Source organism: Sulfitobacter sp. 1A12056 (assembly GCF_043558125.1).
In the GTDB taxonomy this organism is placed as follows: domain Bacteria; phylum Pseudomonadota; class Alphaproteobacteria; order Rhodobacterales; family Rhodobacteraceae; genus Sulfitobacter; species Sulfitobacter faviae.
In genome coordinates, this window is the sequence record NZ_JBIFFY010000001.1 from 446,208 (window position 1) to 666,160 (window position 219,953).

Consider the following 219,953-nt stretch of genomic DNA (forward strand, 5'->3'; position numbering starts at 1 on the left):
GCAAGCGTTACCTGTCGGTCAACAGCCACATCCACATGATGGCAGCGGCGCAGAGCTTCATCTCGGGGGCGATCTCTAAAACGATCAACATGCCAAATGACGCGACGATCGAGGATTGCCAGAAGGCTTATGAACTCAGCTGGTCGCTGGGGATCAAGGCCAACGCGCTCTACCGCGATGGTTCGAAACTGAGCCAACCGCTGGCCGCAGCCCTCGTGGAGGACGACGAAGACGCTGCCGAGACGCTGGAAAGCGGCAACACGCATGAGAAGGCCGCCGTTTTGGCTGAAAAGATCGTCGAAAAGGTGATCGTCAAAGAGATCATCAAATCACACCGCGAGAAGATGCCACAGCGCCGCAAGGGCTATACCCAGAAGGCCAACGTGGGCGGTCACAAAGTTTATCTGCGCACCGGCGAATATGAGGACGGCAAGCTGGGCGAGATCTTCATCGACATGCACAAGGAAGGCGCGGGCTTCCGGGCGATGATGAACAACTTCGCCATCGCGGTCTCGGTCGGTCTGCAATACGGCGTGCCGCTGGAGGAATTCGTCGATGCCTTCACCTTCACCAAGTTCGAACCGGCGGGCATGGTGCAGGGCAACGACAGCATCAAACAGGCGACCTCGATCCTCGACTATGTGTTCCGTGAATTGGCGGTGAGCTACCTCGACCGCACCGATCTGGCGCATGTGAAGCCCGAGGGCGCGACCTTTGACGATCTGGGCCGGGGCGAGGAAGAGAACCTCTCGAACGTCAGCGAGTTGAGCGAGGGGGCCGCGAATAAGTCCTTGGAAGTGCTCAAGCAAATCAGCTCCACCGGCTATCTGCGCAACCGCCTTCCACAAGAGTTGGTAGTGTTGCAGGGCGGGCAGGGCGTCGAGCCGAGCACCGCCTACGCCCCCCAAGTGAGCGGCGGCGACGTGGCGGTCGCGGTGCAACCCTCGGCCTCTGCCAGCACCGGGGCGGTCAGCCTTGATGCGCGGGCCAAGGCCAAGATGCAGGGCTATGAAGGCGAAGCCTGCGGTGAATGCGGCAACTACACATTGGTTCGCAACGGCACCTGTATGAAGTGCAACACCTGCGGCGGCACCTCGGGCTGTAGCTGATGAGATGTGCCCCGAAAGGGGCGCGCAGGGGCAGGGCCGCAAGGCCCGCCCCGACGAGGCTGCCGGCGCGCCTCAGGCATACTTGCGCGAAAGGGTTAATTTCCGCGCTGCCATCCAGATTGCGTTAACCAAAATTAAACCAGTCTCTCCCTATCAAGGTCATGAAAGGGAGAATTTGATGAAACGTCTTGTTATATTGGGATTTCTCACCGGATTGCTGGCCGCTTGTGTGGAGCCCCCGGCCTCGCCCATGGAAGCTGCGGCGCGCAAAGCGGCGGCGGCAGAATTGACGGCGAAACAATGTGCGGGGTTTGCGGGCGGCTATGAAAGCGTGCGCAAGCTGCGGCATGATGCCAACCAAAATATCGCCACCGCGCGGCGACTTGGGGCCACAGATGCCACCATCGCCAAGGCAAGGGCGGATGTGCGTATGGCCTTTGATATGCAGGTCGCTTTCTCGACCCCGCAACAGGCCTGCAACATGATGGTGGGCGAATTGGCTTGGGCCACGGGGTGAGGGCGTCTAGCGATGCGCCACGTCGAGCCAGATCGGCAAATGGTCCGAGGCGCGGCGGGTCTGGGCCGTCTCGATCACACCGCCTTGGCGCACAGTAAGATGTTGGTCCAAGGCGATGCGATCTAGGAAGGCCACGGGCATCCGCGCGTGATAGCTTTTGCCCGGCGCATGAATGGTGAACCGTTTCGCCAGACGCCCGAGCCCCACCTTTTGCGACCATTCGTTCAAGTCGCCCGCGATCAGCGTGGGGCAGGCGGCGCATGCGTCGAGATGGGCGATCATGGCGCTCAGCTGCTCCTTGCGCGACGGACGCAGCAGGCCGAGATGCGAGGCGATCACGCGCAATTGGCGCGCGCCGAGATGCAGGTCGGCCACCATGGCGCCGCGCGGCTCCACCCCCGGCAGGGTCAGATGCGCCACCCGGTCGATCTTGGCCGAGGGGCGGACCAGAACGGCATTGCCATGCCAGCCGATGCTCACGTCGCTCGGCGTGGGCAGAGGGCGCAGGCCCGTCACCTCTTCGACCCGGTCGAGCGGCAGGGCCGAGGGGCGCGGCGCGCGGCGGCGGTCGGCCTCTTGCAGCACCACTACATCGGCATGCAGACTGCGGATGATCCGCATGATCCGCTCAGGATCGCGGCGCCGGTCGGTGCCCATGGCCTTGCGGATGTTATAGCTCACGATGCGCAGCGATTGCGGGGCGACGGCGGGGATCATAGGATGGGCGCTCCCAGACGAAACAGCCCTTCGGCCACCTTGCGGAACATCCCGCTGGGCGGTCTTTCCATGGCGCAATGCTCGGAAAGATGTTCGAACCAATCATGCAGCTTCGCGACCGAGGCCGCGTCATAGACAAAGAGCGTGACCTCGAAATTCAGCAGCATGCTGCGCACGTCGAAATTGGCCGTGCCCACCAGCCCCAGATCGTCGATGATCCCGGCTTTGGCGTGGATCATCCCGGGCTGGTAGTACAGCACATGGCCGCCTGCCTCATGCAGATCGCGCAGATAGGCGCCCCGCGCGAAATCGGCCATCCGTTGGTTCGAGCGTTCGGGGACCAGTACCCGTACATCCACCCCCCGCCGGGCCGCAGTGGTCAAAGCCGAACCGAGCGCCTCGGTCGGCACGAAATAGGGGGTCACCAACCAAATCCGCGCCTCGGCCAGATGGATCGCGCGGATCAGACCATCATGCAGCGGGTCTTCGGCGATATCAGGGCCGGAGGGCACGAGTTGCACCGTTGCCGTCCCGCCCGTATGGGCCGCGACCGAGGGGGCCGGGTCCAAAGCCTCCCCGCTGGCGACGCCCCAGTCTGAGCGGAACACATCGCCGAAACTCTGCACCGCGCGGCCTTCGAGCAGAAAGGCCAGATCGGTCCAGCCATCCTCCAAGGCCGCAGGCCCGAGGTAATGCGCGCCGATGTTCATGCCCCCGGAAAACACCCGCGCATCATCGGCGATGATCATTTTGCGGTGGTTGCGTAGGTTCAGATGGCCCGATCCCGGCAGTTGCAGTAGCGGAGAGTAAAAGCGTACATCGCCGCCCGCCTCGCGCAGGCGGCGCAGGGCGGCTGTCGGGCCGCGCAGGGTGCCCAAACGGTCCATCAGCAGCCGAACTTTCACGCCCGCCTTGGCGCGTTCGGTCAGCGCGTCGACGAAAATGCGTCCGGTGTCGTCATTGGCTACGATGTAAAAAAGCACGTCGAGCCGTTTCTCGGCCCCTTGGATCAGCGCCATCACCGCTTCATGGGCCGCCGTCGGGTCGCCCAAGAGCCGCAGGTCTTGGCCATGGACGGCGGCGGGCAGGCCGAAATACTGCATCGTCGCGTCAAGCGTATGCACAGGGCGGGGCGGCGGGCCGCCGGTATCGCCTTTCAGAAAGTGCACCGGTGAATAGCGCGAGGATTGTTTGCGAAAGCCAAGCCCCAGAAACAGCGGCACCGCGACCCAGGGCAGCACGATGATGAACAGTAGCCACGCCGCAGTCGATTGCGGCGTGCGGCGCTGTTGCAAAATCACGATCGCCGCGAGCAGCGTCAGGATCACGATGATGACGATTTCCAGATGGGTGGTGATCCAAGACATGGGGTGGGGCCTGCTCCTTCTTGCTGACAATACAAGCAGATAACGCGTTCAGTGGTGACAGCAAGCCTCGGACGGGGTCTACCGTGAGGGCATGGTGCGGGGCCGGGGGCGTTTTGGTGCTTTTCGATCGGGGAGCCTCTTTCGCGCGGTTGTCTCTGGGTCGTTTCTCTGGCGGAACTTTCGCTGCGGTGAGGGCAAACATGGCCGGGAATTCGTGTTGCGGCATCAACCCTTTGATTTAGCGAGATAAAATGCATCTGCGCGCCGCCTAATTCGACACATGATACATAACTTAAGCGGCCCCTAGCCGAGGGTATGTTGCAAATGTGCGACAATCAGCGCATCGCAATTCTGTGATGTGAAAAAACTGAAACCCAACCCTAAATGGGGCGTTGCGTGAGTGACCCTGCGGCGAGGATCGCGGGGTCACCTGTATTTAAGGAGCAGAACATGAAACGCACGACAACAATCGCCAGCATCGCCCTGATCGCATCCACCGCCTTCGCGGGTGCAGCAGCAGCCGGTTCGCTGGAAGACACCACCGTTGAAGCACCGGTTTTCACACCGGCGCCGACACCCGTGGCCGTTGATGGCGACTGGACAGGCTTCTACACCGGTCTTCAGGTCGGCCAGACCGACGTCGACAGCGACAGCGGCAACCTTGACGGCGACGACACGTCTTACGGTTTCCACGCCGGTTACGACTATGACTTCGGCAAATTCGTTCTGGGTGGCGAACTTGACTACGACAAGACCGACATCGATCTGGGCAACGGCGCAGGCGATGTGGACTCCGTGGCACGCGCCAAGGTCAAGGCTGGCTACGACTTCGGCAAGACACTGGTTTACGCAACAGCCGGTGCGGCCCGTGCCGACACAAGCGTTGGCGATGAAACCGGCCCCTTCGCCGGTCTGGGCGTCACCTATAAAGTGACCGACCGCTACACCGTCGGTGGCGAAGTGCTGCAGCACAAATTCGATGACGTAGGCGGCACAGGCGAAGATCTCGACGCGACCACGATCTCCCTGCGCGGTTCCATGCGCTTCTGATCGGTCTTGGCGGGATCACCCGCTTTGATGAAGGGCCGGCTTCCGAAAGGAGGCCGGTCTTTTTTGTTTACGCGGCGCGGCTGGCGCGCCCTTCGGCAAAGCGGCAGAGGTCGCGTAGGGCCGCCTCGAACGCGCTGTCTTCGATCGTCATGGCCACGCGGACATGGCCCGCCGCCGCCGCACCGAAACTTTCACCCGGCATCACCGCAATATGCTGGTCTTCCAGCAGGGCATCGGCAAATTCGCTGCCGCTGAGGCCCGTGGCGCGGATATCCAGCATCAGATACATAGCCCCTTGCGAGGGCACTGAACGCACCACGTTTTGAGTGCTCAAGACCCGTTGCGCCAGCGCGCGGCGGCGGGCGAAGGGGGCGCTGATTTCCACTTCGAAAGCGGGACCTTGGGCGAGGGCATAGTCGCTCGCGTCCTGAATAAAGCCCGGCACGCCGTAGTTGGTATGGGTGGCAAGGTCGATCAGGTCGGCGATGATGTCTTCAGGCCCGATGATCCAGCCACAGCGGCTGCCGGTCATCGCGTGCGATTTCGACATGGAGCCGATGACCAGCGTTCGCTCCGCCATACCGGGCAGGGCGCGGGGGCTGAGATGTGCACCCTCCCAAATCTGCGTGTCATAGACCTCATCCGAGACGAGCCAAAGGTCGTGATCTTGGCAAACCTGCGCGATCTCTTCCAAGGTTTTGCGGCCATAGATCACGCCGGTCGGGTTGTTGGGCGTGTTGATCAACAGCGCTTTTGCGCCCTCGGCGGCTGCCGCCAGATCCGCCCTGCGGGGCAAGAACCCCTGATCGGCCCGCGCTTCGACCGACACGGCCCGTGCCCCGGCAGCACGCAGGGTGCCGGGGTAGGTGGCATAATAGGGGTCGATGTAAAGCGCCGCATCGCCGGGGTCGCAGACCGCCATGAACGCCGCGAATAGCCCCGCTTGCCCGCCCGGGGTGACCACCACATTGTCGCGCGTCGTCGGCACGCCGGTCCGCTCTTCGGCGCGTTTTGCAATCCGGTCGCGCAGGGCATCGGTGCCCGGCACGGCGGCATAGCCGGTATGGCCACCGAGGGCGCTGCGGTGCATCTCTTGCAGGATCGGGGCGGCGGTGCGGATGTCATGCTCGCCGATGGTAAGCTCGGTCACCGGCACCCCCGCCGCGATCATCGCGCGCGATTTGTGAAACACTTCCCAGCCGTCGGACCCTCCGGCCAGAACCCCTTTGATGCGCGATGATCTATCCATGATGCCTCCGAAATTTTCCGCACAAGGGGGCAGAGCCTTGGGGCTTTGTCAATCCGCGCAGGCAAGGCGGAAGGCAGGGTTGCATAAAACTTAACCGGACAAGGGGCTTGGCGCAGGGCGGCGCGCTTGCTACAACCCGGTCATGAACACCGCAACGCTCATTATTTGCTGCATTACCCGCTGAGACATCCTCGCGGGCCGCTGTTCACGTCATTCCCATTCTGACAAAACTATGCCAAGCCCGCGTCACACCCGCGCAAGGACGCCTGCCCATGACCCGTGACCTGACGATCAAGCTGCACAATACCGCCACCCGGAAGAAAGAGGATTTCACCCCGATCGATGCGCAGAATGTGCGGATGTATGTCTGCGGCCCCACCGTCTATGACCGGGCGCATCTTGGCAACGCACGGCCCGTGATCGTTTTCGATGTGCTCTACCGCTTGCTGCGCCATGTCTATGGGCCGCAGCATGTGACTTACGTGCGCAATTTCACCGACGTGGATGACAAGATCAACGCCCGCGCCGCTGAGAGCGGGCGCAGCATTGGAGAGATCACCGCCGAGACGACGCAGTGGTATCTGGATGACATGGCCGCCGTGGGCGCCTTGGAGCCCGATCACATGCCGCGTGCCACGCAGTATATCCCCCAAATGGTCGCGATGATCCGCGGGCTGATGGATGAGGGCTATGCCTATGAGGCCGAGGGCCATGTGCTGTTCCGGGTGCGCAAATATGCCGAATATGGCGCGCTTTCGGGCCGGTCGGTCGACGATATGATCGCAGGCGCACGGGTCGAGGTGGCGCCTTATAAAGAAGACCCGATGGATTTCGTGCTCTGGAAGCCTTCGGACGAAGACACCCCCGGCTGGGATTCCCCATGGGGTGAGGGGCGTCCGGGCTGGCATATCGAATGTTCCGCCATGGCGCATGACCTGTTGGGGGAGCGTTTCGACATCCACGGCGGCGGTATCGACTTGCAATTCCCGCATCATGAGAATGAGATCGCCCAGTCGAAATGCGCGGGCCACGGGTTCGCCAATTACTGGCTGCACAATGAGATGTTGCAGGTCGAGGGCAAGAAGATGTCCAAGTCCCTGGGCAACTTCTTTACGGTCCGTGATTTGCTGGACCAAGGCGTGCCGGGGGAGGTCATCCGTTTCGTGATGCTCTCGACCCATTACCGCAAGCCGATGGACTGGACCGAGAAGAAGCGTGAGGAAGCTGAGAAGACCCTGCGCAAATGGTACCTTCAGGCGGCAGAGGCCGAGGCCGCGACGCCCGGGCCTGAACTGGTGGCGCTTTTGGCCGATGATCTTAACACCCACGGCGCTTTGACCGAATGCCACCGTCTTTCCAACGCGGGCGATACGGCGGGCCTGCGCGGGGCGCTGTCGCTTTTGGGGCTGCTGGACGATCTGATCCCCGAATGGGCCGCGGTTCAGGCGCTGGATCTGACCGATATCGAAGCCTTCCTCAGCGATGCCCGCGCCACTGCGATGGAGACCAAGGATTTCGCCGAGGTGGACCGGATCAAGAAAGCGCTGACCTCGGTCGGGATCGAGGTGCAGATGAGCAAGGATGGGGTGAAGCTGACGCCGCCGCCGGGCTTTGATCGGAGCCAGTTGGAGGGGTTGTTGTGACCATAGCCCCAACCGCCCCCCGGCGCGCATGCGCCATGCCCGACCTCCCCCCCGGGAGGGCACATCACAACATCCGCCACGCGCGCTGTGATCAGAAAGTGTCAAAGCGCCGGTTGTTCTATTCGGCAGGGCCCTCCCGAGGTAGGGCATGGCGCCTTCGCACCTCTGCTGAGGTTCGTGGCAGGAGGGCTACGTCATGACCCGCGCGCGTCTCAGCCTCTACGACACCACCCTGCGCGACGGGCAACAAACCCAAGGCGTGCAGTTCTCCACCGATGAGAAACGTCAAATCGCCAGCGCGCTCGACGCGCTTGGCGTGGATTACATCGAAGGCGGCTGGCCCGGCGCCAACCCGACCGACAGCGCCTTTTTCGACGCCGCCCCGCCGACGCGGGCAAGGCTCACCGCCTTTGGCATGACCAAACGCGCGGGCATGTCGGCTGAGAATGACGACGTGCTGGCCGCCGTGCTCAACGCAGGCACCAAATCCGTCTGCATCGTCGGCAAGACCCACGACTTCCACGTCAAAACCGCCCTCGGCATCACGCTGGCCGAGAACACCGACAACATCGCCAAATCCGTCGCCCATCTCGTCGCCCAAGGGCGCGAGGCGCTCTTCGACGCCGAGCATTTCTTTGACGGCTACAAGGCAAATTCCGACTACGCGCTGGAAGCAATCCGCGCGGCCTATGCCGCGGGCGCGCGTTGGATCGTCCTTTGCGACACCAATGGCGGCACGCTGCCCGATGAGGTTGCCCGCATCACCCACGCCGTGATCGCGGCGGGCATTCCGGGAGATCATCTGGGCATTCACACCCACGACGACACCGAAAACGCCGTGGCCTGCACGCTGGCCGCCGTTGACGCGGGCGCGCGGCAGATCCAAGGCACGCTCAACGGGCTGGGGGAGCGTTGTGGCAACGCCAACCTCACCACCCTGATCCCGATCCTGCTGCTGAAAGAACCCTATGCCAGCCGCTATGAGATCGGGGTGAGCCCTGAGGCGCTGCGCGGGCTTACACGCACCAGCCGCATGTTGGATGAGATCCTCAACCGCGTGCCGATGAAACAGGCGGGCTTCGTCGGGTCTTCGGCCTTTGCGCATAAGGCGGGGCTGCATGCCAGTGCCATCGCCAAAGACCCCAGCACCTATGAGCATATCGACCCCGCACTGGTCGGCAATACGCGCGTCATTCCGATGTCGAACCAAGCCGGACAATCCAACCTGCGCAAACGGCTGAGCGATGCGGGCCTCTCGGTCGCCAAGGGCGACCCGGCGCTTGGCCGGATCTTGGAGGTGGTCAAGGACCGCGAGGCGCAGGGCTATGCCTATGACACCGCGCAGGCGAGCTTTGAGCTGCTGGCCCGCGACGTGATGGGCCAGTTGCCGCATCTGTTCGAGGTCGAGCGCTACCGCGTCACCGTCGAACGCCGCCGCAATGCCGAAGGCCGGATGGTCAGCCTCTCCGAAGCGGTCGTGGTCATTGATGTGGACGGGGAAAAACGGCTCTCGGTCTCGGAATCGCTGGACGAGGATGGCGCGGACCGTGGCCCGGTCAACGCGCTGTCCAAGGCGCTGGCCAAGGACTTGGGCAAATACAGCAGCCTTCTGGAGGACATGCGTCTGGTTGACTTCAAGGTGCGCATCACCCAAGGCGGCACCGAAGCCACCACCCGCGTCATCATCGACAGCGAAGACGGGCAGGGACGGCGCTGGTCCACCGTGGGCGTCAGCGCCAACATACTCGACGCCTCATTCGAAGCGCTGCTTGATGCGATACGTTGGAAATTGATCCGGGACCGCGCCCAATGACAGATGATATGACCGCCTTTTTCACCCTGCACCGCGATCTGCCGCGCGAAGGGCCGGGGGAACCTGCGGATGTGAGCTGGGCCGTGGATCAGGTCGATCTGCCCGCGCGGGCCGAGATTGCCGATGTGGCCTGCGGCCCCGGCAGCGACATCGGCGCCCTGCGCGCGGCGATCCCGCAGGGCCATGTGACGGCCCTCGATCAAACTGCACATTTCGTCGACACCGCGCGGGGCCGTTTCGTGGCCGATGGCAATGTCACCCTGCTGCGCGCCGATATGGCCGCCATCGCCAATGAATATGATCTTATTTGGTGCGCCGGTGCGGTCTACTTTCTTGGCGTGACCGAGGCGCTGACCCGTTGGCGCAAATCGCTGCGTGCGGGCGGGGTGGTGGCATTCTCCGAACCCTGCTGGCTGACGGATAGCCCGTCGGAAGAGGCCCGCGCGCAATGGGCCGACTACCCCGCGATGAGCGACGCAGACGGCATTGCCGAGCGGGTCCGCGCGGCGGGCTATGAGGTCGTGGCGACCCGTGTCCTGTCGGATGAGGCTTGGGAGAATTACTACACCCCCCTGGAGGCACGGATCGAAAAGCTGCGCCCCGGTGCGGATGATGATCTGGCCCAAGTGCTCGACGCCGCCGAGGCGGAGATCGCCTGTTGGCGCGCGCATCGGGATGAGTTCGGCTATCTTCTGACGGTGGCACGCCCCACATGACCTTTGACGCCGATCTGAACGCCTGCGCCGCCATGGTAGAGCGCGCCGACCCTTGGCGCTTTCGCGCCGCCATGGCCGCCCCCGTCGAGACGCGCAAGCTGCTCTTCCCGCTCTATGCCTTTAACGTCGAGGTGGCCCGCGCCCCATGGGTCACCCAAGAGACGATGATCGCCGAGATGCGGCTGCAATGGTGGCGCGACGCGCTGGAGGAGATCGCCAAGGACGGCCCGGTGCGGCGGCATGAGGTGACCACGCCGCTGGCCCGTGCGATTGCGCCAGAGGATGCCGAACTGCTCGATGAACTCGTCGCCGCGCGGCGGTGGGACATCTACAAAGACCCTTTCGAGGATGCCGCGCATTTCGAGCGCTATATTGAGCAAACTGCAGGCCATCTGATGTGGGTCGCCGCCCGCCGCCTTGGGGCGACGGATGAAGCAGTGGTGCGGGATGCGGCCTACGCCACTGGCATCGCCGCATGGCTCTGCGCCATTCCGAATTTGGAAGAGGCGGGCCGCGTGCCGCTGCTGGATGGTACGGCGGAGGGTGTCTCGGCCCTTGCCAAGGGGGCGCTCGAGCGGCTGAAATCGGCGCGGGCCAATCGGGGGAAGGTCCCCAAGGCGGCGCGCGCGGCGCTGCTGCCTGCCGCCCATGCGGGGCCGGTCTTGCGGGTCGCGGTGGATGCGCCGGAAAAGGTCTCGCAAGCCGCACTGCCTGACCCGCGCCGCCACTTCGCGTTGCGGGCCATGGCGTCGCGCTGGTAGGCGCTTAGCTTGGCTGCGCCTCTTTGCGGCTGCGCAGCACCAGCCAGATCAGCGATCCGCCCGCAAGCACCAAGAAGGGCACCATGGCAAGGTTCACCGCCGCCCAGCCTTCCTGCGCCGTGCCGCCCGAACAGTTCATCAGCCCGCCCGAGGCCAGCGAGGCCACCGTCACGCCGCCGAACACCAGCAGGTCGTTCAGGCCCTGCATCCGCCCGCGCTCATGCGGCTCATGCGCGCCCGCCAGCATGGTGGTGGCCCCGATAAAGCCGAAGTTCCAGCCCAGCCCCAAAAGGATCAGCGCGACAAAGAAGTTGCCCAGTTCCACACCTTGCAAAGCCACCACCCCGGCGGCGGCAAGGATCGCAATGCCAAGGCCCATGATCCGCTCAACCCCGAAACGGTTGATCAGATGGCCAGTAAAGAACGAAGGCGCGAACATCGCCAGCACATGGCCGGTGACCACATAGCCCGCGCTGTCTTGGCTATAGCCGCAGCCGACGACCGCCAGCGGGGTCGAGGTCATCACGAGGTTCATCAACGCATAGGAGACCATGGCGCAGATCACCGCGACGGCGATGCGCGGCGTGGTCAGCAGTTCCCACCGGCTGCGGCCCTTGGGCGCGTCATGGGCCGGGATCGGCGGTTTCGGAATGTCGATGAAGAGAAACAGCAGCGCCCCGATGAGGTTCACCGCCACCACGGCCATATAGGTGCCAAGGAAGGGCACCACGAGGCTCATCGACGTGGCCGTGGCAAGCTGCGGCCCGATGATGGCCGAGACAAGACCGCCCGCCATGACATAGGAGATCGCCTTGGGCCGAAAATCATCCGAGGCGGTATCGGCGGCGGCGAAACGGTAGAAACCCTGCGCCGACATATAGATGCCCGTCAGAAGCGACCCCAGCAGGAAAACCGGAAAGGAGGCGAGATAAAGCCCGTAGGCCGCGACCGCGCCGCCCAAGGCACCGCCCGCGGCCCCCAGAAAGAACCCCGCCCGGCGGCCATAGCGCTGCATGATGGCCGAGACCGGCGTGGCCGAAAGCATGGAGCCCAGAACGATCATCGAGATCGGCAGGGTGGCAAGACAGACATTCGTCGCAAGCGACTGCCCGGCAAGACCTCCGACAAGGAAAATCATCGGCATCTGCGCCCCGAGAAAGGCCTGTGCTGCCACCAGCACCGCTACGTTGCGCCGCGCGCGTCTGTCGTCGATCATGTCTGAATTCCTCACTTCCCGCCAAGGGGTAGCCCTGCCCTTGGGTAAGGGCAAGCCCGGCAGCGGTTTTTGCGCCGCCGATCCCGCTTGCGCCCGGCGGCAAGCTCGCCGATGATCGCGCCGATGACCGCCGCCGTTCGCCCTTCGCTGACCCTTCTTTTGCTCGCTGGCACCGCCGAAGCGCGGCAGCTTGCCCGCGCCTTGACGCAGGCCGGGCACCGGGTCACCGCTTGGCTGACGGAGCCGCCGCGCGGCAACAATCCGATGCCGGTGGCCTATGAGATGCGCGATGCCGGGGATGCCGCGGCGCTGCGGCGCGATATGGCGGGCTTTGATGCGGTGCTCGACCTCAGCCACGGGTTCGATGCGGGGCTGAGCCACGCAGGCTATGCCGCCGCCACGTCTCTGGGCAAACCTTTCGTCAGCTTTTCGCGCCCCCTCTGGCCCTTGGACAACCCGCTGCTGCAATCGTTGCCGGATGTCGCGGCCGCCGCCCGTACCGTGCCGCCCGCTGCCCGCGTCTTTGCAGCGACTGGTTGGGCCAGCCTGCCAACCTTCCAACCGTTCAAGGGCGCGCGCCTCATGCTACGACAGACGAGCCGCCATGAACGCGCCGCGCCCTATGACTTTGTCGATCTGATCTTTGGCGAGCCGCCGTTCACCATGGAGAGTGAAACGGCATTGTTCCGCGACCTCGGCGTCGACCTGCTGATTTGCCGCAACCTCGGCGGGCAGGCCAGCCGCCCGAAAGTCGACGCTGCCCTGTCGCTCGGCCTGCCGGTGATCCTGATCGACAGACCGCCACTGCCAAAGGGCGCGCCTTGTCTGAGCGATCTCGACGCGATGCTGGATTGGGTGGCACGACTGTGAGCCTCGCGCCCCCGATCACCTGCGACGCCGATGTGGCCGAGGGCGCGGCATGGCTGGCCGAACGGGAGCCGCGTTTTGCCATGGCGCTGAGCAAAACCGGACCGCTGCCGCTGCGCCTGCGCCCGCCCGGTTTCGCGGGGCTGCTCGACATTATCGTGGGGCAGCAGGTGAGCGTGGCCTCGGCCCGGGCGATCTATGCGCGGCTGGTTGCGGCGGGGTTGGATCAGCCGGAGAACGTCCTGCGCGCCGGAGACGACGGCCTGCGCGCTGCGGGGCTGAGCCGCCCCAAGGCGCGCTATGTGCTGGCCTTGGCGGAACGTGATTTCGATTTCGACGCGCTGCACGGGCTGCCCGATGACGAAGCCATCGCCGCGCTGGTCGACATGCCGGGGATCGGGCCGTGGACGGCGCAGATCTATGTGATGTTCTGCCTTGGCCGCCGCGATATCTTTCCCAGCGGCGACCTGGCACTGCAAGAGGCGGCGCGGGGGCTCTTTGATCTGCCCGTCCGTCCCAGCCCGAAAGACCTCTCCGCCATGGCCGCCGCATGGTCACCTTGGCGGTCGGTTGCGGCGCGGCTGCTCTTTGCCTACTACCGGGTGTTGAAACAAAAGGAAGGATTGTCATGACACGGGTTTTGAACGCGGAGCGCCGCGAGCCGGTCTCTGGCACCACACGGTCGGTGGTGGTGTTCCTGCATGGCTATGGCGCGAATGGCGCTGACTTGCTGGGCCTTGCCGATCCGCTGAGCGAGCATTTGCCCGACACGCTTTTCGTCGCTCCCGACGCGCCCGAGGCCTGCGCCGGTGCGCCGATGGGCTATCAGTGGTTCCCGATCCCATGGATCGACGGATCATCCGAAGAGGAATCGATGCGCGGGATGATGAGCGCGGTCGAAGACCTCGACGCCTTCCTCGACGCGCTGATGGTCGACGAAGACGTGTTGCCCGAACAGGTCGTGCTCTTCGGCTTTTCCCAAGGCACGATGATGTCGCTGCATGTGGCCCCACGGCGCGAAGATGCGGTGGCGGGGATCGTGGCCTTCTCGGGGCGTCTGCTCAACCCCGAAGCGCTGGCCGAAGAGGCGCAGGTCAAACCGCCGGTGCTGCTGGTCCATGGCGATGCCGATGACGTGGTGCCGCCGCAATCCCTGCCGCAGGCCGCCGAAGCGCTGCAAGAAGCAGGGTGGCAAGACGTTTACGCCCATGTGATGAAGGGCACGGGCCATGGCATCGCGCCCGATGGGCTGAGCGTGGCGCTCGCCTTCATGCGCGACAAACTGGGGCTTTAACTCTTCATCTCGTCCCAGAGCCAGGGTTCGGCGAACTCGACCGAATTACCCGCGGGGTCGCGCACATAGAGCGAGCGCGCCCCGTTGGGCCAATCAAAACTGGTGTCGATCTCGACCCCGGCGGCCAGCAGCCGCGTCTCCATCGTGGCGATCTCATCGCGTTTCATTGCAAAACAGACATGCCCCGGGCCGCGCGCCCCATGGGGCGGCACAGGCATTTTCGGATTGCCGGGCGGCTGCGCCGTGGCGGTCGGGTTAAAGACCAGCAAAACCGAAGGGCCGAGCGCGAAGAACATATGCCGACCCGGCACCTCCTGAAACAGTTTCAGTCCCAGAATGTCGCGGTAAAACCCCCGCGCCGCGTCCAGATCATCGGCATAGACGGCGGCTTCGAGCAGGGATTGCGGCGCGGGCGCATCGGGCAGGGGGCTTTTCGACATGCCACAAGGTTAACAAACTCTGCCCATCTGTCACGCCTCTGTCGTAATCTTTGGGCAAAACCGGCGACATCTAGTGGTTCACCTTTGTCTTGCCAGAGAGAAACCGCGAGATATAGTGACTAAAACGGGCAGAGGACGCGACCAGATGGACGGCGATTTCAGGACCGAATTTACCCGCCACCCGGCGGCGCTCAAACACCACCCCGCGCTGGTGCTCAACGCGGACTACCGACCTTTATCCTATTACCCGCTGTCGCTCTGGCCATGGCAGGAAGCCGTAAAGGCCAAATGGCTCGACCGGGTCGAGATCGTCGCCGAATATGACGAGGTGGTGCGCAGCCCCTCTACGGTGATCAGGATCCCCTCGGTTGTCGTCCTAAAAGACTATGTCAAACCTCAAAAGCGCGTGGCCTTCACGCGCTTTAATTTATTTCTAAGGGATGAATTCCGCTGCCAATACTGCGGCGCGAAGGGCGATCTGACCTTTGACCATGTGGTACCGCGCGCCGCCGGTGGGGTGACCAGTTGGCAAAACGTGGTCGCCGCCTGTAGCCCTTGCAACCTGCGCAAAGGCTCGCGGCCCCTGCACCGCACGGGGCTTGCCCTGCGCAAACCGCCGCGGCAACCCGCCGCCGAAGAGCTGCGCAACATGGGCCGCAAATTCCCGCCCGGCCATCTGCATGAAAGCTGGATGGATTTTCTCTATTGGGATGCCGAACTGGAGGCCTGACCTCAGATATCCAGCTCAACCCAGATGGGCACGTGATCCGACGGCTTATCGCGCCCGCGCACGTCGCGGTCGATCTGGCAGTCGCGCAGCCGGTCCGCCACGGTGGGCGATAGCAGGAAATGGTCAATGCGGATGCCGTTGTTGCGGTTCCACGCACCGGCCTGATAATCCCAGAAGGAGTAATGTCCCGGCCCTTGGGTGCGCGCCCGGAAAGCGTCTGTAAGGCCAAGGTTCACCAGCCGCCGCCATGCGGCGCGGGACTCGGGCCGGAAGAGGGCATCTTCGCGCCAGCTGTCGGGTTTGGCAGCATCCTCGGCCTGCGGGATGATGTTGTAATCCCCCGCCATGAGGAACGGCGTTTCCTCGGCCAGAAGCGCTTCGGCACGGGCTTGCAGCCGCGCCATCCATGCGAGTTTATAGTCATATTTCGGCCCCGGCGCCGGGTTGCCATTGGGCAGGTAGAGCCCGCAAACCCGCAGCGCCATATCGTCGCCCACCACCGTTGCTTCGATCCAGCGGGCCTGATCATCGGCATCATCGCCCGGCAGGCCGCGGGTCACATCCTCAAGCGGGAGTTTCGACAGGATCGCCACGCCGTTAAAGGACTTTTGCCCGTGGGTTTCGACGTTATAGCCGCGCTCTTCGAGCATTTCGCGGGGGAAAGCCTCATCCACTGACTTGATCTCTTGCAGCACGACAACGTCCGGCTGCGCCTCGTCTAGCCAATCGGGAAGGGCCGCCGCGCGGGCCTTGATACCGTTGATGTTGAAACTCGCGATCTTCATATCCGGCCCTCTTTCGACGTCCGACTGCTATCGCGCAATTGGCGTCGCGGAGCAAGGGGAAGGCTTGCGCGCTTAAGGTGATTCTCGGGTCAGATTTCTTGCTATTATAGAAAGTCCGCGAGGCGGTTGCCCGTATTGTCTCGATCCTGCCCTGTGGGCGGCATTTCTTTTTCTCCACAGGGCGCAAGATAATTTGAGGAGTAAGGCGAAACTGTGGCGCGACCTTAATGTGGATAAGTGGTTCAGTACAATGCGTTAGCCGAAAAATGCTTGGATCAACACGCTTAACGTGCGTCAGTCGAAGAACTACATCTTTAAATTGCAAAGCCCTTTGAAAGGACCTCATGATGACCGCTATTTTTGCACGCGACTTTGCCCCAGTAACAGCCCCGCAGACAGAGGACAATCCCATGGCGTTTGGCGCCGGTGTTGGCCTTTTCACCACCGGCCTCAACCGTGGGGGCGGTGACATGTTGTTGGGCGAAGGGGTCGAGATGTTCACCACTGGGCTACAGCAGGACGGCAGCAGCATCACGCAAGGCGGCGGGGTCGGCCTGTTCACCACTGGCCTCGCCCCGGCTGAGGTGCTGCCCTTCAGCGGCTGAAGCCCTTTCAAGCGGGCGGCTTTGTCGCCCGCCGTTCCCCCTGTCGGAGGCCATGCGATGACCAATGTTGTTCTGCTCAGATCTGACGAAAGCCAAGACCAGGCCATTCAAAGGGCCCGGCTGATCCAAGCCTTCGCAGAAGGGCGTCACGCGCAGGGGGATGTTTTTTGGCTGAAGGAAAACGCCGAACTGCTCGGGGCGCTGGCGAGCACGGGGGCCACGCTCGACACCGCGGCGCTTCAGCCGCTCGCGGCCTTCCATCAGGGCTGCCGGAACCTGCTGCGCGATTTTCCTCAGTATTACCGTTTCATCCTGTCGATTTGTCTCGATCTCGAAGACCTCGGTTTGCCTCGGCACTACGGCGCGGCCCTTTGCGCCAAGGTTGCGCGGGCAGGGCTGGAGGGGGCGGAGCTGTCGGATCTGCAACGGGCCGAGGCACGCCGTCTGCTGCGCCGTCGGGGTGTGGGGCCGCGGGTGGAGGACGGGGCGCTCGGTCAACGGTTGCGCGATTTTATCGCCCGCAGTGCCACCTTCGCCATGCCCAATCGCAAGGCGGCCTATGAGTTGACCCATATCGTTTTTTACCTGTCAAACTATGGCCGCCGGCTCCCGGACCTGCCGGAGGCCGCGCTGAAAAGCCTGCATTTCACGGGGCTGCTGGCTTTTCTCGATCAGGATATGGACCTGCTGGCCGAGGTCTGCGCCGCGCTGCGTTTTGCCGGGCAGGCCCCAAGCCCGTTGTGGGAGGATGTTATTGCCGCCCGCCACCGTGCCATGCGGGTCTACACCGACGAAGGCGCGACTTTGCAGGACGATTACCACGAATGGCTTGTCACCGGCTGGGCCATGCAGATTGCGGGCCGCCCGATGCGATCCACCGATATCCCAAAAGGCGCATTGCGTTTTCACAAAAGCCGAAAGGGGGCAGGGGCCCTGCGCCCGCTGGCGGCTTGCCTCAACGACATGGGCGCAAACCGCCGGGCCGACTGGGGGCAGATGCGCCCGCATGTGCTGTCGTATCTTTGCCCGGAGAGCCACGCGACCCTGCTGCGCGCCGAACGCGCCGGGCCTTATTTCGAAGAGTTCTTCGAGGGGTTCGCCCGGGCGCGCGTTTAAACGCGCCCGACAGACCTACATCGAAAAGGACGTGCCGCAGCCGCAGGCCGCCGTCGCATTGGGGTTCTCGATGGTGAAGCGCGCGCCGATCAACTCTTCGGTGAAATCGATCACGGCGTCGGCCAAAAACGGCAGGGAGACGCTATCGACCACCACCTTCTGACCGCTGCCTTCGAGAATGAGGTCATCTTCGGCGGGCTCGTCCAGCGCGATGTCGTATTGAAAGCCCGAGCAGCCGCCGCCTTCGACAGCGATGCGCAGGGCCTTGCCTTCGTCTGCGGCCCCGATCTCGGCGAGGCGTTCAAAGGCGCGGGGGGTGACTTTGGGGGGCAGGTTCATCTGCGGGCTCCGATGCATCGGTTTTCTTTCGCGTTCCTCTAACATATAGAAAGCACAAGGACAGGTCACAAGGACCGCGAGAGAGGACCAGCCGCGATGCGCGCAGAATTCGCCTCTGATCCGGACACCGCCAAGGGACGGTTGGTGCCGGAAGAGGAAAGCACTTTTCGCTCCTGTTATCAGCGGGATCGGGACCGGATCATTCATGCCTCTGCCTTTCGGCGGCTGAAGCACAAGACGCAGGTCTTTGTGGAGCATGAGGGCGACTATTTCCGCACCCGTCTGACCCATTCGATTGAGGTGGCGCAGGTCGCGCGGACCATCGCAGGCGCGCTGCGTCTGAATGGCGAGCTGACCGAGGCGGTGGCGCTGGCCCATGATCTGGGCCACACGCCCTTTGGCCACACCGGCGAAGATGCGCTGCACAGGCTGATGGAACCCTACGGCGGCTTCGATCACAACGCGCAGGCGATCAAGATCGTCACCACGCTGGAGCGGCACTATGCCGAATTCGATGGGCTGAACCTGACGTGGGACACGCTGGAAGGCATCGCGAAACACAACGGGCCGGTGACGGGCGAGGTGCCCCATGCGCTGGCCGATTACGACGCGCGGCACGATCTGGAACTGCACACCCATGCCAGCGCCGAGGCGCAGGTCGCCGCGCTGTCCGATGATATCGCCTATAACAACCACGATCTGCACGACGGTCTGCGCGCAGGGCTGTTTACCGAAAGTGAGATCGCCGAACTGCCCATGGTCGGCCCCGCCTATGCCGAGGTTGACCGGCTCTACCCCGAGACCGACAGCTACCGCCGCCGTCATGAGGCGCTGCGGCGGGTCTTTGGGGTGATGGTCGGCGATGTGATTGAAACCTCGGCCAAACTGCTGAAAGACTCAGGGGCGAAATCCCCTGACGCCATCCGAAATCTGGGCCGCCCGGTGATCCGTTTCTCAGATCCCGTCTGGCAAGACCTGCGCGAGATCCGCAAGTTTCTCTTCACGCGCATGTATCGCGCCCCCTCGGTGATGGAGAATCGCGAGAAGGTGACCAAGGTGGTCGAGGACCTGTTCCCGCTGTTCCTGTCACAGCCCAACCTCTTGCCGCGCCATTGGGCGGCGGCGATCGAGGCGGCAGAGGATGAAACCGCGCTGGCGCGGATGGTGTCTGATTACATTGCGGGCATGACCGACCGTTTCGCCCTGCAAGAACACGCGCGTCTCTTCGACAGCGACCTGCGCAGCTTCCGCTAGTCTTCGCGGCATGGTAGTCTTCTTTTGATGATCCATAGGTGACATGACATGATACAAACCCCCGTTCTGCCGGAAAGTCTGGCCGGTGACGCGACCTTCGCGATCCTCTCGGCGGGGCAAGCGCCGGGGCCTACGGTGGCCAAACGCGCGGCGGATCTGGGGGCGGAGGTCGTGGCGATGGACCGCGATCCCGCGGTGCTGGCGCGGTTGATGAGCCAATCGGCCGAGCGTGTCGAAGGGCTGGCACTAGCAGGCGATCTCGTCTCACGCTTTGAACCGCTGCACCGCAACTGGGGCGGCACGCCGCTGCATATGGTGCTGAACCTGATGCCGCTTGAACCCGACGATTGCGCCAAGGGCATGGATGCTCAGATCCGCGGGCTTTCGGCCATGGTGCGCGCCTTGGGCCGTGGCCTCGTGGCCGGGCGGGGCTCTGTGGTGACCGTTTTGCCCCGACCAAGCCAGCCCTTGGCGCTGGCGGGGCACGGGATGATCGGCGCGGTCGAGGCGGCCAATGCCGCGCTCGACAAGGTCTTTGGCGCGCGGGGGGTGCATTTCCACCTGATCACTGTGCCCGAGGGGCAGGCCGAATTGGCCACGGACACCGCGCTGTACCTTGGGTCTGAGGCTGGCCGACGGCTCCGAAGTGGGCGTTTTGACCTCGGCTAACCAGACCGGCTCAAACGCCACTCCCCAACTTGGGCCGCGACGGCCCGACGCTTGATTGACTGCACCCCCGCACATGATAAACGGGCGGGGAACAAGGATACCCGACATGAACCTATTTGCCGAAATTCGCCATCTCATCATTGCGACGCTGGAACAGATGGTCGCGCAGGAAGCTCTGCCTGCGACCCTGAACTTTGACCCGATCACCGCTGAGCCGCCGCGTGACGCGGCCCATGGCGACATGGCCACCAATGCCGCGATGGTGCTGGCCAAACCTGCGGGCATGAAGCCGCGCGACATCGCCGAAGCACTGGCCGCGCAATTGCAAAACGATCCGCGCATCACCTCCGCCGAAGTGGCGGGGCCGGGCTTCATCAACCTGCGCCTTGCGCCTTCGGTCTGGCAAAACGTGGCCCGTCAGGTGCTGAACCAAGGCACCGACTTTGGCCGCGCGATCCTTGGTGCCGGTCAGCGGGTGAACGTTGAATATGTCTCGGCCAACCCGACGGGGCCGCTGCATGTGGGCCACACCCGTGGCGCGGTCTTTGGCGATGCACTGGCCAGCCTGCTTGACTTCGCGGGCTATGACGTGACGCGGGAATACTACATCAACGACGGCGGTGCGCAGGTCGATGTGCTCGCCCGTTCGGTCTATCTGCGCTACCTCGAAGCCAATGGCAAAGAGGTGGCATTCCCCGATGGCACCTATCCCGGCGACTATCTGATCCCGCTGGGCGAAGCGCTGGCCAAGATGTACGGCGACAAGCTGGTCGACCAGCCGGAAAGCGAATGGCTGGACGATATCCGCGAATTCGCAACCGACGCGATGATGAACCTCATTCGAAACGATCTGGCGGCACTGGGTGTCGAGATGGACGTCTTCTATAGCGAAAAATCGCTCTATGGCACGGGTCAGATCGAAGCGGCCATCGCCTCGCTCGAAGCCAAAGGGTTGATCTACGAAGGCGTGTTGGAGCCGCCGAAGGGTAAGAAGCCCGACGATTGGGAACCGCGTGAACAGACCCTGTTCAAATCCACCGAACATGGCGACGATGTGGACCGCCCGGTCAAGAAGTCCGACGGGTCTTGGACCTATTTCGCCCCCGATATCGCCTATCACTATGACAAGGTCAGCCGTGATTTCGACATGCTGATCGACGTCTTCGGCGCGGATCATGGCGGCTATGTCAAACGGATGAAGGCGGCGGTTTCGGCGCTGAGCGACGGGCATGTGCCGCTCGACATCAAGCTGACGCAGTTGGTGAAGCTTTTCAAAAACGGCGAGCCGTTCAAGATGTCCAAACGGGCAGGGACATTCGTGACCCTGCGCGATGTTGTGGATCAGGTCGGCCCGGACGTGACGCGCTTTGTCATGCTGACGCGCAAGAACGACGCGATGCTCGACTTCGATTTCGACAAGGTGTTGGAGCAAAGCCGCGAGAACCCGGTCTTTTACGTGCAATACGCCCATGCGCGGGTCGCGTCGATCCTGCGCAAAGCCGAAGAGGCGGAGATCGAGGTGGCGGATGCCACGCTGCTGGACGCGGACCTGTCCAAGCTTGACCACGAGGCCGAGATCGGCCTGCTGCGCAAGCTTGCCGAATGGCCCCGTTTGGTCGAGACCGCCGCGCGCAGTAATGAGCCGCACCGGGTGGCCTTCTACCTCTATGAATTGGCCTCCGACTTCCACAGCCTCTACCACTTGGGCCGGTCTGAGGATGGCTTGCGCGCGTTGCAAGAAGGGGACGCGGCCACCTCGCAGGCAAAAATCGCGCTGTCGCGTGCCGTTGCGATTGTAATTGCGGCGGGTCTTGGTATTCTCGGGGTCACACCGGCGCAAGAGATGCGGTAACCGCACCAGCGCGCCGAAAACAGGCAACCCCATGACCAGACCCGCGTGGCGATGTATCACGCCGGGCAAAGAGGCAGAGATGGCAGATTTCACATCTTCCCCGACGACGGCGGGCTATGCGCCCGATTCCGCGCATAGCTACGCAGTGGGCAGCGCGCCCAAGACCCTGACAACGCTCACCAATATCGCGGGCGCCGTGGTGTCCTTGGCGCTGGTGGCGGGCATCGGTGTATGGGGCTACAAACTGCTTGTGCGCGACGTGACCGGCATCCCGGTGGTCCGCGCGATCGAAGGCGAGATGCGCGTGCGCCCCGAAGAGCCGGGCGGCGAATTGGCCCGTCATCAGGGGCTTTCGGTCAATGTCGTCGCCGCCGAAGGCAGCGCCGGGCGCCCGGCGGATGAGCTGCGCCTCGCGCCGCGCCAGATCGAATTGCAAGACGAAGACCAGCCCGTCAAAGTGGCAATGGTTGCCGCGAAGACACAGGGTACGGCGACGCCAGCCGTGGCGCGTGAGGATGACGGCGACCTGATCGACGCCTCCGAAGCGATCCGCTCGGGCAATGTCCAAGACCTCGTGGCGCAATTGACCAATGGCGTGGCCCCGCTCACCGGTGAGGAGGCCGCCGCTGGCGATCCTGTCGATGCCGCCGTGGCGATGGCGCTGGCCGATACCTCCGTGCAGCCAAAAGTAGTCAAGGCCGTGCTGAACGCGCCGGGCGTGCGCAACTCCCTGCGCCCGCGCCGCCGTCCGGCGGGCGGTGCCGTGGTGACACCCGCCGCCGTGCAACCTAATCCAGTGGCCGCGGCCACCCAAGAAGTCGATCCCGCATCGCTGCCCGCTGGCACCCGCATGGCACAGCTTGGCGCCTTTGACAGCCCCGAGGTGGCGCGCGAACAATGGGACCGTTTGCAGGGCCGTTTCGGTGCCTATCTCGAAGGCAAAAGCCGCGTCGTGCAAAAGGCCACCAGCGGCGGGCGGGTCTTCTACCGCCTACGTGCCATGGGCTTTAACGACATCGCCGACGCACGCCGCTTCTGCTCGGCCCTCGTGGCTGAAAACGCGGATTGCATCCCGGTGGTGATGCGCTGATGCGCCCCTTCGGGGCCACGATCCTCGACGCGACGGGCCATCGGCTCAGCGTCGAGGAAAAGGCGTTCTTTCGGGACGTGCGGCCCTTTGGCTTTATCCTCTTCGCCCGCAACATCGACAGCCCCGACCAGCTCCGCGCGCTCTGCGAAGAGATGCGCGAGGCGGCGGGGCATGAGGCCGTCATCACCATCGACCAAGAGGGCGGACGCGTGCAGCGTATGCGCGCGCCGCATTGGCGCGATTGGCTGCCGCCGATGGACCTCGCCGCCCGCGCCGGGGATCAAGCGCGCCACGCCTTTTACCTGATGTACCGGATCATCGCCCATGAGCTGCACAGCGTCGGGATCGACAGCAATTGCGCGCCGTTGATCGATGTGGCCGGGCCGGACACCCACCGTTTTCTGCGCAATCGCTGTTACGGCGAAACGCCGGGGCAGGTGGCCGAGATTGGCCGCGCCGTGGCGGATGCGCTGCTGGCCGGAGGGGTCTTGCCGGTGATGAAGCACATGCCCGGCCATGGCCGCGCGACGCTTGACAGCCACCACGATCTGCCCCGGGTAGCGGCCCGCCGGATCGATCTGCAGGCGGTCGATTTCGCCCCCTTCCGCAGCCTCCGCGACCTGCCGATGGGGATGACCGCGCATCTGGTCTATGACGCGCTGGATAATGCCCCAGCGACCCTGTCGCCCGAGGTGATGCGGCTGATCCGCGAAGAGATCGGCTTCGACAACCTCGTGATGACCGACGACATCTCGATGAAAGCGCTGCAAATGACCCCAGCGGAAAGCACCCGCGCCGCGATCGCGGCGGGCTGTGACGTGGCACTTTTCTGCAACGGCCCGCTCGAAGACCGCCGCGCCGTGGCCGAAGCCGCGGGCGAGATGACCCCCGCCGCCCAAACCCGCGCCCTGCGCGCGATGGATGCGCGGCAAACCCCCGATGACGTTGACATCGACGCCCTCAGCGCCCAGCTTGAGACGCTTCTGGGCGGGACATTGCATGGCTGACACGACATTTCAGGAAGACCGGGGCGGGGCGGGCAGCACCGTGGCCGACCGGCTGGCCGCCGAAGCCTTCATCATCGATGTCGAAGGCTATGAAGGGCCGCTCGACCTGCTGCTGTCGCTGAGCCGCACGCAAAAGGTCGATCTGCGCAAGATCTCGGTGCTGCAACTGGCGCGGCAGTATCTGGCCTTTGTCGAACGGGCAAAGGAGTTACGGCTGGAACTGGCGGCGGATTACCTCGTCATGGCGGCGTGGTTGGCTTTCCTGAAGTCGCGCCTGCTGCTGCCTCCAGACCCGACCGAAGAGGGCCCATCGGGCGAGGAAATGGCCGCGCATCTGGCCTTCCAGCTGGAACGCTTGCAGGCCATGCGCGACGCCGCCGCGCGTCTGATGGCGCGCGATCAGCTTGGCCGAGACTTCTTTGCCCGCGGCCAGACCCAAGAGATCACCAGCGTCAAAAAGGTCACCTATACCGCCACGCTGCTGGACCTGATGCAGGGCTATGCGCGCACCCGCACCCGTGAGGATTTCCGCCCCTTCGTGATGGACCGCGACAAGGTCTTCACCATGGAAGAGGCGCTGGACCGTATGCGCGGGCTGATCGGCTATGCGGGCGATTGGGGCGATCTGAACAGCTATCTGCCCGAGGGCTGGGAGAGCGACCCGGAACGCCGCCGCTCGGCCACGGCGGCGACCTTTGCCGCCTCTTTGCAACTGGTCAAAGAGGGGCATATGGAGATCCGGCAGAAAGAGATTTTCGCCCCCATCCAACTGCGCAAGAAGGATTGATGCGTGTCGGAAGAGATTGAAACCAAAGAAAAGAAACTGTTCGACGCGCCCTCGCTCGCCGAGCAGGAGCGTATGATCGAAGCCGTGCTTTTCGCCAGTTCCGAGCCGATCACCCTGCGCGAACTCGAAGAGCGTTTGCCGCGCGGCTCAGACGTGGGCGAGGCGATGGCCTTCCTGCGGCACCGGTATCAGGGGCGCGGCGTGCAGGTGATGAAAGTCGGCGATGCCTATGCCTTTCGCACCGCGCCGGACCTTGGTTTCCTGATGCATAAGGAAACGGTCGAGACCCGTAAGCTCAGCCGCGCGGCGATCGAGACTTTGGCGATCATCGCCTATCACCAGCCCGTCACCCGCGCCGAGATCGAAGAGATTCGCGGCGTATCGGTGTCGCGCGGTACGGTGGACCAGTTGCTTGAGATGGAGTGGATCCGTTTTGGCCGCCGCAAGATGACTCCGGGCCGTCCGGTGACCTTTGTCGTCACGCAGGAGTTTCTGGATCACTTCGGTCTGGAAAGCGCGCGGGATCTGCCGGGGTTGAAAGAACTGCGCTCGGCCGGGTTGTTGGAGAACCGTCCCCCCGCAGGACTGTTGCCCACCGTGGGCGATGGCGAAGACGAGCCGGAAGCAACCGAAGGGCAGAGCGAGCTCTTCGAGGATTGACCGGCGCCGCGTCTTTACGCGGAGCGGAAATGCTTCGACAGTTTCAGCCCCTGACCTTGGTAGTTCGACGCGATGTCGGCGCCGTAAAGCTGACTTGGGATCTGCGCCATATGCTCATAGACCAAACGGCCCACGACTTGCCCATGCTCCAGCACAAAGGGCGCCTCGTGACAGCGCACTTCCAGCACCCCGCGTGAGCCTGCGCCGCCCGCCTCTGCATGGCCAAAGCCCGGATCGAAGAAGCCCGCGTAATGCACGCGGAACTCTCCGACCATCACCAAATAGGGTGCCATTTCAGCGGCATAGGCAGGCGGGATCGTCACCGCTTCGCGGCTGACGAGGATGTAGAACGCGCCGGGGTCGAGGATGATCTGACCGTTGGTGCTATGCACCTCTTCCCAATAGGCGGCGGGATCGTAGTGGCCAATCTTGTCGAGGTCGATCACCCCGGTATGCGGCTTCGCGCGGTAGCCGACGAGGCTGGTGCCGGGCAGCCGCAGATCGACGGAGAAGCCCAGCCCCTCGTCGATCACGGCGGTCCCGTCAACGAGCGGTGTCTTATCGTGCAGCGCGCGCAGCGCGTCGTCGTCGAGGGTCGCATCCCCGCTGCCGAAACGAATCTGATTGAGCCGCATCCCGGGCCGCACCAGCACAGAGAAAGAGCGCGGGCAGATCTCGGCGTAGAGCGGGCCGGTGTACCCCGGCGCGATGCGGTCGAATTCGGTGCCGCCATCGGTGATGGTGCGGGTCAGCAGGTCCAGCCGCCCGGTGGAGCTTTTGGCATTTGCCACGGCAGAGACACCCTCGGGCAGCGCCAGCCGCTCCATCAGCGGCACCACATAGACGCAACCCTTTTCCAGCACGGCCCCTTCGCTGAGGTCGACGCGGTGCATCTCGAACTCCGCCAAACGATCCGAGACCTTGGCCCCATGCCCGGCAAGGAAAGACGCGCGGACGCGATAGGCGACGCTGCCGAGGCGGAGGTCAAGACTGGCGGGCTGGATCTGGGCAGAGGTGACCGCGGGATCGGCGGCAATGGCGCCGCTTTCGATCATCGCTGCAATCTGCTGGTTGGGGAGCACCCCGTTCATCGCATTGGGCATCGGGCGCGGCCTTCTTAAATGACAAACGCCCGCGCGTTACCGGCGCGGGCGTTTTGTTGTAGTCGGTTGGTCGGGCTAGCAGGACTCGAACCTGCGACCTTCCGTCCCCCAGACGGACGCGCTACCAGGCTGCGCCATAGCCCGACTACGTGGGCTTCATACCCGATCTCGCAGGGGGTGCAAGAGGGAATTGCCAATCTTTTCATCGCGATTAGAAATTTGTTTCCGCGCCGGCTTCTGCGGCCATGCGCGCGCGCAATTCGGCCAAATCCAGCAGCAGACCGGCGACCTGCGGTTGCACGTCGCGGGGCAGGCGATGGACACGCGCCCCGACGCTCAGCAGCCCCGGACGGGCGGGGAAATCGGCTTCGGGGGTGAAATCGGGCAGGTCGATGATCGCGGGTTTTGGCCTGTCGTCCTCGGGGTCTTCCGCCTCGGCTTCAGCGGGGGCGGGCGAAACCTCTGCGGTCTCCTCCGGCTCAGCCGCCAGCGGGCGCTTGAGGAACTCGGGCAGGCCGGTATCCGATGCAGGTTCCGGCGCGGGTTCTTCTTCGGGCTCAGCTTCGGACGCAGGGAGTTGCGGCGCGTCGGGCGTGTTGCTGTCAGAGGGGGCCAGCGGATCGGGCGTGGCCCGTGGGTGATCGTCGGCGGGCGGCATGGGCGAGGGGCGCTGCGCTGCCGCGGGGGCGGGTTCTTCCAGCTCTGCTGTCGTCTCCTGCCGCGCGTCGACCGTCTCAGCGCTCGCCTCATCCCCGCGCGCTTCCGTCTTCGCACCGAAGTTCAGAACCACACCGGTCTCAGGCCGGATGATGTCCGGCTTCGGCGCAGGGCGCGGCTCCACGAAATCCAACTCATCAAGCGGGGCGGAGAGGGAGGAGACATGGGTCATCCCTTCCTCACGCAGGATCTTCTGAACGCCTTTGATGGTCAGCCCATCGTCATGCAGCAACTTCTTGATCCCACCAAGCAGCAGCATATCGGCGGGGCGGTAATAGCGCCGCCCGCCCGCCCGTTTGATGGGTTTCACTTGGGTGAACTTACTCTCCCAAAACCGCAGAACATGGGCTTGGATACCGAGCCAGTCAGCGACTTCGGAGATGGTGCGAAAAGCGTCCGGCGATTTGACCATAGGTCAGGACTTGTTGCCTTCGGCAACCCGGTCTTTCATCAGATGCGAGGGGCGAAAGGTCAGCACCCGGCGCGGGTTGATCGGAACCTCTTCGCCTGTTTTCGGGTTGCGGCCCACACGCGCGGTCTTGTCGCGCACCGAAAAAGTGCCGAAAGAGGAAATCTTGACCTGTTCCCCGTCGACCAGAGCGTCGGACATATGCTCAAGCACGGCTTCGACCAGCTGAGCACTCTCATTGCGAGAAAGACCGACCTCACGAAATACAGCTTCGCTTAAATCCATGCGCGTCAATGTCTTGTTCGGCATTATATCCCCCATGCTTTCCAATAGCATATGCTGCTCAGATTTTTAGAGTCAACATCAATGCCCGGATCGAGCACGATTCGGCAGAGATTTTCCGCGTTAGCTCAGGGACTTACCAGCGCAGGACAACAGAGCCCCAAGCCAGACCGCCGCCAATGGCCTCGGTGACGATCAGATCGCCCCTGTTGATCTGACCACGCTCACGGCCCACCGACAGCGCCAGCGGGATCGAGGCGGCAGAGGTGTTGCCGTGGTCTTGTACGGTCACGACAACGCGCTCCATCGGCAGGTTCAGTTTCTTGGCGGTGCCTTGGATGATGCGGATGTTGGCCTGATGCGGCACGATCCAATCGACGTCTTCGGCGCTGACGCCGGCACGCTCCATGGCGGTATTGGCCGTGGCGGCAAGCTTTTCAACCGCGTGGCGGAACACTTGATTGCCCTGCATCCGCAGATAGCCTGTGGTGCCGGTGCTGACGCCGCCATCGACGTAGAGCAACTCGCGGTAGCGCCCGTCGGAATTAAGGTCGGTCGCGAGGATCCCGCGATCCTCGGGCGTGCCTTGCCCTTCTTGCGCCTCAAGCAGCAGCGCGCCCGCGCCGTCGCCAAAAAGCACACAGGTCGACCGGTCGGTCCAATCCATGATGCGGCTGAAAGTCTCGGCCCCGATCACCAGCACATTGCGCGCCTGACCGGAGAGGATGAGCGCATTGGCGTTCGCCAACGCATAGACAAAGCCCGCGCAGACCGCTTGCACGTCAAAGGCGAAACCATTGGTCATGCCCAGTTCGGCCTGCACCATTGTCGCGGCCGACGGGAAGGTGAGGTCGGGGGTGGAGGTGGCCACGACGATCGCGTCGACATCAGAGACATCGCGCCCCGCGTCTTCAAGCGCCTTGCGCGCGGCGGCGCTGGCCATGGAAGAGGTCGTCTCACCTTCGGCGGCGAAGTGGCGGCGTTCGATGCCCGAGCGCGAGCGGATCCATTCGTCATTCGTGTCGAGGGTCGCTTCAAATTCGGCATTTTCCACGACACGGGCGGGCAGGTAGTGGCCACAACCAGTGACAACGGCGCGCAGGCTCATTTGACGGACTCCTCAGCTGGCAGCGTCGCGGCGACGCGAGCGGCTAGCTTGTCATTGAATTTATTCTGCGACAACTGCGCGGCGAGTTTGATCGCAGCGGAGATGCCGGTCGCATCGGCGGAGCCGTGCGATTTCACCACCGTGCCGTTCAAGCCCAGAAAGACGCCGCCGTTCACACGGCGCGGGTCGATCTTTTTGCTGAGACGGCGCAGAGAGGTATAGGCCAGCAGCGAGGCGAGCCGCGACAGGGGCGAGTATTTGAACGCTTCGCGCAGCCTGTCGCCGATCATGCTGGCCGTGCCTTCGCCGGTCTTGATCGCGACATTGCCGGTGAACCCATCGGTCACGATGACATCGGCGCGGTTGCCCGAGATATCGCCGCCCTCAACGAAACCGACGAATTCAAACCCGGTGGCATCGCCTTGGGCGCGAATCAAATCATAGGCTTCTTTGAGTTCGGTGCGGCCCTTATGCTCTTCGGTGCCGACATTCAGCAGCCCCACGCGGGGGCGCTGCAAATCCATACCGTTGCGGGCGTAGGAGGTGCCCATCAGCGCGAAACGCAACAGATCATCGGCGTCGGCGCGCACATCGGCGCCCACGTCGAGCATCACGTTGAAGCCTTGCGGGTTGGAAGAGGGGTAGAGCACTGCAATCGCAGGGCGGTTCACGCCCGGCAATTTGCGCAGCCGTATCATCGACATCGCCATCAGCGCGCCGGTATTGCCGCAAGAGACAGCCACAGCCGCCTCTCCGCTGCGCACGGATTCGATGGCAGACCACATGGAACTGTCTTTGCCGGTGCGCACGACTTGGCTGGGCTTGTCGTCCATCGTGACGACATCCGTGGCGTGACGTATCTCGCAACGGCCCGACAACTCACCACGTTTGGCGATCAAAGGCTCCAACTGATCACGGGGACCATGCAGGATAAAACCGATATCGGGATTTGCTGTCGCAGAAAGCGCACACCCGGCAACAACTGCTGCCGGGCCTTCGTCACCCCCCATCGCGTCAACCGAGATCAGGGTGTGTCCGGCTTTCGCGTTGGGGTGATCGGGCTGGGCCGTCATCAGTGCGAATGCCTCACTGCCTAAGAGAAAACCTTAAAAACTACCGCAGCTTATGCTGCGTCGTCTTCCAGGTCCACTTCTTCGGTCAGGGCGACAACTTCGGCGTCGTCATAGTGACCGCAAGCCGCGCAGATGTGGTGGGGGCGCTTCAGCTCACCGCAGTTCGAACATTCGTTCGGGTTCGCCGCAGAGAGCGAATCGTGGGCGCGGCGGTTGTTGCGGCGGGATTTGGATACTTTATTCTGTTGGACAGCCATGTCTGGTGCCTTTGCCTTCGGGGTTGCTGACTTGGCAAAGCAGGCCGCAACCGTGTTTCAATTCGGACCCCGTTTCGGGCGTGACGACGCTTTAGGGCCGCAGCCGCGCAATGTCCAACCTTAATTCGGGTGAGGGCGGCAAAATAACGCGAAACCGGCGCGATGCAAGCGCGAATTTCCGCGGTTTTCCGCTTGTTTCCTTAGGTTTCGTCTTTCTTCAGCGCATCGCGCAGCGCGCCCAAGCCTGCAAAGGGCCGCGCGTCTTCGTCGGTCATCGGCTTTTTTCCCGGTTCGGCATGGACCATCTGGCCCAGTTCCGCATCGCCCTTGCGGGGATATTCCGGCACTTCCAGCGCCAGCGCCTCGATCATGACCTGCGCGGGGTCGATCCATTGGCCCAGAGGCTCTGCCGTATCGTCCTCAGGCATTTCGACCTCCTCTTCGTCGGGGAGTTCGAAATCATGGATGAAGCGGCGGGTAATATCGGCGTCGATCCGCGTGGTCACTGGCTCAAGCGTGACGACGCATGGCTGCACCACGGTCGCGCCCAGTTTCCCGTCAAGCTGCCAGTCCTGCTTGCCGAGCGGTTTGATGCTGCCCGAAAAGCTAAGTTTGCGCAGGGCCGAGAGATCGAGTTCCTCGGCGATCTGCGCCAGCGCTTCCGCCTCAGGGCGCAGCGCGAACGCGTTTGGCTCCGTCTGGGACAGGTCCGCGACCCGAAGAGCGGTTGGCGTAGGTGATTTGCGCGACATGAGATCCGACTTTCGTTTCTTGTACACTTGGGGTGCCTTGGTGTATGCGAAATAAAAGCCATAATCCGTCAGGGCAAGAGGGCAGACCAAATGCGCAAAACCAAACAGACCGGCAAGACGCACCTCCGGATCGCGGGTATGGGCGTTGCACTGCTTCTGACCGCCTGTAGCCCGCAGTATGAGAACCACGGCTATGTGCCGCCGCAAGACCAGCTTGAGCAGGTCGTTGTGGGCAGCGATACCAAGGAAAGCGTCGCGCAGAAGATCGGTGTGCCCACGGTTTCGGGTGTTTTGAGCGATGATAGTTACTATTACGTTAAAATGCGCAAACGCGCTCTTGGCTTCATGGCTCCGAAAGAGATCGAGCGTGAGGTGGTGACCGTCAGTTTCAACGAAGCCGGCGTGGTGTCGAATGTCGAACGCTTCGGGCTTGAACGCGGGCAGGTTGTGCCGCTGTCGCGCCGCGTGACGACATCGCCTGTGGCCGACAACACCTTCCTGCGCCAGCTTCTGGGCAACCTTGGCCGCTTTAGCCCGTCGGCCTTCGGCAGCTAAGTTCCCCTTGCCCTGCCCCGGCAGCGGGGCAGGGCCGCGGATAAGCGAAGGCGACCTCGCAGATGACCCAAGCGCCCCCGGGCCGATATCTGACGCGCGAAGCCCTCACGCCCGGGGACATCACCCGGGCGCAGGCGCTGCGGACGCAGTGTTTTCAGACCGGGACCGCCGACCGTGATGCATTCGACGCGGCGGCACGGCATTTTCTGATAGAGGATCGCGACAGCGGCACATTGGTCTGCTGCTTTCGCCTGACCCGGTTTCAGGGCGCGGAGCTGGCCCAGAGCTATGCCGCGCAGTTTTACGAACTGAGCCGTCTGGAGCGCACGCAAGGCGCCTTGCTGGAACTGGGCCGCTTTTGTATCCATCCAGAATGGCAAGACCCCGACATTCAGCGCCTCGCTTGGGGGCAATTGGCCCGGGAAGTCGATGACAGCAGGGCGGCGCTTTTGTTTGGCTGTTCCTCTTTCACGGGCACGGATCCGACCCGCTACCGCGATGCCTTTGCCCTGTTGAAACAACAGCATCTTGCCCCCGCGGAATGGCGCCCCCGCGTCAGGGCGGCTGAGGTCCACCCCTATGCCCGCGAGCGCCACAGCCCCGATCCCCGGCGCGCGCGCCAGCAAATCCCGCCGCTGCTGCGCAGCTATCTGGCGATGGGCGGCTGGGTCAGCGACCACGCCGTGATCGACCGGCAAATGGGCACGCTGCATGTCTTCACCGGGCTGGAGATCGCCGCGATTCCGCCCAACCGCGCGCGGCTTTTGCGGGCGTTGGCCTGAGGCCGCACCGCCTTTGGACATTGACCTTGCCCGCGCCGAAAGATAGCTGGCAGGCATGGCACGCGCACCCCTTTTACAACTCACCGACATTTCGCTGACCTTTGGCGGCGATCCTGTTTTCGAAGACCTCTCCCTCGTGGTGCAGACCGGCGATCGGTTGGCCCTGGTGGGCCGCAACGGCTCGGGCAAATCGACGCTGATGAAGGTCATGGCCGGGCTGGTAGAGCCCGACAGCGGGGCGGTTGTGGCCGGGCCCGGCGTCTCGGTCGGCTATATGGAGCAGGAGCCGGACCTCTCGGGCTTTGAGACGCTTGGCGACTTCGCGGCCCATGGGCTGGATCCGGGTGAGATGTATAAGGTCGAACGCGCCGGCGAGGGGCTGAAGTTTGACCCGGCGCGCCCTGTGGCCACCGCATCGGGCGGGGAGCGTCGCCGCGCGGCACTTGCGCGGCTGATGGCCGAAGAGCCGGAGCTGATGCTGCTGGACGAGCCGACCAACCACCTCGACATCGAAGCCATCGCATGGCTCGAATCCGAGCTAAAGGGCACCCGCACCGCCTTTGTCATCATCAGCCACGACCGCGCCTTCCTGCGCGAGCTGACCCGCGCGACCCTCTGGGTCGACCGCGGCACCGTGCGCCGTCAGGACATCGGCTTTGAAGGGTTCGAGGCATGGCGCGATCAGGTCTGGGAAGAAGAGGACATGCAGCGCCACAAGCTGAACCGCAAGATCAAGGCTGAGGCGCGTTGGGCGGTCGAGGGGATCTCGGCCCGGCGCAAACGCAATCAGGGCCGGGTGCGCGCGCTTCAAGAGTTGCGCGCCGAACGCTCGGCGCAGATCAAACGGCAGGGCACCGCGGCCATGGCGCTGGAGGCTGGGCCGAAGTCAGGCCGCAAGGTGATCGAAGCGAGCGGCATCGCCAAAAAATTCGGTGACAAACAGATACTGCGCGATTTCTCGATCACGGTGCAGCGCGGCGACCGGATTGCGCTGGTGGGGCCAAACGGGGTGGGCAAGACCACGCTGCTGAACATGCTGATCGGCAAAGAAGAGCCCGATGCGGGCGAGATCAAACTGGGCACCAATCTGGAACTCGCGCTGTTCGATCAGGCACGCGCGCAGCTTGATGGGGACATGACCCTTTGGGACAGCCTCACCGGCGATCCTGAAATGCGCGTCTCGGGCAAGGCCGATCAGGTGCTGGTGCGGGGTCAGCCGAAACATGTGGTCGGCTACCTCAAGGAATTCCTTTTTGACGAGGCACAGGCCCGCGCGCCGGTCCGCTCGCTTTCGGGCGGCGAAAAGGCGCGGCTGCTTTTGGCCAAGATCATGGCGCGCTCCTCGAACCTTCTGGTGCTCGACGAGCCGACGAATGATCTCGACGTCGAGACGCTCGACCTCATGCAGGAACTCTTGGGCACCTATGACGGCACCGTGCTGCTGGTCAGCCACGACCGTGACTTCCTCGACCGCGTGGCGGCGACCACCATCGCGATGGAAGGGGATGGCCGCGCCACCGTCTATGCGGGCGGCTGGTCCGATTATCTGGCACAGCGCGGGCAGGATGATTTCGCCCAAAGCGTGGTTAAACCCAAGCCGAGCAAACCCGAGCCGAAAGCGGAGAAAAAGCAATCCGCGGGCGGGCTCAGCTTTACCGAAAAGCACCGGCTCGAAGCCTTGCCTGCTGAGATCGAGCGGTTGGAGGCCGAGATTGGCAAGCTCGAAGAACTGCTCAGCGATGCAGAGCTTTTCACCCGCGAGCCGGTGAAGTTTCAGAAAGCCACCGATGCGCTGGTGCAGCGGCATGAAAAGCTCTCTAACGCCGAAGAAGAGTGGATGGCGCTGGAGGAGAAGGCGCAGGGCTAACCCCGCGCCTCTGCCAGAGCGATCTGCGGGCGGTAAGCGTTGCGGAATGCCGCGACGATGCTCGGCGGGGTGAGGAGGGTGACGCGGCCCTGCGGGCGTCGCTGCGCAGCCCCGTAGCCCTCCGGCGCATACGGGTGAAGCGCATCGCCGAGAAGCACGCCGCTCTGGCCGTCGTGATCCAAGACGAAACTGCCGCCGAGCAGGTCCTGCGCCTTTACATCCCCATGGCGGCGCTGACGAAAAACGCGCGGCACGGCCCGTTCGGCGTGCAACTGACGGTCCAAATCCGCGGCGGGGCCGGGGAGGTTGCAGCACGCGCGAAACCGTCGATAATCCGCAGCCCGGCATTCCGCGCAGGGGCGGTGACCGGCGGCAAAGGCCACGGCCTCATCCAGAAAGAACAGCTCGGTATAATGGCGGGGGCCATCAGCTTGCGACGGGGCCCCTTGAAGCTGAGCCGACAGCAGACCCAATTCTGATGCGCCCAACGGCGTTTGGGGTGCAGTCCGTTTTCGTCATGCAGGATGCCACGGTTGCCCATGAAGCTGCCCCGCGCCGGGTGGGCGATGATCTCCCCATCCGGTTGGACGCGGTTTTGCAGCGGCATCAGCGCATCCTGAGCGCGCCGTCGAGGCGGATCACCTCACCATTGAGATAGCCCATTTCGACGATGAACCCGGCCAGCCGCCCATATTCCGCCGGATCGCCAAGACGCGGCGGGTTGGGCACATCCTTGGCCAATTCGGCCTGAACCTCTTCCGGCAATCCGGCCAGCATCGGCGTTTTGAAGATGCCCGGCGCGATGGTCATCACGCGAATCCCTTCCTTGGCCAGATCCCGCGCCATCGGCAGGGTCATGCCCGCGATCCCGCCCTTGGAGGCAGCATAGGCGGCTTGGCCCTTCTGCCCGTCGAAGGCGGCGATGGAGGCGGTGTTGATGATCACCCCGCGCGCGCCGTCGTCTTCGGGGGTGTTCTTGGCCATAGCCACCGCCGCCAGCCGCGCCACGTTAAAGCTGCCGACGAGGTTGATGTCGATGGTGCGTTGAAAGGCGTCGAGCGGATGCGGCCCGTCGCGCCCCGTGGTTTTGATCCCAAGTGCGATGCCCGCGCAATTCACCGCCGCGGTGATCCAGCCCATCTTTTCTTGGGCATAGTCCACCGCTTCCTGCACCGAGGTCTCATCCGTTACATCGGTCAAGACGTAGTGGCCGCCGATCTCTTTCGCGATGGCTTCGCCCCGGGCAGCGTCACGGTCCAACAGGGTGACCTGCGCGCCCTGCGACGCGAAATAGCGCGCCGTGGCTTCGCCAAGCCCCGAGGCGCCCCCGGTGATGATGGCGGCTGTACTGTCTAGTTTCATGATGGCTCCCCCCCGATATGAACACTTGTTCAGTTCAGCACGAAGTCTCACCCCATGCAAGAGATGCCGTTGCGGCGGGAGGAGGGCGGTGAGAGTGGGGAAGACGGAGCAGACCGAAGCCCGCCCCGTGAGAGATCAGCCGACCTGCACCAGCGCATGGCGCTTCTTGCCCGCGCTGAGTTTGACCGGGGAGGACAGCGCGCCCGCATCCAGCATCAGGCCCGCATCGGTCAGCGGCTTGTCGTCGATCCGTGCGCCGTTCTCAGCGATCAGGCGCTTGGCTTCTCTGCCAGAACCGGCGAGGCCCGATTTCACCAGCAATTGCACGATGGAAACCCCATCGCCCACATCCGCCGCCGACAGGGTCAGGGTGGGCAGGTCATCGCCCACACCGCCTTTTTCAAAGACTTCGCGCGCGGTGGCTTCGGCGTTGCGGGCGGCCTCTTCCCCGTGGAGGAGACCGGTGACCTCATTGGCCAGACGCACCTTCGCCTCGTTGATCTCGGACCCCGCCAGCGCGCCCAGACGGTCGCATTCATCGACCGGCAGCTCGGTATAGAGCTTGAGGAAACGGCCCACATCGGCATCGGTGCAATTGCGCCAGAACTGCCAGAACTCATAAGGGCTCAGCATATCGCCATTGAGCCAGACCGCACCGCCCGCCGATTTGCCCATCTTCTTGCCGTCGCTGGTGGTCAAGAGCGGTGACGTCAGTCCGTAAACCTCGCCATCGATCACCCGGCGCGTCAGGTCGATGCCGTTGACGATATTGCCCCATTGATCCGACCCGCCCATCTGAAGAATGCAGCCATAGCGGCGGTGCAGCTCCATGAAGTCATAGGCTTGGAGAATCATGTAGTTGAACTCGAGGAAAGACAGCGATTGCTCGCGGTCCAGACGGGACTTCACGCTCTCAAAGCTCAGCATCCGGTTAATCGAGAAATGCCGCCCGATGTCGCGCAGGAAGTCGAGGTAGTTCAACCCGTCGAGCCATTCCGCGTTGTTCAGCATCAGGGCACCAGTCTCGCCCTCGCCGTAATCGAGGTATTGGGCAAAGACCTGACGGATGCCTTCGATATTGTCGTCGATCGCCTCGGGCGTCAGTAGCGGGCGCTCGTCCGAGCGGAAGGATGGATCGCCCACCTTGGTCGTGCCGCCGCCCATCAGGGTGATCGGCTTGCCGCCGCATTTCTGTAGCCAGCGTAGCATCATGATATTGACCAGATGCCCCACATGCAGCGATTTGGCCGTGGCGTCATAGCCCACATAGGCGGGAGCCGCGCCTTTCAGCAGGGCTTCGTCCAACCCCTGATAATCGGTGCAATCGGCCAGAAAGCCGCGCTGCATCATCGTGTGGATGAACTCCGATTTGGGATGGTATGTCATGGTGACTTGCCTCAAAACTGTATTGCGGGGCAATCTATATGCGCACGAGCGGCAAAGGAAAAGGCCATGAATACGGCCAAGCACAGGCAAGATGCCGGAACCGAAGTGGTGACGGCTTTGGGAATGATGTCGGGCACCTCTTTGGATGGGGTGGACGCCGCTGTTTTGCGTACCGATGGGCATGACATCGCCAGCTTTGGCCGCAGCGCCTATCGCAGCTATTCCGCCGAAGAGCGGCGCGTGATCGCCGCGGGGTTCGGCAAGTGGCACGGGGCCGAGGTTGAGGAGGCCGCCAAGGCGGTGGAGGCCGCGCATCTGGCGCTCTTGGCCGATCTGCTAAAAGATGCGCCTGAAGTCGACCTCATTGGTTTTCACGGCCAAACGCTGGCCCATGCCCCGCGCATGCAGGGCACGCTGCAAGTCGGCAACGGCGCGCTGCTGGCGCGTGAGATTGGCCTGCCCGTGGTCTGGGATTTCCGCAGCGCCGATGTGGAGCTGGGCGGCGAAGGCGCACCGCTGGCGCCGTTCTTTCACCATGCCTGCGCGCGTTATGCCGGGCGAACCGGGCCGGTGGCTTTCTTGAACCTTGGCGGCGTCGGCAACCTCACTTGGGTCGACCCGCGCGTCGCCCGCCCCGAAGAAGAGGGCGCGCTGCTGGCCTTTGACACCGGCCCCGCCAATGCGCCGATCAACGATTTGATGCAGGCCCGCCTTGGCCAAGACTACGACGAAGGCGGCAAGCTGGCCGCGCGGGGCAGGGTCGAGCAGGGCGCCTTGGAGCTGTTTCTGGCCGAGCCTTATTTCGCACGCATGCCGCCCAAATCCCTCGACCGGAACGATTTTGCCGAGATGGTGGCCCTTGTGGGTGAGCTCTCCGATGCCGATGCCTGCGCGACCCTCACTGCCATGTGCGCGGCTGGCGTGGCCGAGGCGATGCAGCATTGCCCAGCCCCGCCCGAACGCGTCTATGTGACGGGCGGCGGGCGGCATAATCCGGTGCTGATGCGAATGTTGGATGTCAGCCTCGATTGCCCCGTCGCCCCGGTGGAAGAGATCGGCCTCGATGGCGACATGCTTGAGGCGCAGGCCTTTGCCTATCTGGCAGTACGCGTGGCGCGCGGGCTGCCCACCTCGTGCCCCGGCACGACAGGCGTCCGCGCCGCCGTTGGCGGGGGCACCGTCAGCCGGGAGTGAGGTGAGCGGGGCGTTGCCTAACTTTGACGGAAAGGTGCCAGAGAAGGATTTTAAGGCCCCAACGTGCAGTCAGTATGCCGCCATATCGGCTGGCACGCCCACTTGTTAACAAAGTTGCGAAAAATACCCCCGTTACGCAATTTTCGCGAAACGCGATCGCGACTTCTCGCGTAGGTTCCCTGTGGGGGCCAAGGGTCGAAGGCATTCGACCGGCTTAGAGAAGGAGATTCGCTATGACTATCTTTCACACAGGTGCTTTCAAAAACAGCCTCGCCGTTACGGCAGTGACGCTCATGCTCGCACCCGCAGCGCAGGCCGAAATCGGCCTCGGGGTTGGGGTCAGCGTCGGGGGCCATGGCGCCCATGGCGGCGCGGATGTCGGTGTCGGCGCTTCGGTTGGCGGCAGTGACGGCATCGGGGCCGGAGTTGGCGCTTCGGTCGGTGGCAGTGATGGCATCGGGGCCGGAGTTGGTGCTTCGGTCGGTGGGGGCGACGGTGTGAACGCAGGCGTCGGCGCTTCGGTGGGCGGCGGTGACGGTCTGGGGGCCGGGGCTGGCGTCTCGGTCGGCGGGGGCAGCGGCCACAGCGGGACGGATGACCCCGATAGCCCCCCCACGGCGACCGCAGGCCGGGCGACTACCGGCGCCGACAACAGTGCGACCACCCCAAGGCCGATCAACATCGCGACCCTCATCGGCGCGCCGGTCTGGAGCAAAGACAGTGTCTTGGTGGGCATGATCGAAGAGGTTGCCCCGGGGCCAAACGGCAAGGTCGACGCGGTGCTGCGCCTCAACGCAGCCCTTGATACCGACCGGGATATCATCCGCATGCGCATCGCGCCGCGCCTGTCGGACCGTGGGGCGCTGAAGCTGGGGTATTCGAAGCAGAAGTTCCTACAGCTTTTCGCCGGGTAAACCGCGCAGCAATGAAAAACGGGGCGGCAATCTGGCCGCCCCGTTTGCGTTATTCGGCCTGCGCGGCCACATCCCTTAGCGGCATCTCAAAGAAACAGATCGCATCCCGCGTGAAATCCGGCATCGGTTGATAGGGCCCCCGCTCAACAAACCCAAGCGAACGATAGAGCGCGCGGGCAGGGGCGAAGCCCACGGAGGTATCAAGATAGACCTTCTCGAACCCGTCCTCCCGCGCTTGATCGACAAGGCGCTGACAGATCGCCCGACCCGCCCCCGTGCCACGGGCCGCATCGGTGACGAAGACGCGTTTGATCTCGCTCTCCGTCTCGGTCAGCGCATGGGACATGCCGCAGCCTAGGGGGATGCCATCCCGCTCGGCCAATAGGATGATGCCGCGTGGGCGGGCGTGTTCCTCAGGCAAGCGCGCCATCAGGGCGCTGTATTTGTCTTGGGGGTAAAAAGTCTCGACGATCCGTTGTTCGGTTGGGCCGAAGTGGTAGAGAAAGTCACGATAGGCCCAGCAGAGGTCCACCACCGTCGCGAGGTCCGCAGCGGTGGTGACAGGGCGGATGGTGAGGGCCGACATCAGCCGCGCAGGATCGAGCGGCCCGCGTATTGAGCGGTCTCGCCCAGCATTTCTTCGATACGGATCAACTGGTTGTACTTCGCCAGTCTGTCGGAACGCGCCAGCGAGCCGGTTTTGATCTGGCCGCAGTTGGTGGCGACTGCAAGGTCGGCAATCGTGGCGTCTTCGGTCTCGCCCGAGCGGTGCGACATGACATTGGTGTAGCCCGCGCGATGCGCGATATCCACGGCTTTGAGGGTCTCAGTCAGGGTGCCGATCTGGTTGACCTTGACCAGCATGGAGTTCGCCGCGCCGCGCCGGATGCCATCGCTCAGACGCGCAGGGTTGGTGACGAAAAGGTCATCGCCCACCAGTTGGACCTTGCCGCCCAAAAGGTCGGTCAGCGCCTTCCAACCGTCCCAATCGTCTTCGGCCATGCCGTCTTCGATGGAGATGATCGGGTAGTCGTTCACGAGCGCCGCGAGGTAGTCGGCGTTCTCTGCGCTGGACAGGGTTTTGCCTTCGCCGGAGAGGACATATTTGCCGTCTTTATAGTATTCCGTCGCCGCGCAATCGAGGGCGAGATACATGTCTTCCCCTGGCTTGTAGCCCGCTTTTTCGATAGACTTCAGAATGAAATCAAGCGCATCGCGCGAGGAGTTGATGTTGGGGGCAAAGCCGCCTTCGTCGCCGATCCCGGTCGACAGGCCCGCGGCGGAAAGCTCTTTCTTCAGCGTGTGGAACACCTCGGCCCCCATGCGCACGGCTTCGCGGATGTTTTCCGCGGCGACCGGCATGATCATGAATTCCTGAATGTCGATCGGGTTGTCGGCATGTTCGCCGCCGTTGATGATGTTCATCATTGGCACCGGCAGCACGCGTGCGGTGGTGCCGCCGATGTAGCGGTAGAGCGGCTGCGCGCAATAGTCCGCCGCCGCCTTGGCCGCGGCCATCGACACGCCCAAGATCGCGTTGGCGCCGAGGCGGGATTTGTTCTCGGTCCCGTCGAGTTCGATCATCATCTCGTCGATCTCGACCTGTTCCGTCGCCTCGACCCCTACAAGCGCCTCGGCAATCTCGCCATTAACCGCGGCGCAGGCTTCGAGCACGCCTTTGCCCAGATAGCGCGACTTGTCGCCATCGCGCCGCTCGTTCGCCTCATAGGCGCCGGTCGAGGCACCGGAGGGGACAGCGGCGCGGCCCATGGTGCCGTCTTCGAGGATAACGTCGACTTCGACCGTCGGGTTGCCCCGGCTGTCGAGGATTTCGCGGGCGTGGATGTCGATGATCGTGCTCATGGGCTTTGTCCTCATGTTCGGGTTTGTGGCGGTTTACCCCGGCAGGCCCGGCTTGGAAAGACCACGGCGGGGCCGGGGGGTGATTTTGCGTTCGCGCAGCAGGGTATAGACCCCCGAGGCGATGATGATCCCGGCCCCAACCAGCGTCAGGCTGTCGGGGGATTCGTCGAAAACCACGATCCCCGCCACCAGCGCAAAGAGCATGCGTGTATAGCGAAAGGGGGTGACAAAGCTCACCTCGCCCACACGCATGGCGGCGACGATGGCGTAATAGGCCAGCACCCCGATCACCATCGCTCCGGCGAGATAGAGCACCTCGGCCCCGCCGGGCATGGCGGCGGGCGTGCCTGCGGCCAGCATCAGGATCAGCCCTGCGGGGACCAAGACGATAAAGGCCAGAAAGCTAAGCTGCATGGAGCTGATGCTTTTGGGAACTTTGCGTGTCGCCAAGTCGCGCAAAGCGAGGCCGATGACACCGGCCACGGCAAAGAGCGACAGCGCGTTGAAGCCCTCCAGCCCCGGGCGCACGATCAAGAGCACGCCAAGGAAGCCCACGATGATCGCGCTCCAGCGCCGCCAACCGACCGGCTCGCCTAGAAACAGCGCCGCCCCGAGGGTGACGGCCAAGGGGGTCGCCTGCAAAATAGCCGAGGCCGAAGAGAGCGGCGTCAGCACGATGGCGGTGACGAAACAAAGCGTGCCCAGCACTTCGCCCACGGCACGCAGCAGGATTGGCTGCGTCAGCATATCGGCAGAGAACAGGCGCTTTCCCTGAATGCGCAGGATCACGGCAAAGATCGCCCCGCCGCCTGCGCCCAAAAGCGCGATGATTTGACCGACGGGGAGCGCATCGCTCGTCAGTTTGACGAACATGTCCTCGAACGCGAAACCGGCCATGGCCAGCACCATCAACATCGCGCCGCGCAGATTGTCCATGATCACGCCCCTTCATCCCGTGGTATTGCCCGTCGCCCATGAACCTTTTGCGACGAAAGGGCAAGGGCGCGCGATGCGCGTCATGCGTGTGGCACTGGCGCAGGCTCTACCGGAGTGCTAGCCCTATCGCATGAGATGGCCGATCCCCTCGCTCGCCCCGCGCGACACAGTGCTGACCCTTGCGGCCGGGGCCTTTGGTGCGCTGCTGTTCTGGTGGCTGAATGCGCCGGTCTATATGTTGCTTGGCCCGGTGATCGCGGTGAGTGTCTTAGGCCTGATGGGGGTGCGCACGGCGGTCGATCCGCGGCTGCGGGATGCCTGTTTCGTCGTGCTGGGCATCGCCGTGGGGGCAGGGTTCAACCAAGATGCGGTGAACGCCATGCTGCGCTGGCCACTGGCCTTTGTCTTTATGACCGGGGTGATTTGGGGGATCATGGCGCTGTGCCGTTGGATGCTGGCGCGGTATTTTGGCTTTGACGCCCGCTCCGCGCTTCTGGCCTCGGCCCCCGGGCATCTGAGTTTCGTGATGGCGATTGCCAGCGACAGCGGGTCGGACGTGCCGCGCATTTCGATCACGCAGTCGGTCCGGCTTTTGGCGCTGACCATCGTCGTGCCTTTCGCCGCTTTGCTGATGGGCGTCGACATGACCGGCAATATCTCCCCCGCGGGCGCGGGGATGAGCCTGCTGTCGATCCTCGTGATGATCGGCGTCTCCGTCCTCGTGGGGATCATCTTTGCCCGTCTTTCCGTGCCCGCGCCGCTCTTGATGGGGGCGATGGTGGTCTCGGCCATCGCGCATCTGACTGGGCTAGAGACTGGGGTTCTGCCGGGCTGGCTGACCCTTGTCGCCTATCTCGTGCTGGGCAGCCTCATCGGTACGCGGTTTTCCGGCATCACGCCTGCGCGTCTGGCAAGCGGGCTTGGCGCGGGGCTGGCGATTACCGGCGTGGCGGTGGGGCTGGCGGGCCTTGGCGCGGTGCCGGTGGCCTGGGCGCTCGGCATGCCGCTGGGGCATGTGCTGGTGGCCTTCGCACCCGGCGGTCTGGAGACGATGATCGCCCTCGGCGCCGTGCTGGCGGTGGTGCCGGGCTTCGTGGCCGCCTGCCACATCATGCGCCTCGTGGTGCTGAGCCTGCTGTTGCCCGCCATGCTCGCCCGTGTGGCGCGGCAAGAGCAGCGCGCCCCCGAGTGATCCGGCGTTAGCTTTTTAGGCGGACCATCAAGCGGTTGCCGTCTTTGCGTGTTTCCAAGGCTTTGAGGTCGGCGGCCAAGGCGCTCAGCTTGCCATGACCATAGGTACGGCTGTCGAAATCGGGATGCGCCGCCTGAATGGTTTGGCCGATCTGGCCGAGGTTATACCAATCGTCTTCGGTGTCGATCTTGTCCATCGCGGCTTTGAACAGGGGCAGGGCATCGCCCACCTTGGCCTTGGCCCGCGAGGGGGTGTCGGGCTCTACCTCGTCGAGGTTTTCGATCAGGATGAAGCGGTTGTAGACATTGCGCAGCGAATCGTGGGTCTTCTTCTCGCCAATGCCGATAACGGTCACCCCATCTTCGCGCAGGCGGTTCACCAGCGCGGTGAAATCGCTGTCGGAGGAAACGATCACGATTATATCGAAGCGGCGGCTGTGCAGGATGTCCATCGCCTGAATGACCAGCCCGATGTCGCTGGCGTTCTTGCCCTTGGTGTTCGCGGTTTCCTGATGCGCCACCAAACCCAACTCGCGGATCGGCGCTTTCCAGCCCTTGAGGTGGTCGTTCGACCAATCGCCATAGACCCGTCGCAGGGCGGGCTCCCCAATCGTCGTGACCTCCCGCATGATGGCTGCGGCATGTTTTGCGGGCACGTTATCGGCGTCGATCAACACGGCCAGCAAAGGGCGGTCACGTTCTGTCATGGGTCATCCTTCTTGATCGGCACACCGTAGAGTTCCATTCGGTGGCCTTGTAATTTGTAACCCAGTTTGCGCGCGATGCGTTCCTGAAGCTCTTCGATTTCCGCATCGACGAACTCGATGACCTCGCCTGAGTTCACGTCGATCAGATGATCGTGATGCGCCCGCTGCGCGTCTTCATAGCGCGCCCGGCCATCGCCGAACTCCAGCTTGTCGAGAATGCCTGCCTCTTCGAAAAGTTTCACCGTGCGGTAGACCGTGGCGATGGAGATACCGCTGTCGATATCGCTGGCACGGGTCAGGATCTCTTCGGCATCGGGGTGGTCTTCGCTGTCGTGAATCACCTGAGCGATGACCCGGCGTTGACCTGTCATGCGCAGGCCCATCGCCTCGCAGCGTTTGATGATCGGGTTGCGCATCGTCTCGCCCTTCGTCCGTCGGACTACGGTCCTAGCATTTTAGCACCGCCGGACGCCACCGGAATTGACCGCGCCGGTTGACTTTTGCGCCCGCACCGCCCATGTGGGGATCAAGCGAAGCCTTCTGCCGCGTGAGCAGTATCAGCGCCAAGCCCCATGAGGGGCCTCTGGGACGCTGACGACAAGGCCCGCCGATGTTCCCAAAATCACGCGTGGGGCCAAGCGCGACAGACGGGTGTGAGGCATGTGGCCTGCGCCCGCGATCTGGCTTGCGCGACCCCGTGGCGCCTGTTGAGTGGCGCGGCGAAAGAACATGGCGCGCGTTTTCGCGGGCCGGAAAGTGAACGAATGAGCGATTTTGACATGATGGGCCTGCCTGCCAAACTGGTGGCCCGATTGAAAGAGATGGGGCTGAACGAGCCGACCCCGATCCAGAAACAGGCGATCCCCCATGCGCTGAACGGGCGCGACGTGATGGGCCTTGCCCAGACCGGCACCGGCAAGACCGCCGCCTTTGGCGTGCCGCTGCTGGCCCAGATGATGGAGATCGAGGGCCGCCCCGCAGCGCGTTCCGTGCGCGGGCTGGTGCTTGCGCCTACGCGTGAGCTGGCGCAGCAGATCGCCGTGAACCTGCGCGGCTATGCCGAAGGCACGCCGATCAAAGTGGCGATGGTTGTGGGTGGTCAGTCGATCAACACGCAGATCAAGCGTCTGGAGCGTGGTGTCGATCTGTTGATCGCCACGCCGGGCCGTCTGCTGGACCTGCTCGACCGCCGCGCAGTCAAGCTCGACACGACGACCTTCCTCGTGCTGGATGAGGCCGACCAGATGCTCGACATGGGCTTCATCCATGACCTGCGCAAAATCTCGAACATGATCCCGAAAGAGCGCCAGACGATGCTCTTCTCGGCGACCATGCCCAAGCTGATGAACGAGATCGCCAACAGCTATCTCAACAGCCCGATCCGCATCGAAGTCTCGCCTCCGGGCAAGGCGGCGGATAAGGTGACGCAAGAGGTGCATTTCATCGCCAAGGCCGAGAAGACCGAGCTGCTGAAAGAACTGCTGGCCAAACACAAGGGCGAACGCGCGCTGGTCTTTGGCCGCACGAAACACGGCTCGGAAAAGCTGATGAAGACGCTGGTGAAAGCCGGGTTTGACGCCGCTTCGATCCATGGCAACAAAAGCCAAGGTCAGCGGGACCGCGCGATTGCGGGGTTCAAGAATGGCGACATTACCGTGCTGGTGGCCACAGATGTGGCGGCGCGGGGTTTGGACATTCCGGATGTGAAGCACGTCTATAACTTCGACCTGCCGAATGTGCCGGACAACTATGTCCACCGCATCGGCCGGACCGCGCGGGCGGGCAAGGACGGGGCCGCCGTGGCCTTCTGCGCCCCCGATGAGATGGGCGAACTGAAGGCGATCCAAAAGACGATGGGTATTTCGATCCCCGTGGCCTCGGGCCGTCCTTGGGAAGTGATCGATGAGCCAGCGAAACCCAAAGGCCGGGGCCGCAGACGCGGTGGTCGCCCCGGTGGTGGTGGCGGTCGTCCCGGTGGCGGCGGCGGCGGTGGTGAAGGCGCGGGCAAGCCAAGCGGCGGGCGGCGTCGCAGGCGTGGCGGCGGCGGCAAGCCGGGCGGCCAGCAGGCGGCCTGAGCCAACACTTACGACCTAAAAGAATGGCGCGCCCGGAAAACCGCGGCGCGCCATTGACTTATCCGATCCGGGCAGCGCTTCTGGCGGGATGGAACGCAAATCACATATCGACACATTCGGCGCCGTGGCGCTGGTGCTCTTCGCGCTGAACCTCGGTTTTAACCAAGTCGTCATCAAGGTCAGTACTGGCGGCTTCAACCCGATCTTTCTGGCCGGGCTGCGCTCTCTCGGGGCGGTGTTTTTGCTGCTGATCTGGATGCGGTTGCGGGGCGTCAGCCTGTCGATCCCGCGCGCTGCGCTATGGGGCGGTGTGGCGGCGGGGCTTTTCTTTACGCTAGAGTTTGTCTGTCTGTTCCTCGCGCTCGATCTGACCACGGTCAGCCGCGCCTCGATCCTGCTTTATTCCATGCCGGTCTGGCTTGGCATCGCCGCGCATCTTTGGCTGCCGGGAGAGCGGCTGAGCGGGGCGCGGCTCATCGGCATGGGGCTGGCCATGGGCGGCGTGGTGCTGGCGCTAAGCGATGGTGGAACCGCAGGGGCGCATTGGCTGGGCGATCTTCTGGCGCTTTTCGCAGCACTCTGCTGGGCGGGCATCGCGCTTTGCGTTCGTGTCACGCCGCTGGCCAAAGTGCCGCCCGCGCAGCAACTGATGATGCAACTGGTGATCTCTGCCCCGATCCTTCTGCTGCTTGCGCCGCTTTTTGGCCCCTTGCTGCGCGAGGTGGCCCCGGTGCATCTGGCGGGGCTTGCCTATCAGATCATCGCGGTGGCGAGCTTCGGCTTTTTGGCGTGGTTCTGGCTGCTGACGATCTATCCCGCAGCCTCCGTCGCCTCGTTTAGCTTCCTGTCGCCGGTCTTTGCCGTGCTTCTGGGCTGGCTGATCCTCTCGGAAAAGGTGGGGCTGAGCATTTGGGCCGCATTGCTGCTGGTGGCGGCGGGGATTTACCTGATTAACCGTAAACCCCGCGGCCACTAGGCTCAGGTGCCGCAGAATGTGGCAGGGACGATCTCGTCCTCGGTCGGCGGGCGCTGAAGCTCTGGGTCCGTCTCGACAAAGGGGGTGGCTAGGGCTTTCATTAACCGCTCGAAAGGGGCCATGTCACCCGCGACGGCGGCCTCGATCATCTCTTCAATCCGGTGGTTGCGGGGGATCACGGCGGGGTTCGCCGCATTCATCACCGCTTGCGGATCGGGCTCCCCTTCGATCCGCGCGCGCCAGCCTTCGGCCCATGTGTCAAAAGCGTCGCGGTCGGTGAACTGGTCGCGGGCTTGATCTGTGGGAAGCGCGCGGAAGGCATTGGTGAAGTCCGCACCATCCTGTTGCATCAGCCCCAGCAATTCGTTGATCAAGTCAACATCTTCGGCCCGTGGCGTCGAGATGCCGATCTTCGCCGCGAAACGGCGCAGCCATGCGGCTTCGATCAAGTCGGGCATGTCGTGGACGATCTCGGTGGCCTCTTCGACGGCGCTCTCCTTGTCCTCCATCTGCTGCAAGAGCGAGGTCGCCAGCTGCGCCATGTTCCAGACCACGATCTGCGGCTGGTTCCCATAGGCATAGCGCCCCTGCCGGTCGATGGAGCTAAAGACACGACCCTGATGGAAGGCATCCATGAAGGCGCAGGGGCCATAGTCGATCGTTTCGCCCGAGATGCTGCAATTGTCGGTGTTCATCACGCCGTGGATAAAGCCTAAGGCCATCCATTGCGCCACCAATTCCGCCTGCGCAGCACAGACCCCGCGCAAAAGGTCAAGCGGGCCATCGGCCTCGGGGTAATGGCGCGCGATGGCATAGTCGGTGAGGGTTTTGAGCGCGTCAGTCTCCCCGCGATGGGCGAAGATCTGAAAGGTGCCGACGCGCAGGTGGCTGGCGGCGACGCGGGTCACGATGGCGCCGGGCAGGGGGCCGCTTTCGCGCAGGATCGGCTCTCCGGTGGCGACGGCGACCAAGGCGCGGGTGGTGGGCACGCCCAGGGCATGCATCGCCTCGCTCACCAGATATTCGCGCAGCACCGGCCCGACCCATGCGCGGCCATCGCCCATCCGCGAATAGGGCGTGGGGCCAGAGCCTTTCAGCTGGATGTCGCGGCGCTGGCCGCTCTGATCGACGGCTTCCCCCAGCAGGATCGCCCGGCCATCGCCAAGCTGCGGGTTGAAGTTGCCAAACTGATGCCCGGCGTAAAGCTGCGCCAGGGGATCGGCCCCAGCGGGCAGTTCGTTTCCGGCGAAGACCTGCGTGATTTGCGCGGGCTCAGCCCCTTCGATACCCAGTTCCGCCGCCAATTCGGCGTTCCATGCCAAAAGCTGGGGCGCTTTGACAGGCGTGGGAGCCAGCCGGGTAAAGAACCCCTCTGGCAGGGCGGCATAGCTGTTATCGAAAGGAATACGCATCACAGGGTCCGGGACATAAGCATGTAATCCTCGCGCGGGCGAAAGCCCGCACGGGTATAGAGTTTCATCGCCGCGGCATTGTTGCGATCCACCTCAAGATGGACGGCCCGCAGCCCGCCCGCCGCCAGCGCCCGGGGCAGCGCGATCAGCGCCTCCGAGGCGATGCCGCGGCCCCGCACGCCGGGGCGTACGTAGATTTCATCAATGATGGCGTCCAACCCGCCGAATTCAACCGACCAGCCGAAACAGATCACCACATAGCCGATGGGCGCGCGGGGCGGGCCGATCAGATAGGCGGCGCCATGGGGGATACCATCCAGCAGCGGGGCCAGCCCGCGGCGGCGCTGTTCATCGCTCATCTCGATCCCCGCTTCGGCGTGAAATGCCGCAACAAGAGCGACAAGCTTGTCGAGATGCTCAGGCGCGCCGAGGGTGAGATGTGCGCTCATAGGCGGGCCAGCCTTTCGGTGAGCAGGGCAAAGAACCCGTCGGCATCAAGATCGCCTACGAAGAGCGCGTTGGGCGCCCGGTCGGTCACGCGCCACCAGTCGGCGACGGTCATGCCCATGGTCAGTTCCGACTGGGTCTCGATCTCGACATTGATATGACGGCCTTGGAAAAGATCGGGGTTGATCAAATAGGCGGTGACGCAAGGGTCATGCAGGGGCGCGCCATCGGAGCCGTATTTCTCTTTGTCGAACCGCTCGAAAAAATCGGTCATCTCGGCCACGGCGACGCCGACCTTGGTGCCAAGCGCGCGGAAGGCATCGTTGCGCGGTTTGGTGACCAGCGCCTTATGGGTCACATCGAGCGGCATCACGACGATCGGAATGCCAGATTTGAAAACGATATCAGCGGCATGGGGGTCGACGTAAATGTTGAATTCCGCCGTGGGCGTGATGTTGCCCCCTTCGAAATAGCCACCGCCCATCAGCACGATCTCTTGCACCTTTTCGGCGATGTCGGGCGCTTTTTGCAGGGCGGTCGCGATATTGGTCAGCGGCCCCAAGGGGCAGAGGGTCACGCTGCCTGCGGAATGGGCGCGGACCTGTTCGATGATAAAATCCACCCCATGCCCTTCGGCCAGTGGCATCTGCGGGTCGGGCAGGTCAGGGCCGTCGAGGCCGGTCTTGCCATGCACATGTTCCGCCGTCACCAGTTCACGCCCCAGCGGGCGGTCGCAACCGGCGAAAACCTTCACATCACTGCGCCCCGCCAACTCGCAAACGATCCGCGCGTTCTTCGAGGTCAGATCCAGCGGCACATTGCCCGCCACACAGGTGATGCCGAGAACGTCGATCTCTTCGGGGCTTGCTAGCGCGAGGAGGATCGCGACGGCGTCGTCTTGGCCGGGGTCGGTGTCGATGATGATTTTGCGCGGGGTCATGGGCTTACTTTCGTCAAATTGCTTGGGGCAGAGCCTTGCCGGAGGGGCCGGTCTTTGTCCAGCCGCTGCCCGGGGGATTAGCCGCGTTCCGCCAGTTTCACCGCATCCCACAGCGCGTCCATCTCGGCCAGATCACTGTCTTGCGGGGTTTTGCCCATGGCGGCAAGCCGGGCCTCGACCCCTTCGAACCGGCGGGTGAATTTGGCATTGGCGGCGCGCAAAGCAGCCTCCGGGTCCAGCCCCAGATGGCGGCCCAGATTGGCCATGACGAAGAGCAGATCGCCATATTCCTCCTCGACCTCCGCTTGGCTCAGCTGGTCCTTCGCCTCGACCAATTCGGCAGCCTCTTCGGTGATCTTGTCGAGCACCTGCGTCGTCTCGGGCCAGTCGAACCCCACACGCGCCGCGCGTTTCTGAAGCTTCATCGCCCGCAACAGCGCTGGCAGGCCGATCGCCACCCCGTCCAAGGTGCCCCCCTGTGCTTTGCCCGCGCGTTCGGCGGCTTTGATCTTTTCCCAATCGGCGGTCTGCTGTTCGGCGCTCTTGTCGCGGGATTCGTCGCCAAAGACATGCGGATGCCGCGCCACCATCTTATCGCTGATGTTGCGCACCACGGATTGAAAGGTGAAATGCCCCGCTTCTTCACCCATCGCCGTGTGATAGACCGATTGCAGCAGCAGATCGCCCAATTCGCCTTCAAGTTCGCCCCAATCGCGCCGGGCGATGGCATCGGCGACTTCGTAAGCTTCTTCGATGGTATAGGGGGCGATGCTGTCGAAATCTTGCTCGATATCCCAGGGGCAGCCCGTCTCAGGGTCGCGCAGGCGGCGCATGATTTCGAGCAACCGTTCGATCCCGGCATCTGAATCGTGAATGAGATCGGCTTTTGTGTTGTCCGGCATTGCAGGCCCCGTATGTCTGGTGTCAGATGCACCCTGACCAAACCAAACCCAAGGAGTCCAGCCCATGCCCGTGGTGAACCGCATCAATGCCTTTGCGGAGGATATGACAGCATGGCGGCGCCATTTGCACGGGATTCCCGAATTGGCGTTCGACTGCCATGAGACGGCGGCTTTCGTGGCCGAGCGGCTGCGCGCGTTTGGTGTGGATGAGCTGCACGAGGGCATCGCGACGACCGGTATCGTGGCGATTATCGAGGGGCAGGGCGAGGGCCCGACCATTGGCCTGCGCGCCGATATGGATGCGCTGCCGATCCAAGAGACAACGGGCAAGGACTATGCCAGCACGCGGAAAGGCAAGATGCACGCCTGCGGCCATGACGGGCACACCACCATGCTTCTGGGCGCGGCGCGATATCTGGCGGAGACCCGCAATTTCGCGGGCCGGGTGGCCCTGATCTTTCAACCCGCCGAAGAGGCGGGCGGCGGCGCGGGTGTGATGGTCGAAGAGGGCATCATGGAGCGGTTCGAGATCGCGCAGGTTTACGGGATCCACAACGCGCCCGGCTTTGACGAAGGCGCATTCTACACGACGCCGGGGCCGATCATGGCGGCGGTGGATGAGTTCCACATTCATATCAAAGGCAAGGGCGGCCACGGTGCCATGCCGCATGAAAGCCGCGACCCCGTCGTGGCCGCCTGCGGTATTGCTACGGCGATCCAGACCATCGTCAGCCGCAACCATGTCGCGGCGCAGGATCTGGTGGTCTCGGTCACGCAGATCCACACGGGCACCGCCGATAACATCATCCCCGAAACCGCCTATATCAACGGCACCGTGCGCACCTTTGACCGTGAGGTGCAGGCCATGGTGATGCGCCGGATGCAGCAGATCGTGGACGGGCAGGCGGCGAGTTATGACGTCACCGCCGAGTTGGACTATGAGGTCGGCTATCCCGCCACGGTCAATGATCCGGCCAAAGCCGAGGCCGCCATCGCTGCAGCGACCGAAGTGGTGGGTGCGGACCAAGTGCACGGCGATTATGGCCGCGAGATGGGTGCGGAGGATTTCAGCTTCATGCTTGAAAAACGCCCCGGTGCCTATCTCTTCCTCGGGGCCGGGGAAGGCGCGGGGCTGCACCACCCGGAATACGACTTCAACGACGAGATCGCGCCGCTTGGCGCATCCTTTTTCGCCCGTATCGTTGAGCGGGCACAGCCAGCAGGAGGCAAATAATGGCATTGGAAGACGCGGCCAAACAGATGGATATGGCCTTTACCCGCGAGGACCTCAAAGGGCCGAGCTATGAGTTGACCTTTGGCGGGGCGACCTCCTTCCTGCGACGGAAATACACTAAGGATCTGACCGGCGTCGACATCGCGGTGACCGGCGTGCCCTTCGACCAAGCGGTGACCAACCGCCCCGGCACGCGCCTTGGCCCCCGCGCCATCCGCGAAGCCAGCGCGCTGCAGGCCCCCGACGCGCCCTATGGCTGGGATTTCGACGTGCTCAGCGAATTCGCCATCGCGGATTACGGCGATCTGGCCTTCGACTATGGTCATGTCAGCCAGTTTCCCGCCGCCCTGACGGCCCATATCAAGACCATTCTGGATGCCGGTGCGGCTTCTGTCGTGCTGGGCGGGGATCACTATATCTCATTCCCGATCCTCAAGGCCTATGCGGAAAAATACGGGCCCATCAGCCTGTTACAGTTCGATGCGCATACGGATACTTGGCAAGATGACGACATGGACCGGATCGATCACGGGACGATGTTCTACAAGGCCGTGAAGTCCGGCATCGTCGACCCGTCGACCAGCGTGCAAGTCGGCATCCGCACCACCAATGAGGACACGATGGGCGTCAATATCATCGACGCGCGTGAGGTGCATGAGCAGGGGCCGCAGGCCACCGTTGCCAAGATCAAGGAGATCCTCGGCGATCGCCCCTGCTATCTGACCTTTGACATCGACGCGCTTGATCCGGCCTTTGCCCCCGGCACCGGCACCCCGGTGTGGGGCGGGCTGACCTCGGCGCAGGCGTCGATCATGCTGCGCGAACTGGCGGGGATCAACATCATGGGCGGTGATGTCGTCGAAGTCTCGCCCCCCTTCGACACCACAGGCGCCACGGCGGTTGCAGGTGCCCATGTCGCGACCGAGATCCTGTCGCTGCTGGGTCACCGCATGAGAACCGCGTGAGCGAGAGCCACGACATCACGCGCCAGTCCGCTGAAAGGCGGGCCGGCTTGCTTACTGCGACCTCCGTCGCCCCTGACCGCCGAGCTTTGAAAGGTGCTTAAAATGCTGTTCTGGATCATCGTGATCGCCCTCGTCGCCTTGGTGGCCTATGTCCGCCTTGCGCCCATCGACACCGCGCGTTGGCATGTGCAGGCAGACGGGCAGAAGATGGGCAAGACCCAAGGCACCAACAGCTATATCTGGCGCGTGCCCGTCGAGGGCGACGGGGCCGAGACCTTGGCCCAGCTTGACCGGGTGATCCTGCAAACCCCGCGCACCGAAGTCGTCGCCGGATCGCTCGCCGAGGGGCAGGTCACCTATGTCACCCGCACCAAATTGATGGGCTATCCCGATTTCACCACCATCGGCGTCTACGGTGACAACCCGCGCTATGTCGAGGTCTATGGCCGCTCGCGTTTTGGCCGGTCAGATCTGGGGGTCAACGCCAAGCGGGTCAACGGATGGCTTGATCAGATCGAGGCGCGATGACAGGCAACCCTGCTGCACCTCGCGCCACATCGGCACGTTGAGCGACATCTGGCATTGCGCCATGAACATGCGCCCATCCACTTGCAGGCAAATGGTCTCACCCAGTTCCACACGGGCGCCGCTGCTGTTGGTGCAATAGCAATCAATCGTCTTGCCGCCCGGCGCTTTGACATCCGCAAGGGCAGGGTGCAGGGCCGTCAGGCCCATAAGGCAGATGAGCGGCATAAGACGTGTCATACCCCACGATAGCACAAGCCGCCTCTTGACCAAAGCATTTGCATAAGCGACAGGAACCCCATGATCCCGATGCACCGCCTCGCGCAAATCTCGCAACGCTTCCAGTTTCTGGAGGCCAGCATGTCTGCGGGCTCTGATGGGGCCGATTTTGCAGCGCTCGCAAAAGAATACAGCGATCTCAAGCCCGTGGTCGATCAGATCGACCTTTATCAGCAGCTCCAGCGCGACCTCGAAGAAGCCGAGTTGATGCTGAAAGACCCCGAAATGGCCGAGCTTGCGCGGGAGGAGTTGCCCCGTCTGCGCGCCCGTCTGCCGGAGGTCGAGGAGGGGTTGCAACTCGCACTTCTGCCGCGCGATGCGGCGGATGCGAAACCCGCCATGTTGGAGATCCGCCCTGGCACGGGCGGCGATGAGGCGGCGCTTTTCGCCGGTGACCTTCTGCGCATGTACCAACGCTATGCCGAGGCACAGGGCTGGGGGGTTGACCTGATCGAAAGCCAGATGACCGAACTCGGCGGCGTGAAAGAGGTCGTGGCCCATATCACCGGTCAGAATGTCTTTGCCCGGCTCAAGTTCGAAAGCGGTGTGCACCGCGTACAGCGCGTGCCCACCACCGAAAGCGGCGGGCGTATCCATACTTCGGCGGCGACCGTGGCGGTCCTGCCCGAAGCCGAAGATGTGGATATCGAGATTAACGCAAATGACCTGCGGATCGACACGATGCGCTCTTCGGGCGCCGGTGGCCAGCACGTCAACACCACCGATTCCGCCGTGCGGATCACCCATATTCCGACCGGGATCGTCGTTACCTCGTCGGAGAAGTCCCAGCACCGCAACCGCGACAAGGCGATGCAGGTGCTCAAGGCGCGGCTCTATGATATGGAGCGCAGCCGGATGGACAGCGAGCGCTCTGCCGACCGGGCGGCTCAGGTGGGCTCCGGTGACCGGTCCGAGCGGATCCGGACCTATAATTTCCCTCAAGGGCGTATGACGGACCACCGGATAAACCTGACCCTCTACCGGCTCGAAGCCGTGATGCAGGGCGATCTGGATGAGATCGTCGACGCGCTCACTGCCGATGCCCAAGCGCGTCAGCTGGCGGAGATGGAGGGGTGAGCCCCCAAACCGCCGCCCAAGCCATGGCCGCCGCCGCCGGACGGCTGCGTGCCGCCGGTGTGCCCGATCCGGCGCGGGATGCGCGGCTGTTGCTCGCCCATGCCGCCGCTGTCGATGCCGCCCGCGTGACCCTCATCGCGCCCGAGGAAATCGCCCCCGAGGTTGCCGAACGCTTTGACCAGCTCATCTCCCTGCGCGCCGTGCGCGTGCCTGTCTCGCAACTCATTGGCCGGCGGGCCTTTTATGGCCGCGATTTCGCGATCAGCCGCGATGTGCTTGACCCGCGGCCCGAGACGGAGACACTGATCGACCTTGCCCTCGGCGAGGATTTCACCCGCATTCTGGACCTCGGCACCGGCTCGGGCTGTATCCTCGTCACCCTGCTGGCCGAACGGGCGGCGGCGACGGGGCTGGCCGTGGACCTCTCGGAAGCCGCCTGCCTTCAGGCCAGCGCCAATGCGGTGCAGCACGGGGTGGCCGACCGCACCGATATCCGGCAGTCCGATTGGTTCAGCGCCGTTGAGGGGCGGTTTGATCTGATCCTGTCGAACCCGCCTTATTTGGCCGCCGAGGAAATGGCCGATGTCTCACCGGAATTGCGCCAGCATGAGCCGGAAATGGCGCTGACTGACGGCCAAGACGGGCTGAGCATCTACCGCATCATCGCCGCCGAGGCGCAGGGCTACCTCACGGCTCAAGGCCGCGTCATGGTCGAAATCGGCTGGCAACAGGGCGAAGCGGTCCAGGAAATCTTTGCCGCGGCGGGCTGGGGCCGGGTCACGCTGGCGCATGATCTCGATGGGCGGCCAAGGGTCGTTTCAGCCGATAAACCGGCGTGAAATCGCGAAAAAACCGCCATTTGGCGGGCTAAGTGGCAGTTTCTTCTTGCCCAAGCCTTTCTGGCATGGTTAGTCAAGGGTGTTGCAGCGGTGGATGCCACAGGCGGTCCCGCGCGGCACTATGCCCAACATATCGCTTAGGCCGGGTTCAAGACGTGCTTTGCACCCCCGGTGAACGACACACAGCACACAAGGCTGACATCATTCCATGAATTCTCCCAGATCACGCTCCCGGTCGAAGAATAACCGCAAACGCTCGTCGCAAGGTGGCGGCGGCAATGTCGTCAACCGTGTTTTCGACAGCTCCGGCCCCGAGGGCAAGGTGCGCGGCACGCCGCAGCAGGTTATCGAGAAATACAACCAACTGGCCCGCGATGCCCAGTTGAGCAATGACCGTGTGGCCGCCGAGAACTTTCAACAGCACGCCGAACACTACCTGCGCCTGCTGAGCGAGGCACAGCGCGAAGTGGACCAGCGCCGCGAGGAGCAAGAGCGCCAGAACCGTGAGCGTCAGGCCGAGCGGGATCGCGAGCGGGCCGAGCGTCAGGAACGTGAGGCGCAGCAGGGCGGCCAGTCGCAGGGCGAGCAGCCGAAAGCCGACAAACAGCCCGAGCAGCAAGAGCCCGCGCAACAGCAGGCCGAGGCCGAGCCGAACAGCGAAGAGAGCACGCTGGTCGACACGCCCGAGAGCAAGCCCAAGCCGAAACGCGCCCCGCGCCGCAAGCCCAAGCCGAAAGCGGCAGAGGCACAGCCGCAAGAGGGTGGCGACAGCAAGAGCGACACCGCAAAGGTCGCAGAATAAGAAAAGCCCCGCGATTTGCGGGGCTTTTTTATAAGTGGTGAGGGTCGGCAGCGCGGGGCAGATTTACCCTTCCATCCCCGCCTGCACATATCTGATCCGCCCGTTGCGCCGCAGTACCTCTTCGCGCGGCGCCCAGTCATACCGCGGGTCGCTGGTGACCGGCGACCAGAACAGCTCACCCCCGCGCCGCCAAGGGTCAAGGACAAGCCCCGCCTGCATCGGCGCACCGGCGGCCGAGATGATGGCGGTGGAATGGTCCAGCAGGATCCGCGAGTCGCCATTGGCGATGGCGCGGTGCAGGTCGAGGGTTGCGAAACCCTCGGCCTTCAGGCGTTTCTCCAAATCCTCTGCCCAATGCCAACACAGGCCGCGCGGCTTGCTGCCGTTGTTGACCTTCACGTTATGGATCAGCGGCGGGTCGGTGATCTGATAGGCGATCGCCAGTTCATGGGTATGCCGGTAAGCGATCCGCGCGGCACGGGCGGCTTCTTCGGGATTTACCTGCGGTGAGAGGTTTTCGATAGCGCGGGCGAGTTCCGTGATCTCGGCCTCGGTGCCCATAGGCGGTGGGCCGTTGCGCGGCAGGGCGCAGGCGGAAAGCCCCAGCAATAGGGCAAAGACGAGCAATAGTCGGTAGAACATGGTTACCCCTTGGCAATCTCGCGAGCGAGGGCGCAGAACCCCTCAAGCGGCACCTGTTCGGCGCGGTCGGTGGGTTTCAGCCCCGCGGCGGTCAGACGGTCCTCAATATCCGGCGCAGCACCTTTAAGCGCCGAGCGCAGCATCTTGCGCCGCTGGTTGAAGGCCATCGCGACCACATGGCTCAGCACCTTCGGATCGGCAGGGAAGCGCGGCTCGGGCAGGGCGGTCAGATGCACCACGCTCGACGAGACCTTGGGCGGCGGGGTGAAGGCGCCCGGCGGCAACTGCATCACGATCCGCGCGTCGCTGCGCCACTGCGCCAGCACGGCCAGCCGCCCATAGGCTTTCGCCCCCGGCTGCGCCACGATCCGCTCCGCCACCTCGCGCTGGAACATCAGCGTGAGGCTTTGCCAAAACGGCGGCCACTCGGGCGGGGTGAGCCAGCGGACCAGCAGTTCGGTCCCGACGTTATAGGGCAGGTTGGCGGCCACCCGGATGGGCGGGGTTAGATGGCTCAGCGGGTCGACTTCAAGCGCGTCGCCTTCGATCACCGTCAGGCGACCGGGGTAATGTTCCGCCACCTCGGCCAGCGCGGGCAGGCAGCGGCGGTCCTTCTCGATCGCCAGCACATGACGCGCGCCTTCAGCCAGCAGCCCACGGGTGAGGCCGCCGGGCCCGGGGCCGATCTCCAACACGTCGCAATCGGCCATATCCCCGGCCTGTCGTGCGATCTTGGCCGTGAGGTTCAGATCCAGCAGGAAGTTCTGGCCGAGGGACTTGCGCGCGGCCAACTCGTGGGTATTGATCACCTCGCGCAGCGGCGGAAGATTGTCGATTGCACTCATGTTTTCTGGCCCATCTGCCATGCCAATTTGATCGCTTCGATCATGCTGGTCGGGTTGGCGCGCCCTTGGCCCGCGATGTCAAAGGCCGTGCCGTGATCGGGCGAGGTGCGCACGAAGGGCAGCCCCAGCGTCACATTCACGCCCCGGTCGAAATCCAAGGTCTTGATCGGGATCAGCGCTTGGTCGTGATACATCGCCACCGCCGCGTCATAGCCCTCGCGGGCGCGGGCGTGGAACATCGTATCGGCAGGCAGCGGGCCGTTCAGCGCATAGCCTTCGCCTTGCATCTCAAGGATCAGAGGCGCGATCCAGTCAATCTCTTGCCGGCCCATGCTGCCGCCTTCGCCCGCGTGCGGGTTCAGCCCGGCGACGGCAATCCGGGGGCGGGCGATGCCAAAGCGGTTTTGCAATTCCTGCGAGGTGATCTCAATCGTGCGGCGCAGGCCCGAAGGGGTCAGCGCCTGCGGCACCTGATCGAGCGCGATATGGATCGTGGCAGGCACGACGCGCAATTGATCAGAGGCGAGCATCATCACCACGTCGTCGACGCCTGCCAGCGCTGCGAGGTATTCGGTATGGCCCGGATAGGCGAAACCGGCCCCGTCTTGCAGCGCCTTCTTGTGGATCGGCGCGGTGCAGACGCCGCAGGCGGCGCCCGTCTGCACCAGATCGACCGCCCGGGCGATCACGTCGATCACCCCCTGCGCATGGCCGGGCTGCGGCACGCCCGGCAGGGCGACGCTGTCGAAGGGATGGGGGAGCACGGGCAGCGCGTCGGCACTGGGCGCGCTCACCTCAACCGGGCTGTCGATCACGCGGTGCGGGACATCCTGCGGCAGATGACGCGGGTCGCCGATCCAGACCATTGGGATGTCCTTCGAAAGCGCCGCCCAAGCGCGGGCGGCGATCTCGGGGCCGATCCCGGCGGGTTCACCGCAGGTGATGGCCACCGGCCGGGACGGGCGGCTCATTGGCGGGTGATACGGGCTTCGGCGCGGGCCTGTTCCAGCAGCTGTGTGGCATAGCCCTCAAGCTTGCGCTGCCGGATCGAACTGACCACCGCCTCGCGGTTCACATCGGCATTGGCCGCCGTGGTGCGGTTGCAGAGCATCAGGAAGACCAAAGTCTCCCCATTGGCACGGGTCAGCGCGGTGGAGACTTCGCCGGGGTCGAGTTTCGCCAGCTCAATGGCCACGTCCTGCGGGATCTCGGCGGGTGCCTTGGTGCCACGGTCCAGCACATTCGCGGGCTGGCCCTTGGCGACGCCATAGAGGTCGTCACATTGATCCACCTGACCGCGCAGCTCAGCCGCGCGCGACAGCGCAGCCTCGGAACGGCCACCGGGGATGTAATAGGCGGCATAATCGATTTCGGAATACTCGACGCTCGGCTTGCCGGTCTCTTCGATGCCGCGCAGTTGGAAAAGGGCCACGGCATTGGGGATCGGCAGCGGCGCTGTCACCTCACCCGGGGCGAGGGCCAAGAGGATGGGCCGCAGGCTGGCGGGCAGTTTTTCGAGCGGCGTCCAAGGCATCCGGCCGCCGCGCCCGCGCGAGGCTGTGGCGGAATGCTTGCTGGCATAGGACGAGAATTCGGCTTCCGAGCGGCTTTCCGAAATGCGTTCGGCCAGCGCGTTCACCTGATCGGCATTCTGCGGCGGGGCGGGAATGATGATCTCAGACAACAGCACGCGCAGACCGTTGTTGCCCCGGCTGCTGCCAAGCGCGCGATCCACCTCTTCGTCGGTGATGTTAACGCGGCCATTATAGCGCGCGCGAATAAGGTCACGCCATGCAGCGCTGATCACGATGAAATCGCGAAAGGTCTCTTCGGAAATCTGCGCTTGGCCAAGGACTTTCAGAAACTCCTCGGTTGTCAGATCCGCGCGGCTGGCAAATTCCGCCATGCCGGATCGAATGCCCTCGGGGGTGACTTCAAGCCCGGCTTGATCCAAAATTTGCCCACGCAGGCGGTCGTCGATCAGACTGTCGATCACGCTGTCGGTATCGGTCCCGGGCGCGCCGATCAACTGCATGAAGCGCTGGCGCTGCTGCACTTCGTAGCCGGTGATCACCTCGTCATTGACACGGGCCACAGGCGCAAAGAGGTTCTGCGCCGCTGCGGATTGGCCGATGACCAGAGCAAGGGCGAGTGCCGCAGTCCCACGGATCCCGGCGCGGACGGTCTGTTTCGTTACTTCCCACATGAGCGTACGTATCTTTCTGTTCCGGTGTTTGCGGCAAAGCCCCTGAGGCCGATGTTAAAACCGATATCCGTTGAGGGCTCAACACTTGTTGAGGATGAATAGCTGCGGTTCACCGAAAGGTCGACCTGCACGCATTCATTGTTGTAGCTCAGGCCAAGACCCGCCGTCGCCGCGCGTTCGTCAGCAAGGTCGAACCGCCATTCGGCGGAGGCCTGCCACTGGCTGTTGATCGAATAGCTGCCGTCGAAGGTGATCTCAGACACGTCTTCGTTGCGATCCTCGGCGGCGTCTTCATGCAGCCAGACATAGCTGCCCGAGATCTGCCCGCGTTTGAAATCCCAGACCCCGCGCAACTCGGCCTTGGCGACCTCGAAGTCATCGTCGACCAGCCCGCGCCCGATGAGCGCCAGACCATTGTCGCTGCGCAATTGTCCGGCCAGCAGGAAATCGGAATAGGTGCCCTGCAGGCCAGAGCTAAAGCTAAAGGCGTCATCCGCATCGGCGCGGATCACCTGACCGAAAGACAGGCTGGCATCCATGCCGTTGGGATCGAGCAGCGCCCAATTCACCCCGATGGCCGCCACAGCACCCCGTTCGCGCCGGTCGGGCCGGGGGAAACGGCTGAGCGCCAAAAGGTTGCCCTCGTCATATTCCACGAGCGTGCTTTCCTCATTCGGAATGTCGAGCCGATCACCGCCGGTCCAGCCCAATTGCACAAGCGGTTCAAGCTGTTGCACGACGCCTGCGGCCTCGCGGCGCTGCATGGGGTAGCGCATGGTGACGGCGGCATGGGGCACAAGGTCGGAGTAGCGCCCGTCATAGACCGCATCTTGCGCGATGTTGAACAGACCAAAGCTCGCCCCCGCCTCAACATCGGTCACCAGACCGTTGCCAAAGGTGAAGCGCCGCAGCCACGCGGCCTCCCCGTTAAGCCGCGACACATCGCGCCCGTCGGCCTCGCCATCCCCATTACCATCGGTGCTGAGGTCCGATGACCGGCGGTGGCTATGGGCCTCAAGCGTCAGGCGGAGTTCGCCGCCCACGGAAGTCGGGAAATAACGCCGCTGGAATTCACCATCCAAGACCAGATTGGGCAGCAGATCATTGTCCTCGCCATCGCGGAGCGATTGGTAGTTCAGCAGGGTTGCCCGCATATATGCATCGCGCCGCGCGCGGCTGACGGTCAATTCGCTGGTCAGACGGTCCTTGCCCGAATAGCCATAGTCGCTGAGATAGGAACTGTCGCTCGTGGTCTCGATATCGAAATACAGTTTGTAGTCGCGCCGTAGATCGAAACTGCCGGTGCCAAAGAGGTAGCCACGGGTTTTGCCGGGGTCCAACTCATCATCGGTGATCGCCCCTTCGAACTCGATCCGTCCCGAAACGAAAGCCTGACGGTAGCGGAACTCAAGCGTGCGGGTTTCGGCGGAGAGATAGGGGGTCAAGGTCAGATCGCGGTGATCGCCGATCTTGATGAAATAGGGCAGTTTCAGCCCCACGCCCAGTTGCGAGGTCGAGCGGACCGTGGGCGCCAGAAAGCCAGTCGCGCGGTCCAATGTGGGGTCGGGCAGGCGCAGGCGGGGCAGATAGGCAATGGGCACGTTCTTGATCCGGAACTGCGCCTCGTCAAAATAAAGCTGCTGCGCCAATTGATCATGCACCACCCGTTTCGCGCGGATTTGCCAAAGCGGTGTTTCGCCATCTTCGCAGACTTTGCAAGAGGTTACGGCGGCTTTGTAAAGTTGGCTATAACGCCCTTCGACCCGGTTGATCTGCACGGCGGCAAGCTGCAGCTGCTGCTCAAGGATCATCCGCGCGCCGCGCAAAAGGCCGGACTGCAAGCCCGCATCGAGTGAGGCCGCATCGGCGAGGATCGTGGTATTCTCCCCCTCAGACAGCACGATCGGCCCTTCGATGCTGAGCGCGCCGGTGGCCTGATCATAGCGGATCGCCGTGGCGCGCAGCCGCGTCTCCCCTTGGAAGGCTTCGACATTTCCTTGCGCGACCAATACTTTATCGCGGGTAATGAACACCTGATCGGCCACCAGAACGGCGGGGCGGTCGCTGGCAGGCGCGGTCTGGGCTGCAAGGCTCAGAGGCGCGAATGAAAGGGCAAGTCCAACAAGGGCCGCGCGCATGTCAGCCGTCCTCCGCATGCAGTAGCAGGCCTAGCGCCAGAAAGATCGCCGCCACGGGCGGCGCCCAAGCGGCAAGGATCACGGGGATCTGGCCATTCTCGCCAAGGATCTGTGCGAAACTGCGAATGAAATACAAACCGAACCCCAGCAAAATCGAGGCCAGCACAGCGACGCCGGTCCCCCCAAAGCGGGTATGGCGCATGGTGAATGCGCTCGCAACCAGAACCATGGCCACCAGAAAGAAGGGCCGCGCAAGCTCGGCCTGAAGCCAGACCTCATGCTGGCGCGTGCTGAACCCGGCCTGTTCCAATTGCCGGATGAACTCGGGCAGTTCATAGATTGAGACGGCAGCGACACGGCCAATGCTTTCGCGGATACGCTCGACGGTGAGGGAGGAGGGGATCGTCAGGGTCTCATGCACCTCCGCCTCGCCTTCGGCGTTCACCCCGGCCGCCAGCGGCCAAATCTTTGCCCCGGTCAGCTCCCAGTCGCCGCTGCTAAGTTGTGCGCTTTCGGCTTCGATGCGCCGCACCGGGCCCTTCTCGGCATCATAGCTGATAATCGTGACGTTATAGAGGACAGAGGCGTCGGCGTTGGTGCGCCATGCGCGAATGACCGATTGGCCTTCCTCCGTGCCTTGCCGCAGCCACAGCCCCTCGTCACTGACCGAGAGCGCCGCGCGACCATTGGACCGGTATTCTTGGGTCAATTGCTCGGCCCGCTCACTGGTCGCCGCCACGATGGGGTTGAGCATGGCCACGGCCAGCGTGCCGATGATCAAGGCCACCACCACCGGGGCCACCAGCGCGCGCAGGGCCGAGCGGCCCGCGGCCCGGGTCACAACCAATTCGGAGGACCGCGCAAGGCCGATGAAAAGCGCCACCGTGGCGAGGATCATGATCAGCGGCAGAATCATGTTGATGGTCTGGGGCATGTGCAGCAGCGTCATGCCCAGCACCTGATCCCAGCCCACGTCGTCATCGGCGAAACGCCGGGCCTGATCGACACCGTCGACCAGCATCACCAGCGCGGCCAGCACCCCGGTGATGACGAGAAAGCTCATGAAAAAGCGGCGGGCGAAATAGAAATGCAGGATCATGTGGCGGCCCTCTTGCCACGCAGACGCCGCCTTATCCAGCGCGGATGTGCGGCTTGCCAAAGCATTGCCAGCGTCAGCACGGCCCCGATGAGCGAGGGCAAATAGGCCAGCGGCCAGAGCGCCGCCGCCTCGCGTATCTGCACCACCATCGTGCCCCGCAGCCCATCAATGGCGATGAGCAGGCCGAAAGCGATCACCGCCTCGCGCCAGACGCCAAAGCGGGAGAAACCGCCGAGGATCAAAGTCGCGAAACCAATCATCGCGGCGACAAGGCAGAACAGCGGCTGCGCGAAGCGGCCATGCAACTCTTCGGCCACCACGCCCGGCGAGGTGTCGGTCGCCGCCGCGACCCCGTCCCAATCCCAAAGCAGATCAGGCGTGACCATGGCGCTGACCGACAGGTCGATTTCGTCTCCGCTGCTGACCAGCGGGGAGATATCGAACGAAAAGTCGCGGAATTTGGCGGTGGCCAAACGGTTGCTCTCGGTGTCCAGCCTCTGCGCCATGCCATTGAGCATGATCAGCGTCGTGTCGTCTCCGTTGCGGGCGAGGTAGGCTTCGGCAGCGGTGTAGATCACGCCCTCGTCGGCCTTGCGCCGGTCCGACAGGAAAACATCGCGCAGCACGCCGTCACCGTCGATGGCGCGGGTGTAAAAGGTCACGTCGTCGGAGGGGTGCAGAAAAGTCCCCTCTGTCAGCAACCTTGCGGTGAGGTTGCGCGAGATTTCGGCCTCGCGCTGTTTCAACTGGCCCTGCGCCATGGGGACCAGAAAGTGGCTCAGCACCGTCATCATCGCCGCCACGCAGAGGCCAAAGACAAAGACGGGCCGCGCCAGCCGCCACGGGCCGGAGCCTGCGGCTTGGAGCACCGTCAACTCGGATTCGCCCGACATGCGGTTGGTCACATAGACCGAAGCGGCAAAGGTTGCGATGGGCAGGACGGTGACGATGAGTTTCGGCAAGCCGAGGGCCGTGAACTCCAAAAACACCAAGGCGGATTGGCCATCGCCGATCAAACGGTCGAACAGGACAACCGCGCGGTTGATCCAGAAAAGCGCCACCAGCACCAAAGCGAAAAAGCCGAACATAACCAGAAGTTGCGACAGCATGTAGCGGTCAATTCTTGCCACTCTGATCCCCCGAGATGCTCTGACGGCCTTTACGCGGATCTTAAAGCAATTCGCGGGGCGGGAAAACTGCTATCTGGCCATGGGCCGCGCGGCGCGCTAGGTCTGGGGCAAAATCAACCATGAGGCATGCCATGACCGATCTGACCCCCATCACCTTCGCCGAGACCGACATCGACCGTATCGCGGGGCATTCCGGGCGGATCGCGCTGTTTCTGGAGCCTGAGGGCCGTTTGGATGCCGGGGCGCGGCGGGTGAACCGTCTGACCAAAGGCGCTTTGCAGCGGCTGGTAGAGAGTGAGCGTTTCGCGGCGCTGAAACCCGGCGAGGTTCTCAGCATGGGCTACCCCGCAGGCATGGCGGCAGAGGCGGTGGACGTGGTTCATATGCCGCGCCGGGCCGAGGTGATGACCGCGCGCAAGGCCGGGGCCGCGCTGGCCAAACGCCGGGGTGACAGCGATCTGCTGATGCTGGCCGCCGCAACACGCCGGGTGACCGATGTGGCCTTTGGTCTGGCAATGCGGGACTACGGCTTTGAAGATCACAAATCCGCGCCCAAGGCGCGCAAAGGCACGGTCGAGGTCATGTGTTCCAAACCCGATGACGCGCGTGAGGCCGCCGTACCGCTCATGGCCGTGGCCGAAGGGGCCTTCATGACCCGCGATCTGACCAACGCGCCCGCCAACATCCTGACCACCACCAATTTTGCCGAACGTCTGGCCGAGATGGAAAGCTTGGGCCTGAAAGTTGAAGTTCTGGATGAGGAAGAGCTTGCAAAGCTTGGAATGCGCACGCTTTTGTCTGTGGGGCAAGGCTCGGACAGCCCGTCGAAAGTGGTCGTGATGCGGTGGGAAGGCGGCGCCGATGACTCAGCCCCTCTGGCGCTGGTCGGCAAGGGTGTGGTCTTTGACACCGGCGGCATCAGCCTCAAACCCGGGGCTGGCATGGAAGACATGACCATGGACATGGGCGGCGCGGGCGTCGTCTCCGGCGTGATGCGTACTCTGGCGCTGCGCAAGGCCAAGGCGAATGTCGTGGGGCTTGTGGGTATCGTTGAGAACATGCCCTCGGGCAATGCCACCCGCCCGGGCGATGTGATCACCACGATGAAGGGAGACACGGTAGAGGTCATCAACACCGACGCCGAGGGGCGTTTGGTGCTCTGCGATGTCATGTGGTACGCCCAAGACCGTTTCAAACCCGCGGCGATGATCGATCTGGCCACGCTGACCGGGGCGATCATCATCGGGCTGGGCCATCAGAACGCCGGGGTCTTTTCGAATGACGATGGGCTGTGCAACGATTTCCTGAAAGCCGCTGAGAGCGAAGGCGAAGGCGCGTGGCGGATGCCGCTGGGGCAGGGCTATGACGACCTGCTGAAAAGCCGCGTCGCCGACATGAAAAATATCGGCGGGCGTCCGGCGGGGTCGATCACTGCGGCGCAATTCCTCAAGCGGTTCGTCAAGGATGAGACACCTTGGATTCACCTCGATATTGCCGGTGTTGCCTCACTGAAATCCGAAAGTACGCTGGCGCCCGCGGGCGCGACGGGCTGGGGCGTGGCGGCGTTGAACCGTCTCGTCGCTGACCGTTTCGAGGAGGGCTGAGCGACTGATGGGGGCGGCTTACTTCTATCACCTGACCCAGCGACCTCTGGTCGAGACGCTGACGATGCTGCTGGAAAAGTCGCTCGCCAATGGCTGGCGCGTGGCCCTGCGCGGGACGGACCGGGCGGGGCTACAGGCGCTGGACCGGGCGCTTTGGACCTATGCGGATGACAGCTTTCTGCCCCATGGCATGGCGGGCGGGCCGCAGGACGCGGATCAGCCCGTGCTGCTGACGCTGGAGGATGGCGCCCCCAATCGGGCGGATTGTCTGATGACGGTGCATGGGGCCGATGTCACGGCGGCGGAAGTGGCCGCGCACCAGCGGGTCTGCGTGTTGTTCGACGGGCATGATCCCGTGGCGCTGGATCAGGCGCGCGGCCTGTGGAAGCGGCTGAAATCCGACGGCGCCTCGGCCCAATATTGGTCAGAGGAAAGCGGCCGCTGGGAAAAGAAGGCCGAGACCTGAAGGGCGGCAGTGCAGGGGCAGGGGCCGAAAGCCCGCCGCCCCTGAACGCGGCTTAGGCCGCTTTGTCGAGCGCGGGTTTCGCGGCAGCGGTGGATTTGCTCGCCTCGGCCTCCGGTGCTGCGGGTTCGACCTTGCTGACATAGGATTTGGCCGCTTCGACCGCGCTGTTGTTCACCGGCGCGATCGTGTCCAGCAGGGCGCGGGTGCGCTGGCTGTCGACGCTGCGCTGTGCTGCGGCGCGGGCAAAGGCTTCGTCATCCGCGCTCGTGGCCTTTTGAGCCGTCTCGACCGGCTTTGCCTGTGCCACAGCTTGCACCGTTTCGACCTTGGCAGGCGCTTGCACGGCTTGAGGTTTGGATGCCTCCTGCGCCGCCGCGCTGTTCTGCGCGTTCTGCCCGTCATTGGCGGGTTTCGCCTGCGCCTGGGATGGCTTGTCCTTGGCCTTTTCGGCCTCTTGCGGCTTTTCAGCCTTCTCCGCCTTAGCGGGTTTGTTGCTTTGTTGGTAGGAGGATGACCCACCAAAAATGTTCATCAGCATAGCAGCACTTTCTCCAAAATTGGGTACAGTTGTGCCCTGCAGATATCCGCTCAAAAGGGCGGGAACCTGTTCAATTCACGGCGAATGCGGCGTCATTTTGCGGCGTGTTTGATGTTTTGCCCCGCATTTCCGGCAAGGTCTTGCCCTATTCCGTCAGCGGCTCAGGCGCAGTTCACCGCCGCTGATCTCGATCCGGCCCCAACGTTGCAGGTAGCCCATGCCGAGCAAGGATTGCGACATGATCCCGTCATTCACTACCGCGGGGACGTTGTGATCGACCGCATGGCCCACCACCACCTCGTCGAGACGCACGAAGGCGGTGCGCGTTTCGCCATTGGCGGTGCCCGCGCGGCCAAGGTAATCCAGCCCCTCGGGGTCGATGCCGATGCGCGCCGCGTCGGATTTGGTCAGCACGATATCGGATGCGCCCGTATCGACGGTAAAGCGCACCGGCGCGCCGTTGATCTGGGCCGTCAGGTAGTAATGCCCATCGCGCCCGCGGGGCAGGACGATGTCACCCTCTTCGCTGATGGTGAGATGTTGGCGGGCGCTGTCGCGGGTGATGTCTTGCCACAGGCCGACGCCCGCCGCGGCGCCGGTAAAGATCAGCCCCCAGACCGCCGCCTGTTGCAGGGTCTTGTTCATATTCGGGCGGCTGTGCATGAAAAACCAGCCCGCCACCATCGCCAGAAGAACGATGAGATAGATCAGATGTGCTGTGTCGATTTCGGCCATGAACGCGCCCCCTTAGATCTCATATAGGAAGGCCGCGCGGAAATGTCAGCCGAACGTGGGGCCGGGGCCAAAGCCAAAGGCCGCCAAGCCGTCGAGCACGAATTGAACCGAAAGCGCCGCCAGCAACATGCCAAGCAGACGGGTCACGATGTTAATGCCCGTCTTGCCCATCGCCCGCTCAAGCGCGCCGCTGACCTGCATGGTTAGCGCCATGACCACCAGTGTCAGCGCGGTGATCACGATAATGGTCAACAGCCCTTCGCCGCCCGGTTTTTCTCCCGTCAGCAGGATGACCGAGGCGATGGAGCCGGGGCCCGCAATCAACGGAATGGCCATGGGGAAGACCGACGGATCGTCGTGGTCGTCTTCATCCGCGCGGTCCTCACGCCGTTTGGTACGGCGGTCGAAGAGCATGTCGAGCGCGGTGATGAACAACAAGATGCCGCCCGCCACGCGGAAAGCGGGCATGGAGATGCCGATGAAACCCAGCACTGCCTCGCCGAAGGCTGCGAAGATCAGCAAGATCAACCCGGCCACGCCGACCGCGCGCCAAGCGATCTTGCGCCGCTCTGCGTTGCTCATCCCGCGGGTAAGCGCGAGGAAGACCGGCGCGATGGCGATGGGGTCGATCACCACGAACATCGTGACGAGGGCGGTGATCATATAGGCGGTGTCGAGGGTCATGGGGTTTCCTTGGCGCGGGGCTTCTTGCCAGAATGCACGAGGGCCGCCCCTTAGGCGACCCCTGCGATGTGATAAAGTGAACGCTTCCGGGTCAGGCCGTGGCCTTCTCCAGCTTTTCCTGTGCGCCCATCCAAAGCGATTCCGCGCGGTCCAGCGCCTCCATCACCTCGGCGTATTTCTTGTTCCAAACCTCAAGCTCACCGGTTTTGGCGTCCTCATAGAGCGCGGGATCGGCGAGTTTCTTGGCGAGCTTGTCGCGCATCTCGTTGATCTTTTCCATCCGCGCTTCGGCCTTGCGGACCTCGCTGCGCAGGGCCAACACCTCATCGCGGCTTGCGCGTTTGGGCTTTGGCGCTTCTTTCGGCTTGGCGGGGTTCTTGCTGACCGGTTTTTCCGGCGTCAGCAGCATTTTGCGATAGGCTTCGAGGTCTTCCTCATAGGGTTTGACCGTGCCTTTCGACACCAGCCACAGCCGGTCGGCCACCAGCGACAGCAGGTGCATGTCGTGGCTAACAAGGATCACCGCGCCCGAGTAGCGCGTCAGCGCCTCGACCAGCGCCTCGCGACTTTCGATGTCGAGGTGGTTGGTCGGCTCGTCGAGGATCAGCAGATGCGGGGCGTGGAGCGTTGCCAAGAGCAGCGACAGCCGCGCCTTCTGCCCGCCCGAAAGCCGCCCGACCTCGGTCTCGGCCTGTTCCGGGCCAAGGCCGAAGCCCGCGAGTTGGGCGCGCAGTTTCGATTGCAGCACGCCGGGGCGGGCCGCGATCATGTGTTGCAGCGGGGTTTCCTCGACGATCAGCTCATCCACCTGATGCTGGGCGAAGAAGCCCACGCGCAGCTTGGAGGAATTGACCTGCCGCCCGGCCATCAGGGGCAGGCGGTCCGACAGAAGTTTCGCCAGCGTCGATTTGCCCTGACCGTTCTTGCCCAGAAGGGCGATCCGGTCGTCTTGGTCGATGCGCAGGTTCAGCCGCGTGAGCACCGGGTTGTCGTCAGTATAACCGACGGAGCCGTTCTCGATATTGATGATCGGCGGCGAAAGTTCCTCGGGCTCGCGGAATGTGAAGACCTTGCGCGCCACGTCCTCGGGCGCGGTGATCATGTCCATCTTCTCGATCATCTTCAGACGCGATTGCGCCTGCTTGGCCTTGCTGGCCTTGGCCTTGAAACGGTCGACGAAGGCCTGCATGTGATCGCGCCGGGCCTGTTGCTTCTTGGCCATCGCCGCCTGCAACGCGCGTTTCTCGGCGCGCTGGCGGGCGAATTGGTCGTAGGGGCCTTGGTAATAGGTCAGCTTGCGGTCTTCGAGGTGCAGGATGCCGCCCACGGCGCGGTTCAACAGGCCGCGGTCGTGGCTGATGATCAGCACCGTATGGGGATATTTCGCCAGATAGCTTTCCAGCCAGAGCGCGCCTTCAAGGTCGAGGTAGTTGGTCGGCTCGTCCAAAAGCAGCAGGTCGGGCTGGGCAAAGAGCACGGCAGCCAGCGCCACGCGCATCCGCCAGCCGCCGGAGAAGGCGGAGCAGGGCATCTGCTGCTCTTCGTCGTCGAAACCAAGCCCCTTCAGGATCGACGCTGCGCGGCCTTCGGCGGACCAAGCGTCGATATCGGCCAGACGGGTCTGGATGTCAGCGATGCGGGCGGGGTCCTCGGCGGTCTCGCTCTCTTTCATCAGCCGGGCGCGTTCAATGTCGGCCTCCAGCACCGTGTCGATGAGCGAGGTCTCTGACGAGGGCACCTCTTGCGCGACGCCGCCGATCTTGGCGCGGGAGGGCAAAGAGATATCGCCGCTGTCGAGTGACAGCTCACCACGGATGATTTTGAACAACGTCGTCTTGCCCGCGCCGTTGCGCCCGACGATGCCGACCTTATGCCCCTCGGGGATCACGGCGGAGGCTTCCTCGAACAGGGGGCGGCCTTCGACGGAGTAGTTGATTTCTGAAATGCGTAACATGAAAGCCGTTTGGAGCAAGCGGGGCCGAAGGTCAATCACGGCTTTTCATGGGCCAGACCCCATGCTAGGGAGCGCGCAAATCAACACCCGCTATGGAGTACAGCCAATGGCCCTCGAACGCACCTTCTCGATCATCAAGCCCGACGCAACCCGCCGCAACCTGACCGGCGCCATCGTCAAGAAATTCGAAGACGCGGGCCTGCGCGTTGTCGCACAAAAGCGCATCCACCTGACCAAAGCGCAGGCGGGCGAGTTCTACAAAGTGCACGCCGAGCGTCCCTTCTATGACGAGCTGTGCGAGTTTATGGCCTCCGCGCCGATCGTCGCTCAAGTTCTCGAAGGTGAAAACGCCATCGCGAAAAACCGCGAAGTGATGGGCGCGACCAACCCTGCCGATGCGGCAGAGGGCACCATCCGCGCAGAATTCGCTGAAAGCGTTGGCGAAAACTCCGTCCACGGTTCCGACGCACCGGAAACCGCAGCGGTTGAGATCGCTTACTTCTTCTCCGGTCTGGAACTGGTCGGCTAAGCCACCCGTTCTTTGGAAAGACTGAAAGGGTCGCCTCAAGGCGGCCCTTTTTTCTTTGGCGATCAGTTATTGAGCGTCGGGTGGTGTGAGGACATGCGCCCTTCGACATCGCCCATCGGCGGCGCCTTGGCGGCTTGGTCTTTCAGGTGACGTTCCAGCAGATCGACGTTGCGCAGTTTCGACTTCCAACCGATATCGAAGAGGTCACCGACCAGCGGGACCGAGCCGATCACATAGTCGACCCCGGTGTTCACCAGCATTTTCGCCAGTACGCTTTTCGGTGCGCCCATGCGGTGCGATTCTTTCAGGATATAGGCTGCGGGCAGAAGGGCGAGCGTATCACCCACCACCGGCACAAGGCCCAAGATCGAATCCCATCCCATCCGCACGCCAACGATCGGCAACTTATAGGCGCTGTCCATGCTGACGGCCAAACGGCGCAGACGGGCGAGGTCAGCCTCGTGAGAGGGGGTATGGGGTTTCATATCTGTCCTTGCGTGTTGCTCTAGGCGGCAAACGCATGGTCCGGCCCCAAAGTTCCCCCCATCCACCGGCCCCATCCGGTGCGCGGGGAGCGCCGTTCAAAGGCTGGCGTAGTCGGTGATCAGCGGCGTAGGGCGCTGCGGTGGTTGGGCCGAGGTGCCGTTCGGCTTCGGCGCGGGCTTTGGTTTTTGCGGTTGCGGCGTTCTGTCTAGTCGGGCCATCGGGTAGCTCCTTTGCTGCTCGCTGGGGTTTGATGTCTCTCATCCCCGCAACCAGCTTGGGCGCGGTTCGGGTCCATAAAGGGGCCAGATTGCGCCCAGAATGGGGCATTTGTTGCGATTTTGCGACGGAAAGGCCGGCATTCCCCTATGAGTTGAGAGTGAAACGCGCCTCTGCCTGCAAGGTGCCCTCTGGGGCTACGCGCCCCCGGCCTGTCAGATCGACCAGATGCGCCAGCACGTTTCGGGTGGCCGCGCCTAAAAGCGCGGCAGGTGTTTCGGTATAGATGGCGCGGGCGAGGTCCTCCGCCGTGGCGGGCCCGGCAGCCAGTGCATCGAGGATCGACACCTCCCGCGCGCGACGATGCGCCACCAACCAGTCGAGCCGCGCGTTGGGATCGCTGACCGGCGCGCCGTGACCGGGGTAGAACACCCGCCATTGTCGCGCGCCCAGCTTCTGACAAGAGGCCATGAAATCGGTCAAATCCCCATCGGGGGGCGAGACGAGGGAGGTCGCCCAGCCCATGACGTGATCCGCCGTCAAACAGGCATTTCCCCAAGCGAGGCTGACATGATTGCCGATATGGCCCGGCGTGTGCAGCACCTCCAACGCCCAGCCGTCCCCCTCTAGTACATCCCCATCGGCCAGTGCGTGATCGGGGCAAAACCCGTGGTCCACACCTTCACCGCCGCCCATCAACCCCGCCTCGGCCAGCCCCTGCATCACCGTCGAACGGCCCGCCGTGGCATCGCCAAAGGCCCAGACCTCGGCCCCCGTACGCTCGGCCAGCGGGCGGGCAAGCGGCGAGTGATCCAGATGCGTATGGGTCACGATGATATGGCTGATGCGCTGCCCGGGCTGGATCGCGGCGAGGATCGCCTCAAGATGCGCAGCGCTATCGGGGCCGGGGTCGATCACCGCCACATCGGTCTCGCCCAAGAGATAGGTATTGGTGCCGCGATAGGTCATCGGTGAGGGGTTGGGCGCCACGATCCGCCGCAGCTCGGGTTCCAAGGTTTCGGCAATGCCAATCTCGGGGTCGAAGTTGTCGGGCGGTAGCATGGTTTCACCTTTCGCTGGGGCAGGGGGCTGGCTAAGGTCTAGCCATGAATTTTGCCTGGCTCAAACGATATGTGCCGCGCGGCATCTACGGACGTGCCGCGTTGATCCTGCTGTTACCAGTGGTGTTTTTACAGTTGGTCGTCGTGGTGATCTTTGCGCAGAGGCATTTCGAAGGTGTCACCGGCCAGATGACCGATACGGTCCTGCGGGAACTGGAACTGGTCATGCTGGCGGTCGGCACGGCCCCCGATGCGCAATCCGTGCCCACGGCGGTTGAGGCGCGGGCGGGCCCGCTTGATTTCGTGGTGACGCCCGCCAACCGTCCGCTGCCCGAAGAAGACAGCATGCTGTGGTACGACTATTCGGGCCGCGTCCTCATCCCCCGGCTGCGCAGCAAGATGGACGGGATCGAAGCGGTGGACCTCAGCGATGACGATTTCGTCGTGCTCTATATCGAAAGCGTGCACGGGCCGCTGCGCATCCAGTTCGAGCGACGGCGCATCTCGGCCTCGAACCCGCATCAGCTTTTCGTCTACACCGTGTTTTTCGGCGTGCTTTTGAGCTATATCGCCACGATCTATCTGCGCAACCAGCTGCGCCCCATCAAACGGCTGGCCCGCGCGGCGGAGGCCTTTGGCCGTGGGCGGCATGAGCCTTATACTCCCACCGGCGCCATCGAAGTCCGCGCGGCGGGCAACGCTTTTGTCGACATGCGCGCCCGGATCGAGCGGCAGATAGAGCAGCGCACGCTAATGCTCTCGGGGGTCAGCCACGACCTGCGCACGCCGCTGACCCGGATGCGCCTTGGCCTGTCGATGATCGACGAGGAGGACGCGGCCCCGCTGCTGGCCGATGTCGATGATATGCAGCGGATGCTGGACGAATTCCTGAACTTCGCCAAGGGTGCCGCCGAGGGTGAGCCCGAAGAGGTGGCCCCGCATGGGTTCGTCAGCGCCATCGTCGAAGACGCGCAACGGGCCGGGCGCAGGGTCACGCTGCTGCCGCCCGAGGGCGCGGGCGAGGGGATCGTGAAGCTGCGCAGGATCGCGATGCGCCGGGCGGTGGACAACCTTATTTCCAACGCCGTGCGCTATGGCACGCAGGCCGAAGTCTCGGTCATGCTGAGCGACCGCACCCTGCGCATCCGGGTCGAAGACGATGGCCCCGGCATTCCCGAAGCGCGGCGAGACGAGGCGACGCGGCCTTTTTCGCGGCTCGATCCTGCGCGCAACCAAGACAAGGGCGGCGGCGTGGGGCTTGGCCTTGCCATCGCCTCCGACATCGCCCGCGCCCACGGCGGGGTGCTGCGGCTTGGGGAATCGGACCGCCTTGGCGGGCTGCGCGCGGATATCGTCATCGCGCGGTGACCCGGCGGCATGATTGTGCGACGCGCCCGGCTTTGCCACAGTGAGGGGACCCTAATACGGAGCGCAGCGATGACCCCCTATGACATGATCAAAGCCCATCTCGACACGGCCGTGCCCTTTGCCGCCCATGTCGGGGTGAAACTGCTCGAGATCGGAGACGGCACCGCCGGCGCCGAATTGGTGCAGCGGCATGAGACCTCGAACCACATCGGCACGCAGCACGCGGGCGCGATGTTCACGCTGGGCGAAGCCGCATCGGGGGCCGCCATGGCGGGGGCGATTGCACCGGTGATCATGGACATGCGCCCCGTGGCGGCCATGGGGCAGATCACCTTTAAAAAGATCGCCGAAGGCACGCTGACCGCCCATGCCAAAACCTCGCGCCCCGGGGCCGACCTGTTGAGCGCGCTGCAAGAAGACGGCAAGGTCGCCTTTGACGTGGCGGTCGACATTCAGAACGAAGCGGGTGAAACGGTGGTCGAGATGCAGGTGAACTGGCACGTCAGCGCCAAACGGTGAAGGCCACGAAAGGCGGGGGCGGAAGTATGGTAGGCCCGGCAGGACTTGAACCCGCAACCAAAGCGTTATGAGCGCTCTGCTCTAACCAATTGAGCTACAGGCCCGCCATGGGCGTTTGGGTATGACGCCGCAGGCCGAGCGTCAAGACATTAGCTGCACCAAATGATTGCAGTGGGCGGCGCAATACTCTAACTCCGCGCGCAAGGGAAAATGCGCGCCGGGGGCCATGACCATGACAAAATCCGACAACGGAATCACCTACGCCGAAGCAGGCGTGGATATTGACGCAGGCAATGCGCTTGTAGAGCGGATCAAACCGGCGGCGAAATCCACCGCGCGGCCCGGTGTCATGTCCGGCCTCGGCGGCTTTGGCGCGCTGTTCGATCTCAAGGGCGCAGGCTTCACCGATCCGGTGCTGGTCGCGGCGACCGATGGCGTGGGCACCAAGCTGCGCATCGCGATCGACACCGGCAATGTCGACAGTATCGGCATCGATCTGGTCGCCATGTGTGTCAACGATCTGGTCTGTCAGGGGGCCGAGCCGCTCTTCTTCCTCGACTATTTCGCCACCGGCAAACTGGAACTCGACAGTGCCGCGCGGATCATCGAAGGCATCGCCAAGGGCTGCGCCGATTCCGGTTGTGCCTTGATCGGGGGCGAGACTGCTGAAATGCCGGGCATGTACCACGCGGGCGATTTCGACCTTGCCGGTTTTTCGGTCGGCGCGATGGAGCGGGGGACCGAGCTGCCGCGCGATGTGAAAGAGGGCGACGTGCTCTTGGGCCTGCCGAGCGACGGGGTGCATTCCAACGGCTACAGCCTCGTGCGCAAGATCGTCGAGCGAAGCGGTCTGGGCTGGGGTGATGATTGCCCATGGGGCGAGGGTGATCTGGGCAGCGCGCTGCTGACGCCAACGAAGCTCTACGTCAAAGGCGCTGTGGCCGCCCTGCGCGCCGATGCCGTGTCGGCGCTGGCGCATATCACCGGCGGTGGCCTGACCGAGAACCTGCCGCGCGTCCTGCCCGTGGGGCTGGCTGCTGAGATCGACCTCAATGCATGGGAACTCCCGCCGGTGTTCAAATGGCTGGCCGCCGAAGGGGACATGGCCGAGGCCGAGATGCTCAAGACCTTCAACGCCGGGATCGGCATGGTCGCCGTGGTTTCCGCCGATAAGGTCGAGGCCGCCAAAGCCGCCTTTGCCGAGGATGGCCATGCCGCCATTGAGATCGGGCGCATCACCACTGGCAATGGCGTCACCTATTCTGGCGCGCTGCTTTGACCAAGCGGGTTGCGATTTTCGTCTCGGGCGGCGGCTCTAACATGCGGGCGCTGGTCGAGGATATGACCGGTGACCATGCAGGCCGCCCCTGTCTGGTGCTGTCAAACAACGCGGATGCGGGCGGGATCGCTTGGGCGCAGGGGCAGGGGATCGCGACCGAAGTGGTCGATCACCGCCCCTTCGGCAAGGACCGCCCGGCTTTTGAGGCGGCGCTCAGCGCTGCGCTTGAGGCTCATGCGCCCGACATCATCTGCCTTGCCGGTTTCATGCGCAAATTGACCGAAGGGTTCACCGATGCTTGGGCGGGGCGGATGATCAACATCCACCCCTCGCTATTGCCGAAATACCGCGGCCTGCACACCCACGCCCGCGCGCTGGAGGCTGGCGATACCGAACATGGCTGCACCGTGCATGAGGTGACCGCCGCACTCGATGACGGTCCGATCCTCGGTCAGGCGCGCATCCCCGTTCTACCCAGCGACACGGCCGAGAGTTTGGCCGAGCGGGTCTTGGTACAGGAACACCGCCTTTACCCCGCCGTGCTGCGCCGTTTCGCCGCTGGTGAGCGGGAGCCGGTCCTGCTCACCGGCTGACGCTGGTCAAACCCGCCCGCGTGATGTACCTCTTTGGCAAAGCCCGATGACCGGGCGTGCAACATGTCAAAGAGCATATATGAAAACCATCACCACGACCGCCGACCTCGCGCAATTCTGTGAAGAGGCTGCGCGCCATGATTACGTGACCGTCGACACTGAATTCCTGCGTGAGCGGACCTATTATTCCAAACTCTGCCTTGTTCAGCTTGCCATGCCCGGCACCGATGATAGCAACGCCGTATTGGTCGACCCCTTGGCCGATGGCATCTCGCTTGAGCCGCTGTACGATCTGTTCCGCGACACGTCGGTGGTCAAGGTCTTCCACGCCGCGCGGCAGGATCTTGAGATCTTCTATGTCGATGCCAAGGTCTTTCCCAAGCCGCTGTTCGACACGCAAGTCGCCGCGATGGTCTGCGGCTTTGGGGAACAGGTGGGCTATGAGACCTTGGTGCGCAAAATCGCGCATCAGTCGCTCGACAAGACCTCGCGCTTTACCGATTGGTCGCGCCGCCCGCTGACCGAGGCGCAGAAGACCTATGCGCTGGCCGACGTGACCCATCTGCGCCAAATCTACGAATTTCTGGCCCGCAAGCTTGAACAGACCGGGCGCGCGCGGTGGGTGGCCGAAGAGCTTGAAACGCTGCTCAGCCCCGACACCTATGTCACCCAACCGCAGGATGCGTGGAAACGGGTCAAGACCCGGACCAATTCGCCCAAGTTTCTGGCGATCGTCCGTGAGCTGGCGGCCTTCCGTGAGGATTACGCCCGCAGCCGCAACATCCCGCGCAACCGGGTGTTCAAGGATGACGCGCTGGTCGAATTGGCGAGCCTCAAGCCCTCGAATGGCGAAGAGTTGAACCGCGCCCGGCTGCTGCTGCGCGAGGCCCGCAAGGGCGAAATCGCCGAAGGTATCCTGAAGGCTGTGGCCGCAGGTGTGGCCTGCAAGCCTGCCGACATGCCCCAGCCCGACCGCAAGCGCGACAAGTTGCAGGTGAACCCGGCGCTAGCCGATCTTCTGCGGGTGCTGCTCAAGGCCAAGACCGAAAGCGCGGGCGTTGCGGCCAAGCTCATCGCCTCGGCCAGCGATCTCGACATGCTCTCGGCGGGGGAGCGTGACGTGCAGGCGCTGCGCGGCTGGCGGCATGAGGTCTTCGGTGCCGATGCGCTACTGCTCTGCGAGGGCAAGATCGCCTTGGCCGCTGACGGAAATGACGTGAAGGCCGTCAAAGTCTGAAACGAAAAGAGCCGCCCGATCAGGGGCGGCTCTTTCTCAATAGAGGGCAGGCGGCGTCTTAGCGGCGAGAGACCAGCGCGTTCAGCTGCCCTTCGACGCGAATCTCGCGCACCCCGGCCAGCATCTGATCGGTCAGGCGACGCCCGGCAATCACTTCGCGGGTGGGGCGGCTGCCTTGCGGGGTGGCCTTGTCGGGCCGGACCCCTTCCAAACGATAGGTCAGAACACCGTCGACGGGCATCTCATCCGGCGTCGCGGGGGTCAGGCGCACTTTGTAGATGCCTTGGCGTGCCGCCAGCCCGGTGGCGCGCAGAATCGCACCGCCCGGCACCGGCTCGATGGTCAGATCGGTGATCTGCTCAAAGGGGCGCCCCTCATAGGTGTCGACCTCAACCGCGCGCCGCGCGAACAGCCCACTGCGCTGCGGGATCAGGGGGTTCGTGCTCTCCGCCGGGGCGGTCTCAACCGAACGGGCGGGGCCAAACCAATTCAATGGATTGATGCGACTGTCACGGACCGTGCCGCAGGCGGATACCAAAAGGGTCGAAGCCAAAAGAGCGAGGATTGTCTTGCGCATGGGAACCGCCGTTAAGTTTACTTGCCTTGTGCTACCCCATCCCGCCAGCCTTGGGAAGGGGGTGGACCTTTGCCCATGGGCATCCTACCTGTCAGGCAATGGAATTCACCCGAAGAGAGTGCACAGATGGCCACGCCCGCCTTTGAAGAACTGGTCGAGGATTTCGAGTTTTTGGACGATTGGGAAGACCGTTATCGCCATGTGATCGACCTTGGCAAAGCGATGGAGCCGCTGCCTGAGCCGCTGCGCGTCCCTGCGACCAAGGTCGATGGCTGCGCCTCTCAGGTCTGGCTGCATGCACAGTTCGAGGGCGGGAAACTGCATTTCGACGGCGCCAGCGATGCGATGATCGTCTCAGGGTTGATCGCGGTTTTACGCAAGCTTTACAACGGCTTGACACCTAGTGAAGTGGGCGGCGTCGATGCCAAGGCGGAACTGGCGCGGCTGGGGTTGAACGACCACCTCTCGGCGCAGCGTTCCAACGGATTGCGCGCGATGATCGAGCGTGTGCGCGAGACGGCCGCGCAGGAAGCGTAAGGGTTAAAGGGCGCGCAGAGCGCTCTCCAAATCACCGTAACCCGTGAACCGCCGCTCGAACGCAAGGCCAAGCCGAGCGGCGCAGTCCCGCGCCTTTTCGGTAAGCGCCGAGTCGTCAGTCTGCGCCTGATAGACCAGTTTTTCATAGTTACCAAAATACATGTCGCGCAGCTCGGGATGCCGGTCGAGGCCCATGGGTTTGATGATGAAAGCGTCGAACTGCCGGACCAGAAAATCGGTGAGGTAGAAGGTGGTGATCTCATCTTCGGCGGTTTTGGCGAAGCTCTCGTTGCCTTGGAAAAAGCTGTAGCAATGCGGCCCGGCGACCATTTGCACGCCGAGTTCTGCGCAGGCGCGTTCCAGCCCGCCGCCCGTGCCGCAATCGGCGTAGACAACAAAGAAATCGTCGTAGTCCGCACGGTGTTTGGCGACCGTATCACGCACCGCCTGCGTAATCTTTTCCGGGTAGAGGTGATATTTCGCGGGCAGACAGGTCAGATCCAGATGGGTCCAACCGTTGGCGGCTTTCAGATCCAAAATCTCACGCGCCAGCGCCCCGCAGGCGATCAGCAAGATACGGCCCGCGCGGGTGGGCGCGAGCCCGTCTTGGGTCAGGGTCCGGTCATCTGGCAGCGGGGTGTCATTCATGCCGATACCATCGCATGTCACCGCGCCCCAAGCCAAGCGGGCAGGGGCGAAACGCTCAGGCGTTGGCCGAATTATGTCGACGGCCCATCCAGTCTTTCGCGGTTTCAACCGCCACGGCGGCATCCCGGCAGTAGGCATCGGCACCGATGGCCTTGCCGAATTCCTCGTTCAGGGGCGCGCCACCGACTAGCACAATATAGTCGTCGCGCTTGCCCTGTTCGACCAGCGTGTCGATCACCACTTTCATATAGGGCATGGTCGTGGTCAGCAGGGCAGACATGCCAAGGATATCGGCCTTTTCCGCTTCGAGCGCTTCGAGATAGGCTTCGACCGCGTTGTTGATGCCCAGATCGACGACCTCGAAACCCGCGCCTTCCATCATCATGCCAACAAGGTTCTTGCCGATGTCGTGAATGTCGCCTTTGACGGTGCCGATCACCATCTTGCCGACGCGCGGCGCGCCGGTTTCCGCAAGCAACGGCTTGAGGATGGCCATGCCGCCCTTCATCGCATTGGCGGCCAGCAGCACTTCGGGCACGAAGAGGATCCCGTCGCGGAAATCGGCGCCGACGATGGTCATCCCGCCGACAAGCGCCTTGGTCAGGATCTCATAGGGCTCCCACCCGCGGTCGAGCAGGATTTGCACCCCTTCTTCGATCTCTTCCTTGAGACCGTCATAGAGGTCATCGAACATCTGCTGGACCAGTTCTTCGTCGTCCAACTCGGCCAGGATGATATCGTCTTCTTCCGACATGGTGTTTCCTTCTGCTGGGCGTGCAGGTGCATGACACTTGAGCCCTTGTCTCACGGAATGTTAGCGCCGGGGTCGCGGTTTGCGACATCGGCCGCGCCTTGCGCGACGCCTTGCGGGCAAACTACTGCTTTTTGCGGTGTAAGGACAAGGGTTTGCACGAGGTTACTTGCCGATGTTCGTGCAATGTTCTAACCTTCTTTCATGGATAGGGAAGACCAGCGATTCCGCGTGCTTGGCCGCGCGGCAGGCAGCAATGATGCGGGCCGGTTTGAGCGTCATACCCGCGTCGCCGAAGATGACGGTTGGGCGCGCGACGAGGTGTTTCCGGTGCTGCGCACCCAGACCAGTATCGAAGTGCCGCGCCGGGTGATCACCTACAACCGCTCGCCGGATTTGCCTTTCGACCGCTCGATCAACCCCTATCGCGGCTGTGAACACGGCTGCGTTTATTGTTTCGCGCGGCCCAGCCATGCCTACCTCGGCCTTTCGCCGGGGCTGGATTTTGAGACGCAGTTGATCGCCCGCCCCGAAGCGCCGGACGTTCTGGCGCGGGAGTTGCGGTCGAAGCGCTATCAGGTCGCGCCCATCGCCATCGGCACCAACACCGATCCGTATCAACCGATCGAAAAGACCCATGGCATCATGCGAGAGTGTCTTGAGGTGTTGTCGGCGTTCAATCACCCGGTGGCGATCGTCACAAAGGGCAGCCTGATCGAACGCGACATCGACATTCTGAGCGACATGGCAGGGCGCGGATTGGCGGCGGTCGGCATTTCGGTGACCACGCTGGACGCAAAGCTGAGCCGCTTGATGGAGCCGCGCGCGCCCGCGCCGCGGCGGCGGTTGCAGGTGATCCGAAAGCTGTCGGAAGCAGGGATTCCGGTGCGGATCATGGCATCGCCGATGATCCCGGCGCTGACCGACCCGGAGTTGGAGGCGATCCTCACCGCCGGGCGCCACGCGGGCGCGCGGCACGCCAGTTGGATCATGCTGCGCCTGCCGCGAGAGGTGTCGCCGCTGGTGCAGGACTGGCTCGCCACCCATTACCCGGACCGGGCCGAGCGGATCATGGCGCGGTTACGCGATATGCACGGGGGCAAGGAATATGACGCGGGCTGGCACAAGCGGATGCGGGGTGAGGGGCCATATGCGCAGATGGTGGCGCAACGCTTTGATCTGGCGGTGAAACGTTTGGGGCTGGCCCGGTCTGGCGTGCCGCTGCGCTGTGATCTGTATCGACCGCCCTCCGAAAAGGGCGATCAATTGAGCTTGTTCTGAGCCTCAGCCCCGGCGACGCCCGCGGCGCGGCGCGCGGGTGGGGCCTTGGCCATCGGTGCCATCACTTTCGGAAGAGAAATCGCCGATCTCTTCGCGGATCTGCTCCAACGTCGGGGCCGGGCCTTTTTCGGTGCTGTCAAGCGCCTCGCGCATGGCGACCAGATGCTCAGGCAGGGTGCCGCAACAGCCGCCGATGATGCTTGCGCCTGCGTTGCGGGCCATCACCGCATAGCGCGCCATCAACTCGGGCGTGCCGTCATAGTGGATGTGGCCTTCGACGTATTTCGGGATGCCTGCATTGCCTTTCGAGATGATCGGCAGCGTGCCGTTCTTCGCGGCAAAGCCAAGCACGGTGCGTAGCAGGTCAGAGGCGCCAGTGCCGCAGTTGGCACCATAGGCCAGCGGCATGTTTTCGAGCCCATGCACCAAGTCGACCATCCCTTCAGAAGTCAGCCCCATCATCGTGCGGCCCGCAGTGTCAAAGCTCATCGTGCCACACCACGGCAGACCGGCAAGCTGGAAGCCTTCGGCGGCGGCCCGGTATTCTTCCGGGGCGCTGATCGTCTCGAGCCAGCCGATATCGGCACCACCTGCCTTGAGCCCATCGGCGGTCTCGTGGAACATCTCGACGGCGAGGGAGTGGGACAGGGTGCCCACAGGCTCCATAATCTCGCCCGTCGGGCCGACGGAGCCTGCGACGATCACTTTGCGTTCGGCGGTATCGGCCACTTCGCGCGCCAGTTCGGCGGAGACGCGGCTCAACTCATGCACGCGGTCCTGCGCGTCGTGCAGCTTGAGGCGGGCGGCGTTGGCACCAAAGGAGTTGGTAAGGAACAGATCACTGCCCGAATCCACCGCAAAACGGTAAAGCTTAGTGATCTTTGCGGGCTCGTCGGTGTTCCACAATTCGGGCGCATCGCCCGACATCAGCCCCATGTTGAACAGATTGGTGCCCGTGGCCCCATCGGCGAGCAATGTGCCCTTTTCAGCGAGAAGATCGGTGAATGCGTTGCTCATGGGGGCTCCTGTTAGGTCTGAGAATTTCGCCTGATGTCATGGTGGCTACCTGGGGGCAATCTCATAATATTCATCTTCATTATGAGGGCAGGCGGGAAGGCTGCGCCCCGGTGCCAAGACCGGAGCGCAGGGGGTCAGCTTGTCTCGCTCAGCAGTTGCGCCTTGGCCTCGGCCATCAGGCTTTGCATCTTGCCGCGGATCGTCGCCTCATCCGCGCGGTCGCCCAGATCGCCCGAGACTTTGCGATAAACGTCTTCGTCGCCCGCCTCTTCGAAATCGGATTTCACGACCTCTTTGGCATAGTCCTCGGCATCGCTGCCGGATTTGCCTAAAAGTTCAGCAGCCCAGAGACCCAGAAGCTTGTTGCGCCGCGCCTCGGCGCGGAATTGCATATCCGCATCGTGGGCGAACTTGCTTTCAAAGGCATTTGCACGGTCGTCAAAGTTGCTCATGGCGGGTCTCCGGTTGCTGCGATTACCCTATCGATATGCGAACGCAGGCCCGTTCTCGCAAGTGGCGGGGCAAAGGTGGCGGGCCATGCTTGCAGCAGCGGGGTGCTTGCACTAAGAGAAGCGCAAGCGGCGGGGATGTTCCCGGCCCCCTGTTGGAAAGGATGCCCATGGCCCGGCGCAACAAGATCTACGAAGGCAAGGCAAAGATCCTCTATGAAGGTCCCGAGCCCGGTACGATCGTTCAATATTTCAAAGACGATGCCACGGCCTTTAACGCCGAGAAGAAAGCCACGATCGAAGGCAAGGGCGTGTTGAACAACCGCCTGTCCGAGTTCTTTATGACTGGGCTGAACAGCATCGGCGTGCCGACGCATTTCATCAAACGCCTGAACATGCGCGAACAGCTCGTGCGGCAGGTTGAGATCATTCCGCTGGAAGTGATCGTACGCAACTATGCCGCCGGTTCCATGTCCAAGCGGTTGGGGATCGAAGAGGGCACACAGCTGCCACGCCCGATCGTTGAATATTGCTACAAGGACGACTCGCTCGGCGATCCGCTGGTCACCGAAGAGCATATCGCCGCATTCGGCTGGGCCAGCCAGCAAGACATGGACGATATCCTGAGCCTTGCGCTGCGGGTTAATGACTTCATGTCGGGCGTGATGATGGCCGTGGGCATTAAGCTGGTGGACTTCAAGATCGAGATTGGCCGCGTTTACGACGGTGATTTCCAGCGTCTGATCGTTGCCGATGAGATCAGCCCCGACAGCTGCCGCCTGTGGGACATCGAAACGGGTCAGAAGCTCGATAAAGACGTGTTCCGCCGCGACCTGGGTTCGCTCACCGATGCGTATACCGAAGTGGCCAAACGCCTTGGCGTCATGCCCAAGAACAACGCGCCGGTGACAAAGCCGACGCTGATAAACTAACGCGGCTTCGCCGTTCAATTTGCAGATGTTACAAAGGGGTGTCGCGCCATGAAAGCACGGGTGCATGTGATGCTGAAGAACGGGGTGCTCGACCCTCAGGGCGAAGCGGTTCGCCACGCGCTCGGAGCCTTGGGCTTTGACGGGGTGAACGGTGTGCGTCAGGGCAAGGTGATCGAACTTGACCTCGCCGAAGGCACCTCCGAGGCCGATGTAAACGCCATGTGCGAAAAGCTCTTGGCCAATACGGTGATCGAATCCTATTCGGTGGAGCTGGCCTGATGCACGCAGCGGTGGTTGTCTTTCCCGGGTCCAATTGCGACCGCGACCTTGCCGTGGCTTTCAAAGCCGCGGGTGCCAAGGTCTCCATGGTCTGGCACAAGGACAGCGAACTGCCGCAAGGCGTTGATATCGTGGGGATCCCCGGCGGGTTCTCCTATGGCGACTACCTGCGCTGCGGGGCCATCGCCGCGAATTCGCCGATCTGCCGCACAGTGGCCGCCCATGCGGAGCGTGGCGGCTATGTGATGGGCATCTGCAACGGTTTTCAGGTGCTGACCGAAACCGGCCTGCTGCCGGGCGCGCTGCTGCGGAACGCGGGATTGAAATACATCTGCAAGACCGTGGGTCTCAAGGTCGAGACTACGGCGAGCGATTACACCAGCGGCTACACTGCCGGTCAGGTCATCGACATTCCGATCGCCCACCACGACGGCAACTATTTCGCGGATGACGAGACGATTGCGAAACTGCGCGGCGAAGATCGCGTGGCCTTCAGCTATGCCGAGAACCCGAACGGCGCGCGCGATGACATCGCGGGCATCCTGTCGGATAACCGCCGGGTGCTGGGCATGATGCCGCACCCTGAGCGGGCGGCGGAAGCGGCGCATGGCAATACGGATGGGGCGGCGCTCTTCCGCGCATTGACCGGTGCTTTGCAAACCGCCTGACTTGAGTGCGGCGCGCGGAGCGCGTAGGTTGCCGCGATGAGTGATACATCCGGTTCCGAAGGCAATAGCATGGCCGTATCCTGGCGGGTGCGGTTCGCCATCGCGGCGCTGATGATCCTCGCTGTGGTGACGATTTCGATCACCAATAAGCTGCTGACCGACCGTTTTACCGAAAGTACCCGCAACCGCGCCGAACTGCGCATCGCGCTTTATAGCGGGAACCTGCTGGCGGAACTGCGCCAGAATGCCATCGTGCCGCAGCTTTTGGCCCGCGACCCAACCTTGATCGGGGCGCTACAAACGGCGGATTATTCCCTATCGACGCAACGGCTTATCTCCTTCGTGGAGGAGATCGGCGCGGCCTCCTTGATGCTTTATGACATCGACGGGCGCACGGTGGCGGCGACCGACCGCAACCGTTTGGGCTCTGCGCATAAATCCGAGCCTTATTTCGTCGACGCCATTCGCTCCAACGCCACAATCTTTTCGACGATTGAGCGGGAGCAGGGCGGCTATCGTTTCCTCTATTCGCGGCGCATGCAGTCGGGCGGCACGACCCTTGGCGTAATCGCGGTCGAGGTCGACTTGCAGAAGTTCGAGCGCGCATGGGCCGGGATTTCCGACGCGGTGATCGTCATGGACAGCACCGGGCAGATCATCCTCGCCACCGAGCCGCGCTGGCGCGGGCTGACCGAACCCGAAGCCTTGGCCAACCACACGCCGCAAAGCGCCATTGAGCGCGCCATCCAAGCCACCACCGATTGGACCGCGCTGCCGCCCGATGCCTATTTGCAGGGCGAAGCGGTGATGCGTCTGGAAAACCGCATCCCGTTCCGGGGCTGGCGGATGAGCAGCTACACCACCTATGCCTCGGTCCGCGAGAAGGTGAACGGCGTGCTGGCGCTTGAGGTCATGGGTTTTGCGATTTTGCTGGCCTTGGCGTTCTACTTCCTCAGCCGCCGCACGGCCGGAAGGCTGGCGATCTTCCAACGGGAATCGGCAAAACTCAGGGCGCTGAACCTTGCCCTGCAACGTGAGATTGCCGAACGAAAGCGCGTGCAACAGACCCTCGCCGTGGCCGAGCAAACGCTTGAACAGTCATCGAAACTCGCCGCCTTGGGCGAGATGTCTGCCGCCGTCAGCCATGAATTGAACCAACCGCTCGCCGCGATGAAGACCTATCTGGCGGGCGCGCGGTTGTTGCTCAATCGCAACCGGCAGGATGAGGCGCTGTCGTCCTTTGGCCGTATCGACGACCTGATCGAGCGGATGGGCGCGATCACGCGGCAGCTTAAATCCTATGCCCGCAAGGGGCAGGAGGCGTTTTCTCCTGTCGACATGGGCGCAGCGCTGGCATCGTCCCTGTCGATGATGGAGCCGCAACTGCGCCAACGACAGGTCCAGATCAGCCGTATTCTGCCCGATAATCCCGTCACGGTGATGGGAGACCGTATGCGGATCGAACAAGTTATGGTAAACCTGTTAAGAAACGCATTGGACGCAACAAAATCGGAACGAAACCCTCAGGTGGACATTATATTATCAGCGGGGGAGACGGCGACATTGACCGTGCGCGACAATGGCCCGGGGATCGAAGACTTGGACGCGCTGTTCGAACCTTTCTACACGACCAAACAGCCCGGCGATGGCGTTGGGCTGGGTCTTGCCATTTCATCGGGGATCGTGAACGACCTCGGTGGAAGGCTGACGGCGCGCAACGGACAGAACGGTGGCGCTGTATTTGAAATGCAGCTGCCCATATTGGCAGATGAAACGAAGATAGAAGCGGCGGAGTGAACGCATGGCTCAGGCAATGAAAATCGCGATTGTAGATGACGAACAGGACATGCGGCAGTCGATCAGCCAGTGGCTGGCCCTTTCGGGTTATGACACGGAAACTTTCGGCAGCGCTGAGGACGCGCTCAAGACATTGGGGCCCGATTATCCGGGCATCGTCATTTCCGACATCAAGATGCCGGGCATGGACGGGATGCAGTTTTTGAAAAAACTCATGGGCAGCGACTCGGCCCTTCCGGTCATCATGATCACCGGCCATGGCGATGTGCCGATGGCGGTTGAGGCGATGCGGGTGGGCGCGTTCGATTTCCTCGAAAAGCCCTTCAACCCCGACCGGATGAGCGAGTTGGCCAAGAAAGCCACCAACGCGCGGCGGCTGGTCATGGACAACCGCGCCCTGCGGCGTGAACTGTCGGACGGCGGCCAGTTGATGAAAAAGCTGATCGGCCAATCTCCGGTGATGGAGCGCCTGCGCGAGGATATTCTCGATCTGGGGCAGGCCGATGGGCATGTGCTGATCGATGGGGAGACCGGGACGGGCAAGACTTTGGTCGCCCATGCGCTGCACGCCGTAGGCTCGCGTGCGGGCAAAAAATTCGTGCTCGTCTCCTGCGGTGCCTTGGAGGAAGAAGCGCTGGCCAAACGGCTTTTCGGCCCGATGCAGCCCGAAGACGCGCAACTGCCCGCCATCGAAGAAGCCCGCGGCGGCACTTTGGTCTTAGAGGATATCGAAGCGCTTTCTGAGCAACTCCAAGCCCGGCTGCTAAGCGCGATCAACGAGCAGGGCACCCCGGCGGAGACGCGGATCGTCGCCATCTCGAACCTGCAAGAGGCAGGGCGCACGTCGGAAGACGCGCTGCGCTCGGACCTGTTTTATCGTCTGGCGGCGCTGCGCATCACCGTGCCCCCGCTGCGCCAACGGGGCGAGGATATTCTGACGCTCTTTACTCGGTTGAGCGATCAATTCGCGGATGAATACGGCTGCGAGGCGCCTCAGGTCAGCGCGCAAGAGGCGGCACAGCTGTTGCAGGCGCCTTGGCCCGGCAACGTGCGGCAACTCATCAACGTCGCCGAACGCGCCGTGCTGCAATCGCGCCGCGGCTCGGGCACCATTGCCTCGCTGTTGATGAGCGACCATGATGAGATGCAGCCGGTGATGACCACCGAGGGCAAGCCGCTGAAAGAATATGTCGAAGCCTTTGAGCGTATGTTGATCGATAACACCATGCGCCGCCACAAGGGCTCGATCGCCAGCGTCATGGACGAGCTTTGCCTGCCGCGACGGACGTTGAATGAGAAGATGGCGAAATACGGGTTGCAGCGGTCAGATTACCTCTGACCGCGCCCCACAAGCAGCGCGGCTTAACCGTTGCGCTGCTCTGCGATCTCGACCGCTTTGCCATTCGGATCGGTGATGCAAGACCAGCTCGCCGCGCCGGGCACATCGACGATATGGCGGTAAAGCTCAACCACCGGACGGGTGGTATTGATCGCAATCCCCGCCGCTCCGGTTTGCTGGGCCACCGCGGAGATACAGCTTTTCTGCCCGCGCAATTCCGCCAGCGCTGCGGGGTCGTCGGCCACGGCGATCTCATCACAGGCGGCGAGGCCCAGAAGGGTCAGACAAAGCGCGGGGCGCAGAAATTTAGGCATGAAAGCGGTCCTTTGAAACTCTGGGCCGCATCGGCGGCAAGGCAATTCTATGGTGTCGCCCGGCGACAGCCGCCGTGACAGTCTGAATGTTTCCAAGCCCATGCGCCTTGTCAACCGACCGGGGATAAAGCGCATTTGACTGTTGCTCATTCGATTGACCATTGTGTTTCACCCCGTAAAGCCCTTAACTAGCCGGATAAGTCCCGTAACGCCCGACCGGCGTGGGGTGACTTTTGACAGTTTCGCTGCCGTGCCCGCCCGACACCGGGGGGCCAGCAGACCGATTGGGCCGGAAACGGCCGAAGAACCGCTGATATTCGCGAGGGTTAGCCCGACCGAAGCACAGCTAATTAATGGATGGGAGAGGCCGCAGAGCCCTCGCATCGGAGAAGAACCGCGATGACGCGCGCAGATGCTCAGAGCAGACAGTTGGGGGCCATTCGTGGCCCTGCTGTTGCCGCGTCCTCCATCGCCCTGACAAGTCACACCTCCCAGCCCGAAGCCCCGCCAGGGGCATTTTGTGCGCGGGTGCTGTGCATAATGGATCTATGTCTAAGAAAATGCTTATCGATGCCACCCACGCCGAGGAAACTCGGGTCGTGGTCGTGGACGGAAACAAGGTCGAAGAATTCGATTTTGAATCGGAAAACAAACGCCAGCTTGCTGGCAATATCTATCTAGCCAAGGTTACACGGGTCGAACCGTCGCTTCAGGCGGCCTTTGTCGACTATGGCGGCAACCGTCACGGTTTCCTCGCTTTCTCGGAAATCCACCCCGATTATTACCAGATTCCCGTGGCCGACCGTCAGGCGCTGCTGGAAGAAGAGCGCGCCTATGCCGAAGCGCAGGCCGCCAAGGATGACGAAGAAGAAAAACCCAAGCGGACCCGCTCGCGGTCGCGTAGCCGGTCGAAAAGCCAAGCGGCCGAGACCAACAGCGATGATGCCGTAGCCACCGCCGAGGTCGCCGAGGAAAACAGCGATCAGATCGCGGGCATGGAAACCGTCGATCTCGACAGCGAAGAGGGCAGTTCGCCCATGGAGCGGGTCGCGGAGACGCCGGTTGAAGAGCCCGAGAATGATGCGGCGGAGGGTGATATCGCCAAGGCCGAGGACGCGGCCCCGGCCAAGGCGGATGACGCGGCAAAGGCCGAGGATGCCGACGCCAAGGGTGACGCGCAGGCCGACGATGAAGACGCCGATGGCGAGGACAAAGGCAGCGATGCCACGGCGAAGGACGATTCCATCGAATCCGTCGCCGATGAGGACGACAGCGAAGACATCCGCCCCGTGCGCAAACCGCGCCCGCGCCGCTACAAGATTCAAGAAGTCATCAAGGTCCGCCAGATCCTGCTGGTGCAGGTCGTCAAGGAAGAGCGCGGCAACAAGGGTGCGGCGCTGACCACCTATCTCAGCCTCGCCGGTCGTTACTGCGTGCTAATGCCCAACACCGCCCGCGGTGGCGGCATCAGCCGCAAGATCACCAATGCTGCCGACCGCAAGAAGCTCAAGGAAATCGCGACCGAGATTGAGGTGCCGAAAGGTGCCGGCCTCATCGTGCGCACCGCCGGGGCGAAACGCACCAAGGCCGAGATCAAGCGCGATTACGAATACCTCCAGCGTCTCTGGGAACAGATCCGCGAGTTGACGCTGAAGTCCATCGCGCCTGCCAAAATCTACGAGGAAGGCGATCTGATCAAACGCTCGATCCGCGACCTCTACAATCGCGAGATCGACGAGATTCACGTCGAGGGCGAGCGCGGCTACCGCATCGCCAAGGACTTCATGAAAATGATCATGCCGTCCCACGCCAAGAACGTGAAGCTCTACAACGAGAGCCTGCCGCTCTTCGCCCGCTATCAGGTGGAAAGCTACCTCTCGGGCATGTTCAACCCCACGGTGCAACTGCCCTCGGGCGGCTATATCGTGATCGGCGTGACCGAAGCACTGGTGGCGATCGACGTGAACTCGGGCCGGGCCACCAAAGAAGGCTCGATCGAACAGACCGCGCTCAAGACCAACCTTGAAGCCGCCGACGAGGTCGCACGCCAGCTGCGTCTGCGTGACCTTGCCGGGCTCATCGTGATCGACTTCATCGACATGGACGAGCGCAAGAACAACGCCGCCGTCGAAAAGCGCATGAAGGACCGGCTCAAGACCGACCGCGCGCGCATTCAGGTGGGCCGCATCTCGGGCTTCGGCCTGATGGAAATGTCGCGCCAGCGCCTGCGCCCCGGCATGATCGAGGCGACGACCCAGCCTTGCCACGCCTGCCACGGCACCGGCCTCGTGCGCTCGGACGATAACCTCGCCCTGTCGATCATCCGCCAGATCGAAGAAGAAGGCACCCGCCGCCGCTCCCGCGAAGTACTGGTGCGCGCGCCCGTGGGCATCGCCAACTTCCTGATGAACCAAAAGCGCGAGCATATCGCCCATATTGAAATGCGCTACGGCATGTCCGTGCGGATCGAAGGCGATCCGTCGCTGGTCAGCCCCGACTTCCACATCGAGAAGTTCAAGACGGCCACGCGCACCGTGCCGCCCGTCTCGGATCACGTCGTCTCGGTCGATACTTCCCTCATGGATCAAATCGACGAGGATGAGAGCGCCGCCGAGGCCGAAGAGGCCCCCGCCGCACAGGACGCCAGCCCCTCCGAGAACGGGAACGGCAATGGCAACGGTGAAGAGGGTGAGGGCAAATCCAAGCGCCGCCGCCGCCGTCGCCGCAGCCGGGGTGGCCGTGGCCGCAATGGCAATGGCGATCAGCAGAACGGTGCAGAGGATCAAAACGGTGCTCAGCAGCAGGACGAGGCGAAATCGGACGAGGGCGAGAAAACCGCGCCGGTAGAGGCAGAAGCCCCGCAGGCCGAAGCGGAAGCCGCGCCCGCCGCCGAGGAGAAGCCCAAGCCGAAATCCCGCAGCCGCTCGCGCAAGCCTAAGGCCGAAATCGCTCCCGAAGCGGAACCCGCGCCCGAAGCCCTTGCCGCCGCAGAAGGCGAAGCGCCGAAGGTCAGCGCCGAGGCCGAAGGGGAGGAGCCCCCCAAGCCCAAGGCCAAGCGTAGCCGTCGGACCAAGAAACCCGCAGCCGACGCGGCGGAAGAGACCGTGAGCGCAGACGCCGTGGCAAGTGAGGAAGAGGCCGCACCCGCGCCGAAGCCCAAGCGCCGCAGCCGGGCCAAGGCCAAGCCGGTCGAGCCGGTCGCCGAAGCCACGCCCGATGCAATGGCCGAAGCCCTGCCGAGTGAAGCGCCCATCGCGGCCCCGTCACCGGAGACGGCGACGCCCGTCGCGGAAGCGCCTCAGCCTGAGCCGCAGCCCGACCCCGCGCCGCAGCCGGTCGAGGCCGAGGCACCCGCTGCCGAAACCGCTCCTGAGCCAGTGGCCGAAAAGGTCGAAGAGCAGCCCGCCGAAAAGCCCAAGCCCAAACGGCGCGGCTGGTGGTCGCTGGGCAGCTAAAGTGCTCTAGATAAAGAAAACGGCGGGCTCTCAGGCCCGCCGTTTTCAGTTTGGCTATAGGGTAAGAAAGACGGCGCGACCGCGCCCGCTCAGCCGCCCTTGGTGATGATGTAAAGCTCTGCCGCGCCCTCGGTCCGGGTTTCGGTCAGTTGATGGCCCGCCTCGGCACAGAAATGCGGCACGTCGATCACGGCGGCGGGGTCATCCGCCGTCATGTGAAGCTGATCGCCCGGCGCCAGCGCGGCCAGTCGTTTGCGTGCTTTCAGCACGGGCAGGGGGCAGAGAAGCCCCGTGGCATCCAGTTTTTCGATCTTCATAAGATCAGTTAAGCCAAGCCGGTCCCGAGGTCCACGATCTTGTGACAATATGACAGGTGACGCCGGGGCCATGTCGGTCTAGGAGTCGGTCATGTTTGAAATAAGCCTCCTCGACGCCGGGATCCTGCCGGCCATGACCATCGCCCTTGTCGCCGGGATTTTCAGTTTCCTGTCGCCCTGCGTGCTGCCCATCGTGCCGCCCTATCTGGCCTATATGGGGGGCGTGTCGATCAATGACATGTCGAGCCAATCCAGCGCGCGACGGCGGGCGGTGGTGGCGGCGCTGTTCTTCGTCCTGGGGCTAAGCACCGTCTTCGTGCTCTTGGGCTTCACCGCCTCGGCCTTTGGGATGTTCTTTCTCCAGAATCAGGCGCTTTTCGCCAAGATCTCCGGCGTGGTGATCATTGTCTTTGGCCTGCATTTCATCGGCCTCTTCCGCATTCCCTTTCTGGACCAAGAGGCGCGGTTGGACGCGGGCGATAAGGGCGGTTCCAGCTTTGGCGCCTATGTTCTAGGGCTGGCCTTCGCCTTTGGTTGGACGCCCTGTATCGGCCCGCAGCTTGGCGCGATCCTGTCGCTCGCGGCGAGCGAGGCTTCCGTCTCTCGCGGTACGCTTTTGCTGGGCGTCTATGCGGCAGGGCTGGGGATCCCGTTCCTGCTGGCCGCGATGTTTATCACCCGCGCAATGACGCTGATGAACCGCATCAAACCGCATATGAAGCTGATTGAGCGGATCATGGGGGGGCTTCTTGTGCTCGTCGGGCTGGCCTTGCTGACCGGTGCATTCACCGCCTTCTCCTTCTGGCTGCTAGAAACCTTCCCGATCCTCGCAACTGTGGGTTAAGCCTTATTCTCGCCCCGAATTACGGCTAGACTATGCCGAAGAAGAGGGCGGGCATGGTAAGCAAAGCGCAGGGAAAGACGGTGAAAACGCGCCGGGTGTTCTACATCCCCGGCTACGATCCGATTCACCCGCGCCGCTACCGCGAGCTGTACCGCAAGGAAAGCGCCGCGCAGGCGGCGATCTCGGGCTATGAGATCGGGCTGAATCCGAAGGCGGGCCGCGGCAATTACGGCTGGCAGGTGGATGCTGAGATCGACGGGCAGCGGGTGAGCGCGCAGGTCGAGGTTCTGGTCTGGTCCGACATCGTGCGCGAAAGCATGAGCAGTTCGATCCCCGCGACCTATTGGCAATTGCTGCGCACGGCTTGGGTCTACATCGGGTCGGGCGCGCTCTGGCGGCTCATGCGGCTGCGCAAGGGGCCGGTGATCGCCGCACTCTACCCCGTTGGCATGTTAATCGCGCAGGCGCTGTTGGCGGTGGCGCTTGGCCTGTTGACCTATGGCCTTCTCGGCATGCTCAGCGATCATTGGGCCGCGCGGCTCGCCTTCGCGGCACTGGGCATGGGGTTGGGCATTGCCCTGCTGCGCTGGTTCAAAAAGAAGGACGGCAAGTTTTTCGCCTATTACCTCATGCATGATTACGCCTATTCCGCCGCCACCAAGGGCGCGAATCCGCCGCAGCTTGAGGCCCGGATGGCGACCTTTGCCGATGCCATCGCCACCGCGCTGACCGATGATATCGACGAGGTCTTGGTCGTCGGCCATTCCTCGGGCGCGCATCTGGGGGTTTCGGTACTGGCCGATCTGATCCGGTCGGGCAGGGTGACCGAGGGCGGGCCTGCTCTGGGTTTCCTCACGCTGGGGCAGGTGGTGCCAATGGTGTCTTTCCTGCCCCGGGCCGAGCGGTTGCGCGGCGATCTGCGCTATCTCTCGGCGCGAGATGAATTGGCCTGGGTCGATGTCACCGCCCCGGGCGATGGCTGCGCCTTTGCGCTTTGCGATCCGGTGTCGGTGTCTGGTGTCGCGCCCGAAGGGAAACGCTGGCCGCTGGTCTTCTCCGCCGCCTTCACGCAAACGCTTAGCCCCGCGCGTTGGAAGGCGCTGCGCTGGCGCTTCTTCCGGCTGCATTTCCAGTATCTTTGTGCCTTCGACCGTCCACGTGACTATGATTATTTCCAGATCACCGCCGGGCCGCAGACACTCGCCGCGCGCTATGACGGGCGGCCCGCATCGAAATCGCGGATCGACCACGCGGTCAGCAAATACACCTCTGTCGCTGCATGAGCCATCCGCCCAAACCCCCCGCGCGCCCCGACCGCGTGTCGCTCTGGCGCTATGCCAAACTGTTTCGCGCCGACATCCTCTCGGCCCAGCCCGCGCGGCTCTATCGGGCGTGGATGGCTGAGTTCAAAACGCCGTTTTTTCGCAGCTACCTGATGAACCAGCCCGAACTGGTGAAAACCGTGTTGAAGGACCGGCCCGAGGATTTCCCCAAGTCCGACCGTATCGGCGAGGGGCTGCGGCCCCTCTTGGGCAACTCTGTCTTTCTGACCAATGGCGAGACATGGAAACGCCAGCGCCGCATCATCGACCCGGCCTTCGAGGGCGGGCGCCTGCGTGAGACCTTTCCCGCCATGTGGGACGCGGCAGAGGCGGCTGCGGCACGGCTGGAGCCCAAGGCGGGCCAGGTGGTCGAGATCGAGGCTGAGACAAGCCACGCCGCCGCCGATGTGATCTTTCGCACGCTGTTTTCGCTGCCGATTGAACATGAGGTCGCCCGCGCGGTTTTTGACGAGTTTCGCAATTACCAGCGTAGCCAGCCAATCCTGAACCTCGGGGCGCTTTTGCCGCTGCCGCGCTGGGTGCCGCGCCTGTTTCGCCGCGACACGCGGGCCAGCGCGGCGCGGATCAGGGCGCTGATCACCGATCTGACCCGCGCGCGCATCGCGCAGATCGAGGCGGGCACCGCGCCCGATGATCTTGCCACCAAGATTATGACCCAAGCCGATCCCGAAACCGGAGAGCGCTTCGACACCGAAGAAATGGTCGACCAGGTCGCGATCTTCTTTCTTGCGGGGCATGAGACCAGCGCCTCGGCCCTTGCATGGGCGCTGTATTTGATGGCCACCCATCCCGCGTGGCAAGAGCGGTTGGCGGAAGAGGCGCAGGCGCTTGAGACCTGCGATTTCGCGGTGATGTCGAAACTCAAGCTCAGCCGCGATGTTTTTCGCGAGACGCTGCGCCTTTACCCGCCGGTGCCGATGATGGTGCGCGAGAACAGCTGCCCCGAACACTTCCGTGACCGACAGGTGAAACAGGGCGCGCAACTGGTGCTCAGCCCGTGGCATCTGCACCGCCACGAACGGCTCTGGGACAACCCCGACGGCTTTGACCCGTCCCGCTGGCAGACCAAGAATGGCAAACAGTGCCAGCGCGACGCTTTCATCCCATTCTCCGCCGGGCCGCGGGTCTGCACCGGGGCGGGCTTTGCCATGGTCGAAGGGCCGCTGATCCTGTCGCGCATCCTGCGCGACTTCCGCGTGACGGCCCAACCGGACCGCGTGCCAGTGCCTGTCGCACATTTGACCGTCCGTTCAGATAAGGGCATTTGGTTAGCGCTATCAAGACGCTAGCTGCTATCATCGGCTTTGCGTTTCAATTAGAAACGCAGCGAACGGAATCAAAATAGGACCTGGGTGACATGGGCTACGACAAGGCGCAACTTGAGCAAATGGACAGCGGCAAGGGCTTCATCGCGGCGCTTGATCAATCGGGTGGCTCCACCCCCAAGGCGCTGAGCCTCTATGGCGTGGAACCGTCGGACTACAACGGCGACGAAGAGATGTTCAAAGCCGTTCACGACATGCGGGCGCGGATCATTCTGGCCGATGATTTCACCTCTGAAAAAGTTATCGGCGCGATCCTTTTCGAGCGCACGATGGATGACACGATCAATGGCAAACCGGTTGCACAACTGCTCTGGGAAGACCGCGGCGTGGTGCCTTTCCTGAAGATTGATAAGGGTTTGGAGGAAACCAGCAACGGCGTGCAGATGATGAAGCCGATCATGGAGATTGACGACCTGTTGGCCCGCGCCGTGAAGCATGGTATCTTCGGCACCAAGGAACGCTCTGTCATTCATGAGGCCAACGAAAACGGCATTGCCGCCGTGGTGGCGCAACAGTTCGAACTGGCCAAACAGGTCTGCGCTGCCGGTCTCGTGCCGATCATCGAGCCCGAGGTGAACATCAATTCCGAGAGCAAGGCCGAGGCCGAAGAAATTTTGCACGGTGAGATCGCGAAACACCTGAAGGCGCTGCCCGAAGGTGAGATGGTGATGCTGAAGCTGACGATCCCCGAGAAGGCCGGTCTCTATGATGATCTGGCCGAACATGCCAATGTTCTGCGCGTCGTGGCGCTGTCGGGTGGCTATTCCACGGCGGAAGCCTGCGAACGGCTGGGCAAGAACCGGACCATGATCGCCAGCTTCTCCCGCGCTTTGACGGAAGGGCTGAATGTCAAGATGACGGACGCGGAGTTCAACACGGCGCTCGGGCAGAACATCGAGAAAATCTACCAAGCGTCGATCTGTTAAACGGAATTTTTTGAAAATTCCGGGGCCGTTTTCTTTTAAAGAAAACGGCTACACGATCCGCCGGATGGGTTCACGATTGCAAAATATGATGACCTGTCCGGCGTTTTCCACCGCTTGATACCCACGGCGCTTCAATTCCGCTTCGAATGCCCGGCGTCCGACGAATTTCTCGATATCCCGCGCTTTGCGCCGGATCACCTGACCGCTGATCGCGGCGCGCGAGGCAAAGAGGCTGTGGAGCCACGCCTGTGGCGAAAGGGGAGAGGCCAAAGTCATGGCCAGACGCTAATCCGCTTTTGGTAAACGTTCCTTTAACGACCGCAGCACAAACAAGCGGATCGCCCCGGCCAGCCCGATGTCCAGCCCACGGGCGGCGTCAATCTCGGCCACCAACGCGTTGATCGGCATGCCCCGTGCGGCGGCGATGGCGCGGAACTCATCCCAGAATTCGTCTTCGAGGGAGATCGATGTCCGGTGGCCCCTTAGGGTCACCGAATGTTTGCGGGGCCTTGCGCTCATGTCTCGCGCTTATGCGCGTCGAGCGTGGCCTTGGCTTGGGCGGCGCTTTTGCGCGCCGCCTCCTTCTCAGCTTTGCTGCGGCCAAAGCGCAGCGCATTCTCATCCGCCTGAGCGCGGCGGGCCGCAAGATCGCGTGCCTTTCTCGCCTTGTTCAGGTTGATGGGCTGGCTCATTTCGGGCCGATCATATTCTCAGGGCGCACCACACGCTCGAAGGTCTCGGCATCGACGAAGCCCAAGGCAATCGCCTCTTCCTTCAACGTGGTGCCGTTCTTATGCGCGGTCTTGGCGACCTTGGTGGCGTTGTCATAACCGATCTCGGGGGCCAGCGCGGTGACCAGCATCAGCGACTCGCGCATCAGCTTCTCGATCCGGTCCGCGTCAGCCTTCAGGCCATCCACCAGATTGTCGGTAAAGGCCGAGGCCGCATCGCCCAAAAGCTGCATGGATTGCAACACGTTATAGGCCATCATCGGCTTGTAGACGTTAAGCTCGAAATGCCCCTGCGACCCGGCGAAGCCCACGGCGGCATCATTGCCCATGACATGGGCGCAGACCTGCGTCAGCGCCTCGCATTGCGTCGGGTTCACCTTGCCCGGCATGATCGAAGAGCCGGGCTCATTCTCGGGCAGGATCAATTCGCCCAGACCGCAGCGCGGGCCGGAGCCCAAAAGGCGGATGTCATTGGCAATTTTGAACAGCGACGCCGACACGGTCTTCAGCGCGCCGGAAATCTCGACCATCGCGTCATGGGCGGCAAGTGCTTCGAATTTGTTGGGCGCGGTGACGAAGGGCAGGCCGGTGATCTCGGCCATGTTATGCGCCACGGTCTCGGCCCAGCCCTTCTTGGTGTTCAGCCCGGTGCCCACGGCGGTGCCACCCTGTGCCAGCTCATAGATACGGCCAAGCGCATCGCGCACGCGGGCAATGCCCATGGCGACCTGATGGGTGTAGCCCGAGAATTCCTGAGACAGCGTCAGCGGTGTCGCGTCCTGCGTATGGGTGCGGCCGATTTTGATGATGCCGTCGAATTCCTCGACCTTCTTCTGCAACGCGCCGTGCAGCTTCTCCAGCCCCGGCAGGAGCACGTCACGCGCCGTCATCGCGGTGGCGATATGCATGGCGGTGGGGAACGTGTCGTTCGAGGACTGGCCCATGTTGCAGTGATCGTTGGGGTGCACCGGATCTTTCGAGCCAATGGTGCCGCCCATGAGTTCAATTGCGCGGTTGGCGATGACCTCATTGGCGTTCATGTTCGACTGGGTGCCGGAACCGGTCTGCCAGACCACCAGCGGGAAGTTGTCGTCGAACTTACCCTCGAACACTTCGCCAGCGGCCTGAATGATCGCGCGACCGCGTTCCTCGTCCAGCGAGCCCTGCGCCACATTCGCCTGCGCGCAGGCTTTTTTGATCACGCCGAGCGCGCGCACGATGGCGATGGGCTGCTTTTCCCAGCCAATCGGGAAGTTCATGATCGAACGCTGCGTCTGCGCGCCCCAGTATTTATCGGCGGGGACTTCGAGCGGACCAAAGCTGTCGGTTTCGGTGCGGGTATCGGCCATTTTGCGGCTCCTGCTGTGACTTATCGTTGTCCAGCGGTGTACCTGCGCCTTACGCGCTGCGCAATGCGGGGATGGCGCTAACGGCCATTCCGCCGCTACTTCCGAAAGGAATCGAGCGAGACGATCTCGGCATCTTTGACCGGCTCTTCCGCGACTTCCAACTCTGCCTCATCCGTCTGGTCGAGCGTGGCCTCATCCTCAGCCACGTCTTCCTCTTCGGTCTCTTGCTGTTCGAACCGCAGGCCAAACTCAACCGAAGGGTCCACGAAGGTGCGGATCGCGTCGTAAGGAATATAAAGCGGCTCTGGCGCATCGCCGAAGTTCAGCGTGATGGCGAAACCGTCTTCACCCACATCAAGGCCGTCGTACCAGTGCTGCATCACCACGGTCATCTCATCGGGATAGCGGTCCGACAGCCAATCGGCCAATTCCGCATCCGGATGCGAGGTGTCGAAGGTGATGAAGAAATGGTGATTCCCCGGCAGTCCCTTGTCCGATACGTCTTGCAAGACCCTGCGGATCAGGCCCCGCATGGCTTCGTGCATCAGGTTGCCGTAATCAATGCTGCGGCTCATTCTTCTCTCCGGTCCGGGCGTTGGGCAGGGGTAAGCATACCCCATTCAGGGGCGAGTGAAAGGGGGTGCCGCGCTAAATCGCGTGAAGGATCAGCGCCAGCGCCGCGAGCAGGACCATCGTGATGACAAAATTACGCTTGAGCGCCAGCATCAGCACGGCAGCCAAGAGTGTGAGCGCGACGGCCATGGGGTTGAAACTGTCCCAAACGGGCAGGGGCAGGGCAAGCGGGCCGTCAGCGCCCACCCGATCAAACAGCACATGCAGCGCGAACCAAACCGAGAGATTGGCGATGACCCCCACCACAGCCGACGTGATCGCCCGCAGCGCGCCTGCGATGCGCGGCTGTTCAGAGAGTGCCTCAAGATACGGGCCAGCAAGGAAAATCCACAGAAAACAGGGCGTGAAAGTGACCCAAAGCGCCAGCAGCCCGGCAGCCATCGCCCCCGCGGGGCCGCTTTGCGCAAAGCCCGCCAACATCCCGACGAATTGCGTCACAAGGATCAGTGGGCCGGGCGTCGTCTCGGCCAAGCCGAGCGCGTCGATCATCTGATCGGTCTCGATCCAGCCGAAATCCTGCACCACGGTCTGGGTCATATAGGCCAGCACCGCATAGGCCCCGCCGAAGGTCACCACGGCCAGTTTGGAAAAGAACAGCCCCAGTTGCAGCAGAAAGTCGTCGCCGATGAAGGCAAGGAACAGAAGCGGCGCGGCCCAGAGACCACCCCAAATGAGCAGAGTGCGCAGGCTATGCGCCGGCGGCAGGTCGGCGGCTTCGGTCTCAGGCGTCGGGCCTCGGCTCAGCATCCCAATGGCCCCGGCAACCAGAATGATGAGCGGAAACGGCAGGCCCAGCACGAAGAGCGCGATGAAAGACCCAAAGGCCAGCGCCCAGCCGAGCCGCCCGTGAAGCGCCTTTGAAGAAACCTTCATAAGCGCTTGGAATACCACGATAATGACAGCGGCCTTGATGCCCAGAAAGGCCGTTTGGACCAAGGGCATCTGCCCATACCACGCATAAAGCAGCGCAAGTGCCGCGATGAAGACCGCCCCCGGCACGACGAAAAGCAGCCCCCCCAACAGCCCGCCCGCAACGCCGCGCAGGCGCCAGCCTGCATAGGTCGCCAGCTGCATCGCCTCCGGTCCGGGCAACAGCATACAGAGCGAAAGGGCCCGCAGGTAGGTCTGCTCGCTCAACCACGGGCGATGCTCGACCAGCTCGCGGTGCATCACGGCGATTTGGGCTGCGGGGCCGCCGAAGGACATCAACCCAATCCGGCCAAACACGCGAAACATATCGGGCCAACTGGGCGGGGTCATCGGGGCCATCCTGCGTCATCAAAGCCACCACGGCTTCGCTGCGTCACGGATAGGGCCAGAGGAAAGCGCGGTCAAGTTAAGGCAAAAGCGCCGTCTAACGGGTATGAAACGGAAGGGAAAAGTGCAGGTTTCTGTTGCCAGGTACCTGCGAACCCCGCCTTAAGCTGCAAGGCCTAAGGACTTAAGATTTCAGTCGCTGAAACCGCTTACGCGGCCATCGCAACTGGAGCACGATTGTCATTTGCAATTGTACAGTTTGAACCGATAACGGTGGTATCTCACCGAGACAAAGCAACCCCTTTAGACGTTCGTCGATCCTATTTCGGCCCCATGATCCCCAAATGAAGGATGTTTGGTGGAGCCGCCGGGTACCGCCCCCGGGTCCGAACCGCTTATTACGAGCGCGTTTATGTCCATAGTCCCGAAGGACAGGATTAAAGTAGGGCTGCCATGGGTGAATTGCAAGGGGTGCGATGCGGCGAATTTTTCACGTCAAGATAAGCGCGTATCGCGTTGTTTATATGGCCCAACCTAGCGTCGCCCCGCAGCTTCGGCATTCCGCGCCGCACGCGCGGCGAAAACGCTTTGGGCAAGCTGTTGCGTCTCGGCCTCAAGCGCGGTCAGCCCTGCCGTCACCGCCTTGCCGTCATGGGCCTCTGCCGCATCCGCGATCTCTTGATGCAGAGCTACGATCCGCGCGCGATCCCGCGCGGTGAAGGTGATCATATTCATCAGGGGCTGCATCGCCTCGACCGCGCCCGCAAGTTGATAACTTAGCACCGGATTGCCCGCACCATCGACCAGCGCCCGGTGAAATGCCACGTCGGAGGCGCAAAAGGCCTCATCTGTCAGTCCCGGCTGCGCCTGCCGATGAATCTCCGCGCGCATGGTGGCAAGGTGGTCCGCCGTCCGCCGCTCTGCCGATAGTGGGGCGCAGGCGCGTTCCAAGGCGAAGCGTGCCTCGCAAGCGGTCTCAAAACTCACCGCATTCATCGACAGCAGCAGGGTCGAGGTGGTGATCTGCTGCGCATAGGCATCCGGAAAGCTCAGCCGGTTGACGAAAGCACCCCCCGTGGCCCCGCGCTGCGTGCGGATCAGCGATTGCGCGGCCAGCCGCTTGAGCGCCTCGCGCACCGTGGGGCGGGAAACCTCGAACTGCTCGGCAAGCTCCGCCTCGGAGGGCAGGCGCTGGTCGACGATCAGATGCCCGCCGATGATGGCGTCGCGAATGGCTGTGGCGATCTGAGCCGATAGATCGGCGGGGTTGCTTGGGTCAATTTTCATATGTCTTACAATTAGTGTTTGCGAGGACTTTAATTGTCTGACATTAAATCTACAAGAGCACGCAGGGGAGGGCGGCGATGACCGGGATGGTACGATCAACACTATGGCTGGGGTTTTTCGCCCTAATTCTCGCCGCCTGGTGGATGATGTACAGCATGGCGATGCAGATGGACCTCGATCTGCTCGGCCGCCCCGGTGCCATGGGCGAACGCATGCGGCAGATGGATCCGGGCATGGATATGTATATGCCCATGGCGCGTTTCTTTCCGCTGTTCGTGATGTGGGGCGCGATGATGGCGGCGATGATGGTCCCGACCATGGTGCCGACGCTACGCGCCTATGAAGACCTTATGACTTCGGCCAATGGCACGCGCGCGGGCTGGCTGGCGGTGCTTGCGGGCTACCTCGCGGTCTGGCTCGTCTTCGCGGCGGGGATCGCGGGTTTGCAACTGTTGCTGCTGCACGGCGGCGTCATCGATATGCTCGGCATCGCCAAATCGCGTTGGACGGCGGCGGCGCTGCTCTTGGCTGTGGGCCTCTTCCAATTTACCCGCGCCAAGGAGATTTGCCACGGCGTCTGCCACTCTCCGATGATGTATTTCATGGGCCACTGGCGCCCCGGCGCCGCGGGCGGCTTTCGCATGGGGCTGGGCCTCGGCGCCTTTTGCGCGGGCTGCTGCTGGGGCTTTATGCTTCTGGGCTTTGCCGGCGGGGTCATGAACCTTGCTTGGATGGGGCTGGCCACGCTTTTCATGGTCATCGAAAAACTGCCCCAGATCGGGCATTACGTAACAAAACCAATGGGTTTCGCCCTGATCCTCGGCGCAGGTGTCGTGGCGGGTTGGCCCATGATCACAGGAGGATGATATGCCAAACAGAGAGATGACACCCGCCGATTGGGCGATCAAGGGCGAGCTTTTCCTAAACTGCTCTTGCGATGTCTTCTGCCCCTGCGTGGTCAGCCTTGGCGCGCATCTGCCGACCGAAGGCCACTGCCATGCATGGATGGGCATCGTGATCGACGAAGGCCATTTCGAGGGGGAGGATTTGGCCGGCCTGAACGTCGGGCTGTTGGTCGACATTCCGGGCCGCATGGGCGAGGGAAATTGGAAGGTCGCCGCCTATGTCGACGACCGCGCGAGCGAGGCGGCCTATGACGGGTTGCTGCAAATCTTCTCGGGCGCTGCGGGCGGCACCACGGGGCTGTTCACCATGTTGGTAAGCGAGATCGTCGGCGCCGAACGCGCCCCGGTCGAAATCATTCGCGACGGCAACCGCCGGGTCATCAATATTGGTCGAAAAATCAACGGCGAGATCGAGATGCTGGCCGGGGCCGAACCGGGAGAGCCTGTGACGATCACTAATTCGAAATACTGGATGGGCCCGAATATCGTGGCTGCGCGTGGCGTAAAATCCAAGGTCCGCGACTATGGCCGGGTCTGGGATTTCGGTGGTAAATCGGCTGAGGTCTGCGCGATCGATTGGCAGGGGGCGCGGTGATCACTCCCACCTATGCCAAGGAAATGGCGCGCTATAATGCATGGCAGAACAGTCAGTTGTCGAGCGTCGTTCAGGCTTTGGATGAGGCAACGTTAACACAGGATCGCGGGGCGTTCTTCGGCTCCATCCTCGGCACGCTGAACCATCTTCTGTGGTGCGATCAACTCTGGCTGTCGCGGTTCGACCCTGCCGCGGCAAAGCCGGAAGGCAAAGACACCGAGCTTTGCCCCTCCGGTGACGCATGGGTTTTGGCGCGAGTTCAATGCGACCTTGCCATTTCTCAGTGGGCGGCGGGGCTGGACCAGTCGATGCTAGACCGCGATTTAACGTGGCATTCCGGCATCTTGCAACGCGATGTTTCCAAGCCAATGGCGGGATGTGTGGTGCACTTATTCAACCACCAAACCCATCACCGCGGCCAAGTGCACGCCATGCTCACCAGCGCAGGATGTGACGCGCCGGTGACCGATTTCATTTTCATGCCGGAGGAGGGCTGATGGCCGAACTCTCTCTCTCGCGCCGGATCAGGCGCACGCCATTCTCTGCCGGGGTCGAGGCGGCGGGTGTGAAAGCCTATACGGTCTACAACCGGATGCTGCTGCCGACCGTATTTGAAAGCACCGAGGCGGATTATCACCACTTGAAGAAAGCCGTGCAAGTCTGGGACGTGGCATGCGAAAGACAGGTTGAACTGCGCGGGCCCGATGCTTCCCGACTGATGCAAATGCTGACACCCCGCGATCTGCGCGATGTGGCGCCGGGCCGCTGTGTCTATGTGCCGATCGTGGATGAGACGGGTGGGATGCTTAACGATCCGGTGGCGGTAAAACTGGCCGAGGATCGTTGGTGGATTTCCATCGCCGATAGCGATTTGTTGTTGTGGGCCAAGGGGATATGCAACGGTTATCATCTTGATGTCTTGGTCGATGAGCCGGATGTGAACCTGCTGGCGGTGCAGGGGCCGAAGGCCGAAGATCTAATGGAACGCGTCTTTGGCGCGGCGGTGCGGGAGGTGAAGTTCTTCCGCTTCGGAGAGTTCCAGTTTCAAGGCCGCGCCATGAATGTCGCGCGCTCCGGCTACTCCAAACAGGGCGGCTTTGAGATTTATACCGAAGGGGCCGACATCGCGATGCCACTTTGGGAGGCGCTTTTCAAGGCGGGACGCGATCTGGATGTGCGGGCGGGCTGTCCGAACCTGATTGAGCGGATCGAGGGCGGATTGTTGAGCTATGGCAATGACATGACCGACGACAACACGCCCCACGAATGCGGTCTTGGCAAGCTCTGCGACACGCAGGCGGCGATGGGCTGTATCGGCAGAGATGCGCTGCTGCGGGTGGCGAAAGAGGGCCCGGTGCAACAGATACGTCCCCTAGAGATCGCTGGCGATCCGGTGCCGCTTTGTGATCGTGTCTGGCCCTTGATGGCGGGCGACAAACGCGTGGGGCAGGTGACCTCGGCGGTTTGGTCCCCTGACTTTGGCGTGAATGTCGCCATCGGAATGGTGCGGATGACCCATTGGGACCCGGGCACGCGCTTGCGGGCGCACACCCCCGACGGCGAGCGTGACGTGACCGTGAGGGAAAGTTACTGGGCCTGAGGTCCGTTAGATTGAAACCTGAAAAGGAGATGAAAGATGAGCTTTAATGCGCTGATTGTAAACAAGGATGACGAAGGCAAGACCCAGGCCGAGGTCACCCAGATCACCGAAGACCAACTGCCCGAGGCCGAGGTGACGGTCGCGGTCGAATATTCCACCGTGAACTACAAAGACGGCCTATGCATCGGGCCGGGTGGTGGCTTGGTCCGCAACTATCCGCATGTGCCGGGCATCGATTTCGCCGGCACGGTCGAGACCTCGAATGACGACCGTTACAAGCCCGGCGACAAGGTGGTGTTGACCGGTTGGCGCGTCGGCGAGGCGCATTGGGGCGGCTATGCGCAAAAGGCGCGGGTCAAGGCCGATTGGCTGGTGCCGCTGCCCGAAGGGTTGGACACGCGTCAAGCGATGGCCGTGGGCACGGCAGGTTTCACCGCGATGCTGGCCGTCATGGCGCTGGAGGATCACGGCATCAAGAAAGGCCCGGTTCTGGTCACGGGTGCTGCGGGGGGCGTCGGCTCGGTCGCGACCGCGATCCTTGCCAACCTCGGCTATGAAGTGGCGGCGGTCACCGGGCGGCCCGAGACCGAAGATTACCTCAAGAGCCTCGGCGCGGCCCGGATCGTCGCGCGGGATGAGATCAACGAGACGGTCAAACGCCCCCTTGAGGGCGAGACATGGGGCGGATGTGTCGATGCCGTGGGCGGCGCGATGCTGGCCCGCGTGCTGGGTCAGATGGAATATGGGGCGAGCGTGGCGGCCGTGGGCCTTGCGGGCGGTGCGGCCCTGCCTGCCACGGTGATCCCCTTCCTGCTGCGCGGCGTGAACCTCTTGGGCATCGACAGCGTCATGCAGCCCTATGACAACCGTCTGCGCGCCTGGGAGCGGGTGGCCAAAGACCTGCCGATGGACAAGCTGGAGGCTATGGTTCAACCCGCGGGTCTCAGCGACCTGCCGCAATTGGGGGCGGACATCCTGAAAGGGCAGGTCAAGGGCCGGGTGGTCGTCGACGTAAACGCTTGATATTGCCTCGGCGCGGGGCGGTGTGGTTAATGGTCCGCGCCGCCCCGACCGCCAGAAGGAGAGCATGATGGCCAGCTACGACGACGACAATATCTTTGCCAAGATTCTGCGCAAAGAGATCCCCAGCTTTAAGGTCTATGAGGACGACAAGACCTATTGCTTTATGGACATCATGCCCCGCGCCGAAGGGCATTGTCTGGTGATCCCCAAGTCGCCCTGCCGCAACATGCTCGACGCCAGCCCCGCACAATTGGCGGATTGTCTGGCGACGGTTCAGAAAGTCGCCAATGCCTGCCTGCGCGCCTTTGGCGCCGATGGCATCACGGTGCAGCAGTTTAACGAGGCTGCGGGCGGGCAAGAGGTCTTTCACCTCCACTACCACATCCTGCCGCGGCATGAGGGCGATAAGCTGCGCCCGCCCGGTGTCCAAGGCGACATGGACCGGATTCGCGAACAGGCCGATGCGATTGCAGCCGCGCTCGGGACAGGGTAGTCCCCCCAAACTTACGTCGCAGCAGATACCGAAACGGTCGTTTTAGCCAAGTTTCCAAGGGGGCTTGGCCGCAATGGCTTGCCCAATGGTCGCAGGCCTCTATCCTGTTGTGCACGGATGAGAAAAACAGAAGGCCGTGTTTTGCGCGGTAATCTGTCATCAAAGAGGGAACAGATTATGAGCGATACCAATTCGCACGGCATCCCCGAGCCTGAGGGCAAGGCGGATGTGATCGATACCGATTATGAGATCGGTCAGGATAATATCGAACGGCAGATCGGGCCGTTCGGGCTCGACATTCACAACCCGGTCTTTCTGATTTCGGGGATCGCCGTGGTGATCTTCGTCTTTTACACCATCGCGCTGCCGGAACAGGCAGGCGCGATCTTTTCGGCCATGTTCAACTTTACCACTAAGAACTTTGATTGGTTCCTGATCGGCTCTGCCGATTTGGTGGTGATCTTCGCACTTTTGCTGATCGTGACGCCCTTTGGCAATGTTCGCCTTGGCGGCAACGAAGCGGTTGCGGATTATACCTATCTTGGCTGGTTCGCGATGCTTTTCGCGGCGGGCATGGGCATCGGTCTGATGTTTTATGGCGTCTCCGAGCCGCTGACCCACTTCTCGACTTCCATGGGGGAGATCACGACCGAGAACGGGCTGCGCACCGACTGGGCCCCGCTCGCGGGTGCGTCGGGTGACGAGGCCGGTTCGCTGCGCCTTGGCATGGCGGCGACGATCTATCACTGGGGTCTGCACCCTTGGGCGATCTATGCCATCGTCGCCCTGGCGCTGGCGTTGTTCACCTATAACAAAGGTCTGCCGCTGACGATCCGCTCGGCCTTTTACCCGGTTCTGGGCGAACGTGTTTGGGGCTGGCCCGGGCATATCATCGACACCATCGCGGTCTTTGCCACGCTCTTTGGTCTGGCCACGTCGCTGGGTCTGGGTGCCACGCAAGCTAACGCCGGTCTGAACGAGCTGTTCGGGATTCCCGTTGGCACCACATCTGAGATCGTTCTGATTTCGCTGATCACCGCCGTGGCGCTGGTTTCGGTGCTGCGCGGTCTTGATGGCGGTGTGAAAGTCCTCAGTGAGGTTAACATGGGTCTGGCAGCACTGCTGGCACTGTTCACCTTGATCGTCGGGCCGACCGTGTTCCTGCTGTCCTTCTTCTGGGACTCGCTGGTTGCTTACATCGAATATCTGCCCGCACTCGCAAACCCGTTTGGCCGTGAAGACGTGAACTTCTCCCAAGGCTGGACGGCGTTCTACTGGGCTTGGTGGATCAGCTGGTCACCCTTCGTCGGCATGTTCATCGCCCGCGTCAGCCGGGGCCGTACCGTGCGCGAATTCATCGTTTGCGTGCTGTTGATCCCATCGCTTGTCTGTGTGCTGTGGATGTCGATCTTTGGCGGCACCGCGATCCATCAGGTGCTGAATGACGGCTACACCGCGGCCCAAGATGCGGGTCTGCCGTTGCAGCTGTTCAAAATGCTCGATGCACTGCCGCTGGCTTCGATCACCTCCTTCATCGGCATCGTGCTGGTGGTGGTGTTCTTCGTCACCTCGTCCGACTCCGGGTCGCTTGTGATCGACACGATCACCGCAGGCGGCAAGGTCGATGCGCCGGTGCCGCAGCGAGTGTTCTGGTGCATCTTTGAGGGTGCCGTGGCCATCGCGCTGTTGATCGGTGGCGGCTTGGCAGCGCTGCAATCCATGGTGATCTCCACCGGTTTGCTGTTCACGCTGCTGCTGCTCTTCATGTGCTTCTGCATCTTCCGCGGTCTGCAGGACGAGCGTAAAATCCGCTAACCTGCACAGCCTTTAAGACACGGATGACGGCGGCCTCTCGGGGCCGCCGTTTTCTTTGGGCGCTTGACCTTGGCCGCGCCGCGGTGGACCTTCCCGCCATGCATATTGATTCCGAATGGGTCCGCGCCCAATTTCCCGCTTTCGCCGAGCCGAGCCTTCAGGGGCAGGCTTTCTTTGAGAACGCCGGTGGGTCTTACACCTGCCGCCAAGTGATCGACCGGCTGCATCGCTTCTACACTCAGCGAAAGGTGCAGCCCTACGGCGCCTATGAGGCCAGCCGGCTTGGTGGGGAGGAGATGGACGAGGCCCGCACCCGCATGGCCGCGATCCTAGGCGTGACGCCGGAGGAGCTGAGCTTTGGCCCCTCGACCACGCAAAACACCTATGTGCTGGCGCAGGCTTTTGGCCAGATGATGCAGCCCGGTGAGGCGATCGTCGTGACCAATCAGGACCATGAGGCCAATACCGGCCCGTGGCGCAGGCTGGCCGAGCGGGGGATCGAGATCCGCGAATGGCAAATCGACCCTGAGACCGGGCATCTCGATCCGGCAAAGCTCGAAGACCTACTGGACGAGAATGTCCGGCTGGTCTGCTTCCCGCATTGCTCAAATGTGGTGGGCGAGATCAACCCGGTGACCGAGATCACGGCGCTGGCCCATGCCGCCGGGGCTTTCGTCTGCGTCGATGGCGTCTCTTATGCGCCACATGGCTTTGCCGATGTCGGGGTGCTGGGGCCGGATATCTACTTATTTTCCGCTTACAAGACCTTCGGGCCGCATCAGGGTGTCATGGTCATCCGCCGGGCGCTGGCCGAGCTGCTGCCGAACCAAGCGCATCACTTCAACGGAGACGTGCTTTACAAGCGCTTCACCCCCGCCGGGCCGGATCACGCGCAGATCGCAGCCAGCGCGGGCATGGCGGACTATATCGACGCTTTCCACGCCCACCATATCGGCGGCACTGCCGGGGCCACGGCGCGCGGTGTTGCTGTGCATGACGCGATGCGCGCCCATGAGACGGCTCTGTTGCAACCGCTGCTGGATGCCATGGCGGCGCGCAACTCTGTGCGGGTCATCGGCCCCACCGATGCGGCAACTCGCGCGCCCACGGTCGCATTGGCGCTTGATCGACCGGGGGTCGAGATGGCGCAGGCATTGGCCGCGCGCGGCATCATGGCAGGGGGTGGCACCTTCTACGCAGGCCGGGCGCTCGGCGCGATGGGGGTAGATGAGGCCAAAGGCGTGCTCCGCCTCAGTTTCACCCATTACACGACGCAGGATGAAATGGACAAACTGCTGAACGCGCTGGATGATCTGCTCTGATCCTTGACCCCGGCGCAGGGGCGCTATGTTTCGGGACAAGTGTAGGAGCAAGACCCCGAACGTGAGCGACAATTCCCCGATTATCATGTGGTTCCGCCGCGATCTGCGGCTGAGCGACCATCCTGCCCTGACGGCGGCCTGCCAGTCGGGCCGCCCGGTCATCCCGCTGTTCATCTGCGACGCACAATCAGAGGCTTTGGGCGCGGCGCCGAAATTCCGCCTCGGGCTGGCCTTGGGCTGCCTTGGGGAGACTTTGGCCGAGAAGGGCAGCCGCCTGATCCTGCGCCGTGGCGATGCGCTTGAGGTGCTGCGCGAGGTGATTGAAGCCACCGGCGCGGGGGCAGTCTATTGGAGCCGCCTTTACGATCCCGCCGCGATCGACCGCGACGCCAAGGTCAAAGAGGCGCTGAAGGACGATGGGGTCGAAGCCTGTAGCTTTGCCGGGCATCTGATGTTCGAGCCTTGGACGGTTGAGACCAAGACCGGCGGCTTTTACAAAGTCTTCACCCCCTATTGGAAGGGGGTCCGGGGCCGCGATGTGGCGGCCCCCTTGGCCACCCCGAGCGACATCCCAGCCCCGCCAAACTGGCCCGAGAGCGCCGCGCTCGACGATTGGCAAATGGACGCCGAGATGCAGCGCGGGCGCGACGTAGTGCGCCCCTATATCCGTCTGGGGGAGGCTGCGGCACAGGCCCGGCTTGGCTCATTCATGGCCCATATCGTCGAAGGCTACGACGAAAGCCGCGACATGCCGGGCGAGGATGGCACCTCGGCCTTGTCAGAAAACCTGTCATTGGGTGAGATCAGCCCGGCCCAGTGCTGGCACGCGGGCCAGCGGGCGATGCAGGAGGGCAAGCGCGGGGCTGAGACCTTCCTCAAGGAACTCGCCTGGCGCGAGTTTGCCTATCACCTGATGTATCACACGCCGCGCATACTTGACCAAAACTGGCGCGAGGAATGGCAGGCTTTCCCGTGGAATGAGGACGAGCGCCGCGCCGAGGTGCTGGCGTGGAAACAGGGGCGCACCGGGGTGCCATTCGTCGATGCGGCCATGCGCGAGTTGCAGGTCACGGGGCGCATGCACAACCGGGGCCGCATGATCGTGGCGAGCTATCTGACGAAACATTTGATGTGCCACTGGCGGATCGGGCAAAAGTGGTTCGAAGAACACCTGATCGACTGGGACCCGGCCAATAATGCGATGGGCTGGCAATGGGCCGCAGGCTCTGGCCCCGATGCGACGCCGTTCTTTCGCATTTTCAACCCTGAGACCCAGCTTGATCGGTTCGACAAGGGGCGCGACTACACCCGCCGTTGGATCGCCGAGGGCCGCGCGAAACCGAATGACGAGGCGCTGGCCTATTTCGACGCGGTCCCACGCCGCTGGGGCCTAAGCCCAGAGGATGATTACCCCGATCCGATCGTCGATCTGTCAGAGGGGCGGGAACGGGCGCTCGACGCCTATCGCAACCGCGACTTTTAACTTTTTGCGAAACAGCAGTCTGCGGTTACAGTAGGCCAGAACAAGAACGGAACCGAGGTATGAAGCTTACGACCACCGAGGGGCAGAAAGGTCTGCCGCGCTATTTCCCGCAGGTCTTCGCCATGGCGCAGGAGATGCAGCACGGGCGGGTGGACTTTGTCCTGCCCGATGGCCGCGTGTTCCGCGCCGAAGGGGCCAAGCCCGGCCCGGTGGCAGAACTGCATATCCATAACGATGATCTCTTTGCCCGGTTGATCCGCGAGGGGGACCTAGGCTTTTGCGACGCCTATCTGGATGAGTGGTGGTCGACGCCGGACCTGCAAGCCTTCATGGATTTGGTTCATGCGGGGAATGAGACGGTCTATGACGGTTTCCCCGGCCAAGGGCTGCTGCGTCAGTTCGAGAAGTTCCGCTTCTGGCTTCAGCGCAACAACCGCAAACAGGCCAAGCGCAACATCAGCTATCACTACGATCTGGGCAATGCGTTCTATAGCCTATGGCTGGACGATACGATGACCTATTCTTCGGCCATTTTCGAGGGCGACGCCCAGCAATCGCTGGAGGCAGCGCAGCGGGCGAAATACAAATCCATGGTCGATCAGATGGGCGTGCAGCCCGGCGATCATGTCTTGGAAATCGGCTGCGGCTGGGGCGGTTTTGCGGAATATGCCGCCGCCGAACGCGGGCTGAAAGTGACCGCGCTGACCATCAGCCAAGAGCAGTTCAACTACGCGCAGGAGCGGATCGCCAAGGCGGGCCTCTCGGACCGCGTGACCTTCAAACTGCAAGACTACCGCGACGAGACCGAGAGCTATGATGGCATCGCCAGCATCGAGATGTTCGAGGCGGTGGGCGAGAAATACTGGCCGGTCTATTTCGACACGCTGCACCAACGTCTGAAACCGGGCCGCGCCGCGACCTTGCAGATCATCACCGTCGCTGACCGCCGTTGGGAGGTCTATAAACGCGGAGTGGATTTCATCCAAAAATACATCTTCCCCGGCGGCATGTTGCCCAGCCCCACGATCCTGCGGGAGCAGGTAGAGCGGGCAGGGCTGGTCGTCGACCGGTCGATCGAATTTGGCAAAAGCTATGACATCACCCTGCGCCGTTGGCATGAGACCTTTAACGAGAAATGGGATCAGATCACCGCGCTAGGCTTTGACGAACGCTTTCGCCGGATGTGGAATTTTTACCTCACTTCCTGTGCCGCGACATTTGACAGTGGCAATTGCGACGTGACGCAGATTACGGTACGGCGACCTGTGTGACCGCCCCTGCGGTCCAATGCCGCAAGGAGCCGAAAAATGCCGACTGGTGCACGACTTATGGCAGCGATCTCACTCGCCGTGCTGGCCTTTGTCCTGTCGGGCATGGTCGTGCCCTTGATGCCGGAAAGCACGGATTTCGGGTATTTCCTGCCGCTTAACGTGGTGCTGGGCCTCATCGTGGGCTGGCGCGTGATGGGCCGGCGCGCGGGCCGGGGCATCGTGGCTGCGATCAACAACGGTTTTGCCGGTGTCTTCGTGCTGATGCTCTGGGCGATCTTTTTGCAGGCGGCGAATGAAATGGTTCGGCTGGCGTTGCGCAACCGCTATGACGATCCCTTCGAGGCCATCGTCGCCGTGTTCCAGATCGGCGCGGAATTCGGCCTAATGATCGCCACCGTGCCCATCGGCGTGGCACTTGTCGTCGGCGGCATGATCGCAGGGCTTTTGACCGAATTTGCTTATAACCGTTGGCCCTGATCACCATGCGACATCTCTTTATCTACGGCACTCTGCGGCATCTGCCGCTGTTGGAAATCGTGCTTGGCCGCTCCGCCGAGGCGATTGATCTCAGCCCCGCCAATCTGTCCGGCTACCAAGTCTCTGCCGCCGCCGAAGGCCCGTTTCCCACGATTGAGACGCGCGATGGCGCGCAGGCCGAGGGCTTGCTGGTGCGGGGCCTGAGCGCGGATGATTTCGCGCGGCTCGATTTCTATGAAGGCGCGTTCGACTATGATTTGGTGCCGGTGACACTGGCAGACGGGCAGGGGGCTGAGGTCTATCTGCCCCAGCCCGGGCGCTGGACCGCGCAGGGGCCATGGTCCTTGCCCGAGTGGGAGCGTGATTGGGCCGCGCTTTCCTGCCACGCCGCGCGCGAAGTGATGAGCTATATGGGCAAGCGCCCGCGGGCCGAGGTCGATGCGATGTTCCCGATGATCCGCCGCCGAGCCCATCAGCAGGTGCTGGCGACACAGGGCATGCATGATCCGCTGGCGCTCGATGGCAAGGTCGAGGTGACCGACCGACGCCGCGTTTACGCGAACTTCTTCGCCCTTGATGAAATCTCGCTGCGACATGAGACATTTGACGGCAGCATGTCGGCGCAGATCGACCGCGCGGTCTTTGTCAGCGCGGATGCAGCTTTGGTGCTGCCCTATGACCCGCTGCGCGACCGCGTGCTGCTGGTCGAGCAAATCCGCATGGGCCCGCTGGCGCGCGGCGATCATACCCGCTGGCAGTTGGAGCCCATCGCAGGCCATATCGACCCCGGCGAGACACCGCAGGCCGCCGCCCGGCGTGAAGCGCAGGAAGAGGCGGGCATCACCGTGGGCGCCTTGGAGCCGGTCGGAAACGTCTATGCCTCCCCCGGGAATGCGACGGAATTCTTTCACATTTTCGTGGGATTGGCGGATTTGCCGGATCATATCATCGGCACCGGCGGTTTGGCTGCGGAGGGCGAGGATATCCGGTCGCATCTGATGTCATTCGATGATCTGATGGCCTTGGCCGATGCGCAGGCGCTGGCCAATGCGCCATTGGTGGCAAGCGCCTATTGGCTGGCCCGCCACCGCGAACGCTTGAGGTCCGAAGGCGCGACAGCTAAACCGGACGGAACATGAACTGGGGGCAAACATGCAGGTTGCTAAAGATCTGGCCGAGGCCATTGGAAACACACCGCTGATCCGGCTCCGCGGCGCGAGCGAAGAGACCGGCTGCGAAATCTTGGGCAAAGCGGAGTTCATGAACCCCGGCCAGTCGGTCAAGGACCGCGCCGCGCTGTTCATCATCCGCGACGCCATCGCACGGGGTGAGTTGAAGCCCGGCGGCACCATTGTTGAGGGCACCGCGGGCAACACCGGCATCGGGCTTGCGCTGGTAGGCGCGTCGATGGGGTTCAAGACCGTCATCGTCATCCCTGAGACCCAGTCGCAGGAAAAGAAAGACATGCTGCGGCTGGCCGGTGCGGAACTGGTGCAGGTGCCCGCCGCACCCTACAAAAACCCCAATAACTTCGTCCGCTATTCCGAGCGTTTGGCCAAGGAATTGGCCAAGACCACGCCCGAGGGGGTGATCTGGGCCAACCAGTTCGACAATACCGCCAACCGGCAAGCACATATCGAAACCACCGGCCCCGAGATTTGGGAACAGACCGGCGGCAAGGTCGATGGCTTTTGCTGCGCGGTCGGCTCGGGCGGGACGCTCGTTGGTGTGGCCATGGCGCTGCAACCCAAGGGCGTCAAAATCGCACTGGCCGATCCCGATGGCGCGGCGCTGCACAGCTACTATACCGAAGGCGAGTTGAAATCCGAAGGCAGCTCCATCGCCGAAGGCATCGGGCAGGGGCGGATTACCGCAAACCTCGAAGGGTTCAAGCCCGACTATTCCTACAACATCTCAGACGAAGAGGCGCTGCCGGTGGTCTTTGACCTGCTGGAGAATGAGGGGCTCTGCCTTGGTGCCTCCTCGGGCGTCAACGTCGCCGGGGCCATGCGTCTGGCGAAAGAGATGGGGCCGGGCCATACCATCGTGACCGTGTTGTGCGACTTCGGCACGCGCTATCAATCCAAACTCTTCAACCCGGAGTTTCTGCGCGAGAAGGGGCTGCCGACGCCCGGTTGGCTTGATGCCGCACCGCAATCCATCCCAGGTGTTTTCGAGGATACATGACCCAAATGCTCCGCTTCGCCCTCGGCCTTACCGCGCTGCTGGTCTGGCTGACCGGCGCTGCTGTCGCACAGGAACCGGCTTTGCCGGATTTCGACCAATGGGAAACCGTCGCCTCTTCGGCTGAAGAGGCGATTGACGCGCCCGATACCACCGAAACCATGCTGGAGGTGCAGCGCGCCCGGCTGGTGGATTACCGCGCCGAATTCGATGCGGCGCGCAATCTGAACGCGGCGCGGATCAGCGCGCTGCGCGAACAATTGGCCGCGCTTGGAACCCCGCCGGAGGGCGAGGGAGCCGAGCCGGAATCCCCCGAAGTCGCCGCCAACCGTGAAGAGTTGAACCGACAGCTCAACACCCTTCTGACCCCGGTTCAGCGGGCCGAAGCGGCATATCTGCGCGCCGATGCGCTCATCGGGCAGATCGACGTTGCCTTACGCGAACGCCAGACCGAGCAGTTGATGGAGGTGGTGCCCACGCCGCTCAACCCCGTCCATTGGCGCAGCGCGATAGACGATCTGGCGACAGCGGCGGGTGAGATCGCCGCCGAAGCGCCTGACGATGCCGACACGGCACGGCGCAGCCTGCGCGCCTCTCTCCCTGCGGTTCTGGCCCTCACCATTCTGGGCTTGGTGCTGATCTTCCGCGGCCACCATTGGTCGACCGCGATTGTGGGACGGCTCCAGCAATTCGGCGCGCGCGGCTTTGGCATTTGGCGCTTCGTCGTATCGCTCTTGCGGATCATCCTGCCCACCGTCGGTCTGGTCTTGCTGGCCATGGCCGTCTTGGCGACCGACTGGCTGGGGCCGCGCGGCTCGACCCTTGTGCAGCTGATCCCGGTGATCGGCGGCGCGATGCTGGGTGTTCGCTGGGTCGCCGAACGGGTGTTCTCTCGCGATGAGGACGAGGCGCTGATCCTGCTGCCCGCGGCTGAGCGCAAAGCGGTTCGTTTCTACGTCAGCATCATCACCGTCACCGTCATCATTGGCGCCATCATCACCGCCATTTTCGACGGCCAGCAACCGGCGGAAACCACCGAGGCCGTGCTGCGCCTGCCGGTGATGCTGCTGAGCGCCTTTGCCCTGTTCCGCATCGGGAAGATTCTGCGCGGTTACAGCGATCCGGTGATAGAAGATATCTCCGCCGCCGAAGAGCCGCGGACCTCGACATTGAACCGCGTCGTGCGCGGGCTGGGCTTGGGCGCGATGATCGTGGCCGTGGTCGCGCCCCTCCTGCTGATCAGCGGCTATTACAACGCCGCCGTCTCGCTGCTGCCGCCCTATGTCACCACGCTGGTGCTTCTGGGGCTGGTGATGACGCTGCAACGCTTCTTGGCCGATGTTTACGGTGCCATGACCGGGCAGGGGGTGCAGGCGCGCGACGCGCTGATGCCCGTCTTCTTTGGCCTGATCCTGCTGCTGCTGTCGCTGCCTGTGATGGCGCTGGCATGGGGCGCGCGGGTCACCGACCTGACTGAGCTTTGGGCGCTGTTCAGCCGCGGCTTCGCCTTTGGCGAGACGCGGATCCGTCCCACGGATTTCCTCTCCTTCGCGGTGATCTTCGTGATCGGCTATGCCGCCACCCGTCTGATCCAAGGCGCGCTGCGCAGCAACGTCCTGCCCAAGACGCGGATGGACATCGGCGGGCAGAACGCCATCGTCTCGGGGATCGGCTATGTCGGGATTTTCCTCGCCGCGCTGCTCGCCATCACCGGGGCGGGGATCGACCTTTCTGCGCTGGCCTATGTTGCCGGGGCACTCTCGGTCGGTATCGGTTTCGGCCTGCAAAACGTGGTGTCGAACTTCGTCTCCGGCATCATCCTGTTGATCGAACGTCCGATCTCCGAAGGGGATTGGATCGAGGTGGGTGGCCAGATGGGCTATGTGCGCGACATCTCGGTGCGTTCCACAAGGATCGAGACCTTCGACCGCACCGATGTGATCGTGCCCAACGCCGATCTGATCAGCGGCACGGTCACCAACTACACCCGCGGCAATACCGTGGGCCGCCTCATCGTACCCGTGGGCGTGGCTTACGGCACCGATACCAAACGGATCGAAGGCATCCTGCAAGAGATTGCCGAGGCGCAGCCCATCGTGCTGACCAACCCGCCGCCCGCGGTCTTGTTCTTGAACTTCGGGGCCGATGCGTTGGAGTTCGAGGTGCGTTGCTATCTGCGGGACGTGAACTGGATGATGAAGGTCAAGAATGACATCAACCACGCCATCGCCGCGCGTTTCAAAGAAGAAGGAATCGAAATTCCCTTTGCCCAACGCGACCTATGGCTGCGCAACCCTGAGACGTTGAAGGCCGAAGCACCGAAAATAGAAGATGACGCAAAGCCGGAGCCGCAGGCATGACGGGCGAGCTGTACCGGACCGAGACCTACCTGCGCGACGCCCCGGCCCGCGTGGCGGCCCATACGCCCGAAGGTGGGGTGATCTTGGACAATTCCCTGTTCTACCCCACGGGCGGCGGCCAGCCGGGCGACAGCGGGTGGCTGACCTGGGACAAGCAAGAGCTTACCATTGCAACTACGGTGCGCGACCGCGACAGCGGCGGCATCGCGCTGGTCCCGGCAGAGCCGCGTCCCTTGCCGCCGGTGGGCGCTTTCGTGAAACAGGAGCTCGACTGGGACCGCCGCCACAAGCACATGCGCGTTCATACGGCGCTGCACCTTCTGTCGGTCGTGATCCCCCATCCGGTGACGGGGGGACAGATTTCGGCCACCCACGGGCGCCTTGATTTCAACATGCCCGATGCGCCGCAGAACCGCGAGGAACTGGAGGAGGCGCTGAACCACTTCGTCTCCCTCGATGCGCGGGTGAGCGAGGACTGGATCACCGAAGCCGAATTGGACGCCGCGCCTGAACTTATCAAAACCATGTCCGTCGCCCCGCCGCGCGGACGGGGGGACATTCGCCTGATCCGCATCGGAGAGGCGCAGGACCCCATCGATCTACAGCCCTGTGGCGGCACCCATGTCGCGCGCACGGGCGAGATCGGCGCGCTTCGCCTTGGAAAGATTGAGAAAAAGGGCCGTTTGAACCGCCGTGTCTATGTTCATCTGGGCGGTTAGATAAATTTATCCTCTCTGGGGGGAATTCGCTCTTGCAACTCACTGCCCCCCCAAGCTAAACCCCGCCTCAACGGAGCGGTGGCCGAGTGGTCGAAGGCGCACGCCTGGAAAGTGTGTAGGCGGGAGACCGTCTCCAGGGTTCGAATCCCTGTCGCTCCGCCATTTTCCCTTTTTTGCAGAAAGAAGTTGTTGCCCATCGGGCCATGCGGCTCCGCCTGCAAGAAAAAAGCCCGGCACCTTTCGGGCCGGGCCTCTCGGGTCTACCTAAGACAATTTAGCGGGAGTCGTTGCCCGCGCCATAACCACCATAGGCGAAACCTTCGCCCAAGCTGCTCACGGGGCCGCTGGTCGAGAAGGTGGCGACCGGCGCACTCTCGTCCGAGAATGTTTCCAACCGCAGGTCAGCGGCGCGCTCATTAGGGCGGGTTTCACCGGCATCCGCGGCATGGACGACATCAGCCGTGACAGACGTGTCCAAGCGCAGGTCTTCGTAGCGTGTCGACTGGCCTGCGAAGCTCGCGGTGGCGATCAGAGTGGCGGCGGCGGTTGCGATAAAGAGTTTCATTGTTCTAGTCCTTTCAGGTTTGGGAAAGGGCGTCGGCTTTCTCGCTCTGGGGAGAGGCGGGGAGGTCGGGAGGCCCGTTCGATACAATGATATTAAGGCGCAGTGAGGGGCGGTTACAAAGCAACTCGGATCACGGCCCAGTGTTAGAGCGAGACCCGGCGCGATCAGATCGTAACAAATTGACATATCCGCATAAGATACCGTTATTAATAGGTTATCCCTGCGCCGTGGGCCGAGGCCCATGACGCTAGTCGGTCCCGCGAAAAGCGTTCAAGACCTGTTACACAGTCGTCGCAGAAACGTGTGTGCCGCCACCGCAGGCAAACCTCTTTGGCCCGTGTGAAATGTTTCAATCCTACTGGTCGACCGAGAGGCACAAAAAAGCCCGAAGCGGATATTCTCCGCTCCGGGCTACTTGATGTGGCCGAAAGAAAACTCAGCCGATGGGTTCGTAAAGCACCACGCGGGTGTTCATCGGCACGCGGTTATAGAGCTCGGCCATCTGATCGTTCACCAGACGGGCACAGCCGTTCGAGACGCGTTTGCCCAATGTGCTGGGGTCATTGGTGCCATGGATGCGCAAGAAGGTATCGCCGCGCTCTTCCGTGAAGAGATAGAGGGCACGCGACCCCAGCGGATTGTCCAAACCGCCTTCCATACCATCGGCGTATTTCTTGTATTTCTCCGGTTCGCGGTCAATCATACCTGGGGTCGGGGTCCAGCTCGGCCATTCCTTCTTGGCACCGACGTAGAACTCACCGGATTCGTAGAGACCAGGGCGGCCCACGCCCACGGTATAGCGCCACGCCATATTGTCGGGCAGTGTCCAGTAGAGTGCGAAATTGTCGGGATCGACGTGGATTTCATAGGGCGGCGCGCCTGCCGCGATCGGCACTTTGCGCGGCATCATCTCTGGCGGCACGTCATAGCTCGGCATTTCCTTGGGCGGGTGCGCCAGTGCGGGCGTGGCAAGGACACCGCCGAATGCGGCACCGCTGGCGACTACACCGGTGATGAAATGTCGTCTCTTCATTGCGTCGTTCCCCTATTCTTCAATCTCGTGTTGAAAGGGAAACCGTTTCAGCGCCTTGCCGTTCCATCGCGCGGGCCGGATCACAAACTGTTGTAGCCAAGCGGCAGCGTGTCAAACCGACAGCCTGTCGATCACGCCCTGCGCCCAACGGTCGGCGGATTGGCCAAAGCAATCGTGCAGGGAATCCACCGCCGTCACGCTGCCGAGCGCCAGCCGCCCCAGCAGGCAAAGGCCGGGCACGGGGCGTCCGTCAGGGGCGCGCAGCGTCCCGTCAGGCGCGGTCGCTGCGGCCAGATCGGATGACAGCGAGGAGACCAAACCTTGGGAGATGAGATCGGGCAGGGGCGGTGCTGCGATGACCGAGAGGTTCGGCGCAGGCAGCACCGCGTCGACGATGACCGACACCTCCGCCGCGTGCCCCTCCGCCTGCAATGTCCAGCCTTGCGCGCTATTCGTGATCTCTGGATCGGTGGCGAAGGACAGGTCGACCAGCCCTGCGTCGATCAGGGCCAAAAGCTCCCGAGCGGAGGCGAGGGGTGGGCCGTAGGAATATCGTTTCAGCCCCTCATCGAAGTCTATCAGCCGCTTGGCTGTCTGGGGCGACGCCTTGCCCGGGTTGAAGGCCGCGCGCCATGCGTCCTGCCATTTGCGCCAAACCTGCCCGAGCGTGTAGCCAATACTCGGCGCGACCTCTCCGGTGGCCAAGTCTATCCCATGGCGCAGCGCCTCCATTGGGGGCAACTGGTCCTGCGTGCCGGGGTCTGACCATTCCACCTTGAGCCAGTTCGCGATTTCCGCCGCCCCCACATTCTGAGGTGCAAGGATACGCGCAACCACGGGCAGGAGGGCGTCAGAGATCAACGAAGGCGCCTCCTCGGGTGCCGCATTGATCGCAGCGGTGGCGGCTTTTGAGAAGCCCGTGGTCTCTTCCGATGTGGGATCGAACAGCGCGTCGAAAGCGGCATCCTGTGGCTTGGGGAAGGGGGGGTGCCCGTTGAGCGAGAAGGGCAGAATGCGGCAGGGCTCCCGGCCCGAGGCATGATAGCCCGCCGCGTCGAAACGCCCGCCCTGTGCCATGGTCAGACCGCGCAACACGTCATAGGTCGACAGCCCCAAGCCCCGAATCGCGACGTGCTTGCCCCGCCATGCCGCCGCCCTCGGGCGCAGATCTGCAGCCGGATAGGCCTGCGCGACTTCCGCCTCGCGCCGCGCCGCGTGCTCTTCCCAATCGGCCCACTGCGCGTCCGGCTCGACAGGGGGCTGCCCGAGGGTGAGGAGCACTTCGTCATATAGCGCCTCCGACCCGCTTTCCGATTGCACACGCCAGCCTGCCCCCTCGGGCGAGATGCGGGCCACAGCGGCGGGGATCACCCTGCAAGTCACGCCAGTTTTCGTAAAACCCCGGGCAAAAAGATCGTCCCGCCGCGCCATAAGGTAGCGGCCCATTTCAGCGCGGGAGGGGAAACTGTCGGGATCTACGGCGCGGTCTTGCCACTCCGCGAAATGTCCGACCCGCGACCCCTTCGGCGGGCGGATCGCGATATCTCGGTTTGGGATGTTAAGCAGACAATAGGTGGGCTCCGAGGGGGCGAAGTTCGGACCCGCGCCGGGATGGGGGCCGGGTTCATAAAGGTCGATCTGTATCCGCCCTTCGGTCCCCGTAAGCCGTTGCGACAGAGCCTCCAACGCGCCAAGGCCGCGCGGCCCGAAACCGATCACCGCAATGCGCGCCGCCTTTATCTGCATCTCTTTCCCCGGCATGTGTTTGGCGCGACCGTAGAGCCGTACCACCGCCAGCGAAAGCCCACCGGCGACAAAATCGGGCAACAAAAAAGGCACCCGAAGGCGCCCTTAACAATTCACTCATCCCGCCCGAGAGGCTGCGATCAGCCGCCCCAGCTGCGCACTGTGCCGCAGTCCATATGGGTGAAGTTCGAGCCGGAGTAGCGCCCGACACCGCCACCGCGACAAGCCATCGCCGCGCGCGCCACCTGATGCACCGAGCGCGAGGCGAGGCGCAGGTCAGCGGCCTGACCCTTGAGGTGCAGCGAATTCTTGGCCACACCGCTGGAACGGGAGCGCAGCATCGCGTTGGTTTTCGGGCTGCGGTAGCCGGAGAGGAGCATATAGGGCTCGTTCACATCCAGCAGATTATGCGACGCGGCCATGATATCGATGGTGCGCAGGTCCATGTTGATGACATCGTCGGTCCGCCAGTCGCGCATGAAATGATTGATTTCGGCAAAGGCGTCTTTGATATAGTGGCCTTCGATCCAATAGATCATGTCCAACCGCTCACCGGTGCGGCCCGAATACATGCGGATGCGGCGAATGTCGCCTGCGCCCCGTAGAAAGCCTGCCGCGTTCGAGAAGGTGGGAGCTGCTGCAACGGTGGTTGCTGCGAATGCGCCGAGAAGGGCGCGCCGGGTCATCCCCGAGGAGCTTTTGCCTGTCATGTGTCTCTGTCCCGTCGTCTGCCTAAGTTACCCAAGATGTTACATGGGCCATTCATCTCATCCCCAGATGCAACATTGTTATTGCATAGCGGGAAAACCTGACCAAGGGCTGAATCGGAATGGTTCCCGAGTGGTTCAAATTTAGGCAAGTTTTTGCGCAATGCGTTTAAAAAACCCAAGGTTTGCAGGGGCAACCGATGCGCAATCCGCACAGGCCATCACGCGTTTTTCCTGCGAACGGAAATTTGAATGGACTTGCGCGTAGTATTATTGGCAAACCGGGCAGGCAATAGGGTCGCGCGGCGGCAATGGTATATTCACGGGGTACGACATGGGTTTCAGCGCGACTTTTTCACGGCAACTGTCCAAATTTATCGCAGGGTTTGCCCTGTTGATTTCGGCACTGGTCCTTGCCGCGCCTGCCACGGCGCAGGTCACCGCCTTCAAACAAGCCGTCGCCGAAGCTGCTGCCCAAGACGATGACATCGCCGCCTTCTACCGTGAGAACGATTATACCGCCATCTGGACCGGGGCCGCCGAAGAGCACCGTGCGCGCCGGTCGGAACTGATGCGGGCGATCACCACGGCGGATGATCATGGCCTGCCGGTCACCCGCTACAACCCCGATGCCGTCTTGGAAATGCTGCGCACAGCCAAGACCCCGCGCGACCGGGGATTCGCCGAGGTGGAGTTGAGCCGCGTGTTCCTGCGCTATGCCCGCGACGTGCAGACCGGTGTGCTGATCCCCAAACGGATCATCAGCCAGATCGTGCGCGAAATTCCATACCGTGACCGCAAGACCTATCTGCAAGACCTGCCCAAATCCACGCCTGCCGCTTATTTCCGCGCCCTGCCGCCGCGCAGCCTTGAGTATAATGCGCTGCTGAAAGAGAAGATCGCGATGGAAAAACTGCTGTCGCAGGGCGGCTGGGGCCCCTCGGTGCCTGCGGGCAAGCTTGAGCCGGGTGATACCGGAAATGACGTGATTGCCCTGCGCAACCGTCTGATCGCCATGGGCTTTCTGAAGCGGTCCAACGCCATGGGCTATGACGCCAGCCTGACCGAAGCCGTGCGCCAGTTCCAAGAGGCCCACGGGCTGAACACCGATGGCGTCGCCGGTCCGGCCACGATGAAACAGATTAACATTGGCGTCGAGCAGCGGCTGCAATCGGTCATGGTCGCACTTGAGCGTGAGCGTTGGTTCAACACCGACCGCGGCAAACGCCATATCCTTGTGAACATCCCCGATTTCTCGGCCAAGATCATCGACGATGGCAAGATCACCTTCCAAACCCGATCGGTCGTGGGGGCCGCGCGCGAGGACCGTCCAACGCCCGAATTCTCGGACGTGATGGAGCATATGGTGGTCAATCCCAGCTGGTATGTGCCGCGGTCGATCGTCACTGGGGAATACCTGCCGCAGCTCAAACGCAACCCCTATGCCGTGGGCCATATCGAGATTACCGACAGCCGGGGCCGCAAGGTGAACCGCGGCGCGGTCAACTTTAGCCGCTACACCGCGCGGACCTTCCCCTTCTCCATGCGCCAACCGCCCAGCAAGACCAATGCTTTGGGTCTGGTGAAGTTCATGTTCCCCAACAAATACAACATCTACCTGCATGACACCCCGGCCAAGAGCCTGTTTGCCCGCGACGTGCGTGCCTTCAGCCATGGCTGCGTGCGTCTGGCCGAGCCCTTTGAATTCGCCTATGCGCTGCTGGCCCCGCAATCAGCAGACCCGGAAGGTGAGTTTCAGGCCATTCTGCGCAGCGGACGCGAGACGCGCGTCGTCCTCGAAGAGCAGGTGCCGGTGCATCTGATTTACCGCACCGCCGTGACCAACGCCCGCGGCCATACCGAATATCGCGATGACGTATATGGCCGGGATGCGCTGATCTGGAACGCACTCTCCAAGGCGGGGGTGGCCTTGCGCGGCGTTCAGGGGTAACTCTCGGGCGCGCAACAAGTAAGGGCCGCCCGAAATGACCTATAGTGTTCAGCAAATCGCCAAAGCCGTCGGCGCCAGCGCCGAGGGTGACATCGAACTCAAGGTAAGCGGCGTCGCGGAACCCGCCAGCGCCAAATCGGGCGAAATGGCGCTGGCGATGGACCCACGCTATGCCAGAAGCCTTTCCGATGGCGCCGCCGAAGTGGCGATGCTTTGGGAAGGGGCCGACTGGCGCGCTCTGGGCCTCAAGGCCGCGATCCTGCCCAACCGCCCGCGCTACGCGCTTTCCGGCGTGACGCGGATGCTCGACAAGGGGCAGGGGTTCAAGCCGGGCATCCACCCCACTGCCGTGATCGACCCCGAGGCCGTGCTGGGCGAAGGCGTCTCGGTCGGCCCCTTGGCGGTGATCTCTGCCGGGGCGCGGATCGGCGCGGGCAGCGTCATCGGGCCGCTGTGTTTTGTCGGCGTGGATGCGACATTGGGCGATGGCTGTTTTCTGCGCGAACATGTCAGCATCGGCGCGCGGATCACCATTGGATCGGGTTTCATCGCGCAGTCGGGCGTGCGCTTGGGCGGCGACGGTTTCTCTTTCGTGACGGCTGAGCTGTCCACCGTGGAAAGCGCGCGGCAAACGCTGGGCTATCAGGGTGATGCCGCCCCGCAGCCTTGGACCCGTATCCATTCGCTCGGCGCCGTGACCATCGGTGCGGATGTCGAAATGGGCATGGGCTCTACCATCGACAACGGCACCATTCGCGACACGCAGGTCGGCGACGGCACGAAAATCGACAACCTCGTGCATATCGGCCACAACGCGGTGATTGGCAAAAACTGCCTGCTCTGCGGGCAGGCGGGCGTTGGCGGCTCGACCCGCGTGGGCGACAATGTGGTGCTGGGCGGGCAGGTCGGTCTGGCGGACAATATCACGATTGGGGACCGGGTGATCGCAGGGGGCGGGACGATCGTGCTGTCCAACGTGCCCGAGGGACGCACGATGCTGGGCTACCCCGCCACACAGATGAGCAAGCAGACCGAAATCTACAAAGCGCTGCGCCGTTTGCCCAAGTTGCTGCGTGATGTCGCGGCCTTGCAAAAGGTGGTTTCCAAAGGCGACAAGGCTGACTAAACCTGCCGCGGACATATGTTGGGGGACGCCGCATGAGCACTCAGGATCAGGTCATTAACATCCTCGCCGAACAGGCCATGATAGAGCCGGAGGATGTCACGCTCGACTGCACGCTCGAAGACCTCGGGATCGACAGCATGGGGGTCGTGGAATGCATCTTTGCGATTGAAGAGACATTCGACATCAGCGTGCCTTTCAACGCCAACAGCCCCAGCGAAAGCGATTTCGACATCTCGACCGTGCGCAGCATCGTCGCCGGGGTGGAACGGCTGCAAGCCGAACAGAGCTGAGCGATGCGGCGCGTTGTCATCACCGGCGCGGGCACGATCAACGCTCTGGGCCTGTCGATGCCCGAAACGCTGGCGGCCATGCGCGAGGGCAAATGTGGCATCGGTCCGCTGGAGTTCCGGGATGTGGAGCGGCTGGCCATCCGCATCGGCGGTCAGGTGCGCGGGTTCGAGGCCGAGGGCCGCTACAACCGCCAGCAAATCGCGCTTTATGATCGGTTCACGCAATTCACCCTCACCGCCGCCCGCGAGGCGATCGAACAATCGGGCCTGACCTTCACCGATGAGTTGGCCGCCCGCGCAGGGGTTGTGCTTGGCACGGCGGGGGGCGGTGTTTCGACATGGGACGACAATTACCGCGCGGTCTACGAAGAGGGCAAAAACCGGGTGCATCCCTTCGTGGTGCCCAAGCTGATGAACAACGCCGCCGCCAGCCATGTCAGCATGGAATGGAACCTGCGCGGGCCGTCTTTCACCGTCTCCACCGCCTGTGCCTCGTCGAACCATGCCATGGCGCAGGCCTTTGCCATGGTCCGCTCTGGCATGAGCCCGGTGATGGTGACGGGCGGATCGGAATCCATGCTCTGCTTTGGTGGGGTGAAGGCTTGGGAAGGGCTGCGCGTGATGAGCCGCGATGCCTGCCGCCCGTTCTCGGCCAATCGCAACGGAATGGTGCAGGGCGAGGGCGCGGGTGTCTTTGTCTTTGAAGACTATGAACACGCGTGCGCGAGGGGAGCCGAGATCCTCTGCGAAGTCTCGGGGTTCGCCATGACCTCAGATGCCAGCGATATCGTCATGCCCTCCAAGGCCGGTGCCGCGCGGGCGATGCAGGGCGCACTGGCCGATGCGGGGATCAACCGCGAAGAAGTCGGCTATATCAACGCGCATGGCACCGGAACGGCGGCGAACGACAAGACCGAATGTGCGGCGGTGGCGAATGTGTTTGGCACTCATGCGGACCGGTTGATGATCTCTTCCACCAAGTCGATGCACGGGCATGTCATCGGCGGCACCGGCGCAGTTGAGCTGCTGGCCTGTATCATGGCGCTGCGGGACGGGGTGATTGCCCCGACCATCGGCTATGAGGAACCCGACCCGGAATGCGCGCTCGACGTGGTGCCGAATGAGGCGCGCGAGGCGCAGGTCGATGTGGCGCTCAGCAATGCTTTCGCCTTTGGCGGGATGAACGCCGTGCTGGCACTGCGCCGCGCCTAAGCGACGCGCGGCCATAAAAAATGCCGCCCCCGAGGTCGGGCGCGGCATTCAAATCGGTAGAATCCAGTCTTACTGCTCGATCACCGACACTTCGTCGTAGCTGGCGGTGAACCCGTCGAGCGAGAGGGTTAGCTTCACTTCCTGATCCGGTGCCAGGGCGGGCACGATGGTCAGCACCGCTTCCTTGCCGCGTTTGAAGGCGCCGATATCGGCATCGGTCAGGCCCATGCGTACATAGCAGCCCACGGGGTTGCAGAAGGCATAGGGATAGCGGCGGGCCTTGCCACCATCGACCGACAGGGTCAGCTGTGCGGGCAGGGCGGTCTCAAGCGGGACGACAACCGTGGCACCGGCCTTGGCCTGACCACCGTCGGGCAGACGGAAGAGCGAGACTTCGGCCACCGGCGCGCCTTCGCCATCGGCGAGGAGTTGGTACATCTGGCAGGGGTCGACCTCTTCCTCGGTCTTGATGCAGCGCATCTCCCAGGAACCGATCTCTTTCTTGGTGTAGGGCTTGCCCAGATCGGGGTCTTTGTCCGCATCTTCACCGAGGCTCAGTTGCTCTTCGATCTGCGAAGCATTGCCGCTAGTGCCGGGCTGGGGCTGCTGCTCTTCGGTCTGAGCGCTGTCTTCTTCCGTGGCAGTCTGGGCGAAAGCCGTCATCGGGGCCGTCAGTGCAAGCGCTGCACAAAGCGGCAGGGCGGTCATAAACTTGCTCATGTCATATCCACATTTGTTGCGTTACCGCCCCTTACCACGCCGCCCCGGGATTGTCAGTGCCAAGGGCCGCATTTCGATCAAGGTTCGGGCAATTTCATGCCGACCCCGACGAAGATGGTTTTCTCACGATGTCAGAGGCTTACAGGGCGGAAATGCAAAAGGGGACGCAGCGCGCCCCCTTTCCGTGTACTTTCTCCCCGTCGGACTGGGCCGACTTATTAATGCCACGTTAGGCAAGCGCGTGATGCCGGTCAACAGGAAAAATGCGACAATCTGTCAGGGTTTTAGCACGGCCCCGGTCAGAAAAAGGGCCGCACCCGAAGGCGCGGCCAAGTCTAACAGGGAGGAAGTACACCCACCCGATGAAAGGACATGCGAGCGGGATGCCTTCACTATGGCGCGCAAAGGTTAAGTTTGTATGCTCTAGTGGAACGGACGAATGGCTAAAATTGACAGAAAGGCCCCAGCGTGAGCAGTGACATCTTTATCGGCGGCGGCGGTCCCGACCATGCGACAAAGCAATTCCTCGATCTTGGCTATGCCAACCGTCACGGGCTGATCGCAGGGGCGACGGGCACGGGCAAAACGGTGACGCTGCAAATCCTCGCCGAGGGTTTTGCCAATGCCGGGGTGCCGGTGTTCTTGTCGGATGTGAAGGGCGATCTGTCCGGCCTTGCCGTCGCGGGGAGCGAGGCCGCCAAACTGCACGGCGCTTTCACCGAACGCGCGGCCAAGATCGGTTTTGACGACTATAGCTATCAATCCTTCCCGGTCACCTTTTGGGATCTCTTTGGTGCGCAGGGCCATCCCGTCCGCACCACGGTATCCGAGATGGGGCCGCTGCTCATCGCGCAGTTGCTCAGCCTGTCCGAGGCGCAGGAGGGCATCCTGAACATCGCCTTCCGCGTGGCCGATGAGGAAGGGATGCCGCTTTTGGACCTGAAAGACCTGCAATCCCTACTGGTCTGGGTCGGCGAAAATGCAAAGGACTTGGCGCTGCGCTATGGCAATGTCTCGACCGCCTCCGTCGGCACCATTCAACGGCGGCTGCTGGTGCTGGAAAACCAAGGCGGCGCGCAGTTGTTTGGCGAGCCGGCGCTGGCGCTCTCGGACCTCATGCGCTGCGACGCCGAAGGGCGCGGGCGGATCAACATCCTCGCCGCTGACAAGCTCATGGCCTCGCCCAAACTCTATGCGACTTTCCTGCTGTGGCTCATGTCCGAACTGTTCGAGGAACTGCCCGAGGTGGGCGACCCCGACAAACCCAAGCTCGTGTTCTTCTTCGACGAGGCGCATCTGCTGTTCGACGATGCGCCCAAGGCGCTGGTCGACAAGGTGGAACAGGTGGCGCGGCTCATCCGCTCCAAAGGCGTCGGGGTTTATTTCGTCACCCAGAACCCCGCCGATGTACCCGACGATATCCTTGGCCAGCTTGGCAACCGTATCCAACACGCGCTACGCGCCTTTACCGCGCGGGATCGTAAGGAACTGCGCCAAGCCGCCGAGACCTACCGCGAGAACCCGCGCTTCGACACCGAAGAGGCGATCCGCGAGGTTGGTGTTGGGGAGGCCGTGACCTCCATGCTGCAACGCAAGGGCGTGCCGGGTGTGGTGGAGCGTACCTTGATCCGACCCCCGTCTTCGCGGCTCGGCCCGATCACCTTGGCGGAGCGTGCGGCGGTGCTGGCGGACTCCGATCTGGCGGGGAAATACGAGACCGTGCAGGACCGCGAGTCCGCCTATGAAATGCTGAAGGCCCGCGCGGAGGCGGCGGCCAAGGAGGCGGAAAAGATCGAAGCCGCGGCAGAGGCCGAGGACGCAGCCGCGCGTGAGTTCCAGAAGGCCCGCCGCTATGGCGGGGCACGCAGCGGCGGCAGCCGGTCAAGCCGCAAGGCGACCGACGGTTTCGGCGATGCCATCGCGAGCGCGGTGATCAAAGAGCTGAAAGGCACCACCGGGCGCCGGATCGTGCGCGGCATCTTGGGCGGATTGTTCAAGGGGCGCTGAAGCGGCCTGAGAAATGAAAAAGGGGCGCGGTAGTGCGACCGCGCCCCTCTTTATCTTGTGAAGCTCTGCGAGCGTTACCGCTCGGGGATCAACCCACGCGGGCTGAAACGCAGGACCAGAAGCAGCACGATGCCCATGGTCAAGAGCCGCATATGCGCCGCGCTCTCGATCAGATGGGCCTTCAGCGCCGATCCTTCGGACATGCCCGCCGTGATCAGGTTCATCAGCCACAGGCCCATCGGCTCGACCTGCACCCAGAGGAACCAGATCAGGAAGCCGCCAAGGATCGCGCCGAAGTTGTTGCCCGAGCCGCCAACGATCACCATCACCCAAATGAGGAAGGTGAAGCGCAGCGGCTGGTAGGTGCCGGGCGTCAACTGGCTGTCCATCGTCGTCATCATCGCCCCCGCGATGCCGCAGATCGCGGAGCCAAGGATGAAGACCTGCAAATGCCGCGCGGTCACGTCTTTGCCCATGGCCTCTGCCGCGACTTCGTTGTCGCGGATCGCGCGCAGCATCCGGCCCCATGGCGAGTGCAGCGCACGCTGGCTCATCCACAACAGGACGATCAGAACAGCGGCGAAGAGCGCGATATAGAGCAGTTTGACCCAGAGCGTCGAGGCGTCTACGGGATCAAAGCCAAGGCCCGCCGCACGTTCCACGAAGGCGGGGTTGTTTTGCAGGTCGATCTCGTAAGGCACGGGGCGGGGCAGGCCGATCACGTTCTTCACGCCACGGCTCATCCAGTCTTCGTTTTTCAGTACCGCGATGATGATCTCGGCAATCCCCAGCGTCGCAATCGCCAGATAGTCCGACCGCAGGCCAAGGGCCGTCTTGCCGATCAGCCACGCCGCGCCAGCGGCAAAGAGGCCGCCCACGGGCCAAGAGATCAGCACCGGCAGGCCAAGACCCCCGAGATAGCCGGTCTGCGCGGGGTTGATCGCCTCGACCGCTTGAACGGCGGGGTCAAGCAGGGCACGGAAGATGAAGAAACCAATGACCAAGACCGCGATCACCGAAAGCGTGCGCAGCGTGCCGGGGGCCATACGCTTCATCAGCATGACCGCCGCCACCACGGTGCCCGCCCCAAGCGCCAGCGCCCCCAGAATGGCGAAACCACCGGTGGACCAAGCGCCCTCGGTCGGGGGCATGGAGACCAGAACAGCCGCCAGACCGCCAAGCGCCACAAAGCCCATGACGCCCACGTTGAACAGACCCGCAAAGCCCCATTGCAGGTTCACCCCAAGCGCCATGATCGAAGAGATCAGACCCATGGCGATGATCAGCAGGGCCGAGTTCCAGCTTTGCGCAAAGCCGGTGTAGATGATCATCAGGGCGATGATCGCGAAAAGGATCGTGTTTTTCACAGTCTGGGTCATACCGATTTCCCCTTGAACAGGCCGGTTGGCTTGATCAGCAGAACGATTAGAAGAATGACGAAGCTGACCGCAAATTTGTAATCCGTGCTCATGAGCTGCACCAAGCCGTCCGGCTGCAACCCTTCGGGCATCACATAGCCCAGCACCTTTTTCCATGCGTAGGTGATCGTGACCTCGCTAAAGGCGATCACGAAACCGCCCGCGATGGCCCCCACCGGAGAGCCGAGCCCGCCGACGATGGCCGCCGCAAAGATCGGCAGCAGAAGTTGGAAATAGGTGAAGGGTTTGAACGACTTGTCGAGGCCATAGAGCGTGCCTGCGATGGTCGCCAAGGCGGCCACGATCATCCATGTGATCATCACCACACGCTCGGGGTTGATGCCCGACAAGAGCGCCAGATCCTCGTTATCGGAATAGGCGCGCATGGATTTGCCCGCCCGCGTCTTGTTGAGGAACCAGAACAGCAATGCGACGACGATGATCGCGGTGACGATGGTGATGCCTTGGGTGGTCTTGAAGGCAAGACCTTCGCGCAGGCCGGTCATTTCTTTGAAATCCCGCGCCGACATGATGAAACGCTGCCCGTCGAGGAAGTTCTGATCGTCCGCGCCGATGATGAAACGGGTGATCCCGTTGTAGATGAAGGTCACGCCGAGCGAGACGATCACGAGGATCACCGGCTTGGCCTTCTGTTCACGGTAGAACTTGTAGACCACCTTGTCGGTGCCGAGCACCAGCAGCATGGTAAAGGCGATGCCGAAGGGCAGGGCCAGAAGCGCCGTCGGCAGCACGCCGAGGCTCAGACCCATGGACTGGAACAGCCATGTCATCAGGATCGTCGCCATGGTGCCCATGGCCATCGTGTCGCCATGGGCGAAGTTGGAAAACCGCAGGATGCCGTAGACCAGCGTCACGCCAAGCGCGCCGAGCGCCAGCTGCGAGCCATAGGCGATGCCCGGAATGAGCACATAGTTCAAAAGTGCAATGAAAGCGTTGAGCAGATCCATGTTCAGCCCCCCAGAAACGATTTGCGGACTTCAGGATCGGCCAAAAGCTCTTTGCCGGTGCCGGTAAAGGCATTCGCCCCCTGCACGAGCACATAGCCTTTGTCCGCGATTTCAAGCGCTTGACGGGCGTTCTGTTCGACCATCAGGATCGGGATGCCCGTGCGGGCGACCTCGATGATCCGGTCGAAAAGCTCGTCCATGACGATGGGCGAGACACCCGCCGTCGGCTCGTCGAGCATCAGCACCTTGGGCTGTGTCATCAGCGCGCGGCCCACGGCCACCTGCTGGCGTTGCCCGCCCGAGAGTTCACCCGCCGCCTGATGGCGCTTTTCCTTGAGGATCGGGAAAAGGTCATAGACCTGCGTCATCGTATCGCGAAAGTCATCGCGGCGGATGAAAGCGCCCATCTCAAGGTTCTCTTCGACCGACATGGAGGTGAAGATGTTCGAGGTTTGGGGCACGAAACCCATGCCCTTGGCCACACGGTCCTGCGGGCTGAGTTCGGTGATGTCTTCACCATCCAGCCGCACATGGCCTTTGCGCATGTCGAGCATGCCGAAGACCGCCTTCATGCCGGTGGATTTGCCCGCCCCGTTGGGGCCGACGATCACCGCGATCTCGCCGCGGTCCACGGCGATGGTGCAGTCATGCAGGATGTCGGGGCCGTTGCCGTAGCCCGCCGTCATGCCGTCACCAATCAGGAAGGGGCCGCCGGGGGCGGGGTGGGTTTTGCCGCTGGCCTTGGGCATGATGCTGCCTTGGCCCTTCGCGTTGCCGACCGACCAATCTTTGTTGCCGCGGTCGCCGTAGGGATCATTGCTCATGCGCCTACCTTGTCCTTGTTCTTCAGCCCGGTGCCGAGATAGGCCTCGATCACCTGTTCGTTCGCCTTGATCTCATCCAACGTGCCTTCGGCCAGCACGTGGCCCTCAGCCATGCAGATCACCGGGTCGCAAAGGCGGCCGATGAAATCCATGTCATGCTCGATCACGACGAAAGTGTAATTGCGCTCTTGGTTAAGCCGGATGATCGCGTCGCCGATGGTGTTCAGCAGCGTCCGGTTCACGCCCGCGCCGACCTCGTCGAGGAAGACGATTTTCGCATCCACCATCATGGTGCGGCCAAGCTCCAGCAGCTTTTTCTGCCCGCCCGAGATCTGGCCCGCTTTCTGTTCGGCGAGATGTTCGATGGTCAGGAACTCAAGCACCTCATCGGCTTTGGCCTTCAGCGCGCGTTCTTCGTTGGCGATGCGTTTGGTGCCGAACCATGTGTTCCACAGCGTCTCGCCCGACTGATTGCCTGGCACCATCATCAAGTTCTCGCGGCACGACATCGAAGAGAACTCATGCGCGATCTGGAAAGTGCGCAGTAGCCCCTTGTGGAAAAGCTCATGCGGGGGCAGGCCGGTGATGTCCTCCCCGTCCATGGTGACGCGGCCCGAAGTGGGCTGAAGCACGCCGGCAATTACGTTGAACAGCGTGGTTTTCCCCGCGCCATTTGGGCCGATCAAACCAGTGATCGATCCTTTCTCGATCGACAGGCTTGCCCCGTCGACGGCGTGAAACCCGCCGAAGTGTTTGTGTACGTCGTCTACGACGATCATATGTCCATCCCCGTGTCCGCCACCTTGTGGCTGGTTTTTATTGGTCGTCATACGGTGGCTCGCACGAATGCACGCCGCCATACCTGTTTACAATGTGCTGAGATTCTTGAAAGGGACCGCTGCGGTCCTGATCTGAGGAAAGCTTTCCGCTGCCTCGTCAAAGGCAAATTGCGCCGCATTGCTGAAATCACGTTCAGCGAAATACATGCCCAAAGCCCTGACCGGCACGGCCATACGTTGCTTTTTCATCCTGTCCTCCCAGACGGGACGTGTTTTCCACGTCCTCAATAGGGGATTTGTACTGGCTGCATCCCCGGAAGAAAAGCGGATTTCCTAAGCAAAAGGCCCGATCGCACTGCGACCGGGCCTCTCTTAGCGGTTAGATGGTAGCGCGGATCAGCGGTAGCCGACCGTGACCATCTTGCCGTCCTTCATCTCGATCTCGCGGTAGTTGCCCGCGCTCTCGCCCGGTCCGATCAACTCGACCGCCGAGGCACCGACATAGTCCACGTCGCCGCCGTCTTTGATGATCTGAAGCGCTTTGCCCAGTTCACCCGGCAGGATTTTCTCACCCGGGGCGTTGGCGACTTCCATCACCTTTTCCTTGTACTCCGCCGGATCGTTGGAGCCCGCGGCCTGCATCGCCAGCAGCATCAGCGCTGCCGCGTCATAGGATTCAGGCGAGAAAGCGTTGGTCGGCTCGAAACCGGCTTCCTTGCCCATCTTCTTGTAGTTGTCCGGGCCTTCGCCAGCAGCACTCGGGTTCTGACCAAAGGAGCCATCCGCGATCTCGGCGAATTTCTCTTCCAGCGTGTCGGAGACCATGCCGTCGGGGAACATGAAGACGTCGAATGCACCGGCGTCCAGCGCACCGTTCACGATGCCCGCGCCACCTTGGTCGACATAGCCTGCCACGACCAGAACCTCACCACCGGCAGAGGCCAGCGCGCCGACTTCGGCGGAGTAATCCGCTTTGCCGTCTTCATGCGAGGTGTTGATGGTCACGGTGCCGCCGGATTCTTTGTAAGCGGTCTCAAAGCTGTCGGCCAAACCTTTACCATAGTCGTTGTTGGTATAGGTGACGGCGACTTCCTTGATGCCACGGTCGTTCAGGATGTCGGCCATGACCTGACCCTGACGCGCATCCGATGGGGAGGTGCGGAAGAACAGGCCGTTGTCTTCGACCGTCGACAACGCCGGGGATGTCGCGGAGGGCGAGATCATCACGATGCCGTTCGGAATGGCCACGTTCTGCAGCGAGGCGGTGGTTTCACCCGAGCACATGCCGCCGACGATGCCGCTCACGCGGTCGGAGGTGATCAGACGCTCAGCCGAGGCCACGGCCAAACCCGCGTCGATGCAGCCGGTGTCGCCACGCTCGGACGAAACGGTGGCACCGTCGAGGAACATGCCGCTCTCGTTAACTTCGGAAATTGCCAGTTCGGCACCGGCGGCCATGTCATTGGCCAGCGATTCCAGCGGGCCGGTGAAGCCCAGCAGAATGCCGATCTTGGTGTCTTCAGCATGCGCGCCAGTGGCGAGCAGGGCAACGGCCGTTGTGGCCATCAGTATTTTTTTCATTTGGTACTCTCCCTTAGTTGAACTCTCGTTCTGATCGAACGTTAGGTTGTGGTTTCGAAAAAGAAAAGGCGATTTATAAAGTGTTTTTCGCAGGCTTTTCGCGGGATACGGGCGCGATGGTGGAAATGGGCGGGTCGCTGGCTATGTCTAGACCCAAGCCCCATGCCCACAGGAGCCTGCTCATGACATTCGCCAAACATATCGCGACCGCCACTGCCCTCACCCTTTGCAGCCTTTCCGCCGCAGGCACCGCCAGCGCACAAAGCGGCCTGACGATCACGCCCATCGCCGAGAATCTGGAGGCCCCTTGGGGCGTCGCGCCTTTGCCCGATGGCGGTCTGTTGGTGACCGAGAAAGCCGGTCGTCTGATCTACCAAAAGGACGGCGCTCGGCATGAGGTCACGGGCCTGCCGCAGGTGGCCGTGGTCGGGCAGGGCGGCCTGTTGGACATTACCTTGGCCGGGGATTTCGCGCAAAGCCGCCTGCTGTTCCTGACCTATGCCAAACCCCAAGAGAGTGGCGGCGCGGGGACCGCCTTGGCCAGCGCGAAACTGTCCAAGGATACCCGCAGTCTGGAAAACCTGACCGAGCTTTTCGCCATGAAACCCGGCAGCAGCGGCGGCCAGCACTTCGGTTCGCGCGTGGTCGAGGCACCGGATGGCACGCTGCTGGTCACTATTGGCGAACGCGGCGACCGTCCGGCGGCGCAGGACCGCAGCACGCATAACGGCAGCATCATTAGGGTGAACCGCGACGGCTCGGTTCCCGATGACAATCCCTTTGTCGACACGCCCGACGTGCTGCCCGAAATCTGGTCCTACGGCCATCGCAACCCGCAAGGGGCGGGGCTGGATCTGGATGGGCGGCTTTGGGTGTCGGAACACGGGGCCAAGGGCGGGGATGAGGTGAACCGCATCACCAAAGGCACGAATTACGGCTGGCCCGTGATTTCCTACGGTGAGCACTATTCGGGCGCGAAGATCGGTGAGGGCACGGCGAAGGAAGGGATGGCGCAGCCCGAATTCTACTGGGACCCTTCCATCGCGCCTGCGGGGCTGATGGTCTACTCCGGCGCGCTTTTCCCTGAATGGGAAGGTGACATCTTCGTCGGTTCGCTCAAGTTCGACTATATCGCCCGGCTAAGCGGCACGCCGCTGGAAGAGGTGGCGCAAATCAAGACCGACGAGACCGCCCGCGTGCGCGATGTCGTCGAAGGGCCCGAGGGTGGGATCTGGTTCATTTCAGAGGTCAACGGCACCGTCTACCGCATCACGCCCTAACCCTCAGGCGGGCTGCCGGGTGGATTGGCTGCCGCGCTCACGATAAGGCGTGGTCTGGTAATGCGCCCGGTAACATTTCGAGAAATGCGAGGGCGAGGCAAAGCCGCAGGCCAGCGCCACGTTGATCACGCTCATATCTGTCTGCATCAACAGGTTGCGCGCCTTTTGCAGCCGCAATTCCATATAGTAGCGTTTTGGGCTGCGGTTCAGGTAGCGCCGAAACAGACGCTCTAGCTGCCGGGTCGACATGCCCACGTCGCGGGCGAGGATGGAGGGGCTGATCGGCTCTTCGATATTGCGCTCCATCTGCTGAATAACTTGGGAAAGCTTGGGATGGCGCACGCCGATTCGCGTGGGCACCGACAGGCGCTGCGTGTCTTGGTCGGTGCGGATCGAGGAATAAATGAGCTGATCCGCCACGGCGTTGGCCGTCTCCTCTCCATGATCATCGGCAATGAGTTTCAGCATCATGTCCAAAGAAGACGTGCCACCCGCCGTGGTCAGCCGGTTGCCATCGACCACGAAGACCGATTTCGTCAGAATGACTTCTTCAAATTCCTCGCCGAAACTGTCCTGATTCTCCCAATGGATCGTGGCGCGTTTGCCGTCGAGCAGCCCCGCCTTGGCCAGCGTATGTGCCGCGGTACAAAGCCCGCCAACAACCAGCCCCTTGCGCGCCTCGCGGCGCAGCCATGCCAGCAGCTTCTTGGTGGTCGCGGCCTGCACGCCGATGCCGCCGCAGATCATGATGGTGTCGTCGCGGCCCAACTCTTCAAGCCCGCCGTCCAGCGCGAAAACCGCGCCGGATGAGCTTACACAGGTCTCACCGCTTTCGCCCACGACCTGCCATTCATAGACCTCGCGTTCGAGCATGCGGTTGGTGATCCGCAGGCATTCCACCGCCGAGGCAAAGCTCAGAAGGGTGAAATTCTCCAACAACACAAAGACGAAGCGCCGCGGCTTGTCGGTCTGGGGGGGCATGCGGGTGGCCGGGCGCGGTTGGGACATCACGGCGTCTTTCTATTCAGGTCGTCTCTGCCGACATGTGCCATGGCCGCCAGAACTTACCGGAAACATTGCCCACGGGCCTCACGCCACGTCAATAGGGCGCATTTCGGTTCTGGTCACTTTCCCCGCGCCTTTGTATAGAGAAAGATCACGAAGCGCCGACACTCGGCGCTGTGGAGCGGAGTAGAAAGATGACAGACTGGAGCACCTCGAGCTGGCGCAGCAAACCGCGCGTCCAGATGCCCGATTACCCTGACCAAGCCGCATTGGAAGCGGTTGAGGCACAGCTGGCACGCTATCCGGTCCTCGTTTTTGCGGGCGAAGCACGCCGGTTGAAGAAACATCTGGCCGCCGCGGGCCGTGGCGAAGCCTTCCTTTTGCAGGGCGGCGACTGTGCCGAGAGCTTTGAACAGTTCAGCTCGGACGCCATTCGCGACACCTTCAAGGTAATGTTGCAGATGGCCATCGTGCTGACCCATGGGGCCAAGGTGCCGGTGATCAAACTGGGGCGCATGGCCGGCCAATTCGCCAAACCGCGCTCGGCCCCGACCGAAGTGGTGGATGGCGTGGAACTGCCCAGCTACCGCGGCGATATCATCAACGATCTGGCCTTCAACGAAGCGGCGCGTATCCCCGACCCGCAAAAGATGCTGCGCGCCTATACGCAGGCCGCCGCCACGCTGAACCTTTTGCGCGCCTTCTCGACCGGGGGCTATGCTGATGTGCATCAGGTCCACGGCTGGACGCTGGGATTCACCGACGACGAAAAGGCCGAGAAATACCGTGAGATCGCCAACCGCATCTCTGACACACTTGATTTCATGGCCGCCGCAGGGGTGACCGCCGAAACCGCACATACGCTGCAATCGGTGGAATTCTACACCAGCCACGAAGCGCTGTTGCTGGAGTATGAAGAGGCGCTTTGCCGCCGTGACAGCCAAACCGGGAAGTGGCTCGCAGGCTCGGGTCACATGATCTGGATCGGTGACCGCACGCGGCAACCCGACGGGGCGCATGTGGAGTTTGCCAGCGGCGTGCAAAACCCGATTGGCCTGAAGTGTGGTCCCTCGATGACCAGCGATGACCTCAAGCAGTTGATGGCCAAGCTGAACCCCGAGAATGAAGAGGGCCGTCTCACCCTGATTTCGCGCTTTGGTGCGGGGCAGGTGGGCGATCACCTGCCGCGTTTGATCAAGACCGTTCAGGAAGAGGGCGCCAATGTCGTCTGGACCTGTGACGCGATGCACGGCAACACGATCAAATCCTCTACCGGCTACAAGACCCGGCCCTTCGATTCCGTGCTGCGCGAAGTGCATGAGTTCTTTGCCGTGCATAACGCCGAAGGTTCCGTCCCCGGTGGTGTGCATTTCGAGATGACCGGCCAAGACGTGACCGAATGCACCGGCGGTGTGCGGGCGGTCAGCGACGAGGATCTGTCGGACCGTTACCACACGGCCTGCGACCCGCGGCTCAATGCCAGCCAGTCGCTGGAACTGGCCTTCCTCGTGGCGGAGGAACTGTCGAACCGCCGCGTGGCTCAAACGGCGCGGGCGGCGGGGTAGCAGCCTCAGCCTGCACTCGATTGTGACGAAAGAAACGCCGTCCCGTTTTCCGGGGCGGCGTTTTCGCGTTCCGAGGGCGGCGGACGGGCTATTCCTGCTCTGACTTCACCAGACGCAGATAGGGCGGGTTCTCACCCGTCGGGGCGGCGGTGAAGCTTGCCTTCGGCTCTGCGAATCCGGTTTCGCGTGGCAAGAGCGGCTGCTGCAGGGGATCGGCATGGCGCAGAGGTTTGGCCAACCCGCCAAAGGCGCTATGCCGCGTGGCCTGCGCCAGATCGAAACGCCGTGGGGTTTGTCCGATCTCCCCCAGCACGACAAGACAGCCCAGCACCCGACTGACATCGCCCAGATCGCTTTTCAGCGGCAAGAGCAGCATCCGCCCCGTCAAGGCAGGCCGCCCATAGCTCGCCGCCGCGCCCAGGTCCAGTGTGATTTGGCCGGGCATCTGAAACACTTCTTCCAGCGCTTCGCCGACGCGGGGGCGTGACTGCGAGCCGAAAAAGGCGGTGATCGGCATGCCGCGCACCTCCATCCCCATGAGATCGCGCAGATGGTCGCCCGCAATCCGCAACCGTCCGACACCCACGGCGACACGTTCGAGGATAAAGGCATATTCCAATGCCTGCTCGATCCCGCGCGGGTCGATATCCGACCGCCGCGGCATCAACCTGTTGCCGCGCAGGGCCTCCCAATAGGCTTCGACCTGCGCGAGCGGGCCATAGCCAACATGCGTCCGATGATCTGACATGGCGACAACATTCTGCGCGGTGTGGCCTGTATTGCCCATTGAAACTCACCCATAAGGACTTGGCCAATACAGCAGCCGTTTTTGAAACGACAGCGGCACAATGCGGCCGAAATGATTACCAAATCATTAATACGGCAGGCGGTTAAGGAATTCGTCATGCTTTCGCTGAAGTGGTTAACGCGTGAGCCAAGGGATCCGCCGGGCCGAGGGGGCGGGGGCTTGCCCCTCGCGGGGGTTTCGCCGTAAGGCAGGACATGACCGCCCTTGCAAGGAACGCGCCGATGATCAGGTCCATGACAGGTTTCGCCTCTGCCTCCGGCGCTTTGGAGGGTTGGAGCTGGTCTTGGGAGCTGCGCGCGGTCAATGGCAAAGGGCTCGACCTGCGGCTGCGCGTGCCCGATTGGGTCGAGGGGCTTGAGGCCGCCCTGCGCAAGCAGATTTCGGCGGAGGTGGCGCGGGGCAATATCACCTGCAACCTGCGCATCTCCTCGGCTGAGAGTGACGGCAGCTTGCAGATCAACGAGGCGCGTGTCGACACGCTGCTGACCGCCCTGCATGAGATCGAGGCCCGTGCGATGGATGCCGGGGTATCGCTGGCGCCCTCACAGGCGAGCGACATTCTTTCCATGCGCGGTGTGTTGGAACAGGCCGATCAGGCACAGGACATCGACGCGCTGCGCGCCGCTTTGCTGGCGGAAGTGCCGACCCTGCTGCATGATTTCAACGAGATGCGCGCGCAGGAAGGCGCGGCGCTGGCCGGTGTAATGCAAGAGCAGTTGACCGAGGTCGAAAACCGCGCCGCCGAAGCCGCCGCTTTGGCCGAGGCCCGGAAGGAAGAGACCGCTGCCCAGTTGCGCCGCAACCTTGCGCGCGTGCTCGACAACAGTGAGGGCGCGGATGCGGACCGGGTGGCGCAGGAGCTGGCCTTGATCGCGGTCAAGGCCGATGTCACCGAAGAGATCGACCGCCTTGCCGCCCATGTCGCCGCCGCGCGTGCGCTGATCGGGCAGGGCGGGCCGGTGGGGCGCAAGCTGGATTTCCTGATGCAGGAGTTCAACCGCGAAGCCAACACGCTCTGCTCCAAGGCGCAGAGCACCGAATTGACGACTGTCGGTCTGGCCCTGAAGGCGGTGATCGACCAAATGCGCGAACAAGTGCAAAATGTGGAGTAAGACGTGACAAACCCAAGCCGACGCGGCCTTCTGATCATCCTCAGTTCCCCCTCCGGGGCGGGCAAATCGACCATGGCCCGCGCCCTGCGCGCATGGGATCCGACGATCAACTTCTCGGTCTCCGCCACCACCCGCGCCCCCCGACCGGGCGAGGAGGATGGCAAGGATTACCGCTTTGTCGGCGAAGAGGAGTTCCGGCAGGCCGTGGCCGAGGGAGAAATGCTGGAACACGCACATGTCTTTGGCAACTTCTACGGCTCCCCCAAGGCCCCCGTGCAGGCGGCGATTGACGAGGGGCAGGACATTCTTTTCGACATCGACTGGCAGGGCGCACAGCAGATCCGCAACTCCGACCTGAACACGCACACGCTGTCGATCTTCTTGCTGCCGCCCTCGATCACCGAGTTGAAGCGCCGTTTGGAAAGCCGGGGCCAAGACGATGCCGAGACGATTGCCAAGCGCATGGGCAAAAGCTGGGATGAGATCAGCCATTGGGACGGCTATGACTTCGTGCTCGTAAACGACGATCTCGACCAGACCGAGGCGCGGCTGAAATCGATCATCACCGCCGCCCGGCTGCGGCTGAGCCAACAACCCGCCATCAAGGATCACGTTCGCCGTCTGCAATCCGAATTCGAGGAATTGAAATGACCCTCTACGCCCTCGCCGATGCCCGCCCCGAAGTCTCCCCCGATGCATGGGTCGCCCCTGATGCGAATGTCATCGGTAAGGTGACGCTCGGCCCCGAAGCCTCAGTTTGGTTTGGCAGCACCCTGCGCGGCGACAATGAGATGATCACCGTGGGCCGCGGCAGCAATGTGCAAGAGAACTGCGTCTTTCACACCGATATGGGCTATCCGCTGACCGTGGGCGAGGATTGCACCATCGGTCATAAGGTCATGCTGCACGGCTGCACCATCGGCGACAACAGCTTGATCGGCATGGGGGCCACGGTGCTGAACGGGGCGAAGATCGGCAAGAACTGCCTGATCGGGGCAGGGGCGCTGATCACCGAGAACAAGGTGATCCCCGATGGGTCGCTCGTCATGGGCGTGCCGGGCAAAGTTGTGCGTGAGCTTGACGCGCAGGCGATCCAACAGTTGACCGCGAGCGCCAAACACTATGCCGAGAACGCCGCGCGCTTCCGCCGCGATCTTGAACCGCTCTGACGTGGGCAGCACCGCCGTAACCCTTTCCGATGTGGTGGCGGCGCTGCCGCTGCCAAGCGTGGCCATCAATGCCGAAGAGCGGATCACCGTTCTGAACGCGCCCGCCGAGGATCTGCTGGGCAAGGGGCTGCTGGGCCGCCATTTCGTCACCGCGCTGCGCCAGCCGGGGCTGGTCGAAGCGGTCGAACGCTGTCTTGCGGGCGCGGGCCCCTGCCAAGCGCGCTTTACCAGCACCGGCGGCGAACATGGCACCACCTATGACGTAAGCCTGCGCCCGGTGGGCGACCACGGGATTGTCCTGCTCAGTTTCAACGATGTGACGGAGATGGCGCAGGCAGGCCAGATGCGCCGCGATTTCGTGGCCAATGTAAGCCATGAGTTGCGCACTCCGCTTACCGCGCTCATCGGCTTCATTGAGACGCTGCAAGGCCCGGCACGCGATGATACGGCGGCGCGCGAGCGGTTTCTGGGAATCATGGCGCAAGAGGCAGAGCGGATGAACCGGCTGGTGGGAGAGCTTTTGTCCCTCAGCCGGGTCGAGGCCGAAGAGCGCGTGCGCCCCGAGGCGCCGATCGATGTGCGCGACCTGCTGCGCGGCACCCTGCGCAACCTCGCGCCGCTGGCGGTCGACAGCAATGTGACACTGGCACCGACCTTGGGGGATGCGCCCGCCCTTGTGCTGGGCGATGCGGATCAGTTGGTGCAGGTCTTTACCAATCTCATCGAGAACGCGATCAAATATGGCGGGCGCGACAACCGGGTTGAGATTTCGGTCAAACGCACGGCCCATGACCCGGCGATGCGCGGCCCTGCGGTCTATGTCAGTGTACGCGACCACGGTCCCGGGATCGACGCGATTCACCTGCCGCGGCTGACCGAAAGGTTCTACCGGGTCGACAGCCACCGCAGCCGTGCGCTTGGCGGAACGGGACTGGGTTTGGCTATCGTCAAACACATCATGAACCGTCACCGCGGGCGGCTCAAGATCACCAGCACCCCCGGCGAAGGGGCCGAATTCCGCGTGATTCTGCCGATGAAACCGGGTTCTGACTGATTTTTGCAGAAATTTGGTGATTCAGGCCGACTGTCATGAAACTGTAACGTTGCTGTCACAAAAGCACAGCACCGCCTTCATAGACGGGGCGCAGATCACCATGGGGTGGTCACCAATTCGCATCTGACAGGAGATATCATGTCACTCGCAAAACTCACCACTTCCGCCCTGGCGATTGCCGCCGTATCTGCAACCGCTGCTGCCGCGCGTGACCAAGTACAGGTTGCCGGTTCCTCGACCGTGCTGCCCTATGCCTCCATCGTCGCCGAAGCCTTTGGCGAAAACTTTGACTTCCCGACACCGGTCGTGGAATCGGGCGGCTCCTCGGCTGGCCTCAAGCGCTTCTGCGAAGGCGTGGGCGAGAACACCATCGACGTGGCAAACGCCTCCCGCCAGATCAAAGACGCCGAAGTGGCGGCCTGTGCCGAAAACGGCGTGACCGACATCATCGAAGTGCGCATCGGCTATGACGGCATCGTTTTCGCCTCCGACATCAATGGCGAGACCTTCGAGTTCACGCCGGTCGATTGGTACAAAGCCCTCTCCGCCAAAGTTGTCGTCGATGGCGAAGTGACCGAGAACCCCTATACCACATGGGATCAGGTCAACCCCGACTTCCCCGCCCAGCCGATCCAAGCCTTCATCCCCGGCACCAAACACGGCACGCGCGAAGTGTTTGAAGACAAAGTGATCCTCGCGGGCTGCGAAGAAACCGGTGATTTCGAAGCCTTCCTCGAAGCCGCGGATGGCGACAAGAAAGCCGCTGAGAAAGAGTGCATCAGCCTGCGCACCGACGGCAAGTCCGTGGACATCGACGGCGACTACACCGAGACGCTGGCGCGCATCGAAAGCAACCAAGACGGCATCGGCGTCTTCGGTCTGGCCTTCTACGAGAACAACACCGACAAGCTGCAAGTTGCCACCATGGGCGGCGTCGAGCCAACCACCGAGAGCATCGCCTCGGGTGACTACCCCGTGTCGCGCCCGCTGTTCTTCTACGTCAAGAAAGCCCACATCGGCGTGATCCCCGGCCTGAAAGAATACGCTGAATTCTTCGTCGCCGACGAAGTTGCCGGCCCCGACGGCCCGCTGGCCGAATACGGTCTGGTCTCCGACCCTGAACTGGCCGACACCCAGTCCGTGGTTGCGGATGAGACCGTGATGGGCAGCGGCTCCTAAGCCTTTACCCTTATCGCCGGGGGCGGGTGACTGCCCCCGGTTTTTCGCTTTTTGATCCACCGGGGGACATGTGGGACAAATACTGACAACAGGCGCGGTGCTGCCGCTGGTCATCCTGATCGCGGCCCTGGCACTGGGCGGGTATTTCCTTGCGCGGCGTCGGGCTTTGGCCTCTGCCCAAGGCGACAGCCGCAAGCTGCATTCGCTGCCAAGCTACTACGGCTATAATGCAGTGATGAGCGTGGCGGTGCCCGCGCTTTTGGTTTTGGGCATCTGGCTGCTGGTTCAGCCGATGCTGGTGCAATCTTCGGTGGTTGATATGATCCCCGCCGAGGCTGTGCCCGAAGGCTCCTCCGTCAATCTGATCATGAGCGATGTGCGTCGTCTGGCTGATGGGCTGGACGCGGCCGTCTCTTCCGGCGCGCTCAGCGCGGCAGATGCGACCGATCTTTCCGCCGCCGATGACCTGCGCGCATGGCTGGGCGAACAGGGCGTTGCCTTGGGTGCCGAGATCAGCCCCGAGGTGCTGCAAGCCGCGCAGGCTTACCGCGAGATGACGGCGACGGGCAATTTCTGGCGCAACATCATCGTGGCGCTGATCGCCTTGGCCGGGCTGGCCATGGTCTACCGCGAAACCGATGCCACCTTCCGCGCCCGCAACCGGGTCGAAGGGGGCGTGAAGGCGCTGCTGATCCTCGCGGCGTCGCTCGCGATCCTGACCACCGTTGGCATTGTGTTGTCGATGCTTTTCGAGACGATTAATTTCTTCAACCTGCACCCCTGGACCGACTTCTTCTTCGGCTCTTCCTGGGCACCGAACTTCCGCGGCGACAGTGACCTGTCGATCCTGCCGCTGCTTTGGGGGACGCTATATATCTCGCTCATCGCGCTGCTGGTGGCCGTGCCCATCGGGCTTTTCGCCGCGATTTACCTGAGCGAATATGCAGGCCCAAAGGTACGCGCCACGGCCAAGCCGCTGCTCGAAATCCTCGCAGGCATCCCCACAATCGTCTACGGCCTTTTCGCACTGCTGACGGTGGGGCCGTTCCTCGTCCAAGTCTTCGGGCGTGGGGAAGAGGGGCTTCTGGGCGTCGATTGGATGTCGGGGGCGACCTCGGTCCTGACCGCCGGGCTGGTCATGGGCATCATGTTGATCCCCTTCGTCTCCTCCCTGTCGGACGACATCATCAACGCGGTGCCGCAGTCGCTGCGCGACGGTTCTTTCGGCTTGGGCGCGACCCAGTCCGAGACGATCCGCCAAGTGGTCATGCCTGCGGCGCTGCCGGGCATCGTCGGCGCCGTCTTGCTCGCCGCCAGCCGCGCCATCGGTGAGACCATGATCGTGGTGCTGGGGGCAGGGGCCATCGCTCGCATCTCGGCCAATCCGCTGGAAGCCATGACCACCATCACCACCCGCATCGTCAGCCAGTTGACCGGGGACAGCGATTTCGCCAGCCCCGAGACGCTGGTGGCCTTCGCCCTTGGCCTGACCCTCTTCGTCCTGACCTTGGGCCTGAACGTGCTGGCCCTCTACATCGTGCGCAAATACCGGGAGCAGTACGAATGAGCGATATCCCCAACCCCGCAGCCCCCATCGCAGACCCGCGCGGAGCCTCTCTGCTGGTCCAAGACGGGCGCACCAAACGCCGCAACGCTTCCGAGGGCCGTTTCAAGCTCTATGGCATCATTGCCATCGTCATCGGCCTCTTGATGCTGCTGACGCTGCTCTTCACCATCATCTCCCGCGGGACCGGCGCGTTTCAGCAGACCTATGTGACGCTTTCCGTGCCGTTGCTGGAAGACAAGCTCGACAAGAACGGCAACCGCGATCTGGAAGACATCAAGAAGGTCTCGACCTTCGGATATTCGCCCCTGCTGAAAGCTGCCTTTGAAAACAAGATCGAAGCGGGCGAGGTCGAGAGCGATCTCAAGCCCAAGGCGATGGCCGATATCCTGTCGAAAGACGCCGCCGCCCAGTTGCGCAACTACGTCTTGGCCAACCCCGAGCTGATCGGCACGAATGCCGAATTCGAGTTCCTGACCAACAGCCGTGTCGATGGCTACCTCAAGGGCCGCGTGACCCGCGAAAGCATCGCCAATGACAAGAACATCAGCGCCGAGCAGCTTGATCTGGTCGATGCGTTGATCGCCGACGGCAGCATCGAAAAGCGTTTCAACCTCGACTTCATCACAGGCGCCGACGCCTCTGACGCGCGGCCCGAAGCGGCGGGCATGGGGGTGTCGATGATCGGCTCTTTCGCGATGATGCTGGTGGTGCTGGTGCTGGCGCTGCCCATCGGGGTCGCCGCGTCGATCTACCTCGAAGAATTCGCGCCGAAGAACTGGATCACCGATATCATCGAAGTGAACATCTCGAACCTCGCTGCGGTGCCTTCGATCGTCTTTGGTATCCTCGGCCTTGCGGTCTTCATCAACTATATGCACCTGCCGAACTCGGCCCCGCTGGTGGGCGGTCTGGTGCTGACACTGATGACCCTGCCGACGATCATCATCTCGACCCGCGCCTCGCTCAAATCGGTGCCGCCCTCGATCCGCGACGCGGCGCTTGGGGTAGGGGCCTCGAAGATGCAATCGGTGTTCCACCATGTGCTGCCTCTCGCCGCTCCGGGCATCCTTACGGGGACCATCATCGGGCTGGCCCAAGCGCTTGGCGAAACAGCACCTTTGCTGCTGATCGGCATGGTCGGCTTCATCGCCTCCAACCCGCCGGAAAGCATCGCCGAAGGGTTGATGTCGCCGAACTCCGCCATGCCGGCCCAGATCTATGAATGGGCCAAACGCGCCGACCCGGCCTTCTACGAACGTGCTTGGGGCGGTATCATCATCTTGCTGGTGTTCCTGATCACGATGAATGCCATTGCCGTGCTGCTGCGCCGCCGCTTTGAGCGTCGCTGGTAAACCAAGGACGGGACCATGAAAGACAACAGATATTCGGAGAGTGACGTGACAACCCAACCCGTCAAGATCGCGGCCCGCAAAGTGCAGGTCTACTACGGTGACAGCCACGCCATTCGCGACGTGGACATCGACATCAACGACAAAACCGTGACCGCCTTTATCGGCCCTTCGGGCTGCGGCAAATCGACTTTTCTGCGTTGTATCAATAGGATGAACGACACAATTGATGTGGCCCGCGTGACCGGCGACATCCGTATCGATGGCGAAGACATCTATGACAAACGGGTCGACCCGGTGCAGCTGCGCGCCAAAGTGGGTATGGTTTTTCAAAAACCGAACCCCTTTCCAAAGTCGATCTACGACAACGTGGCCTACGGCCCCCGCATCCACGGGCTGGCCCGCAATAAGGCCGACCTCGACGATATCGTCGAACAGGCCCTGCGCCGGGGCGCGATCTGGAACGAGGTGAAGGACCGTCTGCACGCACCGGGCACCGGCCTCTCGGGCGGCCAACAGCAGCGTCTGTGCATCGCCCGCGCCGTGGCAACAGAGCCCGAAGTGCTCTTGATGGACGAACCATGCTCGGCCCTCGACCCCATCGCCACCGCGCAAGTCGAGGAATTGATTGACGAATTGCGGCAGAACTACTCCGTCGTGATCGTCACGCACTCCATGCAACAGGCCGCGCGGGTGAGCCAGAAAACCGCCTTTTTCCACCTCGGCAACCTTGTGGAATTTGGCGACACCGACGACATCTTCACGCGGCCCCAAGATCCGCGCACCGAAAGCTACATCACCGGCCGTATTGGATAATATCATGTCAGATCAACACATTGCATCAGCATTCGACCGCGATCTGGAGGCCGTTCAGGCGCAGATCCTCAAAATGGGCGGGCTGGTCGAAGATGCCATTCGCCGCGGCGCGCAATCGCTCGAAACCCGCGACGAAGAGCTCGCCAATGAGGTGCGGGCAGGGGACAAGGCCATCGACGGGCTGGAAGAGCAAATCAACGAAAGCGCCGCCCGCGTCATCGCGCTGCGCGCGCCCACAGCGATCGACCTGCGTCTGACGCTGAGCGTCATCAAGATTAGCGCCAACCTCGAACGTATTGGCGACTATGCAAAAAACATGGCCAAGCGCACCAGCGTCCTGAACCAGATGGAGCCTGTCAGCGACAGCACCGGCGCGATCCGCCGCATGGCTGGCGCGGTTGAGGCGATGCTGAAAGACGCGCTCGACGCCTATATCCAGCGCGACGCGGATCTTGCGCGGGATGTGATCACCCGCGACGAAGATGTCGACCAGATGTATAATGCGCTCTTCCGCGAATTCCTCACCTTCATGATGGAAGACCCGCGCAGCATCACCGCCTGTATGCATCTGCATTTCATCGCCAAAAACGTCGAACGTATGGGTGACCATGTGACCGCCATCGCCGAACAGGTTGTCTATCTGGTGACCGGTGAGACGCCCGAGGACGACCGGCCCAAGGCCGACCGCACTTCGATCACCACGAAGGACTGAGACGATGGACGTCACACGACCGCAAGTTCTGCTGGTAGAAGATGAACCCGCGCAACGTGAGGTGCTGGCCTATAACCTCGAAGCCGAAGGCTTTGAGGTGCGCCGGGCCGAAGACGGCGAAGAAGCCATGCTTCTGGTCTCAGAGGCTGCGCCGGATTTGGTGATCCTCGATTGGATGATGCCTTTGATGAGCGGCATCGAAGTTTGCCGCCAACTCAAATCGCGCGAGGCGACGCGGCACATTCCAGTCATCATGCTCTCCGCGCGCTCTGAGGAAGTGGATACCGTGCGGGGGCTCGAAACCGGCGCGGACGACTATGTGATCAAGCCGTACAACCTGCGCGAACTCATGGCCCGTGTGCGCACGCAGCTGCGCCGCACACGTCCCGCAGCGGCAGGCGCGCTGCTGAGCTTTGACGACATCCAGCTTGACCCGGAGCGTCACCGCGTGAGCCGCGCGGGCAACGAGCTGAAACTGGGACCGACAGAGTATCGGCTGCTGACGACGCTGCTGGAAAAACCCGGGCGCGTGTTCAGCCGCGATCAACTGCTCGACCACGTTTGGGGCCGCGACATCTATGTCGATACCCGCACGGTGGACGTTCATATCGCGCGACTGCGCAAAGCATTGACGCGCGAAGGTGGCGGAGACCCGATCCGAACCGTGCGCGGCGCGGGTTATGCCTTGGGTTAAACTCTTCTAGCGCTTCTCAGGAACCGTTTTATTTACATAATACTGATTATCAGTTTCACATATCACCATGCCAGCCCTGTTGTTGCGATTTTCTCGCCACAGTAGCACCGCAATGCCACCTGACGCTGGACAGCGCCAGTTTTGCTCCGTTAACACTATCTAGATGATTTAATGTGAGTGATTATGGCGTCTGTACTTATCTTGAACGGCCCGAACCTGAACCTTCTGGGCACGCGACAGCCTGAGGTCTATGGCAAGACCACCTTGGCGGATGTTGAGGCGCTCTGTGCCGAGGAAACCGCGCGGCTGGGTCTGGAGATGGAGTTTGCGCAGTCGAACCACGAAGGCAGCCTGATCGATCTGATCCACGCGGCCCGCGGCCAACATGCTGGTATCATTCTGAATGCCGGCGCCTATACCCATACCTCCATCGCGCTGATGGACGCCATCGCCTCTGTCGGACTGCCGGTGGTCGAAGTGCATCTGAGCAATATTCACGCGCGCGAGAGTTTCCGCCACACGTCTTATATCGCGCCTGTGGCCCTTGGACAGATCTGCGGCTTTGGCGTTCATGGCTATGTTCTGGCAATCCAAGCCCTTCAACGTCATATCGTAAGCTGATGATTTTGCGCGACTATCTGCATCAGATCGCGCATAGCCCGACAATCGAAGCACTCTGGGATGCCCATACGCGACAGATGGCAGACTATGGGTTCGACCGGCTGATCTACGGCTTTACGCGCTACCGCACACCGACCTCTTTGGGCGACCCGGCGGATTTCGTGATTTTGAGCAATCAAAGCGCGGAATACCTCAACGGCTACCTGCACAGCGGGCTCTACTTCAATGCGCCGATGCTGCGTTGGGCACTCAACAACGAAGGCGCTTGTAGCTGGGGCACCTTGGCGGAGATCACGCAGCGCGATGGCCTGTCGGAGACCGAAAAACGGGTGATCGACTTCAACGCCAGCATGGATGTGACGGCGGGCTATACGATCAGCTTCCGCTCGATCTCGGCCCGGTCCAAGGGGGCGATTGCGCTAACGGCGCGCCGTGGCCTGTCTCAGGATGAGGTGGATGCGATTTGGGCCACGCATGGCGCGGACATTCAGCTGATGAATGAAATTGCGCATCTGAAAATTCTCTCCCTGCCCTATAGCAGCCCCAACCGCAGCCTCACGCGGCGTCAACTGGAGGTGCTGCAATGGGTCGGAGATGGCAAGACTACACAGGATATCGCCCTGCTGATGGGCCTGACGGCGCCTACGGTCGAAAAACACCTGCGCCTCGCACGGGAGGCTTTGTCGGTCGAAACGACGGCCCAGGCGGTGCTGAAAGCAGCCTTTGCCAACCAGATGTTCGTGATGGATCCGTAATATATTAGGGTATGGAATACCTTACTGGCACCTCAGGTAGTAGATGGCCATGGTCCGCCAGTATCGCGGGTGTTCGCACCTGCGGTACGACGGGCCTTAAATCCTTGTAATACCAAGGCGCTTTTTGGCTCGCCGGTCTCAGTCAGGTTTATTTTTCGCCTGGCTGACCGGATCCTTCCCCTGCCCCATCCAGAACCTGCCCTGATACTTCGAGCCGTCGTTTTTATCGGCGTCGCTATCGATGAATGCCCACGAAAAAGGGCGGCGCATCGGAATGCACCGCCCCATATTCTTCAGGTCGAGAAGGCTTAGCCTTTCGCGGCTTTCGCCACTTCTGCTGCGAAGTCTTCTTTGACGACTTCGATGCCTTCGCCAACTTCCAGACGCACGAAACCGGTGATGGTCGCACCCGCTTCTTCAGCGGCCTTGCCGACGGTCAGGTCAGGGTTCACGACGAAGGACTGGTTCACCAGTGTCACTTCGGACATGTACTTCTGCATGCGGCCAGTGATCATTTTCTCGATCACGGCTTCGGGCTTGCCGCTTTCGCGGGCGATGTCCATCTGAACCTGCTTTTCTTTCTCGACCACGGCTGGGTCCAGATCAGCTTCGGAGAGCGACGCGGGGTTCACAGCAGCGATGTGCATCGCGATCTGCTTGCCCAGTTCCTCGTTGCCACCGGTCATGGCGACCAGAACGCCGATTTTGCCCATGCCGGGTGCGGCGGCGTTGTGGACGTAGGAGACGACGGTCTCGCCTTCGATGCTCTGCATGCGGCGCAGAGACATGTTCTCGCCGATTTTGGCGATGGCGTCTGTCAGGGTGGTTTCAACGGATTTGCCGTCGATCTCAGCCGCTTTCAGCGCTTCGACATCGTCCACTTTCAGCGCGGCATCGGCGATGTTGCTGACCATGGATTGGAATTCAGCGTTCTTGCCCACGAAGTCGGTTTCGGAGTTCACCTCAACCGCGACACCGTGACCGCCTTCGACCTTAACGGCCACGAGACCTTCGGCAGCGGTACGGCCGGATTTCTTCGCCGCTTTGGCCAGACCTTTGGTGCGCAGCCAGTCGACAGCGGCTTCCATGTCGCCGTCGTTTTCTGTCAGTGCCTTCTTGGCGTCCATCATGCCTGCGCCGGTGCTGTCGCGCAGTTCCTTGACCATGGATGCTGTGATTGCCATCTCTTGGTTCTCCTTTGGAAATCGGGTGCAGGCCCAAGGCCCGCCTCTGGTGGAAATCGGGGCAGGTTACCCTGCCCCGTGTTTCAGGTCCGTGACGCTTAGCCTTCGGCTTTGGCGACGGTCTCTTTCTTGGATTCGATGTCCAGAGGCGCATCTTTGCCCATGGCATCGTCGTGCAGAGTCTCTTCGGACGCGTTGCCGATTTCGACGCCGGTGCTCTCTTCGCTCACGGCTTCTTCTTCGGGAGCTTCTTCCATGGCGCCCAGATCAACGCCTGCCGCACCCAGCTGAGCCGACATGCCGTCGAGAGCAGCACGCGATGCCAGATCGCAGTAGAGCGCGATGGCGCGGGCCGCGTCGTCGTTGCCGGGGATGATGTAATCAACACCGTCGGGCGAGCAGTTGGTATCAACCACGGCCACAACCGGGATGCCCAGCTTGTTGGCTTCTGCAATGGCCAGCGACTCTTTCTTCACGTCGATGACGAAGAGCAGGTCAGGACGGCCGCCCATTTCGCGGATACCGCCCAGCGACGCTTCAAGCTTCGCTTGGTCGCGTTCCATGCCAAGACGCTCTTTCTTGGTCAGGCCTTCGAAACCGCGCTCGGACTGTTCGTCGATGTTTTTCAGACGGTTGATCGACTGCGAAACGGTCTGCCAGTTGGTCAGCGTACCGCCGAGCCAACGGTGGTTCATGTAGTACTGTGCGCATTTCTCTGCGGCGTCGGCGATCGGCTGTGCGGCCTGACGCTTGGTGCCAACGAAGAGAACGCTGCCGCCCTTGGCGACGGTGTCACGGATCACTTTCAACGCTTCGTCCAGCATGGGGACGGTCTGTGTGAGGTCCATGATGTGGATGCCGTTGCGCGCGCCGTAGATATACGGGCCCATGCGGGGGTTCCAGCGCTGTGTCTGGTGACCAAAGTGTACGCCTGCTTCGAGCAGTTGGCGCATGGAGAACTCAGGAAGAGCCATGTCTTTATACCTTTCCGGTTTAGCCTCATCGGGGGTATGACAGCCTCATGCTGCCAACCGGCGGACGATCTGGGATTTCTCCCCAAAAGGCCCAACCCCGACTGCGGGTTCAAGTGGGGCGCATATAGGCCAGCGCGCGGCGCAGCGCAAGGGGCTTATTGCAGGCGCGGCCCGCCATCAGCACCTGTCTGAGCATGGCCCGCGCGCACAATCGCTTCGCAGCGTTGCGCCAGCGCCTTGCGCCCGGTGAACTCGGCCACGGGCAGCGGCGGGTGATAGACCACCTCAACCGCGCCCTGCCGGGCCGCGGCCAGCGTCGTTAGCAGATGCGCGCCAAAGGACATATCCCCCCACCAGCCATAAAACCGCGGATCTTCACCCTGCGGCGCGTGGTAGATGACGCTGACGGGCTGCACCGCGATCTCATCCCGCAAGGCAGGGTCAAAGAAGGCCTCGAACAGCGTGGTCTTGAAGGGAAGCACTTGAAGCCCGTCGGTGCTGGTGCCCTCGGGGAAAAACAGCAGCTTATGCCCGGCCAAGAGGCGCGTCCGGAACACCTCTGTCTGGGTGCGCGCCTCGGCCCGGTCGCGGCGGATAAAGACGGTACCCGTCGCCCGTGCCAGCCAGCCGATGCCGGGCCAGCCCGCCACCTCGGATTTAGAGACGAAGTAGATCCGTTTGGCCGCATTCAGCGCAAAAATATCGAGCCATGAGGTATGGTTGGCCACCACCGCGCCGCGCCGTTCCATCGGGGTGCCGCGGCGGATAAAGCGCATGCCCAGCACCCAGAACGCCGTGCGGCATACCATCTGCGTGATATGGGGGGTGATGGGCCGATGCAGGCCAAAAATTGGCCGCTCGATCAAGCGCAGCAGCAGCAAGACCAGCAAGCCGCCGAAAACCAAAAGCGCCAAGACCGCGCCGCGGAGCATGACGCGCAGCATCCCTGCAAGGGTCAAACGCCGCTCTGGCGGCGGCTGGTCGCTGTCCCAAGTCGTGCTCATGCAGCGCTCCCGTTATAGAACCGCATCTGCCGCGCGCTCATCTGTTTCGTATCAAGGATCAGGCAAACATCCGTGGTGTTGAAGGCGCGGTCGATATAGGCCCCCTCGCCCACGGTGCCCCCCAACCGAAGGTAGGCTTTGATCAAGCTCGGCACCGCCAGCATGGCCTTGCGCCGGTCCAACTCGGGCTCGGGGATCAGGTCCATGGGCGCATATTCGCGCGCGCGGACCCGCAGTTCGGGCGGCGCCAAATGCCGGTGATGCAAAAGCGAAAGCGGCTCGGCCAGAGCCGCGGTGTCGGTGCCATGAAAGCTCGCCACGCCAAAGAGAACCTCGATCTCATATTCGGCAACATAGCCTGCTAGCGCGGCCCAAAGGTGGTGCATCGCCGTGCCACCGCGATAAGCGGGGTCAAGGCAAGAGCGCCCCAATTCCAACAGCTTACGACCCGACTGGACAAGCGGCGCTAGATCGTACTCCGCCGCCGAATAGAAGCCCCCTGCCCGCGCGGCCATATCGCCCCGCATCACCCGGTAGACGCCCGCCAATTTACCGCTGCGCCGGTCGGTCAAAAGCAGGTGGTCAAAGTAGGGATCGAACCGGTCCCGCTCCAACCCGGCGGCATGATCGACCATCGGCCCACCGCCGCCCAACTCCCGCACGAAAACGTCGTACCGCAGCCGCTGTGCCGCCTGCACATCGGCCTCCGTCTGCGCTAATCTGACCTGAAAATCTGCTGCTAAGCCCCGCGGCATCGGCCAATCCTATGCCCGAAATGAAAGTCTCCGCCTGATAGGCAATCGGTAGCGCGGGCGCAACAGTTGCGAGGAAAGCGGAAATCGGCTACTCTCCCTATGGTTGCTTTAAGAAAATTTTCTGCCACCATTAAGGATTTGGAAAGGGTCATCCCTCATCAAAGACCGGCATTAATTCCAAACGAAAGCTGTCTATGACCACTTTGCCTTGGTCGCGAAAGTTGACCGTCACCTTGCCGCCGATATTGCTTTGCACCTGCCCCGTGCCCCATTCGGGATGCTGCGGATGCATCACCAACATGCCCGGCGTCAGCAGCGCGTTCAGATCATCCATGCCATTTCCAATCATTCCAAGGGGCCACCATGGGCCAGCTTAGCATCGACCTGCCCGCCCTGATCGGCAGCCGCATTTGCCACGACTTGATATCGCCAATCGGGGCCATCAACAACGGGCTTGAATTGCTTCAGATGGCGGGCACCGGGGCCGCCCCGGGGCCTGAGCTTGCCTTGATCGGCCAAAGCGTCGAAAGCGCTTCGGCCCGGATCCGCTTTTTCCGCATCGCCTTTGGGGCTGCGGGCGATCAGACCATGGGTCAGAACGAGGTGACTTCGATCCTACGTGATCTCTATGCCGCCTCGCGGGTTGAGGTTGATTGGCAGGTTACAAGCTCCCAATCACGCAACAGCGTGCGGATGGCCTTCCTCGCGCTGCTCTGTATCGAAACGGCCCTGCACCACGGCGGGCGGATCACCATCGCCGAAGGGGCAGGCCATTGGTCCCTACTGGCCGAGGCTGACAAAATCGCGATAGACCCTGAACTTTGGGCGCTGCTGACACAGCCCGGGCCGGACCGGCCGCTACAGCCCGCGCAGGTTCAATTCGCGCTTTTGCCAATTCTGGCCGAAGCACAGGGGAAAGAAATCACGCTCGACAACAGCGATACGGCACTGACCCTGTCTTTCTGACGGTCAGCCGCGCACAGTCCCCTCGCCACGCACGAGGTATTTGAAACTCGTCAACTGCGCCGCGCCAACGGGGCCGCGGGCATGAAGCTTGCCCGTGGCGATGCCGATCTCTGCGCCCATGCCGAACTCTCCCCCATCCGCGAATTGGGTCGAGGCGTTATGCATCAGGATCGCGGAATCCAGCCCAATGAAGAACGCCGCAGCGGTCTCCGCATTCTCGGTCAGGATGCAATCGGTATGCCCCGATCCATACTCGCGAATATGCGCCATCGCAGCGTCCAGACCGGGGACGACCCGCGCCGCGACGATCATATCGAGGTATTCTTGCCCCCAATCCGCATCGCTGGCCGGGACCGTGCCGGGGACATCCTGCAAGGCCGTATCGGCGCGCACTTCGACGCCTGCGTCGATCAGCGCCCGGATCACGCCATTGCCAATGGTCTTGGCGACATCCTCATGGATCAAAAGACATTCCGCCGCGCCGCAGATGCCCGTCCGCCGTGTCTTGGCGTTCAGCACGACCTTCAAGGCTTTTTCGGGGTCCGCCTCGGCGTCGATATAGATGTGCACGATGCCTTCCAGATGGGCAAAGACCGGCACCCGCGCCTCACGCTGGACCAAGCCGACGAGCCCCTTGCCGCCGCGCGGCACGATCACGTCGATGGTATCCGTCATCGTCAGCATCTCACGCACCGCCGCCCGGTCGCGCGTCGGCACCAACTGCACCGCGTCTTCGGGCATGCCCGCATCGCGCAGCCCCTGTTGCAGACAGGCGTGGATGGCGCGCGATGAATGAAAGCTTTCCGACCCGCCGCGCAGGATCACGGCATTGCCCGCTTTGAGACAAAGCGCGCCGGCATCCGCCGTCACATTGGGGCGCGATTCATAGATCACGCCGATCACGCCAAGCGGCGTGCGCACGCGCTGGATGTTAAGGCCCGAGGGCTGGTCCCATTCAGCGATCACCTCGCCCACCGGATCGACCTGTTCCGCGACCGACCGCAGCCCGTCGACCATGCCGCGAATGCGCTCTTCGTTCAGCATCAGCCGGTCCATCATGGCATCCGACAGCCCCTTGTCGCGGCCAAAGGCGAGGTCTTGCTCATTGGCGGCAATGATCTCGGCCCGGTTTTTCCAGACCGCATCGGCAGCGCTGATCAGGGCGGCGTGTTTCCTCTCGGCCGTGGCGGTTGCCAGTTGCGCTGCCGCTGCACGGGCGCGGGCGCCGATATCGGCCATCAGCTCGGAGATATTCTCGATTTCGTTCATAGCCTTATGCCCCTATCTTCACCTTCGCCTAAAGCGCCATATCGTCCCGATGGATCAAAGCCGCCCGCCCGGGATAACCCAAAAGCGCCTCGATCTCCGCGCTCTTGCGGCCTTTGATCTGCCCGATCTCCCCCGCCGAATAGCGGCTGAGACCATGACCCACCGCATGACCGGCGGGGTCATACATGGCGATGCTATCGCCCCGTTCAAAACGCCCCTCAACGGCGGTCACCCCGGCCGGCAAAAGGGATGTGCCCCGCGCCAAAGCCGCCACGGCTCCGGCGTCCAAGGTCACCGCCCCGCGCGGTTTCATCGCCGCAATCCACCGTTTCCGTGCGGCCTGCGGATCACTCTGCGCGCTGAACCAAGTGGCATTCGCCCCACTTTCGAGCGCGGTGAGCGGGCGCATGACGAACCCATCGGTGATCGCCATCGCACAGCCCGCCGTTGTCGCCGTGCGCGCGGCCATCAGCTTGGTTTTCATGCCACCTTTGGACAGGCCCGACCCGGCATCACCGGCCATCGCCTCGATCTCGGGCGTGATGCTCTCGATCACATCATAGCGTTTCGCGGTCGGGTCCTGTGAGGGGTTGGCACTGTAGAAACCATCCACATCGGAGAGCAAAATCAACTGATCCGCGCCCACCGTCACCGCGATCTGCGCGGCGAGACGGTCATTGTCGCCAAAGCGGATTTCGTCGGTCGCGATCGTGTCATTCTCATTCACGATGGGCACGACGCCGAGCGAGAGCAGTTGCTCCAAGGTCGCGCGGCTGTTGAGGTAGCGCCGGCGGTTGGCGCTGTCTTCCAACGTTACCAGCACCTGCGCCGTGGTGATCCCATGGGGGGCCAGCACCTCTTCATAGGCCCGGGCAAGGCGGATTTGCCCCACCGCCGCGGCGGCCTGCGCCTGTTCCAGCGCCAAGACGGTCGGCGGAAGGCCCAGAACACCCCGGCCAAGCGCGATGGAGCCCGAGGATACCAGCACAACATCGCAGCCTAAGCCCTTGAGCCACAAGACATCTTGCGCCAATCCAGTCAGCCAATCCCGGCGCAGATTGCCGCTATCGCGGTCCACCAGAAGGGCGGAGCCGATCTTGATGACGACGCGGCGGGCGGTGCTTAGGGTTGCCAAGGTGTCTCTTCCTCGGTGCTGCGAAAACGCAGGCGGTCATCGTCGATGTTCTGGCGCAAAGTTCGCAACACTTCGGTCACGCCTTCACCCGCGACGCTGGACATCATCATCACGTCAGCGCCTGAGGCTTTTTCCAATTCTTTCAAACGACTTGCGCGCTCTTCCTCATCCAGTGCGTCAACTTTGTTCAACACGGTGACGCGCGGTTTTTCCGCCAGATCGCCGCCATAGGCTTCCAGCTCTCCAATGATGGTGTGGTAATCCTCGGCCACGGTTTCCGAGGTGCCGTCGATCAAGTGCAACAACACCGCGCAACGCTCTACGTGGCCTAGGAAAAGGTCACCCAACCCGCGCCCTTCGGAGGCACCTTCGATAAGGCCGGGAATGTCCGCCACGACGAATTCAGTGTTATCGACGCCGACGACCCCAAGGTTCGGGTGCAGCGTGGTGAAAGGGTAATCGGCAATCTTGGGCCGCGCGTTCGACGTGGTCGCGAGGAAGGTCGACTTGCCCGCGTTAGGCAGGCCCAAAAGCCCCACGTCGGCAATCAGCTTGAGCCGCAGCCAGAGCGTCCGCTCCACCCCTTCTTGCCCGGGGTTCGAGCGGCGGGGGGCTTGGTTGGTGGCGGATTTGAAATGCAAGTTGCCCCAGCCGCCATTACCGCCGCGCGCAAGCTGCACGCGCTGGCCAAGCTCGGTCAGATCGGCGATCACGGTTTCCTGATCCTCATCAAGGATCTCCGTGCCCACGGGCACCCGCAGGATGATATCCTCACCGTCCTTACCGGTGCGCTGTTTGCCCATGCCGGGCTGGCCGTTCTTGGCAAAGAAGTGTTGCTGATAGCGAAAGTCGATCAGCGTGTTCAGCCCATCGACCGCCTCGGCCCAGACCGAGCCGCCGGTGCCGCCGTCGCCGCCATCCGGGCCGCCATATTCGATGTATTTCTCACGCCGGAACGACACACAGCCGCCGCCCCCGGCACCGGATCGGATGTAGACTTTGCAGAGGTCGAGAAACTTCATGGTCTTGCCTTTCAGGCACGGGAAACGGAGCTACAGCTTGCGGCTATAGGTCCATGTGGGTACGGCAGCATCGCGGGCCAAGCAATAGGTTTCCGCGTCGCCGAGATAGACAAAGCCCGCATTGGTCAGCACCTTGGCCGAGGCCGGGTTGTCATGGAAAACAGAGGCAAAAAGCGCGTCATTGCCCAAGGGGTTGGCGTTTACCAAAGCCTGCACCGCGTCAGAGGCAAGATGCGTGTTCCAGAACGCCGGTGCCACCCAATAGCCGATTTCGGATTGGTTGCGGTCCAGCCGGGTGAGGGAGATCACGCCCATCACCTCGGAACTGTCCGCCCGGGTGCCATCCATGACCCAGACGTCTTCTTCACGGTCATCGGACATGGCGCGGGTGACATAGGCCTCGACACTGCCGGGCGGCAGCGGATGCGGGATTGAGGATGTGGCATTGGCGACCCGCGGGTCGCTGGCATACATCTCAATCATACCCATGTCGGACCGGCGCACCGGACGCAGGTCAAACCGCTCAGTCTCAATAAGGGGTTGGTTCACAATCGCTTCCAACTGCATCGTCATGTTCCTCCTCCGAACAGACTGGATTGGGGGCCTTTGGCCAGACGGGCCGCCCCTGCCCCGATCGCGCGTAACCCGCGCGCCGAGGCGTTGACACATTCGACATATTCCTCCCTGCCGAATGTAACGACTTTATCAAAATTCAGCCGCGGTCCGCAAAGAGCGGAGAAACGGCCCGGCAGGCCAATGGGCCCTGAACTGGAAACTAAAAACATCGGGGGTCTTTCCGAAAAAGAAAAAGGGACCGGCGGTATCGCCGATCCCTGATTTTTTCAAACCCTTTGGGGTACGGCTTATTCAGCGGCCTCCGCGCGTGGCAGAACCGAAATGAACGTGCGGTTTTTCAGACCTTTGTGGAAGGTCACAGCGCCGTCGACGGTTGCAAAGATCGTGTGATCCTTGCCCATGCCAACGCCTTCGGCAGGCCAAAACTTGGTGCCGCGCTGACGCACGATGATGTTGCCGGGGATGACGGCTTCGCCGCCGTATTTTTTCACGCCAAGGCGACGACCAGCTGAGTCGCGCCCGTTACGGGATGAACCGCCTGCTTTTTTATGTGCCATCTCGGTCTCTCCTTAGCCTTTGGTCTTTTCTTTGGCCTGTTCGACCCAGCCTTCACGCTGGATACGGCCTTTGAAAGACAGTTTCTCGTCAACTTCAGCGATATCCGCTTCGGTCCATGCTGCGATTTGAGCGAAGGAGGTGATGCCCGCTTCGTGCAGCTTTTTCTCAAGTGCAGGGCCAACGCCGCTCAGCGCCTTCAGGTCGTCCGCGCCGGCTTCCGACATCTGGTCGGCTTTCTCGGCTTTCGGAGCGGCCTTGGTGGCTTTCGCCTTCTTGGCCTTCTTGATCTGCGCAGCCTCATCGGTCTTGCCGGTGATGGCAGCCACGGCGGCGGCGCTTACGGAACCGGTGCCGACAGCTTCGGATACGCCCGACTTCTCTGCGCCGGAGGCGAGAATGTCGGTGATCTTGACCAGCGTCAGCTTCTGACGGTGACCCTTGGTGCGCTTGGAAGAGTGCTTCCGGCGGCGCTTGACGAAGTTGATGACCTTTTCGCCCTTGATCTGATCGACGACTTCGGCCTGAACGCCTGCGTCCTTGACCGTGGGCGCGCCGAGCACGGGGCTGTCGCCGCCCAGCATCAGAACTTCGTTGAACTGGACCGTTTCGCCAGCATTGGCCGCAATACGTTCAACGCGCAGCATATCGCCTGCTTGAACCTTGTATTGCTTGCCGCCTGTCTTGATGACCGCAAACATGCGTCTTCCTTTTCTGTCATCCGCGTTCTGTGGCCCCCGCTTGGGAGTTTGTGGATGGCTTTCCGGCCAAGCCGCCTCGAACAGCGCGCCCATGGGGCGTCATTAAAAAACAATCCCGAAAACGGATTACCCGCCGGGATGCGGGCTTATCTTCGGAATGGCGGGGCAAGTCAAGTAGGTTTTCTTGGCCCTGCCCCGTGGGCCTGTCATAGGCTTTCGGCCACCATATTCAGCGCCAGCGCACGCCCTAGCCCGTAAGAGATATCCTCATAGGCCCGACCGAACCCGTCGAAAAGCCCGAGGTTGAGCGCCCGGCCCGCCGGTGTCTCGGCAAAGGCCGCATATTGCGCGATTTCGGCGTTGCTCAAAGGGTGATAGGCCAGCAGCATATAGGCGTGCAACCAGACGGAGGTGTCTTCGGTCACCGCATCCAGATCGGCGCCAACATCGGCCAAGAGGTCTTCATCACTGTCCTCCAGCGTGCCGCCATCGCGCATGCCGCGGAGGAATTGGAAATTGCTGTTGAGTGCCGTGCCGACATTGCGGTCGATCATATCGGAAGCGTCGATCAACCGGCGGATCAAAGTCACCCGGGGATCACCGTCTCCCGCCAGCACCCCATAGTTTGCCCGCGCAATCTGCTCGACTTCAGGCTCGGCGATGGCGGCGCGGGCGGCATTCTCCAACCCGACGACCCGGCGCCCCAGTTCGGTGGAATAGAAGGCGATCGTCTTTTCGACCTCCTCCGCCGTCATCGTCTCTTCCAAGGCGCGGCGGACCATTTCGACCATACGCTCGGGATCGTGGATGCTTTCGACCTGCATCTGCCAGGCTGGGCCGCCCTGCCCGCCCAGCATGTCTTGGTTCAGCACCTCCGCATGGGCCTGCCCTTCGTTGCCGAGGATCACCGCCGCTTGGCGAAGCTCCAACAGATCGACCAGCACAGTCATCCGCGCATCGGCCCAAGCGGGCAGCGCCAGAAGCCACAAAAGCGGCGCGAAAACCCAAGCCCGCATCAGATGTCCTGACTGGGCTGCATGGCCGCAAGCCGCGCGGCCACGGCCTCAAACCGGTTGGCCATGATCTCATATTGAACGGCGTTCATCAGCGTATAGACTTGCTGCATCTTGGGATGCTCCAACGCCTCGGCATAGGCGGCAAGGTCTTCGTCCGAGAAGGATTGATAGGTATAGGCGGCGTTGGCCAATGCGTTAGCGGCGATCTGCGCGCCCAGCTCATCCGCCTGCGCCCGCATCGCCTCGCGCAGGTCCGGCTCTTCCATCTGCAATTCGATCACCCCGGCCGCCGCGGCGGCCATCAGGAAACGAATCTGCACCTCTTGAATGGCCCGGACCGAGATTTCTTCGACATCGCTGGCCACGTTCAAACGCCGCAGGGTCTCCAACCGGGGGGAGCCGATCCGCTCAAGCCCCGCGATGATGGCGGCACCGCTCTCGGCCTTCAGCCCGTCATCCTCAGCCATATGCGCTTTGTTCTCGACCGCCACCAAACGCTGGCCCAGATCGGAGGCATAGAATCCGGCGGCATGATCCAACAGGTCATCGCTGAGCGTCTCGGCAAGGATATCCATCGCCATGTCGTGCATCAACTCGGTGTCAAAGACATCGCGCACCAGCCGCGACCACTCCGAGCCGAAATCCTCGCTTTGCAGCCCTAACATCTCAGGCGCGGAATCGGCGGACAGGCGAATGCTCTCCAACGCCACGTCAAAGCCGGTCACTTCCAAGAACCGCTCCAACGCGCCGCGATCCGCCGCCCGCAGCGGCAGGGCAAGCGCGACGAGCAGCATCAACGCCATGACAAAGGGGGCTGCAATCATACGGTTTTGGCGAAACATGGGCGGTCCTTTCGCAGAATTCTGCCTTTAGACTTAGGCTCTACCAGCCTCGGCGCAATGAAAATCCCCAAACTTTCAATTGATGCGCAAAACCCCTCTTGCCACTGCTGGAAAAGGCGACTAAACGGACCCCCCAGACCCCCGCGGAGAGGTGCCGGAGTGGTCGAACGGGGCGGTCTCGAAAACCGTTGAGCCTTCACGGGTTCCCAGGGTTCGAATCCCTGTCTCTCCGCCACTAACGCCTTGGGCGTGGTGCTTATTTCCCCCGATACGAAGACGCTGGTCAGTCGCCGCGCAAGCCTCGACGTCGCCGTCCTCCAAACCGGTCTGCTTAAAGACCAGGCACCCGCGTAGAAATCCAACGCCGCAGCCGCCACCCTCCCGCTTTAGCCAAATCCGCGCCTTGAACATTTCGGCGGATTGTCGCAACTATCCGCGCAGAGCAAGCAAGCGGTTTCATGAGTCCCAGCCAGCCAAGGATTTCTACAAGGGACAATAAAATGAAAACCAATACCGCCAAGCGCGTCGCGCTCTCTTGGCTGATGTGCTCGACCGCCACTCTCGCTTACGCGCAAGACGACACCGCCTTCGATCTCGGTGTGCTGCGCATTCAGACCTCAGCCGCTCAGGCTGTTTTGGGCAATGACGAGATCACCGAAACCGAAATCGAACAGCGCAACCCGGCCACCGTGGCCGATGTCTTTGCCGGCGAATCCGCGATCACCGCCAGCGGCGGCGCGCCGATCGCGCAGAAGGTCTATGTGAACGGGATCGAGGAAAGCATGCTTTCCGTCACCATCGATGGCGCGCGTCAGAACAAATCGGCCTTCCACCATACCGGCAACGTTCTGCTGGATCCGGCCTTGCTGAAATCCGTTGAGGTCAGCGCGGGGCTTGCCCCGGCGGATCAGGGGCCAAACGCGCTGGCGGGCTCCATCGCCTATACCACGAAAGACGCCCGCGATCTGCTGGACGGGGACGATCCCTTTGGAGGTCGCTACACGCTATCTTATGGCAGCAATGGCCAAGGGTTCCGCAATACCCTGACCCTCTTCGGGCAGAACGACGGTTTTGAATACCTGCTGAGCGGCACACGCGCGACGGGCGATGACTATGATGACGGCTCGGGCAGCACCATCACCGGCACGGCGGCGGACCTGACCGACTATATCGCGAAATTCGCCTATACCTCGCAAAGCGGCAAACGTCTGAGCTTCTCTGCTTCTGAGACAACCGACAATGGCCTGCGCGCGTCTCAAGGTGGCTTCATCCGCCCCGACTTTGCCGATGTGATCGGGCGCGACACGGTGCTCTACGAAGCGCTGTCGCAGCGCACCTCCTATACGCTGACCTATGAGGATGAGAACCCCTCGGGCATCTGGGCGCCCTATGCGCAGCTCAGCTACAACGAGCAGGCGATGGACGTAGGCTCGCTTTATGGCGTGAACAAAAGCCTCAGCGGTGTGCTCAGCAACGACTTCACGCTCCGCAACGGCAGCGTCAATGTCGGTGTCGATTTCTTTGACGAAAGCGCCGAAGGCTATGACAACACGGTCAGCCCGCGCAGTTCGAGCGGCCGCGAAGAGCTTAGCAACATCGGTATCTTCGCGCAGGCACGGCAGGATCTCTCCGACCGCATCTCCGTATCCTACGGCGGGCGCTACGACTGGGCATCCTTCGAAGGCGCGGATGGGAGCGATTTCGACGCCAGCGGCGCCAGCGTCAACGGCTCGGTCGATTACGTCTTGAACAATCAATGGACCCTCAACGCCGGAGCCGCCTCCAGCTGGGGCGGTTATGAGTTGGGCGAGGCTGCATTGGTCAACTTCCGCACCCCGTGGAATTATGACGGCTTCACCACCTCGCGCGCCAATGCGGTGCGCTTGGGCCTGCGTTACGACAGCGGCCCTTGGGCGGTCAAAGGCGCGCTCTTCGACACTGAGATCGAAGACATCAACGCCGTTCTGCCCTCGAGCGGCGCACGCGGTGCTGTGGACGATCTGACATCGCGCGGCTTCGACGGGTCGGTCACCTATACCGGCGCGCGCGGCTTCGCGACCTTGAACTACACCTATGCCGATGTGCAAACCAACGACGCGACAACCGCCACGACCGCCTATTACCTTGGCCGTCCGGTCGGCCATATCTTTGGCTTCGAAGCGGGCTATGACGTGACCGAGGAATGGCGTATCGGCGCGACCGCGCAGATCGCCTTGGAGAACGACGATACCGATGTGTCGCTCGACGGCTATGAGGTGGTCAATCTCTACGCGGAATACAAACCGCGGCGGATGGAGAACCTGAACGTGCGCATGGACGTGCAGAACCTGTTCGACGCGACCTATGCAAGCCGCAGTTCCGATGGGCTTGGGCTTGCCAATGTGGTGCCCTTGACCGAACCGGGCCGCACTGTCAGCCTGACCGCGTCGATCAGCTTTTAACTGACGCAGGTATCGCCCCCCTTTGCGCGGGGGCGATACCCTTTTCCGGCGCATGCCGCCTACGGTTCTTTCCGCAGTCCTCCTCCCGCTTGATCCAGATCAATGCAGCCGCTCCGGCCCGCCCCATAATGGCCGTGGTCACATGAGGAGCGTCGCCATGCAAAATGCCACCATCACAGTCGTTCTGGGGGTCGATGCCCGGCCAAATCAGCTTGAGGCCCTCGCCCGCGAGGCGCAGACCCAGGGCGCGCATCTGATCGTTCTTCTGCTCAGCGAAACCCCTGCCGTCCCGGTCTATTCGATGGGGGTGGGCGAACTCAGCACCTATTCCCTCCCGGCAGGCTGGCAGGCGGATGTGGACGCGGCCCGCGAGGCGGTCGAAAAACAGCGCGCGGAATTTTCGCAGTATCTCACCGATCAAGGCGCCAGCGCGGATGTGCGCGCGGTCTGTGGCGATGCCTCCGGCCTGCGCAACACGGTGGCGCGGGCGGGGCTGACCTGTGATGCGGTGCTTATCGGCGCGGACCTGCGCGAAGACAGCCGCCTGTTCGAGGACATCGTCCATGCCGCCCTTTTTGAGTCCGCCGTGCCGGTTCTGCTCAACACCGCGCAGTCCAAGGCGGCCTTGACCCCGCAATCGGTCTTCGTCGCATGGAAAGCGGGCATTCCCGCCACGCGGGCGATCCGCGCCGCTCTGCCAATCCTGCGCAATGCGCGGGAGGTGACCGTGGCGCTTTTCGACCCGGTCTCAATCTCGGCCTATGACGGTGAGAACCCGGGCACGGATGTCGCCGCTTGGCTGACCCACCAAGGCTGCAACGTTGCCGTGCAGCAATATGCCAGCGGAGGCGAGGACATTGGCACCGCCATCCTGAAACGCGCCAAAGAAACCGGGGCCGATCTGATTGTCATGGGCGCCTATGACCACTCCCGCCTGCGCGAGATGGTTTTTGGCGGCACGACCCGCAGCCTGATTGAACAAAGCGCCTTTCCTGTGCTTCTGTCGCACTAACGCCCATCGAAAGGACCCCCTATGCGCCCTCAACTCGCTGCCCTTGCCGGGCTATCCTGCGCCCTCCTCTCTGCCTGTTCGGAGGGGTCCTCTGACGACACCGACCGGCTGCGCGCGGGGCAGCGGGTCTATGCCAAGGAATGCGCCGCCTGCCACGGGGCGCAGGGCGAAGGGGGCGGTCCGATGTCCTTGCATCTGGATGTCGTGCCGCCGGATTTGGCCGGGCTGAAACAGCGCAATGACGGCTACTTCCCCCGTGAGTTTGTCAGCCGCTTCGTCATGGGCCAGCTTGCGAAAGACGACCCCGCCTCACCCATGCCAGACTTCTCCGCCGTTGGCCTGCGCCATGTCTACCCAAATGGCGGCGCGGATGGGGAGGTGCTGGAAACCGATTTCGCCAATCTGCTCGACTATCTGGAAGCGATCCAGTGGTAGGGCCGGCGTGGTTCGGGAGGCAGCCCTCGGGCACTTAACGCGCCCCCGCCCCGCATTGCGCCCCCGCCCCCTCTCACGCTATCGGATGCCCTGCCCCGCAGCCCCTACAGACGGAACCCTCGCATGAAGATCAACGACGAAAGCCCCGTTCTGCTGGCCCTTCTGGACGCCGCCGTCGATGCCATGGTGGTGGCGGATCACGCGGGCAATATCCTGCGGGTGAACAAGGCGGCGGCCACGCTTTTCGGCCATCCGGTCGAGGATCTGGTAGGGCAGAACGTGCGCATGCTGATGCCGGGGGATATGGCCGTTCAACATGACGGCTTCCTGCGCCACCATCTCGAGACCGGAGAGAAACGCATCATCGGCGTGGGCCGCGACGTGGAAGGGCTGCGCGCCGATGGCAGTGTCTTCCCGCTGCATCTTTCCGTGGGCCGCGCCGATATCTCGGGCGAGGTCGCCTTTGTCGGCATCATGCACGATCTGTCGCGCCGAAAAGCCGCCGAGGAGGCCACCGCCCGCTCGCAACGGATGGACGCCATCGGTCAGATGACCGGCGGCATCGCGCATGATTTCAACAACCTTCTGACGGTCGTGATCGGCAATCTCGAACTGCTGGAGATGTCGGAAACCTCGGCCAAAAGCGGCGCGCTGATCTCGGATGCGTTGGAGGCGGCAGAGATCGGCGCGGACCTCACCTCGCGCCTGATGGTCTTTGCCCGCAAGACCACGTTGAACGCGGCGGAGATTGACCTCAACGCCGAAGTCTCAAAAGCCGTGGCGATGCTCAAACGCACCATCGGCGCGCATATCGCGGTCGAGACGGGTTTTGCCGAGGACCTTTGGCAGGCCAAGGTGGATGCCACCCAGCTTCAGACCGCCGTTTTGAACATCGCGCTCAATGCCCAAGACGCCATGCCTTCGGGCGGGAAAATCACGCTGGAAACGCGCAACATGCAGCTTGACGACACCTATGTCGCACAGGAAATCGGCATCGACATGGGCAACTACATCCGCCTGTCGATCGCGGACACGGGCGAAGGCATGTCTGCTGAGACCCGCACCCGCGCGATGGAGCCGTTCTTTTCGACCAAACCGGTCGGCCAAGGCACGGGGCTGGGCCTGTCGATGGTTTACGGCTTCATCAAACAATCCGGCGGGCATATCGCGATCTACAGCGAATTGGGCAAGGGCACGACGATCAGCCTCTATTTCCCCGCCCTCGTGGACAGCACCAGCACGCGGGCGGCCTCCAGCGACGCGCCAGAGCAGCACGCCGGTATCGGCACCGGCCTGCGCGTGCTGCTGGTCGAAGACGATCCGATGGTCCTGCGCCTGTCGGAACGGCGGCTGGAGTCGCTGGGGTTCGACTGCGTCACGGCAACCACCGGCGATGCGGCTTGGGACATCCTGCAAGACCGCGACGACATCGACGTGGTCTTTACCGATCTGGTGATGCCGGGGGAGTTGTCGGGCCATGCGCTGGCCAAACGGGTCGCGGCGGAAATGCCCGATCTGCGAATATTGATCACCTCGGGATTTTCCGAAAACATCCTGCGCGGCGAGGAAGAGAGCAACGCCTTCGCCCTCTTGCGCAAACCCTACAGGCAAGCGGATCTGGCCGAGGCGTTTCGCGCCTTGTTACAGGACTAACCCGAGGTGGCGGTGGGGCTTTCGGTCAGCACATAGCCCACCCCGCGCACCGTCTTGATCAACAGCGGACGCGCCGGATCACGTTCGACCTTCTTGCGCAGCCGCGCCACTTGGTTGTCGATGGTGCGGTCCAAGGGTGCCCAGTTCTGTCCGTCGATCAGATCCATCAACCGGTCGCGCGACAAGGGCTTTTTCGCGTGGTTCACGAAGGCGGCCAGAAGTTTGAAATCAGCCGTGGTCAGATCCCCCTCCTGCCCGTCACGGCCCACCAGCAGCATCCGGTCGAGGTTGATCTTGAGCCCATCAAGCGCAAGCCACGGCTCTGCATTTTGCGGTGCGGGCGTCTCCGCCTCGCGCTTGCCGCTGCGCCGCAGGACGGATTTCACACGGGCCAAGACCTCTCGTACATGGAAGGGTTTGGTCAGATAGTCATCCGCGCCCAGCTCCAGCCCGACAACGCGGTCGATCACATCGTCCTTGCCCGTCACCATGAAGATCGGCACGTCATGATCGCGGCGAAGGTCGCGCGCGATGTCCAGCCCGTCCTCCGCGCCGAGGTTCAGATCCAAAGTCACCAGATCAAAAGCCTCCGCCGCGAAGGCCGCTCCCACGCTCTGCGCGTCATGCGCCTCGGTCACAAGGTATCCGTCGCTTTCAAGACAGCGCCTAAGAAGCGTCCGGATCTTGGCATCGTCATCAACAACAAGGATCTTCTTCGCGGTCACGCCCATCACCCCAAAAGTTGCGTTTGTATAGTCCGCAACCCAAGCGAGCACCACCCGCCACGCCATCCCCTGCGACAAAGCGTTACAAACGGATACAAGACCAAAGGTCGTTCTGCGACATGCGCCTGAGAATGTGACCGCGCCGCAGAAAGGACGATCGCATGTACGTGACGCTATCCAATGAGTTCACCCCCGCAACCAAAGTGCCCGAGGCGCAGCTTTGCCCCCGCACCCCCGCCGCGCAATCGCCGCGCAAGCGGCAGGCGGTCGGCAGCCATCTGTTTCGCGAGGGCGATATCGCCAATCATATCTATGAGATCACCTCGGGCGTTTTTCGCCTGACCCGCGTGCTCGACAACGGGCGGCGGCAGGTCATCGCCTTTGGCCTGCCCGGCGACATCATCGGCTTTCCCAATGGCGCGCTGCATCACAGCGATTGCGAGGCGATCCAGACGGCAGAGGTGATTGCCCACCGCCGCCATGCGCTCGACGATTTCGAGGGGGATCACGAGACGCATAAGCGGCTGTTGAACGCCGCCCTGCGTGAGATTTCGGCGATGCAGGATCACTTTATGATGCTGGCCCGCAAATCCGCGCTGGAAAAGGTTGCCTCCTTCCTCATCACGCTGGCGGAGCGCACCGGCAGGCCGATTGGCAATTACACTACCTGCGCCCTGCCGATGACCCGCAGCGACATCGCGGACTTCCTCGGCCTGACGATTGAGACGGTGAGCCGCACCCTGACCCGCCTGCGCAAGCAAGATATTATCGCGCTCGAGACCTCTCAGACCGTGCTGATCAAGGATATGGACGCGCTCATCTCGGCCTCTCAGGCAGCCGACTGACGGCGGGCTTTCATTGAGCTAAGAAAGCGCGGGCCACGGTCCGCGTTTTGCGTTTCTAGGTCGCCTTTTCGGAATCACGCTGGTGGGTGTCACCACTAGGCGCGCCATTCTCCAGCAAAATCCGCGCCGCGTCTCCTTCGAGGTCATCGTATTGCCCGTTGCGCAGCGTCCAGAGACAGGCCGCAAGCCCTGCCGCGCCAAGACAGAGGGAGACGGGGATGAGAACAATCAGGATATTCATCAGCGCACCGCATTCAAAACCACGAGGATAGACGAGGAAGACATCACCGCCGCCGCCATCAGCGGGGTGGCGAAGCCCATGACCGCCACCGGGATCGCGACCGCGTTATAGGCGGCGGCCAGCCCGAGGTTCTGGCGAATGCGGCTGCGCGCCCGGCGGGCCAGCCGCAGGGTATCGGCGACCGCAGAAAGATCACCGCCCAGCATCACCCCGTCTGAGGCGACCCGCGCGGCATCCAGCGCCGTGGCAGGCGCGAGAGAGGCATGCGCCTCGGCAAGCGCCGCCGTGTCATTCAACCCGTCGCCCACCATGAGCACCCGCTTGCCCCGCGCAGCCATGTCGCGAACCAGACCGGCCTTATCCTCGGGCCGAACGGCGGCATGAACCGTGTCAATCCCGAGGGTGTGGGCCAGCGCTTCTGCACGCTGCGCGGTATCGCCAGTGACCATCGCCACTTCCATCCCACGCCCGCGCAGGGCGCTGACGACTTCCGCCGCCCCGGCGCGGGGGGTCTCGGACAGAGGCAAGGGAATAGAGCGGTCCGCCAGATGCAGTTCCGGTCCCTCCTGCCCGCGACGCAATGAGACCCGCGCCCCGTGCCACAGGCCGCAGACGCCCTTGCCCGGCACCTCTTGCAGGTCGTGCAGATCGGCGGGCATCTGCCCCTGCAACGCCGCCGCCAAGGCGCGCGAGGCGGGGTGGTCAGACGCCTGCGCGAGGGCAAGCGCGACCGATGCCACCTCTGTATCAAGCGCGGGCAGCCGCGCGACGCCCTCGGTCAACGTGCCGGTCTTGTCGAAGAGAACTGTGTCGATCTCGGCCAAACGCTCCAAGGCCGTGGGGGATTTCAGCAACACGCCCGCGCGGAACAAACGCCCGGTCATCGCCGCCGTCACCGCCGGAATGGCCAGCGCCAGCGCGCAGGGGCATGTGATGATCAGCGTCGCCGTGGCCACGGCAATCGCGTGATAAAGGTCCCCCGTCAGTGCCCACCAGACCACGAAAGCCAGCGCCGCCAGCCCATGCACCACCGGCGCGTAAAGCCGCGCGGCGCGGTCGGCGATCCCGCTGTAGCGGTGTTTGCCGGTCTCGGCGACCTCGACCAAAGCCGCGAGGCGGCGCAGGGTGCTGTCCTCGGCCCGGCGGGTGACCCTTAGGGTCAGCGGCGTGCCAAGGATTACCTCGCCCGCGCAGATCGGCCCACCCGCCGCCACCGCGACGGGGTCGGCCTCTCCGGTCAGGGCGGAGCGGTCCACCATCACCGCGCCCAAGGCGATGCCATCCACCGGCGCGCGCGCTCCGGCGGCAAGGGCGATGCGGTCATCGGGCATCAAGGCGCTGACGTCCACCGTCTCACGCCCCGTCGCGGTCAGACGGGTCGCGCGGGGCAGTTCCAGCGCCGTTAACTCCGCCGCGGCGGAACGTGCTGTGGCCCGCGCGCGATGCTCCAGATAACGGCCCACCAGCAGGAAAAAGGTCAGCGAAAGCGCCGCATCGAACCAAGTATGCGCCCCGGTGGCGGCGAAAGTCTCATAAAGCGAGGTCGCCGCCGCCAGCAGGATCGCCAGCGCAATCGGCACATCCATATTCATCCGGCCCGCCCGCAGGGCGACCCATGCCGAGGCGAAGAACGGCACCGCCGAAAAGGCCAAGGCGGGCAACGCGATGGCAGCAGAGACCCAGTGAAACATCTCGCGCGTGATATCGCCCGCCCCGGACCAGACCGCGACGGAGACTGCCATCACGTTCATCATGGCAAAGCCCGCCACGGCGGCGCGGGCCAGCAGACGGCGGCCCGTGTCATCCCCCGCAGGCCGCAGGGCGGTCGCGTCCAGCTCATGCGCCTCGAAGCCCGCGTCGTTCAACGCCTGAAGCGCGGCGCTGGCGTCATAGCCGGAGCTCAGCACGATCCGCACCCGTTTGGCCCCAAGGTTCACCCGCGCGGCTTTGACCGAGGGCAAGCGGGCCAAAACCCCCTCGACCCCCGCAATACAGGCCGCGCAGCGGATCTGCGGCAGGGCGAGGTGGATGGCCTTGTCGTTCTCCGCGATGCGCTGCGCCGCAGCCACGGCCGAGGGGGTGCCTGCGACACAGCCGGGACAGGCGGCGACGGTCATCGTACCACCCGCAACGGAATGCGGCGGCGAAAGAGCGTGCCATCGGCGGCGCGCATCTCGATCCGCAGGTTCCAGTTGCCGGGGCCTGCGGTGACCGGCGCAACCCACGCGCGGCCAGCCCAGGCGAAGTCGGGCGTCATGTCATCCGCCACGGTGGTCGCCCGGCCCAATGTCGCCGCGATGATCTCGGGCTGCACCACGCCATTGGCATCCTGCACCGCCAAGCGGAGCGTCTCCCCTGTCAACTCGGTCTGCACCGCCCAGCCGAGCGCTTCCTGCGCCGCGCGGTCGCTGTCAAAATTTTGCGAGGCGACGTAGCTCGATTCGGTTTCCTTGCCGGGGAAGGTGCGCACCGCGTTGAAAGCGAGCGCGAGGTTCACCGCGATGATGATCGAAAACCCGCTTACGAAGATCGCCAGCACATGCCAGCCTGTCAGGGGGCGCTCCCGTTGCAGTTGCGCTGCGGTCATTGGCTGTCCTTTCCATTGAAAATCGTGTCACCAAAGGCCCGCTCGCCCGAGCGGACGTCTTCGACCCAGAACCGCAGATCGCTGCGCGGCGCGGTGGCGGCGTCACTCTGCGGCGGGGCGATGACATAGACCCGTTGCAGGCGGGTGGTGTCGGCGGGGACGGAGACCACCGAACCCGCCGCCCCCTCGACGCTGAGGTCCAAACCGCGGTCTCCGGCGAGAGACAGCCGGAAATCCCGTGCCTCCCCATGTTTGTTGCGCAGACGGATGTCATAGGCGTTGCGGATCGACCCGTCCGAGAGGGTGACGAAGGTCGGATTGCGCACCGGCGCGATGGTCATGTCGATCTCGGGCCGGATGAAGAGCGCCACGACAAGCGCTACACCGATCGCGGCCCAAGCAGCGGTGTAGATCAGGGTGCGCGGGCGGAAGACATGCTGCCAAAGCGGCTTGGGCTGCCAGGGCGGCGCAGTGGCCCCGGCGACATCGCCCGCGGGCGCCTCGGCAAGGCCAGCCACGGCAGCGCTTTCCTTCGGCGCGGTGGGCGGCTCATCATCCAGCGCGAGATAGTCGATCAGCCCGCGCGGGCGGCCAATCTTGGCCATCACATCGTCGCAGGCATCGATGCAGAGCGCGCAGGTGATACATTCCATCTGCTGGCCTTCGCGGATGTCGATCCCCATCGGGCAGACCGCCACACAGGCGTTGCAATCAATGCAATCGCCCAAAACCTCGCCGTCGCGCGACTGGCGGTCGCCCGCGGTGTTTTTGTCGAGCGCCGCGCCATAACGCGCCACCGCATCGCCGCTGCCGATCGCCTCTGCCGCCGCTTTCTGGCGCTTCACCCCGCCCTTGCCGCGCGGCTCGCCCCGCCATTTGCGGTAGCCGACGGTCAGTGTGCCCGGATCCATCATCGCGCCTTGGATGCGGGGCCAAGGGCACATGTAGATGCAGACCTGTTCGCGCATGAAACCGCCAAAGATGAAGGTCGTGGCCGTCAGCACGGCGATGGTGGCATAGGCCACGGGGGCGGCTTGCAGGGTCACGAGGTCGCGCGCGAGACTGGGCGCATCGGCAAAGTAAAAGACCCAAGCCCCGCCGGTCGCCACCGCGATCAACAGCCAGACCACCCATTTCGCCCCCCGCAACCGCGCCTTGCGCAGGCTCCAAGGTGCGTTGTGCAGTCGGATACGCGCGTTGCGGTCGCCTTCGATCCAGCGCTCCACGGTCATGAAGAGATCGGACCAGACGGTCTGCGGGCAGGCATAGCCACACCAGACCCGCCCCAGAGCGGAGGTAAACAGGAACAGCCCTAGCCCCGCCATGATCAGCAGCCCGGCCACGAAGTAGAATTCATGCGGCCAAATCTCGATCCAGAAGAAATGGAAGCGCCGGTTTGCGAGATCGACCAGAACTGCTTGGTCCGGCAGGTTCGGCCCCCGGTCCCAGCGGATCCACGGGGTGATGTAATAGACCCCCAGCGTGAGGATCAGGATCACCCATTTCAACCGACGAAAGAATCCGCTGACCCGGCGGGGGAAAATCGGCTCGCGGGCGGCGAAAAGCGGGGGGGCGGCGTTGGACATGGGCAGTAGGCTCCGGTGTTACGTCTTGCGGCCTACACCCCTAGGGCGCAGGCCGCTTTGATCTGCATCAATCCGCAGATTATTTGTCGTACCGGTTTAATCGGCGGCGGCACCCTCGGCATCGACCGCAGCCTCGCCGCCGCCCAGACCGTGGACATAGGCGGTCACGGCGCGCACCTCGGCCTCGCCCAGACGGGCCTGCCACGGCGGCATCACCCCCATGCGCGGCGCTTTGAGCTGCTGCAGGATCGCCTCATGGCTGCCGCCGCGCAGCCAGATCGCATCGGCAAGGTTGGGCGCGCCCATCTCACGGTCACCAAGGCCACGCTCCCCATGGCAGGCACTACAGTTGTCGGCATAGACCTCTGCCCCCGCCTGCGCCGCGCCCGCGTCATGCTCAAGCCCCGAAAGGCTGCGCACGAAATGCACGGTGGCGTCGAGCTCGGCTTCCTCCATCCAATCAAACGGCGGCATTTCCGAGAAACGCGCGTCGGGGTCATCCTCGTTGCGGATGCCGTGGCGCACGGTATAGGCGATATCCTCCATCGTGCCGCCCCAGAGCCAGTCATCGTCCAAAAGGTTCGGATAGCCCGAGGCCACCACACCCCCTGCCCCCGCGCCGTGGCATTGCGAGCAATTGGCCGCAAAGACCGAGCGCCCGGCCTGTGTCGCGAAACGGTGCAGCTCTTCGTTGTCCTTCAGCACCGCCAGATCGACGTTGACGAGACTTTCGGTCAAGTCGGCATTCGACAGGTCCACGCGCGCAATCTCGGCAGCGACTTCGCCACGGGTGGAATAGCCAAGCAGCCCCGCCGTCGCGCCTGAAACCATCGGCCAGGCGGGATAAAGGATGGTATAGATCACGCCCCAGACGACGGTGGCGTAGAATGTCCAGAGCCACCAACGCGGCAGCGGCGTGTTCAGCTCTTCGATCCCGTCCCAACTGTGGCCTGTGGTCTCGGTCCCGGTGGCGGGGTCGATCTTGCGTTTATCGGTCATGTGCGGGCTCCGTCATTGCGGGCTTGGTCGGGGTCGTCGTTGCGAAACGGGACGGCGGCGGCATCGTCGTGCAGGGCGCGCGAGCCGGGGCGAAAGGCCCAAGCAATGACGCCCAGAAAGATCAGCGTCAGGATCAAAAGCGCCCAGCTATCAGCCAGTTCACGCAGGAAAGAATAGGTGTCCATTGCGGCCTCCTCAGCGGCTGGCGTCAGGCACGAAGGTCGAGAAATCGACCAGCGTTCCGAGCATTTGTAGATAGGCGATCAGGGCATCCATCTCGCTCACCCCCGGCTGGCCGTCGAAGTTGCGCACCTGCGCGCCGGGGTAGCGTTCCAGCAGCCCGTCGTAATCGCCAAAAGGGTCAACCTGCACCCGGAAGTCGCCACGGACATTCGCGATCATCTCATCGCTATAGGGCACGCCGACCGTGCGGTGGGTGGCCACCAGATCGGTCATATCCTCAGGCTCAAGCTTGGCATCCATCAGAAAGGCGTATTTCGGCATGACGCTTTCCGGCACCACCGATTGCGGGTCCATCAGGTGATCGACATGCCACTCATCCGAATAGCGCCCGCCCACGCGCGCCAGATCCGGCCCGGTGCGTTTGGAGCCCCATTGAAACGGGTGATCGTACATGGATTCGGCAGCGAGGCTGTAGTGGCCGTAACGCTCCGTCTCATCGCGCATCGGGCGGATCATCTGGCTGTGGCAGACGTAGCAGCCCTCGCGCACATAGATCTCGCGCCCGGCCAGTTCCAGCGGCGAATAGGGGCGCATGCCCTCGACCTCTTCGATGGTGTTCTCCAACCAAAAGAGCGGCGCGATCTCGACGATCCCGCCGATGCTCACCACCCCGAGCGAGGCAATCAGCAGCAGCGTCGCGTTGCGCTCGAACCGCTGGTGAAAGGTGATCGCCTCCGTCTCGGGCGGCAGTTCGTTAGGAATTTCGCCCGTCTTCAAGCCTTCGCTGGCGGTGACCACCTTGGGGTCGTCAGTGGGGTCATAATTGGGGCTGTGGGGGTTCTTGGCCATTGATCTTACTCCGCTGGCAGGGCGACGGTGACGGGGCGGGCTTGCGGGGCGCGGATGGTCATCCACATGTTCCAGACCATCACCGCACCGCCCGCGAGGTAGAGAACCCCGCCCAGACCACGGACCACATACATCAGGAATTTCGCTTCGACGGTGTCGGCAAAGCTGTTGACGAGGAAGCCATTGGCATCGACCTCACGCCACATCAGCCCCTCCATAATGCCCGAGACCCACATCGACGCGGCGTAGAGCACGATCCCGAGGGTCGCGAGCCAGAAGTGCAGGTTGATCGCCGCCATGGAGTGCATCTGCGCCCGGCCCCAGAGCCGCGGGGTGAGGAAGTAGAGCGCGCCAAAGGTGATGAGCCCGTTCCAACCAAGCGCGCCGGAATGCACATGGCCGATGGTCCAATCGGTGTAGTGGCTAAGGCTGTTCACCGCGCGGATCGACATCATCGGCCCTTCGAAGGTGGACATGCCGTAAAAGGCGAGCGAGGCCACGAACATGCGGATGATCGGATCGGTGCGGATCTTGTCCCACGCCCCTTCGAGCGTCATCAGCCCGTTGATCATGCCGCCCCATGAGGGCATCCACAGGATGATCGAGAACACCATCCCCAGCGTCGCCGCCCAATCGGGCAAGGCGGTGTAATGCAAGTGGTGCGGCCCCGCCCAGATATAGAGAAAGATCAGCGCCCAGAAGTGGATGATCGACAGCTTGTAGCTATAGACCGGGCGGCCTGCCTGTTTCGGCACGAAGTAATACATCATGCCGAGGAAACCCGCGGTCAGGAAGAAACCCACCGCGTTATGGCCGTACCACCACTGCGTCATCGCATCCTGCACACCGGCAAAGACCTGCACCGATTTGGAGCCCCAGATCGACACCGGGATGGCGAGGTTATTGACCACATGCAGCATGGCCACGGTGATGATGAAGGCCAGAAAGAACCAGTTGGCGACATAGATATGCCGCTCACGCCGCTTCAGGATCGTGCCGAAGAATACGGCGAGGTAGACCAGCCAGACGATGGTGAGCCAGATGTCGACGTACCATTCCGGCTCAGCATATTCCTTGGACTGGGTCGCGCCCAGCAGATAGCCCGTGGCCGCCAGAACGATGAAAAGCTGATAGCCCCAAAAGACGAACCAAGCCGCATTCCCACCCCAGAGCCGTGCCGAAGAAGTGCGCTGCACGATGTAGAAAGACGTGGCGATCAGGGCGTTGCCGCCAAAGGCGAAGATCACCGCGCTGGTGTGCAGCGGGCGCAACCGGCCAAAGTTGGCATAGGGCTGTGCCCAGTCGATGTTCAGGGCCGGAAAGGCAAGTTGGAAGGCGATGAAGGTGCCCACCAAAAATCCCACCACGCCCCAAAAGGCGGTGGCGATGACGCCATAGCGAATGGGGCCATCCATATAGCCCTGCGGCGCCGCAGGCGCGACCGGCGCCGCGTCCTCGACAGGCATCCGGCGCAACTGCCAAAAAAACAACCCTGCGGCCACCAACATGACCAGCAGGGCGTGAACCATATAAGCCGGATCGCGCGCCCAATCCGCCCCGAGTGCTGCAAAGAACACTATAAGCGCAAGCACGATCAACTTGAGCGTATCGAACATATTCCGAATCCCTTCATCTTTGGGAAACGGATCGCATGAGCCCCAAGCCGCCGCTTTGATCTATGTCAAAGCCGGGGCGATAAGCCTGCGAAGGGGGCGTTTTTCGTAAGGCGACGGCCTAGCTTTTGGTCCGCGCCCCGCTAGGGTCATACATCGGTTTCAAACTGGCTTCGGCCTTGATCCGGCGGCCCGCCACGTCGATCTCATAGGTCGAGGCCAGCAGATCGGCGGGGCTTTCGCCCGCGCAGGGCACATAGCCCAGCCCGATCGCTCCGCCTAGGTGATGGCCATAGTTGCCCGAGGTGAGATAGCCCACGATCGCCCCCTCCCGTAGGATCGGTTCAGCGTGGTAGAGCAATGGCTCGGGGTCCGTCAGGCGGAATTGCAGCATCCGCAGCTTCAACCCCTCTTCCTTTTTGCGCAGCACCGCGTCGCGACCGATGAAATCGGGCTTGTCGGTCTTCACCGCAAAGCCCAAGCCCGCCTCCAGCACATGATCCTCGCAGGTGATGTCATGGCCGAAGTGGCGAAAGCCCTTTTCGATCCGACAACTGTCCATCGCATGCAGACCGCAAAGTTTCAGGCCGAAGGCCGCGCCCGCTTCCATTAGCGTCTCAAAGACATGGCCTGCCATCTCGGCGCTGACGTAAAGCTCCCAGCCCAGTTCGCCCACATAGGACACCCGATGCGCCCGGGCGAGGCCCATGCCGATCTCGATTTCGCGCGCCATGCCAAAAGGATGGGTGTCATTTGAGAGGTCAATGGGGGAAACGGCCTGCAACACGTCCCGCGCCTTCGGCCCCATAATCGCGAGCACCGCCTCACCCGCCGTCACATCGGTGATCACCACCATCCGGTCGCCAGCATGGCGGCGCAGCCATGTCTCATCCGCCAGCCGCGTCGCCGCCGGGGTGACGACGAGATAGGCGGTCTCGCTCAGCCGCGTTACGGTGACATCCGCCTCGATCCCGCCGCGAGGGTTGAGGAATTGCGTATAGACGATCTTGCCCACCGGCACCGCCATCTGCGCGCCGCAGACGTGGTTCATGAAAGCCTCGGCCTCTGGCCCCTCGACGCGAATTTTTCCGAAAGACGACATATCATAAAGCCCCACGCCCGCGCGGATGGCAGCATGTTCGGCGGCTTGATTGTCGAACCAATTCTGCCGGCCCCAGCCATAGCGATATTCGCGCGGCTGCCCGGGATCGGCGAACCAATTGGCCCGTTCCCAGCCTGCGAATTCGCCCATGACGGCGCCGTGTTCGAAGAGGTGCGCATGAAGCGGGCTGCGCCGAATGCCCCGCGCGGTGGCCTTCTGGCGGTAGGGGAAGTGATCGGCATAGAGCAGTCCCAGCGTCTCGGTCGAGCGCGTTGCCAGATAGGTCTTGTTGCCCTGAAAGGGCTGCATCCGCGCAATGTCCACGTCACCCAGATCAAAGGGTTTCTGCCCGTCCTCCATCCACTGCGCCAGCGCCATCCCCGCGCCGCCCGCCGATTGAATGCCGATAGAGTTGAACCCGGCGGCGACCCAGACATTGTCCATCTCGGGCGCTTGACCGAGGTGATAGGCATCGTCGGGGGTGAAACTTTCGGGACCGTTGAAGAAGGTATGAATCCCCGCCTCCGCCAGCAGCGGCAGCCGTTTGACCGCCATTTCGAGGATCGGCTCGAAATGGTCGAAATCCTCGGGCAGTTGATCGAACTCGAAACTATCGGGGATGCCGTCCAGCGCCCAAGGTTTGGCGACGGGTTCGAATGCGCCAAGCAGGATCTTCCCCGCATCCTCTTTGTAATAGGCGTATTCATCGGGGATGCGCAGCACCGGCAACTCGTGCAAGCCCGGCACGGCCTCGGTAACGATATAGAAATGCTCACAGGCTTGCAGGGGCACGTTGCTGCCCAGCATTCGGCCCATCTCGCGCCCCCACATGCCCGCGCAATTGATGACATGTTCGGCCTCGATCCGGCCCGTGTTGCCATCCTCCCCGGCCCAGTCCACCGCGATGATCCGACGCCCCGCGCGGGTGACCCCCGTCGCCTTGACCCGCTCGGCCACCACCGCGCCACGCGCCCGGGCGCCCTTGGCCAAGGCTAGCGCGATATTGGCCGGATCGCCCTGCCCGTCTTTCGGCAGATAGACCGCGCCGGTCATGCCTTTGGTCTCCACATGGGGGTATTTCGCGCGCACCTCTTCGGGGGTGATCTCTTCGACCTCGACGCCAAAGGCGCGGGCCATGGCGGCCTGCCGCAAGATCTCCTCACGCCGCGCAGGCGTCAGGGCGGCGGTGATCGAGCCCACCCGCTTGAACCCGGTGGCGACCCCGGTTTCCCCCTCCAACGCGCCGTAGAGTTCTTGCGAGTATTTCGCCAGCCGCGTCATGTTCTGCGTCGCGCGCAGCTGCGCGATCAGCCCCGCCGCGTGCCATGTGGTGCCGGAGGTCAGTTGTTTGCGCTCCAGCAGTACCACATCGGTCCAGCCCAGTTTCGTCAGATGATAGGCGACCGAACAGCCGATCACGCCACCGCCGATGATCACCGCGCGGGCCTTGGAAGGCAGGTGTCCCATCTCAGACCTCCTGCGCGCGAATGCGCGCGTTTTCCCGGTCCCAAAGCGGGGCGTCGGGCTGCACCATGGCACGGTAGCTCTGACCATAGATTTCGACCGTGAGTTCGGTGCCCGGCACGGCAGCCTCGGCCCGCACCACGCCGAGGGCGATGGAGGCATCGACCCGGTAGCCATAGCCGCCGCTGGTCACCTCGCCCACGGCATCTCCATTCAGGCGCAGCGTGGCCATCGGCGGCGCGTCTTGCGGGTTGCCTTCGACCACCAGCGTCACAAAGCGGCGCTGCGGCCCTTGCGCCTGTTCTGCGATCAGCGCCTCCTTTCCTGGAAATGCCTCCGGCTTGTCGAGACGCAGGAAACGGTCCAAGCCGGCCTCCAGCAAGGTATACTCCTGCGACAGATCGCCCTTCCACGTCCGGTAGCCTTTTTCCAGCCGCATGGAATTGAGCGCGAACATCCCAAAGGGCGTGGCCCCGCCCGCGATGACCGCATCATAGATCGCCGGCATGTCTTCGGGGGCCGCGTGGATTTCCCAGCCCAACTCGCCCGCGAAACAGACCCGGGCGAGCAGCGCTGGCTTGCCCTTTACCGACGCCTCTTGATGGCTGAGCCACGGCAGAGCCAGATCGGCCTCCGGGGCCAGCGGCGCCAGCAGGGCGCGGGATTTCGGGCCGCATAGGATCAGGGTCGAGACCGCATCGGTTCGATCCGTCAGGCTGATCGAACCGTTTTGGGGCAGCGCATCGCGCAGCAATTCATAGTCATGCCATTGCGCGGGGGCGGCGGTGATCAGGGTGAAGTCATCCTCAGCATGGCGCAGGATCGACATCTCGGTCAGCACCCGGCCCCGGCTGTCGGGGAAATAGCCGAGCGTCATCCGCCCGACCTTGGGAAGCGCGCCCGCGATGCGGCCCCGCAGCCATTCCGCCGCCCCCGGCCCCGCAAGCGCGAAACGCGAGAACCCCGGTAGATCGAGCACGCCCACATCGTCGCGCACCGCCACGACCTCCTCACGAACCCGCGCCGCCCACGGGCCATCCCGGTCCCATGTCTGGGTCGCGGCCTCGGCGGTGTCATCACCGGGTTTGGCGAAATAATTCGCCCGCTCCCACCCGTTGTAGGCCCCCATCTGACCGCCCGCGTCGCGCAGCCGGTCGTGCAGCGGCGACAGCTTCTTGTCGCGCCCGGCGGGCCATGCGTAATGCGGGAAATGCATCGCATATTCATGGCCATAGGTCTCAAGCGCCTTGGCGAGGGTAAAGTCGTGATCGGCATGGGCGGTGTAGCGGCGCGGGTCGACATCCCACATGTCCCACTCCGTTTCACCTTGCGTGATCCATTCGGCGATGACCTTGCCCGCGCCGCCGCCCTGCGCGATGCCAAAGGTAAAGCTATGCGCCTCGAAAGCGTTTGGCACGCCGGGCATCGGGCCCAGCATCGGCAGCCCATCGGGCGCATAGGGGATCGGCCCATTGATCACCCGCCCCACACCGCTCTGGCCCAACAGCGGCATCCGCGCCATGGCGTCTTCGATATACCATTCCAGCCGATCCAGATCGTCGGGATAAAGCTGAAAACTGAAATCCTCGGGCATCGGATCGTCGGGGGTGATCCAATGCGCCTTGCAGTTGCGCTCATAGGGGCCAAGGTTCAGACCGTTCTTGTCCTGCCGCAGGTAATAGGAGCTGTCCACATCGCGGACCATCGGCATCTTATGACCCTTCTCGGCGGTCCAAGCGGCGAGTTCGGGGATTTCTTCGGTCAGGAAATACTGATGGCTCATCACCACCGCAGGCACGCGGCGGCCCCCATGGGGGCGGAACCATTCGCCGACCCGCTGCGCGTAATAGCCGGCAGCGTTGACCACCTTCTCGCAGCGGATATCGCCCTTTTCGGTATGGACGAACCATTCGCCCCCATCGCGATCTATGCCGGTGGCGGGGGTAAAGCGGTGAATTTGCCCCCCCGCCTCCCGCGCGCCTTTGGCAAGGGCTTGGGTCAGTTGTGCCGGGTCGATGTCCCCATCCAAGGGGTCCCACAACCCGCCCGCAAGGTCATGTAGCTCTATGAACGGGTTGTGTTCTTTCAATTCGGCAGGGGTGCACATCTCCATCCCCAGCCCCTGCGCGCGGGCCATGGAGGCGACATGCTCAAACTCCTGCATCCGCTCGCGGCTATGCGCCAGACGCAGCGCGCCGGTGACATGGTAATTGATCGGATAGCCCACCGCCTCACCCAAACCGCGGTACATCTCAAGCCCGTAGCGCTGCATGTTCATCACCGCCCATGAGTTCGAGAAGTTCGGACAGTTGCCCGCCGCATGCCAAGTGGAGCCTGCGGTGAGTTCGTTCTTTTCCAGCAGAACGCAATCGGTCCACCCCGCGCGGGCGAGGTGATAGAGGGTCGAGACCCCAACCACGCCGCCCCCGATGATCACCACCCGTGCCGTTGTCGGAAAATCAGCCACATGCACCTCCTATCGCCATGCACCGCCAAAGGGCTGGCCAGAGGCGCCCCTGGACAGTTTGTAATTGTTCGAATTGATGAAAATCCGGTTCAGTAAACCGGGGGAGAAATCACCCAGACCACCACGACTGGCGTGTCGTAGGGGTTGTCCCAAGTGTAATATTCGCCCCGAATGCGAAAGCTGTCGCCGGGGCCGACGGTAAAGCGGCGCTCCGCGATCGTAAGGTTCAACCGGCCCGAGATGACGAAGCCGACCTCCTGCGTTTCGCGCCTGACGGGCGCTTCCAGCCCCGAATAGGCGGCGAAGGTCGAGTGGATCACCTCGAAACTGTCGGTGAGATCGGGCGAAAGCAGTTCTTCCGTCAAGCCATTGGCCGCACTCCCCATGGCACGCCGCGCCCCGGCCCGCACGACATAGCCACGTTCTTCGGGGCTTACCGTCGCTTCGCCAAAAAGCAGCGAGATCGGCACGTCCAAGATCTCGGCGATGCGGCGCAGGTCGGCGATGGAGGGGGTCGAGATGTCGCGTTCGATCTGACTGACCCAGCCGACCGACCGGCCCAAAGCCTCGGCCAGATCCGTGAGAGTCAGTTTGCGCCCTTTGCGGATCGCCCGTAGGTCGGCCCCCAGAGAGCGTGGCCCCACGGCCTCCGCCCCGGGCCTTTTTGCTCGGGTCATGTGAAATTTTCCTCCATTTTTTCACTGTGGCGCGAAATTCGGCGTCTGGCAAGGGGGGCTCCTTTCAAACAGAAGGGGATGGCGGGCGGGGTTAAGACCGCCCTTTCCAAGGGACCAGCAACCGCTCAGCCTTGCGCATCAGCATGTCGATGCCGAACCCGATGATGCCGATCAGGATGATCCCCATAAGCACGATGTCGGTCAGCTGGAATTTGGAGGCGACCATGATCATCATCCCCGCCCCCTTCTCTGCCGCGACCAGTTCGGCGGCGACCACCGTGCCCCAGCAGACCCCCATCGCCACCCGCGCGCCGGTGAAAATCTCGGGCAGCGAGTTCGGCACGATGACATGGCGCATGATCTGCGCCTTGGAGGCGCCCAGCGAATAAGCCGCATGGACCTTGGTGATATTCACCCCCGACACGCCGGACCGCGCAGCAATGGCCATGATCCACAGCGCCGCGAGGAACAGCAGGATGATCTTGCCCACCTCCCCGATCCCCGCCCAGATGATCACCAGCGGGATCAGCGCGAGCGGCGGCACCGGGCGCATGAATTCGACAATCGGATCGAACCAGCCCCGAAACCAGCCCGACAGCCCCATGGCATAGCCCAGCGGAATGCCCACCAGCGCCCCAAGAGCGAACCCCACCACCACGCGGAACAGCGAATAGCCCAGATGCTCCCACAGGGTGCTGTCGCGGTAGCCTTGGCTTGAGATTTCAGCAAGGCGGGAGACCACGGCTTCGGGGGGCGGCAGCCAGATCGGCTCCATCTGCCAACCCTTGGCGGGCTCGAAATTCAGCGTGCCCTTGGGCGACATGCCCACACGGCCAAACTCGGTCTGCACCTCGCCACCGGGCGCGATCTCCTGCCCGTTCACGGCAACAACCCGGTGCCCGAGATCGCGGCCCTTCTCGTCATTCTTATCAACACGCAACAGCCCCGAGCGCCAAGCGCCGATGGTGAAAGCGTCATTCTTGGCCCAGCCTTCGCCGGGATCGACCTGCGGCGTCTCGGCGTCTTCGCCCACCGGATGCACCAGCACCGTGATCGTGCCGTCATCGCGGGAGCCGTCATCGGCCTCGGCAGTATAGGTCAGCTCGGCCAGCCCCTCGAACGGGCCGGGCGCATGTAAAAATCGGGGCAGCAGGGACGAGTCGGTGAACGCGCCCCACAGCAAGAAGATCGTCAAGATCGAGATCACGCTGGCGGTGCGGTTCGACGTCACCGCGCTTTCGTCGCCAAAGGTTACCGTTTTACGCGCCGCGAAACCGCTGGCGGTCTGATCGACAACCAGACGGACAAGGAAAAAGGAAAGCGCGAAGATGACGATATAAATAAGCAGGATCAACATCATGCCTCCTCCGTCCGGCCCATGATCTCTTCCTCCATGTCCCAGATCATGCCGAGGATCTCCTCGCGCCTTTCGGCGAATTCCGGGTGTTTCTTGACCTCACGCAGGTCTTGCCCCACGCCCAGATCGGCAAAGGGCAGACGGTATTCGCGGTGAATGCGCCCCGGGCGCGGCGCCATGACCAAAAGCCGCTCGCCAAGCAGCAGCGCCTCTTCAACCGAATGGGTGATCAAGATGATGGTCTTGCCGGTCTCTTTCCACAGTTTCAGCACGAGGCTTTGCATTTTTTCGCGGGTCAGCGCATCCAGCGCGCCCAAGGGTTCGTCCATCAAGATCACATCGGGGTCATTCGCCAGACAGCGCGCCAGCGCCACCCGCTGCTGCATCCCACCCGAGAGCTCATAGATCGCCTTTTCCTTGAAATCGCCCAGCCCGACGATATCGAGCAAATGGTCAACCTCGGCCCCGTATTGCTTTTCGCCCTGCCCCTTCATGCGCGGACCAAAACTCACGTTTTCACGCACTGACATCCACTCAAAGAGCGCGCCCTGTTGAAAGACCATGCCACGCTCGGCATCCGGCCCCGTGACACGATGGCCGTTCATCACGATCTCGCCCGAACTCGGGGCAAGGAAACCCGCCACGATATTGAGCAACGTCGTCTTGCCACAGCCCGAGGGGCCGAGGACCGACATCAACTCCCCCTCCGCAAGGTCAAGCGATACGTCCTCAAGCGCCTGCACATGACTGCCATTGGGCAGATCAAACCGCATCGACAGGTTTTCGATTTTCAATCCCGACATGCCGCCCCGCTGCTTGTTCGTTTATCGGCGCGCCCCATCTGCCCGGTCCCTCGCAATTAGGCACCGGACTGCAACGGGGCGGCCTATTTTTGCGCCGCTTGGCTTACATATTGCTCGCGGCTTGCAGCGGGCCGGTGTTCACCGCGTCTTCATAGCTGTCGAGCGCTCCGTCGATCGCGCCTGCTTCGACAAAGACATCGGCCACGCCTTTCATGAACTCCTGCGCGCCCCCGCCGAGCCATTTCTCACTCATCTGCTCACCAACCGACGGGAAAGAGAATGTCGCGATGGTTTCCATCGTGGCGTCTTCGTCCATACCGGCGTCCTTGGCGATGACGGGCAGCATTTTCTCGCGGTTGGCCTCATCCGCCCACATCGCGTTTGCCTCAGCCGTCACGCTGAGAAAGGCGGCGACCGTGTCAGAGTTCTCGGCCACCCAAGAGGCCGGGCCGGAGGTGACGTCGAAGACGAGAATGCCCAGCTCTTCCTTCTCCGCGCCGGTCAACAGGATATTGCCATGTTCCATCATCCGGCGCAGCGACCCACCCCAGCCGCAGGCCATATCGACCGATCCCTGTGCGATGGCCGCGGCCCCATCTGGCGGCGCCATATCCACCACGTCGAGCGATCCAACATCGACGCCGAAGTGGTTCATTTGTTTGAGAAAACCGTAATGCGCAGCCGTGCCGAGCGGCACCGCCACCTTCTTGCCCGTCAGTTCCTCGGCAGAGGATTTGTCGATCTCCAGCGCCTCGCGCACGACGCAATTGTCATTCTCGGAATAGCTGACCGCGACATCGAGAATTTGCAGATCTTGCCCCGCCGAAGTGGCAACCACGAAGGGCGGCACGCCTTGGCTGAGCGACAACTGTACATCCCCCGAAGCCATCGCCGCGGACATGGCGGTGCCGGAATCGAAGCTCACCCAATTCACCGTCGTGCCGAGCGCTTCATCATACATCCCCTCCGCCTTGGCGTATTGGAACGGCATCGGCCATTCGAGGAAATACCCAACGGTCAGATCCTGCGCGGCGGATTGACTGACCCCCAGCACAAGCAGGCTGGCGGCGGTGCCCATCAGTTTCACGGTCTTCATGATAGTCTCCCTTGGTTTGTTATGGTCGCGTCTTGCAGTCGAACTCCCGTTCACATGGATCGCGACCATCGGCCCTGTCAGACATCAGGAAGGGCAAGCCCCGGGTCATGTGAAAAAATCCATCACCTTTTCACGATACGAGTGAAATTGAACTTTTCAACAAATTTCTCACGCCGCAGCGCAACATAATTTCAATGTTAAGAAGTATGCGTAGAAAATACGCCAGAGCGCGCGTGATTTCCGAGAACTACGCGGAATTTCTAAACAGAAATTTAATGGTTTTAGCTGACCGTCAGCCTCGACCCAATGATTAGGGGAGTTTTGACCAGTCGGAATGCCCCGGCCCGGGCCGGGGCGCTCTTGACCCGCGCGGGCGCGGGTCAAGTCTATCAATACGCTTCTAGAAAAAGCGCTTACCAGGAGGTGATGACGGTGCCCTGATAGCTTTCATCGATAAAGGTTTTGATCTCACCGGAGTGATAGGCCTTGAGCAATGTCTCAACCCATGCCGCTTCTTCGTCGCCCTTGCGGACGGCGATGACGTTCACATAGGGGTTCTCGGCGCTTTCCATCGCGATGGAATCTTCCTTGGGGCTGAGGCCCGAGGCAATCGCGTAGTTGGTGTTGATCAAAGCCGCATCCAGATCGGCCAGCGAACGCGGCAGTTGAGCGGCGTCGAGTTCCTTGAAAGACAGGTCTTTGGGGTTCTCGGTGATGTCGAGGACGGTGGGCACCAGACCTGCGGCCTCATCGACCTTGATCAAGCCGAGTTCTTGCAGAACCAACAGCGCGCGGCCACCGTTCGTGGGGTCGTTCGGGATGCCGAATGTTGAGCCTTCTTCGAGATCAGCAAGATCGGTGATCTTGTCGGAATAGACGCCCATCGGGGTGGTGATCGTGTTGCCGACCACGCTCAGCTCAAAGCCGCGGTCTTTCATCTGCGCTTCGAGATAGGGCACGTGCTGGAAAGAGTTCGCCTGAATGTCGCCATCGGCGAGCGCTTGGTTCGGCACCACATAGTCAGAGAATTCGACCACGTCGATTTCAAGGCCCATAGGCTCCGCGATGCGGGCGACTTCTTCCATGATTTCGGCATGTTCGCCGGGGGAAACGCCGACTTTGATTTCCTCGGCGGCAAGGCCGGTGGCCATCAGCGCCAGAACGGAGGTGAGTGTTGTAAGACGAAGCATAGTAGTCTCCTTAGATTGAGAGAACGGATGTAAGGCGCGGCCTATTGACCGCCACTTTTGGTGGCCCGTTTATCCACGGCGCTGGCGATACGCTCGCCAATGGATTGCACAAGCTGCACCAGAACGATGAGGATGATCACGACAATCGCCATGACATCGGGCATAAACCTCTGATATCCATAGCGGATACCCAGATCGCCCAGACCTTCGCCGCCCACGGCGCCGACCATGGCGGAGTAACCGATGAGGCTCACGATGGCGAGGGTGAGGCCCAGTGTGATGCCGGGCAGCGCCTCGGGCAGCAGCACCTTGCGGATGATCTGCAGCGGTGTCGCACCCATGGCGCGGGCGGCTTCGATCAGGCCGGAATCGACCTCGCGAATGGCGTTTTCCACCAGCCGGGCGATGAAGGGCACCGTAGCAATTGTCAGCGGCACGATCGCCGCCGTGGTGCCAATCGAGGTGCCGGCGATCATGCGGGTGAAGGGAATGATGGCCACGACAAGAATGATGAACGGCACGGAGCGCGTGGCGTTCACCACCAGCCCCAGCACCTTGTTCACCCATGGCGACGACAGCAGTTCCCCACGTTGCGATGTGGCCAGAAACAGCCCCAGCGGCAGGCCGAAGAGCGTGCCGAGGATGGCCGAAATCGCCACCATATAAAGCGTTTGCCCCGTGGCTTCGATCAATAGGTTAATCAGGTTAGCCGACATAGCCCAGCACCTCCGTCAGAAGCCCGTGTTGGTCCAAAAAGGCCCGCGCTTGGGCGGCCTGCGCCACGGGCATCGACACCAGCAGGTTGCCGAAGGGCCGCGTGCCGATCTCTTCCACCGCACCGGCAAGAATATTGACCGGAATGCCCATCTCTTGCGTCAATCGCGCCAGCATCGGATCGGTGGCATGGGTGCCCGCAAAGGTGACGCGGATGACCTCTTCGCCCCCTGCCGCGGGCGGGGTTTGGGTCAGGCGGTCTTTGACGAAGGCAGGCAGGGTGACGCCCGTCACGCCCGACAGGAAGGACCGCGTCGTCGCATGTTGCGGCGCGGTGAAGATGTCATAGGTCTCCCCATGCTCCACGATGCGGCCCGCGTCGATCACCGCCACATGGCTCGCGATGTCGCGCACCACGGCCATCTCATGGGTGATCAGCAGGATCGTCAGCCCCAGATCGCGGTTAATGTCCTTCAAAAGCGCCAGAACCGTTTGGGTGGTTTCGGGGTCGAGCGCCGATGTCGCCTCATCCGAAAGCAGCACCTTCGGCCCGGTGGCCAAGGCCCGCGCGATGCCGATACGCTGTTTCTGCCCGCCCGAAAGCTCCGCCGGATAGCGCCCCGCCTGCGCGCTGAGACCGACACGGTCGATCAGGTCGGCCACCCGCGGCTTGATCTGCGCGCTCGGCATTCCCGCCACTTCGAGCGGCAGCGCGATATTGCCCGCCACAGTGCGTGAAGACAGCAGGTTAAAGTGTTGAAAAATCATGCCAACGTCACGGCGGATCGCGCGCAGCTTGCCGCCCTTGGCGCTGCCAACATCCTCACCCCCGACCAGCACTTTGCCGGTCGTCGGACGCTCCAACCCGTTGACCATACGCAGCAGGGTCGACTTGCCCGCCCCCGAACGCCCGATGATCCCCGTGATGGAGCCGGGCGCCACGTCGAGGGAAATCCCTTCGAGCGCGTTCACGGTCGCACCGCCCGCTTTGGTAAAGGCCTTGCCGACCTTGTCAAAGGCGATCGAGGCGCCTTCTGTAGTGATATCAGTCATTTTCCGTCCGGATCGGGGTGGGTTTCGAGTGGTGCCCCCGTAGATAGAACCCCTGCGGGCGATGCAAGGGATGATCATGCATAGCTGCCTTGTTTCTCGGGCCTATCTCTCACAGCCGCATTCGCCCCTTGTGCCGCAAACCGATGGGGATGATTATATTCACGAATCGGAATGAATGATGGGAGGGGAGCAGATGAAGATTAACAGACGGATGGTGCTGGCCGGAATGGGGGCTGCCGCCCTCGCCCAAACGCCGCTGCGCGCCTTCGCGATGACCTCGGCCCAGATCGGCGGCTATGAGTTCATCAGCGTAAGCGACGGCAATCTGGTGCTGCCGCGCAGCTTTTTCTTCGAAGGTTTGCCGCAAGACGCACTGGCGGAGGCTTTGGCGCCCTTCGACCTGCCGCAAGACCAGTTGGAGCCGCCCTGCAACCTAACGCTTTTGCGCAATGGCGAGCGTGTGATCCTCTTTGACGCGGGCGCGGGCCCTGCCTTCATGCCCTCCGCCGGGTCGCTGCTCGACAGCCTTGATGCCGCAGGCGTCGCGCCGGAGGCGGTGACCGATGTGGTCTTTACCCATGGCCACCCCGACCACCTGTGGGGCGTGCTGGACGATTTCGACGATCTGGTCTTTCCCAATGCGCGCTACCATATGGGCCAAGTTGAATGGGACTATTGGCGCGATCCGGCGACGGTGGACCGGATTGGCCCGGCCCGCGCCGCCTTTGCCGTGGGGGCCGCGCGGCGGCTGGAAGCGATTGAGGATCGGGTGCGCCATTTTGCCGACGGGGGCGAAGTGCTGCCCGGCATCACGGCGCAGGCGAGTTTCGGCCATACGCCCGGGCATATGTCCTTCCTTCTGGGCACGGGCGGTGATGCGCTGCTGATCGGCGGCGATGCCATTGGCAACCACCACCTTGCCTTTGCCCGCCCGGGCTGGGCCAGCGGATCGGACCAAGACCCCGAGCAAGGCGCGAGGACCCGGCAGCGCTTGTTGGACCGGCTGGCGCAGGAGCAAACCTGGTTGATGGGCTTCCACCTACCGCAGGGCGGATTGGGCCGCGTCGAACGGAGTGGCGAAGGCTATCGTTTTCTGGGGGCCGCGCAATGAAACACCTGATTTGCGCCGCCGCCCTCCTGCTCGGCTCGCACGCCATGGCCAGCGAGGATATCGCCGATAAATACCCCGGCTCCCTGCTCTACGACAAACCCTATGAAGTCATTCCCGGCGTCTTTTCGGCCATCGGAGCGACGGCCCCGCCCACCTATGAAAACGCAGGCCATAACAATAACCTAAGTTTCATCGTGACCGGCGAAGGCGTTGTCGTAATTAACGGCGGCGCGGCCTATGGGCTGGCCGCGGCACTGCATGATGAGATTAAGGCCGTGACCGATGAGCCGGTCAAACTGGTCTTTAACGAGAACGGTCAGGGTCACGCGGTTCTGGGCAACGGTTACTGGGCCGAGCAAGGCGTGCCGATCGTCGCGCATGTAGACGCAGCGCATGAGGTGGAGCGCTTTGGCGGCAGCATTCTGGAAGCCATGCAGCGCTACAACCGCGACCGGGCCGAGGGGACGGAGGTGCAACTGCCAACCGAGACCTTCGAGGAGGAATATATCGTCGAGATGGGCGATTTCCGCATCGAGGCCCACCACCTCGGCCCGGCTCATAGCCCCGGCGATATCGTGATCTGGCTGCCGAAGCAGAGCCTCGTGATCTCGGGCGACATGGCTTTTCACGAGCGCATGCTGCCGATCTTTCCCGACACGATGACCGCCGAATGGATCGAGACTTGGGAAACCGCATTTGAGCCGCTTGAAGCGCGTTATGTGATCCCCGGTCACGGGCATCCGACCAATATGGCGCAGGTCCGTCGCTTCACGCGGGATTATCTGCTCTACCTCCGCGCCCAGATCGCCGCCCATCTGGAGGCGGGCGGCGGGCTGGCCGAGGCGTACTATGTAGATCAATCGCCCTATGCCGGGCTTGATACTTTTGAGGAATTGGCGACGAAAAACGCAGGCCGCGTTTTTGAGCAGATGGAGTTCGAGTAGCGCGCCCCGCTACTTCCCCGCGAGGCTGAAGGGCTGTGCTGCGGCCCCGTCGCGATACCAACGCATGATCTTGCGGCGCTCTTCTTCCTCCATGAAGGACACATTGGCGGGGGGCATGGCATTGGTCACCCCCGCTTGCAGATAGATCTGCCGCGCGGCCCGGGCAATGTCCGCGGGTGTTTCAAGCAGCAACCCCTTGGGCGCGCGGTGGATACCGTCGTAGAACGGCTCGCGCGCATGGCACATGGCGCAACGCCCCGGCACGATATTGGCCACCTCGTCAAACCCCTCGGCGCTGGCGAAAAGCTGCTCTGTTTCTGTCAGCGCGCGGGCCTCTGCCGCTTCGATATCGTCTTGCATCAGGGGCGCGGTGGAGAGCCACATGATCGCCACGAACAAAAGCGCGGTCACGCCCCATGTCCAATGCGGGCCCTTTCCGGTCGCGTGCATCGTGTTGAAATAATGCCGGATCGTCACCCCCATCAGGAAGACCAGCGCGGCAATCAGCCAGTTGTACTCGGTCGCGAAAGCCAGCGGGTAGTGGTTGCTGAGCATCAGAAAGATGACCGGCAGCGTCAGGTAATTGTTGTGGGTCGAGCGCAGCTTGGCGATCTTGCCGTATTTCGCGTCCGGCGTGCGACCCTCTTGCAGGTCCTTCACCACGATGCGCTGGTTCGGCATGATGATGAAAAACACGTTCGCCGTCATGATCGTCGCTGTAAATGCCCCCAGATGCAGCAGTGCCGCGCGGCCCGTGAAGACTTGGTTGTAGCCCCAGGCCATGGCCACCAGCAGCACGAACAAGAGCAGCATCAGCACCGTGGGCCCGTTGCCGAGTTGCGATTTGCACAGCAAGTCGTAGATCAGCCAGCCCAAAGTCAGCGACCCCGCCGAGATCAGGATGCCTTGGAAGACCGAGAGGTCCGCCTTGGAGGGATCGATCAGGTAAAGCTCCGCCCCCGCCCAATAGACGACCATCAAGAGCGCGGCCCCCGAGAGCCATGTCGAATAGCTCTGCCATTTGTGCCAGATCAGATGCTCGGGCATGTTTTCCGGCGCCACGAGGTACTTCTGGATGTGGTAAAACCCGCCGCCATGGACCTGCCATTCCTCGCCAAATGCGCCCGCGGGCAGATGCGGCACCTTGCGCAGGCCGAGGTCGAGCGCGATGAAGTAGAAGGACGCGCCGATCCATGCCATGGCGGTAATGACATGCACCCAGCGGATGGCAAAGCCGATCCAATCCCAGATGATGGCTAAGTCGTGCATGAGGTCTCTCCGGATGATTCACCGGGCAGACTATTCAATCGCGGATTTTACCGCTAGATTTGGCATTCCCTAAACTCTATCAAAAGTTCCCGATAAATGTCCTATTTCGACAACATCCGCACCTTCGTGCGCGTCTACGAGCTTGGCAGCATGTCGGCGGCGGCGCGCGACCAGCGGGTCTCGCCTGCCGTGGCCTCGGCGCGGATCACGCAGCTTGAGGGGCATCTGGGCGTGCGATTGTTCCAGCGCACCACGCGCAGCCTGTCGGCCACCGAACAGGGGCGCATTTTCTACGATGGGGCCTGCAAAATCCTCGCCTCCGTGGCCGAGGCCGAGGCGGGTATCGAGGACGTCACTGACAATCCGCGCGGCACGCTGCATGTGGCGGCCCCCTTGGGCGTTGGGCGGCGGCTGATCGCGCCGCATGTGCCTGCGTTTTCAGAGGCTTATCCGCTGGTCGATGTGCGGCTGCGCCTCAGCGACCGCAAGCTCGATCTCACCGCCGAAGGGTTGGACGTGGCCTTTTTTCTGGGCCGTCCGCAGGATTCTACACTACGGATCCGCAAGGTGGCCGATTGCGAGCGCGTGCTCTGCGCCAGCCCGGCCTATGTCGCGGCGCATGGGCATCCCCGCTCGGGGGCCGAGATCGACCGCGGCCAGCACAATTGCCTTAACCTGCGCTTTCCCGGCGCGACCGAGTTTCAATGGCAGCTACAAGGCCCTGAAGGCGCGGTGAAATACGACGTGCGCGGGCGGTTTGAGAGCGACGATGGCGACGTGCTGACCGATTGGGCGCTGGCCGGCGCGGGCATCGCCTTGAAACCAATTTTCGAGATCGCCGAACATCTGCAAAGCGGCGCTTTGGTGCGGGTCGTGGAAGACACGCCGCCCCTGCCCGTTCAGATGGCCTGCCTCTATACCCATCGACGCCATCAAGACCCGAAAACACGGCTCTTCATGGACTTCATGATCGCGCGGATGGAAGACGCGCTAAAGGTCTAGCTGCCCCGGTAGGTGGAATAGCCGAAGGGCGAGAGCAGCAGCGGCACGTGGTAATGCGCGGCCTCCGACATGCCGAAACGCAGCGGGACGACATCCAGAAAGCGCGGTTCCTCTGCCGGGACGCCCTGCGCGTCGAGGTAATCGCCGCAGTGAAACAGCAGCTCATAGGTGCCGGTCTGGAACTCCGCCGCGGGCAGGATCTGCTCATCGGTGCGGCCATCGGCATTGGTGGTGAGGCAGCGCAGATGGGTGCGGCTGTCGCCCTCCAAACGGTAGAGGTCGATCTTCAGCCCCGCCGCCGGGCAGCCGCGCGCGGTGTCCAATACATGTGTTGTCAGATAGCCTGTCATCATACCCTCCGTGCCTAACCCTTGATCGCCCGCGCCGCGCCCGAGCGAAAGTGCCCTTTTCACGATAGTCTTTCAGGAATTAATTGAAAGCAATCCAAGACCTTCCGGTCTAGACAGAGAACGACAGAAGGAGAACGACATGACTCGCTACCCCCGCGACATGCAGGGTTACGGCCCCACCCCCCCAGATGCACAATGGCCCGGTGGCGCGAAGATCGCCGTGCAGCTAGTGCTGAACTACGAAGAAGGCGGTGAGAACAACATCCTGCATGGGGATGCGGCATCAGAAGCGTTCCTGTCCGAGATCGTCGGCGCCGCGCAATGGCCGGGCCAGCGTCATGCCAATATGGAATCGGTCTATGAATACGGCGCCCGCGCCGGGTTCTGGCGGCTGCACCGTCTGATGAAAGACCTGCCCGTCACGGTCTATGGCGTCGCCACGGCGCTGGCGCGCTCGCCCGTGCAGGTCGCCGCGATGATCGACGCAGGCTGGGAAATGGCGACCCACGGTCTGAAATGGATCGAACACAAGGACATGGCCGAAGACGCAGAGCGCGCGGCCATCGCCGAGGCAATCCGCCTGCATACCGAAGTGACCGGCCAAGCGCCGCGCGGCTTTTATTGTGGGCGCTCGTCCGAGAACACGCTGCGCCTTGCGGCAGAGACCGGGCAGTTCGCCTATGTCGCCGACGCCTATGCCGATGACCTGCCCTATTGGATGGAGGTCGGTGACCGCGACCAGTTGATCGTGCCCTATACGCTCGACGCCAACGACATGCGTTTCGCCACGCCGCAGGGGTTCAATGCGGGCGCGCAGTTCTTTGACTACCTCAAAGCCAGTTTCGACGCGCTTTACCGCGAAGGGGCCGAGGGCGCGCCGAAGATGCTCTCGGTCGGGTTGCATTGCCGCCTAATCGGCCGCCCCGGTCGGGTCGAGGCGCTGCGCCAGTTCATCGAATACGCCCAAAGCCACGAGGGCGTTTGGTTCGCCACCCGTGAGCAGATTGCGGATCACTGGGCCGCCACCCATCCGCACCAGCGCCGCGCGCGTCCCAGCCAGATGGACCGCGAGACCTTCGTCGCCAAATACGGCAGCATTTTTGAGCATTCGCCTTGGATCGCCGAGGGCGCCCATGCACTGGAACTGGGCGCGGGCCATGACACCGCCGTGGGCCTGCACAACGCTCTGGCCCGCATCTTCCGCTCCGCCTCAGATGCGCAGCGCCTCGGCGTGCTGCAAGCCCACCCCGATCTGGCGGGCAAACTGGCGCAGGCCAAGCGGCTGACGGCTGAGAGCACCTCGGAACAGGCCGCTGCGGGTCTAGATGCGCTGACGGATGAGGAGCGGGAAACCTTTACCCAATTGAACGACCGCTATGTCGAGAAACACGGCTTCCCCTTCATCATCGCCGTGCGCGACCACGACAAGGCGGGCATCCTCGCCGCTTTCAAACGCCGCATCGACAATGACCGCGACACCGAATTCGCCGAGGCCTGCCGCCAAGTCGAACGGATCGCGCAGCTGCGCCTGAAAGACCTGCTGCCATGAGCAGGCAGATCCTGCTTCAGCCCCTCACCGCCGAGGCTTTCGCCCCCTTCGGCGAGGTGCTGGAAGTGCGCGGGGCGCCTGACAAAATCATCAACCAAGGGCTTTGCGGGCGGCACCACGATCTGGCCGATCTCGACTTTGGCGGGGGCCGCGCGGGCATCAGCGTCTTTAACGCAGAGCCGCGCGCCCTGCCCTTCACCCTTGAGATGGTCGAGCGGCATCCGCTTGGCGCGCAGGCTTTTCTGCCGATGCACCAAAACCCCTATCTCGTGGTCGTCGCCCCCGATGGCGCGGGCCGGCCCGGCCCCCTGCAGGCGTTTCTCGCAGGCCCCGGTCAGGGCGTGAACTACCGCCGCAATACATGGCACGCGGTTTGCTGCCCGCTGAGCGCCCCCGGTCTTTTCGCCGTGGTCGACCGGATCGGCGAAGGCGACAATTTGGAAGAACATTGGTTCGATCAGCCGTGGAAGGTGGTCGCAGCCAAGGAATAACCGTCATGCCCTCATCAGAAGCGGCAGACGGGATCGGTCAATAGGGAGAATGACATGACTGACGCTTCACTGGGCACGCCGGCGCAACTGCGCGACCCGAATTATACCCCCGCCCTGTCCAAGGCCGTGGCCTTGGGCATTCAGCATGTCTTGGCGATGTTTGTCTCCAACGTGACGCCCGCGATCATCGTGGCGGGGGCTGCGGGCTTTGGCTTTGGCTCGGACGCAGGGGCGCAGGGGTTTCCCGACATGACCTATCTGATCCAGATGTCGATGCTCTTCGCGGGCATCGCCACGCTGTTTCAGACCATTGGCATAGGTCCGGTGGGCGCGCGGCTGCCGATTGTGCAGGGCACGAGTTTCGCGTTCCTGCCCATCATGATCCCGCTTGTCGCGGGCAAAGGGGTCGAGGCGCTGCCCGCACTCTTTGGCGGCGTTCTGGTCGGCGGGCTGTTTCATGTGCTGTTGGGGACTTTCATCGGACGCATCCGCTTTGCCCTGCCGCCACTGGTGACCGGGCTGGTGGTGACGATGATCGGCCTCGCGCTGGTCAAGGTGGGCATCCAATATGCCGCCGGGGGCGTGCCCGCGATCAACAGCCCCGAATACGGCAGCCTGCTGAACTGGTCGGCGGCGCTGGTGGTGATCGTGGCGACGCTGGGGCTGAAGTTCTTCGCCCGGGGCATGCTATCGGTCTCCGCCGTGGTGATCGGCATTGGCGTGGGCTATCTTTATGCGCTGGCGATGGGGATGGTCACCTTCGAGGGCATCGCCACAAGTTGGAACCGCGCCGCCGCCGTGGCGCTGCCTGTGCCCTTTGCTTATGGGTTCGAGTTCAGCTTCGCCGCCATCGTCGGTTTCTGCCTGATGGCCTTCGTCTCGGCGGTTGAGACCGTCGGCGATGTCTCGGGCATCACCAAGGGCGGCGCGGGGCGTGAGGCGACGGATGCCGAGATCACAGGTGCCACCTATGCCGACGGTTTGGGCAGCGCGGTGGCCGGGGTCTTTGGAGGGTTTCCCAATACCTCTTTCAGCCAGAACGTCGGCCTCATCGCCATGACCGGCGTGATGAGCCGCCATGTGGTGACCGTGGGCGCGCTGTTCCTGATCCTTTGCGGACTGGTGCCCAAGGTCGGCGCGGTGATCCGCACGATTCCCATCGAAGTGCTGGGCGGCGGGGTGATCGTGATGTTCGGCATGGTGGTCGCGGCGGGCATCTCGATGCTGTCGGACGTGAACTGGAACCGGCGCAACATGGTGATTTTTGCGATCTCGCTCTCGATCGGTCTGGGGCTGCAACTGGACCCCAAGGCGGTGCAATACCTGCCCGACACGCTGCGGGTGTTGATGACCAGCGGGCTGCTGCCCGCCGCGCTGATCGCGATTGTGCTGAACTTGGTGTTGCCTGAGCAATTGTCGGATGAGGCGACCGATGAGGTCTCCGGCGGGCTTTCGGGGCATGGTTCGGGGTCGTTGGAGAAGCGGGTTTGATGATGAAGGGGCACCCGATGCGGCGCCCCTTTGTTGTGACCAACTCGGCTCGATACAATGCGACAACCAACCGGCTAGCGCATGTAGCTTAAGACCACCGATTTTGGCCCGGAATCAAGCCGAAGGCGCCGGGCCATCGCCTGCCCGCCCCCCCCGGGTAGGCGATTTGGCGAGGCTGGGCGTAACCTAGCGAGCACACATCATGACTGAACCATAAAGTGGCACGAACCAAGGTATGTTCGCCGACCCGCGGGCAGGCGCTGGCCCTCGAGTTCCGCAAAGGCCCTCACCGGAGCTTCATATGCCGGTTCACGTCCTTATAAAGCAGATACCGGAACGGCCCCGGTCCGCCCGCGTAGCAAGCCTGCGGGCAAAAGGCGCGGAGCCACATGAAATCACCAGCTTCGACCTCGACCCAATCCTGGTTGAGCCGGTAGACCGCCTTGCCCTCCAACGCATAGAGCCCGTGTTCCATCACATGAGTCTCGCAAAAGGGGATCACCCCGCCGGGCTGTAGCGTGACGATGGTCACATGCATGTCATGACGCAGATCATTGGGATCAACGAACCGCGTGGTCGCCCAAACCCCATTGGTGTCGGGCATGACGTTCGGCTCGATGTCCTGCTCGTTCAGCACCAGCGGATCGGGGCGGTCCAGCCCCTCCACCGCCTCATAGGCTTTGCGGATCCAGTGAAAGCGCGTCACGGCGCCGCTGTCGTTTTTCAGCGTCCAATCGGCCCCCGCGGGGATATAGGCATAGCTGCCCTCGCGCATCGCGTGCTGCTGGTCCTCAACGGTCAGGGTGAAGCCGCCCTCGACCACGAAAAGCACCCCCTGCGCCTGCGCATCAAGCTCAGGCCGGTCCGAGCCGCCACCGGGCTGCACTTCCATAATATATTGCGAAAACGTCTCGGCAAAGCCGGTCATCGGGCGGGCGATGACCCAAAGCCGCGTGCCTTCCCAGAACGGCAGGAATGAGGTCACGATATCGCGCATCGTACCGCGCGGGAGAACGGCATAGGCCTCTGTAAAGACCGCGCGATCTGACAAAAGCGTTTTTTGATCCGGGTGGCCGCCGGTGGGTGCGAAATAGCTTGGGGGGGTCATCAACTCTCTCCGTCGGAATGGACTGCAGAATTGCCGCTTCCCAGCCCGAGGCCAAGGGTTTTATCGCTGAAGGATTGTTCGGGGATATTTGATAGTCCCGACCCCGCTTAGGGGTGAGCAACAGACCGGCCCCGCCTGCCGGGGCCGGTCTGCGAGGGCAGCCTCAGAAGAAAGCCGCCGCTTCCAACTCAACTGTAATCACCCCGATAATTGCGCCGTTCGACGGCTCCGTGATCGGCATCGAGACGCGGCTTTGATGGGCCTTCGACCTCTCGTCAACGGCCACCTGATCAATCACAAAAATTCCCGAGGGCGGCGAAAAACGGTTGCTGTTCTTGGGCTTGCCGCCCTTGAAATAGACTGAGGCGCTGCCGCTGGAGACCACGGTCAGCCCAAAGGCATCCAGCAAAGTCACCCCGGCAATCTGACCCTCGGCCCGGGCGATCTGCGTTTGGAGAAAGGCGGCAGCAATCGGGGCTTTCGGCTGGGGCACCCCGGCGCCCGGCCCGGTGACTGCCGCCGGCGTGACCGCCAGCGCATTCATTTCGCGGTGCCGCGCGTTCTGCTGTGCAATCGCATCGACAATGCGGGCATCATTGACCCAAGACAGCAATTCGCGGTCGATGTAATCGTTCACCGCCCAAGGCACTTCGGAGGCGGAAACCTTGAGCCCGGAACACAGGATGAAGATGAGCGATACAAGTGGCAGGTGTCGTAGCATCGGGAGCCCTCATGAGGTAGGCGGCACATATACCGCGGGAGAGCTACACCCTAACGTTTGACTGGTTTACGCCCCATGAACGGCGATGGCGGCTTAACCCTCTTCGCCCTTAAACCCTGTGGCCACCACGAATTTTTCCGACGAATCCGGGCGGCTTGCAGGTGGTTTGATATTGGCGACCTTGGCAAAACGGCGCTTGAGCAGCTTTTGCAACTCACCTTCCGCGCCGCCTGCCAGCACCTTGGCCACGAATGTGCCGCCCTCTTCCAACACATCGAAAGCGAAATAGGCCGCCGCCTCGCAAAGCGCGATGATGCGCAAATGGTCGGTCTGTTTATGCCCCGATGAGGCCGCGGCCATATCCGACATCACCACATCCGCCTTGCCGCCGAGCCATTCCTTGACCTTGAGGTCAGCGTCGTCCTCCATGAAGTCGAGCTGGTGCAACTCGCAGCCCGCAATCGGCTCCATCTCTTGCAGGTCGACGCCCAGAATGGTGCCCTGCGCTTTGCCCTTCTTTTCGCCCAATACGTTGCAGCGCTTGACGGCGACCTGACACCAACCGCCCGGCGCGGCGCCAAGGTCCACCACCCGCGCACCGGGGACGAGGAAACGATATTTATCGTCCAACTCCATGATCTTATAAGCCGCCCGCCCGCGATAGCCTTCGGCCTGCGCGCGTTTGACATAAGGATCGTTCAACTGCCGCTGCAACCAACGGGTGGAACTGAGCTTGCGCCCGCGTGCGGATTTCACCTTGACCTTGAGGTCACGCTGACCGCGCCCCGAGGTGTTCTTTCCGTCCGGTGTCTTGGCCATCAAAAGACCCCTTCTTCTAATACGCCATCGGCGCTCATCTGTGCATATAGCAGGCCTTCGCGCAGACCGCGATCCGCAACTGACAGCCTGTCGGTCGGCCAGCAGCGCATTAGGGCTTGCAGGATCGCAGCGCCCGACATGATCAGTGCGGCGCGGTCTTGGCCAATGCGCGGATCCGCGCGTCGCCCACCCGGCCCCATGGCGATATAGGAGTGGATCACCTTGTCGATCTGGGCGCTGGTCATGCTGAGGCCATCGACCTTTGTCCGGTCATAGCGTTTCAGGTTCAGGTGGCTCGCCGCGACGGTGGTCACGGTGCCCGAGGTGCCGACGATCTGGAACCGCTTTTGCGACTGGATCGTCTGATAGGGCGTGAAATCGGTGAGGTTTTCTTCGAAAAACCAGCTCATCAAAGCGAAACGCGCGGCGTCGTCTTCGACATCCGAAAATTGGTCGCGGAGCGTCGCGACGCCTAGCGGCACGCTGATCCAGTCGACCACCCGCGCGGCTGGCACGTCGGATTTCGCCTGATAGAACCCGCCCTGAAGCCGCATGATCGAGCGTGCGCGGTCGGCCCGCGGAACCTTGGAAATATCGATCCAGACCAACTCCGTCGAGCCGCCGCCGATGTCCACCACCAGCAGGTTTTCCGTCTTGCGACTGACCAGCGGCGCGCAGGAGATCACGGCAAGCTGGGCTTCTTCCTCAGGGCGAATAATGTCGAGCTTGAGACCGGTCTCGCGCTGGATACGGCGCATGAACTCCGCCCCGTTCTGCGCACGGCGGCAGGCTTCGGTCGCGACAAGACGCATGTTCTGAACCTTGTTGCGCCGTAATTTTTGCTGACAGATGCGCAATGCCTGAATGGTGCGCGCCATCGATCCGCGCGAGAGCCGCCCGGTCTTTTCCAAACCGGCACCCAATTGCACCGATTTCGAAAAACTGTCCACCACATGGAAACCGCTGCCCCGAGGCTGTGCGATCAACATGCGGCAGCTATTTGTACCCAGATCTAGGGCCGCATATAGCTCATTAGATCTGGGCGGAACTGGCGCGGGGCTCAGAGCCGGAATGTCTTTGTCGAGCGCACCCGCACCTTTGGGACGCTGTGGCGCCATGGTTACGCGCCTTTCATATCGAGTTGCCCCTAAGGTATTCCCTGCGCCCTGCCGGTGCAAGTGGTCGCGGTGCCTTGGGCCAATTTCCGCGGCGTCCGCGGGGCGCCCTCGCCCCGCCATCAGGGCCACCTCACAATCATCTTGAGAATAATGGGGGCGCCGCCCCCTCGTGATGGCAGGGCCAATGCGCTATCACCTCTCTCAAGTCGCGGATGGGTCGTGTTTTGTCGAAAAACGGCCCTGTCCTGACCGCGACGCTCGTTAGACAGGTTTAAACCGGAGGAATCGTCCCATGCCCGCAGTCACCATCGTTTACTGGCGCGACATTCCCGCTCAGGTGATCGTCGGCAAGGGCCGTCGCGGGTCAAAACGCCCCCTGCCCGAACGCTTTGAGCAGGCCATCGACCGCGCGGCGATGAAGATCGGCGCCGGAGATTCCGACGCCTATTTGGCGGAATGGCGCAAGGCGGAGCCTTTTGAGGTCGAGGGTGATCCCGACAGCATCGCCGATGCCGAAGCCGCCCGCATCGACGCGGAATACGACCGCGACCGGATTAAGCAACTGATTGACAACGACGGCTGGGCATAGCTTGCCAGCCCTATGATCAAGGACACGCTCATGGCACTTTTGAACTTCCGCAAAAAGGAAACACCGGCCCCGCAGGCGCCGGTGGCCGAAGTCGAGGCGCTGTTGAAAGATTACTCGATCGAGGTGATGCCCCGCACCGCCGAAAAGGTCGAGGATTTCCGCGCCCTGCTGCCAGAGGGCACCCGTGTCTATATCGCCCATATCGACGGCACCCCGATCGAAGACATGGTCGCCACCGCCGCGCGGTTGAACGCGGATGGCTTCAAGGTCATGCCGCATTTCCCGGCCCGCATCATCAAAGACCGCGCCACGCTGGCCGATTGGATCGCCCGTTATCAGGGCGAGGCCGATGTGCGCCAAGCGCTGCTCCTGGCGGGCGGTGTCACCACCCCGGCAGGGGATTTCAGCGACTCGATGCAGTTGATGGAAACGGGGCTGTTCGACAAGGCAGGCTTTACCCGCCTGCATGTTGCCGGCCACCCCGAGGGCAACCGCGATATCGACGCTGACGGGGGCCGCCTCAACGTCGATGCAGCGCTGAAATGGAAGAATGATTTCCAGATCCGCACCGATGCCGAAATGGCCATTGCCACGCAATTCGCCTTTGACGCGCAGCCGATTATCGAATGGGCTGACAGTCTTAAGGCCGCTGGTATCACCCTGCCGATCCACATCGGCATCGCGGGCCCCGCCAAACTGCAAACGCTGATCAAATTCGCCATCGCCTGCGGTGTTGGCCCCTCGCTCAAGGTGCTGCAAAAGCGGGCGATGGATGTCACCAAGCTGCTGTTGCCCTACGAGCCGACAGATGTGATCAGCGACTTGGCCGCCCACAAAGCGGCCCACCCGGATTTCAACATCACCCATGTGCATCTTTTCCCGCTGGGCGGGATCAAGACCAGCGCCACATGGGTCCAAGAGAATGGCGGCGCCTCTGGGGTGCCCGCCGACGCAGCCTGAAGGAAGTTACATGACCAGAACCGTCATCGAATCCAAGACCAAGACCGCCGTCATCGGCTTTGACGAGCCGTTTTGCGTGATCGGAGAGCGGATCAACCCCACGGGCCGCAAGATCCTCAGCCAAGAGCTGGAGCAAGGCGATTTTTCGCGGGTCGAGGCGGATGCCATCGCGCAGGTCGCCGCAGGCGCCACGGTGCTCGATGTGAACTCAGGCGCGGTCTTCTCCAACAAAATGGCCGAAGACCCGCGCTATGCCGACAACAACTTTGTCGAGCCGATGCTGATGCCGGAGCTGATCAAGGTCGTGCAAAACGCCGTCGACGTGCCGATCTGCATCGACAGTTCGGTCCCCGGCGCGCTTGAGGCGGGGCTTGAGGCCTGCGAAGGTCGCCCGCTGCTGAACTCCGTCACCGGCGAAGAAGAGCGGCTGGAGGTCGTGCTGCCACTGGTCAAGAAATACAACGTGCCTGTCGTGGCAATCTCCAATGACGACACAGGGATCTCCGAGGACCCGGATGTCCGCTTTGCCGTGGCGAAAAAGATCGTCGAACGCGCCGCCGATTTTGGCATTCCCGCCCATGACATCGTCGTCGACCCGCTGGTCATGCCGATTGGCGCCATGGCGACGGCGGGCCATCAGGTCTTTACCCTCGTCCGCCGTTTGCGCGAAGAGTTGGGCGTGAACACCACCTGCGGCGCCTCCAACATCTCCTTCGGGCTGCCCAACCGTCATGGCATCAACAACGCCTTCTTGCCCATGGCGATGGGTGCGGGCATGACGAGTGCGATCATGAACCCGGTGGCCGTGCCGCTGAACGCCACCAAAATCGCCGAAAAGCGGGCTGAGATTGCCGCCGCGGGGATCATCCTGCCCGAAGACATGGATGATGAGACCTTTGCGACGCTCTTCAACCTCGGCTCGACCAAACCCCGCCCGGGCAAGGAGATGGAGGCCATCCGCGCCGCCAACTTCCTCTTTGACCGTGACCCTCACGGCAGCGCTTGGATTGAGTTCAACAAAAGCGCGCCCAAAGCGGGTCAAGAGGGCCGCGGCCGCGCGGGCCGCTCAGGTGGGCGCCGCCGCCGCTAAGGTCGCCTGACAAGATCGAAAAGCCCCGCCAGCATCGCTCGGCGGGGCTTTTTCTTTTCTATACGGGCAGGTGTAAGTCTGAAACGACGTTTTCCGGCGCTACTCCGCCCGGTTCCCGCTCACCAATTCTTGGATCGCGGCCATGACGGCGGCCACATGATCGGGGTCTTTTGCCGCGCTATGCGGCTCATTGAACCCGCCCATGTCATTGTCGAAATAGGCGCCGGAGGCCCCTGCAAACTCATCCGAAAGCGCGGCGCGGGCAAGGATGTCGGCCCCGATGCTCAGGTCGTTCCCGGCGACGCCAAAGCCTTCCTTCACCATCTTCGACGCCAAGAGAGAGCCGGGGTTCACCGCGATAAAGAGCGGCCCGTCTTGATGCGCGCGGGCCATCTCTTGGGTCCAGATCGTGATCGCCAATTTGCTCTGCGCATAGGCCGCCATATCGTCAAGCGCCACATCGCCCCTAAGCGCGGCCACCTCCACCGGCGCCTGCGCGGCGGAGGAGAGGTTCACCACCCTGCCCGCCTTCGGAAGCACCGGCAGCAACAGTTGAACCAGCAGATAGGGCGCCAGCGTGTTGACCACGAAACGCGCGTCCAACCCGGCGTCGGTGCGCGGCTCAGGCAGTTTCAAGACACCGGCATTGTTGATCACCACGTCGATCTGGCTGTGATCGATGCGCAGCGCCTCTGCTAGCGTCACGACCTCTTCCAGCCGCGACAGGTCCGCGCGGTAGGTCTGGGGATTGCCGCCCACCTCCGCTGCGGCGGCGCTGAGTTTCTCGGCACTGCGCCCGTGCAGCAAAACGCTATGCCCCTGCGCGCTGAGCTTTTTGGCGGTCAACAGACCGATACCGTCGGTCGCGCCGGTGATGAGGATCGTCTTGGTCATCTGTCTCTCCTTGCTCTGTCTCTGCGGATGGGAAGCGGCTCTGCGCGATCACCACCCGCCCAGAACCTGCTTTCCGATCACCCGCCCGCTTTCCTGACGCTCATGGGCCGCGCGAAGGTTTTCCACATTTATCACGCCCGCATGTTCCGTCACGGTAGAGCGCAAAATGCCTGCGTCGATCATCTGCGACACCCGGTTCAACAGGTCGCGCTGCGCAGTCATGTCCGCGGTCTGGAACATCGAGCGTGTGAACATGAACTCCCAATGCACGCTTAGGGCTTTCGGTTTCGCCGCTTTCATATCCAGCGTCTCAGGGTCGTCGATCAGCGCGATCTGCCCGCGCGGCGCGATGGCTTGGATGATGGCGGGCCAATGCGTATCGGTGGCCGTCAGCGCAGCGACATAGCTTGGCGTGAGGTCGAGCGCGGCAAGCTGCGCCACCAGATCGCCCCGGTGGTCCACCACATGATCCGCCCCCATCTTGCGCACCCAATCTTGGGTCTCTGGCCGCGAGGCGGTCGCGATCACGGTCAAACCGGTCAGGGCCTTGGCCAGTTGAATAAGGATCGACCCCACGCCCCCGGCCCCGCCGATGACCAAAATCGCCTCCCCCTCGCCAGCGCTCTCGGCCAGCCGGAAGGAATCGAACAGCATCTCCCAAGCCGTGATCGCGGTCAGCGGCAGACCGGCGGCCTCCACGAAATCAAGGGTTTCAGGCTTTCGCCCGACGATCCGGGAATCGACCGTGTGGAAGGCGGCATTGGTCCCCGCGCGGGTCACGTCCCCGGCATAGAACACCTCATCACCCACCGCGAAATCGGTTACCTCTGTGCCCAGTTCCACGACCACGCCCGCGGCATCAAAGCCCAAGACTTTCGGGCCATCCTCAGGCCCCGAAAGCGCGCGCAGCTTCACATCCACCGGATTGACCGAGATGCCCTTCACCTCCACCAAAAGATCATGTGGTCCGGGTGTGGGACGCTCAATTTCGAGCATCTCCAAAACCTCTGCCGGGCCGGTGGTGTTATAGCCGATGGCTTTCATTTCGTCTGTCCTTCTGCAGGGATATTACTGTTGGGCAGAAGATATCAGCTCGCTGGGCTGTATAAACCGGGGCGGAGACGGATAGAGTTTTTAGATACGGAGTATAATCCAAACGCTTGGCGAGCCCACGGCAAAGCCCCCCGCAGGCGAAGGCACAGCCCCCAACGCGACAAACGACATTCATATGGGAAAAATGGCGGACCCTAGAGGATTCGAACCTCTGGCCTCTGCCTTCGGAGGGCAGCGCTCTATCCAGCTGAGCTAAGGGTCCACTGAGGGGCGGTATAGCCAGAGCGCGCCGCCCCTGCAATGGGAAATCCGGGGGCAAGGGCGGCGAAATTCACCTTAGGCGAAAAGATCATGCGCCAATTCGAGGGCATCGACCAATGTGTCGACCTCGGCCCGGGTGTTATACATGCCAAAGGACGCGCGGCAGGTGGCCGAAACGCCGAGATGTGTCATCAGCGGTGCTGCGCAATGGTGCCCCGCCCGCACGGCCACGCCTTTCTTGTCGAGCACGGTCGAGATGTCATGCGCATGGGCGGCGCCGTCCAGCGTGAAGCTGAAGATCGCCGCTTTGTCCGGCGTCGTGCCTTGCAGGTTGAGCCAATTCAAACCGCCGAGCCGCGAGACCGCGTAGTCGCGCAGATCGTCCTCATGGGCGGCGATATTCTCCATCCCCAGATCCATCATGAACTCCAGCGCCACGCCCAAGCCGATGGTGCCGACGATTCCAGGGGTGCCGGCTTCGAACATCATTGGCGGGTCATTGTAGCTCACCGCGTCCTCGCTGACTTCGCGGATCATGTCACCGCCACCGATGAAGGGGCGCATTTCGGCCATGCGCTCGGACTTGATATAGATCGCGCCCGAACCGGAGGGGCCGTAGAGTTTATGTCCCGTGACGGCATAGAAATCACAGCCGAGGTCCTGCACGTCGACCGGCATATGCACCGCCGCCTGCGAGCCATCGACCAAGACCGGAACGCCCTTCTCATGGGCGGCTTCGGTGATGGGTTTCACATCAACTTTCGTGCCCAAGACGTTGGAAAGGTGGGATATTGCAACAAGCTTGGTCTTGGGCCCGATGGCATCGATCACCGCCTGCGGGTCAAGCGCGCCGGTGGCGTCCACATCGACCCATTTCAGCACCACGCCCTGCCGTTCGCGCAGGAAATGCCATGGCACGATATTGGCGTGATGCTCCATCACCGACAGGACGATCTCATCGCCCGCCTGCATGCGCGGCATGGCCCAACCATGGGCCACGGTGTTGATCCCCATGGTCGCCCCGGTGTTGAGCACAATCTCATCTTCCGACCCGGCGTTGAGGAAGCGCGCCACGGTGCCGCGCACGCTTTCGTATTTGTCGGTCGCTAGATTAGAAAGATAGTGCAAACCTCTGTGAACGTTGGAATATTCATTCGCATAGGCTTGGGTAATCGCGTCGATCACCACCTGCGGCTTCTGGGCCGAAGCGCCATTGTCGAGGTAGACCAGCGGCTTGCCGTTCACCTCGCGATCAAGGATCGGAAACTGCGCCCGGACGGCTTCAACGTCGAACATGACTTAAACTCCCTGGGCGGTCAGCCCGATCAAAGACAGCAAAAGGCCCAACCCCAGCAAGACCCCAAGCGCGGCGCCCGCGAGCACTGCAGCGGCGTGGAACAGCCCCGGCAGATGCAAGAGTTCGGCCACGAAATTCAAAAGGATCCAAAGACCCCAAAATGTAGCGACGAAAGAGGCCAGCAGCGCCACCGGCGGCAGCGCCAAGGTCAGCAGCAAGATGCCCAGTTGCGCGCAGAGGCGAAGCGCCTGAAGCCATACGACGGCAGCCAGAAGCGGCGTCACCGCGCCCTGCCCGCCCAGTGCCCGGCCAACCCAAGTCAGCGCATGCACATAGAGCACCATCAACCCGGCCAGCAGCGCGAAGAGCACAAGCGGCGATTGGAAATAGCTCGGCAGCGCCATGGCGGGCGGCGCGATCACGAAGGTGGCAGAGATGACGAGCGCGTTCAGCGCGGCCACCAAGGCAAGCGACGTCCAGATGACATCATTGCCTAAAGGCAGTTCCGCAATCTGGCGCGCTGCCGCGCGGGGGCTGCGCAGGGTGGTCTGCGCAAGCTGGATCAGGGCGCTGCTCATCTCAGCCCCGCTGCGCGGCGACAAGGCCCGCGATCCAGAACCAAAAGAACACGGCCAACCAGACCACCCCGACGATCTGCGCCTGTAGGCCCGGCCCGATGAACCCAAGCGCGAGCCCCAGCAACAGAAGGATCGGCGCAGAGGCGAGGAGCGACCAAACCAAGGTCAGCCGCACCGCATAACCGCTGAGCCGTTGCCCCGCGAGACGGCTGATCCCCCAGACCATCGCGGCCAAGCCATAGAGCAGCAAGGGCATCAAAAAGATCCAGAAAAACGCGCTCCAATACTGGCGCACCGCGAGCGGCCCGTCCGGATCGAGATGCGCCGCGCGGGCTTGATACGGCGACAGGGCCACGAAGATCAGCAGCCCCGCCATCAGCGCGAACATCAGCACGCGCACCTCGTTGCGTCCCTGCGCAAGCAGCCCCGCCATCACTTTGCCGGGGCCGCGGTAGGTCGCAACGATATCGCTGGTAACAGCCATCAGGCGCTACGACGCTCCAACCACGAGCTGAGACGCGCGGTGATTTCCTCGCGCAGTTCCTCGGCCTCGATCTCCTCCACCGCTTCGGCGAGGAAGGCGAGCGTCAGCAGGTCGGTCGCCTCGGCATGGGACACACCGCGGGCGCGCAGGTAGAACAGCGCCTCCTCGTCGATCGCGCCGGAGGTGGAGCCGTGCGAACAGGCCACATCGTCGGCGTAAATCTCAAGCTCTGGCTTGGCGAGGAACTGGCTGTCGCCATCCAGCAGCAGCGACTGGCTGATCTGGTAGCCATCGGTCTTCTGCGCGCCTTCCTTTACGAGGATCTTGCCTTGGAACACGCCGGTCGCGCCGTTGCGCAGCACCTTCTTGAAGACCTGACGGCTTTCGCAGTTCTCGGCATCATGGGTGATGAAGACCGTGTCATCGTGGTGGAAATCACCATCGCCGACGCAGGCGCCCGCGACATGAGCCGAGGCATCGTCGCCAGTGAGCTCGATCACACATTCGTTGCGCGTCAGCGCGCCGTTCACGGTGACGGTGAAGCTCTTGAACAGCGACTCGGTGCCCAAACGGGTAAAGACATGGGTCGCGGCGCGGCGCTCATGATCGCGGCCCTGTGCGCGCACATGGTGGAAGCGCGCGGTGTCGGCCACCTCGACCTCCATCACGGTGTTGAAGCGCGCGGCGGCGGGGCCGTTTTCCAAAAGCGTGACTTCGGCACCTTTGTCGAGCTTCACAACATGGTGCAACATCGCATCAGAAGTCTCTGATTTGTGTTGATAAACCAGATTGATCGGCTTGCTCGGCGTGCCGGTGACATGGATCAAGACGCCATCGGTCGCAAAGGCGGTGTTCAGCGCCGCCAGCGGGCGTTGCACCGGGGTCTGGCCGTTCTTTTCCAGCGTCCCGTAGAGGTCGCGCGCCCAATGCAGATCGCTGTCCGCCGCGGCCAACCGTTCAATGCTGATGCCTTCGAGCGTGAGGTCATCTGAGGCGTCGGCATCGAACACGCCATCGACGAAGACGATGCGCAGACGCTCGGTGCCGTCGAACAGCGGCGCATCGCCGTGATCAAAGATCGCGGCAGGCTGCGCCTCGGCCTGGGTCAGCGTGTCGGGGCGGGTGAACTTCCAATACTCATCCCGGCGCTGCGGCAGGCCCATGGCGCGGACCCGCGCCAGCGCATCCTCGCGCGCCGCTTGGCTCCAGCCGCCCTGCGGCATGTCGAGCGCTGCGATCATCGCCTCGGTCGGGGTTTCTTTCAGTTGTGCTTCGGCCATTATGCCACCTCGGCAAGGATGTCTGCGTAACCGTTGTTCTCGACTTCGAGCGCGAGCTCAGGACCACCGGTCTTGATGATGCGGCCATCGTGCATGATGTGCACGACGTCGGGTTTGATGTGGTCGAGAAGACGCTGGTAGTGCGTGATGACGAGGAAACCACGGCCCTCGGTGCGCAGGGCGTTCACGCCTTCGGCCACCAGTTTCATCGCGTCAACGTCGAGGCCCGAGTCGGTCTCGTCGAGGATGCACATCTTGGGCTCGAGCATCGCCATCTGCAGAATTTCGTTGCGCTTTTTCTCACCGCCGGAAAAGCCCATGTTCACCGGGCGCTTCAGCATCTCGGCGTCGATCTTCAGATCTTTCGCCTTGGCGCGGATTTCCTTGAGGAAGTCGGCGGCCGAGATTTCCTCTTCGCCGCGCGCCTTGCGCTGTGCGTTCACGGCGGTGCGCAGGAAGGTCATGTTGCCGACGCCGGGGATTTCCACCGGGTACTGGAAGGCGAGGAAGAGGCCCGCCGCGGCGCGCTCTTCGGGTTCCAGTTCGAGGATGTCTTCGCCTTCGAGTGTGGCGGAGCCTTCGGTGACCTCGTAGCCGTCCTTGCCCGAGAGCACGTAGCTCAGCGTGGACTTGCCCGAGCCGTTCGGCCCCATGATGGCGTGGACCTTGCCGGCCTCGACTTCCAGATCGACGCCCTTGAGGATCTGCTTGTCCTCTTCTTCCAGTTTCACCTGCAGGTTCTTGATGCTCAGCATTTCGGTCTCCTTCTGGCGCGCCTTGCGCCGCAATTCATGCTATTTCAGTGTTGTCTCAGGGGCTTGCCCCTGCGTGTTAAAGTTCATGCCGCCCCCTGACGGGCGCAGAGCGCGGCGGGAAAGCTGTCTTTCAGCGCGGCGCGGCAGGCATTGATGCCGTCTTGGTAGGTCAGCGGCGCGTCGGGTTTGGGTGCCGCCGGAATATCGGCCAAGGCAATCGGCGCGCGCATGTCGCGCCCCACGGAGGCGGCGTAGTCGTGAAACTTCAGCCGCCCCTGCCCCTCGGGCGCCACCCAAGTGTTGGCCACGCCGTAAGCATCCGCCGTGATCAGCCCGTGCAGCGACGAGGCAAAGACATGGGCGCAGGCCGCGATGGCGGCACAGACCTGCTCCACCGGATCGCGCGGGTCGATCAGCACATAGGCGCTGTCGGAGGCGACGAGGTCCAGCAGGTCGGGATCGTCCGCCAGCGTGTGATGCGGCACGATGCCGATCTTGTCGCCGCGTGATCCCTCGCCGGGCAGCACCTCGTTCACCAAAAGCCCCGGATCACCGAAAGCCTCGGTCTCGACCCCCAATAGCGCCGCCGTCACCGGCCCGCGCAGCAGGGCAATCTCGATGTTCTTCAAGAACGCACGGCCCCCGGCGGGACGCAGCAACCCGCTGCCCCAGATCACCGGCTTGGCTCCCGCACGCGCCGTGTCGTAGTTCCGCCGCACGATCTGCAAAAGCGAGCCGAGACCAAAGACATCCGCCTCACCGACCGACGCATGCTCCACCCGCCGCCCCGAGACATGGCTCAAGATCAGCGGGCTCAGCGCATCGCCGAAATTCGGCTGCGCCTTCCACCAATGCAGGCGGAGGGGGGTATGCGCCGCGTCAAGGCTCATCAGCCGACGGAACCTTCCAGCGAGATCGCGACCAACGCCTGGGCTTCCATGGCGAACTCCATCGGCAGCGCTTGCAGCACGTCCTTGCAGAAACCGTTGACCACCAGCGCCACGGCCTCTTCCTCGTCCATGCCGCGCGAGCGGCAATAGAACATCTGGTCGTCGTCCACCTTGGAGGTGGTCGCCTCGTGCTCAACGCGGCTCGAGTTGTTCTTCACCTCGATATAGGGCACTGTATGCGCCCCGCATTCCGAGCCGATCAACAGGCTGTCACACTGGGTATAGTTGCGCGATTCCTTGGCCTTGGGGTGCATCGAGACGAGGCCACGGTAGGTGTTCTGTGCCTTGCCGGCCGAGATGCCCTTGGACACAATCCGCGACTTGGTGCGCTTGCCGAGATGCACCATCTTGGTGCCGGTGTCGGCCTGCTGCATGTTGTTGGCGATGGCGATAGAGTAGAACTCGCCCTGGCTGTCGTCGCCGCGCAGGATGCAGGACGGGTATTTCCAAGTCACGGCCGAGCCGGTCTCGACCTGCGTCCACATCACCTTCGCGCGGTCGCCGCGGCAATCGGCGCGCTTAGTCACGAAGTTGTAGATACCGCCCTTGCCGTCCTCGTCACCGGGGTACCAGTTCTGGACGGTGGAGTATTTCACTTCCGCGTCTTCCTCGACGATGATCTCGACCACGGCGGCGTGCAACTGACTCTCGTCGCGCTGCGGCGCGGTGCAACCTTCGAGGTAGCTCACGTAAGAGCCCTTGTCGGCGATGATCAGCGTGCGTTCGAACTGGCCGGTGTTCTCGGCGTTGATGCGGAAATAGGTCGACAGTTCCATCGGGCAGCGCACGCCCGGCGGGACATAGACGAAGGACCCGTCGGAGAAGACGGCGGAGTTCAGCGTCGCGTAGAAGTTGTCCGACACCGGTACGACCGAGCCGAGGTACTTCTTCACCAGATCAGGGTATTCGCGGATCGCCTCGGAAATCGAGCAGAAGATCACGCCGGCCTTCTTCAACTCTTCCTGGAAGGTTGTGCCAACGGAGACTGAATCGAACACCGCGTCCACCGCCACCTTGCGGCCCTCGGCAGGCGCATCCTCGGCGCCTTCGACACCGGCAAGGATCATCTGCTCCTTCAGCGGGATGCCGAGCTTCTCATAGGTCGCCAGCAGCTTCGGATCGACCTCGTCGAGCGACTTGGGCTTCTCGGCCATGCTCTTCGGACGGGCATAGTAATATTGTTCCTGAAAGTCGATTTCAGGATAATCCACCATCGCCCAATCCGGCTCTTCCTTGCTGAGCCAACGGTTGTAAGCTTCAAGCCGCCATTCGGTCATCCACTCAGGCTCGCCGTTCTTCTCCGAGATCAGCTTCACGATCTCCGGCGTCAGCCCTTTGGGCGCGTATTCCATCTCGATGTCAGTGGACCAGCCGTATTTATACTTGCCGCCGACTTCGCGCACGGCATCCACGGTTTCCTGGTCAACGCCTTCCTTGACGCCATCATTCTCTTTCAGGGTCATATTTTCCAAGGTTTCAGTTCCTTTCCGTGGCGGCGCTCAGGCGGCCCGCGTTTCGTGCTTTTTCAATTTGGCGGTCCAGCTCGTGGCGAACCGCAGGATATCTTCCCGGGTGGTGTCGAGGCCCAGCGACACCCGGATCGCGCTGGCGGCCTGTGTTTCATCAAAGCCCATGGCGCGCAATACGGCACTGGCGCGCACCTTGCCGCTGGAACAGGCCGACCCCGCCGAAATGGCAAAACCGGCAAGGTCCATCTGCATCACTTGGGTCTCGCCCTTCCAGCCGGGCGTGATGATACAAGAGGTGTTGGGCAGGCGCTGAGCGCCTTTCCCTACAAAAATAGTCAGACTTGTGGCATCCGCAAGGGTCGCTTCCAGCAAATCACGCTGTTCTGCCACCTCTTCCCAACGCCCCGCAGCCAGATCGGCCGCCGCCGCCTCAGCCGCCGCGCCGAACCCTGCAATGGCGGGGATATTCTCGGTTCCCGAACGGCGGCCCATCTCCTGCCCGCCGCCGCGCAGCAGCGCATGTTCGGCCAGATCAATGCCGCGTTTGACGATCAAGGCGCCGATCCCCTTGGGCCCGCCCAGCTTATGCGCCGAGACAAGGATGAAATCCGCGCCCGAGGTCGCCATTTTGAACCGGGTCTTGCCGAGCGCCTGGACCGCATCGACCAGCACATAGGGCGTGCGCTCCATCGCCCAACATTGCTGCGCCAAAGGCATGGTCTGCTGCAACACACCCGTCTCGCTGTTCGCGGCCTGTAGGGCCACAACATCGGCCCCCGCCGCAGCGGTCAGGTCACCGTCCCAAACACCCTCCGCGTCGACGCCCAAACGCGCCGCCTGCCCCCAAGACAGAACCGCGTCATGTTCCACCGCTGAGGTCACAACCCGCGCCCCCATCGCAGCCGCAAGCGCCGCCGCCTCGGTCGCACCGGAGGTAAAGATCACATCGACCGGATCACAGCCCACAAGCCCCGCCACCTGCACCCGCGCGCGCTCGACCACGGCCTTGGCCGCACGCCCCTCGGCATGGACCGAAGATGGGTTGCCGGGCAGGTCCATCGCCGCAATCATCGCCGCGCGCGCCTCCGCCCGCAGCGGCGTGGTCGCGTTATGGTCAAGGTAGACCCGCATCCTTCATCCTTTTCCAAATACCGCGGGGGTCCGGGGGCAGCGCCCCCGAAATTCCACATCACCACCTGCACAGACCACAGCCGCCAAAGCGCCCCCGTTGCCCAAAACCACCCTCATGACTCATCCACCACGGCAAAGAGGGTCGGCACCGCCGGACAGGGGGCCAGCTCATTCTCAACCACATCCGAAAGGCGCGTCTGGTGCAGGAAAACATAAACATGCGCGCTCAGCCCCTGCCAGAGCCGGTTGGTCAGCGATTGCGCCCGGCTGCCCGACAAACCGCCCGAGGCGCCCGCCCCCTTGTGCATCGCATCCACCGTCTCATCCACCGCCGCCAGCACATCGACCACGCGAATATCCGCCGCCGGACGCGCCAAACGATACCCGCCGCCCGGACCCCGGACAGAGGTCACCAATTCGGCCCGGCGCAGCTTGACGAACAACTGCTCCAGATAGGGCAAAGAGACCGACTGCCGCTCGGCAATGTCGCCCAGAGACACCAAGGTGCCGTCGGGTTGCAGGGCAATATCGGCCAAAGCGACCATCGCGTAGCGCCCTTTGGTAGATAGCTTCATCGTCTCACCCTCACCCGCCGCGCCATTTGATTGACGTGGGCGGCTTAAATGCCTAAGTCCAAAGACTGATCCACGCGACACTGCGCGGAACCAGATTAGAACCGTTCTAAGGTGGCCTAGCGAATTCGTCAACTATTCGCGGCGATCTTTGAACCCCTAGACAGGGATACCCATGCCCGAGGTTATTTTTCCCGGACCCGAAGGCCGCCTTGAAGGCCGCTACCACCCCCAAAAAGAACGTGACGCCCCGATTGCCATCGTGCTCCATCCGCATCCGCAGTTCGGCGGGACGATGAATCACAAGGTCGTCTATAACCTGCACTATGCGTTCTACAACATGGGTTTCACCGTGTTGCGGTTCAACTTCCGCGGCGTGGGCCGCAGTCAGGGTGAGTACGACCAGGGCATCGGCGAATTGTCCGATGCGGCCTCGGCGCTCGACTACCTGCAATCGATGAACAACAACTCCAAGCATTGCTGGGTTGCGGGTTTCTCCTTTGGCGCATGGATCGGGATGCAACTGCTGATGCGCCGGCCTGAGATTACGGGCTTCATCTCGGTCTCTCCGCCTGCGAATATGTACGACTTTTCCTTCCTCGCGCCCTGCCCGGCCTCGGGTCTGGTGATCAACGGCACCGCCGACCGCGTGGCGCCGCCCGCCGATACCACGAACCTCGTCAGCAAGCTGCACGAGCAAAAGGGCATCACGATCACCCATCAAGAGATCGAAGGCGCCGGGCATTTCTTTGAAGAGCCGCATATGGAAACGCTGATCACCTCGACCAGCGACTATGTCAAACGCCGCCTGACGGAATCCACACGCTGATGGCGGACGCGGTCGTCACCCAACTGGCCAATAAATTGGCCGAGGAATGTCTCGCCGTACAGGCCGAGACGGGCGAAGACCGCTTGTTCATGGAAGTCGGCGAGGTGCTGGGCGCCTCGTCGCAAACACTGGAAGAAGCCTTTCTCACCGCCGTTCGCACCCGGATGGCGAACGACAAGGCCCGCGCCTTTCTGGCGCGCAAGCTGCGCGATCATCGCGGTAAGGGCGGCGCATGACAGAGCGGCTGGACAAGCAGATCGCCTTTCTGAACGAGGCCGACAAGCTGAAAACCGTGCTGCGCGGCACCACCCTATGCGATGCCAGCCGGGCGGAAAACTCTGCCGAACATTCGTGGCATCTAACGCTCTATGCACTGGTGCTGGCCGATCAGGCAGGCCCAGAGGTCGACATCAACCGCGTCATCAAGATGCTGATCCTGCACGACCTTGTCGAGATCGACGCGGGCGACAATCCGATCTTTGGCGACTATGACGCCGCAGAGATGGAAGCGCAGGAACAAATCGCCGCCGACCGCATCTTTGGCCTGCTGCCCGGCGATCTGCGTGATGACCTGCGCAGTATTTGGGAAGAGTTCGAGGCCGCCGAAAGCCCTTCTGCCCGCTTTGCCAAATCGCTCGACCGGTTCCAGCCGCCGATGCAGAACCTCGCCTCCGGCGGCGGAAGCTGGACCGATTACAACGTCTCAGAAGCGCAGATCGAAGAGAAGGTCGGCCGCAAGATCGCCATCGGCGCCCCTGCCCTTTGGTCTTATGCCCGCGCCCGCATCGGCAGCTTTTTTGCCGGGGTCGGCGCCTGACCGCGACCATCGGCATACCATGGTATACGATCTTTCTCTTTGGCCCCGAATAGGCTAAAGCACGGCCAAACGCACCCTTAAACAGAGGAATTCGTCATGTCGAAGATCAAGGTAGAAAACCCCATCGTCGAACTCGACGGCGATGAGATGACCCGGATCATCTGGGATTTCATTAAAAAGAAGTTAATCACGCCCTATCTTGACGTTGACCTGAAGTATTACGACCTCGGCATCGAAGTACGGGACGAGACTGACGACCAGATCACCGTCGACGCGGCCCATGCGATCCGCGAACATGGCGTCGGCGTGAAATGCGCCACGATCACACCTGACGAGGCGCGGGTTGAGGAGTTCGGCCTCAAGCGCATGTACCGCAGCCCCAACGGCACCATCCGCAACATCCTCGGCGGCGTGATCTTCCGCGAACCGATCATCTGCCGCAACGTGCCGCGCCTCGTGCCGGGCTGGACGCAACCGATCGTGGTTGGCCGCCATGCCTTCGGCGACCAATACCGCGCCACTGATTTCCGCTTCCCCGGCAAAGGCAAGCTGACCATCAAATTCGTCGGCGATGATGGTGAGACCATCGAGAAGGAGGTCTTTGACGCGCCGTCGGCTGGCGTCACCATGGCGATGTACAACCTCGACGATTCGATCCGCGATTTCGCGCGCGCGTCCTTCAACTACGGTCTGAACCGTGGCTGGCCGGTCTATCTCTCGACCAAGAACACGATCCTGAAGGCCTATGACGGGCGGTTCAAAGACCTGTTCCAAGAGATTTTCGATGCGGAATTCGCCGAGGACTTCAAGAAGAAGAACATCTGGTACGAGCACCGCCTGATCGACGACATGGTCGCCTCGGCGATGAAATGGTCGGGCGGCTATGTCTGGGCCTGCAAGAACTACGACGGCGACGTGCAGTCGGACACCGTGGCGCAGGGTTTCGGCTCACTGGGGCTGATGACCTCGCAACTGATGACGCCGGACGGCAAAATCGTCGAGGCCGAGGCCGCCCATGGCACCGTCACGCGCCATTACCGCCAGCACCAGAAGGGCGAGGAGACCTCGACCAACTCCATCGCCTCGATCTACGCTTGGACCGGCGGGTTGAAGCACCGGGGCAAGCTGGACGAGAACACCGCGCTGATCAACTTCGCCGAGACGCTGGAGAAGGTCGTGGTGGATACGGTGGAATCGGGTTTCATGACCAAGGACCTCGCCCTGCTGGTGGGGCCGGATCAGGGTTGGCTGACGACCATGGGGTTCTTGGAGAAGGTGGATGAGAACCTGAACAAGGCGCTGGCGGGCTAAGCCTGTCGGATGTGTGGAATGACAGAGGGCCGCAGCGATGCGGCCTTTTTTCGCTTTTGCCGCCCGGCCCGGAATCAAGCCGTAGGCGCCGGGCCATCGCCTGCCCGCCCGTCACGCCGGAGGCGTGCCGCTATAAAGGGGGCGCACCTTCGGTGCGACCGGGTAGGCGATTTGGTTAGGCTGGGCGTGACCTCGCGGAACGCACAACATTGCTGAGCCATAAAGTGGCACGAGGCCACCTTAGATCGCCCACCCGCGGGCAGGCGCCGGCCCTCATCGCGAAACTGGAGCCGCGCTGGCCCTCACTGCCCGCGATTATGCGTCCGCGCGTAAAGCTTCGCGATGATCCCACTCGCCGTCTTCTCGAACAGGCACGGGATCAGCGCATGCACCAGCGCCGCGCCAGCTGCCGCAAACAGCAGCCCCGAAAACTTCAGCGCGAAGGCCATATGCTCCAGAAACGTCTCATCCACCTTGGCGGGATGGTCGAGGAAGATGCGTGCGATCATGGGAAACTCCTGTCTCTGCCTTTCCCCCACCCTAGCCGAGCCTGCTTGTGACGTTGTCTCAAATCACGCCCGACAACCGCTTGTGCGTGAGAAAATTTCCCACCAAACTAGCACCATGACAACACTTGATGAGATAGACCGCCGCATATTGGTCGAACTGCAACGCGACGCCAGCCAATCCCTTGAGGCGCTTGGCGCGGCGGTCCACCTGTCGCGCAATGCCTGCTGGCGCCGCATCCGGGCGCTGGAAAAGGCCGGCGTGATCAAGAACCGGGTCACGCTCTTGGACGCGGCGAAACTCGGCCTTGGGCTTAGCGTCTTTATCCAAGTCCGCACCAACGCCCATGCGCCCGACTGGCTTGAGAAGTTCTCCCGCGCCACCGCCGCCATGCCCGAAATCCTCGGCGTCTACCGAATGACCGGTGATCTGGATTATTTGATCCGGGCGCGCGTTCGGGATATGGCGGGATATGATCGCCTCTATCAGGACCTGATCCGCCGGGTGCCGCTATCGGATGTTTCGGCCAGTTTCGTGATGGAGGAGATCAAGGAAACCACCGAACTCCCGCTCTGAGGAAGATCGAGATGCATTACCTGTGGCTCATCATCGCCGTGGTGGCGGAAACCCTTGGCACGACCGCGGTGCAGGCTTCGCATCAGTTCACCCGGCTCTGGCCTTCGGTGGCGGTGGTGGTCTTCTACATGATCTCTTTCTACTGCATGTCGCTGGCGCTGAAGGTCATGCCGGTCGGGATCGTCTATGCCTTTTGGGCCGGTCTGGGCATCGTGCTGATCGCGATTATCGGTTTCGTGCTTTTCGGCCAACGGCTGGACCTGCCCGCTGTCCTCGGCCTTTTGCTGATCATCAGCGGCATTCTGGTCATCCACCTCTTTTCGAACAGCGCCACCCACTAAGGCTGCACCAGTGGCACAGCTTCGCGCAGTAAGGGGGGCGTCACGGCATTAGGGCTAGCAATTGTAGCCGGGGCGCGGTATGGGCGGCGCAATTATACGCGCAGCTTCAGGTTGGCGCGTCCCTCCCCTATCCAAAGGCTGACTTAATGGACCTGCGCAACATCGCAATCATCGCCCACGTCGACCACGGCAAGACGACGCTGGTGGACGAGCTTCTGAAACAATCCGGCACCTACCGTGAAAACCAGGCGACCACCGAGCGCGCCATGGACAGCAACGATCTGGAGCGTGAGCGCGGCATCACCATCTTCGCCAA

Annotated in this window: 227 protein-coding genes, 5 tRNA genes and 1 other RNA gene (2 of these 233 cut by a window edge); 112 read left to right on the forward strand and 121 right to left on the reverse strand. The window is 62.7% G+C overall.

What is annotated here, in order from left to right; all coding sequences use genetic code 11:
- Both ACGYLD_RS02155 and ACGYLD_RS02160 read left to right on the forward strand, forming a co-directional pair.
- Positions 1–1,109, forward strand: partial view of a vitamin B12-dependent ribonucleotide reductase gene (locus ACGYLD_RS02155; protein WP_394400903.1) — the end only. 2,536 nt of this gene lie to the left of the window's left edge; only the last 1,109 of its 3,645 coding nucleotides appear in the window; its start codon lies off the left edge, out of view; its stop codon occupies positions 1,107–1,109.
- 178 nt (positions 1,110–1,287) lie between these two features.
- On the forward strand, positions 1,288–1,626 hold the full coding sequence (locus tag ACGYLD_RS02160; RefSeq protein WP_271691429.1) for a hypothetical protein: 339 nt from the start codon (positions 1,288–1,290) through the stop codon (positions 1,624–1,626).
- Positions 1,627–1,632: 6 nt separating this feature from the next.
- Here the strand turns inward: ACGYLD_RS02160 and ACGYLD_RS02165 are convergent, their stop codons facing one another.
- Together ACGYLD_RS02165 and ACGYLD_RS02170 are read right to left on the reverse strand one after the other, a co-directional pair.
- The gene (locus ACGYLD_RS02165) at positions 1,633–2,343 is read right to left on the reverse strand and encodes an endonuclease/exonuclease/phosphatase family protein (protein ID WP_271691428.1); all 711 of its coding nucleotides are present in this window, start codon (positions 2,341–2,343) and stop codon (positions 1,633–1,635) included.
- A complete protein-coding gene (locus ACGYLD_RS02170; RefSeq protein ID WP_271691427.1) occupies positions 2,340–3,710 on the reverse strand; it encodes a phosphatidylserine/phosphatidylglycerophosphate/cardiolipin synthase family protein in 1,371 nt (456 codons plus the stop codon). The genes ACGYLD_RS02165 and ACGYLD_RS02170 overlap by 4 nt, the downstream gene beginning before the upstream one ends.
- Positions 3,711–4,160: 450 nt before the next feature.
- Between ACGYLD_RS02170 and ACGYLD_RS02175 the strand changes: the two genes are divergently transcribed.
- The gene (locus ACGYLD_RS02175; RefSeq protein WP_271691426.1) at positions 4,161–4,760 is read left to right on the forward strand and encodes an outer membrane protein; all 600 of its coding nucleotides are present in this window, start codon (positions 4,161–4,163) and stop codon (positions 4,758–4,760) included.
- A gap of 67 nt (positions 4,761–4,827) precedes the next feature.
- Here ACGYLD_RS02175 and ACGYLD_RS02180 read toward each other — a convergent pair whose 3' ends face one another.
- Complete coding sequence (locus ACGYLD_RS02180; RefSeq protein WP_394400908.1) at positions 4,828–6,009, reverse strand: pyridoxal phosphate-dependent aminotransferase; 1,182 nt, start codon at positions 6,007–6,009, stop codon at positions 4,828–4,830.
- A gap of 272 nt (positions 6,010–6,281) precedes the next feature.
- Here ACGYLD_RS02180 and cysS point away from each other — a divergent pair, with 272 nt between their 5' ends.
- From cysS to ACGYLD_RS02200, 4 genes are all read left to right on the forward strand, one after another.
- Positions 6,282–7,652 (forward strand): cysteine--tRNA ligase, encoded by a 1,371-nt coding sequence (gene cysS / locus ACGYLD_RS02185; protein ID WP_394400911.1) that lies wholly within the window; start codon positions 6,282–6,284, stop codon positions 7,650–7,652.
- 196 nt (positions 7,653–7,848) lie between these two features.
- On the forward strand, positions 7,849–9,465 hold the full coding sequence (gene cimA, locus ACGYLD_RS02190; protein ID WP_394400914.1) for a citramalate synthase: 1,617 nt from the start codon (positions 7,849–7,851) through the stop codon (positions 9,463–9,465).
- Entirely contained in the window at positions 9,462–10,181 is a 720-nt protein-coding gene (locus ACGYLD_RS02195) for a class I SAM-dependent methyltransferase (RefSeq protein WP_394400917.1), read from the forward strand. The genes cimA and ACGYLD_RS02195 overlap by 4 nt, the downstream gene beginning before the upstream one ends.
- Entirely contained in the window at positions 10,178–10,942 is a 765-nt protein-coding gene (locus tag ACGYLD_RS02200; protein ID WP_394400920.1) for a squalene/phytoene synthase family protein, read from the forward strand. The genes ACGYLD_RS02195 and ACGYLD_RS02200 overlap by 4 nt, the downstream gene beginning before the upstream one ends.
- A gap of 4 nt (positions 10,943–10,946) precedes the next feature.
- On the opposite strand, the gene ACGYLD_RS02205 is transcribed toward ACGYLD_RS02200, so the two are convergent.
- Positions 10,947–12,158, reverse strand: a complete 1,212-nt coding sequence (locus tag ACGYLD_RS02205) for an MFS transporter (protein WP_394400923.1) — start codon at positions 12,156–12,158, stop codon at positions 10,947–10,949.
- Between the two features lie 123 nt (positions 12,159–12,281).
- On the opposite strand from ACGYLD_RS02205, the gene ACGYLD_RS02210 reads away from it, so the two are divergent.
- The 3 genes from ACGYLD_RS02210 to ACGYLD_RS02220 are packed head-to-tail and all read left to right on the forward strand — an operon-like array spanning position 12,282 to position 14,319.
- Complete coding sequence (locus ACGYLD_RS02210; RefSeq protein ID WP_271691418.1) at positions 12,282–13,028, forward strand: precorrin-6A/cobalt-precorrin-6A reductase; 747 nt, start codon at positions 12,282–12,284, stop codon at positions 13,026–13,028.
- Positions 13,025–13,657, forward strand: coding sequence for a DNA-3-methyladenine glycosylase (locus ACGYLD_RS02215; RefSeq protein ID WP_271691417.1), 633 nt, complete (start codon positions 13,025–13,027; stop codon positions 13,655–13,657). Before ACGYLD_RS02210 ends, ACGYLD_RS02215 begins: the two co-directional genes overlap by 4 nt.
- Positions 13,654–14,319, forward strand: coding sequence for an alpha/beta hydrolase (locus ACGYLD_RS02220; protein WP_271691416.1), 666 nt, complete (start codon positions 13,654–13,656; stop codon positions 14,317–14,319). Before ACGYLD_RS02215 ends, ACGYLD_RS02220 begins: the two co-directional genes overlap by 4 nt.
- Here the strand turns inward: ACGYLD_RS02220 and ACGYLD_RS02225 are convergent.
- The gene (locus ACGYLD_RS02225; protein ID WP_271691415.1) at positions 14,316–14,759 is read right to left on the reverse strand and encodes a VOC family protein; all 444 of its coding nucleotides are present in this window, start codon (positions 14,757–14,759) and stop codon (positions 14,316–14,318) included. The genes ACGYLD_RS02220 and ACGYLD_RS02225 overlap by 4 nt on opposite strands.
- Before the next feature lie 145 nt (positions 14,760–14,904).
- Here ACGYLD_RS02225 and ACGYLD_RS02230 point away from each other — a divergent pair, with 145 nt between their 5' ends.
- Entirely contained in the window at positions 14,905–15,489 is a 585-nt protein-coding gene (locus ACGYLD_RS02230) for an HNH endonuclease (RefSeq protein ID WP_067265843.1), read from the forward strand.
- 2 nt (positions 15,490–15,491) lie between these two features.
- On the opposite strand, the gene xth is transcribed toward ACGYLD_RS02230, so the two are convergent.
- On the reverse strand, positions 15,492–16,274 hold the full coding sequence (gene xth, locus ACGYLD_RS02235) for an exodeoxyribonuclease III (RefSeq protein ID WP_271691414.1): 783 nt from the start codon (positions 16,272–16,274) through the stop codon (positions 15,492–15,494).
- A gap of 347 nt (positions 16,275–16,621) precedes the next feature.
- Here xth and ACGYLD_RS02240 point away from each other — a divergent pair, with 347 nt between their 5' ends.
- Positions 16,622–16,879: a DUF6749 family protein gene (locus ACGYLD_RS02240; protein ID WP_271691413.1), complete on the forward strand. Its 258-nt coding sequence runs from the start codon at positions 16,622–16,624 to the stop codon at positions 16,877–16,879.
- A gap of 57 nt (positions 16,880–16,936) precedes the next feature.
- A complete protein-coding gene (locus ACGYLD_RS02245) occupies positions 16,937–17,995 on the forward strand; it encodes a DUF6902 family protein (protein ID WP_271691412.1) in 1,059 nt (352 codons plus the stop codon).
- A 15-nt stretch (positions 17,996–18,010) separates the two neighbouring features.
- On the opposite strand, the gene ACGYLD_RS02250 is transcribed toward ACGYLD_RS02245, so the two are convergent.
- The gene (locus ACGYLD_RS02250; RefSeq protein ID WP_209217699.1) at positions 18,011–18,334 is read right to left on the reverse strand and encodes an iron-sulfur cluster assembly accessory protein; all 324 of its coding nucleotides are present in this window, start codon (positions 18,332–18,334) and stop codon (positions 18,011–18,013) included.
- 96 nt (positions 18,335–18,430) lie between these two features.
- Between ACGYLD_RS02250 and ACGYLD_RS02255 the strand changes: the two genes are divergently transcribed.
- The 7 genes from ACGYLD_RS02255 to scpB all read left to right on the forward strand — a co-directional run bounded on the left by ACGYLD_RS02255 (position 18,431) and on the right by scpB (position 25,653).
- A complete protein-coding gene (locus ACGYLD_RS02255) occupies positions 18,431–19,588 on the forward strand; it encodes a deoxyguanosinetriphosphate triphosphohydrolase (protein WP_271691411.1) in 1,158 nt (385 codons plus the stop codon).
- A gap of 48 nt (positions 19,589–19,636) precedes the next feature.
- On the forward strand, positions 19,637–20,257 hold the full coding sequence (locus tag ACGYLD_RS02260) for a hypothetical protein (RefSeq protein WP_271691410.1): 621 nt from the start codon (positions 19,637–19,639) through the stop codon (positions 20,255–20,257).
- A 106-nt stretch (positions 20,258–20,363) separates the two neighbouring features.
- Positions 20,364–22,109, forward strand: coding sequence for an arginine--tRNA ligase (argS, locus tag ACGYLD_RS02265; protein ID WP_394400930.1), 1,746 nt, complete (start codon positions 20,364–20,366; stop codon positions 22,107–22,109).
- A gap of 79 nt (positions 22,110–22,188) precedes the next feature.
- Entirely contained in the window at positions 22,189–23,199 is a 1,011-nt protein-coding gene (locus ACGYLD_RS02270) for an SPOR domain-containing protein (RefSeq protein ID WP_394400933.1), read from the forward strand.
- Positions 23,199–24,206 carry a beta-N-acetylhexosaminidase gene (gene nagZ, locus ACGYLD_RS02275; protein ID WP_394400936.1) on the forward strand — a complete coding sequence of 336 codons (1,008 nt, stop codon included), beginning with the start codon at positions 23,199–23,201 and terminating at the stop codon, positions 24,204–24,206. The genes ACGYLD_RS02270 and nagZ overlap by 1 nt, the downstream gene beginning before the upstream one ends.
- Entirely contained in the window at positions 24,199–24,993 is a 795-nt protein-coding gene (locus tag ACGYLD_RS02280) for a ScpA family protein (protein ID WP_209217704.1), read from the forward strand. The genes nagZ and ACGYLD_RS02280 overlap by 8 nt, the downstream gene beginning before the upstream one ends.
- Before the next feature lie 3 nt (positions 24,994–24,996).
- Positions 24,997–25,653: an SMC-Scp complex subunit ScpB gene (scpB, locus tag ACGYLD_RS02285; protein ID WP_067265864.1), complete on the forward strand. Its 657-nt coding sequence runs from the start codon at positions 24,997–24,999 to the stop codon at positions 25,651–25,653.
- A 14-nt stretch (positions 25,654–25,667) separates the two neighbouring features.
- Here the strand turns inward: scpB and ACGYLD_RS02290 are convergent, their stop codons facing one another.
- The 8 genes from ACGYLD_RS02290 to ACGYLD_RS02325 all read right to left on the reverse strand — a co-directional run bounded on the left by ACGYLD_RS02290 (position 25,668) and on the right by ACGYLD_RS02325 (position 31,354).
- Entirely contained in the window at positions 25,668–26,744 is a 1,077-nt protein-coding gene (locus tag ACGYLD_RS02290; RefSeq protein WP_394401328.1) for a 2'-deoxycytidine 5'-triphosphate deaminase, read from the reverse strand.
- Between the two features lie 79 nt (positions 26,745–26,823).
- Positions 26,824–26,900: transfer RNA gene (locus ACGYLD_RS02295), tRNA-Pro, on the reverse strand.
- A gap of 67 nt (positions 26,901–26,967) precedes the next feature.
- Entirely contained in the window at positions 26,968–27,885 is a 918-nt protein-coding gene (locus ACGYLD_RS02300; protein ID WP_271691400.1) for a MerR family transcriptional regulator, read from the reverse strand.
- Positions 27,886–27,888: 3 nt separating this feature from the next.
- A complete protein-coding gene (gene ihfA, locus ACGYLD_RS02305; protein WP_067265868.1) occupies positions 27,889–28,191 on the reverse strand; it encodes an integration host factor subunit alpha in 303 nt (100 codons plus the stop codon).
- Between the two features lie 109 nt (positions 28,192–28,300).
- Entirely contained in the window at positions 28,301–29,272 is a 972-nt protein-coding gene (locus tag ACGYLD_RS02310) for a beta-ketoacyl-ACP synthase III (RefSeq protein WP_394400940.1), read from the reverse strand.
- Complete coding sequence (gene plsX / locus ACGYLD_RS02315; protein WP_209217708.1) at positions 29,269–30,345, reverse strand: phosphate acyltransferase PlsX; 1,077 nt, start codon at positions 30,343–30,345, stop codon at positions 29,269–29,271. Before plsX ends, ACGYLD_RS02310 begins: the two co-directional genes overlap by 4 nt.
- 50 nt (positions 30,346–30,395) lie before the next feature.
- The gene (rpmF, locus tag ACGYLD_RS02320) at positions 30,396–30,602 is read right to left on the reverse strand and encodes a 50S ribosomal protein L32 (protein ID WP_067265873.1); all 207 of its coding nucleotides are present in this window, start codon (positions 30,600–30,602) and stop codon (positions 30,396–30,398) included.
- Positions 30,603–30,802: 200 nt separating this feature from the next.
- On the reverse strand, positions 30,803–31,354 hold the full coding sequence (locus ACGYLD_RS02325; protein WP_394400943.1) for a YceD family protein: 552 nt from the start codon (positions 31,352–31,354) through the stop codon (positions 30,803–30,805).
- A 90-nt stretch (positions 31,355–31,444) separates the two neighbouring features.
- On the opposite strand from ACGYLD_RS02325, the gene ACGYLD_RS02330 reads away from it, so the two are divergent.
- The 3 genes from ACGYLD_RS02330 (at position 31,445) to ACGYLD_RS02340 (ending at position 34,558) form a co-directional block, all read left to right on the forward strand.
- On the forward strand, positions 31,445–31,909 hold the full coding sequence (locus tag ACGYLD_RS02330) for an outer membrane protein assembly factor BamE (protein WP_394400946.1): 465 nt from the start codon (positions 31,445–31,447) through the stop codon (positions 31,907–31,909).
- A gap of 62 nt (positions 31,910–31,971) precedes the next feature.
- The gene (locus ACGYLD_RS02335; RefSeq protein ID WP_394400949.1) at positions 31,972–32,691 is read left to right on the forward strand and encodes a GNAT family N-acetyltransferase; all 720 of its coding nucleotides are present in this window, start codon (positions 31,972–31,974) and stop codon (positions 32,689–32,691) included.
- Positions 32,692–32,746: 55 nt separating this feature from the next.
- Positions 32,747–34,558 carry an ABC-F family ATP-binding cassette domain-containing protein gene (locus ACGYLD_RS02340; RefSeq protein WP_271687175.1) on the forward strand — a complete coding sequence of 604 codons (1,812 nt, stop codon included), beginning with the start codon at positions 32,747–32,749 and terminating at the stop codon, positions 34,556–34,558.
- Here ACGYLD_RS02340 and ACGYLD_RS02345 read toward each other — a convergent pair.
- The 3 genes from ACGYLD_RS02345 to tyrS all read right to left on the reverse strand — a co-directional run bounded on the left by ACGYLD_RS02345 (position 34,555) and on the right by tyrS (position 37,306).
- Positions 34,555–35,046 carry a hypothetical protein gene (locus tag ACGYLD_RS02345; RefSeq protein ID WP_394400952.1) on the reverse strand — a complete coding sequence of 164 codons (492 nt, stop codon included), beginning with the start codon at positions 35,044–35,046 and terminating at the stop codon, positions 34,555–34,557. The two genes, ACGYLD_RS02340 and ACGYLD_RS02345, sit on opposite strands and share 4 nt — an antisense overlap.
- Before the next feature lie 118 nt (positions 35,047–35,164).
- The gene (locus ACGYLD_RS02350) at positions 35,165–35,920 is read right to left on the reverse strand and encodes a 3-hydroxyacyl-CoA dehydrogenase (RefSeq protein WP_209217712.1); all 756 of its coding nucleotides are present in this window, start codon (positions 35,918–35,920) and stop codon (positions 35,165–35,167) included.
- Between the two features lie 135 nt (positions 35,921–36,055).
- Complete coding sequence (gene tyrS / locus ACGYLD_RS02355) at positions 36,056–37,306, reverse strand: tyrosine--tRNA ligase (protein WP_394400955.1); 1,251 nt, start codon at positions 37,304–37,306, stop codon at positions 36,056–36,058.
- A 66-nt stretch (positions 37,307–37,372) separates the two neighbouring features.
- On the opposite strand from tyrS, the gene ACGYLD_RS02360 reads away from it, so the two are divergent.
- Together ACGYLD_RS02360 and ACGYLD_RS02365 are read left to right on the forward strand one after the other, a co-directional pair.
- The gene (locus tag ACGYLD_RS02360; RefSeq protein ID WP_394400958.1) at positions 37,373–38,500 is read left to right on the forward strand and encodes an anhydro-N-acetylmuramic acid kinase; all 1,128 of its coding nucleotides are present in this window, start codon (positions 37,373–37,375) and stop codon (positions 38,498–38,500) included.
- Positions 38,501–38,733: 233 nt separating this feature from the next.
- Positions 38,734–39,414, forward strand: a complete 681-nt coding sequence (locus ACGYLD_RS02365; RefSeq protein ID WP_394400961.1) for a hypothetical protein — start codon at positions 38,734–38,736, stop codon at positions 39,412–39,414.
- A gap of 49 nt (positions 39,415–39,463) precedes the next feature.
- On the opposite strand, the gene ACGYLD_RS02370 is transcribed toward ACGYLD_RS02365, so the two are convergent.
- Genes ACGYLD_RS02370 through ACGYLD_RS02380 form a run of 3 tightly spaced genes read right to left on the reverse strand, consistent with a single transcriptional unit; the run spans position 39,464 to position 42,213 of the window.
- Complete coding sequence (locus ACGYLD_RS02370; protein WP_394400964.1) at positions 39,464–40,000, reverse strand: GNAT family N-acetyltransferase; 537 nt, start codon at positions 39,998–40,000, stop codon at positions 39,464–39,466.
- Positions 40,000–41,277, reverse strand: coding sequence for a phosphopyruvate hydratase (eno, locus tag ACGYLD_RS02375; protein ID WP_394400966.1), 1,278 nt, complete (start codon positions 41,275–41,277; stop codon positions 40,000–40,002). The genes ACGYLD_RS02370 and eno overlap by 1 nt, the downstream gene beginning before the upstream one ends.
- 33 nt (positions 41,278–41,310) lie before the next feature.
- Positions 41,311–42,213, reverse strand: a complete 903-nt coding sequence (locus tag ACGYLD_RS02380; RefSeq protein ID WP_394400969.1) for a DMT family transporter — start codon at positions 42,211–42,213, stop codon at positions 41,311–41,313.
- Between the two features lie 130 nt (positions 42,214–42,343).
- Between ACGYLD_RS02380 and ACGYLD_RS02385 the strand changes: the two genes are divergently transcribed.
- Positions 42,344–43,405, forward strand: coding sequence for an AbrB family transcriptional regulator (locus ACGYLD_RS02385; protein WP_394400972.1), 1,062 nt, complete (start codon positions 42,344–42,346; stop codon positions 43,403–43,405).
- Positions 43,406–43,412: 7 nt separating this feature from the next.
- Here the strand turns inward: ACGYLD_RS02385 and ACGYLD_RS02390 are convergent, their stop codons facing one another.
- Complete coding sequence (locus ACGYLD_RS02390) at positions 43,413–44,111, reverse strand: NYN domain-containing protein (RefSeq protein ID WP_209217720.1); 699 nt, start codon at positions 44,109–44,111, stop codon at positions 43,413–43,415.
- Entirely contained in the window at positions 44,108–44,527 is a 420-nt protein-coding gene (locus ACGYLD_RS02395; protein WP_394400975.1) for a Fur family transcriptional regulator, read from the reverse strand. The genes ACGYLD_RS02390 and ACGYLD_RS02395 overlap by 4 nt, the downstream gene beginning before the upstream one ends.
- A 348-nt stretch (positions 44,528–44,875) precedes the next feature.
- On the opposite strand from ACGYLD_RS02395, the gene ACGYLD_RS02400 reads away from it, so the two are divergent.
- Both ACGYLD_RS02400 and ACGYLD_RS02405 read left to right on the forward strand, forming a co-directional pair.
- On the forward strand, positions 44,876–46,186 hold the full coding sequence (locus ACGYLD_RS02400; protein ID WP_394400978.1) for a DEAD/DEAH box helicase: 1,311 nt from the start codon (positions 44,876–44,878) through the stop codon (positions 46,184–46,186).
- An 88-nt stretch (positions 46,187–46,274) separates the two neighbouring features.
- Positions 46,275–47,162: a DMT family transporter gene (locus ACGYLD_RS02405; RefSeq protein ID WP_394400981.1), complete on the forward strand. Its 888-nt coding sequence runs from the start codon at positions 46,275–46,277 to the stop codon at positions 47,160–47,162.
- A 2-nt stretch (positions 47,163–47,164) separates the two neighbouring features.
- Here ACGYLD_RS02405 and ACGYLD_RS02410 read toward each other — a convergent pair whose 3' ends face one another.
- The 4 genes from ACGYLD_RS02410 to mazG all read right to left on the reverse strand — a co-directional run bounded on the left by ACGYLD_RS02410 (position 47,165) and on the right by mazG (position 50,863).
- Positions 47,165–48,574, reverse strand: a complete 1,410-nt coding sequence (locus ACGYLD_RS02410; protein WP_271691380.1) for a YdiU family protein — start codon at positions 48,572–48,574, stop codon at positions 47,165–47,167.
- Complete coding sequence (locus ACGYLD_RS02415; protein ID WP_067265911.1) at positions 48,574–49,023, reverse strand: N-acetyltransferase; 450 nt, start codon at positions 49,021–49,023, stop codon at positions 48,574–48,576. Before ACGYLD_RS02415 ends, ACGYLD_RS02410 begins: the two co-directional genes overlap by 1 nt.
- The gene (locus ACGYLD_RS02420) at positions 49,020–49,961 is read right to left on the reverse strand and encodes a nucleoside hydrolase (protein ID WP_271691379.1); all 942 of its coding nucleotides are present in this window, start codon (positions 49,959–49,961) and stop codon (positions 49,020–49,022) included. Before ACGYLD_RS02420 ends, ACGYLD_RS02415 begins: the two co-directional genes overlap by 4 nt.
- Positions 49,962–50,038: 77 nt before the next feature.
- Complete coding sequence (mazG, locus tag ACGYLD_RS02425) at positions 50,039–50,863, reverse strand: nucleoside triphosphate pyrophosphohydrolase (RefSeq protein WP_271691378.1); 825 nt, start codon at positions 50,861–50,863, stop codon at positions 50,039–50,041.
- 64 nt (positions 50,864–50,927) lie between these two features.
- Between mazG and ACGYLD_RS02430 the strand changes: the two genes are divergently transcribed.
- The 3 genes from ACGYLD_RS02430 to ACGYLD_RS02440 all read left to right on the forward strand — a co-directional run bounded on the left by ACGYLD_RS02430 (position 50,928) and on the right by ACGYLD_RS02440 (position 53,590).
- A complete protein-coding gene (locus ACGYLD_RS02430) occupies positions 50,928–52,097 on the forward strand; it encodes a M20 aminoacylase family protein (protein WP_271691377.1) in 1,170 nt (389 codons plus the stop codon).
- Positions 52,097–53,062, forward strand: coding sequence for an agmatinase (gene speB / locus ACGYLD_RS02435; RefSeq protein ID WP_271691376.1), 966 nt, complete (start codon positions 52,097–52,099; stop codon positions 53,060–53,062). The genes ACGYLD_RS02430 and speB overlap by 1 nt, the downstream gene beginning before the upstream one ends.
- Before the next feature lie 102 nt (positions 53,063–53,164).
- Positions 53,165–53,590, forward strand: a complete 426-nt coding sequence (locus ACGYLD_RS02440; protein WP_271691375.1) for a DUF1499 domain-containing protein — start codon at positions 53,165–53,167, stop codon at positions 53,588–53,590.
- Here ACGYLD_RS02440 and ACGYLD_RS02445 read toward each other — a convergent pair.
- Positions 53,528–53,827 carry a hypothetical protein gene (locus ACGYLD_RS02445; protein ID WP_271687199.1) on the reverse strand — a complete coding sequence of 100 codons (300 nt, stop codon included), beginning with the start codon at positions 53,825–53,827 and terminating at the stop codon, positions 53,528–53,530. The two genes, ACGYLD_RS02440 and ACGYLD_RS02445, sit on opposite strands and share 63 nt — an antisense overlap.
- 60 nt (positions 53,828–53,887) lie before the next feature.
- Between ACGYLD_RS02445 and prfA the strand changes: the two genes are divergently transcribed.
- The 3 genes from prfA (at position 53,888) to ACGYLD_RS02460 (ending at position 56,584) form a co-directional block, all read left to right on the forward strand.
- Positions 53,888–54,943 carry a peptide chain release factor 1 gene (gene prfA, locus ACGYLD_RS02450; RefSeq protein ID WP_271691374.1) on the forward strand — a complete coding sequence of 352 codons (1,056 nt, stop codon included), beginning with the start codon at positions 53,888–53,890 and terminating at the stop codon, positions 54,941–54,943.
- Positions 54,940–55,782 carry a peptide chain release factor N(5)-glutamine methyltransferase gene (gene prmC / locus ACGYLD_RS02455; RefSeq protein WP_276154073.1) on the forward strand — a complete coding sequence of 281 codons (843 nt, stop codon included), beginning with the start codon at positions 54,940–54,942 and terminating at the stop codon, positions 55,780–55,782. The genes prfA and prmC overlap by 4 nt, the downstream gene beginning before the upstream one ends.
- Positions 55,783–55,990: 208 nt before the next feature.
- Positions 55,991–56,584, forward strand: a complete 594-nt coding sequence (locus tag ACGYLD_RS02460; protein WP_067265950.1) for a DUF4167 domain-containing protein — start codon at positions 55,991–55,993, stop codon at positions 56,582–56,584.
- 63 nt (positions 56,585–56,647) lie between these two features.
- Here ACGYLD_RS02460 and ACGYLD_RS02465 read toward each other — a convergent pair whose 3' ends face one another.
- The 7 genes from ACGYLD_RS02465 to lptF are packed head-to-tail and all read right to left on the reverse strand — an operon-like array spanning position 56,648 to position 64,644.
- Entirely contained in the window at positions 56,648–57,226 is a 579-nt protein-coding gene (locus tag ACGYLD_RS02465; RefSeq protein ID WP_394400988.1) for a hypothetical protein, read from the reverse strand.
- Positions 57,227–57,228: 2 nt separating this feature from the next.
- Positions 57,229–58,071 (reverse strand): 16S rRNA (adenine(1518)-N(6)/adenine(1519)-N(6))-dimethyltransferase RsmA, encoded by an 843-nt coding sequence (gene rsmA / locus ACGYLD_RS02470; protein WP_271691371.1) that lies wholly within the window; start codon positions 58,069–58,071, stop codon positions 57,229–57,231.
- Positions 58,068–59,042 (reverse strand): 4-hydroxythreonine-4-phosphate dehydrogenase PdxA, encoded by a 975-nt coding sequence (gene pdxA / locus ACGYLD_RS02475; protein WP_271691370.1) that lies wholly within the window; start codon positions 59,040–59,042, stop codon positions 58,068–58,070. Before pdxA ends, rsmA begins: the two co-directional genes overlap by 4 nt.
- Positions 59,039–60,277: a peptidylprolyl isomerase gene (locus ACGYLD_RS02480; protein WP_276154072.1), complete on the reverse strand. Its 1,239-nt coding sequence runs from the start codon at positions 60,275–60,277 to the stop codon at positions 59,039–59,041. The genes pdxA and ACGYLD_RS02480 overlap by 4 nt, the downstream gene beginning before the upstream one ends.
- Positions 60,265–62,415 carry an LPS-assembly protein LptD gene (locus ACGYLD_RS02485; protein WP_271691367.1) on the reverse strand — a complete coding sequence of 717 codons (2,151 nt, stop codon included), beginning with the start codon at positions 62,413–62,415 and terminating at the stop codon, positions 60,265–60,267. Before ACGYLD_RS02485 ends, ACGYLD_RS02480 begins: the two co-directional genes overlap by 13 nt.
- Before the next feature lies 1 nt (position 62,416).
- Positions 62,417–63,514, reverse strand: coding sequence for an LPS export ABC transporter permease LptG (lptG, locus tag ACGYLD_RS02490; RefSeq protein WP_271691366.1), 1,098 nt, complete (start codon positions 63,512–63,514; stop codon positions 62,417–62,419).
- The gene (gene lptF / locus ACGYLD_RS02495) at positions 63,511–64,644 is read right to left on the reverse strand and encodes an LPS export ABC transporter permease LptF (protein WP_271691365.1); all 1,134 of its coding nucleotides are present in this window, start codon (positions 64,642–64,644) and stop codon (positions 63,511–63,513) included. Before lptF ends, lptG begins: the two co-directional genes overlap by 4 nt.
- A 131-nt stretch (positions 64,645–64,775) precedes the next feature.
- Here lptF and ACGYLD_RS02500 point away from each other — a divergent pair, with 131 nt between their 5' ends.
- Together ACGYLD_RS02500 and ACGYLD_RS02505 are read left to right on the forward strand one after the other, a co-directional pair.
- On the forward strand, positions 64,776–66,248 hold the full coding sequence (locus ACGYLD_RS02500) for a leucyl aminopeptidase (protein WP_394400993.1): 1,473 nt from the start codon (positions 64,776–64,778) through the stop codon (positions 66,246–66,248).
- Positions 66,249–66,255: 7 nt separating this feature from the next.
- The gene (locus ACGYLD_RS02505) at positions 66,256–66,714 is read left to right on the forward strand and encodes a DNA polymerase III subunit chi (protein ID WP_271691363.1); all 459 of its coding nucleotides are present in this window, start codon (positions 66,256–66,258) and stop codon (positions 66,712–66,714) included.
- Between the two features lie 52 nt (positions 66,715–66,766).
- On the opposite strand, the gene ACGYLD_RS02510 is transcribed toward ACGYLD_RS02505, so the two are convergent.
- From ACGYLD_RS02510 to ACGYLD_RS02525, 4 genes are all read right to left on the reverse strand, one after another.
- Entirely contained in the window at positions 66,767–67,252 is a 486-nt protein-coding gene (locus ACGYLD_RS02510) for a hypothetical protein (protein WP_271691362.1), read from the reverse strand.
- Positions 67,253–67,405: 153 nt separating this feature from the next.
- Positions 67,406–67,987 (reverse strand): TIGR02281 family clan AA aspartic protease, encoded by a 582-nt coding sequence (locus ACGYLD_RS02515; protein ID WP_394400998.1) that lies wholly within the window; start codon positions 67,985–67,987, stop codon positions 67,406–67,408.
- A 45-nt stretch (positions 67,988–68,032) separates the two neighbouring features.
- Entirely contained in the window at positions 68,033–68,671 is a 639-nt protein-coding gene (locus ACGYLD_RS02520) for a MarC family protein (protein WP_271691360.1), read from the reverse strand.
- Between the two features lie 91 nt (positions 68,672–68,762).
- The gene (locus tag ACGYLD_RS02525; protein WP_394401001.1) at positions 68,763–70,625 is read right to left on the reverse strand and encodes an ABC-F family ATP-binding cassette domain-containing protein; all 1,863 of its coding nucleotides are present in this window, start codon (positions 70,623–70,625) and stop codon (positions 68,763–68,765) included.
- Between the two features lie 106 nt (positions 70,626–70,731).
- Between ACGYLD_RS02525 and ndk the strand changes: the two genes are divergently transcribed.
- On the forward strand, positions 70,732–71,154 hold the full coding sequence (gene ndk / locus ACGYLD_RS02530; protein WP_067266630.1) for a nucleoside-diphosphate kinase: 423 nt from the start codon (positions 70,732–70,734) through the stop codon (positions 71,152–71,154).
- A gap of 62 nt (positions 71,155–71,216) precedes the next feature.
- Here the strand turns inward: ndk and ACGYLD_RS02535 are convergent, their stop codons facing one another.
- The 3 genes from ACGYLD_RS02535 to ACGYLD_RS02545 form a co-directional block, all read right to left on the reverse strand.
- Entirely contained in the window at positions 71,217–71,639 is a 423-nt protein-coding gene (locus ACGYLD_RS02535) for a DUF4112 domain-containing protein (protein WP_322327689.1), read from the reverse strand.
- Between the two features lie 96 nt (positions 71,640–71,735).
- Entirely contained in the window at positions 71,736–71,858 is a 123-nt protein-coding gene (locus tag ACGYLD_RS02540; RefSeq protein WP_269451603.1) for a hypothetical protein, read from the reverse strand.
- A gap of 145 nt (positions 71,859–72,003) precedes the next feature.
- Entirely contained in the window at positions 72,004–72,918 is a 915-nt protein-coding gene (locus ACGYLD_RS02545) for an MBL fold metallo-hydrolase (protein WP_394401004.1), read from the reverse strand.
- 44 nt (positions 72,919–72,962) lie between these two features.
- Here ACGYLD_RS02545 and ACGYLD_RS02550 point away from each other — a divergent pair, with 44 nt between their 5' ends.
- Together ACGYLD_RS02550 and ACGYLD_RS02555 are read left to right on the forward strand one after the other, a co-directional pair.
- Positions 72,963–74,285 (forward strand): ATP-binding protein, encoded by a 1,323-nt coding sequence (locus tag ACGYLD_RS02550; protein ID WP_394401007.1) that lies wholly within the window; start codon positions 72,963–72,965, stop codon positions 74,283–74,285.
- 69 nt (positions 74,286–74,354) lie between these two features.
- Positions 74,355–74,804: a DUF4442 domain-containing protein gene (locus tag ACGYLD_RS02555; RefSeq protein ID WP_271691353.1), complete on the forward strand. Its 450-nt coding sequence runs from the start codon at positions 74,355–74,357 to the stop codon at positions 74,802–74,804.
- A gap of 27 nt (positions 74,805–74,831) precedes the next feature.
- Here the strand turns inward: ACGYLD_RS02555 and ACGYLD_RS02560 are convergent.
- Positions 74,832–74,908 (reverse strand) — tRNA-Ile (locus ACGYLD_RS02560).
- 128 nt (positions 74,909–75,036) lie between these two features.
- On the opposite strand from ACGYLD_RS02560, the gene purM reads away from it, so the two are divergent.
- The 3 genes from purM (at position 75,037) to rnd (ending at position 77,913) form a co-directional block, all read left to right on the forward strand.
- Positions 75,037–76,083 (forward strand): phosphoribosylformylglycinamidine cyclo-ligase, encoded by a 1,047-nt coding sequence (purM, locus tag ACGYLD_RS02565; RefSeq protein WP_271693825.1) that lies wholly within the window; start codon positions 75,037–75,039, stop codon positions 76,081–76,083.
- Positions 76,080–76,676 (forward strand): phosphoribosylglycinamide formyltransferase, encoded by a 597-nt coding sequence (gene purN / locus ACGYLD_RS02570; protein ID WP_271691352.1) that lies wholly within the window; start codon positions 76,080–76,082, stop codon positions 76,674–76,676. The genes purM and purN overlap by 4 nt, the downstream gene beginning before the upstream one ends.
- Positions 76,677–76,755: 79 nt before the next feature.
- Positions 76,756–77,913: a ribonuclease D gene (gene rnd, locus ACGYLD_RS02575; RefSeq protein ID WP_271691351.1), complete on the forward strand. Its 1,158-nt coding sequence runs from the start codon at positions 76,756–76,758 to the stop codon at positions 77,911–77,913.
- A gap of 58 nt (positions 77,914–77,971) precedes the next feature.
- Here the strand turns inward: rnd and ACGYLD_RS02580 are convergent, their stop codons facing one another.
- Complete coding sequence (locus ACGYLD_RS02580) at positions 77,972–78,490, reverse strand: hypothetical protein (protein WP_271691350.1); 519 nt, start codon at positions 78,488–78,490, stop codon at positions 77,972–77,974.
- A gap of 126 nt (positions 78,491–78,616) precedes the next feature.
- Here ACGYLD_RS02580 and ACGYLD_RS02585 point away from each other — a divergent pair, with 126 nt between their 5' ends.
- Positions 78,617–79,027 carry a SufE family protein gene (locus tag ACGYLD_RS02585; RefSeq protein ID WP_067266648.1) on the forward strand — a complete coding sequence of 137 codons (411 nt, stop codon included), beginning with the start codon at positions 78,617–78,619 and terminating at the stop codon, positions 79,025–79,027.
- Positions 79,028–79,030: 3 nt separating this feature from the next.
- Here the strand turns inward: ACGYLD_RS02585 and ACGYLD_RS02590 are convergent, their stop codons facing one another.
- A complete protein-coding gene (locus tag ACGYLD_RS02590) occupies positions 79,031–79,675 on the reverse strand; it encodes a DUF1638 domain-containing protein (RefSeq protein ID WP_271691349.1) in 645 nt (214 codons plus the stop codon).
- Between the two features lie 55 nt (positions 79,676–79,730).
- Positions 79,731–80,429 (reverse strand): B12-binding domain-containing protein, encoded by a 699-nt coding sequence (locus ACGYLD_RS02595; protein ID WP_067266651.1) that lies wholly within the window; start codon positions 80,427–80,429, stop codon positions 79,731–79,733.
- Positions 80,430–80,630: 201 nt separating this feature from the next.
- Between ACGYLD_RS02595 and ACGYLD_RS02600 the strand changes: the two genes are divergently transcribed.
- A complete protein-coding gene (locus ACGYLD_RS02600) occupies positions 80,631–81,707 on the forward strand; it encodes a PA0069 family radical SAM protein (RefSeq protein ID WP_394401013.1) in 1,077 nt (358 codons plus the stop codon).
- Between the two features lie 3 nt (positions 81,708–81,710).
- On the opposite strand, the gene bmt is transcribed toward ACGYLD_RS02600, so the two are convergent.
- A complete protein-coding gene (gene bmt, locus ACGYLD_RS02605; RefSeq protein ID WP_271691345.1) occupies positions 81,711–82,724 on the reverse strand; it encodes a betaine--homocysteine S-methyltransferase in 1,014 nt (337 codons plus the stop codon).
- Between the two features lie 134 nt (positions 82,725–82,858).
- Complete coding sequence (locus ACGYLD_RS02610; RefSeq protein ID WP_209217756.1) at positions 82,859–83,176, reverse strand: DUF1476 domain-containing protein; 318 nt, start codon at positions 83,174–83,176, stop codon at positions 82,859–82,861.
- Positions 83,177–83,343: 167 nt separating this feature from the next.
- Between ACGYLD_RS02610 and purC the strand changes: the two genes are divergently transcribed.
- The 5 genes from purC to ACGYLD_RS02635 are packed head-to-tail and all read left to right on the forward strand — an operon-like array spanning position 83,344 to position 88,188.
- Positions 83,344–84,105: a phosphoribosylaminoimidazolesuccinocarboxamide synthase gene (purC, locus tag ACGYLD_RS02615; protein ID WP_067266657.1), complete on the forward strand. Its 762-nt coding sequence runs from the start codon at positions 83,344–83,346 to the stop codon at positions 84,103–84,105.
- Positions 84,106–84,153: 48 nt separating this feature from the next.
- Positions 84,154–84,384: a phosphoribosylformylglycinamidine synthase subunit PurS gene (gene purS, locus ACGYLD_RS02620; protein WP_067266658.1), complete on the forward strand. Its 231-nt coding sequence runs from the start codon at positions 84,154–84,156 to the stop codon at positions 84,382–84,384.
- A complete protein-coding gene (gene purQ, locus ACGYLD_RS02625) occupies positions 84,384–85,052 on the forward strand; it encodes a phosphoribosylformylglycinamidine synthase subunit PurQ (RefSeq protein ID WP_271691344.1) in 669 nt (222 codons plus the stop codon). Before purS ends, purQ begins: the two co-directional genes overlap by 1 nt.
- A gap of 36 nt (positions 85,053–85,088) precedes the next feature.
- A complete protein-coding gene (locus ACGYLD_RS02630) occupies positions 85,089–86,849 on the forward strand; it encodes an ATP-binding protein (RefSeq protein ID WP_271691343.1) in 1,761 nt (586 codons plus the stop codon).
- A gap of 4 nt (positions 86,850–86,853) precedes the next feature.
- On the forward strand, positions 86,854–88,188 hold the full coding sequence (locus ACGYLD_RS02635; protein WP_067266663.1) for a sigma-54 dependent transcriptional regulator: 1,335 nt from the start codon (positions 86,854–86,856) through the stop codon (positions 88,186–88,188).
- A 23-nt stretch (positions 88,189–88,211) separates the two neighbouring features.
- Here ACGYLD_RS02635 and ACGYLD_RS02640 read toward each other — a convergent pair whose 3' ends face one another.
- Entirely contained in the window at positions 88,212–88,502 is a 291-nt protein-coding gene (locus ACGYLD_RS02640) for a hypothetical protein (protein WP_271691341.1), read from the reverse strand.
- A 548-nt stretch (positions 88,503–89,050) separates the two neighbouring features.
- Between ACGYLD_RS02640 and ACGYLD_RS02645 the strand changes: the two genes are divergently transcribed.
- On the forward strand, positions 89,051–91,957 hold the full coding sequence (locus ACGYLD_RS02645) for an Rne/Rng family ribonuclease (RefSeq protein WP_394401017.1): 2,907 nt from the start codon (positions 89,051–89,053) through the stop codon (positions 91,955–91,957).
- Between the two features lie 89 nt (positions 91,958–92,046).
- Here ACGYLD_RS02645 and ACGYLD_RS02650 read toward each other — a convergent pair whose 3' ends face one another.
- On the reverse strand, positions 92,047–92,274 hold the full coding sequence (locus ACGYLD_RS02650; RefSeq protein WP_067266668.1) for a sulfurtransferase TusA family protein: 228 nt from the start codon (positions 92,272–92,274) through the stop codon (positions 92,047–92,049).
- A 91-nt stretch (positions 92,275–92,365) separates the two neighbouring features.
- Between ACGYLD_RS02650 and ACGYLD_RS02655 the strand changes: the two genes are divergently transcribed.
- The 4 genes from ACGYLD_RS02655 (at position 92,366) to ACGYLD_RS02670 (ending at position 96,712) form a co-directional block, all read left to right on the forward strand.
- A complete protein-coding gene (locus ACGYLD_RS02655) occupies positions 92,366–93,118 on the forward strand; it encodes a cytochrome c biogenesis CcdA family protein (RefSeq protein WP_271687236.1) in 753 nt (250 codons plus the stop codon).
- A gap of 53 nt (positions 93,119–93,171) precedes the next feature.
- Positions 93,172–94,401 (forward strand): hypothetical protein, encoded by a 1,230-nt coding sequence (locus ACGYLD_RS02660; protein ID WP_271691338.1) that lies wholly within the window; start codon positions 93,172–93,174, stop codon positions 94,399–94,401.
- Positions 94,398–95,750: a cytochrome P450 gene (locus ACGYLD_RS02665; RefSeq protein WP_394401020.1), complete on the forward strand. Its 1,353-nt coding sequence runs from the start codon at positions 94,398–94,400 to the stop codon at positions 95,748–95,750. The genes ACGYLD_RS02660 and ACGYLD_RS02665 overlap by 4 nt, the downstream gene beginning before the upstream one ends.
- 68 nt (positions 95,751–95,818) lie before the next feature.
- On the forward strand, positions 95,819–96,712 hold the full coding sequence (locus tag ACGYLD_RS02670; RefSeq protein ID WP_271691336.1) for a fructose bisphosphate aldolase: 894 nt from the start codon (positions 95,819–95,821) through the stop codon (positions 96,710–96,712).
- Positions 96,713–96,760: 48 nt separating this feature from the next.
- Here the strand turns inward: ACGYLD_RS02670 and ACGYLD_RS02675 are convergent, their stop codons facing one another.
- The 8 genes from ACGYLD_RS02675 to ACGYLD_RS02710 form a co-directional block, all read right to left on the reverse strand.
- Positions 96,761–96,988: an N-(5'-phosphoribosyl)anthranilate isomerase gene (locus ACGYLD_RS02675; RefSeq protein ID WP_247744561.1), complete on the reverse strand. Its 228-nt coding sequence runs from the start codon at positions 96,986–96,988 to the stop codon at positions 96,761–96,763.
- A 9-nt stretch (positions 96,989–96,997) separates the two neighbouring features.
- Positions 96,998–97,231: a ribbon-helix-helix domain-containing protein gene (locus ACGYLD_RS02680; RefSeq protein WP_271691335.1), complete on the reverse strand. Its 234-nt coding sequence runs from the start codon at positions 97,229–97,231 to the stop codon at positions 96,998–97,000.
- Positions 97,228–97,404 (reverse strand): DUF4169 family protein, encoded by a 177-nt coding sequence (locus ACGYLD_RS02685; RefSeq protein ID WP_067266677.1) that lies wholly within the window; start codon positions 97,402–97,404, stop codon positions 97,228–97,230. The genes ACGYLD_RS02680 and ACGYLD_RS02685 overlap by 4 nt, the downstream gene beginning before the upstream one ends.
- Positions 97,401–98,792: a class II fumarate hydratase gene (gene fumC, locus ACGYLD_RS02690; protein ID WP_271691334.1), complete on the reverse strand. Its 1,392-nt coding sequence runs from the start codon at positions 98,790–98,792 to the stop codon at positions 97,401–97,403. Before fumC ends, ACGYLD_RS02685 begins: the two co-directional genes overlap by 4 nt.
- Before the next feature lie 95 nt (positions 98,793–98,887).
- Positions 98,888–99,367, reverse strand: coding sequence for an SspB family protein (locus tag ACGYLD_RS02695; RefSeq protein ID WP_067266680.1), 480 nt, complete (start codon positions 99,365–99,367; stop codon positions 98,888–98,890).
- A gap of 73 nt (positions 99,368–99,440) precedes the next feature.
- Positions 99,441–100,685 (reverse strand): chromate efflux transporter, encoded by a 1,245-nt coding sequence (chrA, locus tag ACGYLD_RS02700; RefSeq protein WP_271691333.1) that lies wholly within the window; start codon positions 100,683–100,685, stop codon positions 99,441–99,443.
- Positions 100,686–100,805: 120 nt separating this feature from the next.
- Positions 100,806–101,154, reverse strand: a transfer-messenger RNA (tmRNA) gene (gene ssrA, locus ACGYLD_RS02705).
- A 62-nt stretch (positions 101,155–101,216) separates the two neighbouring features.
- The gene (locus tag ACGYLD_RS02710; RefSeq protein ID WP_067266684.1) at positions 101,217–101,969 is read right to left on the reverse strand and encodes a FadR/GntR family transcriptional regulator; all 753 of its coding nucleotides are present in this window, start codon (positions 101,967–101,969) and stop codon (positions 101,217–101,219) included.
- Between the two features lie 77 nt (positions 101,970–102,046).
- Here ACGYLD_RS02710 and ACGYLD_RS02715 point away from each other — a divergent pair, with 77 nt between their 5' ends.
- The 16 genes from ACGYLD_RS02715 to ACGYLD_RS02790 all read left to right on the forward strand — a co-directional run bounded on the left by ACGYLD_RS02715 (position 102,047) and on the right by ACGYLD_RS02790 (position 118,378).
- Positions 102,047–102,835, forward strand: coding sequence for a DUF2182 domain-containing protein (locus tag ACGYLD_RS02715; protein ID WP_271691332.1), 789 nt, complete (start codon positions 102,047–102,049; stop codon positions 102,833–102,835).
- A 1-nt stretch (position 102,836) separates the two neighbouring features.
- On the forward strand, positions 102,837–103,469 hold the full coding sequence (locus ACGYLD_RS02720; RefSeq protein WP_271691331.1) for a DUF1326 domain-containing protein: 633 nt from the start codon (positions 102,837–102,839) through the stop codon (positions 103,467–103,469).
- The gene (locus ACGYLD_RS02725; protein WP_271691330.1) at positions 103,466–103,966 is read left to right on the forward strand and encodes a DinB family protein; all 501 of its coding nucleotides are present in this window, start codon (positions 103,466–103,468) and stop codon (positions 103,964–103,966) included. Before ACGYLD_RS02720 ends, ACGYLD_RS02725 begins: the two co-directional genes overlap by 4 nt.
- A complete protein-coding gene (locus ACGYLD_RS02730; protein ID WP_394401027.1) occupies positions 103,966–105,069 on the forward strand; it encodes a dimethylsulfoniopropionate demethylase in 1,104 nt (367 codons plus the stop codon). Before ACGYLD_RS02725 ends, ACGYLD_RS02730 begins: the two co-directional genes overlap by 1 nt.
- A 36-nt stretch (positions 105,070–105,105) precedes the next feature.
- Positions 105,106–106,092: an acryloyl-CoA reductase gene (gene acuI, locus ACGYLD_RS02735; RefSeq protein ID WP_271687249.1), complete on the forward strand. Its 987-nt coding sequence runs from the start codon at positions 105,106–105,108 to the stop codon at positions 106,090–106,092.
- 67 nt (positions 106,093–106,159) lie between these two features.
- Positions 106,160–106,585, forward strand: coding sequence for an HIT family protein (locus tag ACGYLD_RS02740; protein ID WP_067266693.1), 426 nt, complete (start codon positions 106,160–106,162; stop codon positions 106,583–106,585).
- A 177-nt stretch (positions 106,586–106,762) separates the two neighbouring features.
- Entirely contained in the window at positions 106,763–108,400 is a 1,638-nt protein-coding gene (locus ACGYLD_RS02745) for a BCCT family transporter (RefSeq protein WP_271691329.1), read from the forward strand.
- A gap of 98 nt (positions 108,401–108,498) precedes the next feature.
- On the forward strand, positions 108,499–109,722 hold the full coding sequence (locus tag ACGYLD_RS02750) for an aminotransferase class V-fold PLP-dependent enzyme (RefSeq protein WP_394401030.1): 1,224 nt from the start codon (positions 108,499–108,501) through the stop codon (positions 109,720–109,722).
- Between the two features lie 61 nt (positions 109,723–109,783).
- The gene (locus ACGYLD_RS02755; protein ID WP_394401033.1) at positions 109,784–111,205 is read left to right on the forward strand and encodes a cryptochrome/photolyase family protein; all 1,422 of its coding nucleotides are present in this window, start codon (positions 109,784–109,786) and stop codon (positions 111,203–111,205) included.
- A 59-nt stretch (positions 111,206–111,264) separates the two neighbouring features.
- On the forward strand, positions 111,265–112,476 hold the full coding sequence (locus ACGYLD_RS02760) for a cyclopropane-fatty-acyl-phospholipid synthase family protein (protein WP_271687253.1): 1,212 nt from the start codon (positions 111,265–111,267) through the stop codon (positions 112,474–112,476).
- A 36-nt stretch (positions 112,477–112,512) separates the two neighbouring features.
- On the forward strand, positions 112,513–112,953 hold the full coding sequence (locus ACGYLD_RS02765) for a TrgA family protein (RefSeq protein WP_067266699.1): 441 nt from the start codon (positions 112,513–112,515) through the stop codon (positions 112,951–112,953).
- Positions 112,954–112,958: 5 nt separating this feature from the next.
- Positions 112,959–114,092 carry an NUDIX domain-containing protein gene (locus tag ACGYLD_RS02770; protein WP_394401036.1) on the forward strand — a complete coding sequence of 378 codons (1,134 nt, stop codon included), beginning with the start codon at positions 112,959–112,961 and terminating at the stop codon, positions 114,090–114,092.
- A gap of 13 nt (positions 114,093–114,105) precedes the next feature.
- The gene (locus tag ACGYLD_RS02775; protein WP_394401039.1) at positions 114,106–115,140 is read left to right on the forward strand and encodes a cysteine synthase A; all 1,035 of its coding nucleotides are present in this window, start codon (positions 114,106–114,108) and stop codon (positions 115,138–115,140) included.
- Complete coding sequence (locus ACGYLD_RS02780) at positions 115,137–117,497, forward strand: DUF3772 domain-containing protein (protein ID WP_394401042.1); 2,361 nt, start codon at positions 115,137–115,139, stop codon at positions 117,495–117,497. Before ACGYLD_RS02775 ends, ACGYLD_RS02780 begins: the two co-directional genes overlap by 4 nt.
- Positions 117,494–118,216, forward strand: a complete 723-nt coding sequence (locus ACGYLD_RS02785; RefSeq protein ID WP_271691323.1) for an alanyl-tRNA editing protein — start codon at positions 117,494–117,496, stop codon at positions 118,214–118,216. The genes ACGYLD_RS02780 and ACGYLD_RS02785 overlap by 4 nt, the downstream gene beginning before the upstream one ends.
- 72 nt (positions 118,217–118,288) lie before the next feature.
- Positions 118,289–118,378, forward strand: a tRNA-Ser gene (locus tag ACGYLD_RS02790).
- Positions 118,379–118,490: 112 nt separating this feature from the next.
- Here the strand turns inward: ACGYLD_RS02790 and ACGYLD_RS02795 are convergent.
- The 4 genes from ACGYLD_RS02795 to ACGYLD_RS02810 form a co-directional block, all read right to left on the reverse strand.
- Complete coding sequence (locus ACGYLD_RS02795) at positions 118,491–118,781, reverse strand: hypothetical protein (protein ID WP_271687259.1); 291 nt, start codon at positions 118,779–118,781, stop codon at positions 118,491–118,493.
- 436 nt (positions 118,782–119,217) lie between these two features.
- Positions 119,218–119,814: a L,D-transpeptidase gene (locus ACGYLD_RS02800; RefSeq protein WP_394401045.1), complete on the reverse strand. Its 597-nt coding sequence runs from the start codon at positions 119,812–119,814 to the stop codon at positions 119,218–119,220.
- Positions 119,815–119,925: 111 nt separating this feature from the next.
- Positions 119,926–121,653 (reverse strand): FAD/NAD(P)-binding protein, encoded by a 1,728-nt coding sequence (locus ACGYLD_RS02805; protein ID WP_394401047.1) that lies wholly within the window; start codon positions 121,651–121,653, stop codon positions 119,926–119,928.
- Between the two features lie 47 nt (positions 121,654–121,700).
- The gene (locus tag ACGYLD_RS02810) at positions 121,701–122,270 is read right to left on the reverse strand and encodes a DUF882 domain-containing protein (protein ID WP_067267369.1); all 570 of its coding nucleotides are present in this window, start codon (positions 122,268–122,270) and stop codon (positions 121,701–121,703) included.
- 331 nt (positions 122,271–122,601) lie between these two features.
- On the opposite strand from ACGYLD_RS02810, the gene ACGYLD_RS02815 reads away from it, so the two are divergent.
- Genes ACGYLD_RS02815 through ACGYLD_RS02830 form a run of 4 tightly spaced genes read left to right on the forward strand, consistent with a single transcriptional unit; the run spans position 122,602 to position 126,846 of the window.
- Positions 122,602–124,218, forward strand: coding sequence for a murein L,D-transpeptidase (locus ACGYLD_RS02815; RefSeq protein ID WP_271691319.1), 1,617 nt, complete (start codon positions 122,602–122,604; stop codon positions 124,216–124,218).
- Positions 124,219–124,252: 34 nt separating this feature from the next.
- A complete protein-coding gene (gene lpxD, locus ACGYLD_RS02820; protein WP_394401050.1) occupies positions 124,253–125,344 on the forward strand; it encodes a UDP-3-O-(3-hydroxymyristoyl)glucosamine N-acyltransferase in 1,092 nt (363 codons plus the stop codon).
- Positions 125,345–125,376: 32 nt separating this feature from the next.
- A complete protein-coding gene (locus tag ACGYLD_RS02825; protein WP_394401053.1) occupies positions 125,377–125,634 on the forward strand; it encodes an acyl carrier protein in 258 nt (85 codons plus the stop codon).
- A gap of 3 nt (positions 125,635–125,637) precedes the next feature.
- Complete coding sequence (locus ACGYLD_RS02830; protein ID WP_394401056.1) at positions 125,638–126,846, forward strand: beta-ketoacyl-[acyl-carrier-protein] synthase family protein; 1,209 nt, start codon at positions 125,638–125,640, stop codon at positions 126,844–126,846.
- A 69-nt stretch (positions 126,847–126,915) separates the two neighbouring features.
- On the opposite strand, the gene ACGYLD_RS02835 is transcribed toward ACGYLD_RS02830, so the two are convergent.
- Positions 126,916–127,566, reverse strand: a complete 651-nt coding sequence (locus tag ACGYLD_RS02835; protein ID WP_394401059.1) for an invasion associated locus B family protein — start codon at positions 127,564–127,566, stop codon at positions 126,916–126,918.
- Positions 127,567–128,034: 468 nt separating this feature from the next.
- On the opposite strand from ACGYLD_RS02835, the gene ACGYLD_RS02840 reads away from it, so the two are divergent.
- Entirely contained in the window at positions 128,035–129,573 is a 1,539-nt protein-coding gene (locus ACGYLD_RS02840; RefSeq protein ID WP_394401062.1) for a helicase HerA-like domain-containing protein, read from the forward strand.
- A gap of 74 nt (positions 129,574–129,647) precedes the next feature.
- Here the strand turns inward: ACGYLD_RS02840 and ACGYLD_RS02845 are convergent, their stop codons facing one another.
- From ACGYLD_RS02845 to ACGYLD_RS02870, 6 genes are all read right to left on the reverse strand, one after another.
- Positions 129,648–130,952, reverse strand: a complete 1,305-nt coding sequence (locus ACGYLD_RS02845; protein ID WP_271691311.1) for a branched-chain amino acid ABC transporter permease — start codon at positions 130,950–130,952, stop codon at positions 129,648–129,650.
- The gene (locus ACGYLD_RS02850; protein WP_271691310.1) at positions 130,949–131,959 is read right to left on the reverse strand and encodes a branched-chain amino acid ABC transporter permease; all 1,011 of its coding nucleotides are present in this window, start codon (positions 131,957–131,959) and stop codon (positions 130,949–130,951) included. Before ACGYLD_RS02850 ends, ACGYLD_RS02845 begins: the two co-directional genes overlap by 4 nt.
- Positions 131,960–131,961: 2 nt before the next feature.
- Positions 131,962–132,783 carry an ABC transporter ATP-binding protein gene (locus ACGYLD_RS02855; protein ID WP_209217788.1) on the reverse strand — a complete coding sequence of 274 codons (822 nt, stop codon included), beginning with the start codon at positions 132,781–132,783 and terminating at the stop codon, positions 131,962–131,964.
- Positions 132,780–133,562: an ABC transporter ATP-binding protein gene (locus ACGYLD_RS02860; protein ID WP_067266791.1), complete on the reverse strand. Its 783-nt coding sequence runs from the start codon at positions 133,560–133,562 to the stop codon at positions 132,780–132,782. Before ACGYLD_RS02860 ends, ACGYLD_RS02855 begins: the two co-directional genes overlap by 4 nt.
- An 87-nt stretch (positions 133,563–133,649) precedes the next feature.
- Positions 133,650–133,811 (reverse strand): hypothetical protein, encoded by a 162-nt coding sequence (locus tag ACGYLD_RS02865; protein ID WP_271691309.1) that lies wholly within the window; start codon positions 133,809–133,811, stop codon positions 133,650–133,652.
- 147 nt (positions 133,812–133,958) lie between these two features.
- Complete coding sequence (locus ACGYLD_RS02870) at positions 133,959–135,143, reverse strand: ABC transporter substrate-binding protein (RefSeq protein ID WP_067266789.1); 1,185 nt, start codon at positions 135,141–135,143, stop codon at positions 133,959–133,961.
- A gap of 182 nt (positions 135,144–135,325) precedes the next feature.
- Between ACGYLD_RS02870 and ACGYLD_RS02875 the strand changes: the two genes are divergently transcribed.
- The gene (locus ACGYLD_RS02875; protein ID WP_271691308.1) at positions 135,326–136,423 is read left to right on the forward strand and encodes a PQQ-dependent sugar dehydrogenase; all 1,098 of its coding nucleotides are present in this window, start codon (positions 135,326–135,328) and stop codon (positions 136,421–136,423) included.
- A gap of 3 nt (positions 136,424–136,426) precedes the next feature.
- Here the strand turns inward: ACGYLD_RS02875 and ACGYLD_RS02880 are convergent, their stop codons facing one another.
- Positions 136,427–137,431 carry a GlxA family transcriptional regulator gene (locus tag ACGYLD_RS02880; protein WP_271687273.1) on the reverse strand — a complete coding sequence of 335 codons (1,005 nt, stop codon included), beginning with the start codon at positions 137,429–137,431 and terminating at the stop codon, positions 136,427–136,429.
- A gap of 191 nt (positions 137,432–137,622) precedes the next feature.
- Between ACGYLD_RS02880 and ACGYLD_RS02885 the strand changes: the two genes are divergently transcribed.
- On the forward strand, positions 137,623–138,993 hold the full coding sequence (locus ACGYLD_RS02885) for a class II 3-deoxy-7-phosphoheptulonate synthase (RefSeq protein WP_271687274.1): 1,371 nt from the start codon (positions 137,623–137,625) through the stop codon (positions 138,991–138,993).
- An 88-nt stretch (positions 138,994–139,081) separates the two neighbouring features.
- Here the strand turns inward: ACGYLD_RS02885 and ACGYLD_RS02890 are convergent, their stop codons facing one another.
- On the reverse strand, positions 139,082–139,741 hold the full coding sequence (locus ACGYLD_RS02890) for a PAS domain-containing protein (RefSeq protein ID WP_271691307.1): 660 nt from the start codon (positions 139,739–139,741) through the stop codon (positions 139,082–139,084).
- Between the two features lie 293 nt (positions 139,742–140,034).
- Here ACGYLD_RS02890 and ACGYLD_RS02895 point away from each other — a divergent pair, with 293 nt between their 5' ends.
- The 12 genes from ACGYLD_RS02895 to ACGYLD_RS02950 all read left to right on the forward strand — a co-directional run bounded on the left by ACGYLD_RS02895 (position 140,035) and on the right by ACGYLD_RS02950 (position 150,829).
- Positions 140,035–140,913 (forward strand): YicC/YloC family endoribonuclease, encoded by an 879-nt coding sequence (locus tag ACGYLD_RS02895; RefSeq protein WP_394401069.1) that lies wholly within the window; start codon positions 140,035–140,037, stop codon positions 140,911–140,913.
- Between the two features lie 3 nt (positions 140,914–140,916).
- A complete protein-coding gene (gene gmk, locus ACGYLD_RS02900; RefSeq protein ID WP_394401072.1) occupies positions 140,917–141,564 on the forward strand; it encodes a guanylate kinase in 648 nt (215 codons plus the stop codon).
- Positions 141,561–142,082, forward strand: coding sequence for a gamma carbonic anhydrase family protein (locus tag ACGYLD_RS02905; protein ID WP_271691305.1), 522 nt, complete (start codon positions 141,561–141,563; stop codon positions 142,080–142,082). The genes gmk and ACGYLD_RS02905 overlap by 4 nt, the downstream gene beginning before the upstream one ends.
- Complete coding sequence (locus ACGYLD_RS02910) at positions 142,069–143,136, forward strand: ATP-binding protein (protein ID WP_271691304.1); 1,068 nt, start codon at positions 142,069–142,071, stop codon at positions 143,134–143,136. The genes ACGYLD_RS02905 and ACGYLD_RS02910 overlap by 14 nt, the downstream gene beginning before the upstream one ends.
- A 138-nt stretch (positions 143,137–143,274) precedes the next feature.
- Positions 143,275–144,315 (forward strand): substrate-binding domain-containing protein, encoded by a 1,041-nt coding sequence (locus tag ACGYLD_RS02915; protein ID WP_271691303.1) that lies wholly within the window; start codon positions 143,275–143,277, stop codon positions 144,313–144,315.
- 70 nt (positions 144,316–144,385) lie between these two features.
- On the forward strand, positions 144,386–145,882 hold the full coding sequence (gene pstC / locus ACGYLD_RS02920) for a phosphate ABC transporter permease subunit PstC (RefSeq protein WP_394401077.1): 1,497 nt from the start codon (positions 144,386–144,388) through the stop codon (positions 145,880–145,882).
- A complete protein-coding gene (gene pstA, locus ACGYLD_RS02925; RefSeq protein WP_271691302.1) occupies positions 145,879–147,234 on the forward strand; it encodes a phosphate ABC transporter permease PstA in 1,356 nt (451 codons plus the stop codon). Before pstC ends, pstA begins: the two co-directional genes overlap by 4 nt.
- Positions 147,235–147,249: 15 nt before the next feature.
- On the forward strand, positions 147,250–148,047 hold the full coding sequence (gene pstB, locus ACGYLD_RS02930; RefSeq protein WP_271691301.1) for a phosphate ABC transporter ATP-binding protein PstB: 798 nt from the start codon (positions 147,250–147,252) through the stop codon (positions 148,045–148,047).
- Between the two features lie 4 nt (positions 148,048–148,051).
- The gene (phoU, locus tag ACGYLD_RS02935; RefSeq protein WP_209217798.1) at positions 148,052–148,759 is read left to right on the forward strand and encodes a phosphate signaling complex protein PhoU; all 708 of its coding nucleotides are present in this window, start codon (positions 148,052–148,054) and stop codon (positions 148,757–148,759) included.
- A gap of 4 nt (positions 148,760–148,763) precedes the next feature.
- Positions 148,764–149,453 carry a phosphate regulon transcriptional regulator PhoB gene (phoB, locus tag ACGYLD_RS02940; protein ID WP_067266767.1) on the forward strand — a complete coding sequence of 230 codons (690 nt, stop codon included), beginning with the start codon at positions 148,764–148,766 and terminating at the stop codon, positions 149,451–149,453.
- A gap of 183 nt (positions 149,454–149,636) precedes the next feature.
- Positions 149,637–150,074, forward strand: coding sequence for a type II 3-dehydroquinate dehydratase (aroQ, locus tag ACGYLD_RS02945; RefSeq protein WP_271691299.1), 438 nt, complete (start codon positions 149,637–149,639; stop codon positions 150,072–150,074).
- Entirely contained in the window at positions 150,074–150,829 is a 756-nt protein-coding gene (locus tag ACGYLD_RS02950; protein ID WP_271691298.1) for a LuxR family transcriptional regulator, read from the forward strand. Before aroQ ends, ACGYLD_RS02950 begins: the two co-directional genes overlap by 1 nt.
- Before the next feature lie 308 nt (positions 150,830–151,137).
- Here the strand turns inward: ACGYLD_RS02950 and tsf are convergent, their stop codons facing one another.
- The 5 genes from tsf to ACGYLD_RS02975 form a co-directional block, all read right to left on the reverse strand.
- Entirely contained in the window at positions 151,138–152,013 is an 876-nt protein-coding gene (gene tsf, locus ACGYLD_RS02955) for a translation elongation factor Ts (RefSeq protein ID WP_067262078.1), read from the reverse strand.
- Positions 152,014–152,111: 98 nt separating this feature from the next.
- Positions 152,112–152,987 carry a 30S ribosomal protein S2 gene (rpsB, locus tag ACGYLD_RS02960; RefSeq protein ID WP_067262080.1) on the reverse strand — a complete coding sequence of 292 codons (876 nt, stop codon included), beginning with the start codon at positions 152,985–152,987 and terminating at the stop codon, positions 152,112–152,114.
- A gap of 155 nt (positions 152,988–153,142) precedes the next feature.
- Entirely contained in the window at positions 153,143–153,991 is an 849-nt protein-coding gene (locus ACGYLD_RS02965; protein ID WP_271691297.1) for a 1-acyl-sn-glycerol-3-phosphate acyltransferase, read from the reverse strand.
- The gene (locus ACGYLD_RS02970; protein WP_271691296.1) at positions 153,988–154,746 is read right to left on the reverse strand and encodes a GNAT family N-acetyltransferase; all 759 of its coding nucleotides are present in this window, start codon (positions 154,744–154,746) and stop codon (positions 153,988–153,990) included. The genes ACGYLD_RS02965 and ACGYLD_RS02970 overlap by 4 nt, the downstream gene beginning before the upstream one ends.
- Before the next feature lie 148 nt (positions 154,747–154,894).
- Positions 154,895–155,080, reverse strand: a complete 186-nt coding sequence (locus ACGYLD_RS02975) for a DUF3553 domain-containing protein (protein ID WP_067262087.1) — start codon at positions 155,078–155,080, stop codon at positions 154,895–154,897.
- Positions 155,081–155,109: 29 nt separating this feature from the next.
- Here ACGYLD_RS02975 and ACGYLD_RS02980 point away from each other — a divergent pair, with 29 nt between their 5' ends.
- On the forward strand, positions 155,110–155,712 hold the full coding sequence (locus ACGYLD_RS02980; protein ID WP_271691295.1) for a histidine phosphotransferase family protein: 603 nt from the start codon (positions 155,110–155,112) through the stop codon (positions 155,710–155,712).
- Between the two features lie 3 nt (positions 155,713–155,715).
- Here ACGYLD_RS02980 and ACGYLD_RS02985 read toward each other — a convergent pair whose 3' ends face one another.
- From ACGYLD_RS02985 to ACGYLD_RS03020, 8 genes are all read right to left on the reverse strand, one after another.
- The gene (locus tag ACGYLD_RS02985; RefSeq protein ID WP_271691294.1) at positions 155,716–156,981 is read right to left on the reverse strand and encodes a glutamate-5-semialdehyde dehydrogenase; all 1,266 of its coding nucleotides are present in this window, start codon (positions 156,979–156,981) and stop codon (positions 155,716–155,718) included.
- A 28-nt stretch (positions 156,982–157,009) separates the two neighbouring features.
- Complete coding sequence (proB, locus tag ACGYLD_RS02990) at positions 157,010–158,116, reverse strand: glutamate 5-kinase (RefSeq protein WP_271693770.1); 1,107 nt, start codon at positions 158,114–158,116, stop codon at positions 157,010–157,012.
- Positions 158,104–159,138, reverse strand: coding sequence for a GTPase ObgE (gene obgE, locus ACGYLD_RS02995; protein ID WP_271693769.1), 1,035 nt, complete (start codon positions 159,136–159,138; stop codon positions 158,104–158,106). The genes proB and obgE overlap by 13 nt, the downstream gene beginning before the upstream one ends.
- 30 nt (positions 159,139–159,168) lie before the next feature.
- Complete coding sequence (locus tag ACGYLD_RS03000; RefSeq protein WP_067262104.1) at positions 159,169–159,705, reverse strand: GNAT family N-acetyltransferase; 537 nt, start codon at positions 159,703–159,705, stop codon at positions 159,169–159,171.
- Positions 159,706–160,001: 296 nt separating this feature from the next.
- The gene (gene rpmA / locus ACGYLD_RS03005; RefSeq protein WP_067262095.1) at positions 160,002–160,271 is read right to left on the reverse strand and encodes a 50S ribosomal protein L27; all 270 of its coding nucleotides are present in this window, start codon (positions 160,269–160,271) and stop codon (positions 160,002–160,004) included.
- A gap of 12 nt (positions 160,272–160,283) precedes the next feature.
- Positions 160,284–160,970: a 50S ribosomal protein L21 gene (locus ACGYLD_RS03010; protein WP_067262097.1), complete on the reverse strand. Its 687-nt coding sequence runs from the start codon at positions 160,968–160,970 to the stop codon at positions 160,284–160,286.
- A 206-nt stretch (positions 160,971–161,176) separates the two neighbouring features.
- On the reverse strand, positions 161,177–161,986 hold the full coding sequence (locus ACGYLD_RS03015) for a DUF2059 domain-containing protein (protein WP_394401085.1): 810 nt from the start codon (positions 161,984–161,986) through the stop codon (positions 161,177–161,179).
- A complete protein-coding gene (locus ACGYLD_RS03020) occupies positions 161,986–162,828 on the reverse strand; it encodes a DUF2059 domain-containing protein (RefSeq protein ID WP_394401088.1) in 843 nt (280 codons plus the stop codon). Before ACGYLD_RS03020 ends, ACGYLD_RS03015 begins: the two co-directional genes overlap by 1 nt.
- Before the next feature lie 145 nt (positions 162,829–162,973).
- Between ACGYLD_RS03020 and ACGYLD_RS03025 the strand changes: the two genes are divergently transcribed.
- From ACGYLD_RS03025 to ACGYLD_RS03045, 5 genes are all read left to right on the forward strand, one after another.
- Positions 162,974–163,063, forward strand: a tRNA-Ser gene (locus ACGYLD_RS03025).
- Positions 163,064–163,328: 265 nt separating this feature from the next.
- Complete coding sequence (locus ACGYLD_RS03030; protein WP_271693766.1) at positions 163,329–165,269, forward strand: TonB-dependent receptor domain-containing protein; 1,941 nt, start codon at positions 163,329–163,331, stop codon at positions 165,267–165,269.
- Between the two features lie 157 nt (positions 165,270–165,426).
- Positions 165,427–166,281 (forward strand): universal stress protein, encoded by an 855-nt coding sequence (locus ACGYLD_RS03035; RefSeq protein WP_271693765.1) that lies wholly within the window; start codon positions 165,427–165,429, stop codon positions 166,279–166,281.
- Between the two features lie 21 nt (positions 166,282–166,302).
- Complete coding sequence (locus ACGYLD_RS03040; RefSeq protein ID WP_271693764.1) at positions 166,303–166,716, forward strand: cytochrome c; 414 nt, start codon at positions 166,303–166,305, stop codon at positions 166,714–166,716.
- Between the two features lie 123 nt (positions 166,717–166,839).
- Positions 166,840–168,369 (forward strand): PAS domain S-box protein, encoded by a 1,530-nt coding sequence (locus ACGYLD_RS03045; protein ID WP_271693763.1) that lies wholly within the window; start codon positions 166,840–166,842, stop codon positions 168,367–168,369.
- On the opposite strand, the gene ACGYLD_RS03050 is transcribed toward ACGYLD_RS03045, so the two are convergent.
- The gene (locus ACGYLD_RS03050) at positions 168,366–169,100 is read right to left on the reverse strand and encodes a response regulator (protein WP_271693819.1); all 735 of its coding nucleotides are present in this window, start codon (positions 169,098–169,100) and stop codon (positions 168,366–168,368) included. The two genes, ACGYLD_RS03045 and ACGYLD_RS03050, sit on opposite strands and share 4 nt — an antisense overlap.
- Positions 169,101–169,255: 155 nt before the next feature.
- Between ACGYLD_RS03050 and ACGYLD_RS03055 the strand changes: the two genes are divergently transcribed.
- Positions 169,256–169,939: a helix-turn-helix domain-containing protein gene (locus tag ACGYLD_RS03055; RefSeq protein ID WP_209217813.1), complete on the forward strand. Its 684-nt coding sequence runs from the start codon at positions 169,256–169,258 to the stop codon at positions 169,937–169,939.
- A gap of 55 nt (positions 169,940–169,994) precedes the next feature.
- On the opposite strand, the gene ccoS is transcribed toward ACGYLD_RS03055, so the two are convergent.
- The 17 genes from ccoS to ACGYLD_RS03140 form a co-directional block, all read right to left on the reverse strand.
- Positions 169,995–170,180 carry a cbb3-type cytochrome oxidase assembly protein CcoS gene (gene ccoS, locus ACGYLD_RS03060; protein WP_271693762.1) on the reverse strand — a complete coding sequence of 62 codons (186 nt, stop codon included), beginning with the start codon at positions 170,178–170,180 and terminating at the stop codon, positions 169,995–169,997.
- On the reverse strand, positions 170,180–172,297 hold the full coding sequence (locus ACGYLD_RS03065; RefSeq protein ID WP_271693761.1) for a heavy metal translocating P-type ATPase: 2,118 nt from the start codon (positions 172,295–172,297) through the stop codon (positions 170,180–170,182). Before ACGYLD_RS03065 ends, ccoS begins: the two co-directional genes overlap by 1 nt.
- Positions 172,294–172,767 carry a FixH family protein gene (locus tag ACGYLD_RS03070; protein WP_271693760.1) on the reverse strand — a complete coding sequence of 158 codons (474 nt, stop codon included), beginning with the start codon at positions 172,765–172,767 and terminating at the stop codon, positions 172,294–172,296. Before ACGYLD_RS03070 ends, ACGYLD_RS03065 begins: the two co-directional genes overlap by 4 nt.
- On the reverse strand, positions 172,764–174,353 hold the full coding sequence (gene ccoG, locus ACGYLD_RS03075; protein ID WP_271693759.1) for a cytochrome c oxidase accessory protein CcoG: 1,590 nt from the start codon (positions 174,351–174,353) through the stop codon (positions 172,764–172,766). Before ccoG ends, ACGYLD_RS03070 begins: the two co-directional genes overlap by 4 nt.
- Positions 174,354–174,449: 96 nt before the next feature.
- Positions 174,450–175,352, reverse strand: a complete 903-nt coding sequence (ccoP, locus tag ACGYLD_RS03080) for a cytochrome-c oxidase, cbb3-type subunit III (RefSeq protein WP_271693758.1) — start codon at positions 175,350–175,352, stop codon at positions 174,450–174,452.
- Positions 175,349–175,537: a cbb3-type cytochrome c oxidase subunit 3 gene (locus ACGYLD_RS03085; protein WP_136720504.1), complete on the reverse strand. Its 189-nt coding sequence runs from the start codon at positions 175,535–175,537 to the stop codon at positions 175,349–175,351. The genes ccoP and ACGYLD_RS03085 overlap by 4 nt, the downstream gene beginning before the upstream one ends.
- 10 nt (positions 175,538–175,547) lie before the next feature.
- A complete protein-coding gene (gene ccoO / locus ACGYLD_RS03090; RefSeq protein ID WP_271693757.1) occupies positions 175,548–176,384 on the reverse strand; it encodes a cytochrome-c oxidase, cbb3-type subunit II in 837 nt (278 codons plus the stop codon).
- Positions 176,385–176,389: 5 nt separating this feature from the next.
- Positions 176,390–178,000, reverse strand: coding sequence for a cytochrome-c oxidase, cbb3-type subunit I (gene ccoN / locus ACGYLD_RS03095; RefSeq protein WP_067262871.1), 1,611 nt, complete (start codon positions 177,998–178,000; stop codon positions 176,390–176,392).
- Between the two features lie 118 nt (positions 178,001–178,118).
- Positions 178,119–180,566, reverse strand: a complete 2,448-nt coding sequence (locus ACGYLD_RS03100) for an FAD-dependent oxidoreductase (protein ID WP_394401098.1) — start codon at positions 180,564–180,566, stop codon at positions 178,119–178,121.
- A gap of 1 nt (position 180,567) precedes the next feature.
- The gene (locus ACGYLD_RS03105; RefSeq protein WP_271693755.1) at positions 180,568–183,030 is read right to left on the reverse strand and encodes an FAD-dependent oxidoreductase; all 2,463 of its coding nucleotides are present in this window, start codon (positions 183,028–183,030) and stop codon (positions 180,568–180,570) included.
- An 89-nt stretch (positions 183,031–183,119) separates the two neighbouring features.
- Positions 183,120–183,707, reverse strand: a complete 588-nt coding sequence (locus tag ACGYLD_RS03110; protein ID WP_271693754.1) for a helix-turn-helix domain-containing protein — start codon at positions 183,705–183,707, stop codon at positions 183,120–183,122.
- Between the two features lie 91 nt (positions 183,708–183,798).
- On the reverse strand, positions 183,799–185,064 hold the full coding sequence (locus ACGYLD_RS03115) for an ABC transporter permease (protein ID WP_271693753.1): 1,266 nt from the start codon (positions 185,062–185,064) through the stop codon (positions 183,799–183,801).
- Positions 185,064–185,867 carry a taurine ABC transporter ATP-binding protein gene (locus ACGYLD_RS03120; protein WP_271693751.1) on the reverse strand — a complete coding sequence of 268 codons (804 nt, stop codon included), beginning with the start codon at positions 185,865–185,867 and terminating at the stop codon, positions 185,064–185,066. The genes ACGYLD_RS03115 and ACGYLD_RS03120 overlap by 1 nt, the downstream gene beginning before the upstream one ends.
- Positions 185,868–185,970: 103 nt before the next feature.
- Positions 185,971–186,963: an ABC transporter substrate-binding protein gene (locus ACGYLD_RS03125; protein WP_271693750.1), complete on the reverse strand. Its 993-nt coding sequence runs from the start codon at positions 186,961–186,963 to the stop codon at positions 185,971–185,973.
- 413 nt (positions 186,964–187,376) lie between these two features.
- Complete coding sequence (locus ACGYLD_RS03130; RefSeq protein WP_271693749.1) at positions 187,377–188,153, reverse strand: MetQ/NlpA family ABC transporter substrate-binding protein; 777 nt, start codon at positions 188,151–188,153, stop codon at positions 187,377–187,379.
- A gap of 41 nt (positions 188,154–188,194) precedes the next feature.
- Entirely contained in the window at positions 188,195–188,869 is a 675-nt protein-coding gene (locus ACGYLD_RS03135) for a methionine ABC transporter permease (RefSeq protein WP_067266255.1), read from the reverse strand.
- Entirely contained in the window at positions 188,859–189,920 is a 1,062-nt protein-coding gene (locus ACGYLD_RS03140; RefSeq protein ID WP_271693748.1) for a methionine ABC transporter ATP-binding protein, read from the reverse strand. Before ACGYLD_RS03140 ends, ACGYLD_RS03135 begins: the two co-directional genes overlap by 11 nt.
- A 193-nt stretch (positions 189,921–190,113) precedes the next feature.
- On the opposite strand from ACGYLD_RS03140, the gene ACGYLD_RS03145 reads away from it, so the two are divergent.
- Positions 190,114–191,031 carry an MBL fold metallo-hydrolase gene (locus tag ACGYLD_RS03145; RefSeq protein ID WP_271693747.1) on the forward strand — a complete coding sequence of 306 codons (918 nt, stop codon included), beginning with the start codon at positions 190,114–190,116 and terminating at the stop codon, positions 191,029–191,031.
- Positions 191,028–191,975 (forward strand): MBL fold metallo-hydrolase, encoded by a 948-nt coding sequence (locus ACGYLD_RS03150; RefSeq protein WP_394401104.1) that lies wholly within the window; start codon positions 191,028–191,030, stop codon positions 191,973–191,975. The genes ACGYLD_RS03145 and ACGYLD_RS03150 overlap by 4 nt, the downstream gene beginning before the upstream one ends.
- A 9-nt stretch (positions 191,976–191,984) precedes the next feature.
- On the opposite strand, the gene ACGYLD_RS03155 is transcribed toward ACGYLD_RS03150, so the two are convergent.
- Positions 191,985–193,244 carry a urate hydroxylase PuuD gene (locus ACGYLD_RS03155; RefSeq protein ID WP_394401107.1) on the reverse strand — a complete coding sequence of 420 codons (1,260 nt, stop codon included), beginning with the start codon at positions 193,242–193,244 and terminating at the stop codon, positions 191,985–191,987.
- Between the two features lie 96 nt (positions 193,245–193,340).
- Here ACGYLD_RS03155 and ACGYLD_RS03160 point away from each other — a divergent pair, with 96 nt between their 5' ends.
- Positions 193,341–194,246, forward strand: a complete 906-nt coding sequence (locus tag ACGYLD_RS03160; protein WP_271693744.1) for a LysR family transcriptional regulator — start codon at positions 193,341–193,343, stop codon at positions 194,244–194,246.
- Here the strand turns inward: ACGYLD_RS03160 and uraH are convergent.
- Entirely contained in the window at positions 194,243–194,596 is a 354-nt protein-coding gene (gene uraH, locus ACGYLD_RS03165; RefSeq protein WP_394401110.1) for a hydroxyisourate hydrolase, read from the reverse strand. The two genes, ACGYLD_RS03160 and uraH, sit on opposite strands and share 4 nt — an antisense overlap.
- Positions 194,597–194,735: 139 nt before the next feature.
- Between uraH and puuE the strand changes: the two genes are divergently transcribed.
- The 3 genes from puuE to ACGYLD_RS03180 are packed head-to-tail and all read left to right on the forward strand — an operon-like array spanning position 194,736 to position 198,127.
- A complete protein-coding gene (gene puuE / locus ACGYLD_RS03170; protein ID WP_394401113.1) occupies positions 194,736–196,145 on the forward strand; it encodes an allantoinase PuuE in 1,410 nt (469 codons plus the stop codon).
- On the forward strand, positions 196,142–196,636 hold the full coding sequence (locus ACGYLD_RS03175) for an ureidoglycolate lyase (protein ID WP_271693741.1): 495 nt from the start codon (positions 196,142–196,144) through the stop codon (positions 196,634–196,636). Before puuE ends, ACGYLD_RS03175 begins: the two co-directional genes overlap by 4 nt.
- A gap of 54 nt (positions 196,637–196,690) precedes the next feature.
- Entirely contained in the window at positions 196,691–198,127 is a 1,437-nt protein-coding gene (locus ACGYLD_RS03180; RefSeq protein WP_394401116.1) for a nucleobase:cation symporter-2 family protein, read from the forward strand.
- 286 nt (positions 198,128–198,413) lie between these two features.
- Here the strand turns inward: ACGYLD_RS03180 and ACGYLD_RS03185 are convergent, their stop codons facing one another.
- The 4 genes from ACGYLD_RS03185 to ACGYLD_RS03200 form a co-directional block, all read right to left on the reverse strand.
- The gene (locus tag ACGYLD_RS03185) at positions 198,414–199,235 is read right to left on the reverse strand and encodes a bifunctional allantoicase/(S)-ureidoglycine aminohydrolase (RefSeq protein ID WP_271693739.1); all 822 of its coding nucleotides are present in this window, start codon (positions 199,233–199,235) and stop codon (positions 198,414–198,416) included.
- A gap of 163 nt (positions 199,236–199,398) precedes the next feature.
- Positions 199,399–199,956, reverse strand: coding sequence for a hypothetical protein (locus ACGYLD_RS03190; protein ID WP_271693738.1), 558 nt, complete (start codon positions 199,954–199,956; stop codon positions 199,399–199,401).
- 93 nt (positions 199,957–200,049) lie between these two features.
- Positions 200,050–200,775 (reverse strand): RlmE family RNA methyltransferase, encoded by a 726-nt coding sequence (locus tag ACGYLD_RS03195; protein WP_168613015.1) that lies wholly within the window; start codon positions 200,773–200,775, stop codon positions 200,050–200,052.
- Positions 200,775–201,893: a Ppx/GppA phosphatase family protein gene (locus ACGYLD_RS03200; RefSeq protein WP_067266266.1), complete on the reverse strand. Its 1,119-nt coding sequence runs from the start codon at positions 201,891–201,893 to the stop codon at positions 200,775–200,777. The genes ACGYLD_RS03195 and ACGYLD_RS03200 overlap by 1 nt, the downstream gene beginning before the upstream one ends.
- Before the next feature lie 292 nt (positions 201,894–202,185).
- Here ACGYLD_RS03200 and ACGYLD_RS03205 point away from each other — a divergent pair, with 292 nt between their 5' ends.
- From ACGYLD_RS03205 to ACGYLD_RS03215, 3 genes are read left to right on the forward strand one after another with little or no spacing between them, the layout of a single operon-like run.
- Complete coding sequence (locus tag ACGYLD_RS03205) at positions 202,186–202,482, forward strand: virulence factor (RefSeq protein ID WP_271693736.1); 297 nt, start codon at positions 202,186–202,188, stop codon at positions 202,480–202,482.
- 12 nt (positions 202,483–202,494) lie between these two features.
- Complete coding sequence (locus ACGYLD_RS03210; RefSeq protein ID WP_271693734.1) at positions 202,495–203,442, forward strand: methylenetetrahydrofolate reductase; 948 nt, start codon at positions 202,495–202,497, stop codon at positions 203,440–203,442.
- Positions 203,443–203,452: 10 nt separating this feature from the next.
- Positions 203,453–204,532 carry a methyltetrahydrofolate cobalamin methyltransferase gene (locus tag ACGYLD_RS03215; protein WP_271693733.1) on the forward strand — a complete coding sequence of 360 codons (1,080 nt, stop codon included), beginning with the start codon at positions 203,453–203,455 and terminating at the stop codon, positions 204,530–204,532.
- A 99-nt stretch (positions 204,533–204,631) separates the two neighbouring features.
- Here ACGYLD_RS03215 and ACGYLD_RS03220 read toward each other — a convergent pair whose 3' ends face one another.
- The 12 genes from ACGYLD_RS03220 to ACGYLD_RS03275 all read right to left on the reverse strand — a co-directional run bounded on the left by ACGYLD_RS03220 (position 204,632) and on the right by ACGYLD_RS03275 (position 215,259).
- The gene (locus tag ACGYLD_RS03220; protein ID WP_271693732.1) at positions 204,632–205,426 is read right to left on the reverse strand and encodes an SDR family NAD(P)-dependent oxidoreductase; all 795 of its coding nucleotides are present in this window, start codon (positions 205,424–205,426) and stop codon (positions 204,632–204,634) included.
- Positions 205,427–205,474: 48 nt separating this feature from the next.
- Positions 205,475–206,470 carry a zinc-binding alcohol dehydrogenase family protein gene (locus tag ACGYLD_RS03225; RefSeq protein WP_271693731.1) on the reverse strand — a complete coding sequence of 332 codons (996 nt, stop codon included), beginning with the start codon at positions 206,468–206,470 and terminating at the stop codon, positions 205,475–205,477.
- Positions 206,471–206,664: 194 nt separating this feature from the next.
- A tRNA-Arg gene (locus ACGYLD_RS03230) sits at positions 206,665–206,741 on the reverse strand.
- A 74-nt stretch (positions 206,742–206,815) separates the two neighbouring features.
- On the reverse strand, positions 206,816–208,036 hold the full coding sequence (locus tag ACGYLD_RS03235) for a cysteine desulfurase (protein ID WP_394401123.1): 1,221 nt from the start codon (positions 208,034–208,036) through the stop codon (positions 206,816–206,818).
- A 3-nt stretch (positions 208,037–208,039) separates the two neighbouring features.
- Complete coding sequence (locus ACGYLD_RS03240) at positions 208,040–208,615, reverse strand: YIP1 family protein (protein ID WP_394401126.1); 576 nt, start codon at positions 208,613–208,615, stop codon at positions 208,040–208,042.
- A 1-nt stretch (position 208,616) separates the two neighbouring features.
- Positions 208,617–209,099, reverse strand: a complete 483-nt coding sequence (locus ACGYLD_RS03245; RefSeq protein ID WP_394401129.1) for a YIP1 family protein — start codon at positions 209,097–209,099, stop codon at positions 208,617–208,619.
- Complete coding sequence (sufD, locus tag ACGYLD_RS03250) at positions 209,099–210,379, reverse strand: Fe-S cluster assembly protein SufD (RefSeq protein WP_394401132.1); 1,281 nt, start codon at positions 210,377–210,379, stop codon at positions 209,099–209,101. The genes ACGYLD_RS03245 and sufD overlap by 1 nt, the downstream gene beginning before the upstream one ends.
- Positions 210,379–211,134: a Fe-S cluster assembly ATPase SufC gene (gene sufC, locus ACGYLD_RS03255; RefSeq protein ID WP_067262950.1), complete on the reverse strand. Its 756-nt coding sequence runs from the start codon at positions 211,132–211,134 to the stop codon at positions 210,379–210,381. The genes sufD and sufC overlap by 1 nt, the downstream gene beginning before the upstream one ends.
- Before the next feature lie 83 nt (positions 211,135–211,217).
- Positions 211,218–212,024, reverse strand: coding sequence for a polysaccharide pyruvyl transferase family protein (locus ACGYLD_RS03260; protein WP_271693725.1), 807 nt, complete (start codon positions 212,022–212,024; stop codon positions 211,218–211,220).
- The gene (sufB, locus tag ACGYLD_RS03265; RefSeq protein WP_209218955.1) at positions 212,024–213,547 is read right to left on the reverse strand and encodes a Fe-S cluster assembly protein SufB; all 1,524 of its coding nucleotides are present in this window, start codon (positions 213,545–213,547) and stop codon (positions 212,024–212,026) included. Before sufB ends, ACGYLD_RS03260 begins: the two co-directional genes overlap by 1 nt.
- A 36-nt stretch (positions 213,548–213,583) precedes the next feature.
- Positions 213,584–214,684 (reverse strand): cysteine desulfurase family protein, encoded by a 1,101-nt coding sequence (locus ACGYLD_RS03270; protein WP_271693724.1) that lies wholly within the window; start codon positions 214,682–214,684, stop codon positions 213,584–213,586.
- A 113-nt stretch (positions 214,685–214,797) separates the two neighbouring features.
- On the reverse strand, positions 214,798–215,259 hold the full coding sequence (locus ACGYLD_RS03275; protein WP_209218792.1) for an Rrf2 family transcriptional regulator: 462 nt from the start codon (positions 215,257–215,259) through the stop codon (positions 214,798–214,800).
- A gap of 172 nt (positions 215,260–215,431) precedes the next feature.
- Between ACGYLD_RS03275 and ACGYLD_RS03280 the strand changes: the two genes are divergently transcribed.
- From ACGYLD_RS03280 to ACGYLD_RS03295, 4 genes are all read left to right on the forward strand, one after another.
- Entirely contained in the window at positions 215,432–216,085 is a 654-nt protein-coding gene (locus tag ACGYLD_RS03280; RefSeq protein ID WP_394401136.1) for an alpha/beta hydrolase, read from the forward strand.
- Positions 216,085–216,321, forward strand: coding sequence for a hypothetical protein (locus ACGYLD_RS03285; RefSeq protein ID WP_209218794.1), 237 nt, complete (start codon positions 216,085–216,087; stop codon positions 216,319–216,321). The genes ACGYLD_RS03280 and ACGYLD_RS03285 overlap by 1 nt, the downstream gene beginning before the upstream one ends.
- Positions 216,318–216,902, forward strand: a complete 585-nt coding sequence (locus ACGYLD_RS03290; RefSeq protein ID WP_271693723.1) for an HD family hydrolase — start codon at positions 216,318–216,320, stop codon at positions 216,900–216,902. The genes ACGYLD_RS03285 and ACGYLD_RS03290 overlap by 4 nt, the downstream gene beginning before the upstream one ends.
- A gap of 96 nt (positions 216,903–216,998) precedes the next feature.
- Complete coding sequence (locus ACGYLD_RS03295; RefSeq protein ID WP_271693722.1) at positions 216,999–218,213, forward strand: NADP-dependent isocitrate dehydrogenase; 1,215 nt, start codon at positions 216,999–217,001, stop codon at positions 218,211–218,213.
- A 302-nt stretch (positions 218,214–218,515) separates the two neighbouring features.
- Here ACGYLD_RS03295 and ACGYLD_RS03300 read toward each other — a convergent pair whose 3' ends face one another.
- Entirely contained in the window at positions 218,516–218,722 is a 207-nt protein-coding gene (locus ACGYLD_RS03300) for a DUF6356 family protein (RefSeq protein WP_067262973.1), read from the reverse strand.
- A 115-nt stretch (positions 218,723–218,837) separates the two neighbouring features.
- On the opposite strand from ACGYLD_RS03300, the gene ACGYLD_RS03305 reads away from it, so the two are divergent.
- The 3 genes from ACGYLD_RS03305 to typA all read left to right on the forward strand — a co-directional run.
- On the forward strand, positions 218,838–219,296 hold the full coding sequence (locus tag ACGYLD_RS03305; protein ID WP_271693721.1) for an Lrp/AsnC family transcriptional regulator: 459 nt from the start codon (positions 218,838–218,840) through the stop codon (positions 219,294–219,296).
- 11 nt (positions 219,297–219,307) lie between these two features.
- Complete coding sequence (locus tag ACGYLD_RS03310) at positions 219,308–219,637, forward strand: multidrug efflux SMR transporter (RefSeq protein ID WP_271693720.1); 330 nt, start codon at positions 219,308–219,310, stop codon at positions 219,635–219,637.
- 146 nt (positions 219,638–219,783) lie between these two features.
- On the forward strand, positions 219,784–219,953 hold the start of the coding sequence (typA, locus tag ACGYLD_RS03315; protein WP_209218798.1) for a translational GTPase TypA. The gene runs 1,648 nt beyond the window's last position; the window shows 170 of its 1,818 coding nt (coding positions 1–170); the start codon lies at positions 219,784–219,786; its stop codon lies beyond the right edge, outside the window.

Bases quoted from the DNA above. Each gene is read 5' to 3' on its own strand.
- sufC (WP_067262950.1), bottom strand. From the start codon at position 211,134: ATGCTGAGCATCAAGAACCTGCAGGTGAAACTGGAAGAAGAGGACAAG.
- prfA (WP_271691374.1), top strand. From the start codon at position 53,888: ATGATCCCGATGCACCGCCTCGCGCAAATCTCGCAACGCTTCCAGTTT.
- ACGYLD_RS03110 (WP_271693754.1), bottom strand. From the start codon at position 183,707: ATGACCCGAGCAAAAAGGCCCGGGGCGGAGGCCGTGGGGCCACGCTCT.
- ACGYLD_RS02505 (WP_271691363.1), top strand. From the start codon at position 66,256: ATGGGGGCGGCTTACTTCTATCACCTGACCCAGCGACCTCTGGTCGAG.
- ACGYLD_RS02525 (WP_394401001.1), bottom strand. From the start codon at position 70,625: ATGTTACGCATTTCAGAAATCAACTACTCCGTCGAAGGCCGCCCCCTG.
- ACGYLD_RS02980 (WP_271691295.1), top strand. From the start codon at position 155,110: ATGGGCCAGCTTAGCATCGACCTGCCCGCCCTGATCGGCAGCCGCATT.
- pstB (WP_271691301.1), top strand. From the start codon at position 147,250: ATGAAAGACAACAGATATTCGGAGAGTGACGTGACAACCCAACCCGTC.
- ACGYLD_RS03155 (WP_394401107.1), bottom strand. From the start codon at position 193,244: ATGCACGACTTAGCCATCATCTGGGATTGGATCGGCTTTGCCATCCGC.
- ACGYLD_RS02540 (WP_269451603.1), bottom strand. From the start codon at position 71,858: ATGGCCCGACTAGACAGAACGCCGCAACCGCAAAAACCAAAGCCCGCG.
- ACGYLD_RS02750 (WP_394401030.1), top strand. From the start codon at position 108,499: ATGCATATTGATTCCGAATGGGTCCGCGCCCAATTTCCCGCTTTCGCC.
- ACGYLD_RS03135 (WP_067266255.1), bottom strand. From the start codon at position 188,869: ATGTCGGCTAACCTGATTAACCTATTGATCGAAGCCACGGGGCAAACG.
- plsX (WP_209217708.1), bottom strand. From the start codon at position 30,345: ATGACGGCCCAGCCCGATCACCCCAACGCGAAAGCCGGACACACCCTG.
- ACGYLD_RS02255 (WP_271691411.1), top strand. From the start codon at position 18,431: ATGCGCGCAGAATTCGCCTCTGATCCGGACACCGCCAAGGGACGGTTG.
- ACGYLD_RS02485 (WP_271691367.1), bottom strand. From the start codon at position 62,415: ATGCGCGCGGCCCTTGTTGGACTTGCCCTTTCATTCGCGCCTCTGAGC.
- argS (WP_394400930.1), top strand. From the start codon at position 20,364: ATGAACCTATTTGCCGAAATTCGCCATCTCATCATTGCGACGCTGGAA.
- ACGYLD_RS03195 (WP_168613015.1), bottom strand. From the start codon at position 200,775: ATGGCCAAGACACCGGACGGAAAGAACACCTCGGGGCGCGGTCAGCGT.
- ACGYLD_RS02895 (WP_394401069.1), top strand. From the start codon at position 140,035: ATGACAGGTTTCGCCTCTGCCTCCGGCGCTTTGGAGGGTTGGAGCTGG.
- ACGYLD_RS02380 (WP_394400969.1), bottom strand. From the start codon at position 42,213: ATGGACAATCTGCGCGGCGCGATGTTGATGGTGCTGGCCATGGCCGGT.
- ACGYLD_RS03190 (WP_271693738.1), bottom strand. From the start codon at position 199,956: ATGCTACGACACCTGCCACTTGTATCGCTCATCTTCATCCTGTGTTCC.
- ACGYLD_RS02830 (WP_394401056.1), top strand. From the start codon at position 125,638: ATGCGGCGCGTTGTCATCACCGGCGCGGGCACGATCAACGCTCTGGGC.
- eno (WP_394400966.1), bottom strand. From the start codon at position 41,277: ATGAGCACGATCATCGACATCCACGCCCGCGAAATCCTCGACAGCCGG.
- ACGYLD_RS02180 (WP_394400908.1), bottom strand. From the start codon at position 6,009: ATGGATAGATCATCGCGCATCAAAGGGGTTCTGGCCGGAGGGTCCGAC.
- ACGYLD_RS03140 (WP_271693748.1), bottom strand. From the start codon at position 189,920: ATGACTGATATCACTACAGAAGGCGCCTCGATCGCCTTTGACAAGGTC.
- ACGYLD_RS02665 (WP_394401020.1), top strand. From the start codon at position 94,398: ATGAGCCATCCGCCCAAACCCCCCGCGCGCCCCGACCGCGTGTCGCTC.
- ACGYLD_RS03200 (WP_067266266.1), bottom strand. From the start codon at position 201,893: ATGGCGCCACAGCGTCCCAAAGGTGCGGGTGCGCTCGACAAAGACATT.
- ACGYLD_RS02610 (WP_209217756.1), bottom strand. From the start codon at position 83,176: ATGAGCAACTTTGACGACCGTGCAAATGCCTTTGAAAGCAAGTTCGCC.
- ACGYLD_RS02825 (WP_394401053.1), top strand. From the start codon at position 125,377: ATGAGCACTCAGGATCAGGTCATTAACATCCTCGCCGAACAGGCCATG.
- ACGYLD_RS02760 (WP_271687253.1), top strand. From the start codon at position 111,265: ATGAAGCTTACGACCACCGAGGGGCAGAAAGGTCTGCCGCGCTATTTC.
- ACGYLD_RS02720 (WP_271691331.1), top strand. From the start codon at position 102,837: ATGCCAAACAGAGAGATGACACCCGCCGATTGGGCGATCAAGGGCGAG.
- ACGYLD_RS02815 (WP_271691319.1), top strand. From the start codon at position 122,602: ATGGGTTTCAGCGCGACTTTTTCACGGCAACTGTCCAAATTTATCGCA.
- lpxD (WP_394401050.1), top strand. From the start codon at position 124,253: ATGACCTATAGTGTTCAGCAAATCGCCAAAGCCGTCGGCGCCAGCGCC.
- ACGYLD_RS02835 (WP_394401059.1), bottom strand. From the start codon at position 127,566: ATGAGCAAGTTTATGACCGCCCTGCCGCTTTGTGCAGCGCTTGCACTG.
- ACGYLD_RS02630 (WP_271691343.1), top strand. From the start codon at position 85,089: ATGAGTGATACATCCGGTTCCGAAGGCAATAGCATGGCCGTATCCTGG.
- ACGYLD_RS02670 (WP_271691336.1), top strand. From the start codon at position 95,819: ATGGGCTACGACAAGGCGCAACTTGAGCAAATGGACAGCGGCAAGGGC.
- ACGYLD_RS03020 (WP_394401088.1), bottom strand. From the start codon at position 162,828: ATGTTTCGCCAAAACCGTATGATTGCAGCCCCCTTTGTCATGGCGTTG.
- ACGYLD_RS02245 (WP_271691412.1), top strand. From the start codon at position 16,937: ATGACCAATGTTGTTCTGCTCAGATCTGACGAAAGCCAAGACCAGGCC.
- ACGYLD_RS02350 (WP_209217712.1), bottom strand. From the start codon at position 35,920: ATGAAACTAGACAGTACAGCCGCCATCATCACCGGGGGCGCCTCGGGG.
- ACGYLD_RS02600 (WP_394401013.1), top strand. From the start codon at position 80,631: ATGGATAGGGAAGACCAGCGATTCCGCGTGCTTGGCCGCGCGGCAGGC.
- ACGYLD_RS03220 (WP_271693732.1), bottom strand. From the start codon at position 205,426: ATGACCAAGACGATCCTCATCACCGGCGCGACCGACGGTATCGGTCTG.
- ACGYLD_RS02775 (WP_394401039.1), top strand. From the start codon at position 114,106: ATGCAGGTTGCTAAAGATCTGGCCGAGGCCATTGGAAACACACCGCTG.
- rpmF (WP_067265873.1), bottom strand. From the start codon at position 30,602: ATGGCTGTCCAACAGAATAAAGTATCCAAATCCCGCCGCAACAACCGC.
- purM (WP_271693825.1), top strand. From the start codon at position 75,037: ATGACAAAATCCGACAACGGAATCACCTACGCCGAAGCAGGCGTGGAT.
- ACGYLD_RS02965 (WP_271691297.1), bottom strand. From the start codon at position 153,991: ATGAGCACGACTTGGGACAGCGACCAGCCGCCGCCAGAGCGGCGTTTG.
- ACGYLD_RS03055 (WP_209217813.1), top strand. From the start codon at position 169,256: ATGTACGTGACGCTATCCAATGAGTTCACCCCCGCAACCAAAGTGCCC.
- ACGYLD_RS03065 (WP_271693761.1), bottom strand. From the start codon at position 172,297: ATGACCGTCGCCGCCTGTCCCGGCTGTGTCGCAGGCACCCCCTCGGCC.
- ACGYLD_RS03115 (WP_271693753.1), bottom strand. From the start codon at position 185,064: ATGTTGATCCTGCTTATTTATATCGTCATCTTCGCGCTTTCCTTTTTC.
- ACGYLD_RS03245 (WP_394401129.1), bottom strand. From the start codon at position 209,099: ATGGCTGTTACCAGCGATATCGTTGCGACCTACCGCGGCCCCGGCAAA.
- obgE (WP_271693769.1), bottom strand. From the start codon at position 159,138: ATGAAGTTTCTCGACCTCTGCAAAGTCTACATCCGATCCGGTGCCGGG.
- rnd (WP_271691351.1), top strand. From the start codon at position 76,756: ATGAAAACCATCACCACGACCGCCGACCTCGCGCAATTCTGTGAAGAG.
- acuI (WP_271687249.1), top strand. From the start codon at position 105,106: ATGAGCTTTAATGCGCTGATTGTAAACAAGGATGACGAAGGCAAGACC.
- ACGYLD_RS02730 (WP_394401027.1), top strand. From the start codon at position 103,966: ATGGCCGAACTCTCTCTCTCGCGCCGGATCAGGCGCACGCCATTCTCT.
- ACGYLD_RS02595 (WP_067266651.1), bottom strand. From the start codon at position 80,429: ATGTCGGAAGAAGACGATATCATCCTGGCCGAGTTGGACGACGAAGAA.
- ACGYLD_RS03015 (WP_394401085.1), bottom strand. From the start codon at position 161,986: ATGCGGGCTTGGGTTTTCGCGCCGCTTTTGTGGCTTCTGGCGCTGCCC.
- ACGYLD_RS03145 (WP_271693747.1), top strand. From the start codon at position 190,114: ATGAAGATTAACAGACGGATGGTGCTGGCCGGAATGGGGGCTGCCGCC.
- ACGYLD_RS02260 (WP_271691410.1), top strand. From the start codon at position 19,637: ATGATACAAACCCCCGTTCTGCCGGAAAGTCTGGCCGGTGACGCGACC.
- ccoO (WP_271693757.1), bottom strand. From the start codon at position 176,384: ATGGCCAAGAACCCCCACAGCCCCAATTATGACCCCACTGACGACCCC.
- ihfA (WP_067265868.1), bottom strand. From the start codon at position 28,191: ATGCCGAACAAGACATTGACGCGCATGGATTTAAGCGAAGCTGTATTT.
- ACGYLD_RS02770 (WP_394401036.1), top strand. From the start codon at position 112,959: ATGCGACATCTCTTTATCTACGGCACTCTGCGGCATCTGCCGCTGTTG.
- mazG (WP_271691378.1), bottom strand. From the start codon at position 50,863: ATGCCGGACAACACAAAAGCCGATCTCATTCACGATTCAGATGCCGGG.
- puuE (WP_394401113.1), top strand. From the start codon at position 194,736: ATGACTCGCTACCCCCGCGACATGCAGGGTTACGGCCCCACCCCCCCA.
- ACGYLD_RS03150 (WP_394401104.1), top strand. From the start codon at position 191,028: ATGAAACACCTGATTTGCGCCGCCGCCCTCCTGCTCGGCTCGCACGCC.
- ACGYLD_RS02290 (WP_394401328.1), bottom strand. From the start codon at position 26,744: ATGAACGGGGTGCTCCCCAACCAGCAGATTGCAGCGATGATCGAAAGC.
- ACGYLD_RS03185 (WP_271693739.1), bottom strand. From the start codon at position 199,235: ATGACCCCCCCAAGCTATTTCGCACCCACCGGCGGCCACCCGGATCAA.
- ACGYLD_RS02855 (WP_209217788.1), bottom strand. From the start codon at position 132,783: ATGAGCAATGATCCCTACGGCGACCGCGGCAACAAAGATTGGTCGGTC.
- purQ (WP_271691344.1), top strand. From the start codon at position 84,384: ATGCACGCAGCGGTGGTTGTCTTTCCCGGGTCCAATTGCGACCGCGAC.
- ACGYLD_RS02745 (WP_271691329.1), top strand. From the start codon at position 106,763: ATGAGCGATACCAATTCGCACGGCATCCCCGAGCCTGAGGGCAAGGCG.
- ACGYLD_RS03210 (WP_271693734.1), top strand. From the start codon at position 202,495: ATGATCAAGGACACGCTCATGGCACTTTTGAACTTCCGCAAAAAGGAA.
- ACGYLD_RS02430 (WP_271691377.1), top strand. From the start codon at position 50,928: ATGCCCGTGGTGAACCGCATCAATGCCTTTGCGGAGGATATGACAGCA.
- ACGYLD_RS02220 (WP_271691416.1), top strand. From the start codon at position 13,654: ATGACACGGGTTTTGAACGCGGAGCGCCGCGAGCCGGTCTCTGGCACC.
- ACGYLD_RS02445 (WP_271687199.1), bottom strand. From the start codon at position 53,827: ATGACACGTCTTATGCCGCTCATCTGCCTTATGGGCCTGACGGCCCTG.
- ACGYLD_RS02880 (WP_271687273.1), bottom strand. From the start codon at position 137,431: ATGTCCCAACCGCGCCCGGCCACCCGCATGCCCCCCCAGACCGACAAG.
- ACGYLD_RS02685 (WP_067266677.1), bottom strand. From the start codon at position 97,404: ATGAGCCAGCCCATCAACCTGAACAAGGCGAGAAAGGCACGCGATCTT.
- ACGYLD_RS02360 (WP_394400958.1), top strand. From the start codon at position 37,373: ATGAATACGGCCAAGCACAGGCAAGATGCCGGAACCGAAGTGGTGACG.
- ACGYLD_RS03160 (WP_271693744.1), top strand. From the start codon at position 193,341: ATGTCCTATTTCGACAACATCCGCACCTTCGTGCGCGTCTACGAGCTT.
- ACGYLD_RS02915 (WP_271691303.1), top strand. From the start codon at position 143,275: ATGTCACTCGCAAAACTCACCACTTCCGCCCTGGCGATTGCCGCCGTA.
- ACGYLD_RS02905 (WP_271691305.1), top strand. From the start codon at position 141,561: ATGACCCTCTACGCCCTCGCCGATGCCCGCCCCGAAGTCTCCCCCGAT.
- ACGYLD_RS02715 (WP_271691332.1), top strand. From the start codon at position 102,047: ATGACCGGGATGGTACGATCAACACTATGGCTGGGGTTTTTCGCCCTA.
- ACGYLD_RS02480 (WP_276154072.1), bottom strand. From the start codon at position 60,277: ATGTGGGAAGTAACGAAACAGACCGTCCGCGCCGGGATCCGTGGGACT.
- ACGYLD_RS02740 (WP_067266693.1), top strand. From the start codon at position 106,160: ATGGCCAGCTACGACGACGACAATATCTTTGCCAAGATTCTGCGCAAA.
- pstA (WP_271691302.1), top strand. From the start codon at position 145,879: ATGAGCGATATCCCCAACCCCGCAGCCCCCATCGCAGACCCGCGCGGA.
- ACGYLD_RS02860 (WP_067266791.1), bottom strand. From the start codon at position 133,562: ATGATCGTCGTAGACGACGTACACAAACACTTCGGCGGGTTTCACGCC.
- ACGYLD_RS02240 (WP_271691413.1), top strand. From the start codon at position 16,622: ATGACCGCTATTTTTGCACGCGACTTTGCCCCAGTAACAGCCCCGCAG.
- ACGYLD_RS02515 (WP_394400998.1), bottom strand. From the start codon at position 67,987: ATGGCCGAAATCGACACAGCACATCTGATCTATCTCATCGTTCTTCTG.
- tyrS (WP_394400955.1), bottom strand. From the start codon at position 37,306: ATGACATACCATCCCAAATCGGAGTTCATCCACACGATGATGCAGCGC.
- ACGYLD_RS02370 (WP_394400964.1), bottom strand. From the start codon at position 40,000: ATGTCGGCCCTCACCATCCGCCCTGTCACCACCGCTGCGGACCTCGCG.
- ACGYLD_RS02335 (WP_394400949.1), top strand. From the start codon at position 31,972: ATGACCCAAGCGCCCCCGGGCCGATATCTGACGCGCGAAGCCCTCACG.
- ACGYLD_RS02660 (WP_271691338.1), top strand. From the start codon at position 93,172: ATGGTAAGCAAAGCGCAGGGAAAGACGGTGAAAACGCGCCGGGTGTTC.
- ACGYLD_RS02250 (WP_209217699.1), bottom strand. From the start codon at position 18,334: ATGAACCTGCCCCCCAAAGTCACCCCCCGCGCCTTTGAACGCCTCGCC.
- ACGYLD_RS02550 (WP_394401007.1), top strand. From the start codon at position 72,963: ATGAATTTTGCCTGGCTCAAACGATATGTGCCGCGCGGCATCTACGGA.
- ACGYLD_RS02800 (WP_394401045.1), bottom strand. From the start codon at position 119,814: ATGAAGAGACGACATTTCATCACCGGTGTAGTCGCCAGCGGTGCCGCA.
- ACGYLD_RS02465 (WP_394400988.1), bottom strand. From the start codon at position 57,226: ATGTTCTACCGACTATTGCTCGTCTTTGCCCTATTGCTGGGGCTTTCC.
- ACGYLD_RS02580 (WP_271691350.1), bottom strand. From the start codon at position 78,490: ATGCGCAAGACAATCCTCGCTCTTTTGGCTTCGACCCTTTTGGTATCC.
- ACGYLD_RS02810 (WP_067267369.1), bottom strand. From the start codon at position 122,270: ATGACAGGCAAAAGCTCCTCGGGGATGACCCGGCGCGCCCTTCTCGGC.
- ACGYLD_RS02555 (WP_271691353.1), top strand. From the start codon at position 74,355: ATGACCCCCTATGACATGATCAAAGCCCATCTCGACACGGCCGTGCCC.
- pdxA (WP_271691370.1), bottom strand. From the start codon at position 59,042: ATGAGCCGCCCGTCCCGGCCGGTGGCCATCACCTGCGGTGAACCCGCC.
- ACGYLD_RS03295 (WP_271693722.1), top strand. From the start codon at position 216,999: ATGTCGAAGATCAAGGTAGAAAACCCCATCGTCGAACTCGACGGCGAT.
- ACGYLD_RS02200 (WP_394400920.1), top strand. From the start codon at position 10,178: ATGACCTTTGACGCCGATCTGAACGCCTGCGCCGCCATGGTAGAGCGC.
- ACGYLD_RS03240 (WP_394401126.1), bottom strand. From the start codon at position 208,615: ATGAGCAGCGCCCTGATCCAGCTTGCGCAGACCACCCTGCGCAGCCCC.
- ACGYLD_RS02695 (WP_067266680.1), bottom strand. From the start codon at position 99,367: ATGAGCCGCAGCATTGATTACGGCAACCTGATGCACGAAGCCATGCGG.
- xth (WP_271691414.1), bottom strand. From the start codon at position 16,274: ATGAAGATCGCGAGTTTCAACATCAACGGTATCAAGGCCCGCGCGGCG.
- ACGYLD_RS03010 (WP_067262097.1), bottom strand. From the start codon at position 160,970: ATGTTTGCGGTCATCAAGACAGGCGGCAAGCAATACAAGGTTCAAGCA.
- ACGYLD_RS03280 (WP_394401136.1), top strand. From the start codon at position 215,432: ATGCCCGAGGTTATTTTTCCCGGACCCGAAGGCCGCCTTGAAGGCCGC.
- ACGYLD_RS02795 (WP_271687259.1), bottom strand. From the start codon at position 118,781: ATGAAACTCTTTATCGCAACCGCCGCCGCCACTCTGATCGCCACCGCG.
- ACGYLD_RS03215 (WP_271693733.1), top strand. From the start codon at position 203,453: ATGACCAGAACCGTCATCGAATCCAAGACCAAGACCGCCGTCATCGGC.
- nagZ (WP_394400936.1), top strand. From the start codon at position 23,199: ATGCGCCCCTTCGGGGCCACGATCCTCGACGCGACGGGCCATCGGCTC.
- ACGYLD_RS03100 (WP_394401098.1), bottom strand. From the start codon at position 180,566: ATGGGACACCTGCCTTCCAAGGCCCGCGCGGTGATCATCGGCGGTGGC.
- ACGYLD_RS02645 (WP_394401017.1), top strand. From the start codon at position 89,051: ATGTCTAAGAAAATGCTTATCGATGCCACCCACGCCGAGGAAACTCGG.
- ACGYLD_RS03225 (WP_271693731.1), bottom strand. From the start codon at position 206,470: ATGAAAGCCATCGGCTATAACACCACCGGCCCGGCAGAGGTTTTGGAG.
- ACGYLD_RS02890 (WP_271691307.1), bottom strand. From the start codon at position 139,741: ATGTCAGATCATCGGACGCATGTTGGCTATGGCCCGCTCGCGCAGGTC.
- ACGYLD_RS02640 (WP_271691341.1), bottom strand. From the start codon at position 88,502: ATGCCTAAATTTCTGCGCCCCGCGCTTTGTCTGACCCTTCTGGGCCTC.
- ACGYLD_RS02205 (WP_394400923.1), bottom strand. From the start codon at position 12,158: ATGATCGACGACAGACGCGCGCGGCGCAACGTAGCGGTGCTGGTGGCA.
- ACGYLD_RS02520 (WP_271691360.1), bottom strand. From the start codon at position 68,671: ATGACCCTCGACACCGCCTATATGATCACCGCCCTCGTCACGATGTTC.
- ACGYLD_RS02535 (WP_322327689.1), bottom strand. From the start codon at position 71,639: ATGAAACCCCATACCCCCTCTCACGAGGCTGACCTCGCCCGTCTGCGC.
- ACGYLD_RS03070 (WP_271693760.1), bottom strand. From the start codon at position 172,767: ATGACCGCAGCGCAACTGCAACGGGAGCGCCCCCTGACAGGCTGGCAT.
- ccoN (WP_067262871.1), bottom strand. From the start codon at position 178,000: ATGTTCGATACGCTCAAGTTGATCGTGCTTGCGCTTATAGTGTTCTTT.
- cimA (WP_394400914.1), top strand. From the start codon at position 7,849: ATGACCCGCGCGCGTCTCAGCCTCTACGACACCACCCTGCGCGACGGG.
- ACGYLD_RS02590 (WP_271691349.1), bottom strand. From the start codon at position 79,675: ATGAATGACACCCCGCTGCCAGATGACCGGACCCTGACCCAAGACGGG.
- ACGYLD_RS02340 (WP_271687175.1), top strand. From the start codon at position 32,747: ATGGCACGCGCACCCCTTTTACAACTCACCGACATTTCGCTGACCTTT.
- ACGYLD_RS02765 (WP_067266699.1), top strand. From the start codon at position 112,513: ATGCCGACTGGTGCACGACTTATGGCAGCGATCTCACTCGCCGTGCTG.
- ACGYLD_RS02195 (WP_394400917.1), top strand. From the start codon at position 9,462: ATGACAGATGATATGACCGCCTTTTTCACCCTGCACCGCGATCTGCCG.
- cysS (WP_394400911.1), top strand. From the start codon at position 6,282: ATGACCCGTGACCTGACGATCAAGCTGCACAATACCGCCACCCGGAAG.
- ACGYLD_RS02280 (WP_209217704.1), top strand. From the start codon at position 24,199: ATGGCTGACACGACATTTCAGGAAGACCGGGGCGGGGCGGGCAGCACC.
- ACGYLD_RS02440 (WP_271691375.1), top strand. From the start codon at position 53,165: ATGCTGTTCTGGATCATCGTGATCGCCCTCGTCGCCTTGGTGGCCTAT.
- ccoS (WP_271693762.1), bottom strand. From the start codon at position 170,180: ATGAATATCCTGATTGTTCTCATCCCCGTCTCCCTCTGTCTTGGCGCG.
- ACGYLD_RS02395 (WP_394400975.1), bottom strand. From the start codon at position 44,527: ATGCGCAACCCGATCATCAAACGCTGCGAGGCGATGGGCCTGCGCATG.
- ACGYLD_RS03130 (WP_271693749.1), bottom strand. From the start codon at position 188,153: ATGCTTCGTCTTACAACACTCACCTCCGTTCTGGCGCTGATGGCCACC.
- ACGYLD_RS02365 (WP_394400961.1), top strand. From the start codon at position 38,734: ATGACTATCTTTCACACAGGTGCTTTCAAAAACAGCCTCGCCGTTACG.
- ACGYLD_RS02675 (WP_247744561.1), bottom strand. From the start codon at position 96,988: ATGACTTTGGCCTCTCCCCTTTCGCCACAGGCGTGGCTCCACAGCCTC.
- ACGYLD_RS02985 (WP_271691294.1), bottom strand. From the start codon at position 156,981: ATGAACGAAATCGAGAATATCTCCGAGCTGATGGCCGATATCGGCGCC.
- ACGYLD_RS02415 (WP_067265911.1), bottom strand. From the start codon at position 49,023: ATGAGCGCACATCTCACCCTCGGCGCGCCTGAGCATCTCGACAAGCTT.
- ACGYLD_RS02635 (WP_067266663.1), top strand. From the start codon at position 86,854: ATGGCTCAGGCAATGAAAATCGCGATTGTAGATGACGAACAGGACATG.
- ACGYLD_RS02170 (WP_271691427.1), bottom strand. From the start codon at position 3,710: ATGTCTTGGATCACCACCCATCTGGAAATCGTCATCATCGTGATCCTG.
- ACGYLD_RS03040 (WP_271693764.1), top strand. From the start codon at position 166,303: ATGCGCCCTCAACTCGCTGCCCTTGCCGGGCTATCCTGCGCCCTCCTC.
- ACGYLD_RS02270 (WP_394400933.1), top strand. From the start codon at position 22,189: ATGGCAGATTTCACATCTTCCCCGACGACGGCGGGCTATGCGCCCGAT.
- ACGYLD_RS03260 (WP_271693725.1), bottom strand. From the start codon at position 212,024: ATGAGCCTTGACGCGGCGCATACCCCCCTCCGCCTGCATTGGTGGAAG.
- purS (WP_067266658.1), top strand. From the start codon at position 84,154: ATGAAAGCACGGGTGCATGTGATGCTGAAGAACGGGGTGCTCGACCCT.
- sufB (WP_209218955.1), bottom strand. From the start codon at position 213,547: ATGACCCTGAAAGAGAATGATGGCGTCAAGGAAGGCGTTGACCAGGAA.
- ACGYLD_RS02300 (WP_271691400.1), bottom strand. From the start codon at position 27,885: ATGGTCAAATCGCCGGACGCTTTTCGCACCATCTCCGAAGTCGCTGAC.
- ACGYLD_RS03035 (WP_271693765.1), top strand. From the start codon at position 165,427: ATGCAAAATGCCACCATCACAGTCGTTCTGGGGGTCGATGCCCGGCCA.
- ACGYLD_RS02420 (WP_271691379.1), bottom strand. From the start codon at position 49,961: ATGACCCCGCGCAAAATCATCATCGACACCGACCCCGGCCAAGACGAC.
- ACGYLD_RS03045 (WP_271693763.1), top strand. From the start codon at position 166,840: ATGAAGATCAACGACGAAAGCCCCGTTCTGCTGGCCCTTCTGGACGCC.
- rpmA (WP_067262095.1), bottom strand. From the start codon at position 160,271: ATGGCACATAAAAAAGCAGGCGGTTCATCCCGTAACGGGCGCGACTCA.
- ACGYLD_RS02655 (WP_271687236.1), top strand. From the start codon at position 92,366: ATGTTTGAAATAAGCCTCCTCGACGCCGGGATCCTGCCGGCCATGACC.
- ACGYLD_RS02210 (WP_271691418.1), top strand. From the start codon at position 12,282: ATGACCGCCGCCGTTCGCCCTTCGCTGACCCTTCTTTTGCTCGCTGGC.
- ACGYLD_RS02845 (WP_271691311.1), bottom strand. From the start codon at position 130,952: ATGACCCAGACTGTGAAAAACACGATCCTTTTCGCGATCATCGCCCTG.
- rsmA (WP_271691371.1), bottom strand. From the start codon at position 58,071: ATGAGTGCAATCGACAATCTTCCGCCGCTGCGCGAGGTGATCAATACC.
- ACGYLD_RS02460 (WP_067265950.1), top strand. From the start codon at position 55,991: ATGAATTCTCCCAGATCACGCTCCCGGTCGAAGAATAACCGCAAACGC.
- ACGYLD_RS03285 (WP_209218794.1), top strand. From the start codon at position 216,085: ATGGCGGACGCGGTCGTCACCCAACTGGCCAATAAATTGGCCGAGGAA.
- ACGYLD_RS02885 (WP_271687274.1), top strand. From the start codon at position 137,623: ATGACAGACTGGAGCACCTCGAGCTGGCGCAGCAAACCGCGCGTCCAG.
- ACGYLD_RS03180 (WP_394401116.1), top strand. From the start codon at position 196,691: ATGACTGACGCTTCACTGGGCACGCCGGCGCAACTGCGCGACCCGAAT.
- ACGYLD_RS02870 (WP_067266789.1), bottom strand. From the start codon at position 135,143: ATGAAAAAAATACTGATGGCCACAACGGCCGTTGCCCTGCTCGCCACT.
- ACGYLD_RS02650 (WP_067266668.1), bottom strand. From the start codon at position 92,274: ATGAAGATCGAAAAACTGGATGCCACGGGGCTTCTCTGCCCCCTGCCC.
- ACGYLD_RS02680 (WP_271691335.1), bottom strand. From the start codon at position 97,231: ATGAGCGCAAGGCCCCGCAAACATTCGGTGACCCTAAGGGGCCACCGG.
- ACGYLD_RS02160 (WP_271691429.1), top strand. From the start codon at position 1,288: ATGAAACGTCTTGTTATATTGGGATTTCTCACCGGATTGCTGGCCGCT.
- uraH (WP_394401110.1), bottom strand. From the start codon at position 194,596: ATGACAGGCTATCTGACAACACATGTATTGGACACCGCGCGCGGCTGC.
- ACGYLD_RS02385 (WP_394400972.1), top strand. From the start codon at position 42,344: ATGAGATGGCCGATCCCCTCGCTCGCCCCGCGCGACACAGTGCTGACC.
- purC (WP_067266657.1), top strand. From the start codon at position 83,344: ATGGCCCGGCGCAACAAGATCTACGAAGGCAAGGCAAAGATCCTCTAT.
- ccoG (WP_271693759.1), bottom strand. From the start codon at position 174,353: ATGTCCAACGCCGCCCCCCCGCTTTTCGCCGCCCGCGAGCCGATTTTC.
- ndk (WP_067266630.1), top strand. From the start codon at position 70,732: ATGGCCCTCGAACGCACCTTCTCGATCATCAAGCCCGACGCAACCCGC.
- ACGYLD_RS02500 (WP_394400993.1), top strand. From the start codon at position 64,776: ATGACCGATCTGACCCCCATCACCTTCGCCGAGACCGACATCGACCGT.
- ACGYLD_RS03085 (WP_136720504.1), bottom strand. From the start codon at position 175,537: ATGGACACCTATTCTTTCCTGCGTGAACTGGCTGATAGCTGGGCGCTT.
- ACGYLD_RS03030 (WP_271693766.1), top strand. From the start codon at position 163,329: ATGAAAACCAATACCGCCAAGCGCGTCGCGCTCTCTTGGCTGATGTGC.
- ACGYLD_RS02875 (WP_271691308.1), top strand. From the start codon at position 135,326: ATGACATTCGCCAAACATATCGCGACCGCCACTGCCCTCACCCTTTGC.
- ACGYLD_RS03290 (WP_271693723.1), top strand. From the start codon at position 216,318: ATGACAGAGCGGCTGGACAAGCAGATCGCCTTTCTGAACGAGGCCGAC.
- ACGYLD_RS02325 (WP_394400943.1), bottom strand. From the start codon at position 31,354: ATGTCGCGCAAATCACCTACGCCAACCGCTCTTCGGGTCGCGGACCTG.
- ACGYLD_RS03050 (WP_271693819.1), bottom strand. From the start codon at position 169,100: ATGGGCGTGACCGCGAAGAAGATCCTTGTTGTTGATGACGATGCCAAG.
- speB (WP_271691376.1), top strand. From the start codon at position 52,097: ATGGCATTGGAAGACGCGGCCAAACAGATGGATATGGCCTTTACCCGC.
- ACGYLD_RS03275 (WP_209218792.1), bottom strand. From the start codon at position 215,259: ATGAAGCTATCTACCAAAGGGCGCTACGCGATGGTCGCTTTGGCCGAT.
- ACGYLD_RS03205 (WP_271693736.1), top strand. From the start codon at position 202,186: ATGCCCGCAGTCACCATCGTTTACTGGCGCGACATTCCCGCTCAGGTG.
- tsf (WP_067262078.1), bottom strand. From the start codon at position 152,013: ATGGCAATCACAGCATCCATGGTCAAGGAACTGCGCGACAGCACCGGC.
- ACGYLD_RS03310 (WP_271693720.1), top strand. From the start codon at position 219,308: ATGCATTACCTGTGGCTCATCATCGCCGTGGTGGCGGAAACCCTTGGC.
- bmt (WP_271691345.1), bottom strand. From the start codon at position 82,724: ATGAGCAACGCATTCACCGATCTTCTCGCTGAAAAGGGCACATTGCTC.
- ACGYLD_RS02330 (WP_394400946.1), top strand. From the start codon at position 31,445: ATGCGCAAAACCAAACAGACCGGCAAGACGCACCTCCGGATCGCGGGT.
- ACGYLD_RS02510 (WP_271691362.1), bottom strand. From the start codon at position 67,252: ATGCTGATGAACATTTTTGGTGGGTCATCCTCCTACCAACAAAGCAAC.
- ACGYLD_RS03175 (WP_271693741.1), top strand. From the start codon at position 196,142: ATGAGCAGGCAGATCCTGCTTCAGCCCCTCACCGCCGAGGCTTTCGCC.
- ACGYLD_RS02585 (WP_067266648.1), top strand. From the start codon at position 78,617: ATGGCCACGCCCGCCTTTGAAGAACTGGTCGAGGATTTCGAGTTTTTG.
- ACGYLD_RS03120 (WP_271693751.1), bottom strand. From the start codon at position 185,867: ATGTCGGGATTGAAAATCGAAAACCTGTCGATGCGGTTTGATCTGCCC.
- ACGYLD_RS03305 (WP_271693721.1), top strand. From the start codon at position 218,838: ATGACAACACTTGATGAGATAGACCGCCGCATATTGGTCGAACTGCAA.
- ccoP (WP_271693758.1), bottom strand. From the start codon at position 175,352: ATGACCGATAAACGCAAGATCGACCCCGCCACCGGGACCGAGACCACA.
- ACGYLD_RS02225 (WP_271691415.1), bottom strand. From the start codon at position 14,759: ATGTCGAAAAGCCCCCTGCCCGATGCGCCCGCGCCGCAATCCCTGCTC.
- lptG (WP_271691366.1), bottom strand. From the start codon at position 63,514: ATGATCCTGCATTTCTATTTCGCCCGCCGCTTTTTCATGAGCTTTCTC.
- ACGYLD_RS02975 (WP_067262087.1), bottom strand. From the start codon at position 155,080: ATGGATGATCTGAACGCGCTGCTGACGCCGGGCATGTTGGTGATGCAT.
- chrA (WP_271691333.1), bottom strand. From the start codon at position 100,685: ATGACCCCGCCCAGTTGGCCCGATATGTTTCGCGTGTTTGGCCGGATT.
- phoB (WP_067266767.1), top strand. From the start codon at position 148,764: ATGGACGTCACACGACCGCAAGTTCTGCTGGTAGAAGATGAACCCGCG.
- ACGYLD_RS02950 (WP_271691298.1), top strand. From the start codon at position 150,074: ATGATTTTGCGCGACTATCTGCATCAGATCGCGCATAGCCCGACAATC.
- aroQ (WP_271691299.1), top strand. From the start codon at position 149,637: ATGGCGTCTGTACTTATCTTGAACGGCCCGAACCTGAACCTTCTGGGC.
- phoU (WP_209217798.1), top strand. From the start codon at position 148,052: ATGTCAGATCAACACATTGCATCAGCATTCGACCGCGATCTGGAGGCC.
- sufD (WP_394401132.1), bottom strand. From the start codon at position 210,379: ATGGCCGAAGCACAACTGAAAGAAACCCCGACCGAGGCGATGATCGCA.
- ACGYLD_RS02310 (WP_394400940.1), bottom strand. From the start codon at position 29,272: ATGAGCCTGCGCGCCGTTGTCACTGGTTGTGGCCACTACCTGCCCGCC.
- fumC (WP_271691334.1), bottom strand. From the start codon at position 98,792: ATGGCCGATACCCGCACCGAAACCGACAGCTTTGGTCCGCTCGAAGTC.
- ACGYLD_RS02850 (WP_271691310.1), bottom strand. From the start codon at position 131,959: ATGGATCTGCTCAACGCTTTCATTGCACTTTTGAACTATGTGCTCATT.
- ACGYLD_RS03000 (WP_067262104.1), bottom strand. From the start codon at position 159,705: ATGCAGTTGGAAGCGATTGTGAACCAACCCCTTATTGAGACTGAGCGG.
- ACGYLD_RS02710 (WP_067266684.1), bottom strand. From the start codon at position 101,969: ATGAAAATTGACCCAAGCAACCCCGCCGATCTATCGGCTCAGATCGCC.
- ACGYLD_RS02865 (WP_271691309.1), bottom strand. From the start codon at position 133,811: ATGAAAAAGCAACGTATGGCCGTGCCGGTCAGGGCTTTGGGCATGTAT.
- ACGYLD_RS03300 (WP_067262973.1), bottom strand. From the start codon at position 218,722: ATGATCGCACGCATCTTCCTCGACCATCCCGCCAAGGTGGATGAGACG.
- ACGYLD_RS02780 (WP_394401042.1), top strand. From the start codon at position 115,137: ATGACCCAAATGCTCCGCTTCGCCCTCGGCCTTACCGCGCTGCTGGTC.
- ACGYLD_RS02175 (WP_271691426.1), top strand. From the start codon at position 4,161: ATGAAACGCACGACAACAATCGCCAGCATCGCCCTGATCGCATCCACC.
- ACGYLD_RS02165 (WP_271691428.1), bottom strand. From the start codon at position 2,343: ATGATCCCCGCCGTCGCCCCGCAATCGCTGCGCATCGTGAGCTATAAC.
- ACGYLD_RS03125 (WP_271693750.1), bottom strand. From the start codon at position 186,963: ATGAAGACCGTGAAACTGATGGGCACCGCCGCCAGCCTGCTTGTGCTG.
- ACGYLD_RS02405 (WP_394400981.1), top strand. From the start codon at position 46,275: ATGGAACGCAAATCACATATCGACACATTCGGCGCCGTGGCGCTGGTG.
- ACGYLD_RS02970 (WP_271691296.1), bottom strand. From the start codon at position 154,746: ATGCCGCGGGGCTTAGCAGCAGATTTTCAGGTCAGATTAGCGCAGACG.
- ACGYLD_RS02230 (WP_067265843.1), top strand. From the start codon at position 14,905: ATGGACGGCGATTTCAGGACCGAATTTACCCGCCACCCGGCGGCGCTC.
- ACGYLD_RS03270 (WP_271693724.1), bottom strand. From the start codon at position 214,684: ATGCGGGTCTACCTTGACCATAACGCGACCACGCCGCTGCGGGCGGAG.
- ACGYLD_RS02390 (WP_209217720.1), bottom strand. From the start codon at position 44,111: ATGACAGAACGTGACCGCCCTTTGCTGGCCGTGTTGATCGACGCCGAT.
- ACGYLD_RS02545 (WP_394401004.1), bottom strand. From the start codon at position 72,918: ATGCTACCGCCCGACAACTTCGACCCCGAGATTGGCATTGCCGAAACC.
- ACGYLD_RS02785 (WP_271691323.1), top strand. From the start codon at position 117,494: ATGACGGGCGAGCTGTACCGGACCGAGACCTACCTGCGCGACGCCCCG.
- ACGYLD_RS03235 (WP_394401123.1), bottom strand. From the start codon at position 208,036: ATGTTCGACGTTGAAGCCGTCCGGGCGCAGTTTCCGATCCTTGATCGC.
- rpsB (WP_067262080.1), bottom strand. From the start codon at position 152,987: ATGGCTCTTCCTGAGTTCTCCATGCGCCAACTGCTCGAAGCAGGCGTA.
- ACGYLD_RS02410 (WP_271691380.1), bottom strand. From the start codon at position 48,574: ATGCGTATTCCTTTCGATAACAGCTATGCCGCCCTGCCAGAGGGGTTC.
- ACGYLD_RS02400 (WP_394400978.1), top strand. From the start codon at position 44,876: ATGAGCGATTTTGACATGATGGGCCTGCCTGCCAAACTGGTGGCCCGA.